Annotated in this window: 182 protein-coding genes, 1 tRNA gene and 3 pseudogenes (1 of these 186 cut by a window edge); 85 read left to right on the top strand and 101 right to left on the bottom strand. The window is 69.6% G+C overall.

Annotated features, from left to right (window positions below):
- From glgX to AC5DRG_RS36390, 10 genes are all read left to right on the top strand, one after another.
- Positions 1-1,866, top strand: the 3' portion of a protein-coding gene (glgX, locus tag AC5DRG_RS36435; RefSeq protein ID WP_491803905.1) for a glycogen debranching protein GlgX. The gene continues 378 nt to the left of window position 1, outside the view; only the last 1,866 of its 2,244 coding nucleotides appear in the window; the start codon falls outside the window, past its left edge; it ends in the stop codon at positions 1,864-1,866.
- Positions 1,867-1,989: 123 nt separating this feature from the next.
- The gene (locus AC5DRG_RS36430) at positions 1,990-3,402 is read left to right on the top strand and encodes a sulfatase family protein (protein WP_491803904.1); all 1,413 of its coding nucleotides are present in this window, start codon (positions 1,990-1,992) and stop codon (positions 3,400-3,402) included.
- Between the two features lie 80 nt (positions 3,403-3,482).
- Positions 3,483-5,294, top strand: coding sequence for an ABC transporter ATP-binding protein (locus AC5DRG_RS36425; RefSeq protein ID WP_491803902.1), 1,812 nt, complete (start codon positions 3,483-3,485; stop codon positions 5,292-5,294).
- On the top strand, positions 5,291-7,150 hold the full coding sequence (locus AC5DRG_RS36420; protein ID WP_491803901.1) for an ABC transporter ATP-binding protein: 1,860 nt from the start codon (positions 5,291-5,293) through the stop codon (positions 7,148-7,150). The genes AC5DRG_RS36425 and AC5DRG_RS36420 overlap by 4 nt, the downstream gene beginning before the upstream one ends.
- 143 nt (positions 7,151-7,293) lie before the next feature.
- Complete coding sequence (locus AC5DRG_RS36415; RefSeq protein ID WP_491803899.1) at positions 7,294-9,090, top strand: ABC transporter transmembrane domain-containing protein; 1,797 nt, start codon at positions 7,294-7,296, stop codon at positions 9,088-9,090.
- Entirely contained in the window at positions 9,087-10,865 is a 1,779-nt protein-coding gene (locus AC5DRG_RS36410) for an ABC transporter ATP-binding protein (protein WP_491803898.1), read from the top strand. The genes AC5DRG_RS36415 and AC5DRG_RS36410 overlap by 4 nt, the downstream gene beginning before the upstream one ends.
- Before the next feature lie 215 nt (positions 10,866-11,080).
- Positions 11,081-13,150, top strand: coding sequence for a M4 family metallopeptidase (locus tag AC5DRG_RS36405; protein ID WP_491803897.1), 2,070 nt, complete (start codon positions 11,081-11,083; stop codon positions 13,148-13,150).
- Positions 13,151-13,423: 273 nt separating this feature from the next.
- Positions 13,424-15,085, top strand: a complete 1,662-nt coding sequence (locus tag AC5DRG_RS36400) for a M4 family metallopeptidase (RefSeq protein ID WP_491803896.1) — start codon at positions 13,424-13,426, stop codon at positions 15,083-15,085.
- 69 nt (positions 15,086-15,154) lie between these two features.
- A complete protein-coding gene (locus AC5DRG_RS36395; protein ID WP_491803894.1) occupies positions 15,155-15,667 on the top strand; it encodes a DUF1990 domain-containing protein in 513 nt (170 codons plus the stop codon).
- 63 nt (positions 15,668-15,730) lie between these two features.
- Entirely contained in the window at positions 15,731-16,315 is a 585-nt protein-coding gene (locus AC5DRG_RS36390) for a Uma2 family endonuclease (protein WP_491803892.1), read from the top strand.
- Here the strand turns inward: AC5DRG_RS36390 and AC5DRG_RS36385 are convergent.
- The 5 genes from AC5DRG_RS36385 to AC5DRG_RS36365 form a co-directional block, all read right to left on the bottom strand.
- Positions 16,204-16,539: a hypothetical protein gene (locus tag AC5DRG_RS36385; protein ID WP_491803891.1), complete on the bottom strand. Its 336-nt coding sequence runs from the start codon at positions 16,537-16,539 to the stop codon at positions 16,204-16,206. The two genes, AC5DRG_RS36390 and AC5DRG_RS36385, sit on opposite strands and share 112 nt — an antisense overlap.
- Positions 16,540-16,576: 37 nt before the next feature.
- Positions 16,577-16,897 carry a hypothetical protein gene (locus tag AC5DRG_RS36380; RefSeq protein WP_491803890.1) on the bottom strand — a complete coding sequence of 107 codons (321 nt, stop codon included), beginning with the start codon at positions 16,895-16,897 and terminating at the stop codon, positions 16,577-16,579.
- Between the two features lie 209 nt (positions 16,898-17,106).
- A complete protein-coding gene (locus AC5DRG_RS36375; protein ID WP_491803889.1) occupies positions 17,107-17,274 on the bottom strand; it encodes a hypothetical protein in 168 nt (55 codons plus the stop codon).
- A gap of 12 nt (positions 17,275-17,286) precedes the next feature.
- On the bottom strand, positions 17,287-17,508 hold the full coding sequence (locus AC5DRG_RS36370; RefSeq protein ID WP_491803887.1) for a DUF397 domain-containing protein: 222 nt from the start codon (positions 17,506-17,508) through the stop codon (positions 17,287-17,289).
- Between the two features lie 5 nt (positions 17,509-17,513).
- Positions 17,514-18,392 carry a helix-turn-helix domain-containing protein gene (locus AC5DRG_RS36365; protein WP_491803886.1) on the bottom strand — a complete coding sequence of 293 codons (879 nt, stop codon included), beginning with the start codon at positions 18,390-18,392 and terminating at the stop codon, positions 17,514-17,516.
- Positions 18,393-18,686: 294 nt separating this feature from the next.
- Between AC5DRG_RS36365 and AC5DRG_RS36360 the strand changes: the two genes are divergently transcribed.
- Positions 18,687-19,136 carry an ATP-binding protein gene (locus AC5DRG_RS36360; RefSeq protein WP_491803885.1) on the top strand — a complete coding sequence of 150 codons (450 nt, stop codon included), beginning with the start codon at positions 18,687-18,689 and terminating at the stop codon, positions 19,134-19,136.
- Positions 19,137-19,324: 188 nt separating this feature from the next.
- The gene (locus tag AC5DRG_RS36355) at positions 19,325-19,534 is read left to right on the top strand and encodes a hypothetical protein (protein WP_491803884.1); all 210 of its coding nucleotides are present in this window, start codon (positions 19,325-19,327) and stop codon (positions 19,532-19,534) included.
- A gap of 126 nt (positions 19,535-19,660) precedes the next feature.
- Here AC5DRG_RS36355 and AC5DRG_RS36350 read toward each other — a convergent pair whose 3' ends face one another.
- From AC5DRG_RS36350 to AC5DRG_RS36330, 5 genes are all read right to left on the bottom strand, one after another.
- Positions 19,661-20,041 carry a hypothetical protein gene (locus tag AC5DRG_RS36350; RefSeq protein ID WP_491803883.1) on the bottom strand — a complete coding sequence of 127 codons (381 nt, stop codon included), beginning with the start codon at positions 20,039-20,041 and terminating at the stop codon, positions 19,661-19,663.
- Positions 20,038-26,550: an RHS repeat-associated core domain-containing protein gene (locus tag AC5DRG_RS36345; RefSeq protein WP_491803882.1), complete on the bottom strand. Its 6,513-nt coding sequence runs from the start codon at positions 26,548-26,550 to the stop codon at positions 20,038-20,040. The genes AC5DRG_RS36350 and AC5DRG_RS36345 overlap by 4 nt, the downstream gene beginning before the upstream one ends.
- Positions 26,551-26,718: 168 nt before the next feature.
- Entirely contained in the window at positions 26,719-30,315 is a 3,597-nt protein-coding gene (locus AC5DRG_RS36340; RefSeq protein WP_491803881.1) for a LamG-like jellyroll fold domain-containing protein, read from the bottom strand.
- Between the two features lie 328 nt (positions 30,316-30,643).
- Entirely contained in the window at positions 30,644-30,967 is a 324-nt protein-coding gene (locus AC5DRG_RS36335) for a hypothetical protein (protein WP_491803880.1), read from the bottom strand.
- Between the two features lie 4 nt (positions 30,968-30,971).
- Positions 30,972-33,590: a glycosyltransferase family 1 protein gene (locus AC5DRG_RS36330; RefSeq protein ID WP_491803879.1), complete on the bottom strand. Its 2,619-nt coding sequence runs from the start codon at positions 33,588-33,590 to the stop codon at positions 30,972-30,974.
- Positions 33,591-33,877: 287 nt separating this feature from the next.
- Here AC5DRG_RS36330 and AC5DRG_RS36325 point away from each other — a divergent pair, with 287 nt between their 5' ends.
- The 5 genes from AC5DRG_RS36325 (at position 33,878) to glgB (ending at position 43,421) form a co-directional block, all read left to right on the top strand.
- Positions 33,878-35,080, top strand: a complete 1,203-nt coding sequence (locus AC5DRG_RS36325; RefSeq protein ID WP_491803878.1) for a S8 family peptidase — start codon at positions 33,878-33,880, stop codon at positions 35,078-35,080.
- 229 nt (positions 35,081-35,309) lie between these two features.
- Entirely contained in the window at positions 35,310-37,529 is a 2,220-nt protein-coding gene (locus AC5DRG_RS36320; protein WP_491803877.1) for an alpha-1,4-glucan--maltose-1-phosphate maltosyltransferase, read from the top strand.
- A complete protein-coding gene (treS, locus tag AC5DRG_RS36315) occupies positions 37,526-39,226 on the top strand; it encodes a maltose alpha-D-glucosyltransferase (protein ID WP_491803875.1) in 1,701 nt (566 codons plus the stop codon). The genes AC5DRG_RS36320 and treS overlap by 4 nt, the downstream gene beginning before the upstream one ends.
- Positions 39,227-39,328: 102 nt before the next feature.
- Complete coding sequence (locus AC5DRG_RS36310) at positions 39,329-40,723, top strand: maltokinase N-terminal cap-like domain-containing protein (protein WP_491803873.1); 1,395 nt, start codon at positions 39,329-39,331, stop codon at positions 40,721-40,723.
- 73 nt (positions 40,724-40,796) lie between these two features.
- Complete coding sequence (gene glgB / locus AC5DRG_RS36305; RefSeq protein ID WP_491803872.1) at positions 40,797-43,421, top strand: 1,4-alpha-glucan branching enzyme; 2,625 nt, start codon at positions 40,797-40,799, stop codon at positions 43,419-43,421.
- A 161-nt stretch (positions 43,422-43,582) separates the two neighbouring features.
- Here glgB and AC5DRG_RS36300 read toward each other — a convergent pair whose 3' ends face one another.
- The 9 genes from AC5DRG_RS36300 to AC5DRG_RS36260 all read right to left on the bottom strand — a co-directional run bounded on the left by AC5DRG_RS36300 (position 43,583) and on the right by AC5DRG_RS36260 (position 52,738).
- On the bottom strand, positions 43,583-44,578 hold the full coding sequence (locus AC5DRG_RS36300) for a CU044_5270 family protein (protein WP_491803871.1): 996 nt from the start codon (positions 44,576-44,578) through the stop codon (positions 43,583-43,585).
- Positions 44,575-45,219: an RNA polymerase sigma factor gene (locus AC5DRG_RS36295; RefSeq protein ID WP_491803870.1), complete on the bottom strand. Its 645-nt coding sequence runs from the start codon at positions 45,217-45,219 to the stop codon at positions 44,575-44,577. The genes AC5DRG_RS36300 and AC5DRG_RS36295 overlap by 4 nt, the downstream gene beginning before the upstream one ends.
- 84 nt (positions 45,220-45,303) lie before the next feature.
- Positions 45,304-47,526: a HelD family protein gene (locus tag AC5DRG_RS36290; protein ID WP_491813255.1), complete on the bottom strand. Its 2,223-nt coding sequence runs from the start codon at positions 47,524-47,526 to the stop codon at positions 45,304-45,306.
- A 156-nt stretch (positions 47,527-47,682) separates the two neighbouring features.
- On the bottom strand, positions 47,683-47,997 hold the full coding sequence (locus AC5DRG_RS36285) for a thioredoxin family protein (protein WP_491803869.1): 315 nt from the start codon (positions 47,995-47,997) through the stop codon (positions 47,683-47,685).
- A gap of 14 nt (positions 47,998-48,011) precedes the next feature.
- Positions 48,012-48,401 carry a MerR family transcriptional regulator gene (locus tag AC5DRG_RS36280; protein ID WP_491803868.1) on the bottom strand — a complete coding sequence of 130 codons (390 nt, stop codon included), beginning with the start codon at positions 48,399-48,401 and terminating at the stop codon, positions 48,012-48,014.
- A gap of 41 nt (positions 48,402-48,442) precedes the next feature.
- Entirely contained in the window at positions 48,443-48,955 is a 513-nt protein-coding gene (locus AC5DRG_RS36275; protein WP_491803867.1) for a hypothetical protein, read from the bottom strand.
- Complete coding sequence (locus AC5DRG_RS36270) at positions 48,945-50,462, bottom strand: AAA family ATPase (RefSeq protein ID WP_491803866.1); 1,518 nt, start codon at positions 50,460-50,462, stop codon at positions 48,945-48,947. Before AC5DRG_RS36270 ends, AC5DRG_RS36275 begins: the two co-directional genes overlap by 11 nt.
- A 134-nt stretch (positions 50,463-50,596) precedes the next feature.
- Positions 50,597-50,896 (bottom strand): hypothetical protein, encoded by a 300-nt coding sequence (locus tag AC5DRG_RS36265; protein WP_491803865.1) that lies wholly within the window; start codon positions 50,894-50,896, stop codon positions 50,597-50,599.
- A gap of 456 nt (positions 50,897-51,352) precedes the next feature.
- Entirely contained in the window at positions 51,353-52,738 is a 1,386-nt protein-coding gene (locus AC5DRG_RS36260; RefSeq protein WP_491803864.1) for a cation:dicarboxylate symporter family transporter, read from the bottom strand.
- Positions 52,739-52,953: 215 nt separating this feature from the next.
- Between AC5DRG_RS36260 and AC5DRG_RS36255 the strand changes: the two genes are divergently transcribed.
- Complete coding sequence (locus AC5DRG_RS36255) at positions 52,954-54,669, top strand: ATP-binding protein (RefSeq protein ID WP_491803862.1); 1,716 nt, start codon at positions 52,954-52,956, stop codon at positions 54,667-54,669.
- Entirely contained in the window at positions 54,666-55,352 is a 687-nt protein-coding gene (locus tag AC5DRG_RS36250; protein ID WP_491803860.1) for a response regulator, read from the top strand. The genes AC5DRG_RS36255 and AC5DRG_RS36250 overlap by 4 nt, the downstream gene beginning before the upstream one ends.
- A 10-nt stretch (positions 55,353-55,362) precedes the next feature.
- On the opposite strand, the gene AC5DRG_RS36245 is transcribed toward AC5DRG_RS36250, so the two are convergent.
- Both AC5DRG_RS36245 and AC5DRG_RS36240 read right to left on the bottom strand, forming a co-directional pair.
- Entirely contained in the window at positions 55,363-55,734 is a 372-nt protein-coding gene (locus tag AC5DRG_RS36245; RefSeq protein ID WP_491803859.1) for a VOC family protein, read from the bottom strand.
- A 39-nt stretch (positions 55,735-55,773) separates the two neighbouring features.
- The gene (locus AC5DRG_RS36240) at positions 55,774-56,307 is read right to left on the bottom strand and encodes a hypothetical protein (protein WP_491803858.1); all 534 of its coding nucleotides are present in this window, start codon (positions 56,305-56,307) and stop codon (positions 55,774-55,776) included.
- A gap of 46 nt (positions 56,308-56,353) precedes the next feature.
- On the opposite strand from AC5DRG_RS36240, the gene AC5DRG_RS36235 reads away from it, so the two are divergent.
- From AC5DRG_RS36235 to AC5DRG_RS36215, 5 genes are all read left to right on the top strand, one after another.
- A complete protein-coding gene (locus AC5DRG_RS36235) occupies positions 56,354-57,235 on the top strand; it encodes a 5'-methylthioadenosine/S-adenosylhomocysteine nucleosidase (protein ID WP_491803857.1) in 882 nt (293 codons plus the stop codon).
- A 58-nt stretch (positions 57,236-57,293) separates the two neighbouring features.
- Entirely contained in the window at positions 57,294-59,261 is a 1,968-nt protein-coding gene (locus tag AC5DRG_RS36230; protein ID WP_491803856.1) for a tetratricopeptide repeat protein, read from the top strand.
- Between the two features lie 68 nt (positions 59,262-59,329).
- Positions 59,330-60,718 (top strand): extracellular solute-binding protein, encoded by a 1,389-nt coding sequence (locus AC5DRG_RS36225; RefSeq protein ID WP_491803854.1) that lies wholly within the window; start codon positions 59,330-59,332, stop codon positions 60,716-60,718.
- Positions 60,719-60,780: 62 nt separating this feature from the next.
- Positions 60,781-61,650: a carbohydrate ABC transporter permease gene (locus AC5DRG_RS36220; RefSeq protein ID WP_491813254.1), complete on the top strand. Its 870-nt coding sequence runs from the start codon at positions 60,781-60,783 to the stop codon at positions 61,648-61,650.
- Between the two features lies 1 nt (position 61,651).
- Positions 61,652-62,503, top strand: coding sequence for a carbohydrate ABC transporter permease (locus AC5DRG_RS36215; protein WP_491803852.1), 852 nt, complete (start codon positions 61,652-61,654; stop codon positions 62,501-62,503).
- Here AC5DRG_RS36215 and AC5DRG_RS36210 read toward each other — a convergent pair.
- On the bottom strand, positions 62,493-64,622 hold the full coding sequence (locus AC5DRG_RS36210; protein ID WP_491803851.1) for a tetratricopeptide repeat protein: 2,130 nt from the start codon (positions 64,620-64,622) through the stop codon (positions 62,493-62,495). The genes AC5DRG_RS36215 and AC5DRG_RS36210 overlap by 11 nt on opposite strands.
- A 115-nt stretch (positions 64,623-64,737) precedes the next feature.
- On the opposite strand from AC5DRG_RS36210, the gene AC5DRG_RS36205 reads away from it, so the two are divergent.
- The 4 genes from AC5DRG_RS36205 to AC5DRG_RS36190 all read left to right on the top strand — a co-directional run bounded on the left by AC5DRG_RS36205 (position 64,738) and on the right by AC5DRG_RS36190 (position 69,572).
- A complete protein-coding gene (locus tag AC5DRG_RS36205) occupies positions 64,738-65,607 on the top strand; it encodes a 5'-methylthioadenosine/S-adenosylhomocysteine nucleosidase family protein (protein WP_491803850.1) in 870 nt (289 codons plus the stop codon).
- Positions 65,608-65,791: 184 nt separating this feature from the next.
- On the top strand, positions 65,792-67,705 hold the full coding sequence (locus AC5DRG_RS36200; protein ID WP_491813253.1) for a tetratricopeptide repeat protein: 1,914 nt from the start codon (positions 65,792-65,794) through the stop codon (positions 67,703-67,705).
- Between the two features lie 806 nt (positions 67,706-68,511).
- Positions 68,512-69,372: a helix-turn-helix domain-containing protein gene (locus AC5DRG_RS36195; protein ID WP_491803849.1), complete on the top strand. Its 861-nt coding sequence runs from the start codon at positions 68,512-68,514 to the stop codon at positions 69,370-69,372.
- A gap of 8 nt (positions 69,373-69,380) precedes the next feature.
- On the top strand, positions 69,381-69,572 hold the full coding sequence (locus AC5DRG_RS36190) for a hypothetical protein (protein ID WP_491803847.1): 192 nt from the start codon (positions 69,381-69,383) through the stop codon (positions 69,570-69,572).
- A gap of 376 nt (positions 69,573-69,948) precedes the next feature.
- Here the strand turns inward: AC5DRG_RS36190 and AC5DRG_RS36185 are convergent, their stop codons facing one another.
- Entirely contained in the window at positions 69,949-70,401 is a 453-nt protein-coding gene (locus AC5DRG_RS36185) for a PPOX class F420-dependent oxidoreductase (protein WP_491803845.1), read from the bottom strand.
- Positions 70,402-70,588: 187 nt separating this feature from the next.
- Here AC5DRG_RS36185 and AC5DRG_RS36180 point away from each other — a divergent pair, with 187 nt between their 5' ends.
- Entirely contained in the window at positions 70,589-71,329 is a 741-nt protein-coding gene (locus tag AC5DRG_RS36180) for a helix-turn-helix domain-containing protein (RefSeq protein WP_491803844.1), read from the top strand.
- A gap of 41 nt (positions 71,330-71,370) precedes the next feature.
- Here AC5DRG_RS36180 and AC5DRG_RS36175 read toward each other — a convergent pair whose 3' ends face one another.
- Complete coding sequence (locus tag AC5DRG_RS36175) at positions 71,371-72,396, bottom strand: ATP-dependent 6-phosphofructokinase (protein ID WP_491803843.1); 1,026 nt, start codon at positions 72,394-72,396, stop codon at positions 71,371-71,373.
- A 257-nt stretch (positions 72,397-72,653) separates the two neighbouring features.
- Between AC5DRG_RS36175 and pta the strand changes: the two genes are divergently transcribed.
- The 3 genes from pta to pyk all read left to right on the top strand — a co-directional run bounded on the left by pta (position 72,654) and on the right by pyk (position 77,507).
- Complete coding sequence (gene pta / locus AC5DRG_RS36170; protein WP_491803842.1) at positions 72,654-74,744, top strand: phosphate acetyltransferase; 2,091 nt, start codon at positions 72,654-72,656, stop codon at positions 74,742-74,744.
- Between the two features lie 38 nt (positions 74,745-74,782).
- The gene (locus AC5DRG_RS36165) at positions 74,783-76,003 is read left to right on the top strand and encodes an acetate kinase (RefSeq protein WP_491813252.1); all 1,221 of its coding nucleotides are present in this window, start codon (positions 74,783-74,785) and stop codon (positions 76,001-76,003) included.
- Between the two features lie 73 nt (positions 76,004-76,076).
- Entirely contained in the window at positions 76,077-77,507 is a 1,431-nt protein-coding gene (pyk, locus tag AC5DRG_RS36160) for a pyruvate kinase (RefSeq protein WP_491803841.1), read from the top strand.
- A 98-nt stretch (positions 77,508-77,605) separates the two neighbouring features.
- Here the strand turns inward: pyk and AC5DRG_RS36155 are convergent, their stop codons facing one another.
- The 4 genes from AC5DRG_RS36155 to AC5DRG_RS36140 all read right to left on the bottom strand — a co-directional run bounded on the left by AC5DRG_RS36155 (position 77,606) and on the right by AC5DRG_RS36140 (position 82,148).
- Complete coding sequence (locus tag AC5DRG_RS36155) at positions 77,606-78,922, bottom strand: hypothetical protein (RefSeq protein WP_491803840.1); 1,317 nt, start codon at positions 78,920-78,922, stop codon at positions 77,606-77,608.
- Positions 78,912-79,535 carry a DUF6114 domain-containing protein gene (locus AC5DRG_RS36150; protein WP_491803839.1) on the bottom strand — a complete coding sequence of 208 codons (624 nt, stop codon included), beginning with the start codon at positions 79,533-79,535 and terminating at the stop codon, positions 78,912-78,914. The genes AC5DRG_RS36155 and AC5DRG_RS36150 overlap by 11 nt, the downstream gene beginning before the upstream one ends.
- 128 nt (positions 79,536-79,663) lie before the next feature.
- Positions 79,664-80,293: a DUF6230 family protein gene (locus AC5DRG_RS36145; protein ID WP_491803838.1), complete on the bottom strand. Its 630-nt coding sequence runs from the start codon at positions 80,291-80,293 to the stop codon at positions 79,664-79,666.
- Between the two features lie 877 nt (positions 80,294-81,170).
- The gene (locus tag AC5DRG_RS36140) at positions 81,171-82,148 is read right to left on the bottom strand and encodes a tetratricopeptide repeat protein (protein WP_491803837.1); all 978 of its coding nucleotides are present in this window, start codon (positions 82,146-82,148) and stop codon (positions 81,171-81,173) included.
- A gap of 214 nt (positions 82,149-82,362) precedes the next feature.
- On the opposite strand from AC5DRG_RS36140, the gene AC5DRG_RS36135 reads away from it, so the two are divergent.
- Entirely contained in the window at positions 82,363-82,983 is a 621-nt protein-coding gene (locus AC5DRG_RS36135; RefSeq protein WP_491803836.1) for a TetR/AcrR family transcriptional regulator, read from the top strand.
- Positions 82,984-82,995: 12 nt separating this feature from the next.
- Here AC5DRG_RS36135 and icmA read toward each other — a convergent pair whose 3' ends face one another.
- The 4 genes from icmA to AC5DRG_RS36115 form a co-directional block, all read right to left on the bottom strand.
- Positions 82,996-84,696, bottom strand: coding sequence for a coenzyme B12-dependent isobutyryl-CoA mutase large subunit (gene icmA / locus AC5DRG_RS36130; RefSeq protein WP_491803834.1), 1,701 nt, complete (start codon positions 84,694-84,696; stop codon positions 82,996-82,998).
- 75 nt (positions 84,697-84,771) lie between these two features.
- Positions 84,772-85,110, bottom strand: coding sequence for a DUF3817 domain-containing protein (locus AC5DRG_RS36125; protein WP_491803832.1), 339 nt, complete (start codon positions 85,108-85,110; stop codon positions 84,772-84,774).
- Positions 85,111-85,153: 43 nt separating this feature from the next.
- Positions 85,154-85,663 carry a MarR family winged helix-turn-helix transcriptional regulator gene (locus tag AC5DRG_RS36120; RefSeq protein WP_491803831.1) on the bottom strand — a complete coding sequence of 170 codons (510 nt, stop codon included), beginning with the start codon at positions 85,661-85,663 and terminating at the stop codon, positions 85,154-85,156.
- A gap of 10 nt (positions 85,664-85,673) precedes the next feature.
- A complete protein-coding gene (locus AC5DRG_RS36115; RefSeq protein ID WP_491813251.1) occupies positions 85,674-86,948 on the bottom strand; it encodes an MFS transporter in 1,275 nt (424 codons plus the stop codon).
- Positions 86,949-87,024: 76 nt separating this feature from the next.
- Between AC5DRG_RS36115 and AC5DRG_RS36110 the strand changes: the two genes are divergently transcribed.
- Positions 87,025-88,008 (top strand): ArsR/SmtB family transcription factor, encoded by a 984-nt coding sequence (locus AC5DRG_RS36110; protein WP_491803830.1) that lies wholly within the window; start codon positions 87,025-87,027, stop codon positions 88,006-88,008.
- A gap of 318 nt (positions 88,009-88,326) precedes the next feature.
- Here AC5DRG_RS36110 and AC5DRG_RS36105 read toward each other — a convergent pair whose 3' ends face one another.
- Entirely contained in the window at positions 88,327-88,629 is a 303-nt protein-coding gene (locus AC5DRG_RS36105) for an MTH1187 family thiamine-binding protein (protein WP_491803828.1), read from the bottom strand.
- Complete coding sequence (locus tag AC5DRG_RS36100; protein ID WP_491803826.1) at positions 88,626-88,973, bottom strand: DUF3817 domain-containing protein; 348 nt, start codon at positions 88,971-88,973, stop codon at positions 88,626-88,628. Before AC5DRG_RS36100 ends, AC5DRG_RS36105 begins: the two co-directional genes overlap by 4 nt.
- Before the next feature lie 195 nt (positions 88,974-89,168).
- Here AC5DRG_RS36100 and AC5DRG_RS36095 point away from each other — a divergent pair, with 195 nt between their 5' ends.
- The 4 genes from AC5DRG_RS36095 (at position 89,169) to AC5DRG_RS36080 (ending at position 91,819) form a co-directional block, all read left to right on the top strand.
- Entirely contained in the window at positions 89,169-89,801 is a 633-nt protein-coding gene (locus AC5DRG_RS36095) for an AIM24 family protein (protein WP_491813250.1), read from the top strand.
- A gap of 1 nt (position 89,802) precedes the next feature.
- Positions 89,803-90,453, top strand: a complete 651-nt coding sequence (locus tag AC5DRG_RS36090; RefSeq protein WP_491803825.1) for an AIM24 family protein — start codon at positions 89,803-89,805, stop codon at positions 90,451-90,453.
- The gene (locus AC5DRG_RS36085) at positions 90,450-91,250 is read left to right on the top strand and encodes an AIM24 family protein (RefSeq protein ID WP_491803824.1); all 801 of its coding nucleotides are present in this window, start codon (positions 90,450-90,452) and stop codon (positions 91,248-91,250) included. Before AC5DRG_RS36090 ends, AC5DRG_RS36085 begins: the two co-directional genes overlap by 4 nt.
- Positions 91,251-91,342: 92 nt before the next feature.
- The gene (locus tag AC5DRG_RS36080; RefSeq protein WP_491803822.1) at positions 91,343-91,819 is read left to right on the top strand and encodes a MarR family winged helix-turn-helix transcriptional regulator; all 477 of its coding nucleotides are present in this window, start codon (positions 91,343-91,345) and stop codon (positions 91,817-91,819) included.
- 167 nt (positions 91,820-91,986) lie between these two features.
- Here the strand turns inward: AC5DRG_RS36080 and meaB are convergent, their stop codons facing one another.
- Positions 91,987-92,943: a methylmalonyl Co-A mutase-associated GTPase MeaB gene (gene meaB, locus AC5DRG_RS36075; RefSeq protein WP_491803820.1), complete on the bottom strand. Its 957-nt coding sequence runs from the start codon at positions 92,941-92,943 to the stop codon at positions 91,987-91,989.
- 43 nt (positions 92,944-92,986) lie between these two features.
- Positions 92,987-94,198 carry an acetyl-CoA C-acetyltransferase gene (locus AC5DRG_RS36070; RefSeq protein ID WP_491803819.1) on the bottom strand — a complete coding sequence of 404 codons (1,212 nt, stop codon included), beginning with the start codon at positions 94,196-94,198 and terminating at the stop codon, positions 92,987-92,989.
- A 151-nt stretch (positions 94,199-94,349) separates the two neighbouring features.
- Here AC5DRG_RS36070 and mce point away from each other — a divergent pair, with 151 nt between their 5' ends.
- The 7 genes from mce (at position 94,350) to AC5DRG_RS36035 (ending at position 104,000) form a co-directional block, all read left to right on the top strand.
- The gene (gene mce / locus AC5DRG_RS36065) at positions 94,350-94,790 is read left to right on the top strand and encodes a methylmalonyl-CoA epimerase (RefSeq protein WP_491803818.1); all 441 of its coding nucleotides are present in this window, start codon (positions 94,350-94,352) and stop codon (positions 94,788-94,790) included.
- A gap of 208 nt (positions 94,791-94,998) precedes the next feature.
- Positions 94,999-98,847: a polarized growth protein Scy gene (gene scy / locus AC5DRG_RS36060; RefSeq protein WP_491803817.1), complete on the top strand. Its 3,849-nt coding sequence runs from the start codon at positions 94,999-95,001 to the stop codon at positions 98,845-98,847.
- A 183-nt stretch (positions 98,848-99,030) separates the two neighbouring features.
- Positions 99,031-99,966: a cellulose-binding protein gene (locus tag AC5DRG_RS36055; protein WP_491803816.1), complete on the top strand. Its 936-nt coding sequence runs from the start codon at positions 99,031-99,033 to the stop codon at positions 99,964-99,966.
- 85 nt (positions 99,967-100,051) lie between these two features.
- Complete coding sequence (locus AC5DRG_RS36050; RefSeq protein ID WP_491803814.1) at positions 100,052-100,987, top strand: ABC transporter ATP-binding protein; 936 nt, start codon at positions 100,052-100,054, stop codon at positions 100,985-100,987.
- Between the two features lie 2 nt (positions 100,988-100,989).
- On the top strand, positions 100,990-101,760 hold the full coding sequence (locus tag AC5DRG_RS36045; protein WP_491803813.1) for an ABC transporter permease: 771 nt from the start codon (positions 100,990-100,992) through the stop codon (positions 101,758-101,760).
- Positions 101,761-101,895: 135 nt separating this feature from the next.
- Entirely contained in the window at positions 101,896-103,125 is a 1,230-nt protein-coding gene (locus AC5DRG_RS36040; RefSeq protein WP_491803812.1) for an ABC transporter ATP-binding protein, read from the top strand.
- Positions 103,122-104,000: an ABC transporter permease gene (locus AC5DRG_RS36035; protein WP_491803811.1), complete on the top strand. Its 879-nt coding sequence runs from the start codon at positions 103,122-103,124 to the stop codon at positions 103,998-104,000. The genes AC5DRG_RS36040 and AC5DRG_RS36035 overlap by 4 nt, the downstream gene beginning before the upstream one ends.
- A 29-nt stretch (positions 104,001-104,029) precedes the next feature.
- Here AC5DRG_RS36035 and AC5DRG_RS36030 read toward each other — a convergent pair whose 3' ends face one another.
- A complete protein-coding gene (locus AC5DRG_RS36030; protein ID WP_491803810.1) occupies positions 104,030-104,362 on the bottom strand; it encodes an Rv1322 family protein in 333 nt (110 codons plus the stop codon).
- A 221-nt stretch (positions 104,363-104,583) separates the two neighbouring features.
- Here AC5DRG_RS36030 and AC5DRG_RS36025 point away from each other — a divergent pair, with 221 nt between their 5' ends.
- Entirely contained in the window at positions 104,584-105,612 is a 1,029-nt protein-coding gene (locus AC5DRG_RS36025) for an LLM class flavin-dependent oxidoreductase (RefSeq protein WP_491803809.1), read from the top strand.
- A gap of 83 nt (positions 105,613-105,695) precedes the next feature.
- Here AC5DRG_RS36025 and AC5DRG_RS36020 read toward each other — a convergent pair whose 3' ends face one another.
- Complete coding sequence (locus AC5DRG_RS36020; protein WP_491803807.1) at positions 105,696-106,088, bottom strand: SCO5389 family protein; 393 nt, start codon at positions 106,086-106,088, stop codon at positions 105,696-105,698.
- Between the two features lie 245 nt (positions 106,089-106,333).
- Here AC5DRG_RS36020 and nucS point away from each other — a divergent pair, with 245 nt between their 5' ends.
- Complete coding sequence (gene nucS, locus AC5DRG_RS36015; RefSeq protein WP_491803806.1) at positions 106,334-107,005, top strand: endonuclease NucS; 672 nt, start codon at positions 106,334-106,336, stop codon at positions 107,003-107,005.
- A gap of 64 nt (positions 107,006-107,069) precedes the next feature.
- Here nucS and AC5DRG_RS36010 read toward each other — a convergent pair whose 3' ends face one another.
- The 3 genes from AC5DRG_RS36010 to AC5DRG_RS36000 all read right to left on the bottom strand — a co-directional run bounded on the left by AC5DRG_RS36010 (position 107,070) and on the right by AC5DRG_RS36000 (position 111,119).
- Entirely contained in the window at positions 107,070-109,571 is a 2,502-nt protein-coding gene (locus tag AC5DRG_RS36010) for an ATP-binding protein (RefSeq protein ID WP_491803805.1), read from the bottom strand.
- Positions 109,572-109,801: 230 nt separating this feature from the next.
- Complete coding sequence (locus tag AC5DRG_RS36005) at positions 109,802-110,125, bottom strand: STAS domain-containing protein (RefSeq protein ID WP_155060612.1); 324 nt, start codon at positions 110,123-110,125, stop codon at positions 109,802-109,804.
- Positions 110,126-110,270: 145 nt separating this feature from the next.
- Complete coding sequence (locus AC5DRG_RS36000) at positions 110,271-111,119, bottom strand: 3-hydroxyacyl-CoA dehydrogenase family protein (RefSeq protein ID WP_491803804.1); 849 nt, start codon at positions 111,117-111,119, stop codon at positions 110,271-110,273.
- 186 nt (positions 111,120-111,305) lie between these two features.
- On the opposite strand from AC5DRG_RS36000, the gene AC5DRG_RS35995 reads away from it, so the two are divergent.
- On the top strand, positions 111,306-111,878 hold the full coding sequence (locus AC5DRG_RS35995) for a cob(I)yrinic acid a,c-diamide adenosyltransferase (RefSeq protein ID WP_491803802.1): 573 nt from the start codon (positions 111,306-111,308) through the stop codon (positions 111,876-111,878).
- A gap of 156 nt (positions 111,879-112,034) precedes the next feature.
- Complete coding sequence (locus AC5DRG_RS35990) at positions 112,035-113,861, top strand: glycosyl hydrolase family 18 protein (protein ID WP_491803801.1); 1,827 nt, start codon at positions 112,035-112,037, stop codon at positions 113,859-113,861.
- Positions 113,862-113,943: 82 nt separating this feature from the next.
- Here the strand turns inward: AC5DRG_RS35990 and AC5DRG_RS35985 are convergent, their stop codons facing one another.
- The 27 genes from AC5DRG_RS35985 to AC5DRG_RS35855 all read right to left on the bottom strand — a co-directional run bounded on the left by AC5DRG_RS35985 (position 113,944) and on the right by AC5DRG_RS35855 (position 143,041).
- Positions 113,944-114,795, bottom strand: coding sequence for an LLM class flavin-dependent oxidoreductase (locus AC5DRG_RS35985; RefSeq protein ID WP_491803799.1), 852 nt, complete (start codon positions 114,793-114,795; stop codon positions 113,944-113,946).
- A 251-nt stretch (positions 114,796-115,046) separates the two neighbouring features.
- A complete protein-coding gene (locus AC5DRG_RS35980; protein WP_491803798.1) occupies positions 115,047-115,493 on the bottom strand; it encodes a DUF2550 domain-containing protein in 447 nt (148 codons plus the stop codon).
- Positions 115,494-115,652: 159 nt separating this feature from the next.
- The gene (locus AC5DRG_RS35975) at positions 115,653-116,027 is read right to left on the bottom strand and encodes a F0F1 ATP synthase subunit epsilon (RefSeq protein WP_491803797.1); all 375 of its coding nucleotides are present in this window, start codon (positions 116,025-116,027) and stop codon (positions 115,653-115,655) included.
- A 110-nt stretch (positions 116,028-116,137) separates the two neighbouring features.
- The gene (gene atpD, locus AC5DRG_RS35970; protein WP_491803796.1) at positions 116,138-117,574 is read right to left on the bottom strand and encodes a F0F1 ATP synthase subunit beta; all 1,437 of its coding nucleotides are present in this window, start codon (positions 117,572-117,574) and stop codon (positions 116,138-116,140) included.
- On the bottom strand, positions 117,574-118,491 hold the full coding sequence (locus tag AC5DRG_RS35965; protein ID WP_491803795.1) for a F0F1 ATP synthase subunit gamma: 918 nt from the start codon (positions 118,489-118,491) through the stop codon (positions 117,574-117,576). The genes atpD and AC5DRG_RS35965 overlap by 1 nt, the downstream gene beginning before the upstream one ends.
- Before the next feature lie 21 nt (positions 118,492-118,512).
- A complete protein-coding gene (atpA, locus tag AC5DRG_RS35960; protein ID WP_491803794.1) occupies positions 118,513-120,102 on the bottom strand; it encodes a F0F1 ATP synthase subunit alpha in 1,590 nt (529 codons plus the stop codon).
- A gap of 129 nt (positions 120,103-120,231) precedes the next feature.
- Complete coding sequence (locus tag AC5DRG_RS35955; protein WP_491803792.1) at positions 120,232-121,047, bottom strand: F0F1 ATP synthase subunit delta; 816 nt, start codon at positions 121,045-121,047, stop codon at positions 120,232-120,234.
- Positions 121,044-121,595, bottom strand: coding sequence for a F0F1 ATP synthase subunit B (locus AC5DRG_RS35950; protein ID WP_491803791.1), 552 nt, complete (start codon positions 121,593-121,595; stop codon positions 121,044-121,046). The genes AC5DRG_RS35955 and AC5DRG_RS35950 overlap by 4 nt, the downstream gene beginning before the upstream one ends.
- Positions 121,596-121,639: 44 nt before the next feature.
- On the bottom strand, positions 121,640-121,879 hold the full coding sequence (locus tag AC5DRG_RS35945; protein ID WP_055538220.1) for an ATP synthase subunit c family protein: 240 nt from the start codon (positions 121,877-121,879) through the stop codon (positions 121,640-121,642).
- 74 nt (positions 121,880-121,953) lie between these two features.
- Positions 121,954-122,775 carry a F0F1 ATP synthase subunit A gene (gene atpB / locus AC5DRG_RS35940; RefSeq protein WP_491803790.1) on the bottom strand — a complete coding sequence of 274 codons (822 nt, stop codon included), beginning with the start codon at positions 122,773-122,775 and terminating at the stop codon, positions 121,954-121,956.
- A 225-nt stretch (positions 122,776-123,000) separates the two neighbouring features.
- Positions 123,001-123,438 (bottom strand): Cg1360 family ATP-synthase-associated protein, encoded by a 438-nt coding sequence (locus AC5DRG_RS35935; RefSeq protein ID WP_491803788.1) that lies wholly within the window; start codon positions 123,436-123,438, stop codon positions 123,001-123,003.
- A gap of 300 nt (positions 123,439-123,738) precedes the next feature.
- Complete coding sequence (locus AC5DRG_RS35930; RefSeq protein ID WP_491803786.1) at positions 123,739-125,085, bottom strand: MraY family glycosyltransferase; 1,347 nt, start codon at positions 125,083-125,085, stop codon at positions 123,739-123,741.
- 129 nt (positions 125,086-125,214) lie between these two features.
- A complete protein-coding gene (glyA, locus tag AC5DRG_RS35925; RefSeq protein ID WP_491803785.1) occupies positions 125,215-126,453 on the bottom strand; it encodes a serine hydroxymethyltransferase in 1,239 nt (412 codons plus the stop codon).
- Between the two features lie 70 nt (positions 126,454-126,523).
- Positions 126,524-127,192, bottom strand: coding sequence for an arsenate reductase/protein-tyrosine-phosphatase family protein (locus AC5DRG_RS35920; RefSeq protein ID WP_491803784.1), 669 nt, complete (start codon positions 127,190-127,192; stop codon positions 126,524-126,526).
- Entirely contained in the window at positions 127,189-127,836 is a 648-nt protein-coding gene (locus AC5DRG_RS35915; protein ID WP_491803783.1) for an L-threonylcarbamoyladenylate synthase, read from the bottom strand. Before AC5DRG_RS35915 ends, AC5DRG_RS35920 begins: the two co-directional genes overlap by 4 nt.
- 52 nt (positions 127,837-127,888) lie before the next feature.
- Positions 127,889-128,734, bottom strand: a complete 846-nt coding sequence (gene prmC, locus AC5DRG_RS35910) for a peptide chain release factor N(5)-glutamine methyltransferase (protein WP_491803782.1) — start codon at positions 128,732-128,734, stop codon at positions 127,889-127,891.
- 40 nt (positions 128,735-128,774) lie between these two features.
- On the bottom strand, positions 128,775-129,851 hold the full coding sequence (gene prfA / locus AC5DRG_RS35905) for a peptide chain release factor 1 (protein WP_491803780.1): 1,077 nt from the start codon (positions 129,849-129,851) through the stop codon (positions 128,775-128,777).
- Between the two features lie 102 nt (positions 129,852-129,953).
- Positions 129,954-130,175 (bottom strand): 50S ribosomal protein L31, encoded by a 222-nt coding sequence (gene rpmE / locus AC5DRG_RS35900; protein ID WP_491803779.1) that lies wholly within the window; start codon positions 130,173-130,175, stop codon positions 129,954-129,956.
- Positions 130,176-130,372: 197 nt separating this feature from the next.
- Positions 130,373-131,509: an LCP family protein gene (locus AC5DRG_RS35895; RefSeq protein WP_491803778.1), complete on the bottom strand. Its 1,137-nt coding sequence runs from the start codon at positions 131,507-131,509 to the stop codon at positions 130,373-130,375.
- A gap of 208 nt (positions 131,510-131,717) precedes the next feature.
- Complete coding sequence (locus AC5DRG_RS35890) at positions 131,718-133,547, bottom strand: trypsin-like serine protease (RefSeq protein WP_491803777.1); 1,830 nt, start codon at positions 133,545-133,547, stop codon at positions 131,718-131,720.
- A 138-nt stretch (positions 133,548-133,685) separates the two neighbouring features.
- The gene (rho, locus tag AC5DRG_RS35885) at positions 133,686-135,692 is read right to left on the bottom strand and encodes a transcription termination factor Rho (RefSeq protein ID WP_491803776.1); all 2,007 of its coding nucleotides are present in this window, start codon (positions 135,690-135,692) and stop codon (positions 133,686-133,688) included.
- Positions 135,693-136,137: 445 nt separating this feature from the next.
- Positions 136,138-137,067, bottom strand: coding sequence for a homoserine kinase (gene thrB / locus AC5DRG_RS35880; protein WP_491803774.1), 930 nt, complete (start codon positions 137,065-137,067; stop codon positions 136,138-136,140).
- A gap of 249 nt (positions 137,068-137,316) precedes the next feature.
- A complete protein-coding gene (thrC, locus tag AC5DRG_RS35875) occupies positions 137,317-138,375 on the bottom strand; it encodes a threonine synthase (protein WP_491803773.1) in 1,059 nt (352 codons plus the stop codon).
- 6 nt (positions 138,376-138,381) lie between these two features.
- Positions 138,382-139,674, bottom strand: a complete 1,293-nt coding sequence (locus AC5DRG_RS35870; RefSeq protein ID WP_491803772.1) for a homoserine dehydrogenase — start codon at positions 139,672-139,674, stop codon at positions 138,382-138,384.
- 184 nt (positions 139,675-139,858) lie between these two features.
- Entirely contained in the window at positions 139,859-141,250 is a 1,392-nt protein-coding gene (gene lysA / locus AC5DRG_RS35865; protein WP_491803770.1) for a diaminopimelate decarboxylase, read from the bottom strand.
- A 97-nt stretch (positions 141,251-141,347) separates the two neighbouring features.
- On the bottom strand, positions 141,348-142,472 hold the full coding sequence (gene nrtL / locus AC5DRG_RS35860) for an ArgS-related anticodon-binding protein NrtL (RefSeq protein ID WP_491803769.1): 1,125 nt from the start codon (positions 142,470-142,472) through the stop codon (positions 141,348-141,350).
- A gap of 113 nt (positions 142,473-142,585) precedes the next feature.
- Positions 142,586-143,041, bottom strand: coding sequence for a response regulator (locus AC5DRG_RS35855; protein ID WP_491813249.1), 456 nt, complete (start codon positions 143,039-143,041; stop codon positions 142,586-142,588).
- A gap of 198 nt (positions 143,042-143,239) precedes the next feature.
- On the opposite strand from AC5DRG_RS35855, the gene AC5DRG_RS35850 reads away from it, so the two are divergent.
- Positions 143,240-143,311 (top strand) — tRNA-Arg (locus tag AC5DRG_RS35850).
- A gap of 172 nt (positions 143,312-143,483) precedes the next feature.
- Here the strand turns inward: AC5DRG_RS35850 and AC5DRG_RS35845 are convergent.
- Positions 143,484-143,684: pseudogene (locus AC5DRG_RS35845) on the bottom strand (IS630 family transposase); the annotation flags it as partial.
- 116 nt (positions 143,685-143,800) lie between these two features.
- Here AC5DRG_RS35845 and AC5DRG_RS35840 point away from each other — a divergent pair.
- The 3 genes from AC5DRG_RS35840 (at position 143,801) to AC5DRG_RS35830 (ending at position 149,031) form a co-directional block, all read left to right on the top strand.
- A complete protein-coding gene (locus AC5DRG_RS35840; protein WP_491803767.1) occupies positions 143,801-146,827 on the top strand; it encodes an AfsR/SARP family transcriptional regulator in 3,027 nt (1,008 codons plus the stop codon).
- 289 nt (positions 146,828-147,116) lie between these two features.
- Positions 147,117-147,563 (top strand): hypothetical protein, encoded by a 447-nt coding sequence (locus AC5DRG_RS35835; protein WP_491803766.1) that lies wholly within the window; start codon positions 147,117-147,119, stop codon positions 147,561-147,563.
- A gap of 463 nt (positions 147,564-148,026) precedes the next feature.
- A complete protein-coding gene (locus AC5DRG_RS35830) occupies positions 148,027-149,031 on the top strand; it encodes a DUF6215 domain-containing protein (RefSeq protein WP_491803765.1) in 1,005 nt (334 codons plus the stop codon).
- A 160-nt stretch (positions 149,032-149,191) separates the two neighbouring features.
- On the opposite strand, the gene AC5DRG_RS35825 is transcribed toward AC5DRG_RS35830, so the two are convergent.
- Positions 149,192-150,112 carry a hypothetical protein gene (locus AC5DRG_RS35825; protein WP_491803764.1) on the bottom strand — a complete coding sequence of 307 codons (921 nt, stop codon included), beginning with the start codon at positions 150,110-150,112 and terminating at the stop codon, positions 149,192-149,194.
- 262 nt (positions 150,113-150,374) lie between these two features.
- On the opposite strand from AC5DRG_RS35825, the gene AC5DRG_RS35820 reads away from it, so the two are divergent.
- Positions 150,375-151,706, top strand: a complete 1,332-nt coding sequence (locus AC5DRG_RS35820) for a matrixin family metalloprotease (protein ID WP_491803762.1) — start codon at positions 150,375-150,377, stop codon at positions 151,704-151,706.
- Between the two features lie 116 nt (positions 151,707-151,822).
- Here AC5DRG_RS35820 and AC5DRG_RS35815 read toward each other — a convergent pair whose 3' ends face one another.
- On the bottom strand, positions 151,823-152,962 hold the full coding sequence (locus AC5DRG_RS35815) for a DUF4037 domain-containing protein (RefSeq protein ID WP_491803761.1): 1,140 nt from the start codon (positions 152,960-152,962) through the stop codon (positions 151,823-151,825).
- A gap of 109 nt (positions 152,963-153,071) precedes the next feature.
- On the opposite strand from AC5DRG_RS35815, the pseudogene AC5DRG_RS35810 reads away from it, so the two are divergent.
- A pseudogene (locus AC5DRG_RS35810) lies at positions 153,072-153,188 on the top strand (DUF5954 family protein); the annotation flags it as partial.
- 32 nt (positions 153,189-153,220) lie between these two features.
- Here AC5DRG_RS35810 and AC5DRG_RS35805 read toward each other — a convergent pair.
- The 8 genes from AC5DRG_RS35805 to AC5DRG_RS35770 are packed head-to-tail and all read right to left on the bottom strand — an operon-like array spanning position 153,221 to position 173,035.
- A complete protein-coding gene (locus tag AC5DRG_RS35805) occupies positions 153,221-154,912 on the bottom strand; it encodes a beta-ketoacyl synthase N-terminal-like domain-containing protein (protein ID WP_491803760.1) in 1,692 nt (563 codons plus the stop codon).
- Entirely contained in the window at positions 154,909-158,232 is a 3,324-nt protein-coding gene (locus tag AC5DRG_RS35800) for a non-ribosomal peptide synthetase (RefSeq protein WP_491803759.1), read from the bottom strand. The genes AC5DRG_RS35805 and AC5DRG_RS35800 overlap by 4 nt, the downstream gene beginning before the upstream one ends.
- Before the next feature lie 13 nt (positions 158,233-158,245).
- Positions 158,246-162,154, bottom strand: a complete 3,909-nt coding sequence (locus AC5DRG_RS35795) for an amino acid adenylation domain-containing protein (RefSeq protein WP_491803758.1) — start codon at positions 162,152-162,154, stop codon at positions 158,246-158,248.
- Positions 162,151-166,824, bottom strand: coding sequence for an amino acid adenylation domain-containing protein (locus AC5DRG_RS35790; RefSeq protein ID WP_491803756.1), 4,674 nt, complete (start codon positions 166,822-166,824; stop codon positions 162,151-162,153). Before AC5DRG_RS35790 ends, AC5DRG_RS35795 begins: the two co-directional genes overlap by 4 nt.
- On the bottom strand, positions 166,821-167,885 hold the full coding sequence (locus tag AC5DRG_RS35785) for a MupA/Atu3671 family FMN-dependent luciferase-like monooxygenase (protein ID WP_491803754.1): 1,065 nt from the start codon (positions 167,883-167,885) through the stop codon (positions 166,821-166,823). Before AC5DRG_RS35785 ends, AC5DRG_RS35790 begins: the two co-directional genes overlap by 4 nt.
- On the bottom strand, positions 167,876-171,430 hold the full coding sequence (locus AC5DRG_RS35780) for an amino acid adenylation domain-containing protein (protein WP_491803753.1): 3,555 nt from the start codon (positions 171,428-171,430) through the stop codon (positions 167,876-167,878). The genes AC5DRG_RS35785 and AC5DRG_RS35780 overlap by 10 nt, the downstream gene beginning before the upstream one ends.
- 1 nt (position 171,431) lies before the next feature.
- The gene (locus AC5DRG_RS35775; protein ID WP_491803752.1) at positions 171,432-171,674 is read right to left on the bottom strand and encodes an MbtH family protein; all 243 of its coding nucleotides are present in this window, start codon (positions 171,672-171,674) and stop codon (positions 171,432-171,434) included.
- An 11-nt stretch (positions 171,675-171,685) separates the two neighbouring features.
- The gene (locus AC5DRG_RS35770) at positions 171,686-173,035 is read right to left on the bottom strand and encodes an MFS transporter (RefSeq protein ID WP_491803750.1); all 1,350 of its coding nucleotides are present in this window, start codon (positions 173,033-173,035) and stop codon (positions 171,686-171,688) included.
- A gap of 399 nt (positions 173,036-173,434) precedes the next feature.
- Here AC5DRG_RS35770 and AC5DRG_RS35765 point away from each other — a divergent pair, with 399 nt between their 5' ends.
- Entirely contained in the window at positions 173,435-175,213 is a 1,779-nt protein-coding gene (locus AC5DRG_RS35765; RefSeq protein ID WP_491803748.1) for a beta-ketoacyl-[acyl-carrier-protein] synthase family protein, read from the top strand.
- Between the two features lie 80 nt (positions 175,214-175,293).
- Here the strand turns inward: AC5DRG_RS35765 and ku are convergent, their stop codons facing one another.
- Positions 175,294-176,289 carry a non-homologous end joining protein Ku gene (gene ku / locus AC5DRG_RS35760; RefSeq protein ID WP_491803747.1) on the bottom strand — a complete coding sequence of 332 codons (996 nt, stop codon included), beginning with the start codon at positions 176,287-176,289 and terminating at the stop codon, positions 175,294-175,296.
- Between the two features lie 72 nt (positions 176,290-176,361).
- On the opposite strand from ku, the gene ligD reads away from it, so the two are divergent.
- Positions 176,362-177,243: a non-homologous end-joining DNA ligase gene (ligD, locus tag AC5DRG_RS35755; protein WP_491803746.1), complete on the top strand. Its 882-nt coding sequence runs from the start codon at positions 176,362-176,364 to the stop codon at positions 177,241-177,243.
- A 325-nt stretch (positions 177,244-177,568) separates the two neighbouring features.
- A complete protein-coding gene (locus tag AC5DRG_RS35750) occupies positions 177,569-178,816 on the top strand; it encodes a vanadium-dependent haloperoxidase (protein WP_491803745.1) in 1,248 nt (415 codons plus the stop codon).
- Between the two features lie 186 nt (positions 178,817-179,002).
- On the opposite strand, the gene AC5DRG_RS35745 is transcribed toward AC5DRG_RS35750, so the two are convergent.
- On the bottom strand, positions 179,003-179,806 hold the full coding sequence (locus AC5DRG_RS35745) for a nuclease-related domain-containing protein (protein WP_491803744.1): 804 nt from the start codon (positions 179,804-179,806) through the stop codon (positions 179,003-179,005).
- A 120-nt stretch (positions 179,807-179,926) separates the two neighbouring features.
- On the opposite strand from AC5DRG_RS35745, the gene AC5DRG_RS35740 reads away from it, so the two are divergent.
- The 11 genes from AC5DRG_RS35740 (at position 179,927) to AC5DRG_RS35690 (ending at position 189,818) form a co-directional block, all read left to right on the top strand.
- On the top strand, positions 179,927-180,433 hold the full coding sequence (locus AC5DRG_RS35740; protein ID WP_491803743.1) for a protein-tyrosine phosphatase family protein: 507 nt from the start codon (positions 179,927-179,929) through the stop codon (positions 180,431-180,433).
- Positions 180,434-180,552: 119 nt separating this feature from the next.
- Positions 180,553-181,266 (top strand): hypothetical protein, encoded by a 714-nt coding sequence (locus AC5DRG_RS35735; protein WP_491803742.1) that lies wholly within the window; start codon positions 180,553-180,555, stop codon positions 181,264-181,266.
- Complete coding sequence (locus tag AC5DRG_RS35730) at positions 181,263-182,582, top strand: ATP-binding protein (RefSeq protein ID WP_491803740.1); 1,320 nt, start codon at positions 181,263-181,265, stop codon at positions 182,580-182,582. The genes AC5DRG_RS35735 and AC5DRG_RS35730 overlap by 4 nt, the downstream gene beginning before the upstream one ends.
- Positions 182,583-182,626: 44 nt before the next feature.
- Positions 182,627-183,094, top strand: a complete 468-nt coding sequence (locus tag AC5DRG_RS35725; RefSeq protein WP_491803739.1) for an SH3 domain-containing protein — start codon at positions 182,627-182,629, stop codon at positions 183,092-183,094.
- Between the two features lie 43 nt (positions 183,095-183,137).
- Entirely contained in the window at positions 183,138-184,499 is a 1,362-nt protein-coding gene (locus tag AC5DRG_RS35720) for an FtsW/RodA/SpoVE family cell cycle protein (RefSeq protein ID WP_491803738.1), read from the top strand.
- Positions 184,496-185,953 carry a peptidoglycan D,D-transpeptidase FtsI family protein gene (locus AC5DRG_RS35715; RefSeq protein WP_491803737.1) on the top strand — a complete coding sequence of 486 codons (1,458 nt, stop codon included), beginning with the start codon at positions 184,496-184,498 and terminating at the stop codon, positions 185,951-185,953. The genes AC5DRG_RS35720 and AC5DRG_RS35715 overlap by 4 nt, the downstream gene beginning before the upstream one ends.
- Before the next feature lie 44 nt (positions 185,954-185,997).
- A complete protein-coding gene (locus tag AC5DRG_RS35710) occupies positions 185,998-186,519 on the top strand; it encodes a DUF3291 domain-containing protein (RefSeq protein ID WP_491803736.1) in 522 nt (173 codons plus the stop codon).
- Between the two features lie 54 nt (positions 186,520-186,573).
- On the top strand, positions 186,574-187,515 hold the full coding sequence (locus tag AC5DRG_RS35705) for an AurF N-oxygenase family protein (RefSeq protein WP_491803734.1): 942 nt from the start codon (positions 186,574-186,576) through the stop codon (positions 187,513-187,515).
- Positions 187,516-187,573: 58 nt separating this feature from the next.
- Positions 187,574-188,224: a TetR/AcrR family transcriptional regulator gene (locus AC5DRG_RS35700; protein WP_491803733.1), complete on the top strand. Its 651-nt coding sequence runs from the start codon at positions 187,574-187,576 to the stop codon at positions 188,222-188,224.
- A 10-nt stretch (positions 188,225-188,234) separates the two neighbouring features.
- Positions 188,235-188,561, top strand: a complete 327-nt coding sequence (locus AC5DRG_RS35695) for a DUF8847 domain-containing protein (protein WP_491803732.1) — start codon at positions 188,235-188,237, stop codon at positions 188,559-188,561.
- A 102-nt stretch (positions 188,562-188,663) separates the two neighbouring features.
- A complete protein-coding gene (locus AC5DRG_RS35690; protein ID WP_491803731.1) occupies positions 188,664-189,818 on the top strand; it encodes a C40 family peptidase in 1,155 nt (384 codons plus the stop codon).
- Here the strand turns inward: AC5DRG_RS35690 and AC5DRG_RS35685 are convergent.
- From AC5DRG_RS35685 to AC5DRG_RS35665, 5 genes are read right to left on the bottom strand one after another with little or no spacing between them, the layout of a single operon-like run.
- The gene (locus AC5DRG_RS35685) at positions 189,791-191,044 is read right to left on the bottom strand and encodes a styrene monooxygenase/indole monooxygenase family protein (RefSeq protein ID WP_491803729.1); all 1,254 of its coding nucleotides are present in this window, start codon (positions 191,042-191,044) and stop codon (positions 189,791-189,793) included. The genes AC5DRG_RS35690 and AC5DRG_RS35685 overlap by 28 nt on opposite strands.
- Positions 191,045-191,068: 24 nt before the next feature.
- Positions 191,069-191,710: a GTP-binding protein gene (locus tag AC5DRG_RS35680; protein WP_491803728.1), complete on the bottom strand. Its 642-nt coding sequence runs from the start codon at positions 191,708-191,710 to the stop codon at positions 191,069-191,071.
- A complete protein-coding gene (locus tag AC5DRG_RS35675; protein WP_491803726.1) occupies positions 191,691-192,116 on the bottom strand; it encodes a DUF742 domain-containing protein in 426 nt (141 codons plus the stop codon). The genes AC5DRG_RS35680 and AC5DRG_RS35675 overlap by 20 nt, the downstream gene beginning before the upstream one ends.
- Positions 192,113-192,616, bottom strand: a complete 504-nt coding sequence (locus tag AC5DRG_RS35670; RefSeq protein ID WP_491803725.1) for a roadblock/LC7 domain-containing protein — start codon at positions 192,614-192,616, stop codon at positions 192,113-192,115. Before AC5DRG_RS35670 ends, AC5DRG_RS35675 begins: the two co-directional genes overlap by 4 nt.
- Positions 192,613-195,375 (bottom strand): sensor histidine kinase, encoded by a 2,763-nt coding sequence (locus tag AC5DRG_RS35665; RefSeq protein WP_491803724.1) that lies wholly within the window; start codon positions 195,373-195,375, stop codon positions 192,613-192,615. The genes AC5DRG_RS35670 and AC5DRG_RS35665 overlap by 4 nt, the downstream gene beginning before the upstream one ends.
- A gap of 418 nt (positions 195,376-195,793) precedes the next feature.
- On the opposite strand from AC5DRG_RS35665, the gene AC5DRG_RS35660 reads away from it, so the two are divergent.
- Positions 195,794-196,582 (top strand): hypothetical protein, encoded by a 789-nt coding sequence (locus AC5DRG_RS35660; protein ID WP_491803723.1) that lies wholly within the window; start codon positions 195,794-195,796, stop codon positions 196,580-196,582.
- Between the two features lie 12 nt (positions 196,583-196,594).
- Here AC5DRG_RS35660 and AC5DRG_RS35655 read toward each other — a convergent pair whose 3' ends face one another.
- The 3 genes from AC5DRG_RS35655 to lon all read right to left on the bottom strand — a co-directional run bounded on the left by AC5DRG_RS35655 (position 196,595) and on the right by lon (position 202,489).
- Positions 196,595-199,306: a hypothetical protein gene (locus AC5DRG_RS35655; protein ID WP_491803722.1), complete on the bottom strand. Its 2,712-nt coding sequence runs from the start codon at positions 199,304-199,306 to the stop codon at positions 196,595-196,597.
- Between the two features lie 69 nt (positions 199,307-199,375).
- A complete protein-coding gene (locus AC5DRG_RS35650) occupies positions 199,376-199,837 on the bottom strand; it encodes a MarR family winged helix-turn-helix transcriptional regulator (protein WP_491803720.1) in 462 nt (153 codons plus the stop codon).
- A 237-nt stretch (positions 199,838-200,074) separates the two neighbouring features.
- Positions 200,075-202,489, bottom strand: coding sequence for an endopeptidase La (gene lon, locus AC5DRG_RS35645; protein ID WP_491803719.1), 2,415 nt, complete (start codon positions 202,487-202,489; stop codon positions 200,075-200,077).
- Positions 202,490-202,690: 201 nt separating this feature from the next.
- Between lon and AC5DRG_RS35640 the strand changes: the two are divergent.
- Positions 202,691-203,335, top strand: a pseudogene (locus AC5DRG_RS35640) (GNAT family N-acetyltransferase); the annotation flags it as partial.
- Between the two features lie 8 nt (positions 203,336-203,343).
- Here the strand turns inward: AC5DRG_RS35640 and AC5DRG_RS35635 are convergent.
- Positions 203,344-204,039, bottom strand: a complete 696-nt coding sequence (locus AC5DRG_RS35635; protein ID WP_491803718.1) for a flavodoxin family protein — start codon at positions 204,037-204,039, stop codon at positions 203,344-203,346.
- A gap of 183 nt (positions 204,040-204,222) precedes the next feature.
- On the opposite strand from AC5DRG_RS35635, the gene AC5DRG_RS35630 reads away from it, so the two are divergent.
- Positions 204,223-205,119 (top strand): LysR family transcriptional regulator, encoded by an 897-nt coding sequence (locus AC5DRG_RS35630; protein ID WP_491813248.1) that lies wholly within the window; start codon positions 204,223-204,225, stop codon positions 205,117-205,119.
- On the opposite strand, the gene AC5DRG_RS35625 is transcribed toward AC5DRG_RS35630, so the two are convergent.
- From AC5DRG_RS35625 to AC5DRG_RS35610, 4 genes are all read right to left on the bottom strand, one after another.
- The gene (locus AC5DRG_RS35625) at positions 205,113-206,054 is read right to left on the bottom strand and encodes a serine hydrolase domain-containing protein (RefSeq protein WP_491803717.1); all 942 of its coding nucleotides are present in this window, start codon (positions 206,052-206,054) and stop codon (positions 205,113-205,115) included. The genes AC5DRG_RS35630 and AC5DRG_RS35625 overlap by 7 nt on opposite strands.
- A gap of 290 nt (positions 206,055-206,344) precedes the next feature.
- Positions 206,345-206,812 carry a hypothetical protein gene (locus AC5DRG_RS35620; RefSeq protein ID WP_491803716.1) on the bottom strand — a complete coding sequence of 156 codons (468 nt, stop codon included), beginning with the start codon at positions 206,810-206,812 and terminating at the stop codon, positions 206,345-206,347.
- A gap of 3 nt (positions 206,813-206,815) precedes the next feature.
- A complete protein-coding gene (locus tag AC5DRG_RS35615) occupies positions 206,816-208,123 on the bottom strand; it encodes an AAA family ATPase (RefSeq protein ID WP_491803715.1) in 1,308 nt (435 codons plus the stop codon).
- Positions 208,124-208,188: 65 nt separating this feature from the next.
- Entirely contained in the window at positions 208,189-208,620 is a 432-nt protein-coding gene (locus AC5DRG_RS35610) for an ATP-binding protein (protein WP_491803714.1), read from the bottom strand.
- Between the two features lie 147 nt (positions 208,621-208,767).
- Here AC5DRG_RS35610 and AC5DRG_RS35605 point away from each other — a divergent pair, with 147 nt between their 5' ends.
- The 4 genes from AC5DRG_RS35605 to AC5DRG_RS35590 all read left to right on the top strand — a co-directional run bounded on the left by AC5DRG_RS35605 (position 208,768) and on the right by AC5DRG_RS35590 (position 212,285).
- Positions 208,768-209,619, top strand: a complete 852-nt coding sequence (locus AC5DRG_RS35605) for a helix-turn-helix domain-containing protein (protein ID WP_491803712.1) — start codon at positions 208,768-208,770, stop codon at positions 209,617-209,619.
- Between the two features lie 10 nt (positions 209,620-209,629).
- A complete protein-coding gene (locus AC5DRG_RS35600; RefSeq protein ID WP_491803711.1) occupies positions 209,630-209,821 on the top strand; it encodes a DUF397 domain-containing protein in 192 nt (63 codons plus the stop codon).
- Positions 209,818-210,612 carry a GNAT family N-acetyltransferase gene (locus tag AC5DRG_RS35595; RefSeq protein WP_491803710.1) on the top strand — a complete coding sequence of 265 codons (795 nt, stop codon included), beginning with the start codon at positions 209,818-209,820 and terminating at the stop codon, positions 210,610-210,612. Before AC5DRG_RS35600 ends, AC5DRG_RS35595 begins: the two co-directional genes overlap by 4 nt.
- Positions 210,613-210,773: 161 nt before the next feature.
- Positions 210,774-212,285 (top strand): sulfatase family protein, encoded by a 1,512-nt coding sequence (locus AC5DRG_RS35590; RefSeq protein WP_491803709.1) that lies wholly within the window; start codon positions 210,774-210,776, stop codon positions 212,283-212,285.
- Here the strand turns inward: AC5DRG_RS35590 and AC5DRG_RS35585 are convergent.
- Positions 212,282-213,067, bottom strand: a complete 786-nt coding sequence (locus tag AC5DRG_RS35585; RefSeq protein WP_491803708.1) for a rhomboid-like protein — start codon at positions 213,065-213,067, stop codon at positions 212,282-212,284. The two genes, AC5DRG_RS35590 and AC5DRG_RS35585, sit on opposite strands and share 4 nt — an antisense overlap.
- A gap of 80 nt (positions 213,068-213,147) precedes the next feature.
- The gene (locus AC5DRG_RS35580; RefSeq protein ID WP_491803707.1) at positions 213,148-213,819 is read right to left on the bottom strand and encodes a TetR/AcrR family transcriptional regulator; all 672 of its coding nucleotides are present in this window, start codon (positions 213,817-213,819) and stop codon (positions 213,148-213,150) included.
- Positions 213,820-214,000: 181 nt separating this feature from the next.
- Between AC5DRG_RS35580 and AC5DRG_RS35575 the strand changes: the two genes are divergently transcribed.
- The 7 genes from AC5DRG_RS35575 (at position 214,001) to AC5DRG_RS35545 (ending at position 224,143) form a co-directional block, all read left to right on the top strand.
- Positions 214,001-215,287 (top strand): MFS transporter, encoded by a 1,287-nt coding sequence (locus AC5DRG_RS35575; RefSeq protein WP_491803706.1) that lies wholly within the window; start codon positions 214,001-214,003, stop codon positions 215,285-215,287.
- A gap of 23 nt (positions 215,288-215,310) precedes the next feature.
- Positions 215,311-217,056, top strand: coding sequence for a glycoside hydrolase family 3 protein (locus AC5DRG_RS35570; RefSeq protein ID WP_491803704.1), 1,746 nt, complete (start codon positions 215,311-215,313; stop codon positions 217,054-217,056).
- A 91-nt stretch (positions 217,057-217,147) separates the two neighbouring features.
- Positions 217,148-217,825 carry a spermidine synthase family protein gene (locus AC5DRG_RS35565; protein ID WP_491803702.1) on the top strand — a complete coding sequence of 226 codons (678 nt, stop codon included), beginning with the start codon at positions 217,148-217,150 and terminating at the stop codon, positions 217,823-217,825.
- A 124-nt stretch (positions 217,826-217,949) separates the two neighbouring features.
- Positions 217,950-218,690, top strand: a complete 741-nt coding sequence (locus AC5DRG_RS35560; RefSeq protein ID WP_491803701.1) for a response regulator transcription factor — start codon at positions 217,950-217,952, stop codon at positions 218,688-218,690.
- A complete protein-coding gene (locus AC5DRG_RS35555; protein WP_491803699.1) occupies positions 218,687-219,793 on the top strand; it encodes a HAMP domain-containing sensor histidine kinase in 1,107 nt (368 codons plus the stop codon). The genes AC5DRG_RS35560 and AC5DRG_RS35555 overlap by 4 nt, the downstream gene beginning before the upstream one ends.
- A gap of 283 nt (positions 219,794-220,076) precedes the next feature.
- Positions 220,077-223,877: a multifunctional oxoglutarate decarboxylase/oxoglutarate dehydrogenase thiamine pyrophosphate-binding subunit/dihydrolipoyllysine-residue succinyltransferase subunit gene (locus tag AC5DRG_RS35550; protein ID WP_491803698.1), complete on the top strand. Its 3,801-nt coding sequence runs from the start codon at positions 220,077-220,079 to the stop codon at positions 223,875-223,877.
- An 86-nt stretch (positions 223,878-223,963) separates the two neighbouring features.
- Positions 223,964-224,143, top strand: a complete 180-nt coding sequence (locus AC5DRG_RS35545) for a DUF6104 family protein (RefSeq protein WP_003992906.1) — start codon at positions 223,964-223,966, stop codon at positions 224,141-224,143.
- A gap of 23 nt (positions 224,144-224,166) precedes the next feature.
- Here the strand turns inward: AC5DRG_RS35545 and AC5DRG_RS35540 are convergent, their stop codons facing one another.
- Positions 224,167-225,015 (bottom strand): hypothetical protein, encoded by an 849-nt coding sequence (locus tag AC5DRG_RS35540; RefSeq protein WP_491803697.1) that lies wholly within the window; start codon positions 225,013-225,015, stop codon positions 224,167-224,169.
- Positions 225,016-225,166: 151 nt separating this feature from the next.
- Here AC5DRG_RS35540 and AC5DRG_RS35535 point away from each other — a divergent pair, with 151 nt between their 5' ends.
- Together AC5DRG_RS35535 and AC5DRG_RS35530 are read left to right on the top strand one after the other, a co-directional pair.
- Positions 225,167-226,144, top strand: coding sequence for a DUF4097 family beta strand repeat-containing protein (locus AC5DRG_RS35535; protein ID WP_491803696.1), 978 nt, complete (start codon positions 225,167-225,169; stop codon positions 226,142-226,144).
- A gap of 1 nt (position 226,145) precedes the next feature.
- Positions 226,146-227,228: a PadR family transcriptional regulator gene (locus tag AC5DRG_RS35530; RefSeq protein ID WP_491803695.1), complete on the top strand. Its 1,083-nt coding sequence runs from the start codon at positions 226,146-226,148 to the stop codon at positions 227,226-227,228.
- A 48-nt stretch (positions 227,229-227,276) separates the two neighbouring features.
- Here the strand turns inward: AC5DRG_RS35530 and AC5DRG_RS35525 are convergent, their stop codons facing one another.
- The 4 genes from AC5DRG_RS35525 to AC5DRG_RS35510 all read right to left on the bottom strand — a co-directional run bounded on the left by AC5DRG_RS35525 (position 227,277) and on the right by AC5DRG_RS35510 (position 230,576).
- Positions 227,277-227,846: a Clp protease N-terminal domain-containing protein gene (locus AC5DRG_RS35525; protein ID WP_491803693.1), complete on the bottom strand. Its 570-nt coding sequence runs from the start codon at positions 227,844-227,846 to the stop codon at positions 227,277-227,279.
- Positions 227,846-228,055 (bottom strand): helix-turn-helix domain-containing protein, encoded by a 210-nt coding sequence (locus AC5DRG_RS35520; RefSeq protein ID WP_033282107.1) that lies wholly within the window; start codon positions 228,053-228,055, stop codon positions 227,846-227,848. The genes AC5DRG_RS35525 and AC5DRG_RS35520 overlap by 1 nt, the downstream gene beginning before the upstream one ends.
- Positions 228,056-228,176: 121 nt before the next feature.
- Positions 228,177-229,142: a zinc-binding dehydrogenase gene (locus AC5DRG_RS35515; protein WP_491803691.1), complete on the bottom strand. Its 966-nt coding sequence runs from the start codon at positions 229,140-229,142 to the stop codon at positions 228,177-228,179.
- A 210-nt stretch (positions 229,143-229,352) separates the two neighbouring features.
- Entirely contained in the window at positions 229,353-230,576 is a 1,224-nt protein-coding gene (locus tag AC5DRG_RS35510; RefSeq protein ID WP_491803690.1) for an NAD(P)-dependent malic enzyme, read from the bottom strand.
- Positions 230,577-230,686 lie beyond the last annotated feature (110 nt).

The following is a 230,686-nucleotide window of genomic DNA, read 5'->3' as shown; positions in this document are numbered from 1 at the left end:
GCGAAGCTGCTGCTCGACCCCTACGCGCGCGCGGTGGACGGCGACTTCGGTCTGCCGCCCGAGGTGTACGGGCATGTCCGCGACTGGCCCCAGCAGCAGGTCGCGGACACCGTGCGCGACGACCGGGACTCGGCGCCGTACGTCCCCAAGGGTGTCGTCGTCCACGATGACGACGACTGGGCCGACGACCGCCGGCCGAAGACGCCGTGGGCCGACTCGGTGATCTACGAGGTCCATGTGCGGGGCTTCACCAAGCTGCACCCGGGGATCCCGGAGGAACTGCGGGGCACGTACGCCGGTCTGGCGCATCCGGCGGCGATCGAGCACCTCGTCGGGCTCGGCGTGACGGCGGTGGAGCTGCTGCCGGTGCACCAGTTCGCGCACGAGGACCATCTGCTGCGCAGGGGGCTGAAGAACTACTGGGGCTACAACTCCATCGGCTACTTCGCCCCGCACGCCGGATACGCGGCGACGGGCACGGCGGGCCAGCAGGTCGGCGAGTTCAAGCGCATGGTGCGCGCACTGCACTCCGCCGGGATCGAGGTCATCCTCGACGTGGTCTACAACCACACGGCGGAGGCGGGCGAGCTGGGCCCGACGCTGTCCCTGAAGGGCATCGACAACCGCGGCTACTACCGGCTGCAGAGCGACGCCCGCCGGTACGCGGACTACACGGGCTGCGGCAACACCCTGCACGTCGTGCAGCCGCACGTACTGCGGCTCATCACCGACTCCCTGCGCTACTGGGTGACGGAGATGGGCGTGGACGGCTTCCGCTTCGACCTCGCGGCGGCGCTGGCCCGCTCGATGCACGACGTCGACATGCTGTCCCCCTTCCTCGCCGTCATCGCCCAGGACCCGGTACTGCGGCGGGTGAAGCTGATCGCCGAGCCGTGGGACGTCGGCTCGGGCGGCTACCAGGTGGGCTCCTTCCCACCCCTGTGGACGGAGTGGAACGACCGGTACCGCAACGCCGTACGCGACTTCTGGCGGGGCGCGCTGCCGGACGTACGGGATCTCGGCTACCGCCTGTCGGGGTCGAGCGACCTGTACGCATGGGGCGGCCGCCGCCCCTACGCCTCGGTCAACTTCATCACCGCGCACGACGGTTTCACCCTGCGCGACCTGGTGTCCTACGAGCGAAAGCACAACGAGGCGAACGGCGAGAACAATCGCGACGGTTCCGACGACAACCGGTCCTGGAACTGCGGTGCGGAGGGAGAGACGGACGACGAGCGCGTACGGGCGCTACGGCGGCGGCAGTTGAGGAACCTGCTGACCACACTGCTGCTGTCGACAGGCGTACCGATGCTGGTCGCGGGCGACGAGCTGGGCCGGACGCAACGGGGCAACAACAACGCGTACTGCCAGGACAACGAGATCAGCTGGGTGGACTGGGGACTGCTGGAGGACCCGGGCTGCCGGGCCCTGTTCGACCTGACCGCCCGCCTCATCGAACTCCGCCACAAGCACCCCGTACTCCGCCGCCGGGCCTTCTTCTCCGGCCGGGCCCACTCGGCCGACGGCATACGGGACCTGGCCTGGTTCACCGCCCGGGGCACGGAGATGACGGAACGCGACTGGTACGCCCCCGCCGCCACCTTGGGCATGTACCTCTCCGGCCGCGACATCCCGGGCCGCGACGAGCGCGGCGCCCCGATCCTCGACGACAGCTTCCTCACCGTCCTGCACGCCGGGGACCGCCCGGTGAGCTTCGTGCTCCCGGGGCCACCATGGGCGGAGCGGTACGAGGTGGTCGTCGACACGTCCAAGGAGGAACAGGGGGAAGCGCCGGTGGTGGTGCACCGCGCGGGCGCTGCGATCACGGTGCCGGCGCGGGCTGTGCTGCTGCTGAGGGTGGACTGAGGAGCGACTCGGGGTTGCCTGGGGCAACGTTTCAACCCCGTGAACTCCGGGCGGGATTCCTGGCCATGAGGGCGACCGGCTGATCACACTGAGGCCATCCCCTCACCTCTGCGAGGACCCCGCATGCCTGAAATATCCCGCCGTGCCTTCGGTGGTCTCGTCGGTGGCGGTGCCGTCACCGCCGTCGCCGGTACGACCAGGGCGGCCGAGGCCGCCTCCCCCGCCGAACGCCCCTTCCGGGCCCGTACGTCCGCCTCCCGGTCCGGTCGTCCCAACCTCCTGGTCATCCTGGGCGACGACCTCGGCTGGGCCGACCTCTCCTCCTACGGCGCCCCGCACATCAAGACGCCGAACCTGGACTGGCTCGCCCGGCAGGGAGTGCGTTTCACGGACGCGTACTCGGGGTCGGCGACCTGCTCGCCGACAAGGTTCAGCCTGTACACCGGGCGCTATCCGGGCCGTACGAAGGGCGGGTTGGCGGAGCCGATCGCGAACAGGACGCAGGGGCTCGACCCGAATCACCCCACCCTGGCCTCCCTGCTGAAGAAGGCCGGTTACGCCACCGCGCTCATCGGCAAGTGGCACTGCGGCTGGCTGCCCGACTACAGCCCCACCAAGTCGGGTTGGGCCGAGTTCTTCGGCAACCACGGGGGTGTGCTGGAGTACTTCTCCAAGCTCGGCCAGCTCGGTGACTACGACCTCTACGAGGGCGACGCGACCTACAAGGACCTGCGCTACTACACGGAGGTCCTGACCGAGCGGGCCGTCGAGTACGTCGGCCGGGAGCACGACAAGCCCTGGCTGCTGAACCTCAACTTCACCACCCCGCACTGGCCGTGGCTCGCGGAGGGCGACGAGGAGACGGGCGCCGAGATCGAGGCGAAGATCCGGGCCGCGAAGACCCAGGCCGAGATCAGCAAGGCGCTCAACCACTACGACGGCGGCTCCGTCGAGAAGTACACGCAGATGGTGGAGAGTCTGGACGCGGCCGTCGGCGAGGTGCTCGCGGCCCTGCGCCGGTCCGGGCAGGAGGAGAACACGCTGGTGCTGTTCGCCAGCGACAACGGCGGTGAGCGCTGGTCGTACCTGTGGCCGCTGAGCGGCGAGAAGTTCGTCCTCCAGGAGGGCGGCATCCGGGTGCCCACCATCGTCCGCTGGCCCGCCCGGATCGACGGAAACCAGGTCAGCCACGAGCCGGCCTTCACCCCCGACTGGACGGCGACCTTGCTGGAGCTGGGCGGCGCCCGACCGGACCCGGCGTACCCACTGGACGGCACGAGCCTGGCCGGCTACCTGCTGAAGGGTGAGGAGGTGCCGGAGCGCGACCTGTTCTGGCGGGTCCGGGCCAACCGGGCGCTGAGGCGCGGCGACTGGAAGTACTACCAGGACGCCGCCGGCGCCGACCACCTGTACAACCTGGCCGCCGACCTGCGCGAACAGGCCGATCTCGCCCCCGACAAGCCCGAGCTGCTGGCCGAGCTGAAGGCGGCCTGGGAGAAGATCGCCGACGGGCTGCTGCCGTATCCCGCGTCCTGACCGGACCGGGATCCCGGCCCGATCCCGGTCCGGCCAAAACTCGGTGGGCGTTGTCAGTGGTGGTCCGTAGGCTCGCCACGATGTCCACTACACGTGCAACCGCCAAGGAACGGACCGAACGGTCGGCCGTCAGAACCCTGCTCCGCGTGTGGCCCTACGTCCGGCCCGTGCGGGTGCGGTTGTTCGCGGCCGCCGGGGTCGCCATCGTCGCGTCGTGCCTGGGGCTGGTCATTCCGCTCGTCCTGAAGTGGATGGTGGACGGGCCGATCGCCGACGGGGACCGGGCGGGGGTGTGGCTCGGGGCGTTGTGTCTGCTGTTGCTCGGGTTCGCGGAGGCGTTGCTGTTCGGGCTGCGGCGGTGGCTGGTGGCGCGGCCGTTGTCGCATGTCGAGGCGGAGATGCGGGCGGATCTGTACCGGCATCTCCAGCGGCTGCCGATCTCCTTCCACGACCGGTGGCCGTCGGGGCAGTTGCTGTCCCGGGGCACGACGGATCTGATGCTGCTGCGCATGTTCCTGGCCTTTCCGTTGACGTTCCTGCTGGTCAACGGCGTGACGATCCTCGTGGGCGTGGTCATCATGCTGCTCCAGGACTGGACGTTGGGGCTGGTGATCCTGGGGCCCGCCGTGCCGGTGATCGTCACTTGCGTGATCTTCGAGAGGCGGTACGCCGATGTGGCGCGGCTCGCGCAGGACCAGGTCGGCGATCTGACGACGGTCGTCGAGGAGAGCGTGCTCGGCATCCGCATCATCAAGGGGTTCGGGCGGCACCGCAGTCAGGCGCGGGCGTTCCGTGAGCTGTCGCGGACGCTGCGCGGGACGGAGCTGCGCAAGGCGCGGCTGCTGTCGATGATCTGGGGCGTCATCGTGACGCTGCCGGAACTGGCCATCGGGGCGGCGCTGGTCCTGGGAACCGTGCAGGTGGCGGACGGGGACTTGTCCGCGGGCACGCTGGTCGCCTTCCTGTCGACGGCGCTCGCCCTGCGCTGGCCGGTGGACTCCATCGGGTTCCTGCTGGCGATGAGCCAGGAGGCGGCGACAGCGACGGAACGTTACTTCGAGGTGATGGACGAGCAGGCGGAGGACGTGGGTGGCGCTGAGCCGGCCTCCATCGCCGCCTCTGTCTCCGCCGACTCCTCCGAGGAGGAGAGCGGACTCCGTTTCCACGACGTCGTGTTCCGTTATCCCGACGCCCCCGACGACTCCCCTCCCGTCCTCGACCACGTCGACCTGCACATCCGCCCCGGCGAGTCCATGGCCCTGGTCGGCACCACCGGGAGCGGCAAGACCACGCTCACCGCGCTCGTCCCCCGCCTCCACGAGGTGACCTCGGGGCGGATCACGCTCGACGGCCGGAGCATCTCCGCGATGCCCAGGGAGTCGCTGCGCGCCCTCGTCGCCGTAGCCTTCGAGGAACCCACCCTCTTCTCGGCGAGCGTCGGGGAGAACGTGCTGATGGGAGCCGGGGACGGGGCCGGCGAGGCCGAGCTGGACCGTGCGCTCTCCGTCGCCCAGGCCGACTTCGCGCACGCCCTCCCCCAGGGCACGGACACGCAGGTCGGCGAGCAGGGGCTCAGCCTCTCCGGGGGTCAGCGGCAGCGGCTGGCGCTGGCGCGGGCCGTCGTAGGGCGGCCGCCGTTCCTCGTCCTGGACGATCCGCTGTCCGCGCTGGACGTGCACACGGAGGCAGCTGTGGAGGCCGCGCTGCGGGAGGTTCTCTCGGACACCACGGCGCTGATCGTGGCGCACCGCCCGTCCACGGTCCTGCTCGCCGACCGGGTCGCCCTGCTGTCCGGCGGCCGGATCACCGCGGTGGGCAGCCACCAGGAACTGCTGCGTACGAACGCCGAGTACGCCTATCTGATGTCCGGGGAAGAGGAGGACAAGCGATGACGGCGCCCACGACGTCCGTCGCCACCGCCGACGACGAGCGGGAACCCGCACGCCTCCGCAAGGCCGACGACCCCTTCGACCACGACGTCCTGCCCACGCCGCCCGGCGCCACGGCCGCACTCCTGCGCTCGCTCCTCGCGCCCATGAAGGCGCGCGTCGCCGTCACGACGCTCCTGCTGCTGCTCCAGCAGGCGGCTGTGCAGACGGGCCCGCTGCTGGTGGCGTACGCCATCGACACCGCCGTACCGGCCTTCCGCCGCGCCGACCACGGGCCGCTGATCGCGGTGGCCGTGGGCTATCTGCTGTGCGCGGTGGCCTCCGGCATGCTGCAGTACGGGTTCATCAGCGCGGCCGCCCGGGTCAACCAGGACGTCCTGCTCGACCTGCGCGGCCGTATCTTCCGCCACGCGCAGGCGCTCAGCATCGACTTCCACGAGCGCTACACCTCGGGCCGGCTGATCTCCCGCTCCACCACGGACGTCGAGTCGCTGCGCGAGCTGCTCGACGAGGGGCTCCAGGAGCTGGTGACCGTCGTCCTCTCTTTCGCCTACATCTCGGCGATGCTGCTCTGGCTTGACCTGGGGCTCGGCGCGGTCGCGGTGGCGTCGTTCGTGCCGCTGTATCTCCTGGTACGGCTGTACCGGCGGCGTGCGGGGCAGGTGTACCGGGTGCGGTCCACGGCGATCGCCCGCGTCATCGTGAAGTTCGTGGAGACGATGAACGGCATCCGCCCGGTGCGCGCGTTCCGCCGCGAGTCCGTGAACGACGCCGACTTCGCCGTCCTCAACGCCCGGCACGAACGCACCAACGGTGACGCCCTGTTGGAGATGGCCCGCTATGTCACCGGCTCCCGGCTGGTCGCCAACACGGCGGTCGCGGTGATCGTGCTGTGGGGCGCGTACCGGGTGGCGGGCGGCTCGCTGGCGCTGGGTGTGCTGGCCGCCGCGGTGCTGTATCTGCGCAGGCTGTACGACCCCATCGACCGGCTCGGCATGTTCCTCAACTCCTACCAGTCGGCGGCGGCGTCACTGGAGAAGATCGCCGGACTCCTGGCCCAGGCACCCTCCGTCCCGGAGCCCCCAACTCCCCTCCACCTCCCGGACCTTGAGAGCGAACACCCCGGCCGCGAGGTCGTCTTCGACGGCGTGCGCTTCACCTACCGCACCGGCGGCGAGGTGCTCCCCCGCTTCGACCTCACCGTCCCGGCCGGCCAGACGGTCGCGGTCGTCGGCTCGACGGGCGCCGGAAAGTCCACCCTGGCCAAGCTCCTCGCCCGCTTCTACGACCCCTCCGAGGGCCGGGTCACGCTGGACGGCGTCGATCTGCGCGACCTCGCCAACCCCGAACTGCGGCGCGGGGTGGTGATGGTGACGCAGGAGGCCTTCTTGTTCTCCGGCACGGTCTCCGAGAACATCGCCATCGGCCGCCCGGACGCGAGCCGCGAGGACATCGAGCGGGCCGCGAAGGCGATCGGCGCGCACGACTTCATCAGCGCCCTGCCCGACGGCTACGACACGGACGTACGCAAGCGGGGCGGCCGTATCTCGGCGGGCCAGCGCCAACTCGTCGCGTTCGCACGGGCGTTGCTCGCCGACCCGGCGGTCCTGATCCTCGACGAGGCGACCAGCTCGCTCGACGTCCCCGGCGAACGGGCCGTGCAGCGGGCGATGCTGACGGTCCTGCGGGGCCGCACAGCCGTCGTCATCGCGCACCGCCTGTCGACGGTGGAGATCGCGGACCGGGTCCTCGTGATGGAACACGGGCACATCGTCGAGGACGGCAGCCCGGCCGAACTCATCGCGGGCACAGGGCGGTTCGCGGATCTGCATCGGGCGTGGCGGGACAGTCTGGCGTGAGTGACCTCGCGAGTGAGCCGAAGGGGCGCGCCTGTGTCGAGAGTGCGAGCGCGCGGAGGCCCGAAGGGTCGAGCACGGTCGCGCTCTCGACACAGGCTTTGGCGCCCCGGAGGTGAACCGAGCGCAAAAAAAGAGGGGCATGGATGATCGACGCGTACGAGGATCCGGGGAAGGCCGACTGTCGCAGCGGCGGGCGGTATCTGTGGTGGCTGGTCATGCGGCAGCCGTGGCGGGCGGTCTCCGGGTCGCTGCTGGCCAGCGTCTGGATGGCGATGCTGGCGCTGACCCCGTATCTGATGTCCCGCGCGATCGACGACGGACTGCAGACAGGTGACGGGGCGGCGCTGGCCGGCTGGACCGCCGCGCTGTTCGGGGCCGGGTCCTTCAACGCCTGGGTGAGCATCATGCGGCACCGCACCATGACCCGGGTCCGGATGGACGCCAACTTCCGCACGGTCAAGGTCGTCGTCGGGCACGCCGTCCGGCTGGGCTCCGCACTGTCGCGGCAGGTCGGGGCCGGTGAGGTGGTCACGATCGGCGTCGGCGACGTGCTGACGATCAGCCAGTCCCTGACGGTCGTCGGCCCGGGCGTCGGCGCGGTCGTCTCCTACACCGTCGTTGCCTTACTGCTGCTGTCGGTGTCGTCGACGCTCGCCGTGGTGGTGCTGGTGGGCGTGCCGGTCGTAGCCCTGCTCGTCGGACCGCTGATGCGGCGCCTACAGGGCGTGGAGACGGAGTACCGCGAACGCCAGGGCGTACTGACCGCCCGCATCGGCGACCTCGCGGGCGGCCTGCGCGTCCTCAACGGCCTGGGCGGCAAAGGCCTTTACGCCGACGCGTTCCAACGGGACTCGCAACGGCTGCGGGCGCAGGGCTACCGGGTCGGAGCGGTCACCAGCTGGCTCCAGGCGCTGGGCATCGGACTGCCCACGGTGTTCCTCGCCGTAGTGACCTGGCTGGCGGCCCGGATGGCCGTCCAAGGGGACATCACGGTAGGCGAGTTGGCGGCGGTGTACGGCTATGTGGCGGTCCTGGTCCCGGTGGTGTCCTTCTTCATCGAGTTCAGCTACCAGCTCAGCCGGGGCCTGGTGGCGGCCCGGAGGGTAGTACGACTCCTACGCCTGGAGCCGATGGCGGACACCGGCACCCGGAACGCCCCCGCGGAACCGTCGGTACTGCACGACCCGGAGTCCGGGGTGCGAGTGCTCCCGGCCCGCCTGACAGCCCTGACCAGCGCCCGCCCCGCAGACACGGCGGCAGTGGTGGACCGCTTGGGCAGATACGCCAAGTCGACGGCGACGTGGGGCGGAGTGCCCCTGGACGAGATCGCCCTGGCACAGGTGAGGAAGCACATCCTGGTAGCGGACCACGAGGCGGACGTATTCGCAGACACCCTGCGCAACGTAATAGACGGCTCGCTGATGTCTTTTGGGGGCGCGGGGAACTGCGCGACCAGCCACAACGCACCCGCAGTCGCCGACGGACAGCCCGAGGCACCCTCTGAGGCGCACCTGAACCAAACCCTCCACGCAGCCGCCGCCGACGACATCGTCCGAGGCCTCCCCGACGGCCTCGACTCAAGAATCGACGCCCAGGCCCGCAACCTCTCCGGCGGCCAACGCCAACGCATACGCCTGGCCCGAGCACTACACGCCAACCCCGAGATACTGCTAGCCGTCGAACCGACCTCCGCACTCGACGCCCACACGGAGTCCCTCGTCGCCGACCGCCTACGGACCGCCCGCAACGGCCGTACGACGGTGGTCACCACGACCTCCCCACTGGTCCTGGACCGCGCGGACACCGTGTACTACCTGGTCGACGGCAAGGTCGCGGCGTCCGGCAGCCACCGCGAACTCCTGGACAGGGAGCCGGGATACCGGTCACTGGTAGCCCGTTCCGTAGATGCCGACGCCGACACCGAAGAGGCCGTACGTTGACCGCCCAGACCTCCGCGCAGACTTCCGGCCAACTACCGATCGCCGAGCCCGCGGACGTACGCCGAGCGGCGGTCCGCCTGATCCGCGACGACCGACGCGCCTTCGCCGCCGTACTGGCACTGAACGCACTGGCCGCCGCTGCCGGGCTGGCCGGACCCTGGCTGCTGGGCCGGATCATCGACGAGGTGGGGACCGGCGGCGGCGTCGGGACAGTGGACCGCCTGGCACTCGGCATGCTGCTGTGCGCGCTGGCGCAGCTGCTGCTGGCGCGCTGGGCGCGATACGTGGGTTACCGGTTCGGGGAGCGAATGCTGGCCCGGGTACGGGAGGAGTTCGTCGGCCGAACCCTGACGCTGCCCGCATCGGTCGTGGAACGGGCCGGCACCGGCGACCTGACCGCGCGCGGCACCGCGGACGTCGCCCTCGTCGGCACCACCGTCCGCGACGCCGGCCCCGATCTGCTGATCAGCAGCGTGCAGGCGCTGTTCATCCTCGGCGCGGTCTTCGTGCTCGACCCCCTGCTCGGTGTCGTCGCGGTGGTCGGCCTGAGCGGCATCCTGTTCGCGCTGCGCTGGTATCTGCGCCGGGCGCGGGACGGTTATCTCGCCGAGGGCGCGGCGACCTCGGAGGTCGCGGAGATCCTCGCGGCGACGGCGGCCGGGGCGCGGACGGTCGAGGCGTTCCGGCTGGAGCGGCGGCGGATCGCGGCGAGCCGGGACGCGCTGGAGACGTCCCTGCGCACGCGGCTGTACACGCTGTTCCTGCGTTCGGTGTTCTTCCCGGTCGTGGAGGTGTCGTACTTCGTGCCCGTCGCGGGTGTCCTGCTGGCCGGCGGGGCGCTGCACGCGCGGGGTGCGGTGAGCCTGGGTGCGGTGGTGGCGGCGGCTCTGTATCTGCGGCAGCTCGGCGAACCGCTCGACCAGATCCTGATCCGGGTCGAGCAACTCCAGAGCAGCGGCGCCTCGTTCGCCCGGGTTGAGGGCCTGGCCCGGGCTCCGAAGGCCGCCGCCGGGGGTTCCGGTGCCCCGTCGGACGACCGGATCGACGTGACCGGGGTGCGCTACGCCTACGACCGCGGGGGCGAGGTGTTGCGCGGGGTCGACCTGACGGTCCGCCCTGGGGAGCGGCTGGCGGTCGTGGGTCCGTCCGGTGCCGGGAAAACCACGCTGAGCAGGCTCCTCTCCGGCATCGACGCGCCGAGCACGGGCACGGTGACGGTGGGCGGGGTGCCGGTCGTCGACCTGACGCCGGAGGCGTTGCGCCGGCAGGTCGTCCTCGTCACCCAGGAGCACCACGTGTTCCTCGGCACGGTCCGCGACAACCTCCTCATCGCCGAACCGGCGGCCACGGACGAGGAGTTGTGGGCGGCACTCGCGGCGGTCGACGCCGACACCTGGGTGCGCGAACTGCCCGCCGGCCTCGACACCGAGCTGGGGCAGGGCAGTTGCCGCACGGACGGCTCCCAGGCCCAGCAACTCGCCCTGGCCCGCGTCGTCCTGGCCGACCCGCACACCCTGATCCTCGACGAGGCGACGGCGTTGCTGGACCCGACGACCGCCCGCCACACCGAGCGCGCCCTGGCCGCCGTACTCGAAGGCCGCACCGTGATCGCCATCGCCCACCGCCTCCACACCGCGCACGACGCGGACCGCGTGGCGGTGATGGAGGACGGTCTCCTCACGGAACTCGGCACCCATGACGAACTGGTCGCGGCCGAGGGGGCGTACGCGGCGCTGTGGCACTCGTGGCACGGCGGCACCTCACGGCACTCCTGAGCGGTTCGTATACCTTCACATGCCGATGAATGGTCCGTTTACCGAACATGACCATCCGACCAACGAACGTTTTCCAGCCAATCTCTTGACGCGCCCCTGACAGTACGCGCTGTCCAATGTCACGCTGCCCACGGCCACTTCACAGCAACCCCACAGATAGACAGCTGTGTCGTCACCTGGCCGCGCGACCCGCGGCCGCATCAAAGGAGTCAGTGTTGAGACGCCAGTCGCACAGACGCACCTCCCACACCAACACCTCCCCTTCCACCCACCGCCGAGCCGCGACCGTCGCCCTGTTCGGCGTCGCCGCGCTCATCGCCGCCGCCGTCCAGTCGGGCGCGGCGACCGCAGCCCCGGAGAAGGCACCGTCGGCCGCGGGCAAGGCGATCCCCGCTTCCCAGTCCGTCAATCTCTCCCCCGCCCAGCGCGCGGCGCTGATACGCGAGGCCAACGCCGAAAAGGCGGACACCGCCAAGGAGTTGGGCCTCGGCGCGAAGGAGAAGCTCGTCGTCCGTGACGTGGTCCAGGACCGCGACGGCACCGTGCACACGCGGTACGAGCGCACCTACGACGGACTCCCGGTCCTCGGCGGCGACCTGGTCGTCGAGACCGCCAAGTCCGGCGCGACCAAGGGCATCGTCAAGGCCAGCCGGTCCGTCATCAAGGTCGCGTCGCTGACGCCGGCGGTCGCCGCCGCGAAGGCCGAGAAGCAGGCCCTGACCGCCGCGAAGGCGGAGAAGGCCAAGAGCCCCGACGTCAACCAGGCGCCCCGCAAGGTGATCTGGGCCGCGAACGGCACGCCGACCCTCGCCTACGAGACGGTCGTCGGCGGCTTCCAGCACGACGGCACCCCGCAGGAGCTGCACGTCGTCACGGACGCCACCACCGGCGAGAAGCTCTACGAGTGGGAGGCCATCGAGACCGGCACCGGCAACACGGTGTACAGCGGCACGGTCACGCTGACCACCACCCAGTCCGGTTCGACGTACAACCTCACCGACGGCGCGCGCGGCGGCCACAAGACGTACAACCTCAATCGCGGTACGTCCGGCACCGGCACGCTGTTCTCCGGCTCCGACGACATCTGGGGCAACGGCAGCGCGTCCAACCTGGAGTCGGCCGGCGCCGACGCTCACTACGGCGCCCAGCTGACCTGGGACTACTACAAGAACACGTTCGGCCGCAGCGGCATCAGGGGCGACGGCGTGGGCGCGTACTCGCGGGTCCACTACGGCAACGCGTACGTCAACGCGTTCTGGTCGGACAGCTGCTTCTGCATGACGTACGGCGACGGTTCGGGCAACACCAACCCGCTGACCTCGATCGACGTGGCCGCGCACGAGATGACCCACGGGCTCACCTCCAACACCGCGGGCCTCAACTACAGCGGCGAGTCCGGCGGTCTCAACGAGGCGACCTCGGACATCTTCGGCTCGACCGTCGAGTTCTACGCCGCCAACTCCTCCGACGTCGGTGACTACCTCATCGGCGAGGAGATCAACATCAACGGCGACGGCACGCCGCTGCGTTACATGGACGAGCCCGACAAGGACGGCTCCTCCTACGACAGTTGGTACTCGGGCATCGGCAACCAGGACGTCCACTACTCCTCGGGCCCGGCGAACCACTTCTTCTACCTCCTCAGCGAGGGCAGCGGCGCCAAGACCATCAACGGCGTCTCCTACAACTCGCCCACCGCGGACGGCCTAGCGGTCACCGGGATCGGCCGCGCCAAGGCGGAGCAGATCTGGTTCCGGGCGCTGACCACGAAGTTCACGTCGACCACCAACTACGCGGCGGCCCGCACCGGTACCCTCGCGGCGGCGGGTGAGCTGTACGGCACGACGAGCGCCGAGTACGCGGCGGTGCAGGACGCGTGGGCGGGCGTGGCGGTCGGCGCGCGCTCGGACGGCGGTGGCGGCGGAGGCGGTGGCGGTACGTCCTTCGAGAGCGCGACGGACGTATCGATTCCGGACAACGGCGCGGCGGTCAATTCGCCGATCACCGTGTCCGGAATCACCGGCAACGCTCCGTCGAACCTCGCGGTCGCCGTCGACATCGTGCACACCTACATCGGTGACCTCCAGGTGCAGTTGGTCGCCCCCGACGGCACGGCGTACACGCTGAAGGCGTACGGCACCGGCGGGAGCACGGACAACCTCAACACCACCTACACGGTGAACGCGTCCTCCGAAGTCGCCAACGGGACTTGGCAGTTGAGGGTCCAGGACAACGCGGCCGTGGACACCGGGTACATCAACAACTGGAAGCTCACGTTCCCGTAGAGCACCCGCGCACGACAGGGCGCCGTCCCGGAGGGTCAACTCCCCCGGGCGGCGCCCTCTTTGTTGGCCCTTTGCCGTCACCGTGCCCCCGTTTTGTTGCCGCTTTACCTAGATCAAATTGCTTTACATGCCCGAAACGTTCACTCGGCAGTCGGTTTTCGGCCAACATCACTTCGGGGTCCTGACATGTACGCGCCTCGGATGTCACTCTTCCAACCGCCGCCGCACAAGCACCGCAACTTCACAGCTGTCATCCCCCACGAAGGAGTTCGCGTGACCCCCATCTACGCGCGTCACAAGGGCGCCACCCTGGCCATCGCGACCGCTGTCGCCGCCGGAGCACTGCTCACCACCGGTCTGACCACCGGCATCGCGTCCGCCGAGACCACGGCGAGTACCAGCGTTTCGAAGCCCCTGGCCGCCCCGACCACGCTCAGCGCGGCCGCGCGTACGGCACTGATCCAGGAGAAGGACGCCGCCACCGCCGAGACGGCCAAGGAGATAGGCCTCGGCACCAAGGAGGCGCTGGTCGTCAAGGACGTCATCAAGGACGCCGACGGCACGGTCCACACGCGCTACGAGCGCACCTACGCCGGCCTCCCGGTCCTCGGCGGCGACCTGGTCGTCCACGAGTCCAAGTCCGGTGTGACCAAGGGCGTCACCAAGGCGACGAAGTCCACCATCAAGGTGGCCTCGCTCAAGCCGACCATCACCGCCGCGAAGGCGGAGAAGCAGGCCGTGACGCTCGCCAAGTCGGCCGGCTCGGAGAAGACCGCGGCCGACGACGCGCCCCGCAAGGTGATCTGGGCCGCGAACGGCACGCCGACTCTCGCCTACGAGACGATCGTCGGCGGCCTCCAGGAGGACGGCACCCCGAACGAGCTGCACGTCATCACCGACGCGGCCACCGGCAAGAAGCTGTACGAGTACCAGGGCATCGAAACCGGCACCGGCAAGAGCCTGTACTCCGGCACGGTGACGCTCGGCACGTACCTCTCGGGTTCGACGTACCAGTTGTACGACACCTCGCGCGGCGGTCACAAGACGTACAACAAGTCGCACGCCACCAGCTCCTCCGCGGGCACCCTGTTCACCGACGCCGACGACACGTGGGGCACCGGCGCGGCCACGAGTTCCACGACCAACCAGACCCCGGCGGTCGACGCGGCGTACGGCGCGCAGACGACCTGGGACTTCTACAAGAACACGTTCGGCCGCAGCGGCATCAAGAACAACGGTGTCGCGGCCTACTCCCGCGTCCACTACGGCAACGCGTACGTCAACGCGTTCTGGGACGACAGCTGCTTCTGCATGACGTACGGCGACGGCGAGAGCAACACGCACCCGCTGACCTCGCTGGACGTGGCCGGCCACGAGATGACGCACGGCGTCACCTCCAACACCGCGGGCCTGAACTACTCGGGTGAGTCCGGCGGCCTGAACGAGGCCACCTCCGACATCATGGGCACCGCCGTCGAGTTCTACGCGGCCAACTCCTCCGACGTCGGCGACTACCTCATCGGCGAGAAGATCGACATCAACGGCGACGGCACCCCGCTGCGCTACATGGACCAGCCCAGCAAGGACGGCGGCTCGGCCAACTACTGGTCGTCGACGGTGAAGAACCTGGACGTCCACTACTCGTCGGGCCCCGCGAACCACTTCTTCTACCTCCTGAGCGAGGGCAGCGGTTCGAAGACGATCAACGGGGTGAGCTACAACTCCCCGACGTACAACAGCTCCACCATCACCGGCATCGGCCGCGCCAAGGCGGTCCAGATCTGGTACAAGGCGCTCACCGAGTACATGACGTCGACCACGACGTACGCGGGCGCCCGCACGGCGACCCTGAGCGCGACGGCGGCCCTCTACGGCTCCAGCAGCACCGAGTACTCGACGGTGGCGGCTGCCTGGACGGCCATCAACGTCAGCTGACGGCCAGTCAGTTGACAGGCGGCACCCGGGACGAAGGCATTCCCGGGTGCCGCTCTACTCTTGGGCCCCATGCACTTCACGTACGAGGCCGTCGGAGCGACCCGCGAGCCCTCCGCCCCCTGCCCGCCGGGCTTCCACCCCATGCACGTGCGCACGCGCATCGGCGAGGGCGAGGCGGTCTTCCGCAAGGCGTCGGAGTCGCTCCTCTCCTGGGAGATGCACCGCGCGATGGGCGTAGGAATCGACGCGACGTCGGACCGAGCCGCCCCCGGCGTCGACGTCACGGTCACCCTGGCAGGCCTCATCAAGGCCCCCTGCCGCGTGGTCTGGACAGTGGAGGAATACCGCCGCGCGGGCTGGGCGTACGGCACCCTTTCCGGCCACCCCGAGTGCGGCGAGGAAGCCTTCCTCGTGGAACGCACGGGGGACGGCACGGTGTGGCTGACGGTGAACGCGTTCAGCCGGGGGGCGAAGTGGTACGCACGGGCCGGAGGCCCGGCCACGCGCGCCTTCCAACATGCCTATGCGCGGCGGTGCGGGGTGGTGCTGCGGAGGCTGTGCGCGCCGTACGAGGTGATCTGAGCGGCGGCCTCACCGTCGACCATGCTCCGCGCTCCCCTGGGCACAGGCCAGTACTCTTGAGGCATGGAGTACGCGAAGATGCGCACGATCGCCCAGGAGCTCGGTGCCTACGCGGAGCACCTTGAGGGGAGCTGGAACGTCGAGATCGGCCCGTCTGGCCCGATACTGGCCATGATGTGCCCGTCGAAGCGTCACGAGGGCACGGTCCGCCGTATCCGGAACCAGCTGAACGCGCAGCTTCCAGCTACTCACCCTGGGTATGTGTGCGAGAACGGCCCCGAGATCGAGCACCCGTCCATCGGCCGCATGCGGCGCCCGGACGCCGTCGTCATCCCCGAGGACGTACTCGACGAGGAGGGTCTCGCCGTCGACGCGACGCAGGTCCTGGCGGTCATCGAGATCGTCTCGCCGTCCAACCCGAACAACGACTACGGCGAGAAACTCACCGAGTACCCCGCCATGGGCATCGCCCACTACCTGATCGTCGATCCCCGCACCGGCACCATCGAGGTCCACTCCGAGCCCTGCAAGGACCGCTACAGCCGCAAGGATCCGTACATCTTCGGCGACTCGGTACCGTTCGGGCCCTGGACGGTGGCGACTTCCGCGTTCCGCCGGTACGGCAAGGCGGGTACCGGGACAAGCTGACGGTCGCCCGGTGCAGGTCCTCCGCGACTCGGTCGACGAAGGCCGAGAACACCGACGCCGGGATCGACGATACCCAGTGGCACGGTTCGGAGGTCGCCGAAGGCCTCTTCGTAGCGTTCGATGTCGTCTTCCTGTCGCGTAACTCCGACTGAAGCCAGGTTCTCCAGGTAGACGATGAGCTTGAGCGGCTCGCGGAACTCCAGGACGGCGAAGGGCCCGTTCATACCCGGGTTTTACCGGTCCGAGCCCCATCGCCTGGCATCACCACGCGCGCACCACTGCCTGAGCAGCCGCAAGTGGATCCCGGTCGTGCAGCTGAGCGGCAACCACACACCACAGCAGGTTCCCTGCGAGCTTGAACGCCATCTCGGAGGACCCTGCCTCATCGAAACCCGCGCGGTTGACGCGCAGCAGCCCGGCCGGCAAAGATCCGGCCCCTGTCTCCCTGGCCAACCCGTCGAGCGCGGCATGGGCGAAGTCGTGTGGCAATCCGGCCACCAGCGGACGGCCAAGCTCGCTAGCGCACCCGGCGATCGCGCCAAGCCCCATTCGCTCACCGAACGGGACTTCGAACACGGTCACCAATCCCCGAGTCTCCGGCGAGAACTCGGCCCCAAGCAAAGCCCGCATCGTCATCCCGCCAAACGCTCGGCTCAGTTCCACAACTGCGCGCACTGCACGACCAGGCTCGGACGAAGCGGAGCGATCGCAGCGTGCCACATGCATTCCGACGTACACAGCGGAGGCCTCGCCTGTCCGAACTGCTGCACGACGGCCTCCTTCTGCGATGATCACCGCGCCTCCATTCCCCAAGCCCGCCGCCAGTTGTTGTTGAACATCTCCGGGAACTGGTCGATCACTTCAGGCGTGTAGTTCTTCATCAGAGGGTGCGTCTGGAGCGCCAGCTCGTGGGCGTCCTCATAAGCCAGCACCGGAACCGGGACAAGCTGACGGCGCATCCTGCCAGGTATTCATGTCGAGTAGCCGTCTGCGAGTCGGGCGACGAAGGCCGAGAACGCCGACGCCGGGATCAACAGCGCTGGGCCGTCCGGGTTCTTGGAATCGCGGACCGCTACGGCAGCTCGGGAAGACCATGTCAGGTCGGCTATCTCTACGCAGTTGCCACCCTGGTCGTTGCTGTAGCTGGAGGTGAACCAGCGCGCTTCGGCCAGCTCGGAGGCGGAGACATGCATGGGGATCAGAACTCCTTGAGAGAGTCGTGAATCAGGTCGAGGGAGGCGCGGTGTCCCAGTGCCACCGCCTGGAGATCGCCGAAGGCCTCTTCGTAGCGTTCGATGTCGTCTTCTCGTCGCGTGACTCCAGCTGACGCCAGGTTCTCCAAGTAGACGATGGGCTTGAGCGGTTCGCGGAACTTCAGGACGGCGAAGGGCCCGTTCATACCCGGATGCGCTCCGGCCGCGAAAGGAACGACCTGTACCCGGACGTTCGGCAGCCCGTCGGCCAGTTCCGCGATGTGCTGCAGCTGCCCACGCATGACCTGCGCGCCTCCCACCTGCCTCCGCAGCACCGACTCATTGACGATCGCGGTCAGCTTCAGCGGGGACTGCTCGCGACGCAACACCTCTTGCCGGGTCATCCGCACTTCGATGAGGCGATCGATCTCCTCCGCCGGCTTGCCCGCATGCGCTCGCTCATGGATGACACGGATGTACGCATCGGTCTGCATCAGCCCCGGAACGAACTCGGACTCATACGTGTGAAGTCGGGTGGCGATCGCCTCCAGGCTCAGAAACGCCTTGAAGCCCGGCGAGATCACCGGCTTGTACTGGGGTGACTGCCACCAGTCCTTTCTGGTCTTGGTGACGACGGCATACCCCTCCAGTACGGCACGCTCCTCGACAGTGGCCGCGTAGAGATCGCAGAGAGCGATGACATCGGAGGGCTCTACGACGCCGTTCTCCCCGGTCTCCAACCTGGTGAGCTTGGACGGCGCCCAGTACAGCCGCCGCGCGACACTGGCGGCCGTCATCTCCTTCGCGATCCGCAACTGCCGTAACGCAACCCCTAGTTGCAGACGACACAGGGCAGGCGTGGCCAACTCGAGTGCCTCGCTCATCCGTCCTCCTCTTCGGTACTGCTGCCCGTTCCACAGCGAACGTTTCACTCGGGACAGACAGTTTCCGTGACGGGATAGAACCTTCGTCCGTTCTGTCAAAGCATCACTCTAGAGCGGAAGTTCGTCAGAGAAAGTCAGTTGCCAGAATTCTGCCAACCGCATTCCATCCCTCTCGTCACGCAGCCATCCTGGTCACAGCCGGTTACACGGAGAGCAATCCTCGCTACGCCCGGCTACTCAGTAGCGCGCACGAAGACCTTCCGCAACCGCGAGCGCCTCGCCGAAGGGAACCTGATGACGAAGCGTGAATCCGCCGACACCTGCGCCCCCACAGCCCCACTGAACTCCTGGGCACTGGGCTACCCCATGCTGCTCGGCAGTGTTCGCCTGGCGCGTCTCCATGTCCGGCGACGCCTGGCCCTGTGGAACTGGCCGGGGGACATCGACGACGCGGTCCTGATCGTGTCCGAGCTCGTATCCAACGCCGTGAATCACGCGAGGAAGCCGGGCCACGAGATGTGGCTACGGCTCGCCCGCACCGAGGACGGCGGACTGGAGATCGAGGTGTCCGATCCCTGCCCGACATTCGCCAACTTCCAAGACGCGAACACATCTGAGACCGACACAGCCGAAGGGGGCCGCGGCCTGCTCGTCGTGCAGGCACTTGCCGCAGAGGTCTCCTGGAGCACGCGACAGCACGTCGGCAAGACCGTGCGCGCCCGCATCCGTCCTCGTCCTCGTTGACGGCAGACAGCCTGGAGGCCCGGCACTATGAGCATGGCAGGGTCCGATGCATGGCCGCACTCGTGAGAAGCGTGTGATTGGCACCGCTCCCGCAGATGCGCCGAGGGTCTGCGAGTCCGCGCAGCAGTGTCGGCAAACGTCGAGCACACCTCACCCCGCCACCCTCGCGGCATAAGATCTGGTAAACCATGACCGCCTACGACACTTATGGCACCAGCGCCTACACCACCATCGAGTTGGTCCGGCTCGTCAGTAACCGCCTCGGTCTGGCCTTCAGCGAGCGCGACAGCTACTACCGAGGGATCTACCACCGCGCCGACAGCCCCGGCGGACGGATCGAGATCCAGCCCAACCCAATTCCCGGCAACGACGGCGAGGACGACCTCTCCTCTCCCTGAACACCCGGCGGCCGAAGTGCTGTTGCTGACCGCCACTCCCGCCCTCGGCCCCGCCTTGCAGGACCGTCCGGGCTCTATCGAAGGGCTCGTCCACCTGAACCACGAGTCGGCGTGAGCAGATACGGATCAATGAGGGTCGCGACCCTCTTCACGGCGGTGTTCGAGATAGTCGATGCCGCGCCCCAAGAATGTGTCCTCATCGTCCACCACGCATGGCCACTTTTCGCACATCGCAACCACGACGACGTCCGCTACTTCTATGGCCCGATAGTCGATGACGAATCCGTTCCAGTTCCCAATGAGCCTTTCAATGAGGACAAGTTCATCCGACTCATACTCTCGGGCGAGCTCGCCTTCCAAATCTGGTTCAATCCATGCAAGGGACCCTTCATGGGAGACAGTGACCCGATCACCCTGATACTCCACTCCGATTCCCGAAAAGAGCAATTGGTCGCGAATTTTCTCGATGGTCACACCGCTTGGCGCACACACGATCAGAGATTTCACGGTGCCACCACGGAGAGGAGATCATCCAGCGAAGTGACGCCAATTGCTCCTCGATTATTAACTTCCTTTATGACACTTGGCCGCAGCTTTGGACCGTAAACAATCACGGGCTTACTCGTCCCCTCCTGAGTCCGCGTCACCTGAGCTCCGGCCCCCTTTCCGGGACCCGCTTTCACCTGAATAACAGCATTCTGGAGCTCAATATCGAAGTCGGTCAGCGTGGACCCATCTGCGCGGCTGACCGGGACATTGACGTCGTCAACGAGGCCAGGATACTTCGCCTCAATGGCATTAGCCACATCACCTACGAGCGGATCGTCTGAGGTAAAGGTTCTCGAGCCACTTGAGGAGCCGGAGGATTCACTGCTGGCTTCTCTGAGTGCTTTACCCAGCCCGTCGCTAATCCGTCCGATGCCGTCGGCCGTGCCGGCTATGCCGACTCCGACCAGGGCGACGCCGCCCGCGGCGGCGGGTACGCCGACGACGCAGCCCAGGCCGGTTGCGATACAGAGCGCTCCGCCACCAACGATGGCATCTCCGCCCATGCCCATGAGGACCATGCTTCCGGCGGTTTCCGCGGCGCCCCACCAGATCTCGGGCTCCGAGAAGATTACGGAGCCGTAGTTCAGCGCGGTGTCCACAGTGTCCGACAGCAAACCCAAGAGGCCGCCGTCGTCTGAGTCGCCACCGCTGGCCGTGCCCTGGTCGGCAGAAGGGCACTGGTAGTAACAGCCGTCGGAGCCAGTTCCGCCGCGGGGGACACCAGGAGTCGGACTCTGGCCACCGCCACCTCCGCCGGGGCGTGGTTCGTTGTGGCCCGTTCCGTCGTCAAGCCACAGCCCCGTGGGGTCACTGGAAGTGACCGGGGTGTTTGCGGCGTAGCTGTAGCCGTTGAGAGTCTGGTGCTGAGCGGGAGCGAGCACCGGGTCGACGCTGATGAACTGGCCGATTGCCGGGTCGTATTCGCGGGCGCCGATGTGTGTCAGGCCCGTTGACTCGTCGGCGGGTTTGCCGAGGAAGCGTTTGTCGTCGGGCCAGGTGGTCGGGGTTGTGCCCCGGGGGGCGCCGAAGGGTGTCGTGTAGCGCTTGGTGATCGCCCACGTCGTCGCGTCGAGGGCCACGCTTGCGGTGCCGTGGGGGTCCGTCGCGAGGAAGGCGAGTTTGGTGGTGCTCGTGCCTGCCGTGGCCGTGCGGACGGCGATGGTCTGGCCGCCGGCCGCGTAGTAACGCGTGCCCGTCAGGGTCTTCGTCGTGCCCTTGACCGTGAGGCGGACCTCCGTGTCGCCGAGGTAGAGGACCGTGTCACCGTCGCCCGTCGCGCGGCGGATCAGGAGCGTGCCGTCGGCGTCGTAGAGGTAGTCGGTCTTCTTGGTGCCCTCGGCCAGGCTGGCCAGCTTGTCTTCGCTGTTCCAGCCGAGGGTTTGGGTGGCGGTGGCGCCGGGACGGTTGATCGTGTTGCCGGTGTCGTCGTAGACGTACGAAGTGGTCTTGGCGCCGGTCGTGTGGTCCAGCGGGTGGGGCTGGCCCGTCGAGGTTCCGTAGGCGTAACTCGTCGTCTGGTTGCCGCTGGCCAGGTTCTGCGTCTCGGAGCTGCGCTGGCCGGACGTGGTGTAGCCGTACGAGGTCCAGTAGGAGGCAGCACCGCCGAGGTTGGCCGTAGTGCGTCCGGTGCTGGAGCAGTCGGCCGTCTTGGGGGTCCACGCTTCGGTCAGGCGGCTGTAACCGTCGTAGGCGAAGCACTGGTTGTCGGCCTGGCTCGTGCCGCCGAGGGTGCTGGCGTCGCTGATGGAGGTGACGTTGCCCGCGTCGTCCTGGGTGAAGGTGAGGTCCTGCGGCATGTAGCCGTGGGTGTCGTCGGTGACGTACGACCGGGTCAGGCGGCGGGTGCCGTTCTCGTAGCGGTAGTTGAGGTACGCCTTCTTCGCTGAGCTGGTGGAGTCCATGCCCACCGTGAGCATCGTCAGGTCGCCGAGTTCGGAATAGGCGGCGCCCAGGAGGTAGCCGGTTGTGCCGTTGACGGTCTTCGGATTGCCCAGGGTGTCGAAGGTGTTGGTGATGCCCTCCGAGGCGAGACCTGCGACAGCCGGGTCACCGATGGCAGAGAGTTGGTTGGCCGCGTTGTAGGTGGCGGTGAAGTTCAGTGTCTGCGGAACGCCGGCCGTGACCAGGGCATCGCTCGCCGGGAGGGTCAGCGAGGTGGCAGTGGCGTTGTAGAAGCCGTCGAACTTCGTGACCTTCTTGACGTACGCCGTCCCGCTCGTTCCGCCGACGTAGCGCGTGGCGGTGTCCTGCTGGCCCTTTGCCACCTGGTCGTAGTCCCAGTGGGCCAGCTTGTTCGCGGCGACGGTCTTGTCGGCCTGCCACATGTCGGTCTTACGGCTGAGCTCGTCGTACTGGTAGATGAGCTTGCGGTCTTCCGCGTCCGTGGTCCACTCGACCTGGTCAAGGCTGGTGTAGTGGGTCGTGCCGGTGCCCTTGTCCGGGTCGGTGGCGCTGGTCTGGCGGCCGAAGAGGTCGTAGACGTAGGACCAGACGCTGTTGTCGTGGGCCGTAATCGTCTTCTGCTGTCCGGCAGGTGTGTAGGTGTAGCGCGTGTGGTTGTAGGAGCCTGTGCCGTCAGGGTCGGCGTATTCGCGGCTCTCGGTCGTCTGGCCCAGCGCGTTGGTCAGGGTTGATGTCGCCTGGCCGCCGACGGGGGCCGTCTGGATGACCCGGTCGCCCTGGTACTTCGTGGTGGTCGTCCAGCGGTGGACCCCCTGCACCTTGGTCTCACTGGTGACCGGGCGGGCCGCACCGTCGTACGTCGTGTCCACCTGCATAGGGGCCTGGCCACCCTCGACGGTCGCCCCGGTGCCTGACGGTGCGTTGTTCGCGTCCCAGATGTCCGACAGCGTGGAGCTGACCAGGCCACGGGTGTCGTACTGGGTCAGGTTGACGAGGCGGCCGCCCGACGGGGACGGGGACTGGGTTTCCCTGGCTCGCAGCAGCGAGTCGTAGATCGTGTAACTCGTGGTGTATCCCGATGCCGTCGGCGTCAGAGTGCTCGTCGAGACCCAGGCGCTGTCCCTCGACACGTGGTAGGCGTACGTGTAGTTCGGTGTGGCGCCCGCGATACGCAGCCGGTTGGGGAGCCATACCTGTGTGAGGCGTCCGAGGCTGTCGTACGTCGTCTCCGTGATCTTCGAGTTGGGGTCGGTCACCTTGGTGGCGGCACCCGTGGCGAAGTCGACGACCGTGACGGTGTTGTAGGTCTTGGCGTTGCCGACCGTCGTGCCTGTGAGGGGGCCGGCGTCCACCGGGTTGTAGACGGTCTTGCTGACCAGCGCGTCGTTCGTGTCCGTGAGGACCAGCGGCCTACCGAGGGTGTCGAACGTCGTGATGCCCAGCTTCTGCCAACTCGGCTGATCACTGCTGTCGTAACCGCTGGCGCGGCCGGTCCACTTGGGCTCGCCCTTGGTGGGCGTCTGGCCGGCGGTCCAGGCTGTGGCCGCGTCGTAGGTGGTGGCGATGTCGGAGATGACGTCGCCCGCGGCGGTGGAATCGGCCGGCAGGTCGAGTGCACTGTCGGCGGTGGCGCAGGGCTTGGCGGTGGTGCGGGTACGCGAGGCGAGGGCGGTCAGGCCCGCGGAGAGGTTGCGGGCGTACCAGGTGCGGGTGCAGGTCTCGTCACCGGACACCGCGTCGTCGCCCTTGTCCTCCACGGTCTGCGGCTTGCCGTAGTCGTCGTACGTCGTCACGGTCGTCCGGGTCCGGTCGACGGCCGTGGCACTGCTGGTGACGTTGGTACGGGCGTGGGTGGCACCGGTGCGGACGTAGTACGCCTCTGTGTCCGCGTAGGACTTGTGCTGCGTCGCGGTCTTGCGAGACCAGGGATCGTTGACGGTGCCGGAGACTTCGGCGGCACCGTTGTAGGTGACGGTCTCCCTGGTGAAGCCGGCGTACTGGTCGGCATCGGCGATCGCGGTTGCCTTGATTCCAGTGGCCTGGGCGCTTCTGCGGGTGTCCGGGTCCAGCGTCGTGCCGTCCGACTTCAGCAGGCGGTCACCGTTCATGCCCCGCATGTAGACGGTCACGGTCTTGCTCTGGGTGCCGTCGCTGGGGCCGGTCAGGTGGGTGACCTTCGAGAAGCCGCGCCATATGGACCATGTGCGCTCCTTCTCCGGGGTCATGGGGTCGTCGTTGTAGTGCCAGGCACCGCCGCCGGCGTACTGGTAGGCGTCGGTGATGGTGCCGGAGGCGCCCGTCTCGTCGGTGGTGTTGACGACGGTGACGGGGTACTTCTGGAACCAATCCAGGGTGGGGTCCACATCGCCCCCGTTCGGGCGCCAGTACACGGGATAGCACGTGCCGGTGTTCTGGTCCGGGCGAGGCCTCGTCCCACCTGCGACGCAGTCCGCGGCTGCATACGTGACGGCGGTCTTCGCACCGGTCTCGGTTGTGATGCCTGTCAGGCGCGGCTTTGCCAGGGGCAGGATGTTGTCGGACTCGCCATCGACCCGGTTGGCGAGGAACTCGTAAGTGAAGGTGATGGGGTCCGTCGACAGCGCTGTGCCGTGTTCGCCGGTGTGCTGGATGGACTGCAGCCACAGCGACTGGTCCCCAGAATCTCCGATCTCACCAGGGTCGACATAGGTCTGCGTCAGCGTCCAGGAGTCGACGGGCTGGAAGTCGGCGCTCGGGGTGAGGGCCGCGTTCCAGGCGTAGGTGTGGACGCCGGTCAGGCGTTTGCGGGTGAAGAAGCTGGGGCCGACGTTCCCGGTGCACTTGTCGCCGTCCTTACAGATGGCGTCGAAAGGCACATCGGGCCAGCGGGGGCTGGTGCTCTCGGTCAGCGACTCGCATTCGGTGGCGGTGCGAGTGCAGCGCTCGTCGTAGGTGAACGTGACCTTGTCGGAGGCAGCGGGGGTCCCGGAGAACAAGGCGCCGGCCCGCTGGCCGTAGAGGATCTTGGAGAGGTAACCGCCACGGGTGTACGACGTGCCCGTGCTGTCGTCGCCGAGTGTGTCGTAATTGTTGGTTTCGGCGGTGTACCAGTAGCTCATGGCGTTGTTGTGGGTGTCCTCGACATAGTCGAGGTTCCAGCGCCATGCCTGGTCCTTGGCACGTCCGCTGAGCGAGGTGCCGCTGCTGTAGCCGGGTTCGCCGTCGTCGTCGCCGAAGACGGGAACGGTCCAGACACTGTTGGTGCGTTCGCTGCCCGCGCCGTCAAGCTTGTTGAGACCGAATGCGTACTTGGTTCCGTCGCCGGTGATGACGGTCCAGTACTCGCCCTTGCCGTCCCCCTTGCCGCCGGAGACGGTGTCGCCGTCATCGCCATTGTCGGCACCGGTGGAGTGAGTGACGAGGGAGGCGTCGTCGTCCTTGAGGCGCCAGGTTCCGCTGGTGTCGTCCTTGACCAGCTCGGTGGCCTTGCCGTTGAGGACGAGCGAGGCGTTGTCGTACTTCCAGCACTGGTCGTACTTGCCGTCTTGGCCGTCGTCATCGCAGGAGCCGTACTTGCGCTCGATGTAGGACGAGGTCAGATCGAAGCCCTCGCCGATCTGGCTGCCCTGGTTGTTGGTGTTGGCTGTACGGCCGTCCACACTGCCGGAGTCATAGGAGATGGCCAGGCTGGGACTGGGGCCGGCGGCGGCCGGAGGGGCCTTGAGCGGGTAGTTCCAGGTGAAGGTGCCCGAGGAGCCACCTGCCTGCCAGGTGGAGGAAGCCGACAGCGGGGTGGCCTTGTAGTCACCGCCGCCCGACTGGGTTCCTGCCGCGAGCGCGAGCACCATGGTCTGGCCGTCGGCCGTCGCCGACTCAGCGGTGCTGAAGGCGAGTTGGGCTTGGAGTTTCTGGCTGCCGCGGTCGTTGCTGTAGGTCAGCGGCGTCGTGCTGCGGCATGAGGCCTTGCCGGGCCGTGCGAGGGCGCAGTCGGGCAGGCGCAGGACCTGGAGGCGTCCGGCCCAGTCTCCGCTGTAGGCGCCAGCGAAGGACGAGTAGTCGACGGCGAGGTCGGCTGTCCCGCCGGTCCGCGGGGCTGTGACGGTCAGAGCAACGCCCTTGATTCCAAGGGCCTTTGTCTGCTTCCGGCTCAGCACGGACACCTTGACCGACTGCGCAGCCTTCTTAGCCCTGGCCGTCTTCACAGCGGGAGCAGAAAGGGAGAGGGGCAAGGATCCGGCGGTGGCCTTGGCCGTTCCGACGGAGGGAGTGGTGAGGGTGATGGTCGCAGGGGCAGGCCAAGCAACCGTTGTGTCCTGGTCGCGCAGCGCCCGGTCAGCAGCCTTCTTGTTGGCGGCTTCCTGACGGGCGATCAGGCGGGAGGTCGCCGTCTGCTTCGGCTTCAACGGAACCGTCTTGACCGAGACCTGCTTGGGATCTTGGGGACGGCCCAACGGCTCGGTCCCCTGGGCCATGGCGGTCAGCGGACTGAGCAAGCCGGGCAGGAGGGCGAAGGCGACGGTGACGGCTATCCGACCGCGTCGGCGGGTTTGGACCGTGGTGGCGGTGCGGCGGCGGAACGGCGGCATGGGTCTCATGTCCTAGCTCCATCAAGAGCCCCCGGCGGGGCAGGAAGTGGGAGGACGTGCTCGTGCACGACCGACGAGATCAGGAGTGCAGCCAGGCTGGGCGCTGCTGAACGTTCGGATGCGCCTGGTGGGCGAGGAACCTGCCGGCCCTCGCCCACCAGGATTTGATCAATCGGCGGAGATGATTCGCGAGCGGACATCGTCGAAGGACATCGCTCCGGTCCAGATCCGCAGGCGGCTCAGCCCTCCCGCGAAGAAACTGGTGTCGGAGGCGCCGCCCATGGTCAGGCTTCCGGTGCCCTGCTGGGGCGTCGTAGCGGCGTTGTTGTCACCGTCGTCCACCGGCGTGGCACCCACGTACAGGTGCATACGGCCGCCCTGGTCCTGTGCGTCGTACACACCGGTCAGCGTCACCGGGGAACTCTTGTCAGCCAGTTCGGACAGGTTCGTCACATCAGCCGTGGCCCCGGTGGTGCCGGAGGACGTGGTGCGTAGAAACTTCCACAAGTAGGCGTCCGTGCCAAGCTTCCTCACGACGAGGGCCCAGGAGGCTCCCCCGCTTCCGTTCTGGCCGGCGATCTGCGCCTGGTAGCCGTCGGGTTTGGTGTTGAGCACGTCCGGATTGATCTGGGCCTGGGCCGAGACGCTGAAGGAGCCCGTCTCGTCGATCGTCGGCCCGGTCACCGACGCGTAGCCGCCACTCCCGTTCAACACCAGCGTGCTGGACTCCTCGTCCAGGCTCGCTCCTGATGACAACGCCATGGCGCCGATCGGGTAGTCCGAAGACTGGCTAACCGACGTTCCCGACGAGGTCTCCGCATTCCAGTCGGCCATCAGCTCAACACTTGGCGCGTTGTTCTCGCTCGCCTGTGCCTCCTTGGCGACCGCGTCCGCGGACAACGCGTCCTGCCATACGGCGACTTCGTCGATGCGGCCACGGAAGTACTGCCCGGCGGCGCCCCGCACGATCGCGCGCCCCACCTGCAAGCCCTGCCCCGCCTCCCAGGGAACGTAACTGGGAGCGGCGGCATACAGGTTCACCGGCTCACCCTGGGCGCGACCGTTCACGAACAACTGGATGGTGTCGTCGTGCGGCGTCCGATTGCCGCTCCCATCCTTGGCAGCGGTGAAAACACCTGCGAGATGCGTCCACACCCGCAGCGGCGGATCGGTGGCGGACGCAGCGGACCTGACGAAGACCGGTGTGGCCGAGTCCGTGGCCGTGTAGTGGAACACGTAGGACTTCGAGGACGAGGAGTAGTACAGCGCGAATGCCTGGGCCTGAGTGCCGGGCGCGGTCAGGATCATGCGGCTCGACGAAGCATCCGTGAGGTAGACCCAGGCCGAGACGGTGAACGAGTCCGCGGTGCCCACCACCGGCATGGCCGAATCGGCGTACGCCTGCTGCGAGGCGGGGTTGCTGCTGTCCATCCAGAGCGAGGTGTCCTCGCCCCCTCGCCGAGCCATGGTGGAGAAGCCCGCGCCGTCGTGCATCGTCAAGTCGTGTGTGTCAGCGGAAGGATTGTGCTGCGGGTCGTCGGCCGCGCTGTCCTTGGCCGTAGTCACCCCGGAACCGGGATCGCCGTCGTCGAAGTGCCAGCGGCCGACCGGCCCCGGCGGCAGACTCACCTTGAAGTCGAACGTTTCGGGCGTACCCGTCCGCGCCCGCACGTCGATGGGCCACACCTTCAGGTGGTGCGTGCCGCCCAGAGTGGGTGTGACGTTGTTGACCTCGGCCGTGTGATCGGAGTTCGCCGTGATGGTGTGCGTGCCTCCGACCTGGCCGTTCGGACCGGTCAGTGTCCACTGGTATTTACTGATGTCCGAGTCCGCGCTGTTGGGCTTGAACACAAAGGTGCCGGCAACACCCGGGCCGCCCTTGTCAATGCAGACCTCCAGGCACTCCACGTACGGCGAACCGTTGACGGGATCCTTCGGCTCGATCGTCGGGGCCTTGGGTGCGGTGGAGTCGATGACGAAGTAGCACCACGGCGAGAACGAGGAGTACAAGTCACCGGTGTCGTTGTTGTACGACCAGTGGGACTGCGTGCGCGCCCGGTAGCGGTAGGCGGTGCCGTCCGTGCGCTTCGTCGTCTGCTTGTCCAGCAGCGTGCCGTCCGGGACGTAGCCGTCTGGGGCGTCGTCCGCCCAGATCTCCTCCCATGTACCGTCCGCAAGCTGGCGCGCAATGCGGTAGTTGACCTTCAGCTGGCCCTTACTGTCGTTGGTTCCCGGCGAGACCTCTGTTTCGACTCGGGCACGGACCGTGGGCTGGTCCACCGTGACGGCCAGCGGGTCGCTCGCCGGCTGGCAGTAACCGTGTGCGTTCACACCTGCCACGCCCGGGATGACACCCACGTTGATCGGCACACCGGGATCCGGCACATAGTCCACGGTGATCACGGCGTTGTCGTCGAAGCGCTTCCAGGCGCGCGGTTCGCTTTCGTCGAGGGCACGCAGCATCAGCGTGAGCCGGGGGAACTTACCGTCGGCGAAATCCTGCACGTTCTTCGTCAGACTGCCGTTGAACTCAACCCAGGAGTCAGGCTGGGAAGGACTACAGGCATCCCCTCGACCGGCTGACACCTTCACGGAATCCATGACGTTCCCGATCGCCGGGCCAGGCCATCGGGTTCCCTCGGTGATGTTTCCGGTGCGCTCCAGTTTGACCGTATAAGGATTGCAGGTGAAAGACCACGTCTCATAGGCGCGGAACGTGGCATTCAGAACATGCTTTCCGGCCAGAGCCGCGGGGCTGAACTCGAAGTACATGCGGTTCACGTAGTTGTTGTCGTAACTGTCACCGCACGGGTAACCGTCCGCGGTCGCACAGCGCCCCACCCCGTAGTCGCCCGAGAACTGGTAGAACTTGTCGCCGTCGGAGGACAGCACCGTCCGTTCCGAGCGCGAAAGCCCCACCGACGGGTCGATGTAGACCGGATACACCGTGCTGTCTCCGCGCAGCAGGCTCAAGTCGGGGGCGACGGCGATACTGTCGTCGCCGACCTGTACGGGAAGGGTGGCCGAGGCGTCGCCGTCGCCCGGCTGCACGGGCACATCACCATCCGCAGCCGCCGCATCAACGCCAGCGGACGCCTCGGAGCCTGACAGCATCTGAGACTGGACCCCGCTCTCGTCGCCGGCGGAATCCCACATCTGCCCCGCCGGCCCCGTGAACACCGCATTGCCGTCCGCGTCGACCGCCCGCAGCCCGCCGCCGGACCCCGCGATCACCGACACACCCTCGCCCGCCACGGCGAACCGCAACTGCTCTAGAGCCTGGTTCTGTGCGGCCTCCGCCGTCTTGACCCGCAGGACCTCGCGGTATCCGTCCGGCATCGCGGTGAGCTGCAGATCCACCCCGGGCAAAACTTCCGCGTACGTGGCTGTCGACCCGTCCAGCGACGGCTCGGGAAGATCGCCGGGCCACCGCACCGACAACGTTCGCTGATCCTGTCCCAGGCGAACCATTTCCTGATCACCACCGGCAGAGAACGACGCGTCCAACGCGGCGTAGCGAGGCCCGATCGTGCCATCGGCCCTGCGCTCAAGCGTCGTGTCGATGTCGTGCCACTCACCCGAGGCGTCCTTGGCCCGCTGCGGTGACGTCGCCTGCTTCAGCGTGTACGTCCCGTCCGGGTTCGCAAAGGTCTGCGTGTATTCGGTGCGCTCAGCCGTCACCTCGACCGGCTCGCCCGACGCCGCAGCTTGCTCGGACGGTGTCTGGGTGGCCGACGTATCGGCATGAACAGCCGGAGCGTTCACCAAAACCACCCCGCCGGCGAGTAGTGCCCACGCCAGAAGTCTTGCGGTCGTACGACGCGCCGAGAGATTCCAGGCAGACGGAATCCCTTTCCCCCGTTGCAATTTCACAGCCCCACCCCATGCATCACACAAGCATCGCAAAGATGGGGCGGATCGTAACCAGGTGGATACACAGAAGCGCAAGAGTGACCTGGGTCACATGGTGGAGTTTTACATCCTCAACTACAGAGAAAGGGCCATTTAAAGGGCTGACAAATCTCGGAGTGAAGCGAACACCCAAATGATGCCGCGCAAATAACAGGTGAACAGCACTCCAGCCGCCTCCGCGCTACACCGACTCCGCCACAACCGCCCCCACAAGCGCCGCCACCCACACCGTCACGACGCCGAAGACCAGCAGAACGAGGTCCCAGTCGACGCTCGGAACCCAGCGGCCGGCGCGTTTGCGAAGGGTGAATCGGCGACTCAGATCCGGCCGGCCGGTGAGGAATCTCGCCGCAGCCGTGCCGAGGACGAGCCCGGCGACGGCAGCGGCCCCGTCAGGTAGCGGCGCGTACAGCACCGCCACAACGGCCACGGCCGCGCCGCCGAGCAGCCACGCCCCGCAGACCATCAGTACCAGCTGCGTGGCGCCCTTCTTGCTGAGGAACAAGCTCTCACCTCATCAACACCCCCGCCGCCTCCACCAGCTCCTCCGACGGCACCGTCACCAGGCCCAACTCCGCGCCGGAGGCCAGTAGTCGGTGGGTCGGGAGGATGCGGACGGTGTAGCCGAAGGGGCCCGTGCGGTCCAGGGAGAGTGGGCCCTCGTATACCCAGCGTCCGTCGCCGTCCGGGCCGCCCGCCGGTTTCAGGGGGACCGTTGTCGCGGACGCGATGCTGTCGTTCGCGTCGACTCGGCCCGAGACCGCCTGGACCTCTACGTCGTCCGGGCCCAAGTCCGCCAGGCCCACGCGGACGCGGAGGTTGAGGGTTGTGCCCAGTTCCGCCGTCGCCGTCGCCGCCGATGTTTCGACGTGGTCCACCGTCACGGCGTGCCAGGATGCGCGGACCCGGGCTTTCCAGGCCGCCAACTCCCTTGCCGTGTCCGGGGTCATGGCTCGGTGAGCGTGGGCCGCGGGGGCGTAGAGGCGTTCCACGTACTCGCGGACCATGCGGCCTGCCAGGAGTTTCGGGCCGAGGAGGGTGATGGTCTGGCGGACCATTTGGATCCAGCGGTCGGGGAGGCCTTCCTGGCCGTGTTCGTAGAAGCGGGGGGTCACCCGCTGTTCCAGGAGGTCGTAGAGAGCGTTTGCCTCTATGTCGTCCCGGTGGTCGGGGTCGGTGCCTGTGCCGTCCGCCGTGGGGATCGCCCAGCCGAAGTCGGGCTGGAACCACTCGTCCCACCAGCCGTCCAGGACGGAGAGGTTGAGGCAGCCGTTCAACGCCGCCTTCATGCCCGACGTACCGCAGGCCTCCAACGGGCGTAGGGGGTTGTTCAGCCAGATATCGCAGCCCGGGTACAGCTTCTGCGCCATCGCCATGCCGTAGTCCGGGAGGAAGACGATGCGGTGGCGGACGCGCGGGTCGTCCGCGAACCGGACCAGCTCCTGGACCAGGCGCTTTCCGCCGTCGTCCGCCGGGTGCGCCTTGCCGGCCACCACGATCTGGATCGGGCGGTCGGGGTGGAGCAGGAGGTCCATCAGACGGTCCCGGTCGCGCAGCATCAGCGTCAGGCGTTTGTACGACGGGACCCTGCGCGCGAATCCGATCGTCAGGACGTCGGGGTCGAGGACACCGTCGATCCAGCCCAACTCCGCCGTACCCGCGCCGCGTTGGCGCCAGGAGGCCCGCAGGCGTTCCCGTACCTCTACGACCAGCTGCTCGCGCAGGTTGCGCCGCAGCTCCCAGATGTCCTGGTCCGGGATCTCCGCCACCGCGTCCCAGCGGTCCGAGGCGCCCACGGTCAGCGCGTCCTCGGTGCGCTGGGCGCCGATCTGGCGGGCGCCGAGGCGGAAGACCTCCGGGGCCACCCAGGTGGGGGCGTGGACACCGTTCGTGACGGAGGTGATGGGGACTTCCTCCGGGTCGAAGCCCGGCCACAGGCCCGAGAACATCTCCCGGCTGACCTGGCCGTGCAACAGGGATACGCCGTTGGCCCGTTGGCCCAGGCGCAGGCCCATCACCGCCATGTTGAAGAGGTTCGGCTCGCCGCCCGGGTAGGTCTCCATGCCCAGGCGGAGGACGCGTTCCACATCTATGCGCGGGAGTTCGGCGTCTGGGCCGAAGTGGCGGGCGACCAACTCGCGGTCGAAGCGGTCGATGCCGGCCGGGACGGGGGTGTGGGTCGTGAAGACCGTCCCCGCGCGGACCGCTTCCAGGCCCGAATCGAAGTCCAGGCCGTCGGCGCAGAGTTCGGCGATGCGCTCCAGGCCGAGGAAGCCCGCATGGCCCTCGTTGGTGTGGAAGACCTCGGGGGCCGGGTGGCCGGTCAGGCGACAGTGCGTCCGGACAGCACGTACTCCTCCTATGCCCAGCAACATCTCCTGGAGCAGGCGGTGTTCGCTGCCGCCGCCGTAGAGGCGGTCGGTCACTCCGCGTTCGCCGAGGTCGTTCTCCTCCACGTCCGAGTCGAGCATCAGGAGCGGGACCCGGCCGACCTGGGCCAGCCAGATCCTCGCGTGCAGCGACTTGCCGCCGGGCAGGGCCAGGGAGACCTGGGCCGGGGTGCCGTCGGGCTCCTTGAGGAAGGTGACCGGGAGTTCGTTGGGGTCGAGGACGGGATAGTGCTCCTGCTGCCAGCCGTCCCGGGAGAGGGACTGGCGGAAGTAGCCGTGGCGGTACAGGAGTCCCACGCCGATGAGCGGGACGCCCAGGTCACTGGCCGCCTTCAGGTGGTCGCCGGCGAGGATGCCGAGGCCGCCGGAGTACTGGGGCAGGGCCGCCGTGACGCCGAACTCCGGGGAGAAGTAGGCAACGGCGGCGGGGAGTTCGGCGGTCTGGGTCTGGTACCAGCGGTCGCCGGTCACGTAGGCGTGCAGGTCTTCGGTGACCGCGGAGAGGCGGCCCAGGAAGGTGTCGTCCGCGGCCAGCTCGGCCAGCCGGTCGGTGGACACGCTGCCCAGGAAGCGTACGGGGTCGCCGTCCGAGGCCGCCCAGTGTTCCGGGTCGACGGACTGGAAGAGGTCACGGGTCTCCGCGTGCCAGGACCAGCGCAAGTTACGTGCGAGATCGCTGAGCGGCCGGAGGGGTTCGGGGAGAACGGGACGGACGGTGAATCGACGGATCGCCTTCACATTCCACCTCGACGGGGTCGCTGCGCTGACGCACGCCGGTGTACGTCTTGTCGTCGCCTACGAAGGTACCGGTGTTTTTGTGGGCCTCGCTGGGGGCTGCCGCCCCCAGGCCCCCGCCTCGACCCTCAACGGGCCTTGTCCTCAAACGCCGGACGGGCTGAGTTAAATCCACGCAAATTTCACACGCACCCCATGACCGATATGGCCGATTCCCACCCCGTAGGCCTCCTTGTGGTGCTTCAGCCCGCACGAGAGGCTGCTTGTGGAGTTGAGGAGGGGAACTCGACATGGCACGGACGCGAACACGGCGTCTGCGCTGGGCGGGGGGTCTGACCGCGGTGAGCTGTGCCGCCGCGCTTTCGGCCATCGCCCTGCCCGCGCACGCCGCACCGGAAGGACGGATATTCGGCGCCGGAGAACCCGGCGCCGTCAGCGGCAGTTATCTGGTGACGCTCAAGGGGGATACGACGGCTCCGTCGGCGGCCGGTAAAGGGCTGGCCGAGAAGTACGGAGCGAAAATAAGCCACACGTACGGCACGGTCCTGAACGGCTATGCCGTGAAGGCCAACGAGAGACAAGCTCGGCTGCTCGCGGCTGACTCCCGCGTCGCCTCGGTCGTCCAGGACATGCGCGTGACCGTGGACCACAGCCAGAAGAACCCGCCGAGCTGGGGGCTCGACCGGATCGACCAGCCGAAGCTTCCGCTGGACAAGTCGTACACCTGGCCGGAGTCCGCGGGCGCCGGGGCGACGGTGTACGTGATCGACACCGGCATCCGGATCACGCACAAGGACTTCGGCGGGCGGGCCAGTTACGGCTGGGACTTCGTCGGCAACGACAAGACCGCGACTGACGGGAACGGCCACGGCACGCATGTCGCCGGCACCATCGCCGGCAAGACCTACGGCGTCGCGAAACAGGCCAAGGTCGTCGCCGTGCGGGTGCTCGACAACGCCGGGGCGGGCACAACGGCCCAGGTCATCGCCGGCATCGACTGGGTCACCAGGCACGCCAGGAAACCCGCGGTCGCCAATCTCAGCCTCGGCGGCATCCACAACGCCCAGCTCGACGCCGCCGTACGCAACTCGATCAAGTCCGGCGTGACCTACACGGTCGCGGCGGGCAACGACGGGCTGCCGGCCTCGCTCTACTCCCCCGCGGACGTGAAGGAGGCCATCACGGTCGGCGCGACCGGCACGAACGACGCGAAGGCGAGCTTCTCGAACTACGGCTCGGCCCTCGACCTGTTCGCCCCGGGCGTGTCCATCACCTCGGCGTCGTACGCGAGCGACACCGCAAAAGCGACCTACTCCGGTACGTCGATGGCGTCGCCGCACGCGGCAGGCGCGGCCGCGCTCTATCTGGCCGACCATCCGAAGGCCACACCGGCGCAGGTCTCGAAGGCGCTGGTCGCGGAGACGGTGTCCGGGAGAGTCACCGGGAAGGGACTCGGCTCTCCGAACAAACTTCTCCAGGTACCTGGCGCGTAGGGCAGGTCCTAGTGGCAGAGTGGCTGCACCGGCCCCGTTCATCACGGACGGGGCCGGTCGTGTGTAGACATACGCGTGAGTAGTTAACAACGTGCCGGATTGCCTACCCGAATAGGGTGGGAAGGCTCCTCCGGTACACCTCACAGTCACGCCACAGCAGCATCCTCGCAGGACCCACCTCCCCACCACCCATCCGCCCACACCCTCGTTGACGCGGACAGGAGCGGTCATGCCCGCCACGCACCACTCGTCAGCACCCCCGACACCCCGCACCGACGCGCCCCCCGTACCCCCGGTGGGCGTCGCGCCACGGACCCCGGCCCCGGACCCGGCCCAAGCTCCGGCTCCGGCTCCGGCTCCGGCTCCGGCTCCGGCTCCGGCTCCGGTCCAGGAGAAACCCTCCGCGCCCGCGGACGAAGCGACCGGCACCACAGCCGATACCGCGACGGACGCCGAGATCAAGACCGTCGTCGGGCGCATACCCGTCCTCGACGTCGGCCCGATGGTCCAGCACGGGCGCAGGCCGGCCAAGGCGGTGGTCGGCGAGACGTTCCAGGTCACGGCGACCGTGTTCCGCGAGGGACATGACGCCGTCGCCGCCAATGCCGTACTGAAAGATCCGGAGGGCCGCCCCGGCCCGTGGACCCCGATGCGCGAACTGGCCCCCGGCACCGACCGCTGGGGTGCCGAGGTCAGCGCCGGGCGGCCCGGGCTCTGGTCGTACACCGTGGAGGCCTGGAGCGATCCCGTCTCCACCTGGCGGCACCACGCGCACATCAAGATCCCGGCCGGTATCGACACGGACTTGGTGCTGGAGGAGGGCGCGCGGCTGTACGAACGCGCCGCCGCCGCGGTGCCCAAGGGCGGGGGCCGGCGCAAGACGCTGCTCGCCGCCGTCGCGGCCCTGCGGGACGAGACCCGCCCGCCCGCCTCCCGGCTCGCTGCCGCCCTCACTCCGGATGTGGATGCGGTGCTGGCGCGGCATCCGTTGCGGGAGCTGGTGACCGCCTCCGAGCCGTTGCCGCTGCTGGTGGAGCGGGAGCGGGCGTTGTTCGGGTCCTGGTACGAGTTCTTCCCCCGCTCGGAGGGGACTGCGGAGGTGCCGCACGGCACGTTCCGCACCGCCGCCCGCAGGTTGCCGGCGATCGCCGCGATGGGCTTCGACGTCGTCTACCTGCCGCCCATCCATCCCATCGGGACCACCTTCCGCAAGGGCCCCAACAACACCCTGTCCGCCACCGCGCAGGACGTCGGGGTGCCGTGGGCGATCGGCTCCCCCGAGGGCGGGCACGACGCCATCCACCCGCGGCTGGGCACCATCGAGGACTTCGACCACTTCGTACGCCAGGCCGCCGGCCTGGGCCTGGAGGTGGCGCTGGACTTCGCGCTGCAGTGCTCACCCGATCATCCGTGGGTCGACAAGCACCCGGAGTGGTTCCATCACCGCAGCGACGGGACGATCGCCTACGCGGAGAACCCGCCCAAGAAGTACCAGGACATCTACCCGATCGCCTTCGACCGGGACCTTGACGGACTGATCGCCGAGACCCTGCGCGTGCTGCGCCACTGGATGGCACACGGCGTGCGGATCTTCCGCGTCGACAACCCGCACACCAAGCCGGTCGCGTTCTGGGAGCGGGTCATCGCGGACATCAACCGCACCGACCCCGACGTCATCTTCCTCGCCGAGGCCTTCACCCGCCCGGCGATGATGCGCACCCTGGCGCAGGTCGGCTTCCAGCAGTCGTACACCTACTACACCTGGCGCAACACCAAGCAGGAGCTCACCGAATACCTCACCGAGCTGTCGGGCGAGACGGCCGCCTACATGCGCCCGAACTTCTTCGTCAACACCCCCGACATCCTGCACGCCTTCCTCCAGGACGGCGGCCGCCCGGCCTTCGAGCTGCGCGCGGTGCTGGCCGCGACGCTCTCCCCGACCTGGGGCGTGTACTCGGGCTACGAGCTGTGCGAGAACACGCCACTGCGGGCGGGCAGCGAGGAGTACCTCGACTCGGAGAAGTACCAACTCCGCCCCCGCGACTGGGAGTCCGCCGAACGAGATGGACGTAGCATCGCGCCATTGATAGGCACGCTGAACGCGATCCGGCGCCGCAGCCCGGCCCTGCGGCAGTTGCGTGATCTCCACTTCCACCACGCGGACCAGGAAGCGGTGATCGCGTATTCGAAGCGGAGGGGATCGAACACGGTTCTGGTGGTCGCCAACCTCGACCCTCACCACACCCAGGAGGCGACGGTCTCGTTGGACATGCCGCAACTCGGCCTGGATTGGCACGAGTCGGTGCCGGTGCGCGACGAGCTCACCGGCGAGACCTATCACTGGGGCAGGGCCAACTATGTGCGCCTCGAACCGGGCACCAGGCCCGCGCACATCCTCACCGTCCTGCGACCGTCCACCCCGCAGATCGGAGGGTCACCCACAATATGATCGTCAACGAGCCCGTCCCGGACACCTTCGAGGACACGCCTGCCAAGGACCGGAATCCGGATTGGTTCAAACGAGCCGTCTTCTACGAAGTCCTCGTGCGCTCCTTCCAGGACAGCAACGGCGACGGCGTCGGCGACCTGAAGGGCCTCACCGCCAAACTCGACTACCTGCAATGGCTCGGTGTCGACTGCCTCTGGCTGCCGCCCTTCTTCAAGTCACCGCTCCGGGACGGCGGTTACGACGTCTCGGACTACACCGCCGTCCTGCCGGAGTTCGGTGACCTCGCCGACTTCGTCGAGTTCGTCGACGCCGCCCACCAGCGCGGCATGCGCGTGATCATCGACTTCGTGATGAACCACACCAGCGACCAGCACCCGTGGTTCCAGGAGTCCCGCGCCAACCCCGAAGGCCCGTACGGCGATTACTACGTCTGGGCCGACAAGGACGACCAGTTCCAGGACGCGCGGATCATCTTCGTCGACACCGAGGCCTCCAACTGGACCTTCGACCCGGTGCGCAAGCAGTACTACTGGCACCGGTTCTTCTCCCACCAGCCGGATCTGAACTACGAGAACCCGGCCGTGCAGGAGGAGATCGTCTCCGCGCTGCGGTTTTGGCTGGACCTGGGTATCGACGGCTTCCGGCTGGACGCGGTGCCGTACCTCTACCAGGAGGAGGGCACGAACTGCGAGAACCTGCCCGCCACGCACGAGTTCCTGAAGCGGGTGCGCAAGGAGATCGACGCCCACTACCCGGACACGGTGCTGCTGGCGGAGGCGAACCAGTGGCCCGAGGACGTCGTCGACTACTTCGGCGACTACGCCTCCGGCGGCGACGAATGCCACATGGCCTTCCACTTCCCGGTCATGCCGCGGATCTTCATGGCGGTGCGGAGGGAGTCGCGCTACCCGGTCTCGGAGATCCTCGCCAAGACCCCGGCCATCCCCTCGCACTGCCAGTGGGGCATCTTCCTGCGCAACCACGACGAGCTGACCCTCGAAATGGTCACCGACGAGGAACGCGACTACATGTGGGCCGAGTACGCCAAGGACCCGCGGATGCGCGCCAACATCGGGATCAGGCGGCGGCTGGCACCCCTGCTGGACAACGACCGCAACCAGATCGAGCTGTTCACGGCCCTGCTGCTGTCACTGCCCGGCTCGCCGATCCTCTACTACGGCGACGAGATCGGCATGGGCGACAACATCTGGCTCGGCGACCGCGACGCCGTACGCACGCCGATGCAGTGGACACCGGATCGAAACGCAGGTTTTTCGTCGTGTGACCCCGGCCGCCTGTACCTGCCGACCATCATGGACCCCGTCTACGGCTACCAGGTCGCCAACGTCGAGGCCTCGATGTCGTCGCCGGCCTCGCTTCTGCACTGGACCCGGCGGATGATCGAGATCCGGAAGCAGAATCCGGCCTTCGGACTCGGCTCTTACACCGAACTGCCCTCCTCCAACCCCGCGGTCATCGCCTTCCTCCGCGAATACCAGGACGACCTGGTCCTGTGCGTCCACAACTTCTCCCGTTTCGCCCAGCCCACCGAACTCGATCTACGCGCCTACGCCGGGCGCCATCCCGTAGAGCTCATCGGCGGAGTCCGCTTCCCGGCCATCGGCGAGCTCCCCTACCTCCTCACCCTCGCGGGCCACGGCTTCTACTGGTTCCGGCTCCGCAAGGACGCCCAGTAGGCCGTCGTCCCGCTCAACCCGGGCGGGCCGGTTTCCCCCGCCCCGCCCGGGGCACGCAACAGTGACACCCCCGACCATCGCCCGGGGAAAGGACGCGACGCCATGTCGGAAGCCGTCAGCCGTACCGCCACGACAAGCCCCGGCAGTCCCGGCCTCCTCGCGTCCCTGGATCCGTTGCTGCGGGAGTGGCTGCCCCGGCAGCGCTGGTTCGCGGGCAAGGGGCGTCCGGTCACCGGGTTCACGCTGGTCGCGGCCACGGAACTGCTCCCGGCCGACGGAAAGGTGGGCCTGCACCATCTCCTCGTGCGCGCTCATCAGCCGCTCGCACTGGGCGGCTCGTCCGCCCACCCGGGCGACTGCTACCAGCTGCTCATAGGCGTGCGCGAGGCGCTGCCACCCCGGCTGGCGCCCGCGCTGATCGGACATGTGCAGGAAGGGCCACTCGCCGGACGGACGGTGTACGACGCCCTGTACGACACCCGGCCCGCCGAGGTGCTCCTGGAGGCGCTGCGCACCCGGGCCCGCATCGGCGGGCTGCGCTTCGAACGGGACCCGCACCAGGAGATACGTTCCGGACTCGTCCCGCGGCTGGTGACGACCGAGCAGTCGAACTCGTCGGTCGTCTACGGAGATACGTTCATCCTGAAGCTGCTGCGCAGGATCGTGCCCGGCACCAATCCCGACCTGGAGCTACCGCTGGCGCTGGCCCGGGAGGGCTGCCCGCGGGTGCCCGCGCCGGCGGCGTGGATGCGGGCCGAGCTGGACGGTGAGCCGTACGTCCTGGGCGTGCTCCAGCCGTTCGTGCAGGGCGCGGCGGACGGCTGGGAGCTGGCGCTGCGGGAACTGGCCAAGGGCGAGGACTTCGGCGCCGAGGCACGGGCGCTGGGGCGGGCCACGGCCGAGGTCCACCTGGCGCTGGCCCGGGCCCTGCCCACGGTGACCCTGGGCCACGCCCAGCTGGAGCTGCTCGTCGACGGCATGGTCGAGCGGCTCGACGCGGCCGCCCAGGCGGTACCGGCGCTGCGCCCCTACGCGCCGGGGCTGCGCTCCGCCTTCGAGGCGCTGGCCGACCTGGCGGCGGAGGGCCGTACGTGGATCGCGCAACGCATCCACGGGGATCTGCATCTCGGGCAGTGCCTGCGTTCCGCGTCCGGGGAATGGTCGCTGATCGACTTCGAGGGCGAGCCGGCCAAGCCGCTGGCCGAGCGCCGGCTGCCGCAGCCGACGGTGCGGGACATCGCGGGGATGCTCCGCTCCTTCGACTACGCGGCGCTCTCGGCCGACCCCCCGGTGCCTGGCTGGGCGCACACCTGCCGGGCCGCGTACTGCACCGGGTACACCGAGGTCAGCGGCCGTGATCCGCGCGCCGACCCCGTTCTGCTGCGGGCCTACGAGACGGACAAGGCGATCTACGAAGTCGTCTACGAGGCCCGGCACCGCCCCGACTGGCTCCCGGTCCCGATGTCGGCGGTACGTCGCCTCGCCACGTCCGACTGACCGCCCCGGTCTCACCTTCTTCCGGTTCTTCAAGTTCTCCAGCTTCTTCCAGTTCTTCCAGGAGGCCTCGCCCGTGATCCCCCGCCCCCCGTCCGACGGTTCGAAGAATCCAGCCGAGAAGAAGGCTGCTGAGCTGGCTGGGAAGAGTGTGAAGGAGGCTGCCGCGAAGAAGACCGTGGCGAAGAAGGCAGCTGGGAAGAAGACCGCCGTGAAGAAGTCCAGTGCCAAGAAGGTCAGTGCCAAGAAGGCCGGCGCGAAGAAGGTCGGCACCAAGAAGGTCGGTGCCAAGGCAGTCGGTGCCAAGAAGATCGCGGCGAAGAAGGCTCCGGTCAGGAAGCCGGCCTCTGCCGCCGAGAAGGGGTCGGGCAAGAAGGTGGCGGTGGGCAAGGTGGCGCTGGAGAGGGTGCCCGAGCCCTCGGCCGTCTCCGCTGCGCCCGTCGACTCCGCTGAGGCCGTCGACTCCGCAGCCGACTCTCCTACGGCCATCTCTCCCTCCCCCACGGTCATCTCCCCCGCCGTCGACGCCGGCGACCGCGAGCGGCTGCTCCGCGGGGACCACCACGCCCCGCACTCCGTGCTCGGCGCGCATCCGGTGCCCGGCGGGATCGCCTTCCGGGCCTTCCGGCCGTACGCCCTGTCCGTGACCGTCGTGGCCGGGAGTCTGCGGGCCGAGCTGCACAACGACGGCGACGGGTTCTTCACCGCGCTGCTGCCGCTGCGGGACGTCCCGGAGTACCGGCTGCTCGTGGCGTACGAGGGGGCCGAGCTGGAGGTCGAGGACGCGTACCGTTTCCTGCCCGCGCTGGGTGACCTGGACCTGCACCTGATCGGCGAGGGCCGGCACGAGCAGCTGTGGCGGGCGCTCGGCGCCGAACCGATGACCCACGCGGGTGTGACCGGCACGCGCTTCACGGTGTGGGCGCCGAACGCGCGGGGCGTACGGGTGGCCGGCACTTTCAACTTCTGGGACGGGACGGGCTACCCGATGCGCTCCCTCGGTGCCTCCGGGGTGTGGGAGCTGTTCGTGCCCGGTATCGGCGTGGGCGAGCTGTACAAGTTCGAGATCACCCGGCCCGACGGTTCGAGGACGCTGCGCGCGGACCCGATGGCCCGCCGTACCGAGGTCCCGCCGAACACGTCGTCGATCGTGGACGTCTCGGTCCACGAGTGGAGCGACGGGGACGCGGAGTGGCTGGCGCGGCGCGGGGACACGCCGGTGCACGAGGCGCCCCTGTCGGTGTACGAGATCCATCTGGCGTCCTGGCGACCCGGACTGACGTACCGTCAACTCGCCGAACAGCTACCGGCGTACGTAAAGGACCTGGGCTTCACCCACGTGGAGTTGATGCCGGTCGCCGAGCACCCCTTCGGCGGCTCGTGGGGCTACCAGGTGACGGGCTTCTACGCGCCGACCGCACGGATGGGCACCCCGGACGACTTCAAGTACCTGGTGGACGCCTTGCATCAGGCCGGCATCGGCGTGCTGATGGACTGGGTGCCCGCCCATTTCCCGCGCGACGACTGGGCGTTGGCCGAGTTCGACGGACGTCCCCTCTACGAACACGAGGACCCGCTCCGGGCCGCCCACCCCGACTGGGGCACCCTGGAGTTCGACTTCGGCCGCCGAGAGGTCCGCAACTTCCTTGTCGCCAACGCCGTTTACTGGTGCGAGGAGTTCCATATCGACGGGCTGCGGGTCGATGCCGTCGCCTCCATGCTCTACCTCGACTACTCACGCGAACCGGGGCAGTGGCTCCCCAACGAGCACGGTGGCCGCGAGAACCTGGACGCGGTCGCGTTCCTCCAGGAGATGAACGCGACGGTGTACCGGCGGGCGCCGGGCGTGGTCACGATCGCGGAGGAGTCCACGGCCTGGGACGGGGTGACCCGCGCGACGCACCACATTGGCCCGGGGGGCTTCGGCGGCCTCGGCTTCGGCCTGAAGTGGAACATGGGCTGGATGCACGACTCGCTCGACTACGTCGCCCACGAACCCGTTCACCGCAAATTCCATCACCACGAGATGACGTTCTCCATGGTGTACGCCTACAGCGAGAACTACGTGCTGCCGATCTCGCACGACGAAGTGGTCCACGGCAAGCGGTCATTGGTGTCGAAGATGCCGGGTGACTGGTGGCAGCAGCGGGCCACCCACCGCGCGTATCTGGCCTTCATGTGGGCCCATCCCGGCAAACAACTCCTCTTCATGGGCCAGGAATTCGCCCAGGGCGCGGAGTGGTCGGAGACCCACGGCCCGGACTGGTGGCTCCTGGACCCCGCGTATGGCGCCGAAGCCGACCACCGGGGCGTGCGTGACCTGGTCCGCGACCTCAACACCGTCTACCGCGCGACCCCGGCGCTGTGGCAACGCGACACGGATCCGGCGGGCTTCCAGTGGATCGTGGGCGACGCGGCGGAGGACAACGTCTTCGCGTTCTTGAGGTTCGACGCGGACGGCACCCCACTCCTGTCGGTGTCGAACTTCTCCCCGGTCGTGCGCCACGACTACCGCCTAGGCGCCCCGGACGACATCCCGGCCTGGCACGAAACCTTGAACACCGACATAGCTGCGTACGGCGGCAGCGACGTCACCAACCCCGACCCCGTCAAACCGGAGCCCCACCCCTGGCACGGCCGCCCGGCCAGCATCCAACTGACGCTGCCACCGTTGGCCACGGTGTGGCTGCGACCGGCTTAGTTTCTCGCCCCCGCCGCCCGCTGGATTGTGCCGGCCTGGGCTTGATCTTTTTAGCCCGTCCGGCGTTTGAGGACGAGGCCCGTTCAGGGCCGAAAGGGGGGTCTGGGGGCGCAGCCCCCAGGGATGGGACGGGTAGGGGCGGCGGGGGCGACCTCAAACGATCAGCCGACGGAGGGCGCCTCACCCTTCCTGTCCGCGACCCCGATCTCCAAAAGGGCGCTCTCCGTTGTCCCGAGGTAGACGAGACTCGACGAGTCGAAGACCCAGGCATACCCCTTTGACGCGCCCTTGAACGTGAGACCGACGCCCTTCCGGCCCGCGGCGTCCTTCACCTCGTCCACGACGCTTACACCAGGGAGCTTGGCCATCGCACGATAAATCGCGGTGCTGAGGTCGGGCAGCAAGGTGGCGTTGTCGATGACGGCTCCGAGGTTCTCGACGACGATCTCCGTGCGACGGCTCGATTCCACGCCCTTGGCATCGCCGTAGAACTTCTTCAGCAGCGCGTCGGGGTCGGTGGGCAGAGCCTCAAGCTGCCGGAAGGTCAGGTATCCGACGCCGTACATGGTCATGACCGCCTTCTTGGAAGGGTCGGCGACCGCGACGCTCTTCCTCAGACCGGACCGCTTGCCGTCCACCGAATCCCATTGTTCTCGCCGGACGGCCCCCTTGTACTCCTCCGGCGTGAAGAACCCCTTGCGCTTCGCAAGCTCTTCGGGATCGTTGAACGCGACGCCCAACTCGCCCGCCGCTCCTTGGGACTTGGTGTAGATGAACTGGTCGTCGCGTACGGTGACCGCCGGGCGGTCGGCTGCCGCCAGGGCGATCCGGTCCAGCAACTGCGCGGCATTTTGGTGGGCGTCCGCGGTAGCGGTGACACCTGCGGCAGCTGGGTCGCGCCGGCTGTCCTGCGCGCTGTCGACCGCCACCACGCCCAGGCTCACGACGGCGGCCAGCGCGAGCGGCGCCGCGACGAGAACGAGGCGCCGGCGTACGTGGGGCACAGGTGGGGTGGGGTGGGTGATGTGCTCCATCAGGTGTTCCCTCAGGACTCGGTGGCGGTCCTGCGCGAGCACCGGGCGGCCCGGCGCGGGCAGCAACTCGGCCAGATCCTGGTGGTCGACCGGCTGATCGCGTCGTCGCGGGTTGGTGTTCATCGCTTCTTCTCCTGCAGGGACCGAGCCGCCTGATGGCGGCTACCCGGTGACTGTCCGACCACGGCGGGGCGTTGCACTCCGCCCGGCCCGATGCCGCCGTCGAGTTCGCGCTCGGTGAGCTTGCGCAGGCGTTTTCTCGCGCGCGAGAGCCGGGACCTTACGGTGCTGACGGCCACGCCCAGCGCCTCGGCCGCTGTGGCCGCGTCCAGCCCCTCCCACACGCAGAGCGTGAACACCTCGCGCTCCCCGCGCCGCATCAGGCTCAACGCCTTCTGGGCGGCGGCAAGTTCCGCGGAGTCGGCGAGCCGCTGTGTCACCTCGTCGGCGAAGTCCGGAACGGGATCGGGGGGTGGGACTCTACTGAGGGCGGCCTGATGTCTTCGCGCCGCGCGCGCGGTGTTGCGCGCGACGTTCGTCGCGATCCCCAGCAGCCACGGCCGCAGACTGTCGTCCCCCGGCAACACCCGCTCACGCAGCCGCCACGCCTCCAGGAAGGTCAGCGACACGATGTCGTCGGCGATGCCCCAGTCCCCGGTCATCCGAACGGCATGCCGATGCACCACCGAGGCATGCTCGTCGAACAGCTCCCTGAACGCATCCGGATCCCCGGCCCGCACGCGACCGCGCAGTGAATTCTCCACACCCCTCCCTGTCCTCCACGCGCCGCGCGCTGCGGTGATCCACGTCACACCAGATCCAGCCCGCCCGGCCTTTGAGGACGACCGTCACCCCGCCAAGCCCAGCGGCAGCGCCCCCGTGTGCAGCACCCCCAGCCTCTGCGTGGCCCGCGTCAGCGCGACGTACAGATCGCTCGTGCCGTATCGCCCCGGCTCGACCACCAGCACGGAGTCGAACTCCAGCCCCTTGGACTGACGCGGATCCAGGAGTACGACCGTCCGCGTCAGGTCCGGCTCCGCGCCCGCCGTCACCCCGTCCAGCTGGGCGGCCAGCCTCCGGTGCAGGTCACGCGGTGCGATCACGGCGAGCCGGCCCTCGTCCGGGGTCAGTTCCTCGACCGCCTTGGCCACGGCTCCGGGCAGGTCGTCGGTGGCGCGGACCCAGGGCCGTACACCTGTGGAACGTACCGAACTCGGCGGCTCGAAGCCGGGATTCTCGGCGCGCACGACGGCCGCCGCCAGGTCCATGATCTCGGACGGCGTGCGGTAGTTGACGCCGAGGCGGGTGTGCTCCCAGCGGTCCTCGACGTACGGCTGCAGGATTCCCGACCACGAGCCGACGCCCGCCGCCTCCCCCGTCTGTGCCGGGTCGCCGACCAGCGTCATCGAGCGCGTCGGGCTCCGCCGCATCAGCAGCCGCCACGCCATCGGCGACAACTCCTGCGCCTCGTCGACGATGATGTGCCCGAACGCCCAGGTACGGTCCGCCGCCGCGCGCTCGGCGGCGCTGCGGTGGTCGTCCTCCTCGTGGCGTTCGGCGAAGCGTTCGGCGTCGATGATGTGGTGCGCGGAGAGGACCTCGGAGGCGTCGGGATCGTCCTCTTCCTTGTCCTCGAACTCGTACGTCCGGGAGGCGTAGGAGACGTCCAACACGCCCTGCGCGTACGACACTTGGGTCTCCCGCTCCCGGTCCGCCCGCGCCCGCGCCACCCGGTCGTCCTCCCCCAGCAGTTCCGCCGCCTCGTCAAGGAGCGGTACGTCCGCCACCGTCCACGCCCGTGTCACCGGGCGGCGGATGGCGGCCGCGTCCTCGTCGGGGACGTATCCCTCGGGGTCGGCCAGGAAGTCCGCGAGCAGGCGTTTCGGGGTGATCCGGGGCCACAACTGGTCGATGGCGGACCAGACTTCGGGGTTCTCGGCGAGTTCGTCGCGGATCTGGGTGATGTCGCTGGCGTCGAGGACGTTGGTGCCGTCGTAGGGGTCCGTGCCGATGCGTTCGGCGACCATGTCGGTGAGGGTGTTGAGGATGTGGCCCTCGAAGTGCTCGCGGGCCGCATTGTGCGGCAGCCCGGCGGCGCGGGCGCGTTCGCGGGCGACGTTCACCAGGCCGTCGTCGAGCATCAGGATGTCGCGGTCGTGCTCGATCGCGATCACCGGATCGGGCAGCGCCTGCCGGTCCCGTACGACTTCGGCGAGTACGTCGGCCATGGCGGCGCGGCCCTTCACGGCGGCGGCCTCGGGGGTGTCCGTGGCCGTCGCCTTCACGCCGGGGAACAGTTCGCCGACCGTGGCGAGCAGGACGCCGGTTTCGCCGAGGGAGGGCAGGACCTCGCCGATGTAGCCGAGGAAGGCGGGGTTGGGGCCGACGATGAGGACGGCCCGCTTGGCGAGCAACTCCCGGTGTTCGTACAGCAGATACGCGGCCCGGTGCAGGGCGACGGCCGTCTTGCCCGTGCCCGGGCCGCCTTCCACCACCAGCACCCCGCGATAGGGCGCCCGGATGATCTCGTCCTGCTCGGCCTGGATGGTCTGCACGATGTCGTGCATACGGCCGGTGCGCGCGGAGTTGAGCGCGGCGAGCAGCACGGCGTCGCCGGCCGGGTCCTCGTGGCCGGTGCGCGTGGCGTCGCCGACGTCGAGGAACTCGTCGTGCAGGTCGGTGACTTGGCGGCCGTCGGTGGTGATGTGCCGGCGCCTGCGTAGGCCCATCGGGGTGTGGCCGGTGGCCAGGTAGAAGGGCCGGGCGACCTCGGCCCGCCAGTCGATGAGGATCGGCGTGAGCTCGGCGTCGTCGGCGCGGATGCCGATGCGGCCGATGTGGTGGCGGACGTTGGAGGTCAGGTCGATCCGGCCGAAGCAGAGCGAGCCCTCCACGGCGTTCAGCGCGGCGAGCAGCCCCGAGCGCTCGGCGACCAGGATGTCCCGCTCCAGCCGGGCCTGTCTGGGCGTGTTGCTCTGGCCGAGCGCGTCGGTCACGGAGGCCTCGGTGTCGCCGCGCAGATCGTCCACCCGCGCATACAGTCCATCGATGAATTCCTGCTCACCGTGAATTTCATCGCTGTTTGACAATTCCACTCCCGGACATATATACTCTGCTCATCAAGCTTGTTGGCGACTCAATTCTCTTGAAGTCGCGAACCATCGAATATACGCAAAGAAATCCCCCAAGCGCAATTGCTCGGGGGATTTCTTCGTGAATGGGCGGAGTTACAGCACGTCGGACAGTTCCTCCAGCAGCCGCCGCTTGGGCCGCGCCCCCACCATCGCCTTCACGGGCTCCCCACCCCGGAACACCATGAAGGTCGGCATCGACAGCACCTTGTAGGCGAGCGTGGTCTCCGGGTTGGTGTCCACGTCCAGCTGGACCACCTTGAGCCGCTCGCCTTCCTCCGCGGCGAGCGCGCTGAGCACCGGCCCCATCTGCCGGCACGGCGGACACCAGTCGGCGGTGAACTCCACCAGCACCGGCAGCTCCGCCCCGATCACCTCCGCCGCGAAGTCCACGTCTGTCACTTCGGCCACACCCGCCACCTTGATCACAATTCCTGCCCTCCCAGTTCGCACAACGGTGAAGCATCCTCGGCCAAGGCCGCCAACCGCACGCTGATCTGCGCCCGCACCGCCTGCAACTCGCCGATCAGCGCGTCGAGTTCGCCGAGCTTGCGCCGGTAGACCTCAAGCGAGGCCGGACACGAGTCCCCCTCGGGATGCCCGGCCCGCAGACACTCCACGAACGGCCGCGTCTCCTCCAGGTCGAACCCGAAGTCCTGCAGCGTCCTGATCTGCCGCAGCAGCTCCAGGTCCCGCTCGTCGTACGTCCGATACCCGTTGCCGCCCCGCCGCGCGGGCAACAGCCCACGCGACTCGTAGTACCGCAACGTCCGCGTCGTGGTCCCGGCCCGCGCGGCCAGCTCGCCGATTCGCATGCCTACGAACGTAATCCTTGACCCCGACGTCAAGGCAACGCCTATTCGGACCGGCGCCGGATCGTGGTCAGCAGGCGCCGTACGAGAACCGCGTGGCCGCCCGTGCCGATGACGAGCCGCCGGTAGAGGGCGCCGGCCGGGCCGGGGAAGACGGCCCGGGTCTCGGCGGTCAGGAGGGTGCGGCGGGGGCCCATGGAGTCCAGGCGGAAGATCAGGCGGTACGTCGAGAACCGGTGCCGTCCTTCGAGGACCAGCTCCGCGCCCGGCTCGGCGACGGCCACCCGGAAGCCGGGGAACGTCGATCCCGTGGCGAGGGGGCGTGGACCGGACGCCTCGCGGTCGGCGACGCCGACGAGGCGGGCGTAGCGGGCCGAGCGGGGGCGGGAGAAGGAGGCGTCGAGTGCGGCGCCCAGGGCGTTCCAGACGTCGTCGACGCCCGCCGCGACCACCGTGGCGTGCTCGTCGACGTAGGGCAGCGGAAGGGTGCGCTCCAGCCTGCGTCCCGGGGTGTCTCGCCCGGAGGTGTCTCGCCCCGAGTTCTCTCTAGAGGTCATCGTCCGCCTCCGGCAGCCATTCCTCCACGTCGGCCGCGCCCCGCACGCCGAGCAGGCGGCGCGTCAACCGGTCGCGGTCGGAGAGGAGTTCATCGAGGGCGGCGCGGACGTCGGCCGGTTCCGTGCGGGCCGACTCGTGCTCGGCCGCGATCAGCACGGACCGTCGTACCAGCTCCTTGGCGAAGGAGGCCGTCGTGCCGTCGGTCCTGGCGACCACCTCGTCGGCGACCTCCTGGTCCAGGTCGAGGCCGGCGCCGTAGAGGGCGAGCAGGCGGGCCCGGCCCTCCGCGTCGGGGAGGGGGATCTCGACGGCGAGGTCGACGCGGCCGGGGCGCTGGACGAGGGCGGGTTCCAGGAGGTCGGCGCGGTTGGTGGTGAGGAGGAAGGCGACGTCGGCGTCGTCGCCGAGGCCGTCCATCTCGTTCAGCACCTGGAAGAGCAGGGGCTGTTCGCCGCCGCCGTAGTCGCGGGCCTCGGCGATCAGGTCGCAGTCCTCCAGGATGACGAGCGCGGGCTGGAGCATCCGGGCCAGTGCGCAGGCGGGGCCGATGGCGTCGATGCTGGTGCCGGACAGGATGACGACCGTGAACTGCGGGAGGTGGGAGAGGAGATAGCGGATCGTGTGGGTCTTGCCGGTGCCGGGAGGGCCGTAGAGGAGGAGTCCGCGGCGCAGGTGCTGGCCGGCGGCGCGCAGTTGTTCGCGTCGGCGGGCCACGCCCACGACCTGCCGTTCGACCCGTTCGAGCAGGCCGCCCGGGAGGACGATGTCCTCGCGGGTGAGACCGGGGCGGCGGTGGAAGCTGAACGGGCCGAGGCCGTGCCGGAATTCGGAGCCCTCGAAGGAGAGCACCTGGCCGCGGAAGATGTTGTGCTCGCGCACGAGGACTTCGAGCTCGGCGAGGAGCCGGTCGCCGAACTCCTTTTCCTGGGCGAGGACTTCGATCTCGACCTTGTGGCGGCCGTACTCGTCCTGCGGGCCGCGCAGCAGCACCGCGAACCGCTCCTCGCCCTCCACGCCGAGGTACAACCCGCAGGAGACGCAGGCGAGTTCCTCGTCGGGGGAGATCGGCAGGTGGGCGTAGTCGACGGCGCCGATGACGAACCGGTCGTAGCGTTCGGCCGAGTCGAGGATGTCGCCGAGGGTGAGGTCGCTCTGGTGGCGTGCGCCGCGCATGCCGATCAGCTCGTGCGAACGGCCTTCCGCGGCGAACCAGCGCTCCAGGGCGAGATGGACGTTGGGCAGGTCGTAGGTCGCGTAGGCGGCCTTGACGACCGGGCGGTCGCTGGGGGCCGATCCGAGGTGGGCGCGGAGCCGTTTGGTGAGGTCACGGCTGCCGTCCGGGTCCTTGCTCCGGGGGTGGGCGACCGCCCTGAGGAACTCCTGGAAGAGCTCGCCCACCTGGTCGATCGAGAGGGGTGAGGGCTCTCTGTCCGCCCCGTACCTGGCCCGGTACTCGTCCGAGCTGATGATCTCGACTCCGCCCGACTCCCCCATACTCGCCTCCACGTGTCCGAACGTCCGGCTGTCCGGCTGGTCCGGCCGGACATCTCAGCGTGGGGCCAAGGGGCGGGCGGGTCAAAGGATTTCGGGCGAGTATCCCCAAATGGCGTGTAAGGGGATCGTGATCGGACGACTTCCGCTCACGGTTGCGCGCCGGTGAGCCGCGGCGTCGCCGCCTCCGTACGGCCGGTCAGCAGGAGCAGCAGCGCCGAGATCGGGCCGCTGATCTCCTCCCCCGCACCGCGCGTCCACTCGACGTCGGTGGCGACGAGCCGGGCGTGCGGGAGCGGCCCGGGCCGGGGCGGGAAGCGCATCGTCCACACCCGGTCGGCGGCGTCGCGGGCGGCCTCGGGGCGGCGGGAGCCGATGATCGAGCGGAGGTCGCCGAGGATCTCGGCGACGGGCTTCTCGGCCTCGCGGACCGCCGAGTCGTGGATCATCCGGTCCATGTTCCCCCGGGCCCGGACGAGCTCACGCAGCGCCCACCCGTACGTACTGCGTGCCGCGACGGTCAGATGCGCGGGGGCGCTGCGCCGGCAAGGCGGGGCACAAGGGGCGGCACGCCCCGTAACCCGCAATGGGCGGCACGCCCCGCAAGGGGCGCGGGGAACTGCGCGACCAGCCACGACGGACCCGCAGCTTGAGAGGAGACCGCAAGCCGCAGTTCCCCAGCCGCCCAACCCAGCGAGCGGACCGGCGGGCCCGGCTGGTGTGCGGGGCCGAGAAGGCGTGGGCGGCGAAGGTCGTAGAGACGACAGAGCCGAGCGGCCAGGCCCACGGGGGAGGGGGTCTGGCCGCTCGGGGTTTCACGGACCGGGCGGCCGGCGAACGGGGGAGTCCCGGCCGCCCGGTGTCCATGGGGTGCCAGGGCCTGTGCGGCCCTGGGAACCCTGGGGTCACGCCTTGGCGAACTCCTTCTCGCCGCCCTGCTCCGGCAACTCGGCCTCGGCCGGCACCACGGAGTCGTCCTCGTCGAGGAGCGTCTTCTCGTCGAAGGGCAGGTCACCGGCGAGCACCTGCTTGACGCGGTCCTTGTCGATCTCGTTGGTCCAGGTGCCGACCAGCACCGTGGCGACCGAGTTGCCCGCGAAGTTCGTCAGGGCGCGGGCCTCGCTCATGAAGCGGTCGATGCCGACGATCAGACCGACGCCGTCGACCAGCGCGGGCTTGTGCGACTGGAGGCCGCCGGCCAGGGTCGCGAGACCGGCGCCGCTGACGCCCGCCGCGCCCTTGGAGGCGACGAGCAGGAAGAGCAGCAGCGGGATCTGCTCACCGATCGACATCGGCGTACCGAGCGCATCGGCGATGTAGAGGGACGCCATGGTCATGTAGATCATGGTGCCGTCGAGGTTGAAGGAGTAGCCCGTCGGGACGGTGATGCCGACGACGGACTTGCTGACACCCAGGTGCTCCATCTTCGCGATGAGCCGCGGCAGCGCGGACTCGGAGGAGGAGGTGGAGAGGATCAGCAGGAACTCACGGGCCAGGTACTTGAAGAGCACGAGGATGTTCAGCCCCGCGACGATCCGCAGCAGCGCCGCCAGCACGATGAAGACGAACAGGAAGCACGTGACGTAGAAGCCGAGCATCAGCACGGCGAGACTCTTGAGCGCGTCCATGCCTGCCGAACCCACCACCGCGGCGATGGCACCGAAGGCGCCGATCGGGGCGGCCCACATCACCATGCCGAGGATGCGGAAGACGAGCCGCTGGATGTGCTCGACGCCGCGCAGGACCGGCTGGCCGACCGAGCCCATGGCCTGGAGCGCGAACCCGGAGAGCAGCGCCACGAGGAGGGTCTGCAGGACCTGGCCCTCGGTGAACGCGGACACGAAGGTGGTCGGGATGATCGACAGCGCGAACTCGACGGGCGGCAGCGCCTCGTCCGACACCTGGTCGTGGCCCGACGCCTTGATCGCGTCGGTCAGCTCAAGGCCGGTACCCGGGTGCAGGATGTTGCCGACGACCAGGCCGATGGTGAGCGCGACGAGCGACATGGCCAGGAAGTAGCCGAGCGCGATACCGCCGACGGCACCGACCTTGGCGGCCTTCCGTACCGAGCCGATGCCCAGCACGATCGTGCAGAAGATGATCGGCGAGATCATCATCTTGATCAGGTTCACGAAGCCGGTGCCCAGGGGCTTGAGCTCGACTCCGACCTCGGGCCAGATCAGACCTACGGCGATGCCGAGCGCCACCGCACCGATCACGGCGATGTACAGGTAGTGGGTGCGGTCCCGCTTTGCGGCGGGCGCGGCAGGTGCCGTTGGCGTGCTGGTCACGGCTGCCTCCTTGACGTCTTTGTCGGGCAAGACCGGCGTGCGGCTCACGTCCGGGGGTTTTCGGGGGAGAGCGACACTCCCCGGGGATCGGGAGCGGCGCGGCCTGGAATCGGGGAGAAACACTCCCGCAATGAGGGGACTATCTCCCGGCCTGTGAGGGCGGTCACCCTTCCGTTCATTTAGTTCACGCTTATCGAGCGAGGCAGACTGGCCACATGCGCTACCCCCGCGTCCCCGGACCCCGCAGCCTGGCCGGTCAGCTGTTCGCCATGCAGGCCGTGCTGATAGCGGTCGTCGTGGCCGGGTACGCGCTGTTCACCTACGTCAGCGACCGCAGCCAGGCGGAGGAGGCGGCGGGCCGCCAGGCCATGGCGGTGGCGAGCGCGGTGGCCGACGCCCCCTCGGTACGGGCGGCGATCCACACCCCCGACCCGACGGCCGAGCTCCAGCCGTACGCGCTGAAGGTCCAGCAGGACGCCGACGTCGACTTCGTCACGATCATGGACACCCAGGGCATCCGCTGGACCCACCCCGACAAGAAGCAGATCGGCCGTCACTACCTCGGCCACATCGACCGCGCGCTGGAGGGCACGGCCTTCACCGAGAAGTACACGGGCACCCTCGGCGAGTCCGTCCGCGCGATCACCCCGATCTACGACGGCAAGGAGATCGTCGGCCTGGTCAGCGCCGGCATCAGGGTCGAGGAGATCAGCGCACGGGTGCAGGACCAGCTGACGGCCCTGATCGCGGTCGCGGCCGGCGCCCTGGTGCTGGGCGCGGTGGGCACCTACGTCGTCAATGCCCGCCTACGCCGTCACACTCACGGCATGAACGCGGCCGAGCTCAGCCACATGCACGACTACCACCAGGCCGCGCTGCACGCCGTACGCGAAGGTCTGCTGATGCTCGACGGCCAGTTCCGGGTGGCACTGATCAACGACGGCGGCCGGGAACTGCTGGGCCTGCCCTCCGAGGCGGAGGTGGCGGGCGGTGCGGAGGACGTGGTGGGCCGGTCGGTCGCGGAGCTGGGTCTGCCCGCCCCGCTGACGGGTGCGCTGCTGGCGTCGGAGCCGAGGGTGGACGAGGTGCATCTGACGGCGTCGCGCGTGCTGGTGGTGAACACGTCGCCGGTGTCGGGCGGCGAGCGCAGGGGCACGGTCGTAACCCTCCGCGATGTGACGGAACTCCAGTCCCTGATGGGCGAGTTGGACTCGGAGCGAGGCTTCACGCAGGCGCTCCGCTCGCAGGCGCACGAGGCGGCGAACCGCCTCCACACGGTCGTGTCGCTGATCGAACTGGGGCGGGCCGAGGAGGCGGTGGACTTCGCGACGGCGGAGTTGGAGCTGGCCCAGGCCCTCACCGATCAGGTGGTGGCGGCGGTGAGCGAGCCGGTGCTCGCGGCCCTGCTGCTGGGCAAGACGGCCCAGGCCAACGAGCGGGGTGTGGAGCTGGTGGTGTCGGAGGACAGCCGCCTGGACGACGGACTCCTGCCGGAGACGTTGACGGCCCGGGACCTGGTGACCATCCTCGGCAACCTGATCGACAACGCCGTGGACGCGGCGCAGGGCTCGGCCGGGGCGAGGGTGACGGTGACGGCGTACACGGAGGATTCCGAGCTGGTCCTGCGGGTGGCGGACACGGGTGCGGGGGTCGACCCCGAGCACGCGGAGGCGGTTTTCCAGCGCGGCTTCTCGACGAAACCGACGGCCCAGCCGGGCGGGCGGGGCCTGGGGCTGGCGCTGGTGAAGCAGGCGGTGACGCGGCACGAGGGGACGCTGGCGGTGGCCGGGGCGGCCGGGGGCGGGGCGGAGTTCGAGGTGCGGTTGCCGTTGGGTGAGGGGCCAGAGGTGCCAGAGGGTGAAGCGCCTGTTGGTGAGGGAGCGAGGTCCTTGCAGGAAGCCAAGGGCACGGTTTCTGGAGGCGGCGCATGACGAACGAGCAGCCCATCCGCGTACTGGTCGTCGAGGACGACCCCGTCGCGGCGGACGCGCACGTCATGTACGTAGGCCGGGTCCCCGGTTTCGTGGCTGTCGGCAAGGCGCACACCGGCGCGGAGGCCCGACGCGCGCTGGACCGCACCCCGGTGGATCTGCTGCTACTGGACCTGCATCTACCGGATGTGCATGGGTTGCAGCTGGCCCGCTCCCTCCGCGCCGCCGGCTACCACGCGGACGTCATCGCGGTGACGTCGGCGCGAGACCTGGCGGTCGTACGGGAGGGCGTCTCGCTGGGCGTCGTCCAGTACGTACTGAAGCCCTTCACCTTCGCGACCCTCCGAGACCGCCTGGTGAGATACGCCGACTACCACGCGGCGGCAGGCGAGGCGAGCGGCCAGGACGAGGTCGACCGCGCGTTGGCGAGCCTGCGGGCACCGAGCCCGGCCGCACTGCCGAAAGGGCTGAGCTCACCAACCCTGGAACGGGTGACTGTCACGCTGCGGGACTGCGCGGAGGGGCTGACGGCGGCGGGGGTGGCGGAGGCGGTGGGGATCTCGCGGATTACGGCTCGCCGGTATCTGGAGCACCTGGTGGACGCGGGGCGGGCGGCGCGGGCTCCGCAGTACGGGACTGTGGGGCGACCGGAGTTGCAGTACCGGTGGGTGAAGGGGCAGTAGCCCTACTCCCCTACTCGATGAGGGTGCGCTTCGGGCGGACCACGCAGAACTCGTTCCCCTCCGGATCGGCCAGCACGGTCCAAGACTCGTCGCCACTCTGCCCTACGTCCGCCCGGCGGGCGCCGAGGGCGAGGATGCGGTCGATCTCGGCGTCCCGGTCGTCCGCGGTGGTCGTCAGATCGAGGTGCAGCCGGTTCTTGACGACCTTGCGGTCGGTCACCGGCATGAAGCAGATACCGACGGGCGCGGTGGCCTCCGGCCCGATGACGACCTCCCGCTCCCGCTCGGAGAGGATCCGCCAGCCCAACACCTCGGCCCAGAACCGGGCGAGGCCGGGGAGGTCGTGGGCGTCGATGACGATGTGGTGCAGGGAGAGGGGCATGTGGCCCAGTGTGCCCGGGACTTACGGAACTTACGGGACTTACGTGAAGGGGCGTGCGTAGAGGACGACTTGGGCCGCAAGGCCGATGACGCTGAGCGCCTCGACGACGGAGAGGGCGAGGAGGCCGGGACTGGTCTGGCCTGCGGCCCAGTAGACGAGGAGACCGGCGAGGGGGACGACGCAGAAGGCCAGCAGGTCGATCGCCAATTGGATGACTTTGCGCGATCGTCGGCGGGGGTCGGAGCGGTGGGCGGTCTCCCAGGTGAACGCACGCTCCGCTTGGGCGAGTTGGGCGAGGCGGGGCCCGAGGTCATCGCGTATGTGCCTGCCGATCGCGGAGATCTTCTCGTCGTTGACGAGGTAGGTCCAGCCGAGGACGACACAGACGGGCGGCAGGGCGAGCAGCATCGCGGACTGCTGGGCCTGCGCGGTGGCGGCGATGACGGCGGCGACGACGGTGAGGGTGACGTACAGGAGGTTGTCGCGGAATCCGATACGGGTCTTCTGCTCGTCCTTGACCGACTGGTATTCGGCGAGCAGCAACTGGCCTACGGTGACGTCCTGTTCCGGCATTCCATTCGCCCCCCTTGTGCGGCTGACTTGGAAGTACCTTAGGTGAGTGTCTGAGTCGCAACCCATAGTCGCGGTACTGACCGCGTTGCCGTTGGAGTACAGGGCCGTACGGGATCAACTCACCGATCTCCGGCCGCGCGAGCATCGCCGTGGCACCAGGGCCGAGGTGGGTCGGTTGCCGGGTACGGACTGGTCCGTCGCGCTGGTGGAGATGGGCGAGGGGAATCTGACGGCTGCTGCGCTCACCATGCGGGTGATGGAGTGGCTGGAGCCCGAGGCGGTGTTCTTCGTCGGGGTCGCCGGGGGGTTGAAGCGCGACATCGCCCTGGGAGACGTCGTGGTGGCGACCAAGGTGTACGCGGTCCACGGCGGCAAGGAGACACCGCAGGGCTTTCTCGTACGACCGGAGGCCTGGCGTGCCTCGCACCGGCTGGAGCAGGCGGCCCGGGCGGCGTTGCGGGATGACCCACACGCCCATCTGAAGCCGATCGCGGCGGGTGACGTGGTGCTGGCGGCGGCGAAATCCGCCCTCGCGGAGCACCTGCGGGAGCATTACAACGACGCGGCCGCCATTGAGATGGAGGGGTCGGGGGTCGTCAGCGCGGTCGAACTCGCGGGCGGGGACGCGTTGGTGATCCGGGGGATTAGCGACCGGGCTGATGGGCGCAAGTCCCGTGCGGATGGGGAAGGTTGGCAGCCGAGGGCTGCGGCGAGTGCGGCGGCTGCGGTGGTGGCGGTGTTGCGGGAGTTGCGGCCGTTCGGGGGGCGTGGGTCTTCGGGGGCTCGGGGTGGCGAGGACTCTGAGGAGGGGCCCCATTCCGGGTCCACGTATGGAGGGGACCACCTGGACTTTCGAGGGAGCACCTTCAGCGGGCCGTTCGTTGCAAAGCAGGTGGGACGGCGGGACCGGGAACCGGGGGAACGGTAGCTCAGGACGCGATTCGGTCCACGGTCCGGTACCGGTCGCGACAGCCGCGTTGCCGGCGGTGCCGGCCGGGTTCACCGGACGGGACGACGATCTGGCCGAGCTCCTGCCGATCCTGGATCCGGCGGCGGAGTCCGACCCGCCCGTGCTGATCTGCGCGGTGTCCGGGCTGGGCGGGATCGGCAAGACGTCGCTGGTGTTGTACGCAACGCGCCGGGTATTGCGGGCGGGGTGGTTTCCGGGCGGGACCTTGTTCGTCGACTTTCGCGGGTACGACGAGGATCCGGTTACGGCGGACCAGGCGCTGCTTGCTCTGCTGGACGGCCTGGGCGTACGAGGGACGGAGGTTCCGCAGACGCCAACCGGCCAGTACGCCCTCTACCAGCGGCTGCTCGCCGAGGAACGCCGCTCGATGCTGCTGCTCTTCGACAACGCCTCGGACCCAGCCCAGCTCATCCGTCTCATCCCCGCAACCGATCACCACCGCGTCCTGATCACGTCCAGGGACCGACTCACCGCCCTGGATGCCCGACTCCTCGACCTCGGCGCCCTCAAGCCGGAGGCCGCGGCCGATCTCGTCGCCGGATTACTGCGGCTCACCGACCGGCGTGACGACCGTTGCCTGCGCGAGCCGGAGGCTGTCGCCGAGCTCGGAACGCTTTGCGGCCACCATCCGCTCGCGCTGCGGATGGTGGTCGGGATGCTGCGCGAGCGGCGGTATCGGAGCATTGCCTCGCTGGTGGAGGAGCTGCGGGGAAACGGGGACCGGACGCGGGTGCTGGGGGTACGGCCTGTGTTCGAGGCTGCCTACGGTCAACTGCGGGCGGAGCAGGCCAGGTTGCTGCGGTTGTTGTCCCTAGCGCCTACGGCTGAGGTCAGCGGGGAGGCGGCGATGGCGATGGCGGGACTCTCCGATGACGAGACGTTCGGTCTGCTGGAAGGGCTGGCTGCTGCGCACCTGGTCACGCCGGTGCCGGTGGTGGGTGGGGATGTGCGGTGGCGGTTGCATGACTTGGTGCGGGAGTTCGGGGTGGGTGTGGTGGCGGGGGATGCAGGGTTGCGGGAGGAGGGGGAGGCGGCGCGGGATCGACTGTTGGGGTTCTACTGCCGGTGGGCGTATGCGGCCGACGCCTGGCTGGTGTGGCTGCCGGGGCGGCCGGTGCCGGAGCGGTTTACGGACCGGGGGCAGGCGTTGACGTGGCTGGACGGGGAGCGGGCGGGGCTGGTGGCGGCGGTGCAGTGGGCGCGGGAGGAGCGGTACGCGCAGACGGCGGTGCGGCTGGCCGCACGCCTGGCGGAGTACCTGGACTGGCGGCGGTACTTCGAAGACGCAATCACCGTCGCGCGTACCGCGCGGGAAACCGCCCACCGCACCGGGGACCGCGAGGCCGAGGCCGACGCGTGGAACAACCTCGGCCTTGCCATGTGGGAGGCGGGCCGGGTGGAAGAGGCGATCGACGCCCACACCCGCGCCCGCGACATGCACCAGGCCGCCGAGAACCACCACGGCCAGGCCAGGGCGTGGACCAGCCTCGGTATCGGTCTGAACGCTACGGGCCGGACGGAAGAGGCGATCGATGCCCTCACCCACGCCCGTGAGCTCTTCCAGGCTGCCAGGGACCGCCGCGGCGAGGCCAGCGCGAGGGATGGCCTTGGCCTCGTCCTGCTAGAGGCAGGCCGGACGGAGGAGGCGATCGACGCCCACACCCGCGCCCGCGACATGCACCAGTCCATCGGGGACCGGCACCGCGAGGGCAGAGCCTGGCACAACCTCGGCCGCGCCTTGGTGAACGCAGGCCAAGTAGAAGAAGCAATCGAGGCATTCGGCAAGGACCTCGAAATCTGCCGAGAGTTCGAGGACTGGCACGGGGCTGGCTGGACCCTCGAAAGCTTGGCCTACGCCCACCACAAAGCCCAGCACCCAGCCGAGGCCCGCGCCCACTACCTCCAAGCCGCCGACGCCTACACCCAAGCCAACGCCCCCACCGATGCCGCCCGCGCCCAATCCTCCGCAGACGCATTGACCTGACTAGACCACTCCCCCTACGTTCACCTGGCAGCCATCCCGGCCACAAAGAAGTGAGCCCGTAGGAGGTCATGCCCGTGCGCCCCACCGCATCCCGACTCCGCCACCCAACCGCCTTGCTCACCACCCTCGTTGCCCTCTCCACCGCCCTAACCGCCTGCGGCACCGGCTCCGGAAGCGACCCAGACACACTGAAGGTCTCCTTCAAACAGTCGACGGACAACAACGTCAAGGTGATGGACAACTTCCTCGCCGGCATCAAGAAGCAGTTCGAGAAGGAGAACCCCGGCAAGAAGGTCGAGCTCGTCCCCATCAAGGCCCCGGATTCGGAGTACTACGTCAAGGTCCAACAGATGCTCCGCTCCCCCAAGACGGCCCCGGACCTGGTCTACGAGGACACGTTCCTCATCAACTCGGACATCACCAGCGGGTACTTGAAGCCCCTCGACTCCTACCTCGCCAAGTGGCCGGACTGGAACCAGTTCATCGACACCGCGAAGACGGCGGCGAAGGCCCAGGACGGGAAGACGTACGGCGTCCCGGACGGCACGGACACCCGGGGCCTCTGGTTCGACAAGGCGATCTTCAAGAAGGCGGGCCTGCCGGAGGACTGGCAGCCGAAGACCTGGGACGAGGTCCTCGAAGCCGCCCGCACGATCAAGAAGAAGGTCCCCGACGTCACGCCCCTGAACATCTACACGGGCAAGCCGGCCGGTGAGGCGGCGACCATGCAGACCTTCGAAATGCTCCTGTACGGCACCAACGACGGTACGACAGACCCCCTTTACGACACCGCGTCGAAGAAGTGGATCGCCGGCAGCCAGGGCTTCAAGGACGCGCTGACCTTCGTGGAGACGGTGTACAAGGAGAAGTTGGGCCCCGACGTCTCGGACGCCCTCGACCCCAACTTCGGTACGACGGTCCGCGGCGAGCTCTTCCCGAACGGCAAGCTCGGCATCGACCTGGACGGCAGCTGGCTCCCGCAGGACTGGCAGGAGGGGGCAGGCCACGCCTGGCCCGAGTGGTCGGAAAAGCTCGGCCTAGCCGCAATGCCGACCCAACAGGGCCAGGCTCCCGGCAAGGTGAGCATGTCCGGCGGCTGGACGTGGGCAATCCCGTCCAAGGCGGCAAACCCGGACCTGGCCTTCAAGTTCATCGAGACGATGCAGACGAAGGCGAACGCCCAGAAGTGGTACATCACCAACTCGGGTATCGCGGTGCGGAAGGACGTAGCGGAGGACCCTTCCTACGTGTCGGCCCAGCCCGGAATCAAGTTCTTCACGGACCTGGTCGCGAGCACGCACTACCGCCCGGCGTATCAGGCGTACCCGAAGGTCTCCACGGCCATCCAGGAGGCGATGGAGGGCGTGACGACGGGTGACCAGTCGGTGGAGGAGGCGGCGAAGGGCTACGACGAGGAGTTGAAGACGGCCACCGACAACCAAGTGATCACGAAGTGAGCGTGGCCACGAAGGAGGCGGCCCCGCCCGGGCCGCCGACGGTCCCGCAGACACCCAGGGGCATTCCGGCGACGGCGGCCCGCTCCCTCACCCGAGCCCTCCCCGTCGCCCCGTCCCTGATCCTCCTGCTCCTCTTCCTCGCGGGCCCGATCGCCTACTGCGCGTACATCGCCTTCACCGACCTCCAACTCACCGGCCAGGCACACTCCTCCTTTGTCGGCTTCGAGAACTTCCGCACGGCGTTCAAGGACGAGGCGTTCCTCAACGCGGTCTGGCTGACGCTGGTCTTCACGGTGCTGTCGTCACTGGTCGGCCAGAACACACTGGGCCTGGCGCTGGCAGCACTGATGCAGAGGGCGTCAAAGCCGGTCCGTACGGTGGTCGGAGGCGTCGTGATCACGGCGTGGGTGCTGCCGGAGGTGGTGGCGGGCTTCCTCCTCTACGCCTTCTTCAGACGCGAGGGCACCTTGAACGCCATCCTGGACTGGCTCCATCTCCCGTCCCAGAACTGGCTGTTCACGCTCCCGATCCTGGCGGTGTCATTCGCGAACGTATGGCGGGGAACAGCCTTCTCCATGCTGGTGTACTCGGCCGCGCTGAACGAAATCCCGAAGGAGATAACAGAGGCGGCAGAGGTCGACGGCGCGAGCGGCTGGCGCCGCATGTGGCACATCACCCTCCCGATGATCCGCCGCTCGATCGGCACCAACCTGATGCTCAACACCCTCCAGACCCTCTCGGTCTTCGGCCTGATCTGGGTAATGACAAGAGGCGGCCCGGGAAACCGCAGCCAGACCCTCCCCCTCTTCATGTACGAACAGGCCTTCCAGAAAAGCATGATCGGCTACGGCACGGCGGTGGCCTTGCTGCTCCTGGTCGTCGGCTCTCTGTTCTCGCTGGTGTACATGCGGCTGCTACGAACGGAGGTCTGACATGGCATCAACATGGAGTACGACCATCAAGTCCCGCCGTACGAGGCACCGGTTGGCGGCGGACACGGGCCTCCTGGTAGTGGCCGCGGCCTTCTCCTTGCCGTTGGCGTGGGTGGTGCTCTCCGCCTTGGACGCACAGGCCAACCTGAAGGTGAAACTGCCGGACGGCGTCACGCTGGACAACTTCGACGCCGTACTCCAACCGGACATCACCTACACCCCGTTGCTGAACAGCCTGATCCTGTGCGGCGGCGGAACCCTACTGACGGTGGTGTGCGCGGCGTTGGCGGCATACCCGCTGTCGAGATTCCGGTCCCGCCTGAACCGGCCCTTCCTTCTCACCATCCTTTTCGCGACGAGCCTGCCGATCACGGCAATCATGGTGCCGGTGTACGCCCTCTTCGTACGGGTGAACCTGATCGACACGATGCAGGGCACGATCTTCTTCTTCGCCGCCTCCCAATTGCCCTTCGCCATCTGGCTGATGAAGAACTTCATGGACGGAGTACCAAAGGAACTGGAGGAAGCGGCTTGGACCGACGGGGCGTCGTCGTTCCAGTCCCTGGTCAGGATCGTGCTGCCGCTGATGGGGCCGGGGGTGGCGGTGGTGACGGTGTTTTCGTTCGTGATGATGTGGGGGAACTTCTTTGTGCCGTTCATGCTGCTGCTTTCACCGGATCAGATGCCGGCGAGCGTGAGCATCAATGACTTCTTCGGGAATCGGGGGAGTGTTGTTTATGGGCAGTTGGCGGCGTTTTCGATTATTTACTCGACGCCGGTGATTTTGTTGTATGTGCTGGTGGCGAGGCGGTTGGGTGGGGGGTTTGCTTTGGGTGGGGCGGTTAAGGGGTGAGGGGCTGGTCCAGAGATCCGGCGCGGGTGCGGACTTGGGCGGCTTCGGCGGGGGCGTCAGCTCGGGTGAAGGCGTCGGCGGACTGGAGGTAATGGGCGCGGGCCTCGGCGGGGCGATCGGCGTCCTCGTGAGCGCGGGCCAGGTTTCCGAGGGTCTGGCCTGCCCCGTACCAGTCTTCGAACTCCCGCTTGATCTCCAGGGCCTTTCCGTATACCTCGATGGCCTCCTCCACCCGGCCCGCCTCCCGCAGGGCGTTGCCGAGGTTGTTCCACGCCCTACCCTCGCGGTGGCGGTCTCCGGCGGCTTGGTACAGGTCGCGGGCGCGAGTGTGGGCATCGATCGCCTCCTCCACCCGACCTGCCCCCCGCAGGGCGCTGCCGAGGTTGTTCCACGCCCTAGCCTCGAACTGGCGATCCCCGGCGGCCTGGTACAGGTCGCGGGCGCGGGTGAGGGCGTCGATCGCCTCCGCCGCCCGACCTGCCCCCCGCAGGGCGTTGCCGAGGTTGTTCCACGCGTCGGCCTCGCCGGGGCGGTTGTCGGCGGCCTGGTACAGATCGCGGGCGCGACTGAGGGCATCGATCGCCTCCTCCACCCGACCCGCCTCCCCCAGGGCGGTGCCAAGGAAGGTCCACGCGTCGGCCTCGCCGGGGCGGTCCCCGGTGCGGTGGGCGGCCTCCCGGGCGGCACTAGCGACGGTAATCCAGTCGTCGAAGTACCGCCGCCACCCCAGGTACTCCGCCAGGCAGGCGGCCAGCCGCACCGCCGGCTCGGCATGCCGCTCCTCCCGCGCCCACTGCACCGCCGCCACCAGTCCCGCCCGCTCCCCGTCCAGCCACGCCAACGCCTGCCCCCGGTCCGTAAAGCGCTCCGGTTCCTCCAACCCCGGCAGCCACCGCAGCCGGTCATCGGCCGCATCCGCCCACCGGTAGTAGAACGCCAGCAACCGTTCCCGCGCCGCCTCCCCCTCCTCCCGCAACCTCACATCCCCCGCCACCACACCCACCCCAAACGCTCGCACCAAGTCGTGCAACCGCCACCGCACACGCCCGCTCCCCGGCTCTACAAGATGGGCACGGGCCAGCGCGCCCAGGGTGCGGATGGGCGGACCATCGACCCCGGTCAAGGCAGCGACCACCTCCGCGCTTACCTCGGGTCCAGGGGCGAGGGCCAGCAGACGCAACAGCCGCGCCTGGTCGGGAGACAAACGGCGGTAGGAGAGGTCGAACGCTGCGCGGACACTGCGCTCGCCGTCGTCGAGGTACACCAGACGGTCACGGGACTCGGACAGTTCCGTAGCGAGTTCGGCGACGGACTTGCCGCGGTCCAGCACTAGCAGCGCCGCCGCGATCTGGAGGGCCAGCGGCAAATGTCCGCAGTGTGAGGCGAGTTCCGCAGCCGCCTCGGGCTCCTCGGCGACACGACTGTCGGACGGATCGGCGATCCGCAGTGCGCCATCAAGAAGGCGGTACGCCTCCTTCGGCATCATCTCGTCCAACGACAGGAGTCTCGCTCCGAGTTGGGGCAGCTTGATGCGCGAGGTCACGAGAAGCCGGTGCCTCACGTCACCGGGAAGCAACGGCCGTACCTGGTCCGGCGCGGAAGCGTTGTCCGCCAGGACCAGCACCGCACCCCGTTCCCGCCCCCGCTCCGCGAGTACCGAGCGATACAACGCGGCCCGATCGTCCGCCCTGACGGGAATGTGCTCCGGCGCCGTTCCCAAGGCCCGCAGCAACGCCTCCAGCGCTTGCTCCCCGGTGACAGGATCGTCGTCGTACCCGTGCAGATCCAGGAAGAGCACCCCGCCCGGGAACCAACTCTTCCTGCAAGCCTTGTGAGCCGCCTCCACCGCAAGCGCCGTCTTACCAATCCCGCCGAGCCCGGACACCGCAGCGGCGAGGACTGCCCCCGAACCACCATCGGAGGCGGCGGCCGGATCAAGCGCGTCGAGCAGTGAACGGAGCTCGCTCTCCCGCCCGGTGAAGCCAACCGCCTGAGCCGGCAGGGCGTCCAGCGCCGTGGGCGCGGGCCCGTGCTCCTGATAAACGGCCTTCGCCGTGAAGGGACCTCTGAACTCCGCGCCCTGAAAGTCGAGATGATCCCCACCGTATTCACTCGCCATCGTGCCGTCCGTCCCCCGTACTGCCTGCCTTCACACACCGCGCAACATCAAGGTACGCCCGACATACCCGCCCAACACCCGTTCTGCGCAGCCACCTTGGCAGTACCGTAGAACCGTGCCGGAGACAACACCCACCGTGGCCGTCCTCACCGCGCTGCCCCTCGAATACGAGGCCGTGCTGGCCCACCTCACGCAGGTCGAGAAGCTCACCGAGCCGCGCTACGGCACCAAGGCCAAACGAGGCCGACTCCCAGGCACGCCCTGGCAGGTCGCGCTGATCGACATGGGCGAGGGAACACTCACGGCCGCCGCGATCACCACGCACGTACTGTCGTGGCTCGACCCCGAGGCCGTACTGCTCGTCGGTGTCGCAGGCGGCCTGAAGGACGACATCGAGATCGGCGACGTCGTGGTCGCAACCAAGGTGTACGCCATCCACGGCGGCAAGCAGACCTCCGACGGCTTCCTGGACCGTCCAGAGGCCTGGCGCGCCTCGTACCGCCTGATGCAGGCGGCCAGAGAGGCGTTGCGCGGCAAGGCCCACTTCAAGCCGATCGCCGTCGGAGACGTCGTCCTAGCAGACAGCGACTCCGACCTGGCCCGGCGCATCCGGACGAGCTACAACGACGCCGTCGCCATCGAGATGGAAAGCTCCGGCGTAGCCCACGCGGTGCATCTCGCGGGCGAGGCGGGCGCGTTGATCATCCGAGGCATCAGCGACAAGGCGGACGCAGGCAAGTCCCGTGCGGACGCCGGGGGTTCACAGCCAAGAGCCGCCGCGAACGCAGCCGAGGCCGCCATCGCCGTACTCCACGAACTGGACCCGAAGCCGGCGGCACCCGGCCAGGCGGCCCCCGACCCCCGGGAGGGCCCTTTTCGCAGCTCCACGTACGGCGGAGACCACCTCGACTTCCGGGGAAGCACCTTCCAAGGACCCTTCACCGCAAAGTCGGTCGGAGAGCGCCCCGCCGACGACGGACGGTAGCCCGAGCACGGAGCCCGGCACCGCCCACACCCGTGGCCCGGTCCCCGTGGCAACCGCTACCCTCCCGCCCCGCCCCCTCGGCTTCACGGGCCGATCGGCAGAACTGGCCCGCCTGCTCCCCCACCTCGAACCCACCCCGAACGGAACCACCACCCTCCCCCTCCTCATCTTCGCCGTCACCGGCATGGGCGGCATCGGCAAGACGGCACTGGCGGTCGAGACGGCACACCAGGCGTGCTCGCAGAACTGGTTCCCCGGCGGAACACTCTTCGTCGACCTGCGCGGCTACGACGACAACCCGGTCACCGCCAACCAGGCGGTCCTGGCGCTACTCGACGCACTAGGCGTACAGGGCCCGGATCTGCCACCGTCCGCCGCACGCCAGTACGACGCCTACCGCCGACTCCTGGCCAAGCAGCAAGACCGCATGCTGCTGATCCTGGACAACGCCTCGGACCCGGCCCAGTACCTCCCCCTGCTGCCCGGCACGGACCGCCACCGGGTACTGATCACCTCCCGCGACCGCCCAGACGCCCTCACCGGCGTCCGCCTCATCGACCTGGCAACGCTCCCTCCCGACGACTCGGCCGCGCTCATCACCCGCGCCCTCCACGACGCCGACGACCGCGACGACCGCCCGGCCCGAGAACCGGACGCCCTCCGCGAACTGACCTCCCTCTGCGGCCACTTGCCCCTCGCCCTCCAGATCGCCGCCGCGATGCTGCGCCGACGCCGTACACGCGGGATCGCCTCACTGGTGACCGAGATCAAGCAGGCCGGGGACGCGATGGCCGCACTGGACAACGGCACGCGCGGCACAGATCAGTACGGCCGCTCCCTCGTCCTCCACCCGGTCTTGGAGACCTCTTACCGCCGCCTGCCTCCCGATCAGGCCCGCCTGCTCCGCCTACTCGCCCTGGCACCGGGCGCGGAGACCGGCACGGACGCGGCGGCCGCCCTGGCCGACCTGGGCGCGGAGGCCGCGGTGAGCCGCTTGGAGGACCTGGCCGCGAGAGGCCTCGTCACACCGGTTTGGGCTGAGGAGAGTCCGGACGGCGGTGTGCGGTGGCGGTTGCATGACCTGGTGCGGGCGTTTGGGGTGGGTGTGGTGGCGCGGGATGCGGGGCTGGTGGAGGAAGGGGAGGCGGCGCGGGAGCGGGTGCTGGACTTCTACTGCGCGTGGGCGGATGCGGCGGATGACTGGTTGCGGTGGTTGCCAGGGATGGCGGTGCCGGCGCGGTTCGGAGGGAGAGGGGAGGCGTTGGGGTGGCTGGACGGGGAGCGGGCTGGGCTGGTGGCAGCGGTGGGATGGGCGGATGGAGAGCGGTTCGCGGGCACGGCAGTGCGGCTGGCTCTATGCCTGGGGGAATATCTGGGCTGGCGGCGGTATTTCGACGATTGGGTCGCGGTGGGCCGGGCAGCGCTGGAGGCCGCCGGCCGTTTGGGGGACCGCACGGCCGAGGCCTGCGCGGGGAACGACCTCGGCCGCGCCCTGCGGCGGTCGGGGCGAGGGGCGGAGGCGGTCGAGGTGCATACCCGCTCGCGCGACCTGTGCCAGGCCGTCGGGGACCGCAACGGCGAGGTCATCGCGTGGGACAATCTCGGCCTCGCCCTACAGGAGGCGAGTCGAGGCGCGGAGGCGATCGAGGCACACGCCCGCTCCCGCGATCTGAGCCAGGCCGTCGGGGACCGCCAAGCCGAGGCCAGGGCATGGACCAGCCTCGGCTTCGCCCTGCTGGATGAGGGTCAGGTGGCGGAGGCGATCGAGACCCTCACCCGCGCCCGCGACCTGTACCAAGCCGTCGGGGACCGCCACGGCGAGGCCCTCGCGTGGCACAGCCTCGGCAACGCCCTGCGGGCGGCGGGCCGGGTGCCGGAGGCGGTCGAGGAGTACGGCAGGGCGCTGGAGGTCTACCGGGAGTTCGAGGACTGGTACCGGACAGGCCAGGCCCTGCACTGTCTCGCCCTCGTCCACGGGTCCGCCGGCCGCCCTGCCGAGGCCCGTACCTTCTGGCTCCAGGCCGCCGCCGCCTACGCCCAGGCTGGCGAGACCGCCAAAGCCGACCAGGCTCGCACCTGGGCCAAGGGACAGAAATAGCCACCACGCCACCCCCACGTCACTCCTTCCCAGCCCCCACCTCCGCATACCCCCGAGCCCCCGGCCAAGGCACCACAGCCCACATCCGCGTCCCACCCCCAGGCTCCCGAGCCTCCCCAAACCCCCACTCCCCCTCACAAGCCCGCACCACGCACCCCAACACGCGCAACGCCGCCCGCCTCCGCGCATCGCAGGCCGCAGCGAGCCGGGGATAGCTATGCCGCGGATGCCCGTCGAACAGAATCACCCGCAACGCATCCTCCCGATACCGCAGCGACACATACACCTCACTGTCAGGCGTGAACCGGCAAGCACAAGCGGCCAGTTCACCCACCACCTGCACGGCAGCGTCCGTCATCCCCTCCAGCCCATGCGTCTGAAGAACAACCCGAGTCGCCGCACGCGCGATACGCGGACTGGCCGGTCCGGCAGGCAACGTGAAGCTGTAGGCGAGCGTGTCGGGAGACGGCGCCGGCGTCTCCCACGCATCAGCCGAGACGGGGCAGGCCGAGACGGCCACGGATGCGGACATGACTAACTCCCTTATTAGACGGCGGACTTGATGAGTGACGCCCGACCCGACCAGTGGCCTGTCTCCCTGACGCGAGCCCACCCCTCCCAGGGAAGGAGCACATGGGCAGGCTCGCGCGATGCACTTCCGACAACGTCGGGTCGTAAGCGATTCGTCACCGACTGTAGAGCATCGCCGGAGTACACGTACTACTCTTCCCTGAACTCCCGGTGGACCAACCGCACGCCGCAGCGGCAGACTGACCCCCGTCACATGGCCGACCAGGAGGGGACGCATGCCGCCGAGGAGTACACCGACGGAGCGGCAGCGGCGACTCGGTGCGGAGTTGCGCAAGTTGCGGGTCGCGGCCGGTATGACGACGGAGTACGCCGCCGGGCTCCTGAGCGTCCCCCGTACGAACGTGCCCAACATGGAGTCGGGCCGCTCGGGCATCAGCGCCGAACGCGTACGCACGCTCGCGGACAACTACGGCTGCATGGATCACGGCCTCATCGCAGCGCTGGCCGCCATGGCCGCCGAACGCGACAAAGGCTGGTGGGAGGCGTACCGGGGCCAACTCCGCGACGATTTCCTGGACATCGCCGAACTGGAATGGCACGCCAAGCGCCTGCGCATCGCCGTCACCGTGCACCTGCCGGGGCTGCTTCAGAACGAGGAGCACGCCCGAGCCGTCTTCGACGCCGTGATCCCGCGCCTGCCCGCAGCCGACGTCGACGTCCGCGTGGCCCACCGGATCGACCGTCAGCAGGTGCTCGACCGGCCGGATCCCCCCGTACTCGACGCGATCGTCCACGAGGCCGCCCTGCGCATGGAATTCGGCGGACCGGCAGTCGCGCGACGGCAGTTGGAGCACCTGCTGCACATGACCGAGCGCGACACGGTGACCGTACGGGTCATCCCGTTCAAGGCGGGCGGCTTCCCCGGAGCCGGGCAGTCCGTCGTCTACGCCGAGGCCGCCGTCCCCCAACTCGACACCGTGGAACTCGACAGCACGCACGGCCCGGAGTTCATCGACGCGGAAGCACAACTCGCCAAGTACCGCGCCCAGCTCGACGCGGCCGAGTCCGCAGCGCTCGCCCCCGACGCCTCGCGCGACTTCATCCGCACCCTCGCCGACGAACTCGCCAACCTCTAGGAGCCCCCGTGCCGGACATCACCTGGGAAGCCCCCTTCTGCGGCGAAGGCGCCAACTGCTTCCGCATAGGCACCGACCCAAACGGCAACGCCTACATCGCCGTAGCCGGCCAGGAGGACCACCCCCTCACCGACACCCGAGAAGCCCTCCGCACCCTCATCCAAGACATCAAGTCCGGCAAAGCCGACCACCTCCTCTAACTCTGCCCCAGTGATTGGCCCCTTAGGCCCAGGCAGCGAGAAGAAAACCGCAGGTCAGCTCTCTGATTCGTGGGCCAAAGGCTCCAATCACCCACCACCCCAACCCGCCGCCCCACACCCCGGACCCACCGTCAGCCGCCAAGCCGACCCGGGACCCCCGCTTTCCGGGCCGCTTGCTCGCTTCTCACCCGTGCTGGAGCGACCCGGGTCCAGGGTGGCCCAACGGGCCATCGGCGCAGCGGACGCGACCGCAGGGAGCGCCCTTGACGCGGGCCGCGGAAGCACGACACTCCCAAAGAAGCGAGCGGCCCCCACGCTCACGCCCCCAACAAGCCGACGCGCAAACCCACCCCTGAACAACCCAGCCCCCTCCCCCTCAGTCACCCTGCCCCTCCCCCGGCAACACCCCCGCCCGAAACGGCTCCACCCCCACAACCCTCCGCACCCGCACCGGCTCGATCAGCAGCATCACCCGCCGCTCCCCCTCCATCAGCCACGGATACCGCTCCTCCCCGATGTACTTCTGCGCCAGCCGATCCATGGCCCGTTCCGCCTCCTCCCCCTCCACGAACCGCACGACCCGTCCCCGGATCTCGGCCCGGTCGTAGGGGTTCTCGGGGTCGTGGTGGGACAGCGACACGTACGGATTGCGCCGCACGTTGTCCACCTTCACGCGCCCGATCGACGTGTTGACCATGACGTACTCACCTTCGATGTCCGCCCACATGGGCGACACCTGAGGCATTCCGTCGGCGTCCACCGTCGCGAGGTGCCAGAAGTTCGGCGCCAGCAGCCGCTCGCGAATATGCCCCTCTACCTTGCCATTCATCAAACGCACCTTCCGGTCGAGCGCCGCCGCGGACTTGGCGTCATCCTGACGGGCGCCACCACCCCTCCACCACCCCTCGACCAGACGTCACCTCAGACACACGGCCGAAACCGTATGTTCCTACAATCTGTAATCCTGGCCGAACAGACCGTAGTCATCGCACCCCATCGCCCCTAGCTTGTGCCCCGTGCGCCGACCGCCAGCCCAACCGCATCCGAATCAGCCCACCCCGCCGCCGCCTCCCCCGTTCAACGCCCGCGCCGCCCGTCAGCTCCGTACCGCTCTCGGCATGGGCCCCGAGCATGTTGCCTATGGCATGCGCGCCTCGTTCGGACTGCCCTACGTCACCCCGGACCTCGTCGTTGCCTGGGAACGCGGAATCACCACCCCCACCAGCCCCGAACTCACCGCACTCGCAGGCGTGTTGTGGTGTTCCGTCGGTGAACTCATCGGCAGACCCCGCACGTTGCGCGAACACCGACTCGCCCGCAATCTCACCGCCGAGGACATCTCCCGTACCGTCGGGCTCGAACTCCTCGCCTATCTCCACATGGAGGAGAACGACGAGTGGCGCGGCACCGACCGCCAGTCCGCCGCGCTCGCCGACCTGCTCGAACTGTCCCTCCCCGATTTCGTCACCATCATGGGCCGGGACGGGAGACTCACCGAACTCCTGCGCAGCGCCGTCACCACGCGCTGGCAGGCATACGTCAAGCCGGTGGGCAAAGTGGTGCCCCTGGACCGGCGCCTCCTGGAGGCCGTCCTCCAGGAGCTGTACCAGACCTACCAGGGGCAAATGGTCTCCACCCTGAGCTGGGGCACCCGCGTCGGTACCGGCGGCACCGCCAACGACTCCACCGACGCCGGCCGCGACTTCCTGGACCAGATCGTCGAGCGCTTCTGGTCAGCTGTGGAAAGGAACGCCTAGAACAGTCCCCCCTAGAAACTCTAGAAACTAGCGAACAGCCCCTAGAAAACCGACTCCGCCTCGTCCATCCGATCCTTCGGCACCGTCTTCAGCTCGGTGACCGCCTCCGCGAGCGGCACCATCACGATGTCCGTCCCCCGCAGCGCGGTCATGTTCCCGAACTCGCCCCGGTGCGCCGCCTCCACCGCGTGCCAGCCGAAGCGCGTCGCCAGCACACGGTCGTACGCGGTCGGAACGCCGCCACGCTGCACATGGCCGAGGATGACCGGCTTGGCCTCCTTGCCGAGGCGGCGCTCCAACTCGTACGCCAGTGCCGTACCGATGCCCTGGAAGCGCTCGTGGCCGAACTGGTCGATCTCGCCCTTGCCGTAGTCCATCGAGCCCTCGGCGGGGTGCGCGCCCTCGGCCACGCAGACGACCGCGAACTTCTTGCCGCGCGCGAAGCGCTCCTCGACCATCTTCACCAGGTCGGCGGGGTCGAAGGGACGCTCAGGCAGACAAATCCCATGTGCGCCCGCCGCCATGCCCGACTCCAGCGCGATCCAGCCCGCGTGGCGGCCCATGACCTCGACCACCATCACGCGCTGGTGGGACTCGGCCGTCGTCTTCAGGCGGTCCATCGCCTCCGTGGCGACGCCGACCGCCGTGTCGAAGCCGAACGTGCGGTCCGTCGCCGAGATGTCGTTGTCGATCGTCTTGGGGACACCGACCACCGGCAGGCCGGCGTCGCTCAGCATCCGGGCCGCCGTCAGCGTGCCCTCGCCGCCGATCGGGATCAGCACGTCGATGCCGAAGTCGCGGGCTATGTCGGGCGCGCTCTCGCAGGCCTCGCGGAGCCGGTCGCGCTCCAGACGGGAGGAGCCCAGGATCGTGCCGCCGCGGGCCAGGATGCCGCTGACGGCGTCCAGGTCGAGGCTGCGGTAGTGGCCGTCGAGCAGGCCGGCGAAACCGTCTTCGAAGCCGATGATCTCGTCGCCGTAGTTGTCGACCGCTCGGTGCACGACCGACCGGATCACTGCGTTCAGGCCAGGGCAGTCGCCGCCTGCGGTGAGAACTCCGATACGCATCGTGCTGTGTCTCCTGGTCGCTGTTGATACCGGTGAGCCAGTCCGATTGTTTCACGTCCCCCAGGGCGACGCCGCTCCCCCGAAGCCGGCGGGCGCCTTATCCACCGGCAAGGGTATTGTCAAGAGCGTTCCGCTCACCCCGGTGGGCGATTTTCCGAGCCCCCTCGATCAGCCCGTCGATCGGCCCCTCGATCCGCCCCTCGATCCCCCCTCACCCACCCCGAAAATCCCCCCACCAGGCGAAACGGAGAGCACGCGTGACCCGCAGCGTGTACGTGACCGGTATCGATCGCGGCGACGGCCGTCAGGTCGTCGAGCTGGGAGTCATGGAGCTCCTGACCCGCCAGGTCGACCGGGTGGGCGTCTTCCGCCCCCTCGTCCACGACGGGCCCGACCGTCTCTTCGAGCTGCTGCGCTCCCGCTACCGGCTGGCGCAGGACCCGGCGACGGTGTACGGCATGGACTACCAGGGGGCGTCCGCCCTCCAGGCCGAGCAGGGCGCCGACGAGCTGGTCTCGACGCTCGTCGACCGGTTCCATCTGGTCGCCCGTGACTACGACGTCGTCCTCGTCCTCGGCACCGACTTCGCCGACACCCAGTTCCCGGACGAGCTCGCCCTCAACGCCCGCCTCGCGAACGAGTTCGGGGCGTCGGTGATCCCGGTGGTCGGCGGCCGCAACCAGCCCGCCGAGTCGGTCCTCGCCGAGACCCGCAACGCCTACCGCGCCTACGACGGTCTCGGCTGCGACGTTCTCGCGATGGTCGCCAACCGGGTCGACCGGGAGGACCGGGACGCGATCGCCGAGCGGCTCGACTCCCGTCTGCCCGTGCCCTGTTACGTCCTTCCCGACGAGCCCGCGCTCTCCGCGCCCACGGTCGCCCAGATCACCCACGCCCTCGGCGGCAAGGTCCTCCTCGGCGACGACTCGGGGCTCGCCCGGGACGCGATGGACTTCGTCTTCGGCGGTGCGATGCTGCCGAACTTCCTCCACGCCCTGACCCCGGGCTGTCTGGTCGTCACCCCCGGCGACCGCGCGGACCTGGTGGTCGGCGCACTGGCCGCGCACAGCGCCGGCACCCCGCCGATAGCCGGCGTGCTGCTCACCCTGAACGAGCGGCCCAGCGACGAGGTCCTCACCCTGGCCGCCCGCCTCGCCCCGGGCACCCCGGTGGTCTCGGTGGCCGGCAACAGCTTCCCCACCGCCGCCGAACTCTTCTCCCTGGAAGGCAAGTTGAACGCGGCCACGCCCCGCAAGGCGGAGACCGCGCTCGGCCTCTTCGAGCGGCACGTCGACACCGCCGACCTGCTGAAGCGGGTCTCCGCCCCCAGCAGCGACCGCGTGACCCCGATGATGTTCGAGCACAAGCTCCTCGAACAGGCCCGCTCCGACAAGCGCCGCGTCGTCCTCCCCGAGGGCACCGAGGCGCGCGTCCTGCACGCCGCCGAGGTGCTGCTGCGGCGCGGGGTCTGCGAGCTCACCCTGCTCGGCCCGGTCGACCAGATCCGCAAGAAGGCCGCCGACCTGGGCATCGACCTCGCCGCCGCCCAGCTGATCGACCCGACCACCTCCGAGCTGCGCGACTTGTTCGCCGAGAAGTACGCCGCACTCCGCGCCCACAAGGGCGTCACCGTCGAGCTGGCGTACGACGTCGTCTCCGACGTGAACTACTTCGGCACCCTGATGGTCCAGGAGGGCCTCGCCGACGGCATGGTCTCCGGTTCCGTGCACTCGACGGCCGCGACCATCCGGCCCGCCTTCGAGATCATCAAGACGAAGCCGGACGCGAAGATCGTCTCCTCGGTCTTCTTCATGTGCCTCGCCGACAAGGTCCTCGTCTACGGCGACTGCGCGGTCAACCCCGACCCGAACGCCGAGCAGCTCGCCGACATCGCGACCCAATCGGCCGCCACCGCCCAGCAGTTCGGGGTGGAGCCGCGGATCGCGATGCTGTCGTACTCGACCGGTACGTCCGGCTCGGGCGCCGATGTCGACAAGGTGCGCGAGGCGACCGAGCTGGTGCGGCTGCGGCGGCCCGACCTGCGGATCGAGGGGCCGATCCAGTACGACGCGGCCGTGGAACCGACGGTCGCCGCCACCAAGCTGCCGGAGTCCGAAGTCGCCGGACAGGCCAGCGTGTTGATCTTCCCGGACCTCAACACGGGCAACAACACCTACAAGGCCGTGCAGCGTTCGGCCGGCGCGATCGCCGTGGGGCCGGTGCTCCAGGGGCTGCGCAAGCCGGTCAACGACCTGTCCCGCGGCGCCCTCGTCCAGGACATCGTCAACACCGTCGCCATCACGGCGATCCAGGCCCAGACCTCCGACCAGAAGGCGTCCCAGCAGTGAGCTCCCACCCGTCGCCCACCACCGCCCTACCCGACGAGCTGCGCTCGGCCCCCCTTGCTTCCCGCGTACTAGTCCTCAACTCCGGTTCCTCGTCGGTGAAGTACCAGCTGCTCGACATGAGCGACAGCAGCCGGCTCGCCGTGGGCCTCGTCGAGCGCATCGGCGAGGAGACCTCCCGGCTCAAGCACACGCCGCTCACCACAGGCGCCTCCCGTGAGTGGACCGGGCCGATTCCCGACCACGAGGCCGCCCTGAAGGCCGTAGCGGATGAGCTGGCGAAGGACGGGCTCGGGCTCGACTCGCCCGAGCTGGCCGCCATCGGGCACCGCGTCGTCCACGGCGGCAAGCGCTTCAGCGAGCCGACCGTCGTCGACGACGCCGTCCTCGCCGAGATCGAGCGGCTGATCCCGGTGGCGCCGCTGCACAACCCCGCCAACCTGACCGGCATCCGCACCGCCCAGGCCCTGCGCCCCGACCTCCCCCAGGTCGCCGTCTTCGACACCGCCTTCCACACGACGATGCCGGAGTCGGCAGCCCGGTACGCGATCGACGTCGAGACCGCCGACGAGTACCGGATCAGGCGGTACGGGTTCCACGGGACCTCGCACGCGTACGTGTCCCGGGCGACGGCGAAACTGCTGGGCAAGGCGCCCGAGGACGTCAACGTCATCGTGCTGCACCTCGGCAACGGGGCCTCGGCATCGGCCGTGCGGGGCGGGCGGTGCGTGGACACCTCCATGGGGCTTACGCCTTTGGAGGGACTCGTGATGGGTACGCGTTCCGGGGACCTGGATCCGGCCGTCATCTTCCATTTGGCACGAGTTGGCGAAATGTCCATCGACGAAATCGACACTCTCCTCAACAAGAAGAGCGGACTGATCGGCCTGTGCGGCGACAACGACATGCGGGAGATCGAGCGGCGGATCGACGAGGGTGACGAACAGGCGAAGCTCGCCTTCGACATCTACATTCACCGATTGAAGAAGTACATCGGCGCCTATTACGCCGTACTCGGCACCGTGGACGCGATCGCGTTCACCGCCGGGGTCGGCGAGAACGGGGCGTCGGTGCGCGAGGCGGCCGTCGCGGGCCTGGAGACCCTGGGCCTGGCGGTGGACGGCGAGCTGAACGCCGTACGCGGCGTGGAGCCGCGGCTGATCTCGCCCGAGGACGCACGGGTGAAGGTCGCCGTGGTGCCGACCGACGAAGAACTGGAAATCGCGACGCAAACTTTCGCACTGGTCCAGACGAGCAACTGAGCACCTCTCTGCCCATTTGTATCTTCCACCAGACGGAATATTCCGTAGCGAAACAAACCGATAGGATCGCCCCATGCGCCGTTCGAAAATCGTCTGTACTCTCGGCCCCGCGGTCGACTCCCACGAGATGCTCGTCTCCCTGATCGAAGCCGGCATGAACGTGGCCCGCTTCAACTTCAGCCACGGCACGCACGCCGAACACCAGGGGCGGTACGACCGCGTCCGGGCCGCCGCCAAAGAGACCGGCCGCGCCATCGGCGTCCTCGCCGACCTGCAGGGCCCGAAGATCCGTCTGGAGACCTTCGCCGAGGGGCCGGTCGAGCTCGAGCGGGGTGACGAGTTCGTCATCACCGTCGAGGACGTCCCCGGTGACAAGACCATCTGCGGTACGACGTACAAGGGCCTGCCCGGTGACGTCGACCGCGGCGACCAGATCCTCATCAACGACGGCAACGTCGAGCTGAAGGTCCTGGAGGTCGACGGCCCGAAGGTCAAGACGATCGTCATCGAGGGCGGTGTCGTCTCCGACCACAAGGGCATCAACCTGCCCGGCGCGGCCGTGAACGTGCCGGCGCTGTCCGAGAAGGACATCGAGGACCTGCGCTTCGCGCTGCGCATGGGCTGCGACATGGTCGCCCTGTCCTTCGTGCGCGACGCGGCCGACGTGGACGACGTCCACAAGGTCATGGACGAGGAGGGCCGCCGGGTCCCGGTCATCGCCAAGGTGGAGAAGCCGCAGGCGGTGGAGAACATGGAGGGTGTCGTGATGGCGTTCGACGCCGTCATGGTGGCCCGCGGTGACCTGGCTGTCGAGTACCCGCTCGAAAAGGTCCCGATGGTGCAGAAGCGCCTCATCGAGCTGTGCCGGCGCAACGCCAAGCCGGTGATCGTGGCGACCCAGATGATGGAGTCGATGATCACCAATTCCCGTCCGACGCGCGCCGAGGCGTCCGACGTGGCGAACGCGATCCTGGACGGCGCCGACGCGGTCATGCTGTCGGCCGAGTCGAGCGTGGGCGCGTACCCGATCGAGACGGTCAAGACGATGTCGAAGATCGTCGTCGCGGCCGAGCAGGAACTCCTCTCCAAGGGCCTGCAGCCGCTCGTCCCCGGCAAGAAGCCGCGGACGCAGGGTGGTTCGGTCGCCCGTGCCGCGTGCGAGATCGCGGACTTCCTTGGCGGCAAGGGCCTGATCGCCTTCACCCAGTCCGGCGACACGGCCCGCCGGCTCTCCCGCTACCGCGCGGAGCAGCCCATCCTGGCCTTCACCACGGACGAGTCCACCCGCAACCAGCTCGCGCTCAGCTGGGGCGTCGAGTCGCACGTCGTGCCGTTCGTGAACAGCACCGACGAGATGGTCGACCTGGTCGACGGCGAACTGGTCAAGCTCAAGCGCTTCAACGACGGCGACATCGTCATCATCACCGCCGGCTCACCCCCCGGCGTCCCCGGCACGACCAACATGGTCCGCGTCCACCACGTCAGCGGCGGCACCGGCAACTGACAGCCGCGTAAAGGGTCTTGTACGGCGCTGAGGGCGCCCCCTGTGACAGGGGGCGCCCTCAGTGTGTGCGCGGCTCCCGAACGGGCTTACAACGGCGCTCAGTCGGTGATGTAGCTGTGCAGCCCGGGGATGTGCAGGGTCCCACCGAACTGGCCGGCCTGGACGACCTTCACGTTGGTGAAGTAGATCAGCGGGATGTTCAGCGGCGGCGGGCTGTCCGGGGTGAACGTGATCGGGATCAGACCGAACAGGTTCCCGGAGATGGACTCCGTGTACATGACCACGTCACCGTCGCGGAAGGTGGACGTCGTGCCCTCGCCGGCCTGCACGTGGTACGTCTTGCCCGACTGCTTGTCCTTCACCGTCTGGTGCAGGTCGCCGATGTCGACGCCGTCGGAGACCACGTACTTGAGGACCTCCTTGACGGTCCCGTTGGCGGTCTTCACCTTGACGACGCCCTTGTAGTCGGCGCCCTTCAGCAGCAGCGAACTGGCGTCCAGGTACCAGGGGTCGTCGGGCAGGTCGACCGCGTTGTCGACGTCGCCCACCGCGTCCGTGGCGACGGGGCAGTCCTCGGCGCTCGTGGTGGAGCTCGCGGACGGGCTGGGCGTGGCGGTGGCCGCGTCCGTAGCCGCGTCGGTGGCGTCCTCGGCCGCCTCGGTCGCCGCGTCGGTCGTGTCCTTCGCGGCCTCCTCGGCCGCGTCGGCGACGTTCTCGGCGGTGTCCTTCGCTGTGTCGGACGTGTCGTCACTGCCCGAGGACGTGTCCTCGGTGGCGCTCGCGCTCGCCGACGCGGACGGCGTCGGGCTGGCGGTCGCCGTGGAGTCGTCGCTGCTGCCGCCCGTGAGGATGTCGGTGATCGCGTCGCCGATCGTCTCCAGCAGACCGGCGCTGCTCTCGGACGCCGACGGAGTCGCCGTCGCGGTGTCGTCGGAGCTCGAATCCGAACTCGACGTCTCCTTGCTCGCGGACGCGGACGGCGTGGGCGTGGCCTCGTCGTCGGAACCTGAATCCGACGAAGAGGAGTCACCCGAACCGGAGTCCGAGCCGGCCGTGGCCGTCGCGGTGGGCTCCGCCGTGTCGTCCGCGTCCTCGCTCGCGCTCTCCGAGACGGAGGCCGACGGGGTGGCCGTCGCGTCCGCGCTCTCGGTGCTCTCCGCGAGGGCCGCGATGCAGTCCTTGTACTCGTCGGCCGTCAGGCTCTTCGAGGTCGGCTGGTCCTCGGCGTTGGCGAGCGTCGGCGTGAACCCCATCCCCATGAGGACGGCCGTCGGCATCGCCGCGATGGCTATCGCCTTGCCCGCCGGCATGTGGAACCGGGTGAACAGCGGCTTCTTGGGTGCCGCATGGCGCGGCCCGGTTCTCACACGGGCAGCGTCCACATCGCTCCCGGTGGAAACCTCGTCAGCCGGCACTGTGCCTCCCGTTCGCCCCGGTCGGGCTCGATCCCGACAGATTCTTCGGCTCGTCCACCCCGTACGTGCCCTCTCCCGCATGCCACTCGGGCGCGGGGGCGTCGTCCTTGTCCAGGGCCACCGGGGCACCGGTCTCCGGGACGACGGCCTCGGGGGCACCGCCCGCACTCGCGGTCCGCTCCGGCAGCGCCTCAGGGCCAGGCTCCTCGCCCGGTACCCACGCCACGGCCATGGCCCCGCCGATCAGCGCGAACAGGAAGCCGACGAGGAAGCCGCCGAGATTGGACACGGGGATGGACACCAGCGCCAGCAGGATCGCCGCGACACCCGCGAACGTACGGACGTGCTTCTGGAACCAGAGACTGACGCCCAGCACGACGAGCAGCACGCCGATGATCAGCGACCCGGCGCCCGCCGTCGTGGACATCGCCAGCGTCAGGTGACCGATCTGGAGGTGCGCGTACGGGAAGTAGGCGATGGGGAGTCCGCCGAGAATGACGAACAGACCTGCCCAGAACGGCCGACCTCCGCGCCAGACGCGGAAGTTCCGCCGAAAGACCTTGAGGTAGTGCTCGTCGTTCTGGCCGTGCGCGGCAGGAGTCTCGGCGCTCATGGAAAAACAGCTCCCTGGAACGGCGTTGCTGTGGTGGTGAGTTGTACTGGATGTGTGGACGTGTGAAGACACGCCCGGAGTGTGGACGGGCGGGGGCGCCATCGGCTCCCCCGCCCGTCAGCGAGTGCTTAGTAGCACTCCTTGACACCCGTGGACAGCGACATCTTCAGGCCGCTGAGCTTGAAGGTTCCGGCGGTGGTGGCCCACGCCGTCTGCTTCACGTCGGTCAGCGTGGCCTTGTCGGCGTCCTGACCGAACCCGAACGGGTTCGCGGTGTCGCCGCTCTTGATGCCGGGACCCTTGAGGTCCTTGCCGGCCACACCGATCCGGATGCCCTCGAAGACAGCGTCGCCTTCGAGTTCCTCGACGTCGATGTAGAGGTTGTCCGCCTCGACCGGCGTACCCTCGCCACCCGCCTTCAGCGTCAGACTCACCGAGCCGAGCAGCGGGATGTTCGGGGTGACAACGGACTGGCACATGTTCGTGATCTCGGCGTTGGTGAACGCCGACACCGCGACCGGGTGCGCAGTCTTCTTGCCGTCGAGGGTGTACCCCGAGTCAATGGCCCCGTACTGCGCGAAGCCCGTACCGACGAGCTTGTCGGCCGTGACCTTGAACGACTGCCCGGACACACTGAACGACGCGGCGAGAGCGCCCTGCGCGAGGGCGACACCTATCGCAGCCGTGGCGGCAACGCTGGGCACCATGACCACAGCGAACCGCTTCCATCTCGTCCCGCCACGCACCTGGGACTCCATATTTCCTCCTTCTCGGACGTACATCTCCGGCCCTGACTGCCCCAATTGACGGCTCAGCCGGGCAGGGATGGGAGAAGTGCTACGTCCTCGGAAAGGAGAGCGCCCGTCCTCGGAGGCGCGAACCCGCGCACCGATCACCGGCGATCACCCCCGAGCGACAACCACTGGTCGCGCCTGACGCACATCACGCACAACCTTGCTGGACAGGCTTCGCCGTGCGGCGAAGACCCCCCTGCCCAAGGGCCGACTCCACTGCCGTCGGACCCTGCTCGGTGGGGACCCAGGAAAACCCGTTGACCCAACCGGCTGTCGGGGTACGGGAATGGACCGAGCGTCGCCGATCGTGGTGCATTCTCGCCGCCCGCACAAGGGGGTTCGTTACTGGCTAGTAACGGCCGGATAACCGAACAACGACCCACCGGTCTCGGTCGACGACGCTGGGTGGTGTCAAGGGGAGGGAAAAATCTATTGATCTTCGGACGAAATCCGACAGATCAATGCCCCTGACTTACTCCAAGTAACAGCGGCCGCGATTACCAAGATTTGGTAAAGCGCGGCCGCACTGACACCCGATCGGCAAACTTTTCACTCCGGCATCACACGCCCGAGTGTTTAGCGACTGGTCAGAACGGGGCCGGAACAGGGCTCCCACCCCGCTAGGTCCTGTCGTCAAATTCCCGTCGTCCGCCCGGAGGGCGGGCCGGGCGGCGTCAGGTGCGTGCTCTCGGCGTGCCGGGCGCGGACCCTCGTACTGGTTGTACGTGGGTCTGTGCCCGGTGCGGCGAGTGGGGGCACCTCCCACGCCGTTTAGGCAGTGGGGGAGCGTGCATGGCGTCGCACGGCAGACGGGAATTTGGCGACAGGACCTGGGCTCGGCTCAGAAGAGCGCGCGCGCCAGCGCCCGCCGTGCCGCCGCGACCCTCGGATCATCGCCGCCGACTACCTCGAAGAGCTCCAGCAGCCGCAGCCGTACGGCGTCCCGGTCCTCCCCCGCGGTGCGCTGCACGGTCTCGATGAGCCGTCCGAACGCGTCCTCGACATGCCCGCCCACCAGGTCCAGGTCGGCGGCGGCGATCTGCGCGGCCACATCGCCCGGCCGGTCGGCGGCGTCCTTGCGCACCTGCTGCGGGTCAAGCCCCTGCACGCGGTGCAGCAACTCGGCCTGGGCGAGACCGAGTTTGGCCTCCGAGTTGCCCGGGTCGTCGCTCAGTACGTTCTTGTACGCCTGCACGGCCCCGCCGAAGTCACCGGCGTCCAGCGCCTGTACGGCGGCTTCGAGCAGCGCGTCGTGCGGCCCCGCCGGCGTCGCGGGCACCTCCTCGCGCTCGCCCGGCTCGGCGTCCGGGTCGACGGCGATGCCGGTGAGCCCGAAGCGCTCCTCGGCGACCTGCACCAGCTGGTCGAGGGTCTGCCGGATCTGCACCTCGCCGGCGGCCCCCTGGAAGAGGGGAAGCGCCTGCCCGGCGACGACGGCGAAGACAGCCGGAATCCCCTGGATCCCGAACTGCTGCATCAGCATCTGGTTGGCGTCGACGTCGATCTTGGCGAGGACGAAGCGCCCGTTGTATTCGAGGGCCAGCCGCTCCAGTACAGGGCTCAGCTGCTTGCACGGCTCGCACCACTCGGCCCAGAAGTCGATGACGACGGGCACCTCGGTGGACCGCTGAAGGACATCCTGCTCAAACCCGGCCTCGTCGACATCGATGACGAGGTCGGCCGGCGAGACGGCTCCTCCCCCGCCACCCTGCCGGGCCGCTTCGGCGCGCGCCTGCTCCGCCTTCGCCTTGGCCTCCTGGGCCGCCTTCACCGCGGCGAGGTCGACGACTCCGCTCATGGACATGTTCCGTGGCTGCATGCGCCTATCCTCCCCCGTACTCGCGCGTGTGTGAAAAGCGTTGTGAAAGCCGGTCGTACCGAGTTCCGTCCGAGTTCCGTTCTGCGCCGGGTCCCCACCCTGCACCAGTGGTTTCGCTACGAGTCGTAGCGTAATGGCACTGAGTGCCTACGGACCACCACTCCCCGGTGATCTGCCTCACGGCCTCACAGGAACCGCCGGTTATGGTCGGGGGATGCAGAGCCGCACCCCCGCCAGCCGTAGCGGACGCCCGCGCAGCGCCGCAGCGGACACCGCGATCCTGGCCGCGACGCGGGCGGCACTGGTCGAACTGGGCTGGTCGAAGCTCACGTTGGGAGACGTGGCGACACGGGCCGGGGTTGCGAAAACGACGCTCTATCGCCGCTGGGCGGGCAAGAACGAGCTCGTGGTCGACGCGGTCGCCGAACTCTTCGACGAACTCCGCCTCCCGGACCGGGGAAGCCTGGCCGCCGACATCGAGGGCGTGGTGCTGCAATTCGCGGCGATCCTGGCCCGCCCGGAGGCCAGGAGCGGCCTCATGGCGGTCCTCGCCGAGTCGACCTGCGACGACGCACTCCGCGAACGCATCCGCACCTCGATCGTCGACCGCCAAAAACGCCTGGTCCTGGAGGGCCGCTCCCGCGCCCAGACCCGCGGCGAACTGCCTCCGGAGACGGACCCCGAGGAGGCGGCCCGCACGGTCGACCTCATCTTCGACATGGTCGCGGGCGCGGTGGTCCACCGCACCCTGGTGAGCGCGGAACCGGCGGACGAGGAGTGGGTACGGAGCTTCACGCGCGTACTGCTCCTGGGACTGGCCTCGGCCGTGTCCTAGAAACCCCGGGGCCTAGAAGCCGGCGGGCTCCGTGTACACCCCCCACTCGTCCCGCAGCACCCCGCAGATCTCGCCCAGCGTCGCCTCCGCGCGGACCGCGTCCAGCATCGGGGCGATCATGTTGACGCCGGAGCGCGCCGCGTCGAGCATGGCGTCCAGTGCGCCGCGTACGGCGGCCTCGTCCCGTGCGGCCTTACGGCCACCCAGCTCCCGCACCTGATCGCGCTCCACCTCGTGGCTGACCCGCAGGATCTCCAGGTCCCCGGTGACGGAGCCGTGGTGCACATTGACGCCCACGACCCGCTTGTCGCCCTTCTCCAGGGCCTGCTGGTACTGGAAGGCCGATTCGGCGATCTCCCCGGTGAACCAGCCGTCCTCGATGCCCCGCAGGATCCCGGACGTGACCGGCCCGATCGGGTGCCGCCCGTCGGGGTGGGCCCGCAGTCCGCGCTCCTTGATCTGGTCGAAGATCTTCTCGGCGTCGGCCTCGATCCGGTCGGTCAGCTGCTCGACGTACCAGGAACCGCCCAGCGGATCGGCCACGTTGGCGACGCCGGTCTCCTCCATGAGCACCTGCTGGGTGCGCAGGGCGATCTCCGCGGCCTGCTCGGAGGGCAGCGCGAGGGTCTCGTCCAGGGCGTTGGTGTGCAGCGAGTTGGTGCCGCCCAGCACCGCCGCGAGCGCCTCCACGGCCGTACGGACGACGTTGTTGTACGGCTGCTGGGCCGTCAGCGAGACACCGGCGGTCTGGGTGTGGAAGCGCAGCCACTGCGCCTTCTCGGAGCGGGCCCCGTACACGTCCCGCATCCAGCGGGCCCAGATCCTGCGCGCGGCGCGGAACTTGGCGATCTCCTCGAAGAAGTCGAGGTGCGCGTCGAAGAAGAAACTCAGGCCCGGGGCGAAGACGTCCACGTCAAGACCGCGCGACAGCCCCAGCTCGACGTATCCGAACCCGTCCGCCAGCGTGTACGCCAGCTCCTGCGCGGCCGTCGAGCCGGCCTCGCGGATGTGGTAGCCGGAGACGGACAGCGGCTTGTAGGCGGGGATGCCGACGGCGCAGTACTCCATGAGGTCGCCGATGAGGCGCAGATGCGGCTCGGGCTGGAAGAGCCACTCCTTCTGCGCGATGTACTCCTTGAAGATGTCGGTCTGGAGCGTGCCGTTGAGAACCGACGGGTCCACGCCCTGCCGCTCGGCGGCGACCAGGTACATACAGAAGACGGGGACCGCCGGCCCGCTGATCGTCATCGAGGTCGTCACGTCCCCGAGGGGGATGTCCTTGAAGAGGACCTCCATGTCGGCGGCGGAGTCGATGGCGACACCGCAGTGCCCGACTTCGCCGAGCGAGCGCGGGTCGTCGGAGTCGCGGCCCATGAGGGTCGGCATGTCGAAGGCCACGGACAGCCCGCCGCCACCGTTGGCGAGGATCATCTTGTAGCGCTCGTTGGTCTGCTCGGCGTTCCCGAACCCGGCGAACTGCCGGATGGTCCACGTCCGCCCGCGGTAGCCGGTCGCGTACAGCCCGCGCGTGTAGGGGTACTCCCCCGGCCACCCGATCCGCTCGAAGCCCTCATAGGCGTCCCCCGGCCGGGGCCCGTACACCGGCTCCACGGGATCACCCGAGAGCGTGGTGAAGTCGGCCTCACGCGTGCGTGAAGCGTCATAGCGGGCCTGCCAGCGACGGCGGCCCTCCTCGATGGCGTCAGCGTCCATGCTCTTCAATTTACTAGGACGTCCTAGTAAATGTCGATGCCCAACCGCCGCACGCAATCCGTACGGCGGTGGAAGTTACGCCTTGACGGGCGCCGGAGCCCCGTCCGCGATCTTGCCTTCCAGCTCGTGGCTGATCTTCCGCTCCACGAAGAAGGCGGCGGTCGGGATCGTCCCGGCCAGCAGCACCCACAGCTGCTTGCCCACCGGCCACTTCGCCTTGGAGCCCAGGTCGAAGGCGAAGAGCAGGTAGACGACGTACAGCCAGCCGTGCGCGATGGCGACAACCCGGGTGAAGCCGGCGGCGCCGTCGACGTCCAGGCCGTACTTGGCGATCATGCTCAGGCACAGCAGAACCAGCAGCACACCGGTGACGTAGGCCAGGACGCGGTAGCGGGTCAGCACGCTCTTTTTCATGTCGTCGAGCGTAACGACCCGTTCCGGGAGATCTTGCCCCGGGTCAGTCCTCGTCGAAGTCCCGCGCGGCGACCCGCAGCGGCCGCAGCATCGCGAAGATCTCCCCGCACTCCTCCGCGTCGTACACCCCGAGCCCGAAGTCCATCCCCATCAGGTCGCGGGTGGCGGCCTCGACGACCTCGCGGCCCTTGTCGGTGATGGTGGCGAGCGTGCCGCGCCCGTCGTTGGGGTTGGGGCGCTTGTCGACCAGGCCCGACTTCACCAGGCGGTCCACGGTGTTCGTCACGGACGTGGGATGCACCATCAGCCGCTCACCGATCTTGGACATCGGCAGCTCACCGGCCTTGGAGAAGGTGAGCAGCACCAGCGCCTCGTAGCGCGCGAACGTCAGCCCGTACGGCTTGACCACCGCGTCGACCTCGGCGAGCAGGATCTGCTGCGCGCGCATGATCGAGGTGATGGCGACCATGGACGGCACGTTTCCCCAGCGCTGCTTCCAGAGTTCGTCGGCGCGGGCGATGGGGTCGAAGGGGAGACTGAGCGGCTTCGGCACGGAATCGACCTTACCGGCCGGTCACATCACGGTCAGCCCCGTCTCGTCTTTCGGTCGGGCCCGGATTCCTCGTCGTTGAACGGGTCCGTGCGACCTCCCGCACGAGCAGTCCGCAGCACACCGTGCCGAGCACCCCGACGCCGCCCACGACCGTGCTCACCGCCCAGAACTCGGCGGCGACTCCCGCGAGCGCCATGCCCACGCCCTGGATCGTCATCAGCCCGGCGGTGTGCACGGTCATCGCGCGCCCGCGCAGTTCCTCGGGCACCGCGTCCACGAACCAACGGTCCAGACCCAGGGTGTACGCCCCCGTCGCCCCGGCGAGCAGCAGCGCGAGCAGGATCCAGCCGAGTCCCGGGGCGAGGGGGAAGGCCAGGAACGGGAGCAGGGTGACGGCCGCGAGCGGCATTACGATCCGCGCCCGGGCCTCGGGTGAGAGCGCGGAGCCGGCGTACACCTCCCCGGCGATCATCCCGATCGGGCTCGCGCACATCAGCAGCCCCACGCTCGCCGCACCCACCCCGATCTCGTCGGCGTAGGCCGCCGCCAGCGCCTCGGGCGCGACCGCGAACATCGGCGGGACCCAGAGGAGAAGGAGCAGCGCGCGGATGCGGCGGTCACCGAGGACCTGACGGGCCCCCGAGAGGGAGTACTTCATCAGGGAGCCGCCCCCGCCGCGCGCGGGCCGGCGTCGGGTGCCGAAGCGCAGCAGCAGCGCCGAGCTCGCGAACGTGCACACCGTGATGACCAGCGCGCCCCGCGGGGACACGAAGGTGAGCAGGACGCCGCCGAGCCCGAACCCCACCAGCACGGCACTCTGCGAGACGATCCGCAGCAGCGACCGCCCCAGTACGAAGAGGTCGCCCTCGCCGAGGATCTCGGTGAGCGTGGCCATCCTGGTCCCGGCGAACACCGGGGACACGGCGGCGATCACGCATCGCAGGGCGAGCAGTCCGACGACGGGAGTAGCGGGCAGCGCCATCGCCGCCGCGCACGAGGCACACACCAGGTCGCACACGACGAGCACCCGCCGTGCCGGGTACCGGTCGGCGACCCCGGACAGCAGCGTCCCGCCGGCCAGGTAGGGCAGAAACCCCAGCGCGAAGGCCAGCGCGCTCAGCAGCGGTGAGCCCGTCAGCCCGTAGATGAGCACGGTCAGCGCGATCTCACCGACGACGACGCCTAGCAGGGAGAGGGCGTGGGCGGCGAAGACGGCACGGAACTCTGCGATGGCCAGGACAGGGAGGTAGCCGGTGGGCTGGGCCTTGAGGGTCTCGTTCGGCATGGGCAGCAGCGTGGTCGGCCGGGAGCCGTCGCCGTAGAGTTTCGGCGTCAGCCGAATCTTGAGCGCGGGGGGCGCCATGCCGATCCATATGCACTTCGGCGACGACGACCTGCTGCGGTGCCGGTTCGCGGTGTCCCCGCTGTGGGAGACGCAGGAGGCCGTGCGCACGCTGGCCCGGCCGGACCGGCTCACCTATCACCCGCATTGGCTGCGCCGGATCCGGGAAGCCGCCCGTGCGCTGGACCTCACGCCGATCTGGCTGCTGATGCCCCGGCGCGGCCACAGCCCGGACTTCCTGGGCGCCCCGCCGATCGGCCCGGCGGCCACCTTCGAGGAGGAGATCGCGGTGGTGCGGGCGGCCGACCCGGACGAGGCCCGCGACGACATGGCCCGGGCCCTCGCCGACACCCCGGGTGCCCTGGATTCCGCGCGCGGCCGGGCCCTGCTCGCCGACCCCGCGCGTACGGTCCGGGAGCTGGCCGACCTGATGGAGGCCGCCTGGCACACCCTGGTCGAACCGGACTGGCCCCGGCTGCGCGCCCTCCTGGAGGCCGACGTCGCCTTCCACTCCCGCCGCCTCGCGGACGTGGGCCTGGGCGCGCTGCTGCCGGAACTGGACCCGCGCTTCTCCTGGAACGGCCGCACCCTGACACTCGACGGGAAGGTCGAGCACGCCCGCGACCTCGGCGGCCAGGGCCTGGTCCTGGTGCCGAGCGTCTTCTCCTGGCCGGACGTCGTCGGCGGCTTCGACCCGCCCTGGCAACCCACCGTCTGCTACCCGGCCCGCGGCATCGGCGGCCTGTGGGCCGAGCCCTCCGGCCACACCCCCGAGGCGCTGGTACGACTCCTGGGGCGCGGCCGGGCCACCGTGCTCACCTCACTCGACGAACCCGCCACGACCACCACCCTCGCCCACCGTCTACGGCTCGCCCCGTCGTCGGTGTCCACGCACCTCACCGCCCTGCGCAACGCCGGCCTGCTCACCTCGCGGCGCTACGGCCATCAGGTGCTGTACGAGCGGACGCCCCTGGGGATCGCGCTGATGTCGGAGAACGGCTGAGCCATACCTTCGCGGCACTCGCGGTGCTCGGACTCGCGGCGGGCTGCGCGTCCGCGCCCGACGTCGACGAGGCCTCCGTCGCCGGCGCCGCCAAGAAGGCGGGCCCCGCGCCCGCCTCCCCCCTTCTGGGAGGACGGCGACCGCGTCGGTGTCGACGGAGGCGAGGTCGGCTGTGGGTGTCGTAGTCGTAGCCCTCCGGCCGCACAGCGCCCTCCAGCTTTTGAGAAGTGATCGGCGATCAAGGCCGATACCCGTACAAAAGTGGGGGTTTCCGGGCGTTTCGAGTCGGGGACGTCCGAAGGGGCGTTGCCGCGAAGGCTATTGAGGGCGTTGCGCGAGATGCCGTTCGACGGTCGCGACCTTCGAGGTGAGGCCGTCGGCGACGCCGGGACGGATGTCCGCCTTCAGCACGAGGGAAACCCGGGGCGATCGCGCCTCTACGGCGGCCACGGCACGCTTGACGACATCCATCACCTCGTCCCACTCCCCCTCGACCGAGGTGAACATCGCGTCGGTGCGGTTGGGCAGCCCGGATTCCCTGACGACCCGTACGGCGTCGGCGACGTACTCCCCGACATCCTCGCCGACACCCAGGGGCGTCACGGAGAAGGCGACGATCACGAGGTCTTCACCACGCCCTCGCGCCGGGCACGGGAGGCGATAACCGCGTCCTCGGCCTCGCGGCGCAGCTTGCGCTCGGCGAAGAAGCCGCCGGTGGGCAGCACGGAGAGGACGAAGTAGAGGGCGGCCTTGCCGAAGCCCCACTTGGTGCGGTTCCAGGCGTCCGCCCAGAAGATCACGTACAGGATGAACAGGACGCCGTGGACCGCGCCCATCACGGGCACCGCGTTGAAGTCCGTGGTCCGCTTCAGCACCGAGCAGACGAGCAGGAGGAGGAAGGAGATCGCCTCGGGGGCCGAGACCAGGCGGAGACGGCGGATGGCGGAGGCTGTCTTGATGTCCACGGGTCACCTTCGGTGGGAGGTACGGAGGTACGTCGAGGGTCTGCCGGTTTGTGAACGCAGGCACAAACGTTCACTCATTCTGGCAAACGGCCGGAGCATCGCTGTGGGCGGGCCCCTAGGGGAACGGTCAGGGTCTTTCTCCACCCGAGGGCCCTTTTGGCGGGACATTCCGGCGGCTACCTTCGCTGCGTGGCAATGTTCCGACTTCAAGGCAGCAAGGTGCTGGCCGTCGACATGACCGGGGACGCCGTGAAGGCGAAGAACGGCTCGATGGTCGCCTACGACGGACAGATGGCGTTCAAGAAGCTCAGCGGCGGCGGTGAGGGCATACGGGGGATGGTGACCCGGCGCATCACCGGTGAGCAGATGACCGTGATGGAGGTGAGGGGGCAGGGGACCTGCTGGTTCGCCGACCGGGCGTCCGAGATCAACCTCGTCGGCCTCCAGGGGGACAAGCTGTACGTGGAGTCCAGCAACCTGCTCGCGACGGACGCGGGGCTGCGGACCGGGACCAGCTTCACGGGACTGCGCGGGGCCTCGCAGGGCAACGGCCTGTTCACGACGACCGTCGAGGGACACGGACAGGCGGCGATCATGTCGGACGGTCCGGCGGTGGTGCTCCGGGTGAGCCAGCAGTACCCGCTGACCGTCGACCCCGGCGCCTACATCGCGCACCAGGGGAACCTGCGGCAGTCCTTCCAGTCCGGTGTGACCTTCCGCACGTTCATGGGCGAGGGCGGCGGCGAGGCCTTCCAGATCCGCTTCGAGGGCGACGGACTCGTCTACGTCCAGCCCAGCGAGCGGAACACGATCGCGGGGGATGTGTGACATGGCCTTCCGTGAGATCAACTCCAAGATGGTCGAGGCGACGGTCATGCCCGGCCAGCGGCTGTTCAGCCAGCGCGGCGCAATGCTCGCCTACAAGGGCGAGGTGTCCTTCACGCCCAACATGCAGGGCGGCCAGGGCGGGATCATGTCGATGATCGGCCGCCGGGTCGCCAACGAGGACACCCCGCTGATGTCCGTGGAGGGCAGCGGCACGGTCCTCTTCGGGCACGGCGGCCACCACGTCCAGGTGATCAACCTGACCGGCGACACCCTGTTCGTGGAGGCGGACCGACTGCTCGCCTTCGAGGGCACGCTCCAACAGGGGACGATGTTCCTGGGCTCCCAGGGCGGGGTCATGGGCATGGTCCGCGGCAAGGTCAGCGGCCAGGGCCTGTTCACCACCACACTCAAGGGCCACGGCTCGGTGGCCGTGATGGCACACGGCGGCGTCTTCGAGATCCCGATCACCCCGCAGCGCCCCGTCCACGTCGACCCGCAGGCCTACGTCGCCCACCACGGGGACGTTCGCAACAAGCTGTCCACGGCACTGGGCTGGCGGGACATGGTGGGCCGCGGCTCCGGCGAGGCCTTCCAACTGGAGCTGAGCGGGAACGGCGCGGTGTACGTCCAGGCCTCGGAGGAGAAGCTGTGAGCGGGTATGGAACTCCGGGCGGACCGACGGTCCACGACCCGATGACGCTGCCGTCCGACGACAACGTCAACAACTACACCTTCTGCGTGGAGCTCAAGGGGAGCCAGTGGTTCCTGCAGAAGGGCAAGATGATCGCCTACTACGGCCAGATGAACTTCAACGGCATCGGACACGGCCGGCTCGACCGTCTTGTCCGGACGTCCTTTCATTCGCCTCTGCACGCGAGCGACTGGGTCGTGGCGGAGGGCTCCGGCAAGATGCTGCTGGCCGACCGGGCTTTCGACGTGAACTCGTACGACCTGGACAACGGCAACCTGACCATTCGCTCGGGCAACCTCCTCGCTTTTCAGCCAACTCTCGCCCTCAAGCAGTCGATCGTGCCGGGCTTCCTGACCCTCATCGGAACGGGCAAGTTCGTGGCGGCGTCCAACGGTCCGGTGGTGTTCATGGAGCCCCCGATCCGGGTGGACCCGCAAGCGCTTGTGGGCTGGGCCGACTGTCCCTCCCCGTGCCACCACTACGACCACGGTTACATGACGGGCCTGATGGGCGGTCTACGTGCGATGACGGGGCTCGGTGGGGCCTCCGGAGAGGAGCACCAGTTCGAGTTCGTAGGGGCCGGAACCGTACTGCTGCAGTCGACCGAGACACTGATGGCCGAGCAGGCCACGGGAGCGGTCCCGCACCAGGCCGGGGTACCCGGCGGCGGAAGCGGCCCCACAGGCCCCTCACAGCCGGCGGGCGCACCGCGCCTTCCCGGACAGCTGGGGGACCTCCAGCGTCGCTTCGGGCTGTGAGCGGTAGTCTGCGGAGTGTGACGTCGAACGTGTGCACGCCGTCACGCAACCCTCACTAGTTCGCCTTTCAACATTTTAGGTAGACTTCATTCATGGAGACCGAGACGGCCACACGCTGGCTGACCGATGCGGAGCAGTGCGCCTGGCGCACCCACCTGGACGTCAACAGGCTGTTGAGCTACCAACTCGAAAAAGACCTCCAGCCTTTCGGCCTGACGATGAACGACTACGAAATCCTTGTGAACCTCTCCGAGTCGGAGGGCGTACGGATGCGGATGAGCGACCTCGCGTCCGCCACCCTCCAGTCCAAGAGCCGCCTCTCGCACCAGATCACGCGCATGGAGAACGCGGACCTGGTCCGACGCGAGAACTGCGAGTCCGACCGCCGAGGCCTGTTCGCGGTGCTGACCGAGCACGGCATGGAGACGATGAAGAAGGTCTCGCCGCATCATGTGGCGTCTGTGCGGAGGCACTTCATCGACTTGTTGTCCCCCGAGGCCCTGATGGAACTCGACAAGTCCCTGAGGCCGATCGCGGACCATCTGCGGGGGCAGCGCGGGCGTCCATGACCGGCGGGGCCGGTGCGGACCGTTGCTGGGGGCTGCCGCCCCCAGACCCCCGCTCCGGCCCTGAACGGGCCTTGTCCTCAAACGCCGGACGGGCTGAAGTAAGTCAGCCCGTCCGGCGTTTGAGGAGCGGGGGTCCAGGGGACAGCGCCCCCTGGCGGCGGGGGCGATTAACCCTCGGTCAAGCCCGCCACCAGCTCGTCCGCCGCCCGATACGGATCCAGCTCCCCCGCCACGATCCGATCCGCCAACGCGCTCAGTCGCCGGTCTCCGTGCAGGTCGCCGATCCGTTCCCGTAGGGCCGTGACCGCGATCGTCTCGACCTCCCTGGAGGCTCGGGTGCGCCGGCGCTCGGCCAGGACACCCCGTTCCTCCATCCACGCCCGGTGCTTCTCCAGGGCCTCGACGACCTCGTCGATGCCCTCAGCGCGGGAGGCGACCGTCTTCACGATCGGGGGGCGCCAGTCGCCCGGGCCTCGCGACTCCCCCAGGCCCAGCATGTGGTTCAGCTCGCGGGCCGTGGAGTCCGCCCCGTCCCGGTCCGCCTTGTTGACGACGTACACGTCGCCGATCTCCAGGATGCCCGCCTTGGCTGCCTGGATGCCGTCGCCCATCCCGGGGGCCAGGAGGACCACCGACGTGTCGGCCTGGGACGCGATCTCGACCTCCGACTGGCCGACGCCCACCGTCTCCACGAGGACGATGTCGCAGCCGGCCGCGTCCAGCACGCGGATGGCCTGCGGCGCCGACCAGGCGAGGCCGCCCAGGTGGCCGCGGGTCGCCATGGAGCGGATGTAGACGCCGGGGTCGGAGGCGTGGTCGGACATCCGGACGCGGTCGCCGAGCAGGGCGCCGCCGGAGAAGGGGGAGGACGGGTCGACGGCCAGGACGCCGACCCGCTTGCCCTGCTTGCGGTACGCCGTGACCAGCGCGGACGTGGACGTCGACTTGCCGACACCCGGTGACCCCGTGAGGCCCACCACGTACGCGTTGCCGGTCAGCGGAGCCAGCGCCGCCATGACCTCCCTCAGCTGCGGGGACGCCCCCTCCACCAGGGAGATCAGCCGGGCCACGGCACGCGGGCGGCCTTCCCTGGCCTGGGCCACCAGTGTGGAGACGTCCTGCATCACAGCTCCGTTCAGCTCACCGACGTAGGGACGAAAAGCCTGTTCAGGCCTTGGGTACCCGCACGATCAGCGCGTCACCCTGGCCGCCGCCGCCGCACAGCGCTGCCGCGCCGACGCCGCCGCCCCGCCGCTTCAGCTCCAGGGCCAGGTGCAGCACGAGCCGGGCGCCCGACATACCGATCGGGTGGCCCAGGGCAATGGCGCCGCCGTTGACGTTCACCTTTTCCGTGGACACTCCGAGGTCCTTCATTGACTGGACCGCGACGGCGGCGAAGGCCTCGTTGATCTCGATGAGGTCGAGGTCCGAGACCTCCAGGCCCTCCTTCTTGAGGGCGTGCAGGATCGCGTTCGACGGCTGCGACTGCAAAGAGTTGTCCGGCCCGGCGACGTTTCCGTGGGCGCCGATCTCGGCGATCCACTCCAGGCCGAGCTCCTGCGCCTTGGTCTTGCTCATGACGACCACGGCGGCGGCGCCGTCGGAGATCTGCGAGGACGTGCCGGCGGTGATCGTGCCGTCCCGCGTGAACGCGGGGCGCAGCTTGCCCAGCGACTCCGCGGTCGTCTCGGCGCGGATGCCCTCGTCCTTGCTGAAGACGACCGGCTCGCCCTTGCGCTGCGGGATCTCGACCGGGGTGATCTCGGCCTCGTAGACGCCGTTCTTCTGGGCGGCGGCGGCGCGCTGGTGGGAGAGGGCGGCGATCTCGTCCTGCTCGGGGCGCAGGATGCCCAGGCGGGTGTTGTGCTTCTCGGTCGACTCGCCCATGGCGATGTTCTCGAAGGCGTCGGTGAGGCCGTCGTGGGCCATCGCGTCGAGCATCTCGATCGCGCCGTACTTGAAGCCCTCGCGGGACTTCGGGAGCAGGTGGGGGGCGTTGGTCATGGACTCCTGGCCGCCCGCGACGATCACGTCGAACTCGCCGGCCCGGATCAGCTGGTCGGCCAGCGCGATCGCGTCGAGGCCGGAGAGGCACACCTTGTTGATGGTGAGCGCCGGGACGTTCATGGGGATGCCGGCCTTGACCGCGGCCTGGCGTGCCGGGATCTGCCCTGCCCCGGCCTGGAGCACCTGGCCCATGATCACGTACTGCACCTGGTCGCCACCGATGCCCGCACGGTCGATGGCGGCCTTGATCGCGAAGCCGCCGAGGTCGGCTCCGGAGAAGGTCTTCAGCGAGCCCAGCAGCCGTCCCATGGGCGTGCGGGCGCCCGCGACGATCACCGAGGTCGTGCTGTTGGATCCAGTCGATTCAGTCATGAGCTGCGATCCCCTTACCGGCCTTGCACGGGCCGAGGAGTGAACGAGGGTTTACTTCGAATGTACTGAGCGGTAGTACACCCCGTCATCGGGCTGTCGGTGTGATCGCGCGCACGTTGCGTAACCACCTCCGGAGCGCTGCACTGACTTCATGCTGACGCGAATCGACCACATCGGGATCGCCTGTTTCGACCTCGACAAGACTGTCGAGTTCTACCGTGCGACGTACGGCTTCGAGGTCTTCCACTCCGAGGTCAACGAGGAGCAGGGCGTGCGCGAGGCCATGCTCAAGATCAACGATACGTCCGACGGCGGGGCTTCCTATCTGCAACTGCTGGAACCGACCCGCGAGGATTCGGCCGTCGGGAAATGGCTCGCCAAGAACGGCGAGGGCGTTCACCACATCGCTTTCGGTACGGCGGATGTGGACGGCGACGCCGCCGACATCCGCGACAAGGGCGTACGCGTTCTGTACGAGGAGCCCCGACGCGGCTCCATGGGGTCACGGATCACCTTCCTGCACCCAAAGGATTGCCATGGCGTACTGACAGAACTGGTCACTTCGGCGCCTGTTGAGTCACCTGAGCACTGACCCGCGTACATATGGGCCGGTAGGGTTGGGGGCGGTCGTCGCTCCGAAGGGGGCGGCCGCCGGCCGGGGTCCGGGTTTCGGGGGGCGAGCGTCGGGCAGCTGCCCATGCTCCGCCGTTGATCTGACACCATTCCCCGGGGGCCCCGTTCGGCGGAGGACGGTGCTCGTTCGGTAAGACTTGCGACCAGGGGACGGATGGGACCGCGCAGTGCGGGGCTACGAACGCCAGGAGCGAGAGCCGGCGGCTGACGTCGACCACCTCTCTCGGTTCGAGGCCGAGATGGAGCGGCTGAAGACCGAGCGGGAAAAGGCGATCCAGCACGCCGAGGACCTCGGCTACCAGGTCGAGGTGCTGCGCGCCAAGTTGCACGAGGCGCGCCGCACCCTCATGTCCCGACCGGCCTATGAGGGCGGCGACATCGGCTATCAGGCCGAGCAGTTGCTGCGTAATGCCCAGATCCAGGCCGACCAGCTCCGGCAGGACGCCGAGCGGGAGATGAGCCAGGCCCGGGCGCAGACCCAGCGCATCCTCCAGGAGCACGCGGAGAACGCGGCCCGGCTCCAGGCGGAGCTGCACCAGGAGGCGGTCACCCGCCGCCAGCAGCTGGACCAGGAGCTGGCCGAGCGCCGGCAGACCGTCGAGTCGCACGTCAACGAGAACGTGGCGTGGGCGGAGCAGCTGCGGGCCCGGACGGAGGCCCAGGCCCGGCGGCTCCTCGACGAGTCGCGTGCCGAGGCCGAGCAGTCCCTGGCGGCCGCCCGCGCCGAGGCCGAGCGGGTCGCCGCCGAGGCCCGGCAGCGGCTGCAGACCGACGCCGAGGCCGCCCGGGCGGAGACCGAGCAGCTGCTGCGCCGCGCCCGTACGGACGCCGAGCGCCTGCTGAACGCCGCCTCCACGCAGGCCCAGGAGGCCACCGACCACGCCGAGCAGCTGCGCAGCTCCACGGTGAACGAGTCGGACACGGCCCGCCGCGAGGCCACCGAGATGAGCCGGGCCGCCGAGCAGCGCATGGCGGAGGCCGAGGAGGCGCTGCGCAAGGCGCAGGCCGAGGCCGAGAAGCTCACCGCCGAGGCCGAGGCGTCCGCGAGCAAGACCCTCGCGAGCGTCGAGTCGGCCAGCGAGCAGCGCACGCGTACGGCGAAGGAGCAGGTCGCCCGGCTGGTCAGCGAGGCCACGAAGGAGGCCGAGGCCACCAAGGCGGACGCCGAGCAGGTCGTCGCGGAGGCCCGCGCCAAGGCCGACAAGATCGTCGCGGAGGCCGAGGAGAACGCCCGCAGCCTCACCGCCGAGGAGACCGCCTCCCAGCTCGCCAAGGCGGCCAGGACCGCCGAGGACGTCCTCAACAAGGCGTCCGAGGAGGCCAAGAACACGACGAAGGCCGCCACCGAGGAGGCCGAGCGGATCCGCTCCGAGGCGGAGGCCGAGGCGGACCGGCTGCGCGCCCAGGCGCACGACATCGCCGAGGAGCTCAAGGGCGCGGCGAAGGACGACACCAAGGAGTACCGCGCCAAGACCGTCGAACTCCAGGAGGAGGCGCGGCGGCTGCGCGGCGAGGCCGAGCAGCTGCGCTCGGACGCGGTCGCGGAGGGCGAGCGGATCCGCGCGGAGGCGCGCCGCGAGGCCGTCCAGCAGATCGAGGAGGCGGCCAAGACCGCCGAGGAGCTGCTGTCGAAGGCCCGGGTCGACGCGGACGAGCTGCGCCAGACCGCCACGACGGACAGCGAGAAGGTCCGCACCGAGGCCATCGAGCGCGCGACGACCCTGCGCCGGCAGGCCGAGGAGACCCTCGACCGCACCCGCAAGGAAGCCGAGCGGCACCGCTCGGAGGTCATCGAGCAGTCCGAGGGCATCAAGGCGGACGCCGAGCGGGCCGCGCGTGAGCTGCACGAGGAGACCGAGCGCGCCATAGAGGCCCGCCGGGTGGAGGCCGCCGACGAGCTGACGCGGCTGCACACCGAGGCCGAGGAGCGGTTCGCCGCCGCCGAGCAGGCGCTGACCGACGCCCGCGCGGAGGCCGAGCGGATCCGCCGGGAGGCCGGCGAGGAGACGGAGCGGCTGCGTTCCGAGGCCGCCGAGCGGATGCGCACCCTGCAGCAGCAGGCCGAGGCGGAGGCCGCCCGGCTGCGGGACGAGGCCGCCTCCGACGCGTCCGCGTCCCGGGCCGAGGGCGAGGCCATCGCCGTACGGCTGCGTTCGGAGGCCGCGGCCGAGGCCGAGCGGCTGAAGTCGGAGGCCCAGGACACCGCGGACCGGCTGCGGGCGGAGGCGCAGGCCGCCGCCGAGCGGCTCGCGACCGAGGCGTCGCAGGCGCTGGACGCCGCCCAGGAGGAGGCCGCCCGGCGCCGCCGCGAGGCCGAGGAACTCCTCGGCTCGGCCCGCCAGGAGGCCGACCAGGAGCGTGAGCGGGCCCGCGAGCAGAGCGATGAGCTGCTGGCCGCGGCGCGGGGCCGGGTGGAGGAGGCGCAGGCCGAGGCCGTACGACTGGTCGAGGAGGCCGACCGGCGCGCCAACGAGATGGTGTCGGCGGCCGAGCAGCACGCCCAGCAGGTAAGGGACTCGGTCGTCGGGCTGCACGAGCAGGCCCAGGAGGAGATCACCGGGCTGCGCTCGGCCGCCGAGCACGCGGCGGACCGTACGCGGCGCGAGGCGCAGGAGGAGGCCGACCGCGTCCGCGCGGACGCCTACTCGGAGCGGGAGCGGGCCAGCGAGGACGCGGGCCGGATCCGGCGCGAGGCGGCCACGGAGACGGACGCCGCCAAGTCCCTTGCCGAGCACACCGTTTCGGAGGCGATCGCCGAGGCGGAGCGGCTGCGCGCGGACGCGTCCGAGCACGCCCAGCGGGTGCGCACGGAGGCCTCCGACGCGATCGCCAGCGCCGAGCAGGACGCGTCGCGCGCCCGGGCCGAGGCCCGTGAGGACGCGAACCGGATCCGGTCGGACGCGGCGGCGCAGGCGGACACGCTCATCACCGAGGTGACGGCCGAGGCGGAGCGGCTCCAGTCGGAGACCGCCGCGGAGGCAGAGCGGGTGCGGGCCGAGTCGGTCGCCAAGGCGGAGAAGCTGATCTCGGACGCGACCAGCGACGCGGAGCGGCTGCGCGCCGAGGCCGCCGACACGGTCGGTTCCGCGCAGCAGCACGCCGAGCGGATCCGCGTGGAGTCCGTACGTATGAAGGCCGACGCGGAGGCGGAGGCGGAGCGGGTCACCTCGGCCGCGCGCGCGGAGTCCGAGCGGACGCTGGACGAGGCCCGCAAGGAGTCCAACAAGCGGCGCTCCGAGGCGGCCGAGCAGGTCGACAAGCTCATCACGGAGACGACGAGCGAGGCCGACAAGCTGCTCACCGAGGCGCAGCAGCAGGCGCAGAAGACGACCGCGGACGCGGAGTCGCAGGCCGACACCATGGTGGGCGCGGCCCGCAGCGAGGCCGACCGGCTGGTGTCCGAGTCGACGGTCGAGGGCAACTCGCTGGTGGAGAAGGCCCGCATGGACGCGGACGAGCTGCTCGTCGGTGCCCGGCGGGACGCGACTGCCATAAGGGAGCGGGCCGAGGAGCTGCGCGACCGCATCACCGGCGAGATCGAGGGGCTGCACGAGCGGGCCCGCCGCGAGTCCGCCGAGACGATGAGATCGACCGGCGACCGCTGCGACGCGCTCATCAAGGCCGCCGAGGAGCAGCTCGCCAAGGCGCAGGCGAGGGCCAAGGAACTGGTCTCGGAGGCCAACTCCGAGGCGGGCAAGGTCCGTATCGCCGCCGTCAAGAAGGCCGAGGGTCTCCTCAAGGAGGCCGAGCAGAAGAAGTCCACGCTGATCCGGGAGGCCGAGGAACTCCGTGCCGAGGCGATCCGCGAGGCGAAGCGCACGGTCGAGGAAGGCAAGCGCGAGCTTGAGGTCCTGGTCCGCCGGCGCGAGGACATCAATGCCGAGATCTCCCGTGTCCAGGACGTCCTGGAGGCGTTGGAATCCTTCGAGGCCCCAACTGCCGCCAAGGACGGCGGAGTCAAGGCAGGTGTCACCGCGGGCGCAACTCGTTCGGGTGGCAAGCCGTCGGACAGCTGACGGACAGGGTCGATTCAGGTGTGTTCCGGGGCCTTTGACCAAGTCTTTGGCAAGCGGTCCGCCGGTTAGCCACCCAAAAGGGGGCTCATTCTCCAGATCAAACACGCATCCGCTCGATGACGCGCCGCTTTGACCCCTAGGATTCCACCTATCACCTCACCGGTCTCATTCGACAGGAACCCCATGAGCGACACTTCCCCCTACGGCTTCGAGCTTGTGCGGCGTGGGTACGACCGCGCGCAGGTGGACGAACGGATCTCCAAGCTCGTCTCCGACCGTGACAGCGCTCTCTCCCGCATCACCGCTCTGGAAAAGCGCATCGAGGAGCTCCACCTCGAAACGCAGAACGCCCAGGCGCAGGTAAGCGACGCCGAGCCGTCGTACGCCGGTCTCGGCGCGCGTGTCGAGAAGATCCTCCGCCTCGCGGAAGAAGAGGCAAAGGATCTGCGCGAGGAGGCCCGACGCGCCGCCGAGCAGCACCGCGAGCTCGCCGAGTCGGCCGCGCAGCAGGTCCGTAACGACGCAGAATCGTTCGCTGCGGAGCGCAAGGCCAAGGCGGAGGACGAGGGCGTCCGGATCCTCGAGAAGTCCAAGAGCGACGCCGCCCAGCTGCGCCAGGAGGCGCAGAAGGACGCGCAGTCCAAGCGGGAGGAGGCCGACGCCCTCTTCGAGGAGACGCGGGCCAAGGCCGCCCAGGCCGCCGCGGACTTCGAGACGAACCTCGCCAAGCGCCGCGAGCAGTCGGAGCGCGATCTCGCGTCGCGTCAGGCCAAGGCCGAGAAGCGCCTCGCGGAGATCGAGCACCGCGCGGAGCAGCTCCGCCTCGAGGCCGAGAAGCTGCGTACGGACGCGGAGCGTCGCGCCCGTCAGACGGTGGAGACGGCTCAGCGCCAGGCCGAGGACATCGTGGCCGACGCGAACGCCAAGGCCGACCGGATCCGTTCGGAATCCGAGCGCGAGCTCGCGGCTCTCACCAACCGCCGCGACTCGATCAACGCCCAGCTCACGAACGTCCGCGAGATGCTCGCGACGCTCACGGGCGCCGCGGTGGCCGCCGCCACCACGCCGGCCGAGGACGAGCCGATCTCCCGCGGCGTCCCGGCTCAGCAGTCCCGGTAACTCCGGTCTGTACGGCAGCTGAATATCGGCCAAGCCCTCTGTCACTCCGGTGGCAGGGGGCTTCGTCGCGTCTTAGCGTGGCCGCATGATCGAGCTCGAGGGGCTGACCAAGCGGTACGGCGAGAAAGTGGCGGTCAACAATCTCACCTTCACCGTCAGACCTGGCATCGTCACGGGCTTTCTCGGTCCGAACGGGGCCGGGAAGTCCACGACGATGCGGATGATCCTCGGCCTCGACCACCCCACCATCGGCGACGTCCGTATCGACGGCAAGCACTACGACCATCTCAAGGACCCGTTGACGTACATCGGCGCCCTTCTCGACGCCAAGGCCATGCACGGCGGCCGCAGCGCCTTCAACCATCTGCTGTGTCTCGCGCAGAGCAACGGGATCCCCAAGAGCCGGGTGCACGAGGTGCTCGACACCGTCGGTCTCACGCCGGTGGCCAAGAAGAAGGCCAAGGGCTTCTCCCTCGGCATGGGCCAGCGGCTCGGCATCGCGGGCGCGCTGCTCGGCGACCCCCGGATCCTGATGTTCGACGAGCCGGTCAACGGCCTCGACCCCGAGGGCATCCACTGGATCCGCAACCTGATGAAGTCGCTCGCGGCCCAGGGCCGTACGGTCTTCGTCTCGTCGCACCTCATGAGCGAGATGGCCCTGACCGCCGACCACCTCGTCGTCATCGGCCAGGGCCGGCTGCTCGCCGACACGTCCATGGCCGACTTCATCCAGCGGAACTCGCGGTCCTACGTCCGCATCCGCTCCCCCCAGCGCGAGCGGCTGCTCGATGTGCTGCACGAGGCGGGGATCACCGTCGTGGAGAGCGGCAGCGGGACGCTGGAGGTCGACGGGGGCAAGTCCGAGCAGATCGGGGAGCTGGCGGCGCAGTACCAGGTCGTGCTGCACGAGCTGAGCCCTCAGCAGGCCTCTCTGGAGGAGGCGTTCATGCAGCTCACCGCCGAGTCGGTGGAGTACCACGCGCACGCCGATACGCCGGCCGACGGCTGGAGGAGGAGCTGAGCATGACGGCGATCCAGGTCGTCCGGTCCGAGTGGACCAAGATCCGTTCCGTCGCGTCCACGGTGTGGACGCTCTCCCTCGCCGTGGTCGTCACCATCGCCCTTGGCATGCTGATCTCGGCGCTGTCGAAGAACGAGTTCGACAAGATGAGCCGCGACGACCAGCTCTCCTTCGACCCGACCTTCATCAGCTTCGCCGGGATGAGCCTCGGACAGCTCGCGATGATCGTGTTCGGGGTGCTCGTCGTGTCGAACGAGTACAGCACGGGCATGATCCGCACCTCGCTGGCCGCGGTACCGCAGCGCGGCTCCTTCCTGTTCAGCAAGCTCGCGGTGGCGGCGGGTCTCGCCCTCGTCGTCGGCCTCGCCACGAGCTTCGTCACCTTCTTCCTGGGGCAGGCGATGCTCGGCTCCCACCGGGCGTCGATCGGCGACACGGGCGTCCTGCGGGCGGTCATCGGCGGCGGGCTCTACATGACCCTGATCGCGGTGTTCTCGATGGGCGTCGCCTCGATGCTGCGCTCGCCGATGCTGTCGCTGGGCATCCTGATGCCGTTCTTCTTCCTGGTCTCCAACATCCTCGGCAATGTCTCGGCCACCAAGAAGATCGGCCGGTACCTGCCCGACCAGGCCGGCAGCAAGATCATGCAGGTGGTCACCCCGGTCGACGACGACACTCCCTACGGCCCCTGGGGCGGCCTCGCGATCATGGCGCTGTGGACGGCGGCGGCCGTACTCGGGGGCTACGCGCTGCTCAAGAAGCGGGACGCGTGAAGTGGGACGCGTGTGAGACCCACGGCACCCGGGTTTTTGCCGCTCCTTGAAGGGAACCGTCAGCTCCCCGATAAGCTCCTAACCCTTACGGGGGCGTGTGCCCCGCTGTCCTGAACCTTTCGATGGGTGCGGAGCATGATCGAGGCTGTCGGCCTGACCAAGCGATACGGCGACAAGACCGCCGTGTACAACCTTTCGTTCCAGGTGCGGCCGGGTGCCGTCACCGGCTTCCTCGGGCCCAACGGCTCGGGCAAGTCGACGACCATGCGGATGATCCTCGGCCTGGACAACCCCACGTCCGGGCAGGTGACGATCGGCGGCTTCCCGTACCGCAAGCTGCCCAACGCCCCCCGCCAGGTCGGCGCCCTGCTCGACGCCAAGGCGGTGCACGGCGGCCGGCACGCCCGCAACCACCTGCTGAGCCTCGCCCAGCTGTCGGGCATCCCGGCCCGCCGGGTGGACGAGGTGCTGGGTGTCGTCGGACTCCAGGACGTGGCCAGGAGGCGCTCCAAGGGCTTCTCCCTGGGCATGGGCCAGCGGCTCGGCATCGCCGCCGCGCTTCTCGGCGACCCCCAGGTGCTGCTGTTCGACGAGCCGGTCAACGGCCTCGACCCCGAGGGCATCCTCTGGGTGCGCAACCTGATGAAGGCGCTCGCGGCCGAGGGGCGGACCGTCTTCGTCTCCTCCCACCTGATGAGCGAGATGGCGCTGACCGCCGACCACCTCATCGTCATCGGGCGCGGACAGCTGCTCTCCGATATGAGCATCAAGGACTTCATCTCGGCGAACTCCGCCGACTTCGCCCGCGTACGCACCCCGGACACCGAGCCCCAGCTGCGCGAGAAGCTGACCTCGGCGCTCACCGAGGCGGGCGGACATGTGCTGCCCGAGCAGGACGGCGCGCTGCGGGTCACGGGACTGGCGCTGCCGCGCATCAGCGACATCGCGCACGACACGGACGTACGGCTGTGGGAGCTGTCGCCGCACCAGGCCTCGCTGGAGGAGGCGTACATGCGGATGACGCAGGGCGCCGTCGACTACCGGTCGACCACCGACCAGAAGGCCGGTCTGCAGCAGCCGCTGCCGCCCGGCGCGCAGCCGCCGATGCCGGTGCCGGGGCAGGGCCAGCCGGGCTGGTACGCCCCGCCGCCGCCCCAGCAGGGCGGGCAGCCCTTCGCCGCCGCCCCGCAGGGACAGCCGGGACAGCCGCCCGCGGGCCCCTACGGCGCCCCTGGCGCGCCCGGGGTGGGTCAGCCCAACCCGTACGCGCAACCGGCGCCGCAGGCCCCTCAGGCGCCCCAGACGCCCGGCTCCGGTTTCCCCGCCGCCTCCGCCTCCCCGACCAAGCCCGAGGACGCCCGATGAGCACGCCCCAGCCCCCGATGCCACAGGCCGCCGCCCCCAACTGGCAGGCGGCGCCCGGTCCTTCGTACGGCGGTTACACCTCGCCCATCCCGGTCGTGCGCACGCATCTCGGGCACGCGATCGCCTCCGAGTGGACGAAGATCAAGTCGGTGCGCTCCACGATGTGGACGCTCGGCGTGTTCGTGCTGCTCGTGGTCGGCATCGGGCTGCTGGCCGCCGCGGTGGTCGCCGGCCAGGCCGGGCCCGAGGACATGGCGGGCGAGAACCCGCTGTCCTTCGGCTTCTTCGGGCTGCTGCTCGGCACCATGTGCGTCATCACGCTCGGCGTGCTGACCACGGCCTCCGAGTACGGCACCGGCATGATCCGCACCACGATGACCGCGTGCCCCAGCCGTGGGCGGGTGCTGACGGCGAAGGCGATCGTGTTCTTCACGGTCGCGTTCGTGGTGACGCTGGTGTCCTCGTCCTTCGTCGCCTTCGTGCAGGTCCCGATGCTGGACGGCACCGGCACCGCCGACCCCTCCGGCGAGGAGTGGCTGAAGGCCACGGTCGGTGTCTCGCTCTACATCGCGCTGCTCGGGCTGCTCTCGCTCATCGTCGGCTCGATCATCCGGCACTCGGCGGGTGCCATCACCATCATGATCGGGCTGCTGCTCGCTCCCCTGGTGGTCGCGCTGTTCATGTTCTCGTCGTCGCTGGAGGATGTACGCCAGTTCCTGTTCGAGTACTCGATCCCGAACCAGCTCAGCGTCTTCTACTCCAACTCGCTGACCGAGTCCGGCCCTTCCGGCTGGGACCCGCTGTTCATCGCCCTGGGCGTGACGGCCGCGGCGTTCGCCGGCGCCTTCGCGCTGCTGGAGAAGCGGGACGTGTGAGCCGTACCAAAAGGCCGTGAGAAAACGGCTCAGAACTTCGGCGCGTTACGGGACCGCTGCACCCTCGTGGTGCGGCGGTCCTTCGCGTTCCAGCACGCCTTGTGCCAGTGCCGGCGCTCGTCGACGCCCGAGTGCTCGGGCCAGGCCACCACGTGCGGGACGCCGGAGCCGATCAGCTGGTCGCAGCCCGGGCAGCGGTATGTCTTGCCCTGGGCACTCGCCCCGGCCACGTGGCGTACGCTCCACTCCTCGCCCTGCCAGTTCTCCGTGGACTGCCAGCCGCCGTAACGGCCGGGTCGCTCATCGTCTGCGCTGGGGCCTGACGAGTCGCCGCCCTTGGGTCGGTTGCGACGCGGGGACACAGAACACCTCACGGGGCTATACAGGAAGCACGGGCTGTGTCCAGCCTACGCGGCACCGACGGGGGTATGCGAAGAGCACCAACCCCCACAAGTCCCCCTCCCAGACGCCGATTCTGCAGACAATCCGGAAATCTCTTCGCCAGGCCGTGTCCTCGGCACGTGTCAGGCGGTTATGCCCGGTGGGGGAGCTCCGGTCGGAGCCGAGAAAGCAGGAAAGCGCAATGCACGTTGGAAGCTTTGTGTTGGCGGCCCAGTTCCCGGGCCAGGGCCAGGGGGAGGCCCTGCACCGTGCGGTCCGCTCCGCGGAGGTGGCCGAGGAGGCCGGACTCGACGCGGTCTGGCTGGGCGAACACCACTTCGTGCCGTACGGCACCTGTCCGTCGGCGATCACCCTGGCCGCGTTACTCCTCGGCCGGACGCGACGCATCAGGATCGGCACGGCGGTCAGCGTGCTGCCCACGGTCCACCCGGTGACGCTCGGCGAGCAGGCCGCGCTGCTGCATGTGACGAGCGGCGGCCGCTTCTCGCTGGGGGTGGGGCGCGGCGGGCCCTGGGTGGACCTGGAGGTGTTCGGCTCGGGCCTCGAAGCGTACGAGCAGGGGTTCCCGGAATCACTCGATCTGCTGGTGCGCTGGCTGCGCGAGCCGTCGGTCGCGGGAGCCGGGGGCCGCTTCACTTTCCGTGAAGTCCCCGTCGTACCAAGGCCGTCGGAGTCCCTCGCGGACACAGCGGGCCCCGAGGTCGTCGTCGCGTGCACGTCTCCGTCGAGCGTACGGATGGCCGCCGAGCGCGGGCTGCCGATGCTGCTCGGCATGCATGTCGGGGACGAGGAGAAGGCCGAGATGGTCGCCCTGTGGCGGCAACTCGCGCGTGCGGCGGGCCGGTTGCCGGAGGAGATCGCGAGCGCGGCCCATGTCTCGGCGGGCGTCTGCCAGATCGCGGACCGCCGCACCGACGCGGTGGAGACCCTGGTGAAGGCGATGCCGGGCTGGCTGCGACAGGGGCTCGACGCCCATGTCACGGTGGACGGCCGCGCCCGTCAGATGCGCGACCCGCTGGCATACACCGAACTGCTCTGCGGACTGCACCCGGTGGGCACCCCCCGGCTGTGCGCCGACCGCCTCGCGGCGACCAGCGAACGGACCGGGATCACCCGCTTCGCGCTCCTCGTCGAGGGCTCGGGCGACCTGGCCGCGACCGAGGAGAACGTACGACGGCTGGGCGCCGAGGTGCTCCCTCACCTTGGCTGAACCACCGTGCCCCACGGGAAGCTTGCCGCGCCGGACGATTGCACCTCCCGCGTCCGGAGCGGCAAGCCATGCGCATCACCGCGTCAGCAGTCCCTGAGCTCCGGGGACTGGTTCAGCAGCTGTCCGCGGACCGACGTGAAGCGGGCAAGCCGTTCGTCCACCGACGGGTCCAGCGGAAACACCGCAACCCGGTGGCAGTTCTGGAAGGCCAGCCGCACTCCGAAGTGCCGCTGCAGCGCGCCGCGTATCGCGTCACTCGCCAGCGCACGCAGGAGCTGGCCACGCGCCTGCTCGTCCGGCGGCGGCGTCTGGTTGTCGGCGAACTCTCCGCCGTCCACCTTCAGCTGGGCCACCAGGGAGCTGATCATCTCCCATGCGTAGGGCAGGGAGGTCCGGACGCAGTCGACGAAGTCAGCTTCGTCGACCTCGCCTCGCTCGGCCTGATCGAGTAGGGCCGGTGAGACGTCGAGCGACATGGGTTCTCCTCTCGCACCCCCGGGTCAGAGGGGTTGCCGGACAGGGAAAGGGAGTCCGCGCTGCCGAACACTCTGTGTACACGCATCGCGACCTCCCGTTTAATACGGTAGGTCGCGGGCGGTGACGGCACCAGGAGATTGAGCACATGGAGGGGTCTCAATGTGCTCACTATCGGCCATTAACGAACATGCGTTATCCGGGGCGAATCGCGTGCACCCATGCCTGTCGAGTAGCGTTGCCGACCATGCGTCTCGTCATTGCCCGCTGCTCCGTGGATTACGCCGGGCGGCTCACCGCCCATCTCCCCTCAGCGCCCCGCCTGATCCTGGTGAAGGCCGACGGCAGCGTCTCGATCCACGCGGACGACCGGGCCTACAAGCCCCTGAACTGGATGTCGCCGCCCTGCACGTTGAAGGAGGGAAGCGGGGACGATGAGGGCGTCTGGACCGTCATCAACAAGGCGGGCGAGAAGCTCATCATCACGATGGAGGAGATCCTCCACGACTCCTCGCACGAACTCGGCGTGGACCCCGGCCTGATCAAGGACGGCGTGGAAGCACACCTCCAGGAACTCCTCGCCGACCGCATCGAGGTCCTCGGCGACGGCTACAGCCTCATCCGCCGCGAGTACATGACGGCCATCGGCCCGGTCGACATCCTGTGCCGGGACGCCGAGGGCGCGACGGTCGCGGTCGAGATCAAGCGGCGCGGCGAGATCGACGGCGTGGAGCAACTCACCCGCTACCTGGAGCTGTTGAACCGCGACCCCCACCTCGCCCCGGTCCGCGGCATCTTCGCCGCCCAGGAGATCAAGCCCCAGGCCCGAGTCCTGGCCACCGACCGCGGCATCGGCTGCACGGTCCTGGACTACGACGCGATGCGCGGCATCGAGGACGACAAACTGAAGCTGTTCTGAGTTCTACGACGGTGAGGGCCGGGTCCGTGACAACGGACCCGGCCCTCTTTCCTCGTACGGGACTTCACATGACCGAAGTCGTACTGCTCGCCGCGCTGCTCTCCGGGGCACTGGCCGAACTGCTGGACTCCGCCGGGGCGCTGGAGGAGGCGGGGCCGCTGGCCGAGTCGGACGTGGACGGGGTGCTGTCCGTCGGCTCCGCGGTCGGCTCCTCCGAGGTCGGCGTCGCCGACGGCGTCTCGGACGGATCCTCGGACTCGGACTGCGACTGCGACGGCGTGGGCGAATTCGACCTCGTCGGCGTGGGCGAGGTTGACCTCGTCGGCGAACTCGACGTACCGCCACCGCCGTTGGTGCCGCTCGGGTCGTCCGAAGGCTCCGCGGCGTCCGTCGGTGTGGGGTCGTCGGAGGTGCCGTAGGTGCCATCGGGGCCCGGGTCGGTGGCGCGGCTGGTGGCCGTGCCGGTGTCGCCGTCGCTGTCGTTCTTCGGCTTGTCGGCGCCCAGGCCGCCGTCGTCGAAGCCCTGGCTGGCGGACGGGTTGACGCCGACCTGGCCGGACGGGTCGTCGGGGTCGTTGTTGGACGTGGCGCCGAGGGTCACCACCGTGCCGAGCACGGCGACGAGCAGCGCGCCCGCGCCGGCCGCCACGAGGTTGCGCTTGGCGAGGCCCCTGAGGCCGCCCCGGCCCTTGTGTGCGCCGCCGGGCGTGGTCGCGCGGTGGGTGACGAGGGTCGAGGTGTCTCCGGGCCGCGGGAGGCTCAGCAGCGCGGCGGGTACGCCTCCGGGCGGCGACGCCGACTCCTCGTAGCGGGCGTCGGACACCTCCTCGCCCGTGGTGGCGATGCCGGGCGCGGTGCCGGAGCGGTCGGCGACCAGGGCGAGGGCGCGACGCCCTGCGACGGTGCCGCGCTTGTCGGCGAGTGCGCCGCGCAGGCCGATGGCGGCCTCCAGCTCGGCGCGGGCCCGGTCGTACTCTCCGCCGCAGAGTGCGAGGACGCCCAACTCATGGTGGAAGTAGGCCTGTTCACCCACCTCGCCGGAGAGCTGAGCGGCCTCGGCGCCGGCCCGCAGCGCCCGCTCCCAGGCGCTCCAGTGCAGCCCCGCGGCGAACGCGGGCGCCGCCGTGCGGGCCAGCTGCACGGGGGTGCTGTCCTCGTCCTCGGCCGGCGGGGTCGTCACCGGCACGAGCACGCCCAGGGCGGCCAGCACGGCGTCCGCCTCGGCGCACACACGCTCCGGGGTGACCGAGGGATGCCCGGCCCACCAGGCGTAGTGCTGGGCGGCGGCCAGGGCCCTGGCCTCGATCTCGGTGCCGTATCCGGCGGCCTCCAGCTGGGCCCGCACTCCGGCGGCGAGCCGGTAGCGGGAGCCGACCGGGGAGACCAGGGCGCAGCCGAGGAGTTCGCCGAGCGCGGCGTCCGCGTGGGTGTCGCCGACCAGGGCCGGCAGGTGCGCCTGGTGCGGCACCTCGCCGCCGAGAGCGACGGCGAAGCGCAGGGTGGCACGCGCCGACTCGCTCAGCCGGGAGGCGAGCAGCGGGGCGGCCGAGGCGGCCTCGCCGACCGACGGCAGGGGTATCTCGGGGCTGTCCTCGGCGTCGAAGGGCGCGTCGACCGGTATGTCCTGGAAGACGCCGAACTCGTCGACGGCGTCCGCGCTGGCCCGCATCCGGTCGCGCTGGCGCAGCAGGGCACCGGCGTGGACGAAGCGCAGCGGCAGGCCCTCGGACTCGAACCAGAGGTCGCCGGCCCAGTTCGCCTCGTCCTCGGTCAGGACGCGGCCGACGGCACGCTCCAGGACCTCCACGCCGCCGGCCCGGTCGAGGCCGCCGAGGAAGACCTCTTCGAGGGCGGAGTCGGCGGACGGGGCGGGTATGTCGGGGGTGGCGCCGAGCAGGAAGGCACACTCGGGTGTCGCGTCCAGCAGCTCGTCGAGTGCGGCGCCGCCGAGCTCGATGTCGTCGAGGACGACGACCGCGCCGATCTCGTGGACGAGTTCGAGCAGTTCGGCCCGGTCGGGGCGGTGCAGGGGCGCGTTGTAGACGGCGTAGAAGAGGTCGTAGAGCAGGTCGGTGGCCGTGCGGCGGAAGCCGGTGAGGCGGACGACGCCGTCGGGGGCGAGGTCCGCGCAGTCCTCGGCGACCAGGTCGAGCAGGCTGCTGCGGCCGGATCCCGCGGGGCCGGTGAGGCGCACGGAGCGGCCGCGGGCGAGCAGCCGCACCAGTCGCTCGCGCTCGTCCTGGCGTCCCAGGAGATACAGCGCGGGCTGGGCCGGTCCCGGCGGGACGGGCGGTTTGGCCGCGCGGTCGGTCTCGGCGCGCTCGGCCGGGGTGAGTTTGGCGGGCCTGCCGGGCCGCTCTCCCGGTGGGCAGGCCTCGATCTCGCTGCCGTCGACGGGGTTGACCGTGAGCAGGAAGTCGCCGGAGACGAGCTGCACCGTACGGGCCAGGGCGGGTGTGCTCTGGCCGAAGTCGGATGTGAGGGATTCCCTAGGCGGGCGCGGGCGCGGCGAGGTGCCTTCGCCGTCCTGGCCGTACTCCTCGGGTCCCGTGTTGTTCGGGTCCATAGGTTTCAAGCCCCCCAAAAGCGTCGTGTGCCGAAGGATCCCCTCCCGGCCTTGCTGCACACCGCGCTGTCGCTTCTGGTCCGGGCCCGCTCGAAGGGTTGTAGGCAGCGGGCGACCGAACCCTAAACCTTGGCACAGTATCTACGACAGCCCGGGGTACCGCGCCGTCCGAGACGTCACAGTCTCGTGAGGATTGTGCGCGTGGTGCGTTTCGCGGCCGTGTGGCCTGGTCACACGCGGGGCAGTGACTCCACCCCGATGCCGCCTTCGATCGCCAGGATCCGGTGCAGCCGGGTGGCCACCAGCAGGCGCTGCATCTGCGGCGGTACGTCGCGCAGCACCAGGCGCCGGCCGCAGCGGCCGGCCCGTCGGTGGGCCCCCATGATCACCCCGAGTCCGGTGGCGTCCCAGGAGTCGAGCTCGGACAGGTCAAGGACCAGATCGCCGACTCCGTCGTCGACGGCCGAGTGCAGGACCGTACGGGCGTCCGCCGCGCTGCGTACGTCGAGGCGGCCCCCGACGACCAGCTCGGCGTGGTCGCCCCTGATGAACATATGCGCTCCCCGCGAGTGCGTTGTCGTACTCCGTGACGGTGGTTGTGCAAGGTCTGACTGCCTCGGCGGCGCCGAAGTTGCCGTCTGTAAGCGAACCGATACCCAATTCACTCCCCAGGGTGAAGCTCCTGGGGTCTGTGCGGTTTCAGTGCTTGTAGAAGCCCTGCCCGCTCTTGCGTCCGATGTCACCGGCGTCAACCATCCGGCGCATCAGCTCCGGCGGCGCGAACTTCTCGTCCTGCGACTCGGTGTAGATGTTGCTGGTGGCGTGCAGCAGGATGTCGACGCCCGTGAGGTCGGCCGTCGCCAGCGGGCCCATGGCATGCCCGAAGCCCAGCTTGCAGGCGAGGTCGATGTCCTCGGCGGTGGCGACGCCCGACTCGTAGAGCTTGGCGGCCTCGACGACGAGCGCGGAGATGAGCCGGGTGGTCACGAACCCCGCCACGTCCCGGTTGACGACGATGCAGGTCTTGCCGACGGACTCGGCGAACTCCCGTGTGGTGGCGAGGGTTTCGTCGCTCGTCTTGTAGCCCCGCACGAGCTCGCACAGCTGCATCATCGGGACCGGCGAGAAGAAGTGCGCGCCGACGACCCGCTCCGGCCGCTCGGTGACCGCCGCGATCTTGGTGATCGGGATGGCGGAGGTGTTGGAGGCGAGCACGGCGTCGTCCCGCACGATCTTGTCGAGCGCGCGGAAGATCTCGTGCTTGACCTCCAGCTTCTCGAAGACGGCCTCGACGACGATGTCCGCATCCGCGACCGCGTCCAGATCGGTGGTCGCGGTGATCCGGGCGAGGGCCGCGTCGGCGTCGTGCGCCTCCAGCTTGCCCTTGCTCACGAACTTGTCGTACGAGGCCTTGATGCCGTCGGTGCCACGCTTGAGCGCCTCGTCGGTGACGTCCCGCAGGACGACGTCCCAGCCCGCCTGCGCGGAGACCTGGGCGATGCCCGATCCCATGAGACCGGCCCCGATGACGGCAAGCTTCCGTGCCACTGTGCGACTCCCCTTTGAAGCGCCCTACATGCTGTTTACATTGCCTCTCCGGCGGACCCTAGCGGCAGTGAGGGCACTGTGTGACCGGTTAGTAACGCGAGTCACGTCCCATCTGGTGGACATCACACCGGCAGGGGCCATTCCGGGCTCGTACGGCGTAGTTGGGCACCTCACTAAGCTGGTGACATGGTCAATCTGACGCGCATCTACACCAGGACCGGCGACCAGGGCACCACCGCCCTCGGCGACATGAGCCGGGTCGCCAAGACAGATCTGCGGATCTCCGCGTACGCCGACGCCAACGAGGCGAACGCGGTGATCGGTACGGCGATCGCGCTGGGCGGGCTCGACGAGGAGGTCGTCAAGGTCCTCACCCGGGTGCAGAACGACCTGTTCGACGTGGGGGCCGATCTGTCGACGCCGGTGGTGGAGAAGCCGGAATTCCCGCCGCTGCGGGTCGAGCAGTTCTACGTCGACAAGCTGGAGGCGGACTGCGACCGCTTCAACGAGCGGCTGGAGAAGCTGCGCTCGTTCATCCTGCCGGGCGGCACGCCGGGCGCGGCCCTGCTGCACCAGGCCTGCACGGTCGTACGACGGGCGGAGCGGTCGACGTGGGCGGCGCTTGAGGTGCACGGCGAGGTGATGAACCCGCTGACCGCGACCTACCTGAACCGGCTGTCCGACCTGCTCTTCATTCTGGCCCGGACGGCGAACAAGGACGTCGGGGACGTGCTCTGGGTGCCCGGCGGGGAGCGCTGACGGCCAAGCGGCCGTGTTGGCACAGGAGTTGGGAGTGTAGAACTCCGCCGCGAAGTGGTCCAGACCCATTGACCTGTGGTCCAGACCTTTCTATTCTCGCGGCACTGTGGGCGTGAAGGCTCAGTCACGCCCCCTACACCCCCGAGGAGGCGCTCCATGCGCTTCAGACACAGATTCGCGGCATCCGTCGCGACCCTGTTGCTCCCCGTCGCCGGACTGGTGGGCATCGCGAGCCCCGCCGAGGCCGCGACATCCGCCACCGCCACCTACACCAAGACCCAGGACTGGGGCACCGGCTTCGAAGGCAAGTGGGTCGTCACCAACACCGGTACCACGGCGCTCAGTTCATGGACGGTCGAGTGGGACTACCCCTCCGGTACGGCCGTCACCTCGGCCTGGGACGCGGACGTCACGTCTTCCGGCACTCACTGGACCGCCAAGAACAAGTCCTGGAACGGCACCCTCGCCGCAGGCGCCTCCGTCTCCTTCGGCTTCAACGGCACCGGCTCCGGCGCCCCCTCCAACTGCAAGCTGAACGGCGGCAGTTGTGACGGCGGCCCCACCGTCCCCGGTGACAGCGTCCCGAGCGCCCCCGGCACGCCGACCGCGTCCGGCGTCACCAACACCTCGACCACGCTGTCCTGGACGGCGGCCACCGACGACAACGGCATCAAGAACTACGACGTGCTCCGCAACGGCACTGTCGTCGCCACGGTGACCGGCACGACGTACACGGACACCGGTCTGACCGCCGGCACCAGCTACTCGTACACCGTCCAGGCCCGCGACACCGCTGACCAGACCGGCCCGGTCAGCGGCGCGGTCTCGGTGACCACCACGGGCGGCGGCACCGACCCCGGCACCGGCAGCGCGGTCAAGCTGGGCTACTTCACCGAGTGGGGCGTCTACGGCCGCAACTACCACGTGAAGAACCTGGTGACCTCCGGCTCCGCGTCGAAGATCACCCACGTCAACTACGCGTTCGGCAACGTCAAGGACGGCAAGTGCGTCGTCGACGACACCTACGCCGCCTACGACAAGGCGTACACCGCCGACCAGTCCGTCTCCGGCACCGCCGACACCTGGGACACGGGCGCGCTGCGCGGCAACTTCAACCAGCTGCGCCAGCTGAAGGCCAAGTACCCCAACATCAAGGTGCTTTACTCCTTCGGCGGCTGGACCTACTCCTCCGGCTTCGCGCAGGCCGCCGCCAACCCGGCCGCCTTCGCCGCCTCCTGCAAGGCCGTGGTCGAGGACTCCCGCTGGGCCGATGTCTTCGACGGCATCGACATCGACTGGGAGTACCCGAACGCCTGCGGTCTGACCTGTGACACCTCGGGCTCGGCGGCCTTCAAGAACCTGATGTCGGCCCTGCGCACCGAGTTCGGCAGCGACTACCTCATCACCGCCGCCATCACCGCCGACGGCTCCTCCGGCGGCAAGATCGACGCGGCCGACTACGGCGGCGCCTCGCAGTACGTCAACTGGTACAACGTGATGACGTACGACTACTTCGGGGCCTGGGCCACCACCGGCCCGACCGCCCCGCACTCCCCGCTCACCTCCTACACCGGCATCCCGACCGCGGGCTTCAACTCCGCTGATGCGATAGCCAAGTTGAAGGCGAAGGGCGTGGCCTCGTCCAAGCTGCTCCTCGGCATCGGCTTCTACGGCCGCGGCTGGACCGGAGTCACCCAGGCGGCACCCGGCGGCACGGCGACCGGCGCGGCCGCGGGCACGTACGAGGCGGGTATCGAGGACTACAAGGTCCTCAAGACGTCCTGCCCGGCCACCGGCACCATCGCCGGCACGGCCTACGCGTACTGCGGCAACAACTGGTGGTCCTACGACACTCCCGCCACCATCGGCACCAAGATGACCTGGGCCAAGAGCCAGGGCCTCGGCGGCGCCTTCTTCTGGGAGTTCAGCGGCGACACCACCAACGGCGAACTGGTGAGCGCCATCAACAGCGGGCTGTCGTAAGCCTGTTGAGCCTGTTACGCACTGCGGGCCGGGGAGACGGGGGAACACCCCTGTCTCCCCGGCTCGCGCGTCGACGGGAGCGTCAGGACATGACGTCCGCCAGGCGGTCGACCTGATCGGGGTCCGAGGCCCAGCAGTAGAGCATCACCTCGTCGGCGCCGATGCCGGTATACCCGTTGACGGCGTCCCGGATGCGCTCCGGTGTGGTGAGCAGGCCGTCGACCATGTAGTCGGCGCGTCCGGTGAACTCGTAGTAGCGGTGCATGTTCGCCCGCGCCGCGTCGACCACCGGGTTCGCGCCGAGAGCGACGTTGAGCTGCGCGAGCAGGCGGGGGCGGCCGGGGCGCCCGTACGTCGTCCAGGCCCCCTCCACGTCCCGGAACATCCGGTCCATGTACTCAGGCGGCAGTGCGGCGCCGAGGAAGCCGTCGCCCCAGCGGGCGACCCGTTCGAGTGCCGCCGGGGCGAAGCCGCCGAAGAGCACCTCGGGCCCGCCCGGAGTCAGCGGCGCGGGTCCGATCGGGCCGACGCCCTCGCCGTACGCCTCCCCCGCCCAGGTCCGGCGCAGCAACGCCATCTGCTCGTCGAGGCGGCGTCCGCGGCGGCGCAGGTCGATGCCGGCGGCCAGGCAGTCGTCCGCACGGCCGCCGACGCCGATGCCGAGGGTGAAGCGGCCACCGGAGAGGCGGTCGAGCGTGGCGGTCTGCTTGGCGAGGAGGGCGGTGTTGTGGTGGGGCGCGATCAGCACCTCGGTCTGCACCCGGATCCGGGTGGTGGCCCCGGCGAGGGCGGCGAGGGTGATCAGCGGTTCGGGGTTGTCGTAGACCAGGCGGTCGAGCAGGCCGAGGGTGGTGAAGGGGCCGGCGTCGGCGCGCTGGGCCCAGGTCCACAGCGCGGCGGGGTCGTCGACGGGAAGGCCGAGGCCGATCTTCATGAGGAGTCACTCCTTGGAGAGGGCAGGCGAAATTCGCTGCCGCCCCTCCTGGCCGCGCATCGGATGTGCGCGAGCGTGCTCCCGTACTGCGGCGTACTTCGAGAGAGCGTGTGTTGTTCGGAGTGCTGCGACTCTATCCCGGCGGGTCCACCCCTGCCGAGGGATTTTCTTCAGGCCCGAACGGCCATCAGGCCACGTTGACCCTCCCCCAGACTTCGTCCGGGGGCACCCCCATTCAACGGGCAAGGAATTTAGGCGACATTTACCCGTTGCCCGGGAGGCGCTGCCTCCAGCCAAGCCAGGAATCCGGTCAACGCGTCCTCGCTCATGGCGAGTTCGAGACGCGTGCCCCTGTGCACACAGGTGAGGATGATCGCGTCGGACAGGAGTGCCAGCTCCTCCTCGCCCTCGGGGAGGCGGCGGCCGGCGACCTCGATGGCGGCGCGCTCCAGGACGCGGCGCGGGCGGTAGGCGTAGGAGAAGACGCGGTACCACTCGATGCGGTCACCGTTGTAGCGGGCGACGCCGTAGCTCCAGCCCTTGCCGCTGGTGTCGGTTTTCTCCGGTACGTCCCAGCGGAGGCTGCAGTCGAAGGTGCCACCGGAGCGCTGGATGAGTCTGCGGCGCAGTCCGAAGACGAACAGGGCGATCACCACGAGCGCCACGACAATTCCGCACACAGTCAGAGCGAGGACCATCGACACCGACCTCCTCGTCTCCTAGGTAACGAAACGTAAAAAACACCCACATTCGCCTCAGCCGCGGCTAGGGCCGGATTCCTCCGGTCCCAGCCGCGGCTGAGTGACGTCATCGCCCGCCCTCCCCCAGTGCCAAAAGGCCTGGGGGGACCCCCATGGTCAGCGCGCGGCCACCGCGCGCAGTCGGACGTCCGCGCGGCGCTCGGCGGAGGCATCGCCCTCCGCCTTCGCGCGCTCGAGCTCCCGCTCCGCGCGCTGGACATCGATCTCGTCCGACAGCTCGGCGATCTCGGCCAGCAGCGACAGCTTGTTGTCCGCGAACGAGATGAAACCGCCGTGCACCGCGGCGACGACCGTTCCACCATCACTCGTACGGATGGTCACCGGGCCCGACTCCAGCACACCGAGCAGCGGCTGGTGACCGGGCATGACGCCGATGTCGCCGGAGGTGGTACGCGCGACGACCAGGGTGGCCTCGCCGGACCAGACCTGGCGGTCGGCGGCGACCAGCTCGACGTGCAGCTCAGCAGCCAAGGTTGGCTCCTCGGGTCACCACCCGGCTGTTCTGCCGGGTGTTGGTTACAAGTCTAGTGGGCGTACGAAGAGGGGCGGGACGCGCCCGCCCCTCTTCAAGAGCGCGAGGCTCAGGAGACGCCGAGCTCCTTGGCGTTGGCCTTGAGGTCCTCAATGCCACCGCAGAGGAAGAACGCCTGCTCCGGGAAGTGGTCGTAGTCGCCGTCGATGATCGCGTTGAACGCGGTGATCGACTCGTCCAGCGGTACGTCCGACCCGTCGACGCCGGTGAACTGCTTGGCGACGTGGGTGTTCTGGGACAGGAAGCGCTCCACACGACGGGCACGGTGGACGACGAGCTTGTCCTCCTCGCCGAGCTCGTCGATACCGAGGATCGCGATGATGTCCTGGAGGTCCTTGTACTTCTGCAGGACCGTCTTGACGCGCATCGCGGTGTTGTAGTGGTCCGCCGCGATGTAGCGGGGGTCCAGGATGCGGGACGTGGAGTCCAGCGGGTCCACGGCCGGGTAGATGCCCTTCTCGGAGATCGGACGGGAGAGAACCGTCGTCGCGTCGAGGTGGGCGAAGGTGGTGGCCGGGGCCGGGTCGGTCAGGTCGTCCGCGGGGACGTAGATCGCCTGCATCGAGGTGATCGAGTGACCACGGGTCGAGGTGATGCGCTCCTGGAGGAGACCCATCTCGTCGGCCAGGTTCGGCTGGTAGCCCACCGCGGAGGGCATACGGCCGAGCAGGGTCGAGACCTCGGAACCGGCCTGCGTGAAGCGGAAGATGTTGTCGATGAAGAACAGCACGTCCTGCTTCTGCACATCGCGGAAGTACTCCGCCATGGTCAGACCGGCCAGGGCCACGCGCAGACGGGTGCCCGGGGGCTCGTCCATCTGACCGAAGACCAGGGCGGTCTTGTCGATGACGCCCGAGTCGGCCATCTCCTCGATGAGGTCGTTGCCCTCACGGGTGCGCTCGCCGACACCGGCGAACACGGAGACACCGTCGTGGTTGTTGGCGACGCGGTAGATCATCTCCTGGATGAGCACCGTCTTGCCGACGCCGGCACCGCCGAACAGACCGATCTTTCCACCCTTGACGTACGGGGTGAGAAGGTCGATGACCTTGACGCCGGTCTCGAACATCTCGGTCTTCGACTCGAGCTCGTCGAAGCGGGGGGCCTTGCGGTGGATGGACCAGCGCTCGCCCTCGTAGGTCTCGTCGACGTTCAGCACCTCACCGAGGGTGTTGAACACCTTGCCCTTGGTGAAGTCGCCGACCGGGACGGTGATGCCCGTGCCGGTGTCGGTGACCGGGGCCTGGCGGACCAGACCGTCGGTGGGCTGCATCGAGATGGTGCGGACCAGGCCGTCACCCAGGTGCTGAGCGACCTCCAGGGTCAGCGTCTTCTTCTCGCCGGCGAGGGCCGGGTCGGCCACCTCGACGTGAAGGGCGTTGTAGATCTCGGGCATGGCGTCGACGGGGAATTCCACGTCGACGACCGGGCCGATGACCCGGGCGACGCGGCCCGTGGCAACGGCCGTCTCAACTGTCGTCGTCATTACCTGTCACTCCCCGCGGTCGCGTCGGCCAGGGCTGCGGAGCCACCGACGATCTCGCTGATTTCCTGGGTGATTTCGGCCTGGCGGGCCGCGTTGGCAAGACGGGAGAGCGTGGTGATGAGCTCTCCCGCGTTGTCGGTGGCCGACTTCATCGCGCGGCGCGTGGCGGCGTGCTTGGAGGCAGCCGACTGGAGCAGCGCGTTGTAGATACGGCTTTCGACGTACCGCGGCAGAAGAGCGTCGAGGACGTCCTCCGCCGACGGCTCGAAGTCGTACAGCGGAAGGATCTCGCCCTTGGGGGCAGCGTCCTTCGCGACCTCTTCGAGGCTGAGCGGCAGCAGGCGGCTGTCGACCGCCGTCTGCGTCATCATCGAGACGAACTCGGTGTAGACGATGTGGAGTTCGTCCACGCCGCCGTCCGCCGTCGCCGTCTCGATGGCCTCGATCAGCGGACCCGCGACCTTCTTGGCGTCCGCGTACGTGGGCTCGTCGGTGAAGCCCGACCACGACTCCACGACCTTGCGCTCGCGGAAGTTGTAGTGGGCCAGACCGCGGCGGCCGACGATGTACGTGTCGACCTCCTTGCCCTCGGCCTCAAGACGCTCGGTCAGCTGCTCCGCAGCCTTGATGGCGTTGGAGTTGAAGGCGCCGGCCAGACCGCGGTCGCTCGTGAGGAGCAGTACCGCGGAACGGGTCGGCGTCTCGGCCTCGGTGGTCAGCGGGTGCTTGGTGTTCGAGCCGGTGCCGACCGCCGTGACCGCGCGGGTGAGCTCGGTCGCGTACGGCGTGGAGGCCCTCACCTTGCGCTGCGCCTTGACGACGCGCGAGGCGGCGATCATCTCCATCGCCTTGGTGATCTTCTTGGTCGCGGTGACGGATCGGATGCGACGCTTGTAGACCCGGAGCTGGGCTCCCATGAGTCAGGTCCCTTCCTTACGTCACTTGGCCGCGGCCGGGGCGTCCTCGCCGAGGAGCTTGCCGTCCGAGGTCTCGAACTGCTTCTTGAACTCGGCGATCGCGTCGGCGATGGCGGTGAGGGTGTCGTCCGACATCTTGCCGCCCTCCTTGATGGAGGTCATGAGGCCCTGCTCCTTGCGGTGCAGGTACTCCAGGAGCTCCTTCTCGAAGCGGCGGACGTCGGAGATCGGAACGTCGTCCATCCGGCCGGTGGTGCCGGCCCACACGGAGACGACCTGGTCCTCGGTCGGCATCGGCTGGTACTGCGGCTGCTTGAGCAGCTCGACCAGACGCTGACCGCGCTCCAGCTGCGACTTCGACGCGGCGTCCAGGTCGGAACCGAAGGCGGCGAACGCCTCCAGCTCGCGGTACTGGGCGAGGTCGAGGCGGAGGCGACCGGAGACCTGCTTCATCGCCTTGTGCTGCGCGGAACCACCGACTCGGGAGACGGAGATACCGACGTTCAGCGCGGGGCGCTGACCGGCGTTGAACAGGTCCGACTCCAGGAAGCACTGGCCGTCGGTGATGGAGATGACGTTGGTCGGGATGAACGCCGAGACGTCGTTGGCCTTCGTCTCGACGATCGGCAGACCGGTCATCGAGCCCTTGCCCAGCTCGTCGGAGAGCTTCGCGCAGCGCTCCAGCAGGCGGGAGTGCAGGTAGAAGACGTCACCCGGGTAGGCCTCACGGCCCGGCGGGCGGCGCAGCAGCAGGGACACGGCGCGGTAGGCGTCGGCCTGCTTCGAGAGGTCGTCGAAGATGATGAGGACGTGCTTGCCCTCGTACATCCACTGCTGGCCGATGGCCGAACCGGTGTACGGCGCAAGGTACTTGAAGCCGGCCGGGTCGGACGCCGGGGCGGCGACGATGGTCGTGTACTCCAGCGCGCCGGCCTCTTCGAGGGCGCCACGCACGGAGGCGATGGTCGAGCCCTTCTGACCGATGGCGACGTACACGCAGCGGACCTGCTTGTTGACGTCGCCGGAGCGCCAGTTGTCACGCTGGTTGATGATCGTGTCGACGGCCAGAGCGGTCTTGCCGGTCTGACGGTCGCCGATGATCAGCTGACGCTGGCCACGGCCGATCGGGGTCATCGCGTCGACGGCCTTGTAGCCGGTCTCCATCGGCTCGTGCACCGACTTACGGGCCATGACGCCCGGAGCCTGCAGCTCAAGGGCGCGACGACCGCTGGTCTCGATCTCGCCGAGGCCGTCGATCGGGTTGCCGAGCGGGTCGACGACGCGGCCGAGGTAGCCCTCACCGACGGCCACCGACAGGACCTCGCCGGTACGGGTGACCGGCTGGCCCTCTTCGACACCGCTGAACTCGCCGAGGATGACGGTACCGATCTCACGCTCTTCGAGGTTGAGCGCAAGACCGAGGGTGCCGTCCTCGAACTTCAGCAGTTCGTTGGCCATGGCCGAGGGAAGACCCTCGACCTTCGCGATGCCGTCGCCGGCAAGGGTGACCGTACCGACCTCCTCGCGCGAGGCCGCGTCCGGCTTGTACGACTGGACGAAGTTCTCCAGCGCGTCCCGGATCTCCTCCGGCCGGATCGTGAGCTCCGCCATCTGGGTTCCCTGCTCTCCTTGTTGGGCCCGAAGTTTCACTTTGGGGGGATGGGGACTCCCCCCTGAATGAGGTGAATCCTCTGCACGGCCCAACGTGGGCCGTATTTCTACGTCGATTTTGAGTTACTGCTAGCTCGCCAGGCGGCGGCCGGCGTCCTCGATGCGGTCCGCGATGGAGCCGTTGATGACCTCGTCGCCGACCTGCACCCGGATCCCGCCGACGACCTCGGGGTCGATGTCGAGGTTGAGGTGCATCGTGCGGCCGTAGAGCTTCGCGAGGGCGGCGCCCAGGCGCTGCTTCTGCGGGTCGCTCAGCGGAACCGCCGTGGTGACGACGGCGACCATGCGGCTGCGACGCTCGGCGGCGAGCTTGGACAGGGACTCGAGTCCCGACTCCAGGCTACGTCCCCGCGGCGCGGTCACAAGGCGCGTCACCAGACGCTCGGTCGTCGCCTTCGCACGGCCGCCGAGCAGCCGGTGCAGCAGCTCGGTGCTGGCCGCGGTGGACGCGGCACGGTTGGTCAGCGCGGCGCGCAGCCCGGTGTTGGAAGAGACGATCCGGCCGAACCGGAAGAGCTCGTCCTCCACGTCGTCGAGCGTGTTCGCCCGCTGGGCGGCGGTGAGGTCGGCGATGTTCGCCAGCTCCTCCAGCGCGTCCACCAGGTCGCGGGTCTGCGACCAGCGGGAGCGCACCATGCCGGACACCAGGTCGGCGGTCGGGCCGCTGACCTGGCCGCCGATGAGGCGCTGGACCAGCTCGGCCTTGGCCTCGCCGGCCTGCGCCGGGTCGGTGAGGACCCGACGCAGCGACACCTCGCGGTCGAGCAGCGCGGTGACGGCGGCCAGCTCGTCGGCGAGCGAGCCGGCGTCCACGGACGTGGAGTCCGTCAGCGCGTCGAGACGCTCACGTGCGGCTGCCAGGGCCTCGCGGCTCGCGCCGTTCATCGAGCCGCCTCGGCCTTCTCCTCAAGTTCATCGAGGAAACGGTCGATCACACGGCTCTGCCGGGCGTGATCCTCAAGGGACTCGCCTACGAGCTTGCCGGCCAGGTCAGTCGCGATCTTGCCGACGTCCTGTCGCAGCGCGGACGAGGCGGCCTTGCGGTCGGCCTCGATCTGCGAGTGACCGGCGGCGATGATCTCCTCGCGCTGCCGCTGGCCTTCCGCGCGCATCTCGGCGATGAGCGTGGCGCCCTGCTCCTGCGCCTCCTGGCGCAGACGCGCGGCCTCGTGCCGGGCCTCGGCGAGCTGGGCCTTGTACTGCTCAAGGACGCTCTGGGCCTCGGTCTGTGCGGCCTCGGCCTTCTCGATACCGCCCTCGATGGCCTCGCGACGCTCTTCCAGAACCTTGTTGATGGTCGGGAGGAGCTTCTTGGCGAGGAGACCGAAGACGATGACGAAGGCGATCAGGCCGATGACAAGCTCGGGGATCGGCGGGATGAGGGGGTTTTCCGTCTCCCCCTCAGCGGCCGCCAGAATGAGCAGGTGGCTCATGTCGTTGCCTTTCGTCTGGATTGCTGGTCGTCAGCCTGAAGAGATCAGGAGCCGTAGACGAACGGCATGACCAGACCGATCAGGGCGAGCGCCTCACAGAAGGCGAAGCCGAGGATCTGGTTGGCGCGGATCAGGCCGGCAGCCTCGGGCTGACGGGCGAGAGCCTGGGTGCCGTTACCGAAGATGATGCCGACGCCGACGCCGGGGCCGATGGCGGCGAGACCGTAGCCGATGGAGCCGAGAGCCTTGAGGTCACCGGTGACAGCGGCAAGAGTCGAGGACATGCCAGTTCTTCCTTCTCTTTCAAGGACCGGTGGGGGTTGGCCACCGGACGTCTGCGGGGTTTAGTGGCGGGTGCTCAGTGGTGCTCGGCGAGCGCGCCCTGGATGAAGGTGCAGGTCAGGAGCACGAAGACGTACGCCTGAAGTGCCTGGACGAAGAGCTCGAAGGCCGTCATCACGATGACCATGATGAAAGAGACCCCGGCGTAGGCGATCCCGATGCCGTTGAGCAGGTACCAGCTGGCGATCGTGAAGAGCAGCAGCAGGGTGTGGCCCGCGAACATGTTCGCGAAGAGTCGCACGGCGTGTGTGAAGGGCCGGACGATCAGGTTCGAGAGGAACTCGATGAACATGGCCAGCGGGAGAACCGGGCCCAGCGTCTTGTCGTAGCCGGTGATGTTCTTGAATCCACCGACGAAACCGTGCCGCTTGAAGGTCAGCGAGACCCACAGGACGTAGACGATCGCCGCGAGAACAGCGGGGTACGCGATGATCGATGTCACGGGGAACTGCGCGACCGGGATGATCGACCAGAGGTTCATCATCCAGATGAAGAAGAAGAGAGAGACGACCAGAGGTACGTACTTCTCGCCTTCCTTCTTGCCGATCGTCTCGTAGACAACGCCCCGGCGGATGAAGTCGTAGCCCGCCTCGGCGACCATCTGAAGCTTGCCGGGAACGACCTTCGGCTTGCGGAAGGCCGCCCAGAAGAAGCCGATGACGATGACCGAGCCGAGCAGCGCCAGGAGCATCGTCTTGTTGAAATAGACGCTGCTGTCCGCATCGCCCACGAGGGGCTCGAACAGGAACGAGTGCAGGCCGGGAGCCGGGAAGCCACAGCCGTCGAAGATGTGGCAGTCGGTCTCGAAGGCGAGCACCTGCGTCGGGTCAGCACTCACCGCGGGCTCCTTCAGCGTGGCGCATAGGTACGGCAACCTCGTTGTGTCGGCGCGGCGCACAGCCGCGGTTCGGCACTGGACTGGTGTTACGGATGTGGGGGCGGCTGTGGGGCATCAAGCCTCGCGATTGAGCAGGCGTCAGCTCAGATGCCCGCGCCCGCGATGCCGCAGTTGGCACCGGACGATAGCAGGAACTCTTACGCGCACTTATCCCACCCCTACCCTTCACGACGATGGCCCGGTTTTGGTGGGGTTGTCGCCCTTCACCGAGTCGGGTTCGACGTAGAGGATCTTGGCTTTCATGTGCGCTCGCGCCTGGGCGGCGATCCACGCGAGCGTGGTCACCAGCAGCGTCAGCGCGAAGGCCTTGGGGTTGAACAGGGTGGTGTTCTTGAACGCGGCCATGAAGATGAACAGCAGAAGAATCTGCGCCGCATAAAGCATGAGGCCCATCGCCTGGAACAAGTGCGGAAGCGATTTGGCAGTGCGCTGAAGAACGTAGAACCCGATTCCCATGAAGAGGATCACGATCAGCGTCCCGACGGCCGCCCCGATCGCTCCCTTGCCACCGGCGACCACACCACTGACGACGACGGCGATCGCGCCGACGGCAGCTGTGGGCACAGCGGCTTGGAGCAGGGTCCGGACATCGTTGGACGGCATGGCGGCAACTCCGCTTTCGCAGGGGGGCAGGGGTGTCGTCATGGACGAGCGTAGCCCCGGGTTGAGAGAGGTCCTCACCGCCAATGGACCGTCGCACTACGGTCCTTCGACTCTGTCCGGGGTTCTCGTGAACCGTATCACAAACTATTTGATGAGGTCTTTACCTGGTAGGTGTGCTCGGTGTCACACATGAGAGTGACAGTGCGCGTCTGTGCAGTTCAGGGGCCAACTTGTCTGGTATTGGGGCACTTTGGTTCCCCACGAGTTGGCAATGTTCTAGTCAGATTCTTACCTTGACCGTCAGCGTGATGATCCCGCTTTGCGCCGATCCAGGAAGCGCGAACGGGGGCCGATGGCGGTCGCCCCGTTGACTCCGGAGACTCCCGCGGACACCGGGGTGCGTTGTTCCTCCACCACCGGGCACGGGTCCTCCACGGCGAGCACGGCGGCATGGTCCCTGAGGGCGGCCTGGGCGCGGCGTCGGCGGCGGTAGCGCGGCGGGACGAAGTGCTCGGCCCAGCGCGGGGCGCGGGGCGTGAAGCGGGGCAGCAGAAGCAGGACCAGGCCGATCGCGCTGAGGAAGACGACGCCCAACACGATCCACATGGAAGCCGAGTTGACCGAGTAGGCGAGCGCCCCGAAGGCGATCAGCGCCGACCAGAAGTACATGATCAGCACCGCCCGGCTGTGCGAGTGGCCGATCTCAAGGAGCCGGTGGTGCAGGTGGCCCCGGTCCGCCGCGAAGGGCGACTGGCCGTTCCAGGTGCGGCGCACGATCGCCAGCACCAGGTCGGCGGCCGGCACCGCGATGATCGTCAGCGGCAGCAGCAGCGGGATGTAGACCGGCACCGTCTGGTGCACGGCCGCCTTCTCGGAGCCGGTGAACAGCTTGAGCGCGTCCGGGTCGACCTGTCCCGTGATGGAGATCGCACCCGCGGCCAGCACCAGGCCGATCAGCATCGAGCCGGAGTCGCCCATGAAGATGCGGGCCGGGTGCATGTTGTGCGGCAGGAAGCCCAGGCACATGCCCATCAGGATCGCCGCGAAGAGCGTGGCCGGGGCGGCGGCCTCGATGCCGTACGAGTACCAGATCCGGTAGGCGTACAGGAAGAACGCGGTCGACGCGATGCACACCATGCCGGCGGCGAGGCCGTCGAGGCCGTCGACGAAGTTCACGGCGTTGATGGTGATGACGACGAGCGCGACCGTCAGCAGGGTGCCCTGCCACTGGGTCAGCGCCACGTTGCCGACGCCCGGCAGGGGCAGCCACAGGATCGTCAGACCCTGCATGACCATCACGCCGGCGGCGATCATCTGGCCGCCCAGCTTGATCAGGGCGTCGATCTCGAACTTGTCGTCCAGCACACCGATGAGCCAGATCAGCGCGGCCCCGGAGAGCAGCGCGCGCGGCTCGTTGGAGTTGGCGAAGACCTCGCTGAGGTTGGTGAGGTGGTCGGCGACCAGCAGGCCCGCGCACAGGCCGAAGAACATGGCGATACCGCCGAGCCGCGGAGTGGGTTCTCGGTGCACGTCACGTGCCCGGATCTGCGGCATCGCTCCGGCCACGATCGCGAACTTCCGCACCGGCCCTGTCAGCAGGTACGTCACCGCGGCCGTGATGCAGAGCGTCAGCAGGTATTCACGCACGGGCTTCCCCACAGGTCTCGCTGGCCATCTCAGCCCCACACCCTAGCGATGCACGGTTACGGTTGGGGACTTCCGGGTAGCGACGATGGTTGCACGTGTGGCTGTGTACGCGGTTCCGGATACCCCCGCTCAGCGGGTATACGGCGGAAATCTTTCGGCCAGCTCCCGCACTTCTTCACGGGCCCGCTGGCTGTCGATCTCGCCCCGCAGCACCCCCACGAGCAGCGCGGCGACCCGCGCCATCTCCTGTTCCCCCATGCCCTGCGTGGTCAGCGCCGCCGTGCCCAGGCGCAGGCCGCGGGCGTCTCCGTGCGGCAGCGCGCAGCAGTCCAGCACCATCCCGGCGGCGGCCAGGCGGCCTTTCGCGGTGCGTCCGTCGACGCCGAGGGGCGCCGGGTCGGCGGTGATGAGATGCGTGTCCGTGCCGCCGGTGGTGACGACCAGTCCCCCGGCCTCCAGGTCGGCCGCGAGCACGCGCGCGTTGGCGACCACCTGATGGGCGTACGCCGTGAAGGCCGGTGTTGCCGCCTCGCCGAACGCGACGGCCTTGGCGGCGATGGTGTGCATCTGGGCGCCGCCCTGGGTGAAGGGGAAGACGGCCCGGTCGACGCGCTCGGCGAGCTCGCTGCCGCACAGGATCATGCCGCCGCGCGGTCCCCGCAGCACCTTGTGCGTGGTGGCGCAGACGACGTCGGCGTACGGCACCGGGTTCGGCGCCGCTCCCCCGGCGACCAGCCCGATGGGGTGGGCGGCGTCCGCGATGAGGTAGGCGCCGGCCTCGTCGGCGACCTCGCGGAAGAGGGCGTAGTCGATGTGCCGGGGGTAGGCGATGGAGCCGCACACGATCGCCTTGGGGCGGTGTGCGCGGGCCAGCGTCCGCACCTGGTCGTAGTCCATGAGCCCGGTCTCCGCGTCCACCCCGTACGCGACGAAGTCGAACCAGCGGCCGGAGAAGTTGGCGGGCGAGCCGTGGGTGAGGTGGCCGCCGAACGGGAGGCCGAGGGCCAGGACGGTGTCGCCGGGGCGCAGGAGGGCCGCGTAGGCCGCGAGCACGGCCGAGGAGCCCGAGTGGGACTGCACGTTGGCGTGCGCGGCGCCGAACAGCGCCTTCGCCCGGTCGACCGCGAGGCGCTCGGCGACGTCGACGATCTCGCAGCCGCCGTGGTGACGGGCGCCCGGATATCCCTCGGCGTACTTGTTGGCGAGCGGCGAGCCGAGGGCCGCGAGCACGGCGGGCGACGTGAAGTTCTCGGCGGCGATCAGCTGAAGCGTCGTCGACTGCCGGTCCAGCTCCCCGAGCAGGATCTCGGCGAGCTCGGGGTCCTGACGACGCAGGACATCGGCCTCAAGGGTAGGGGTGACCGACATGATGGGCTCCGGGGGCGTCGACGATGACGTACGTCCAATGTAGGCCCGGTACCGCCCGCACGCTCAGCTGTTACGTCTTGGCGGGTACGCCCGTCAGCGCCGTCACGACCGGATCCAGCGCCTGGTTTATTTCGTCCCCGATCGAGCGGAAGAACGTCAGGGGGGCGCCGTAGGGGTCGAAGACCTCGTCCGCCTCCGCCGTGGGGGCCAGGAGCCACCCGCGTAGAGCCGCCGCCGCGCGGACCAGGGCTCGGGCGCGGGCGACCATGCCGTCGTCCAGGGGCGGCAGGGTCGCGGGGTCGATCGCCTTCACCAGGCGGGTGAACTCCTTCAGGGTGAAGGTGCGCAGGCCCGCCGAGTGGCCCATGGAGATGACCTGCTGACGGTGGTCGCGGGTGGCCGTCAGGACCAGGTCCGCGCGGATCACGTGTTCGTCGAGAAGCTCACGCCCGGTGAAGCCGGAGGCGTCCGCGCCGAAGTCCGCCAGGACCGCCTCCGCGTTGGCCTCCATGGGCGCGCCCTCGTGGCCCCAGGTGCCGGCGCTCTCCACGATCAGCCCGCCCCACAGCGGATCGCCGAGCCGGTCCGCCAGGGCATGCCTGGTCAGCCGCTCGGTGATCGGCGAGCGGCACACGTTGCCGGTGCTGACGTGGAGGATGCGGAAGCTGTCCAGGGGCAACCCGAAGGTCCCCGTCTCTTCCCCGTTGCCTATGCCACGCCCCGCGTCAGGGGCTGTCAATTCGCCACCTCGAGGTCGGGTACGACCTTCCGCAGCTCCTCGGCGGAGATCGCGCCCGCGCGCAGCAGCAGCGGGGTCTTGCCGGTGACGTCGACGATGGAGGAGGGCACGTTGCCGGGGGTCGGGCCGCCGTCGAGGTAGACCGACACCGAGTCGCCGAGCATCTCCTGTGCGGCGTCACAGTCCTCGGGCGCGGGGTGGCCGGTCAGGTTCGCCGACGATACGGCCATGGGGCCGACCTCGGTCAGCAGCTCGATGGCGACCGGGTGCAGGGGCATCCGGATGGCGACCGTGCCACGCGTGTCCCCCAGGTCCCACTGCAGGGACGGCTGGTGCTTGGCGACGAGCGTGAGCGCGCCCGGCCAGAAGGCGTCGACGAGCTCCCAGGCCGTCTCGGAGAAGTCCGTGACGAGGCCGTGCAGGGTGTTCGGGGAGCCGATGAGGACAGGGGTGGGCATGTTGCGGCCCCGGCCCTTGGCCTCCAGGAGGTCGACGACGGCTTCCGAGGAGAACGCGTCGGCACCGATGCCGTACACCGTGTCGGTCGGGAGGACCACGAGCTCGCCACGGCGGACGGCGGACGCGGCCTCACGCAGACCGGTCGTGCGGTCGGTCGCGTCATTGGTGTCGTATCGCCGTGCCATTAGCGGGCCTCCTGCTCAGGTACGTAAGAAGTCACTGACCCGTGATCGGTCATCACGGCATCGCCTTCCGCGCGGTCGCGAACCGCGGTCGGTTGTTGAGGTCGGGGTGGTCGGCCGCGTCGGCCCAGCCACGCTCCTCGGTGAAGATCCACGGCACCTGGCCGCCCTGGGTGTCGGCGTGCTCGATGACGACGACGCCGCCGGGGCGCAGCAGACGGTGGGCGGTGCGCTCGATGCCCCGGATCAGTTCGAGGCCGTCCTCCCCCGAGAACAGGGCGAGTTCGGGGTCGTAGTCCCGGGCCTCGGGAGCGACGTACTCCCATTCGGTGAGTGGGATGTACGGAGGGTTGGAGATGACCAGGTCGACATGGCCGTCGAGGTCCTGGAAGGCGTCCAGGGCGTCTCCCTGGCGCAGGTCGACCCGGGACCCCTCCATGTTCTTGCGGGTCCAGCGCAGGGCGTCCTCGGACAGCTCCACGGCGTGCACCCGGGAGCGCGGGACCTCCTGGGCGAGGGCGAGGGCGATGGCGCCGGAGCCGGTGCACAGGTCGACGATCAGCGGTTCCACGACGTCCATCGCGCGGACGGCGTCTATGGCCCAGCCGACCACCGACTCGGTCTCGGGGCGCGGCACGAACACCCCGGGACCGACCTGGAGTTCCAGGTAGCGGAAGAAGGCGCGGCCGGTGATGTGCTGGAGCGGCTCGCGCTGCTCACGGCGCGCGATGACCTCCCAGTAGCGGGCGTCGAAGTCCGAGTCCTTCACGGAGTGCAGCTCGCCCCGCTTCACGCCGTGCACGAACGCGGCGAGCTCCTCCGCGTCGTTGCGCGGCGAGGGCACGCCGGCGTCGGCCAGCCGCTGGGTGGCCTGAGCCACCTCTGCGAGCAGCAGGTTCACGCAAGTCCTCCGGTATTCGGTACTTCGTGTACGACGTGCCTTACGCAGCTGCCAGCTTGGCGGCCGAGTCCGCGTCGACGCAGGCCTGGATCACCGCGTCGAGGTCGCCGTCCAGGACCTGGTCCAGGTTGTACGACTTGAAGCCGACGCGGTGGTCCGAGATGCGATTCTCCGGGAAGTTGTACGTGCGGATCTTCTCGGAGCGGTCGACGGTGCGGACCTGGCTGCGGCGGGCGTCGGCGGCTTCCTTCTCCGCTTCCTCCACGGCTGCCGCGAGGAGCCTGGAGCGCAGGATACGCATCGCCTGCTCCTTGTTCTGCAGCTGGCTCTTCTCGTTCTGGCAGGAGGCGACGACTCCGGTGGGAATGTGCGTGATGCGCACCGCGGAGTCGGTCGTGTTGACGGACTGGCCGCCGGGGCCCGAGGAGCGGTAGACGTCGATACGGAGGTCGTTGGCGTGGATCTCGACGTCGACCTCCTCCGCCTCGGGGGTCACGAGGACACCGGCCGCCGAGGTGTGGATACGGCCCTGCGACTCGGTCGACGGCACGCGCTGGACGCGGTGCACCCCGCCCTCGTACTTCAGCCGGGCCCAGACGCCCTGCCCGGGCTCGGTGGCACCCTGGCCGCCCTTGGTCTTCACCGCGACCTGGACGTCCTTGTAGCCGCCCAGCTCGGACTCCGTGGCGTCGATGATCTCGGTCTTCCAGCCGACGCGCTCGGCGTAGCGCAGGTACATGCGCAGCAGGTCGCCGGCGAAGAGGGCCGACTCGTCGCCGCCCGCGCCCGCCTTGACCTCAAGGATCACGTCCTTGTCGTCGTTGGGGTCCCGCGGGACGAGCAGCAGGCGCAGCTTCTCCGTCAGCTCGTCGCGCTGCTTCTCCAGCTCCTTGACCTCGGCCGCGAACTCCGGGTCGTCGGCGCCGAGTTCACGCGCGGTCTCGATGTCGTCGCCGGTCTGCTTCCAGGAGCGGTACGTGGCGACGATCGGGGTGAGCTCGGCGTAGCGCTTGTTGAGCTTGCGCGCGTTGGCCTGGTCGGCGTGGACCGAGGGGTCCGCGAGCTTCGTCTCCAGGTCGGCGTGCTCACCGACGAGTTCCTCGACGGCCTCGAACATTTTGGGCTCCTGAACTGGGTGCGGGAAGAAAGGCGGGCGACCAAAAACGCCGGTCCCGGTGCGCCCCGTAGGGCGCAGCCGCGGACCGGCGCTGGTGGCTCGCTACTTCTTGCCGGCGGGAGCCTTGCCGAAGCGGGCCTCGAAGCGGGCCACGCGGCCACCGGTGTCGAGGATCTTCTGCTTGCCCGTGTAGAACGGGTGGCACTCGGAGCAGACCTCGGCACGGATCGCTCCGCTGGTGATCGTGCTGCGGGTGGTGAACGACGCGCCACAGGTGCAGCTGACCTGGGTCTCGACGTACTCGGGGTGGATCTCGCGCTTCAAGGTGTCTCCTAGTTTCGGGAGGGCGCCGGGTCGCCTTCCGCGGGGTGCGGGGGCGTGAACCGGGGCCGACGTACCAGTCTGCCAGGACTAGCCGCATCCCCCAAAACCGAGGGTTGCGGTGATCTATTCCCTGCGGGCCGGTGGGGGCTGGTCGCGCCCACGCGGCGGAGCCGCATGTCGATACAGCCCCGCGCCCCTTAACCGGCGCTTACGACGCCCTTTGCCTGGCCCGTGGCCGTTCCTTCAGTGGCCGACTTGGGAATGGCCTGGTCGTTCTTCAGGGCGTCCCAGACCAGTTTGTCCTTGGCCTCGTCGAGGATGACTCGGTTGGCGTTGGCCGGGTCGTACTGGACCGGCATCGTGACCATGGTCATGTTCTTCGCGCTGATGCCCTTGAGGCCGTTGGCGAAGGACATCAGGGAGTTCACCGAGCCGATGGAGGAGTCGGTGGTGACGGCCTCGGTGGCGGTGTCGGCCAGGTTGTACAGCTTCTTCGGGCTGGTGAAGAGGCCGATGTCCTTGACCTGGTTGACCAGGGCCTTGATGAACGCCTGTTGGAGCTGGATGCGGCCGAGGTCGGAGCCGTCGCCGACGCCGTGCCGGGTGCGGACCAGGCCGAGGGCCTGTTCGCCGGTGAGCTTGTGCGTGCCGGCCGTCAGGTCGAGGTGGCTCTCGGAGTCCTTGATGGCCTGGGTGGTGGTGACGGAGACGCCGCCGAGCTCGTCGATCAGCTTCTGGAAGCCGCTGAAGTCGACCTCCAGATAGTGGTCCATGCGCAGGTCGGTGAGGGACTCGACGGTCTTGACCGCGCAGGCGGCGCCGCCGGTCGTGTACGCCGAGTTGAACATGACGCCGTCCGCGGCGTCGTGCGTCGTGCCGTCGGTGTCGGTGCACTCGGGGCGGTCGATGAGGGTGTCGCGCGGGATGGACACCACGCTGGCCTTCTTGCGGCCCTCGTAGACGTGCACGATCATCGCCGTGTCGGAGCGGGCGCTGCCGTCGTCGGTGCCGCCGCCGAGCTTCTTGTTGGTGCCGGAGCGGGTGTCGGAGCCCAGGACGAGGATGTTCTCGGAGCCGTTGTCGACCTTCGTCGGCCGGTCGGTGCCCAGCGCCTGGTCGATGTCGACGCTCTTGATGTTGCCGTTGAGCTTGAAGTACACGTAACCCACGCCCGCCCCGCCCAGGACCACGATGCCGGCGGCCACCCAGGCCGTCACGAGCAGTCCCTTGCTGCGCTTGCCGCGGGTCTTGCGGCGGCCCTTGGCGCGGTGGCGCGGGCCGCTGGTGCCGTGGCCTTGCGGTATGCCGGGCTCCGGCGTGCTCTCGGCGGACATGTGCTCCTCGGTTCTTCGTTCCGGTCAGGTACCCCCTGCTTTCAGGGTCAGGCGTGGTCGATTTCGGTCGATACCGCACCATGGTCGCTCTGTCTGGTCAGACGGGGAAACCGGGGAAAGGGTTGCACAACACACCGTGCCCACCGCGTGGGGCGGTGGGCACGGTGTGTAGTCGTCGAATCGGGGCGTACCCCGTTCACCTGCGTTTTCAGCCGAAGATGTCGTACTGCTTGAAATCGGTACCGACAGACTTCCTTGTGTCGAAGATCTCGCTCGTGGCCTTCCCGGTGCCCGGGTACAGATAGAGCGTGCCGCCCGGCGTGCGGGCCAGGAAGTCGGCCTTGCCGTCGCCGGTGACGTCACCGACCGCGTCGAAGGCGTTGTACGTCGTGCTGCTCCACGTGCGGACCTTGATCCGGCTGGCGAAGACGCCCGTGCCGGCCTTGCCGGTGCCCTTGTAGAGGTACACGTAGTTGTTGCTCTTGGAGCGCGCGATCATGTCGGCCTTGCCGTCGCCGGTGAGGTCGCCGTGGGCGCGCAGGGAGTTGTACTGGTTCCAGCCCGAGCCGGCCTTCACACGGGCGGAGAAGGCGCCGGTGCCCTTGCCCGGGTAGATCCACAGGACGCCACCGGAGTCCACGGACAGCAGGTCGGGCAGGTAGTCGCCGGTGACGTCACCCGGGGTGAGGATGCGGGTGCGGGTCTTCCAGTTGTCGTAGATCTGCTTGGTGGCCCAGGAGCCGCTGGACTGGACGTAGTGGGTCCAGTAGACGTCTCCGGTGGTGGTGACCCGGTAGACGAGGTCCTGGTAGCCGTCCCGGTTCAGGTCGATCTGCAGGACGACGTTGACGCCGTTCCAGTTGCCCCAGGACTCGCGGGCGCCGAAGGAGGTGCCCTTGGAGTCCTTCTCGTAGCCGGTCTTGGTGGAGGCGTTGCGCACCCACAGGTCGGCCTTGTGGTCGCCGCTGAGGTTGGTGTCCTCGATGCGCGGGTAGGTCGCGCCGACGTAGGTGCTGACCTTCGTGAAGACGCTGTACGCGCCCTCGGCGACGCAGTTCGTCACGCCCCAGGAGACGACGCCCACGATCCGGTTGCCCACGACGAGCGGTCCGCCGGAGTCGCCGTTGCAGGCGGAGGTGGTGCCGTCGTCGCTGCCGGTCGCCGGGGTGCCCGCGCAGACCATGTGGCCCTTGATGAAGTCGCTGCCGTAGGCGCCGGTGCAGGTGGCGTCCGACTGGATGGGCAGCGTGGCCGTCTTCAGCGTGTCGGAGATGTCCTGCGTGGTGGAGCTGGTGCGGCCCCAGCCGTAGACCTTGGCGGTCTTGGCGGCGTCGCCCGTGTACGAGGCGGTGTCGGTGGACGTCGTCATCCTGATCGGGGTCGCCGTGATGGCGGCCGGCAGGGTCAGGACGGCGATGTCGTTGTTGATGGTCGTCGCGCTGTACGACGGGTGGTTCCACTGCCGCCACACCCCGGAGACGGTGCCGCCGTGCAGATCGGTGTTGCCGGCGTCGTCCGTCGTGGGCAGCTGGGAGGTGCCGGTCAGGATGGCGCCGTTGTTGTACCAGTCGTAGCCCTGGACGCAGTGCGCGGCGGTGAGGATCTTCGTCGGCGCGACGACGGCGCCGCCGCAGAAGAAGCCGAGGTCGTCGCTCTCGTCGGTGGTGCCCTGGTCGTCGTAGTACCAGAGCTGGGCCATCCACGGCGCGGTGGTGATGGTGGTCGTGGTGCCACCGATGACCTTCGCGTCGATCGAGGAGCTGCTGTTCGTGGTCGTACCGGCGCTCAGGGACGACTTGCTGGTCGTCTCCCCCGCGGTGTCGTCACCGGCGAGGGCGCCCGCGACGCGCTGCTCCAGCTCGGTGAGCGTGGGCGCGCTGGTGGCGGGCTTCACCGTCGGCGTCGGCAGGGCGGTGGCGGCGTCCGCGGACGTCGTCAGCAGCGCGGCCGCGACAGCGGCGGCCACACCGGCCGCGGCGACGGGAAGGGCGAAACGTATCCGGCGTCTGTGACGGCCGCCGGACAGGGGCGTGGTCAAGGAAGTCCCCCCAGATGTGCATGAGTCGGAAGGGGCGCATGGTGCACCCCTTCCTCTCAGCGCCGAAGGGCCGCGCCCCGTCACAGTGGTGACGGGGCGCGGCCCTTCAGAAGTGCCAGAAGTGCGTACCGGGGTACGTCAGTCGTTGCCGTTGCCCGGCGTCGTCTTCTGGATCTGGAGCAGGAACTCGGCGTTCGACTTCGTCTGCTTCATCTTGTCGAGAAGCAGCTCGATCGCCTGCTGCTGGTCGAGCGCGTGCAGCACACGACGCAGCTTCCAGGTGACGGCGAGCTCGTCGCTGCCGAGCAGGATCTCTTCCTTACGGGTACCGGACGCGTCGACGTCCACCGCCGGGAAGATGCGCTTGTCGGCGAGCTTGCGGTCGAGCTTGAGCTCCGCGTTGCCGGTGCCCTTGAACTCCTCGAAGATGACCTCGTCCATGCGGGACCCGGTGTCCACCAGCGCGGTGGCGAGGATGGTCAGCGAGCCGCCGTCTTCGATGTTGCGGGCCGCACCGAAGAAGCGCTTCGGGGGGTAGAGGGCCGTCGAGTCGACACCACCGGACAGGATGCGGCCGGAGGCCGGGGCGGCGAGGTTGTACGCACGGCCCAGACGCGTGATCGAGTCGAGCAGTACGACGACGTCGTGACCCAGCTCCACCAGACGCTTGGCACGCTCGATGGCGAGCTCGGCGACCGTGGTGTGGTCCTCGGCCGGACGGTCGAAGGTCGAGGAGATGACCTCGCCCTTGACCGACCGCTGCATGTCGGTGACCTCTTCCGGACGCTCGTCGACCAGGACGACCATCAGGTGGCACTCGGGGTTGTTGTGCGTGATCGCGTTGGCGATCGCCTGCATGATCATGGTCTTGCCGGTCTTCGGCGGGGCCACGATCAGACCGCGCTGGCCCTTACCGATCGGCGCGACGAGGTCGATGATGCGGGTGGTGAGGATGCCCGGGTCCGTCTCCAGACGGAGGCGGTCCTGCGGGTACAGCGGGGTCAGCTTGTTGAACTCCGGGCGGCCACGGCCCTGTTCGGGCGCCATGCCGTTGACGGAGTCCAGGCGCACGAGCGCGTTGAACTTCTCGCGGCGCTCGCCCTCCTTGGGCTGACGGACCGCGCCGGTGACGTGGTCGCCCTTGCGCAGACCGCTCTTGCGGACCTGGGCGAGGGAGACGTACACGTCGTTGGGACCCGGCAGGTAGCCCGACGTACGGATGAAGGCGTAGTTGTCGAGGATGTCCAGGATGCCCGCGACGGGGATCAGGACGTCGTCGTCGGCGACCTGCGGCTCGCCCGCGGCGAACTCGTCGCGGCCACGACGGCCACGACGGTCCCGGTAACGTCCGCGGCGGCCGCGGCGGCCACCCTCGAAGTCGTCGTCGTCCTGCGGGCCGTTGTCGCGGGGTCCGCTGTCACGCTGCTGGCGGTCCTGCCGCTCCTGGCGGTCCTGACGGCCGCCGCTCTGCTGCTGACCACCCTGCTGCTGACGACCCTGACCGCCCTGGCCGGCGCCGCCCTGCTGGTCGTCGCCCTTGCTGCGGCGGTCGCGGTCACGGCCACGGTCGCGGCGGTCGCGGCGGCCCTGACGACCCTCGCCGTCGACGTCGCCCTGCGGCTGCGCGGGCGTCTCGGCCTGCGGCTCGCTCTTCGCCTCGGCGGTGACCGTCTCGGGGCTGCCCGCCTCGGCGGTCGCCCGGCGACGACGGCGCTCAGCGGGAGCGTCTTCGCTGGCGGGCTGGCCGGGAATCTCGATCTGCTGCTGGGCGACGGCCTTCTCGGCGGGCGCCTCGGCCTTCTTCTCGGCCTTCTCGGCGGGGGCAGCGGCCTCCTCGCCGACGCGGGCCTTCGAGGTGGCCCGGCGCTTGGGCTTGGTCTCGGTGGCGGTCTCGGCCTTGGGGGCTCCGCCTCCGGCCTGCGCCTCCTTGATGACCTCGATCAGCTGGCTCTTGCGCATACGCGCGGTGCCCCTGATGCCGAGGCCGGATGCGACCTGCTGCAGCTCGGCCAGCACCATGCCGTCGAGGCCGGTACCGCGGCGCCGCCGGGAGCCGGCACCGGTGGCAGGCGCGGAGGCGTCCGTGGCGGGCGCGGCAGCGGTCTCCTCGACACGTGCGCCCATCAGATCGGTGGTGTCGCTCACGAAGGGTCCTTCCCTGGAGCGGACGTCGGCCTGTCTGGCTCGGCGACCGGTTGTGCTGTCCGGCTTTCGGTCCGTCATATGTGGACCGTGCCGGGGCGGTGGTCCGCCAAAGCGGCGGAAGAGGTTTGCTGGTGATGGCGCTTTCCGAAACCGTGACTCCGGATGTCCATGACACCGGAGGTCCGTGACACCGACTTGCTGTGTCACGTGGCTTGGTCACACCGATTCCGGAGCGTGCCCGGCGAACCGCTCAGTGTCGGCGTACGGCGTACTGCCCGCGTACGACGTACGAAACACAGTGCGGCTTGGGAGGCTCCCGGAAGAATGTCTGTCCCGGACGGGGACACGAAGCACCTCGCCATGGTGGGGTCGGGTGCAGACTTGAGATTAACACTACCGGATCCAACAAACATTCCCCCTCTCGAAATCCGGCAACCACGCGCTTTTAATCGGCACTGGAAGGCGCCAGGGGCAGCACACTCGCCCCCTGGGCGTCGAGGCTCAGCCGGTTGGCGGCCCAGCCCGCGCCCGCCAGGTCGGCGACCTTGTCGGCGTTTTCGGCGTCGACCAGTGCCAGCACAGTGGGACCTGCGCCGGAGATCACTGCCGGGACTCCATCGGCCCGCAGCCGCTCCACCAGCGCCGCGCTCTCCGGCATGGCCGGGGCGCGGTACTCCTGGTGCAGCCGGTCCTCGGTGGCGGGCAGCAGCAGCTCGGGGCGCCTGGTGAGGGCCTCGACGAGCAGCGCGGCACGGCCCGCGTTGGTGGCGGCGTCGACGTGCGGCACGGTGCGCGGGAGCAGGCCGCGCGCGGTCTCGGTGAGGACCGGCTTGCCGGGCACGAAAACCACCGGAACGATGGAATCGGCAGGTTCCATCCTGATCGCCCGGGCGGCACCGGCGTCCATCCAGGAGAGCGTGAAACCGCCGAGCAGACAGGCCGCCACGTTGTCGGGGTGGCCCTCGATCTCGGTGGCGAGCTCCAGGAGAGCGGTGTCGTCGAGCTTGGAGTCCCCGCCTATGGTCACGGCACGCGCGGCGACGATGCCGGCGCAGATGGCGGCCGAGGAGGAGCCGAGGCCCCGGCCGTGCGGAATGCGGTTGGCGCAGACGATCTCAAGGCCGCGCGGCTGTCCGCCGAGCAGATCGAAGGCGGTGCGCAGGGACCGTACGAGCAGGTGGTTCTCGTCACGCGGCAGCGTCTCGCTGCCCTCGCCCGCGATGTCGATGTGCAGCCCCGAGTCGGCCACCCGGACGACCACGTCGTCGTAGAGCCCCAGCGACAGGCCGAAGGCGTCGAAGCCCGGGCCGAGATTGGCGCTGGTGGCGGGAACGCGCACCCTTACTGCGGCTGCGCGGAAGGCGGGACCGGCCATCTCTCGATGACTCTCCTTGAGCTGCGTGATGGTCGAAGACATTCGATACGACACCGATGACGTACGTGGAGACCCTCAGGCCGCTGATACGAAGCGGCGCCGTGCCAGATGCGGAGGCATATGCGGCGGGCGGGTTCGGTACAGCCTATCGAAGGAAGGTTCTGTGGCGACATAGGGCGCACAGGAGGCGCACGATGCGTGTCGTAAGCCCCCTGTGCACCCCCTGTGGCGAATACCCGCCAGGCGGCTTTACGCCAGCCCGAGGCGCTCGGCCGCCGTCACCGCGTCGACCGGGACGGTGACCGGCTGCGGGGCGCCCGCGACGGCCCAGTCCGGGTCCTTGAGGCCGTTTCCGGTGACCGTGCACACGATCGTCTGGCCCGGGTCGACCTTGCCCTGCTCGGCGGCCTTCAGCAGACCGGCCACGGACGCGGCGGAGGCGGGCTCCACGAAAACACCCTCCTGCGCGGCCAACAGCCGGTAGGCGCGCAGGATCTCACGGTCCGTCACCTCGTCGATGAAGCCACCGGACTCGTCCCGCGCGGCCAGCGCGTACTGCCAGGACGCGGGGTTGCCGATCCGGATCGCGGTGGCGATCGTCGACGGGTCCTTGACGACCTCGCCGCGCACGATGGGCGCGGAGCCGGACGCCTGGAAGCCCCACATACGGGGCGTCTTGGCGGCGATGCCGTCGGCGGCGTACTCCTTGTAGCCCTTCCAGTACGCGGTGATGTTGCCCGCGTTGCCCACCGGCAGGACGTGGATGTCGGGCGCGTCACCGAGCATGTCCACGATCTCGAACGCGGCCGTCTTCTGGCCCTCGATGCGCACCGGGTTGACCGAATTGACCAGCGCCACCGGGTAGTTGTCGGACAGATCGCGCGCGAGGGTGAGGCAGTCGTCGAAGTTGCCGTCGACCTGGAGGATCTTCGCGCCGTGGATGAGGGCCTGGCCCATCTTGCCGAGCGCGATCTTTCCTTGCGGAACGAGTACGGCGCAGACCATGCCGGCGCGCACGGCGTACGCGGCGGCGGAGGCGGACGTATTGCCGGTGGAGGCGCAGATGACGGCCTTCGCGCCCTCCTCCTTGGCCCGCGAGATGGCCATGGTCATACCGCGGTCCTTGAAGGACCCGGTGGGGTTCGCGCCCTCCACCTTGAGGTGGACCTCGCAGCCGGTGCGCTCGGAGAGCACCTGCGCGGGCACGAGAGGCGTGCCGCCCTCGCGGAGCGACACAACCGGCGTGTTGTCGGAGACGGGCAGCCGGTCCCGGTACTCCTCGATGATTCCGCGCCACTGGTGGGTCATTGCTGGTTACTCTCCTTCAACCCGCATGATGCTGGCGACACCCCGCACGGTGTCGAGGCTGCGCAGCGCCTCGACGGTCCCGTTGAGGGAGGCGTCGGAGGCGCGGTGAGTGACGACGACGAGAGAGGCCTCGCCGTCCTTGCCCTGCTGCCGAACCGTATCGATGGAAACCCCGTGCTCGGCGAACACGGTGGCCACCTGGGCGAGAACACCCGGTTTGTCGGCGACGTCAAGGCTGATGTGGTAGCGCGTGACGACCGCGCCCATGCCCGAGACGGGCAGCGCGGCGTACGCCGACTCGCCGGGCCCTGTCGCGCCGTTGAGCCGGTTGCGGCAGACGGCGACGAGGTCGCCGAGAACGGCGGAGGCGGTCGGGGCGCCGCCGGCACCGGGGCCGTAGAACATGAGCTGGCCACTGGCGTCGGACTCGACGAACACGGCGTTGTAGGCGCCGCGCACGGAGGCCAGCGGGTGGGTGAGCGGGATCATCGCGGGGTGCACGCGCGCGGTGACGGAACCGCCGTCCTCGGCCCGCTCGCAGATGGCGAGCAGCTTGATGGTGCAGCCCATGTTCTTCGCGGAGGCGAAGTCGGCGGCGGTGACCTCGGTCATGCCCTCGCGGTAGACGTCGTCGAGACGCACGCGCGTGTGGAAGGCGATTCCGGCGAGGATGGCGGCCTTGGCGGCGGCGTCGAAACCCTCGACGTCGGCGGTCGGGTCGGCTTCGGCATAGCCCAGGGCGGTGGCCTCGTCGAGGGCCTCCTGGTAGCCGGCCCCGCTGGTGTCCATCTTGTCGAGAATGAAGTTGGTGGTGCCGTTGACGATCCCCAGCACCCGGTTGACCTTGTCGCCGGCGAGGGACTCGCGCAGGGGGCGGATCAGCGGGATGGCACCGGCGACGGCGGCCTCGTAGTAGAGGTCCGTGTCGTGGTCCTCGGCGGCGGCATGCAGCGCGGCGCCGTCCTGGGCGAGGAGGGCCTTGTTCGCGGACACGACCGAGGCGCCGGACTCGAAGGCGCTGGTGATGAGGGTGCGGGCGGGCTCGATACCGCCGATGACCTCGATCACCACGTCGATGTCACCGCGCTTGACCAGGGCGGTGGCGTCGGTGGTGACCAGCGCCGGGTCGATGCCCTCGCGCACCTTGGAGGGCCTGCGGACCGCGACGCCGGCGAGCTCGACGGGGGCGCCGATCCGGGCGGCGAGGTCGTCGGCGTGCGTCGTCATGATGCGCGCCACCTCTGAGCCGACTACCCCACAGCCCAGCAGCGCCACCTTCAGCGGACGCGTACGCATCATCCGACCTCGTTTCCTCATACCGTCACGGTTGGACCAGTCTCACTCACCGGACGGGCGTTTCTATCTCTCGTCCGGATCGTGAGACATTTATTTCATTTACGCGGGGGTGGAAGACGGAGATCTTCCGCCCCCACTGTTGATGGCCGTTAATGGCTATTGATGGCCATTGATGGCTGCCGTGGGCTCAACCGACGTCGAGACGCAGGAGGTCCTCCTCCGTCTCGCGGCGGACGATCACCCGGGCCTCGCCGTCGCTCACGGCGACGACGGGCGGGCGCAGCGCGTGGTTGTAGTTGCTCGCCATGGAACGGCAGTACGCGCCGGTGGCAGGGACCGCGATGAGGTCACCCGGCGCCAGGTCGGCGGGCAGGAACGCGTCCTTCACCACGATGTCACCGCTCTCGCAGTGCTTGCCGACGACGCGGACGAGCATGGGCGCGGCGTCCGAGGTCCGGGAGACGAGAGCGACGCTGTACTCGGCGTCGTACAGCGCGGTCCGGATGTTGTCGGACATACCGCCGTCGACGGAGACGTACGTACGCAGCCCGTCGAGGGGCTTGATGGTGCCGACCTCGTAGAGCGTGAAGGCAGTGGGGCCGACGATGGCGCGTCCCGGCTCGACTGAGATGCGGGGGGTACGGAGCTTTGCGCCCTCGCACTCGCGGGTGACGATCTCGGTGAGCGCCTTGGCGATCTCGTGGGGCTCGCGGGGGTCGTCGTCGCTGGTGTATGCGATACCGAGCCCGCCGCCGAGGTCGATCTCGGGCAGCTCGACACCGTGCTCGTCGCGGATTTCCTTGAGGAGTCCGACGACGCGGTGGGCGGCGACCTCGAAGCCGGACATGTCGAAGATCTGCGACCCGATGTGGGAGTGAATACCGATGAGTTCGAGCCCGTCGAGCTGAAGCGCTCGGCGAACGGCTTCGGCGGCCTGTCCGCCGGCCAGTGGAATCCCGAACTTCTGGTCCTCATGGGCGGTGGCGATGAACTCGTGCGTGTGGGCCTCGACACCGACGGTGATACGGATCTGCACGCGCTGCCGCTTGCCCAGGGACTCGGCGATGTGCGCGACCCGGACGATCTCCTGGAAGGAGTCGAGAACGATCCGCCCGACGCCGGCCTCGATGGCGCGGTGGATCTCCTCGGTCGACTTGTTGTTGCCGTGGAAGGCGATGCGGTCGGCGGGCATCCCGGCGGAGAGGGCGGTGACGAGCTCGCCCCCCGAGCACACGTCGAGGTTGAGCCCTTCCTCGTGCAGCCAGCGCACGACGGCCCGGGAGAGGAAGGCCTTGCCGGCGTAGAAGACGTCGGCGTCATGTCCGAAGGCGGTACGCCAGGCCCGGGCCCGGGCGCGGAAGTCGGCTTCGTCGATGACGTAGGCGGGGGTGCCGAACTCCTCGGCGAGCGTGGTGACGTCGATGCCGCCGACGGTGACGATGCCGTCCGTGTTACGGCCGACGGTCTGGGCCCACACCTTGGCGTCGAGGGCGTTGAGGTCGGTGGGCGGGGCGGAGTAGTGCCCCTCGGGAAGCACATCGGCGTGACGGGGCCCGGCGGGGTGTGCGGAACGGCTCATGGCTGGGGCTCTCTGTGGCTCTCGGTGGCTGTCTGTGGCTTTTGTCTGCGGGCTCGTACGGGCTCTATCGGGGGCTCATAGAGCTCTGCAGGCGTGCTCAGAGGTGGTCGGGTGCGTCGATGCCGAGCTGGGACAGACCGCCGGCCAGCACCGTCCCGGCGGCTTCGGCAAGAGCGAGCCGGGCGCGGTGGGCGGCCGAGGGTTTCTCGTCGCCGCGCGGGAGCACGGTCGGCAGGAAAGCGAGGGTGGCATCGGCGACGGTGACGAGATGCCGGGCGAGACGGTCCGGGGCGCGGTGGGTGGCGGCCGCGGTGAGGATGCGGGGGTGGTCGGCTAGGGGGGTGAGGAGTGCGTGCGGTTCATGTGCCGCAGTCGCTGCTTCGTCCGTTACGTCGCCGGGTTCGGCGGTGAATCCGAGGTCGGCGGCGTTGTGGCTGACGGCCCGGGTGCGGGCGTGGGCGTAACGGACGCGGAAGAGGGGGTTGCTCTCGCGCTGGACGAGGTGGTCGTCGGTGATGCGGGGGCGGTCGTGGGCGGCGGGGTGGAGGAGGGCCCAGCGGGCGGCGTCGGGGCCGAGGGAGAGGAGGGGGGTGGTGGGGGATGCAGAGGGTGCGGGGGTGGGGCGGATGGTGAGGGGGACGGGGGTGGTGGGCACGCCTGGGGTGGCGGGGGCGCCAGCGGAGGCGGGGACGCCGGGTCGGCCGTACGTGTCGACTCGGACGCCGAGGACGTCCTCCCAGTCCGGCTCGGGGCGAGCGTCGCAGCTGGTGCGGAGGAGGGCGCCCTGGGAGCGGAGGAGGCGGGCGGTGGCGTCCAGGACGACGAGGGCGCGGGGCTCGTGGGGGGCGTGGAGGTGCAGGAGCTGTCCGGTGAGCGCGTCGCCGTACCCGTACCGTAGGCCGCGCCGCAGGATCTCCTCGACCAGGGCCACGGGGGCCGTGCCCCGCAGGCTGATGTTGAGGAATCCCGGTCCGGTGACGGCGACGTCGGCGATGCCGTCCGTGCCGAGGAGATACGGCCGCAGGATGTCGGCGACCTGCTGGGACGGCCGCCCCGCCGGGCGGGCCAGCAGGAGCGCGATGTTCGTCGCGTAGTCCCCACAGCCACCGGGCCCGGGCACGGTGACCACGGCCCGCGCGGGAACGGTCACGCTCAGCTCACCGTCGTCGACAGCGCGACGTACCGCGCGCAGCACGGTGCGGGAGAGCTCGACGGGGTTCACGGGGCAAGCGTATGGGAGGAAGGGGGTGGGTATGCGAGCCGGTTTGGAGAGGGTCCGGGATATGGACGGAATCGGTTCGCGGTCACGGAGGGAGAAGAGGGGGAACGCGACGATCAGCCGCCGGCGCGACCGGCCCGCTCGGCTTCCCCGGCACCGAGGACGCTGCCGAACGCGTCACGGTGTCCCCCGTCGAACCCCGCACGGCCCTCGCTCCGCCCCCGCTCGATCAACTTCCTTACGAGGCTGACGAGTTCGGTGGGCTCGAAGGGCTTGGCCAGAAACGCGTCGACGCCGGCATCCAGGCCGCTCTCGACCTCGTACTGAGTACAGGCGCTGACGATGGCGAGGGGCAGATCCCGGGTCCGCGGATCGGCACGCAACCGAGCGGCGGTGCGCAGCCCGTCCAACCTCGGCATGACGACATCCAGGGTCACTACATCGGGCCGCACCTGATGAACAACATCCAGACACTCGGCACCATCGGCCGCGGTCACGACCTCGAGACCCTCCAGCTCGAGATTGACCCTGATCAGCTGACGGATGACCTTGTTGTCGTCCACAACAAGCACCCGCCCCGACGCGCCTGGCACAACTCGAGAGTAGGTCCGGACCGGCCACCGCGTCCGGGTTTTCCCCACTTCCACCCCGTGCGGGGGACGTCGCGACCGACTGGGGCGGCAGTGACGCTGAGGGTAGAAACCCGTTCATGAACACCCTGACCAAGCTGGTAGTGTTCTACCCGTCGCCGCGAGCAACGCGACGGACACGCCCCCGTAGCTCAGGGGATAGAGCAACGGCCTCCGGAGCCGTGTGCGCAGGTTCGAATCCTGCCGGGGGCACAGAAGCGAGAAAAGCGTGATTACGCCGCTGACCTGCTGAAGTGCCAGACATCAAGAGCCGGACCCAGTCTCACTGGGTCCGGCTCTTTGTCGTTGCTGCGCACTGATCGCGATAGACCTGCGCTGGAGCCGCCGCGCCTAGTGCTCTGACCGCGTAGGTTCGCCGGGTTGGTCAGGCCGCGGTGGCGAGGGGGCGTCCGCCCCAGCGGATGCCTTTCTCGCTGCGGATGCGGGCGCGTTCCTTGCGTTCGACGGCCAGGACGTCGCTATGGCGGGCGTTGGCGTTGCGCCAGCGCAGGTAGGCGTGCAGAGCCCGGGTCTGAACCGTGTGGTTGGGGTAGTTCGAGTTGGCGATGGTGAACTGCCGGGCCGGAGGAGTGGGCTCAGCCTCCCGGAGAACGCTCAATCACGGCTGAAATCGCACTGATGCGGGCACTAAACTGCCGCTTCAGCGGTGATGATCCATGGTTCAGGGGACGGGGACAGTACGTGGACGGGATCGAATTCCGGCTTTTGGGCCCGGTTGGGATCTGGCACGGGGGGCGTCGACTCGGTCCGGCCACCGCTCAGCAGCGATCCGTTCTGGCCATGCTCGCGCTGGAGCCCGGCCGCGTCGTATCCGTCGATCGGCTTGTCATGGCCCTGTGGGGCCAGGAGCCGCCAGGCTCGGCCCGCAATGCCATTCAGGGCTTCGTCTCCAAGCTCCGCCGGATCCTGGCCGCCGTCCCCGGGACCCCCGCCGAGTTGACGACATCGGCGCAGGGGCAGGGGTACTGCCTGATGGTCGACCGCGCACTGGTGGACGTACACCGGTTCCGGGACCTGGTACGTGAACTGCGGGAGGACGACGCGCAGGCGGCGTCGGGCGCCAGGGCGGGGGCGGGGGTGGCGGTGGGCGTTTCGCTGCGCGCGACGCTCCGGCTCTGGCACGGGCCCGCTCTCGCCGATGTCGCCGGGGACTGGCTGCCCGGCACGGTGGCCGCAGGACTGGAGGACGAGCGGCTGGCGGTCCTGGAGGAGTGCGCCGCGATCGATCTGCGGGCCGGGCGGGCGCACGACGCGGCCGCCGAACTCTCCGTCCTGGTCGCGGAGCATCCGCTGCGGGAGCGCTCGGTCTCCCTCCTGATGACCGCCCTGGACAGGTGCGGTCGGCGGGCCGACGCCCTGGCGCTCTACCGGGAGACCCGGCGGCGGTTCGTCGACGAACTGGGCATCGAGCCGGGGCAGCAACTGCACCGAGTCCACCAGCAGATTCTCGACAGACAGCCCGCCGTGGCCGCCGGCCTGCCGGGACCGGGCATTGGGCCGGGGGAGGAACCGCCGGACCCTCGCCCGGAGGACGGCGGTCCTTCCGCGACGGGCGCGTCCCCCGACTCGTACTCCCCCACCCAGTCCGGTTCGCAGCCGCCCTCGGTCGTCATCCCCAGGCAACTGCCCGGCGACTTCCCGTACTTCACCGGCAGGGAACGGGCCCTCGACGCCCTGGACGCCCTCCTGACCGGCCTCGTGACTGGCTCCGGAAACATCGATTCGCCTGCCGCGATGGCGATCACCGTCATCGGCGGCACCGCCGGACTGGGCAAGACCACCCTCGCCGTCCACTGGGCCCACCGCGTCCGCGACCACTTCCCCGACGGTCAGCTGTACGTCAATCTGCGCGGCTTCGGCCCCGGCGGATCCGGCTCCGCCATGCCGCCCACCGAGGCGATACGCGCCTTCCTCGACGCCCTTCAGCTTCCCGCCCAGCGCATCCCGCAGACCCTCGAAGCGCGGACCGGCCTGTACCGGAGCCTCCTCGCGGGCCGCCGGATGCTGATTCTGCTCGACAATGCCCGGGACGCCGAACAGGTCCGCCCGCTCCTCCCCAACTCCCCCGGCTGCCTCGTTCTGGTGACCAGCCGCAACCGGCTCACCAGCCTCGTCACCGCCGAAGGCGCCCGCCCGCTGCCTCTCGATCTGCTCCCCGTCGACGAGGCGCGCGCCCTGCTGGTCCGCCGTCTCGACCCCGAGCGGGTGGCGGACGAGCCGCAGGCGGTCGAAGACATCGCCACCATGTGCGCGGGCCTGCCCCTCGCGCTGGCCGTCGTCGGCGCCCGCGCCGCCGACCGCCCCGGATTCCCCCTTTCTGCCCTTGTGAAGGAACTGCGCGAGGCCCTGACGAGCGTCTCCGGCACTGGCACTATCGGCGGCCCCGCGACGCGCAGCCGCAACCTCGACCTTAGCCTCGACGTCTTCGACGGCGGCGACGACACCAGCGACGTCCGGGCCGTGTTCTCCTGGTCGTACCACGCCCTCGCCCCGGACGCCGCACGGCTCTTCCGGCTGCTGGGCCTGCACCCCGGCCCCGACTTCACCGCCCCCGCCATGGCCGGGCTCGTCGGACTGCCCAAGGCCCGGATCCGCCGCCCCCTCGCCGAACTGACCCGCGGCCATCTGATCACCGAGCACGCCCCCGGCCGCTTCACCCTCCACGACCTCCTCTGGGCGTACGCCGCCGAACTCGCCCTCCTGCACGACCCGGAGGCCGACCGCCGTACCGCACTGCGCCGCCTGCTCGACCACTATCTGCACTCCGCCCAGGCCGCCGACCTGAAGCTCAACGAACCCCACGGCATGCCGATCCCCCTCGAAGCCGCCGCCCCCGGCGCCGAGTCCCGGGAGTTCGACACCCTCGCGTCGGCGCTGGACTGGTTCACCGCCGAGCAACCGGTGCTCCTCGCCGCCGTTCAGCACGCTGCCCGCGAGGGTTTCGGAGCCCATGCCTGGCAACTGGCCGCCGGACTGGCGGAGTTCCTGGACCGCGCCGGCAACCCGCACGACCAGGAGGTCGCCCAGCGCGCGGCACTGGAAGCCGCGGAGTCCCTCGGCGACCTCGCCGGCCAGGCCCGCGCCCGCCTCGGCCTCGCCAAGTCGTCCGTGCAGACGGGCCGGAACGTGGACGCCCAGATTCTGGTGCTGCGCTCCCTGGAGCTGTACCGGGAACTCGGTGACCCGGTCGGCCAGGCGTACTCCTACGCCGGTCTGATGCTGGTCAGTCACCGGGAAGGCCGCTACGAGGAGGCACTTCGGTACGGCGAACAGGCGCTGGAGCTCTACCGGGCCGTGGATGACCGCAGCAGAATCGGCATCCTTCTCAACAACATCGGCTTCTGCCTCAGCAGTCTCGGGGACTACCAGGCCGCCCTCGCCCACTGTGAGCAGGCCCTGACTCTGCTCCAGGAGACCGGGGACCTCCGTGGCGAATCCGGGACCTGGGACAGCCTCGGTCTCGCCCACCACCACCTCGGCCATCAAGAGCAGGCCATCGCCTGCTACCAGCAGGCCGTCCGGCTGCGTATCGAGTGCGGCGAGGGCCTCCGCGCCGCCGAGAGCCAGGCCCGGCTCGGCGACACCTACGAGGCGGCGGGCGACCCCGAGAATGCCTGCCGCTCCTGGCAGGACGCGGCGGACACGTTCGACCGGCTCGGCCATCCGGGCGCGGCGCGGCTCCGCGCCCGGATGGCGGCGGCCGGCTGAAACCCGTACGGCCGGCCGACCCATACGGTCGGCCGGGGATCATTCGGTGGTTGTTCTTGCCGCGCCCATGAGTTGATACGGAAAAACGCGCCCCCGCTGTCGGCGAATATCCGGTGCTGCTTCAGCAGGGCCGGTCATGCCGATCAGCGGTGATTCAGCGCTGGTTCAGCGGCGCACATCATTCTGATTCCGGCTGCGGGGCAGGAACTGACGGGGCAGACAGCTTCCTGAAGAAACTGACCGGCAGTCCACGTCCACACCATCGGTGACGAAGGGGAGCCGAACAAATATGAAAATGTCGGCCAGGAGACTCGGTGCCGCGCTCGCCACGACAGTGGCTGTCGTCGGCATCACCACAGTCCTGTCTCCGCCCGCGCAAGCGAGCGGAGACACGGTCTATTGGGCACGGGCCTACGATCCCACCTACGGGGATGAAACGGGGAGGGCGTATTTCTACAGCGATGTGGACGAATTCCACCTCTGGGACCAAATGCAAGATTTGCATGGTGTCGTGCTGCACATCAACCTGAGTGACGACGAGGGTGAGACCTACCACCGGTGGAAGAATCTCTACAACGGTGGGGATTACGACGGCGCGGGGGCTTACAAGGCCAAAGTTTGGGGATTCGACGCCGAGTTCACCGAAGGGCGCTTTTTCGCTTTCCAGGTCTGCCGCCAGGACGGTATCAACCAGGCGTCCTTCCACTGCGGGGGCTGGACGAAAGGAACCGCGTGACCTGATCGATCCGAAGCGTCGCGACCGCCCGTCGGCTCTGCCGACGGGCAGTTCGCGTGGTACGTACCGATCTGCCAACGGATCGGACTCAACTCCGTCCAACTGCGGCAGGACAGCATCCTGGGCGAGGCCCGCGAAACCCTTGGCCCGGCCGTCGCATCGAGTACGTGTATCGATTGGGCTGCGGGCGTTGACCACCTGTTCCACGGTGGCGTTCCGCCGCTCAACCGACGAGTAGGTGCGGCGCGTGCACGACGGAGGGCCAGGCCGCGGACCGGGGGTCGATGAGGTCGAAGCGGCCGGTGACCGGCGGTTCGGTCGGTTGGGCTCCGAGTGCGGTCGGGTCAAGGGCGGCTTACCGCTCGGGTACGTCATCGGGGCCGCCGCCGAGCAGGCGCTGCACGTGTCCGGAACTGTGGCTTCCATCATGGCGAATGTGATCTTGTTCTGGTGAGATCGCCGGATGCTCGGTTTCCTCCTGCGTCTCCTGCCGTTCTGGGTCCGCGAGCCCCTGCTCATCGCGGTCGGGTCTGTTCTCGGCGTACGCATCATGTATCTCGCCGTCCGCGATCACGATCGGGTCGCGGCCGGTCTCGGCGTGGTCTTCCTCGTGTTCACCGCAATACGCGTCTACGCGGTGATCCGGGCCCTGCGCGCACGCCGGAGCCCGAGTCCGGCAGCCTCCGCAGACGGGGCGGCAGTCGGTGCTGCCGCCCAGCCCCAGGCCCAGGCCGGAACCGGGCCGCGTCCCGGCCCGGACACTCCGGAGAAGGAGCACAACGCATGGAGCCAGGCCGTCGCCGCCGTGGCCGTGTTCGGGGCACTCGCGGCCGCGCTGTGGGTGGCCCCACGCTTCATGCCGTCCGACGACAACGCCCCGCAGCCCGCCTCGTGTTCGGGCGGGGCACACGAGGAGCTTCCCAAGGCCTACAAGGACACGCCCGAGCCTGTGACCGGTGAAGAGCTGTGCAAGGCGCTCAACCGGCCAGACCTGGCCAAGCTCCTTGGAACGCCTGGGGAGACGGCGACCACTGTTTCCAGCACCAACAACACCGCTCCTCTGACTGATGGGAAGGTCGCCCAACCGGAGGCCGAGGTCACGTTCGACACGTACACCGTGAATGTCTCGGCCACTTACAACGAGCTGTCGACCGACCAGTACGTGAAGCTGATGAAGTTCGGGGATGAGAAGGACATCAAGACGCTTACGGTTCTCGGTCGGCCCGCGGTCCTCTCCTCGGATCACACCATGAAGATCGAGATCAATCTCGGGAGTGGCGGATCCGGCGGCCCCGTCGAACAAGGCCCCCTGGCCAGGACGCTGACCGTGGCCCTGGACCGTAATGACCGAGGCGGCTACTGCGACATCACCGTGTGGAGCACGTCCGGAGCCCTCCCGAACGACAGCGTTCTCCTCGACATCGCCGAGAAGGTTCTTCCGAGGATCCCCGAACGACCTGTCCGATGAGACGCCGAAAAATCTCGGCGAGGGCTTCTCCGAAGCCGCGTTCATCGGTCTGCTTGGCAAGTTCACCGCCGCCGCAGGGTCGCCAACTGCTCCCCACGGTTGAGCGGAAACAGTTCGTGCTGTGCGATGGCGGCGAGCCACGGGTTTTTGCGGTAGTGGATCACCTTTCAGCCGCGGTCACAGCGTCACGCACATGACGGGATCGCAGATAGCCGCAGGACGCGTGGTTGTTCGGCGAGGGGTTGTCCACCACGATGTCGGCGATCACCTTCGCCGCGGTGCTGAAGTCGTCGGCCAGGGTGGTGTCCAGCGTGACAACATCGAGCGGGTCGGCGAAGTTCGTCCACAACCGCACCGGTGCGGGAATCCGCAGGGGCCGGGTGACGACGTCCTGGATCTCGGTGTAGCCCAGGGGGGAGCCCAGCGTGATGAACAGCGGGACCTCCTTCTGGGCGAGGTCGGCCTCGCTGAGCACGTCGTAGGCAACGACAGTGCCGAGGCTGTGGCTGACCACCACGACGGGGCCGTTCACGGCGTCGAGGACGGTGCGCAGCCTGGCCCTGATCCTGTCCCGGGCGGGGGTGAAGAAGTACCCGTTGGCGTCGGGGATGAGGTGCCGCAGCAGCTGCCGTAGCAGGAAGCGACGCAGTGGTCCGGGCAGCGGCAGCAGCTCGGCGACCCCGGCGGCGGGGCGGACGCCCGCGGTCGCCGCGATCAGGGAGGGGCTCGTCGGGCTCGCGGCACGGGCCGCCATGCTGATGGCCAGGGAGAGGGCGAACTCCTGCCCGTCCGGGGCCATCCTGCCGAACGTTTCGCGCGCCTCGGCGTCTTCGAGGAGCGTGGTATCGGCGAACGCGTCGGTGACGAGCGCCGTCAGGGCACCGGACGCACCGCACGCGTCGGCCGCGATCGCGGCCGGGCGGTCGTGCAACAGGTCGGCGTAGTAGACCATGCGGGAGCGCGCTCCCATGTCCCGTCCGAACAAATCCTCGTCCCAGGCGCGCTTGAGATCGTTCTCCGAGGGTTTGTTGCCGGCGCCGTGCACATAAACGAACGTGGCGGAGTTCGCATGGAATTCCAAAGCGGAAATCCCCCTTCCGATTTTCGACTCGCGAAACACGATCACAGAACACGATCGCAGAGCGCAGTCGCGTGGAGCATCCCGCTCCGACACCTTCCAGTCAACCCGTCAAAAATGTGTAGCCAAGGAACGAAAAGTGGGAGGCGGGATTCCCGCCCTCGGGCTGGCCAACACCCCGTCCCCGCGGGATGCTGCGACCCTCATGGGCGCGAACCCCCATAGGCGCGAACCCGCTTAGGCATGGAACAGGGAAGTGAGCGGTATGCCCGACGACAAACGTGCGCTCGATTATCTGCGGCAGTTCGGCTACCTTCCGCACGAGGTCGCACTCGACTCCCCCCAGGGCCCGGCAGCCATCCGGGCATGTCAGGCCATGGCCCTGCTTCCGGCCACCGGGACGCTGGACGCCGAAACAGAGAAAGTATTCGAACGGCCGCGCTGCGGATTCCCGGACCGGAAGGGCACCCTTGAGGCCGGCATCGGGACCTTTGTGGCCTTCGGCACGGTGTGGGATCACGCGATCATCACCTACCGCATCAACAATCTCTCCCCCGACCTGGATCCCGGACGGCAACGCAGCCTGATAGCGACGGCCTGGGATCGCTGGGCATCCGTGGTTCCGCTGGTGTTCCGTGAGACCAACGAGCAACCCGACATCGAAATCCGCTTCGGTGCGCTTGAGCACGGCGACGCTTTCCCGTTCGACGGGGCCGGAGGCGTTCTCGCACACGCGTTCTTCCCGCCACCAAATGCCGGGGAACTGGCCGGAGATGCGCATTTCGACGAGGACGAGACATGGCAGGAGGGATTCACCGACCAAGGCTTCGACCTGCTGACGGTCATGGTGCACGAATTCGGTCACTCGCTGGGCCTGGATCACACCTCGGTGCCCAGTTCGACGATGAACCCCTTCTATCCGACGCCGTCAGTCCCCGCGGCGGACGACCGCGCGGGGATCCGCTCGATCTACCGGCGCCACATCTGGGTCGCGTCGCTCTACCGGGACGTACTCGGGCGCCGCTTCGACGACGGCGGACTCGACGGCTGGATGCGGGGCCTGTTCTCGGGGGCCGGCCCGCAGGATGTGGCGCGCGGGTTCTGCTACTCCGAAGAGCACTCCGGGCAGATCGCCACAGACCTGTACTTCACCCTGCTGGACCGGGCACCGGACGACGCGGGCCTGGCCGGCTGGCGCAGCCAGTTGCAGCAGGGCATGGGGCGCCAGTCGGCGATCGTCGCGTTCCTCGACAGCGACGAGTACCTGGCCAAGCACCCGACGGCCGACGCGTTCATCGATTCGCTCTACCGCCGCCTGCTCAACCGTCCGCCGGACGCCGGGGGCTTGGAGTTCTGGCGCCAGAGCATGCGGGACGGCATGCCGCGCTTCGAGGTCGCCCGCGGCTTCGTACTGTCCGAGGAGTACTGCCGCAACCACAGCCGCGATCTCTACCAGCGTCTCCTGCGCCGTCAGCCGGACGCCGCAGGGTGGCAGGACTGGACCGACCAGCTGATGCGTGGCCTCAACCAGCAGGACGCTCTGATCGGCTTCGTCGCTTCGCCCGAATACCAGACCGCCGTCGAAGGCTGGTGGTAGGCGGCCCGCTACGGGATGTCGGTCCCAGAGGTTTCCCGTCGGGGCGACGCCGGCGCTCCGGCGGCACCACTGCGGAAAGAGTCGACTCCCCCGGGATCGAAGACTCGATCCCCTTCTCACAGCCGTTCCGGGCGAGGCCTTCGCATGACGTCGCTCGCAGCGCGGGTCAGTTCGGGGCGGGCCAGGACGTCCGTACTGTCCACGAACTGGTCCACCGAGCCGACCGTCGGCAGGTCGCGGAGGGCTGGGTCGGTGATGCGGGCGGTCAGGGCCTCGGTGAAGCGTTCGGCGTGCAGGACCTGGAACGGCCTGGAGTTGTAAGGGCGCGTGGTCGGGTCGACGCGGTCCGTCAGGTGGAGCTGGTTGTGGATGCCGGCGACGATCTCGTAGGCCTGCGCCAGGTGCCGTTCGCGGGTGTGCCAGTCCGTGGCCGCGAGGGCGGCGGTGAGGACAGGGGTGAGGCGGGGGGCCGCGTGCGCGCCGGCGAAGGCGCTGCCCAGCCATTTGCCGTACGGCGGGTAGCGGCGGTCCATCAGGAGGCAGAGGCGCATCAGGTCGCGGACCAGGCGGGCCGCGACGACCGCGGAGCCGAGTTCGTCGCCCACCTCGCCGCAGCGGCCGACGAAGGCCTCTTCCTGGGAGATGCGCTTCCACTGGCAGGCCAGGACGTGGAGCCAGACGTCGTGCGGATACCAGCGGAGGGTGTCGCGTATGGGGCTCAGTTCATGCAAGCCGTCGTGGAAGACGGCGCCTGCGGTGACCTCGGCGAGGAGTTGGGTGGGGGTGGCCAGCCAGTCCGCCTGGGTGATGCCCTGCGACGGGTCGAAGCCGAGGAGTGCCGTGAACCAGGCGGCTCGGTGGGTGACCTCGATGCGGTGGTGGACCGGGCCGTCGGTGGCCCGCATGACGCGGATGTCCCCGTCGTCGGTGGGGGCGGTGGGGGTCCCCCCGCTCGAGCGAAGCCGAGAGTGGGGGAGGGCGGCGTAGCCCTCGAAGGTCTCCGGGAGGTGTTCGGCGAGCAGATGTCTGATGCGCCCGCCGTGCCGGGGGACGTCCCGGCTGCGGAGGAAGACCTGCACGCGAGGGCCCCATTCGTGGTCCGTCGAGCGGGGGGTGTCGAAGCCGAGGACTTCGGAACCGCTCCCCAAGCGAGCGGCGGAGTGCGGGATTCCGGGGGCGGCTTCCTCAAGGAGGGGGCGTACGGCATCTGTGTAGAAACGGCGGGAGAGTTCAAGGCCCGGTATGAAAGTTGGCATATTCGTGAAGCTCATGCCCAGGACCCTGCCCAATCTGCACATGATCGTGCGAGGGACTTTCGCAGCCTCCCCAGTGAATCCGACAAGTCGAGCAGTTGGGTCGTTCGGGATGCGGCGCGACGATCCCGCCGCGTGGGTCACCGAGGCGGACGCCCTGGACGCGTCACGGCGGTATCCCCATCTCGCCGTGCACGGGCCGGTGTTCGGCGTCGCCACCTCGGATCCTCCACCACGACAACTGACCCCCTGGGGAGCGTGTCAGCCCTCCGACTCCAGCTCGTCCAGCAGCAGGTCCAGGGGGTTCGCCTCGGCGCCCGCCACGATGCGGGTGATCAGCTCCCGCAGCGGCATCTCCTCCAGGAACAGGCCGATGGGTATGTCGATGCCGTGCTCGTCGCGGATACGGCCGACCAGGTCGACGGCGGCCAGGGACTCGCCGCCCACCTCTGCGTACGTACGGCGGTCGATGTCCGTCGCGTCCTCCAGGCCGAGGACCTCGATCAGGATCGCGGCGAGGGACTCCTCGATGCCGCCGCCGGGCGCGGGCTGCGCCGACTCCTGTGCCGGGCGGTGCAGGCTCAGTGCGCCCAGGTGCTCGCCGGTGAAGGCGTGGGCGGGCAGGGGTGTGCGGCGGATGGTGCCGGGGCGCGGGCGCGGGGCCTCCTCCAGGACCACGTGCACGTTCGTGCCGCCGATGCCGACGGACGTGACGCCCGCGCGGCGGGGTGCCCCGTCCGGGGCGGGCCACTCCTCGGCCGCCGTCGGGAGCCTGAACGGGCTTTCGTCCAGGTGCAGTTCGGGGTGCGGGCGGGTCACCCCGGCGCTGGGCACGAGCGTCCGGTGGCGCAGCATCAGCACCGTCTTGGCCAAGGCCGCCACGCCCGCTGCCGCGTCCAGGTGTCCGATGTTGGCCTTGACCGAGCCGAGGGCGATGCGGCCGGCGCCCGCTCCGCTGAACGCGGCTGTGGCGGCGGCGAGTTCGACCCGGTCGCCCAGCTCCGTGCCCGTGCCGTGTGCCTCCAGGTACTGGGCGGCGTCGGGTTCGAGGCCGGCCGCCGCCCAGGCCTCGGTGATGGCGGCGGTCTGGCCCTCGACGCCGGGTGCGGTGAACCCGACCTTGCCCGCCCCGTCGTTCGTCACCGCCGTACCGCGGATCACGGCGTGGATCGGGTCGCCGTCGGCGAGGGCGTCCTCCAGGCGGCGCAGGACGACCAGGCCGACCCCGTTGCCGGGGACCGTGCCCACGGCGTCGGCGGCGAAGGGCCTGCAGCGGCCGTCGGGCGAGAAGATGCCGCCCTGCTGGTAGAGATAGCCGCCGGGGTGCACCGAGTCGACACAGACCCCGCCGGCCAGCGCCCAGTCGCACTCGCCGACCAGCAGCGCCTGCGCCGCGAGATGGACGGCGGCCAGTGAGGTCGAGCAGGCGGTCTGGACGCCGATGCTGGGACCGTCCAGACCCAGGCGGTACGAGATCCAGGGGGCCAGGAATTCCCGGTCCGTGAGGATGCGCGTCTGGATCGTGCCCGCGTCGCGGCCTGTCTGCGCGGCCAGCATGTGCTCGGTCAGGCCGCCGCCGGCGTAGACGCCGGTGCGCGCGGGCGGCTTGCGCGGATCGCAGCCCGCGTCGAGCAGCGCCGACCAGGCCGTCTCCAGGAGCAGCCGGTGCTGGGGGTCGAGGAGTGCGGCCTCGGTACGGTTGAAGCCGAAGTGGGCGTGGTCGAAACGGTCGGCGTCGGCCAACTGCCCCTTGGTGGGCACGTATTCGGGCCGGCGCAGCTCCTCCTCGGGCACGCCGGCGGCGAGCAGCTCCGCCTCGCCGAAGTCGGTGAGGGAGCAGACTCCGTTGCGGAGGTTGTCCCAGTACCGGTCGAGGTCGGGGGCGCCGGGGAAGCGGCCGGCGATGCCGGTGATCGCGACGGCGCCTGCGTCGGGGTCAAGGTCGTCGGTCAACGCGTGCTGCCTTTCTCGGTTCGGGTGCCACGGACGGCGGCCAGGCGTTCGCGCCGGGACTGTCCGCGTCGCCGTGCCTCGTCGTTGCCGTCGGTGGTGGCGGGCGAGGCCTGCTGCGGGGTGCCGGGCCGGTCGAGTTGGGCGGCCAGCGCGGCGACGGTCGGGAAGCGGAAGAGGTCGACGAGGGCGAGCCCGCCGTCCCGTACGGCCTGCTGCTCGCGCAGTGCCGTGAGGACGGCGAGCATGCGCACCGAATTGCCGCCCAGGTCGAAGAAGTTGTCGTGGGCGCCGATCCGGTCGTGGCCCAGCGCACGGGCCCAGACGGCGGCGATGCCCCGCTCGGTCGCGGTGACCGGCTCGGTGTACGCCGCGTCGGGTTCGGGGCGTTCGGCCGGCGGGTCGGGCAGCCGGGAGCGGTCGATCTTCCCGGAGCGGTTGAGCGGCAGCGAATCGAGGTGTACGAACCGGTCCGGCACCATGTAGCCGGGCAGCTGTTCGGAGAGGTGGGCGCGCAGGGCGCCGGTGCCGGGCCAACTGCCGTCCTCCCCCACGACGTAGGCGACGAGGTGCCGGTCGTCGGTCGCGCCGCGCACGGTGACCGCCGCGATCGCGACGTCCGGGTGCGTCGCCAACACGTTCTCGATCTCGCCGAGTTCGACGCGGAAGCCGCGCACCTTGACCTGCGTGTCGACCCGGCCCAAGTAGTGCAACTGGCCTGCCGCGTCCCGTTTCCCGAGGTCGCCGACGCGGTACATGCGCGAGCCGGGAGGGCCGTAGGGGTCGGGGACGAACCGCTCCGCCGTCATGGCCGGACGGCCCGCGTAATCGCGGCCGAGGGAGGCTCCGGACACGTAGATCTCGCCGGTCACTCCCACCGGTACGGGGCGCAGGGCGGCGTCCAGGACCAGGACCCGGGCGCCGGGCACGGGGCGGCCGATCACCACCGGTTCGCCGGGTTCGAGGTCGGCGGTGGTGGCGTAGACGGTGGCCTCGCTGGGGCCGTACGCGTCGACGATACGACGTCCGGGCGCCGCCCAGCGTGTCACCAGCTCGGCCGGGCAGGCCTCGCCGCCGACCGCGAGGGTACGCAGCAGGGGCAGCCGGTCACCGGGACCGGGGACCGACATCGCGGCGGACGGGGGCAGGAAGGCGTAGGTGATCCGGGAGTCCCTCAGCCGGGTCAGCAGGTCCTCGCCGAGGCGTTCGTCTGGGCCCGCGATGTGCAGTTCGGCGCCCGCCGTCCAGGTGAAGAACAGGTCCGAAACGGCCACGTCGAAGCCGAAGTTGACGTATTGGAGCACGCGGTCGTCGGGGCCTACGGGGAAGACCGGGCGGACCGTCTTGCAGAGGTTGGACAGCGCGCGGTGCTCGACGGCTACGCCCTTGGGGGTGCCGGTGGAGCCGGAGGTGTAGAGGATGTAGGCCAGGTTCGTGGGGTCGGGGGCGTCTCCGGAGACGGCCGCCCGCTCCCCTTCGTCGCCGTCGAAGTCGCTTCCGAATTCACCCTCGAACCGGACCACCGGTACGCCCAGCCCATCCGCCAGTTCCCCCGTCTCCGCCGCCGCGACCAGCAGCCGCATCCGCGAGTCCCCCACCATGTAAGCGAGCCTGGCCTGCGGGTGCCCGGGATCGAGCGGTACATAGGCGCCCCCCGCCCGCAGCACCGCGAGTGCCGCCACCGCCATGTCCGCCGAGCGGGGCAGCAGCAGCCCGACGGGCACCTCGGGGCGTACGCCGGCCGCGCGCAGCCGGGACGCGAGGGCGTCGGCGCGGGCGAGGAGTTGGCGGTAGGTGAGCACGGTGTCCTGGTACACCACGGCCACGGCGTCCGGCCGTTCGGCGGCGACGGCGGCCACCAGGTCGGGCACCAGCGGCTCGGGCGGCACGGCCTCGTCGGTGCGGTCGGCGTCCCGCAGGACGTCGGACAGCTCGTCCGCCGACAGCAACGCGACGGTGGAGAGGGGCACTTGGGGCGCTTCCAGCACGCCGTCGAGCAGGGTGAGGAAGCTGTCCTTCCAGTGGCGGACCGTGGCCCGGGTCAGGAGATCGGCGGAGTAGGCGAACTGGCCGACCAGTTCCTCGCCCCACCGCTCCACGTACAGCATGAAGTCGAACTTGGCGGTGTCCCAAGGGAGTTGGACCCGTTCACACTCCGCGCCCGGCAGGGTCAGCGTCAGCTCGGTGTCGTCGTCGTAGGCGAACACCAGCTGGACCAGCGGCTCGAAGCCCGCCACCCGGTCCGGCGCCACCGCCTCCACGACCTCCTCGAACGGGGCGTCCTGGTAGGGCTGGCCGGCCATCGCCCGCGCACGTACCCGGTCGATGAGTTCGCCGTACGACGGGTCGCCGGACAGGTCGACCCGCACCGCGAGGGTGTTGGTGAGCATGCCCACCATGTTCTGGAGTTCGGGGCGGTCCCGGCCGGAGACGGGGACGCCCAGCACCAGGTCACTGCGGCCGCACAGCCGCCCGATGAAGGCGGCGTAGGCGGCGAAGAGGGCCATGAAGGGGGTGCTGCCGTGTGCGCGGGCCACCTTCTCCAGCCCGTCACGCACCTCGACCGGCAGCACGAAACGCTCGGCGCCGCCCTCGGTCGTACGGCTCGGGGGCCGCGGCCGGTCGGCGGGCAGGGCGAGCGTGGTCGGGACGGCACCCAACCCGTCGCGATCCCCGCCCGACCCATCGCTGTCTCCGCCCAACCCGTCACCGTCTCCCCGCAGTTCGTCGGCCCAGTGGGCCACGGCCGCCGCGTACGCCCCGGAGGCGAGCCGCTCCCGCTGCCAGGCGGCGAAATCGGGGTACTGAAGCTCCGGTTCGGGCGGACTCCAGGACCCGCCGGCGGTGAACTCGGCGTAGGCGGCGGACAGTTCGCGCAACATCAGCTGCACCGACCAGCCGTCGCAGACGATGTGGTGGGCGACGAGCAACACCCGGTGGCTGCCGTCGGCGACCGCGTACACGGTGCAGCGCAGCAGCGGGCCCCGGGCGAGGTCGAAGGGCCGCGCCGACTCGGCGGTCATCCGGGCGTGCACGTCGTCGGCCGGCACGTCCCGCTCGACGCTCGCCGTGAAGTGCCCGTCACCGGCCACCACTTGTACGGGTACGCCGTCGTCCCCCGCACGGAAGACCGTCCGCAGGGACTCGTGCCGGGCGACGAGCGCGTCCAGCGCACGGCCGAACGCCTCGATGTCGAAGGGCCCGTGCACGGCGAAGGCCACGGGCACGTTGTACTGCGCGGTGCCGGGGTGCATCCGGTCCAGGACCAGCAGCCGCGCCTGGGCGGGCGACACAGGGAACTCGTAGATCACGTCCGCACTCACGTCCATGTTCACCTCACGTCCGTCCTTCCGCAGCGGTGTACGCCCGCAGCGCGGCGTCGACCGCGGCCGCGGTCTCTCGCGCGAACTCCGGGGTCAGCATCTGTTCGTGCGAGCACGGCACTTCGCGGACATCGACGCCCGCCGCCGTGCGCCGCCAGGCGGCTGCCTTCTCCTCGGTACGCGGCCCCATCCGCTCGTCGGCGGCGGACAGCAGCAGGATCGGCCCGTGGTGGACCGGGGGCCGCCAAGTGTGCGCCAGGCGCAGGTGGTTGGCCCGCATCCGCAGCAGTGCGGCCATCTGCTCCTCGGTGTGTCCGGCGAACACGCCGTTGTGGCTGCGGATGGCCGCGAACACCTCGGCGGCGTCCAGCCGTCCCGGCATGGGCGGCGGTGCGTCCGGGGCTGCGTGCCGCAGCAGAATCTCCAGGCTCTCCTGGTCGACCACGTCGGGGGCCGGTCGGTAGAGCTCGGCGTCCTCGGGCGATACGGGGGTGAAGTCGAGGACGGCGGTCAGCGCGATCTCGTGTCCGTCGGCTCGCAGTCGTGCGGCGAGTTCGACGGCGAGCAGCCCGCCGAAGGAGTGGCCGAGCAGGGCGTACGGGCCCTCGGGCCGCACGGAGCGGATGCGCTCGGCGTACTCGTCGGCCAGTTGCGCCACGGTGTCGGGCAGCGGGGCGTCGGGCGAGCCGAGCACGGACGGCTGGAGTGCGTACACGGCCCGGTCGGGGTCGAGGTGCGGCAGCAGTGTCGTGTACGCCCAGGCCAGGCCCAGCCCCGAGTGGAGGCAGAACAGCGCCGGGCCACGCTCGCCCGGTCGCAGGGTGAGCACGGGGTCGAGGCTGCCGCCGATCCCCCGGCCCGGGACACCGCCGTAGCGCAGATATGCGGCCAGGGCTGCGGGCGTGCGGGCGTCGAAGAGGGCGGCCACCGGGACGCGCGTGCCGAGTTCCGCCTCGATACGGGCGGTCAGCCGCAGGGCGAGCAGGGAGTGTCCGCCCGCCGCGAAGAAGTCGGCGTCGCGCGGGACCCGGGGGAGGTCGAGGACCTCGGCGAAGAACTTGCAGAGGCTGCGCTCCTGTTCGTCGAGGGGCTCGGCGAACGCCGCACCACCGGATGCCACTTGAGCGGGCGCCGGGTCGGGCAGGGCCGCGCGGTCGGTCTTGCCATGCGGGGTGAGCGGCAGCCGGTCGAGCACGGTCCAGGTGTCCGGGAGCAGATGTGCGGGCAGCGACTGTCCGGCGTGGCGGCGGACCTCGTCCAGCGAACCGCCGTCCGCCAGCACGACGTATGCGGCGAGAAGCTTGCCCCCGGCCGCACCGCCCGCCCGCGCCGCGACCACGGCCCGGGACACCCCCGGGAAACTGTGCAGGGCCGCCTCGACCGCGCCCGGCTCGACGCGGTGTCCGCGCACCTTGACCTGTGCGTCGGCCCGCCCGGCGAATTCGAGCAGCCCTTCCGGCGTCCGCCGGGCGAGGTCGCCGGTGCGGTACATGCGGGCGCCGGGCGGCCCGTAGGGGTCGGCGACGAACCGTTCGGCGGTGGCCGCCGCCCGCCCGAGGTAGCCGCGGGCAAGGCCGGTCCCGGCGAGGTACAGCTCGCCCGTCGTTCCGGCGGGTACGGGTCGCAGTCGGGCGTCGAGGACGTGGGCCCGGGTGTTGTCGAGGGGGCGGCCGATAGGGACGGGGCGCCCCGGTGTCGAGTCGGTGACGGGGTGGGTCGCGGCGAACACCGTTGTCTCGGTGGGCCCGTAGCCGTTGACGACGACCGTGTCCGGGCAGCGGTCGCGAACCCGGCGGACCGCCTCCGGCGCGACCACGTCTCCCCCGGCCCACACCTCCCGGAGCGAGGCGAGCGACTCCGGGGCCAACTCGGCCACCGTGCGGAACAGTTCGGCGGTGAGCCAGAGGGCGGTCACGCGGTGGTCGGTCAACGACCGCTGGAGCGTGGCTGGTTCGACGGCCGGCCCGAGGATGACGGTGCCGCCGTTCAGCAACGGCACCCACACCTCGTAGGTGGCGGCGTCGAAGGTGTGCGGGCTGTGATGCAGCACGCGGCTGTGCGCGCCGCCCGCGAAACGGCCGTCGGCGACGAGTTCGGCCACCGCCCGGTGCGGGGTGAGCACGCCTTTGGGCTCGCCGGTGGAGCCGGAGGTGTACATGAGGTAGGCGGCCGAGTCGGGATGAACCTCGGCGTCCTCGACTGGCTCTACGGCAGCATCCTCACCCACCTTCAACACCCGTACGTCCGGCGGCAGCCAGCCAGGAGACTCCCCGTCCGTTACGACGATCCGCGCCCCGCAGTCCCTCAGCAGACGGGCCAGGTGCGCGGGCGGGTGGGCCTGGTCGAGGGGGACGTAGTACCCGCCCGCCCGGACCACCGCGAGCTGGGCGGTCACCAGGGCCGGGGAGCGGGGCAGCAGCAGGGCGATCGGGGTCTCCGAGGACTCACGTGCCCCGGCAGCCCGCAATCGTGCCGCCAACTCCCCTGCCGCCCTGGCGAGTACGGCATAGGTCAAGGTCCCGCCGGGGAACTCCACCGCCGGGAAGTCCGGGGTGCGGGCGGCCTGGGCCGCGAACCGGCCGGCGATCGTCCCGGGCCCGGCTTCCGGCCGTACGGGACCACTGGCCGCGGCGAGCAGCAGTGCGCGCTCCCGCTCCGGCATTACGTCGATCTCGTCGGCCGGCGCGTCCAGGGCGCCCTCCGCGACCAGTCCCTCGAAGGCTCGCACGAGGCGGGCGACGAGGGCGAGGGCGTCGATGCCTGGGCGGTGGCTCAGCCTCAGCAGCCACCGTTCCCCGGCGACCACGGCGAGGGTGACGGGATAGTGCGTGGCGTCCTTGGCGGCCACGAGCCGCAGCCGCCCGCCTGCCGTCAGGCCGTCCCGGGGATAGTTCTCGAACGCCAGGACCGTGTCGAAGAGTTCACCGACGCCCGCGTCCCGCTGTACGTCCGCGAGCCGCACGTGGTGGTGCGGGGCGAGGGCCAGCTGCTCGTGCTGCACCCGCCGCAGCAGTTCCCGCAGCGACTCCCCGCGCCGTGAACGCACCCGCACGGGAAGGGTGTTGAGGAACAGGCCGACCATCGTCTCGACGCCGGGCAGCCCGGCCGGGCGCCCCGACACCACACCGCCGAACAAGACATCGCCACGGCCGGTGATACGGGCCAGGACCAGCGCCCAGGCCACCTGCGCCAGCGTGCCCGGGGTGCAGCCGACCGTGCGAGCCGTGCGGGCGAGGGCCTCGCTGAGCCCTGCGGACAGCTCGGCCTCCAGATCCTCGGCGGGCTGAGCCGCGATCGCCTGGGCCTGCGCGGGGAGGGGCTGGAATCCACTCAGCGCCTTCCGCCACGCACCGCGCGCCACGTCACCGTCCCGCCCTCGCAGCCAGGCCAGATAGTCGCGATACGGGGTGACGGGAGGCAGCTCTCCCCCCTCGTACAGCGCCGCCAGCTCCCGCGCGACCAGCGGCATCGACCAGCCGTCGACCAGGATGTGATGCAGCGTCAGCACCAGCTCGACCCCGCCGTCGCGCCTGATCAGCGCGGCCCGCAGCAGCGGCGGGCGCGTGACGTCGAAGCGGCGCAGACGATCGGCGGCCAGGATCCGTTCCAGCTCCGCCTCGGCCTCCCCCGGCGCACGCCCCGCGAGGTCCGTCTCCGTCCACGGCACCTCGGCCCGCTTCGGGATCAACTGCACAGGCTGGTCAAGCCCCTTGTGCCGGAAACAGGCGCGCAGGTTGGGATGGCGCCGCAGCAGCCCGTCCAACGCGGCCCGCAGCGCCGGGGCATCCACGGGAGCCGCCACCTGGAAGCGGGCCTGCACCAGATAGGGGTCGGGCCCGTCCCCGGCGAGCAGCGCGTGGAAGTACAGCCCTTCCTGGGCGGGCGCCAGGGGCAGTACGTCCGCGATGCCGCCGCCGCTCACAGGTCCTCCCCGAGCAGGTCGAGCTGGGCCTGGGTCAGGTCGACCAGCGGAAAGTCGGAGGCGGTGTGCCCGCCGACGCCCTGCCGGTCGGCGAGCCGGGCCAGCACGGTGAGGGCATCGCCCCACAGGCCGGCCAATTCCCTCACCTCCACCTCACCCAGCGAAGCGTCCGCGTACGACCAACTCGCGCTCAGCCAGGGCCCGTCGGCGCGCTCCTCCGCGACCACGTCGAGCTCCACGTTGTGTGCGAGGGGCAGTGCGTCGGTGTCGGCGCCGAGCAGTTCGAGGCCGTCGGTGTTCGTACCTGCGCTCAGCCGCCCCAGGTAGTTGAACCGCAGGTCGGGCGAGGAGAGTTGGGCGAGGCGGGCCGAGGCGGACGGGTCGAGATGCCGCAGCAGTCCCCACCCGAGACCGCCGCCCGGCACCGAACGCAGCTGCTCCTTCACCTGCTTGAGCGCCTGCCCGGCGACCCCTCCGTCCATCCAGAAGGGCGCGGACCCGGCGGACTCACCGGGATCGAGCAGCACGGGGTGCTGGGTGGTGAACCAGCCGACGGTGCCGCTGACATCGGCGCCGGCGAACTCCGTACGGCCGTGTCCCTCCACGTCGACGAGCAGCCTCCCCTGGCCTGCGGTACCGCCGCGCCATCGGCCGACGGCCACGGCGAGTGCCGTGAGCAGGACGGCGTCGGGGCCGCAGTGGAAGGCGGAGGTGAGGTCGTCGAGCAGGGGGCGGGTGCGGTCGGGCGGTATTTCGACCGTGAGGGTGGCACGCCGACCGGTGGGCGGAACGGGGCGAAGCCGCGCCGCCGGGCCAACGCTCAACGTCTCCTCCCACCAGGGCAGTTCGTCCTCCCGGTCGGCGGCCTCCTCGTGCAGCAGCTCGGCCCACCGGCGGAACGACGTACGGGGGACGCCGACGAGTTCGCGCCCCACCAGCAGCTCGCCGAGCTCGGTGGCGAGGATGCGCAGCGACACCCCGTCCACGGCGAGGTGGTGCGGGCAGAGCAGCAGACGGCCGTCCCGGTCGGGCCCGGCGTCGTACCACACGGCCCGCAGCAGCTGTCCGGCCCGCGGGTCGAGGCGCAGTTCCTGGGCGCGTCGCCGAGCGGTGGATCGTAGGGCGTCGTCGTCCAGCGCGGAGGCGTCTTCGCGGGCGAGCAGGTCGGCGGTCGGAGTCTCGCCGGGTGGCGGGACCTCCAGGGCGTCGAGTCGGCCGTCCTCGGAGGTCGACACGCGCATGCGCAGGGTTCCGTGACGCTTCGTCAACTGTCGGAGGGCGTCGGCGACGCGCTCCTCGGCCACTCCCCCCGGGACACGCACCAGCACAGGCATCGTGAAGCCGTCGACGTTGCCGCTCCGCTCCCGCCACCAGTGCATGATCGGCGTGAGCGACACCGGGCCCACGCCGTCGTCCGGCGCCGTGTCGTCCGCCCCCGCCACCCTTGCAACTGACGCCAGTTGAGCGGGCGTACGGGCGTCGAAGACCTCGCCGGGGCTGAATTCGAGCCCCGCCGCACGGGCTCGGGCGACCAGTTGGATGGCCATGATGCTGTCGCCGCCGAGCTCGAAGAAGTCGCCGTCGGCCATGACCGTGTCCCGGCCCAGCACTCCGGCGAACAGGTCACACAGGGCCTCCTCGCGGGCGGACGCGGGAGCGGTTTCACCTGCGCGGTCTCCCGTCGGCGCGGGCAGTGCGGCTCGGTCCGTCTTGCCGGAGGGGGTCAGCGGGATCGCGTCCAGGGCGACGAAGGTGCCGGGGACGAGGGCGGCGGGCAGCAACTTGGCCGCGTGCGCGCGGAGTTCGGCCGGGTCGGCCGTGTGGCCCGGCCGGGACACGGTGTACGCGACGAGCCGCCGCTCCCCCGGGCTGTCCTCGCGCAGGGCCACCACCACCCGCTCCAGGGAGGTGTGTTCGGCGAGAACCGCCTCGATCTCGCCGGGCTCGACGCGCAGGCCGTTGAGCTTCAGCTGGTCGTCCGCCCGTCCCAGGTAGTCGAGTTGGCCGTCGGGGCGGTGGCGGGCGAGGTCGCCGGTGCGGTACATGCGGGCGCCGCGCGGGCCGTACGGGTCGGGGACGAAACGCTCGGCGGTCAGCGCCGGGCGGCCGAGATAGCCGCGGGCGAGTCCGTCGCCGGCGAGGTAGATCTCGCCGCGTACGCCGACCGGTACCGGGCGCAGGGCCGCGTCGAGGACGTGGACGCGGGCGCCCGCGATGGGGCGTCCGATGGGCGGTGGTGTGCCGTCGCCGGGGAGGGGGTCGGAGAGGGTGACGGCGACGGTGGCCTCGGTGGGGCCGTAGGCGTTGAGGACCCGGCGTCCGTCCACCGCCCACTCGACGGGCAGGCCTGGCGGGCAGGCCTCGGCGCCGGTGCACAGGGTGCGCAGGTCGGGGCAGCCGGCGGCCCTCACGCCCGCGAGCAGGGCCGGGGGCAACAGCGTCGCCGTGATCCGCAGCCGGCGCAGCGCCTCGCCCAGGGTCTCTCCGGCCAGCGGGCCGGGGGGCGGGACGACGAGGGTCGCGCCGCTCTGGAAGGCCATGGCCGTCTCGGAGACGAAGACGTCGAACGACGGGGAGCCTGCCTGCAGTACGCGGCTCGAGGCATCGAGCCCGAACCGCTCGGCGAGGCTGCGTGCGAGCGCCGCGATGCCGGCGTGGGGGACGACGACGCCCTTGGGCCTGCCGGTGGAGCCGGAGGTGTAGATGACGTACGCGGCTTCGGCGGGCGCGGGGGTGTGCGGGGGCAGCGGATCGGCGTCGTACGCCGAGTCGTTCAGCTCCAGGACGGGCGTGCCCTCGGGGGCGTACGGCGGTACGGCACCGCCCCCGCCCGGCTCGGTGACCAGCAGTGCGGGCGCGGCGTCCGTGAGCATGTGGGCCAGCCGGTCGGCCGGATAGGCCGGGTCGACGGGCAGATGGGCGGCTCCGGTGTGCTGCACGGCGAGCGCGGCGACGACGGCGTCCGCCGAGCGGGGCAGGGCGAGCGCGACGATACGGCCGGGGCGAGCGCCGAGGGCCGAGAGCCGTGCGGCCAACCGGGCGATGCGGTCGGCGAGTTCGCCATAGGTGAGGCGCAGGTCCCCGTATTCCAGGGCGGATGCGCCGGGGTCGATGGCGGCCCGCCGCGCCACGAGCCCGGGGAGGGTCACCGCTTCCGACTCATCACCCTGGACGCTGTTGTCCCCCAGCAGCCGTCGCCGTTCCTCGGCCGTCATCGGGTCGTGGTCCGCGACCGGGGTGTCCGGGTCCCGGATCAGGCGGGCGAGCATCGCGGCGAAGCCGTCCGCCCAACTCCGCACCACCGCCGGGTCGTAGCGGTCGGTGCGGACCTCCAGGGTTCCGGCGAAACCGTCGTCGGCGTCCTGCACGATGCCGACGAAGTCGTGTTCGCCGCCGGTGTGGATCCGCTCCGGCTCGGTGAACTCCCGCAGCCTGCGCACGCTCTGCTGCCGGGGCAGGTACATGAACACCCACTGGAACAGGGGCGATTGACCGGCGTTGCGGCCGGGTGCCGTACGGGCGACGATGCGGCCGACCGGTACGTCGGCGTGGGCCAGCACCTGGGGGAAGTCGGCGGCGAAGCGGCTGATCAGGTCGGTGAGGGAGTCGTGGGGGCCGACCCGCCAGCGGGTGGGGACCGCGTTCATCACATAGCCGATGACCCGGTCGAGGCCCTTGGCCCCTCGGTTGGCGGTCGGCGTGCCGAGCACCAGGTCGGCGGAGCCGGTGAGTCGGGCGGCGAAGGCGGCGAACGCCGAGATCAGCACGCCGTACACCGTGGTGCCGTGGGTCCGGGCGAGGGCGCGTACGGCGCGTTCGGTCTCGGCGTCGATGTGGAAGGGGAGTTGGGCGATGCCGAAGTCCTCCCCGGCACCCGTGGCGCCGGGCACGGTCAGCGGGGCGGGCGGGCGGCCGAGGTAGCGCTGCCAGAAGTCGAGCCGGGTGTCGAGGACGCCAGCCGTCTCCAACTCCCGTTGGTAGGAGGCGAAGTCGGCGTACTGGACGCGCGGCCGGGGCGGCGCCGCTCCGCCTTCCCGTACGGCCCGGTAGGCGTCGGCGAACTCGGTGTGCAGGACGTCGAAGGACCACCAGTCGGTGATGATGTGGTGCAGGCACAGCAGCAGCGTCGAACGGCTGCCGTCGCCGTCAGGACTTCCGCCGCCGGTGACGAAGCAGCCGCGGATCAGCCGCTCGCCACCGGAGAGATCGAAGGGGCGGCGCCTGTACTCCTCGAAGAAGTCGTGCGCGGAGCGACCGGTGCCGGTCAGGTCGATGCGCTCAAGCTCGAAGGGGCCGGCCGGGGGGAAGTCCACGCGCAGGTCGGCCGGTTCGGCCCCTGCGCTGATACGGGTCCGCAGGATGTCGTGATTGCTCTGGAGCGTGGTCAGCGCCGCCGCCAACTGCTCGGGATCGATGGCGTCGTCGAAGTGGTAGGCGCAGCACAGGTTCAGCGCGGCCGTCGCCGGATACAGCGAGTCGTAGACCCACAGGTCCTCCTGCGCCGGGCTGAGCCGCAACGGCCCGTCCCCGTCCCGCACCGGAATCACGGCGGGCACCGCGTCCGTCCGCCCCGACTCCACCAACCGGCGGAGCAGACGCACCCGTTGCTCCCCACTGAGCGCGCCGAACCGGTCCCCAGTTGAGGACGTCGAGGACGTCGAGGAGCTCATGCCAGGTCCTTTCGCAGTGCCGCGAGCCGGTGCAGGCCGGCCAGGACCTCGTCCCGGCCGAGTCCGAAGTCGATGAAGCAGGCCACCTCGTCGCAACCGAGGTCCCGCAGGTCGGCGAGCATCTTGGCGCAGGTGTCGGGCGAGCCGAGCAGGCTCCCCCAGGCGAGATAGCGCAGGAACGCGAACTCCGTGAGCAGGGCGACCTTCTGGTCGTCCAGGGCGGCGGAGGGGTCGTCGGCGCCCCGGTTGGCGGCGGTCTGCCGTACGTAGGAGGCGAGGTAGGCCTTGAGGGGCGCCTCGACCAGTCGCCGCGCCTGCGCGTCGTCGGCGCCGACGTAGGTGTGCGCCATGAGGGTGACGGTGCCGCGATCGCCGTGCGCACCCGGCTGTTCGGGCGCGGCGGCATAGGCGGCGCGGTAGCGGCCGATCAGCTCGGCGAGGTCGGCGCGGCTCTGTCCGACGGTCGCGCCGAGCACCCCGGCGCGCAGACCGCCGGCGGCCTCCCAGGTCGCGGGCGAGCCGGAGGTGGTGAGCCACAGGGGCAGTTGGGGCCGTACGGGCGTCGGCTGCGGTCGTACGTCGATGGCGCGGCCGGTGCCGTCGACGAACTCGGCGGCCTCGCCCGCCCACAAGCGGCGCAGCAACGGGATGTCACGCAGGGCCCGTTCGCGCCGGTCGGCGTAGTGGTCGGGCGCGAGCACGAAGTCCGCCGAGTGCCAGCCGGTCGCGACCGAGAACCCGGCCCGCCCGCGCGAGAGGTTGTCGACGACCGCCCACTCCTCGGCGACGCGCAGCGGATGGTGCAGCGGCAGTACGACGCTGCCGCCGCGCAGCTCGATGCGCTCCGTGGCCACGGCGAGCGCGGCGCTGAGCACGGCCGGGCTCGGGAAGACCTGCCCCACCTGCTGGAAGTGCCGCTCGGGCGTCCACACGGCGGCGAAGCCCAGCTCGTCGGCGGCTCGGGCGATGGCCAGGATGTCCTCGTACTTCGCCGCGTGATCCGGGGCCCGGCCCTCCGGGTCGGCCGGATCCGCGCCGAAGAACATCACGCTCAGTTCCACAGTGCCGGGACCTCGTCGCGGGGTATGCGCCGTCGGCGCGGGATGGGGGTGTCGTCCGGTGCGGGTGGTGCGGCGGGCCGGCCGGCCAGCCATGCCGCCAGCCCTGCCGGGGTGGGGTGCTCGAAGAGGTGCGCGGTGGTCACGGCGACGGACTCGGCGGTCGCCAGCCGGGCGGCGGCGCGCACGGCACGCAGCGAGTTGCCGCCCAGGGCGAAGAAGTCGTCGTGCGGGCCGACCCGTTCGACCCCGAGAACCTGCGCCCACACGGTGGCGATCCGGTGGGTGAGCGCGTCGGCGGACTCGGCGGCCGTCTCGGGCACACGCTGGAGCGGAACGGACTGTTGCCGAACCTCCAACTGCCGTGTTTTATAAGGCGGTTCCGGCAGCGATACGGCCGACAGTCGGGCGTCGCCGTCCCGCTCGGGCAGCTCGGTCAACAGCCCGACCAGCGCATCCGCCAGCCACGCCATCACCTCGGGCTCGAACACGTCCTCCTGGTATTCGAGCGTCAGCGCGATCCCGTCCGGGGCGCCCTGAGCGTCGTAGGCGTCGGTGACGTCGACGAGCAGCTGGAAGCGGGCGGCGCCGGTACGCGCCACCTCGACGCGGCAGTCGGCGCCGGGCAGGCGCAGCTGCGCACGGGCCTGGTTCTGCAGGGCCAACACCACGTCGGTGAAGGGGTGATGGCCGGGCAGCCGGGGCGGATTGAGGTCGTCGACGACGTACTCGAACGGCAGCTCCTGGTGAGCGAAAGCCGCCAGATCACACTCCCGGATCCGCGCCAGCAGCCCGGCGACGGTGGCGTCACCCAGCGGCCCCGGGCGCAGCACCAGCAGGTTCACGAAGAATCCGACGAGGTCGTCGGCGGTGCCGTCGGTGCCGCGCCCGGCCACCGGCGCGCCGATCGCGATGTCGGCGTCGGGCGCGGCCCGGTCCAGGACGGTGGCGAGGGCGGCGTGCAGCACCATGAAGAGGGTGACGCCGTGCGCACGGCCGAGCCCGGCCAGCCGGGCATGGGCCTCGGCGTCGAGCTGCCGCACGAGAGTGGCGGCACGCGCGCCGACCCCGGCCGTCGGGGTGCGCTCGGGGCGGCGGGGCAGGGCGGGGGCGGGCGGTAGGGCATTCAACGCCCTTTTCCAGTAGCCAAGTTGAGAGGTGACCAGACCGTCGAGCCGCTCGGCCTGCCGTAAGGCGTGGTCGGCGTACTGCACAGGAAGGGGCGGGAGAGGCTCGCCCGCGTAAGCACGGGAGAGGTCGGCGCACAGCGGGGAGAGCGACCAGCCGTCGGTGGCGATGTGATGCAGGAGCAGGAGAAGAACCTGCTCGCCGGGCCGACCTCCGACATCGCCTTCGACATCACCCTGGACATCGCCTTCGACCTCGAACAGCACGGCATGCCAAGGGAGTTCGGCGGCAAGGTCGAAGGTGTGCCCGACGGCCCGCCCGATGCTCTGCTCCAGCTCGGAGGCGGCTACGCGCGTCCGGGTGAGCCGTGGCCGGGCCGCTGCACCCTCCAACACCCGCTGCACGGGCTCCTCGTCCTCGCCCTCGACGAACACCGTCCGCAGCGTCTCGTGCCGCTCGGCCACGGCGGCCAGCGCCTGCTCCAGCCGACCGACGTCGACAGGCCCGGAGATTCGCGCCACCAACGGCACGTTGTACGCGGCCCCCGCCTCGACCCGGTCGAGGAACCAGAGCCGACGTTGGGCGAAGGAGAGCGGGAGGACGTCGGGCCGGGGTGCGGGGAGCGTGTCCTTAGGGGCGGCGCCGTTCTCCCCACTCACCAGCGGCGCGAGCCCCGCCACGGTGGGCGCGTCAAACAACGCCCGTACGTCCACGGCCACGCCGAACTCGGCATGGATCCGCCCGATCAGCCGGGCCGCCCGCAGCGAGTGCCCACCGAGCTGGAAGAAGTCGTCGTGGACACCGACGGAGGACACCCCGAGCACATCGGCGAACAGCGCGCACAGCGCCTTCTCCTCGGCGGTCCGAGGCTCAACTCCCTTACTCGGCTGCCGATTCGCACGCGACGCGGGCTCGGGCAGCGCGGCCCGGTCGAGCTTCCCGCTGGGCAGCAGTGGCAGCTCGGCCAGGGTGACGACATCGGCGGGCACCATGAAGTCGGGCAGCAGATCACGGACGTACGGGCGCAACTCGTCCTCGCTCGGCGCCTGTTGACGGTCGCCCGGCGGTACGACGTAAGCGACGAGCCGCAATTCCGCATCCGCTCCCGCGCGCGCGGTGACGACGACGCGCTCCACCCCGGGATGGCGGGCGAGGACCGCCTCGACCTCCCCGGGCTCCACCCGGAAACCGCGGATCTTCACCTGGCTGTCGGCGCGTCCGGCAAACTCCAGTACACCGTCAGGGCGTTGGCGTACCAGGTCGCCGGTGCGGTACATGTGCGTGCCCGGTGGACCGTACGGGTCGGGGACGAAGCGCTCGGCGGTGAGGGCGGGCCTGCCGGTGTAGCCGTGGGCGAGTCCGGCGCCGGCGGCGTAGAGCTCGCCGACGGTGCCGCACGGGACGGGGCGCAGGTCGGCGTCGAGGACGTGGACCCGTTTCCCGGCGAGTGGCCGCCCGATGGGGACGGCGGGGCCGCGGGTGTCGTCCGGGGTCACGGGATGGGTGGTGAGGAAGACCATGCCCTCGACCGGCCCGTAGCCGTTGCGGAGCCGCAGGTCGGGGTGGCGGCGCAGGGCCTCGGCGACATGGCGTGCGGAGAGCGCCTCGCCGCCGACGGTCAGCCGCCGCACTCCGGCGAGGGCCCGGGGGTACTCGTCCACGACGACGTTGAAGAGGCTCGCCGAGAGATACATGTCGGTGACGCCGTGTTCGGCGGCCAACTCCCTTATGACCAGCGGGTCCGGGCGCATACCGGGGTGCAGGACGCAGGTGCCGCCATGCAGGAGCGGCCCCCACAGTTCGAGGGCGAAGGCGTCCCAGGACACGGGGGCGCACTGCAGCCACACCGCGCCGGGACCGAAGGAAGCGAAGTCCTGACCGGTGAGGGTCGCGGTGATGGCGTGATGCGGGGCTGCGATCCCCTTGGGCCGCCCGGTGGAACCGGAGGTGAACATGACGCAGGCGACGTCGCCGGCGCGGGCGGGCTCGCCGGAGAGTGCGACAGCCACCCGGTCCGCGTCCCCAACCACGGACACGAGCCGCGCCCCGTCCGCCAGCCGCCCGGCTCCATCCGCCTGCCCCTCCCCGTGCACGACGGTCGTGACCCCCGCGTCGGCCACCATCCCCCGCAACCGCTCCTCGGGCAGACCGGGATCGAGCATCGCGTACCCGCCCCCGGCCTTGAGCACGGCCAGCAGCGCTACGACCATGTCGGCGCCGCGCTCCAGACACACCCCGGCGATGTCACCGCGCCGCAGCCCGGCGGCCCGCAGCCGCGCCGCGAACTGCCCGGCACGCGCGTCGAGTTCGCCGTACGAGATCCGCTCGCCGTCCGCCACGAGGGCGAGGGCGTACGGGTTCCGTGCGGCCTGGTGTGCGAAGAGTTCGTGGACACAGCCCGCTTTCGGCCCCCCGGCCATGTCAGGCAGTGCCCCTGATGCTCACCGGACGCATGTCGGTCCAGTGGGTTTCGACGTAGGCGAGGCACTCCTGCCTCGACGCGGTCTCCAGAGCGGTCCGCCAGCCGGCCGGTACGGCCAGGTGGGCGGGCCACAGTGCGTGCTGTTCTTCGTCGTTGACGACCACCAGGTACTGGCCCTCTTCGTCCTCGAAGGGGTTGGTGACCGTCTCGTGAGCCCCGTTTGTCTCAACTGTGTTCGCCATGGACTGCTGTCTCAGCCTTTCGAAGCCGTGCTCGTGCTCGTATCCGGGTCAGGGAGTGGGGAGTCGAGGTCGGGGAGCAAGATTTCGATGTCGCGTACGGTGCGCCGGGAGAGCCCCCAGAGTGCGGCGGCGATGCCGCAGATCCCGGCGATGAAGAGCAGCGCGGCCATGCCGCTGCCCCGGCCCTCGCCCACGACGGGCGCGAGCAGATGCACGATTCCGCTGTCGTTGGCGGCCTGCGGTTCGAAGACGTGGTCGGCGAGCGGGCCCGAGGCCGCCATGGCGACGGGGATGGAGATCTGGGACACGAACATCACGGCGCCGAAGACGCGTCCCTGGAGTTCGGCCGGCACCTTGGTCTGGATCATCGACTGCAACGCGCCGTTGATCATGGGCATCAGCAGGGCGCCGATGAGCATGGCCACGCACCAGCCGACCACGCCGTCGACCGCCGACATCGTTATCTGGGCGCTCAGACACATGCCGACGATGCCGAGGAGCATCCCCCGGATCCGGTTCTTGGGCCCGCCCCAGACGGCGAGCAGCAGCCCGCCGCTCACCCCGCCGACCCCGATGCAGGTGTTGACGGCGGCGAGGACGGCGGAGTCGTTGCCGCTGCGGGCCAGGACCATGGGCTGGACGGCGGAGAAGCCCAGCATCATGACCAGGTTGACGGCGAAGAAGACGATGACGAGATCGCGCAGACTGGGCCGCCGCCACAGCTCCTTGAGCCCTTCGGCGGAGTCGGCGAGCAGCCGCTTGCGGGGCGCACCGCCGAGCCCCGCGTCCCGCTCCCGGACGGGCTCGTCGAAGTGCACGACCCGGACGGCGATCAGCGCGAGCACGAAGCTGGCCAGGTCGATCCAGAGGATGGCCCCCAGCCCCGACACGGCGACGAGCACCCCGCCGAGTGCCGGTCCGAACACGTCGGCGCTGCTCTTGGCAGAGGACAGGAGCCCGTTGGCGCGCTGCAGTGAGTCCTTGTGGACGAGTACGGGCACGGAGGCGGACAGCGCGGGGTACTGGAAGGCGGCGGCGGCTCCGACCAGCGCGACAGTGACATATACATGCCACATTTGTGTGCCGTCACCGGCGGAGTACGAGACGGTCAGCGCCCCCACGGCCAACAGCCCGCCGGCATCGGTCAGTTGCAGAGCGGTACGCCGGCTGACCCGGTCGATGAGAGCCCCGGCGGTGGGGCTGAGCACGATCTGCGGCACGAGCGCGCAGAGCGACAACAGCACGACGTCGGTGGCCTGTTGCCCTTGCCGCCACGCCTCGATGATCAGCGCGAAGCGGAGTACGGAGTTCCCGACCAGCGAGACGACATGCCCGGCCCAGATGACGAGGAACGACCGCATATCCACCAACGCGGCGAGACCCCGTGGAGAGTCCCCGCCACCCCCGCTGCTCGACACAAAGCCCCCGCTCGATCGCCGCTGGCAACGCCAAGCACTGTCGCACAGGCTCTCGAAGGGGGCAAGAGGTTTCGATCTTCGTCCGGAGCCCTCAACTCCCCCTGAGTCGACTCAATTTGGCCCCATCACCAGGCCCGCCGACAGCCCTCGGGGCGCCCACGAAAAAACCCATAAATCTTCAGCGCGGTATGCCGACACATCGATATCCGCCCCACGTTCCTCACTGTGATACTCGCCCCGTTTACCCGCCAACCGTGGCCTTTCCGGCTTTCGTCCCCTTCACTCGAAACGGTCTGCCGTACGGCATACGGCAGTTCGTCCCCCCAGAAAGCGGAAGCCGATATGCTCGATTCACCCAAAACATCCGCCAATTCGGATGTCCCGATAACCCCCCACACAGTCACCGCCGCCGAAGTCATCCCCGGCGACCTCGTCGCGATGTCACCGGAGGACGCCGACCGCCGCCACTGGTACGTCGTGATGCACACGCTCCCCGAGTCGCCGGAGACGATCCGTCTGACCCTGCGACCGCCGCTCGGTGGCACCGACCACGACGACGTCCTCGCCCGCGACCGCCGGGTGACGGTCGCCTGCCTGCGGCTGGACGTCGATACGGTCCCAGGCCTCACGTCCCCCGACCTCACCGCCGTAGAACTGCGCGACGGCGACCGAGTGACCTCCCTCCGCACCGTAGATCCCCACGCCGCCGAGGTGACGTACGTCCGCAGGTGGGGCGCCTGGCACCAGAACCTCGACGAGCCCACGGCGGCCCCTGTCTCCGACGACGAGGTGCGCCGCTGGGCCGACGCGGACGACCACGTCGTACGACATCACCCGCGCCCGGCGGCAGCCGCGGCCCCCACCCCTGCCCTCGCCCCGCGCCGCGTCGTCGTCACCGGTCTGGGTGCCGTCACGCCGCTCGGTGTGGGCGTGGGCGAGTTGTGGCAGGGGCTGCTCGACGGGCGGCACGGGATACGGGAGTTGGACGGGGAGTTCGCGGAGCTGCCCGTGCGGGTGGCGGGGACCGTGCCCGTGGACCCGGCCGAGCTGCTGCCGCGTCAGGCGGCGCGGCGGATGAACCGGGCCGCCCAGTTCGCCGTACTGGCCGCGCGGGAGGCCTGGGCCGACGCCGGTTTCACGGGCGGCGGCACGCGGGAGAGCGGGCTCGATCCGGAACGGATCGGGGTCAGCCTCGGCGCCATCCTCGGCGACGCGTCCGTGCTGGTCGGCGGCGACCGCAAACTCCGCGACAAGGGGCCGCGCGGGGTCTCCCCCCTCACCACCCCGATGACCGTGCCCTCGCAGGCCGCGTCCCAGGTCTCCCTCGACCTGCACATCACCGGCGAGGCCCGCACGGTGACCGCCGCGTGCGCCTCCGGCACCGAGGCCATCGGTGCGGCCATCGACCGGATCCGGTACGGCCGTGTCGACATCGCCCTCGCGGGAGGCGCCGAAGCCGTCGTCACGCCGGCGATCATGGCGTCGTTCGCGGCGATGCGGGCGCTGTCCGGCCGGGGTCTCGGCGAAGGCTCCCCCTCGCGGCCGTTCGCCAAGGACCGGGACGGGTTCGTCAACGGGGAAGGGGCGGGGCTGCTCGTTCTGGAGGCCGAGGAGCACGCGCGTGCCCGTGGTGCCCGGATCTACTGCGAGGCCGCCGGGTGGGGGCTGTCCGCCGACGCCCATCACATGGCCGCGCCCGATCCGTCCGGCCGCGGTGTCGCCCTTGCGCTGCGGCGCGCTCTGCGGGACGCGGGCGGTCACGCCGTCGACGTCGTCCACGTCAACGCGCATGCGACGGCGACTGTGGAGGGGGATCTGGCGGAGGCCGGTGCGGTGAGCGCGGTGCTGGGGCGGCGGTCCGTGCCGGTCACCGCGCTCAAGGGGCACCTTGGGCATCTGCAAGGTGCCGCCGGCGGTGTCGAGGCGGTGGCTACCGTGCTCACGCTGCATCACGGGGTTGTGCCGCCGACTGTGGGGTGCGAGGAGTTGGACGACCTGATCGAGCTGGATGTGGTGACAGGCGCTCCGCGGGTGCTGCCGGGGGACGGGGATCTTGCGCTCAGCAACTCGTTTGGGTTCGGGGGGCATAACGCGGTGCTGGCATTGCGGCGTATGCGGTAGTGCAGGGTTGGTAGGTAGTTCGTTGGCCGCGGGGCCGTGGGGGCTGGTCGCGCAGTTCCCCGCGCCCCTTACCTGCGCTGTTACGCCGTGCGCTTGCGAGTTGCCGTTTTCTTCGCGGGCGTCTTCTTCGCGGTGGCCGTCTTCTTCGTCCCCTGCGCCGACTTGGCCGTCGTCTTCTTTGTCGCCGCCGTCGTCTTCTTCGCCGTTGACGTCGACTTCTTGCCGGTTGTCTTCTTGGGCGTGGCACGCGCCGCCTTGGCCTGCGGTAGGCGCCGGACCTCAGCCGTCTTCTCTCCCTCTCCCCGGGACTCCTTCGCCTCCTTCACGCTCTTCTCCAGGGCCGCCATCAGGTCGAGGACCTTGCCGCTGGTGGCCGGGGCGGGAGCGGCTTGGGGCTCCTCGCCGGAGGCCTTCGTGGCGATGAGTTCCTCTACGGCCTCGCGGTAGTCGTCGTGGAGGTCGGCCAGGTCGACCTCGCCGAGCGTGTCCATCAGGGCGTCGGCGAGGTCCAGTTCCTTGTCGCGGACCGTCACGCTCGCGTCCGGTGCCACGCTCTCCGTGGAGCGGATCTCGTCCGGCCACAGGAGCCCGTGCATGGCGATGACGTCGTCCACGACACGCAGCATCCCGAGCCGCTCCCGGCCTCGTAGTGCGAACTTCGCGACGGCAACCTTCTGGCTGCGTTTCAGGGCCTCCCGCAGCAGGGTGTACGGCTTGGCGGCCGGGACGCCGTTCGCCGCGAGGTAGTACGCCGTGTCCATCTGGAGCGGGTCGATCCGGTCGGCCGGCACGAACGCCACGATCTCGATCGTCCTGGCCGTCGGAATCGGCAGCTGGGCCAGGTCGTCGTCGGTGATCGGAATGATCGCGCCGTCCGCGCCCTCGTACGCCTTGCCGATCTCCGCCTGGCTCACCTCGCGGTCCTCCAGCTCGCAGACCTTGCGATAGCGAATGCGACCGCCGTCCTCCGTATGGATCTGGCGGAAGGAGATCGAGTGGCTCTCGGTGGCGTTCACGACCTTGATCGGGATGCTGACGAGGCCGAAGGAGATGGCGCCGTTCCATATGGATCGCACAAGCAGCACCCTTCTGGTGGTTACCTGACGGTTACGACCGTTTTATTCAGAATTCCGTGCGAGTGTCATCGTATGACGCCGATAACAGAGGTGGAGGGCCGAAGGCTCGCGCTCAGCAATCTGGAGAAGGTCCTCCACCCCGCGACCGGCTTCACCAAGGGCGAGCTGCTGCACTACTACGCGACGACCGCCGGTGCCCTGCTCCCCCACCTCCACGACCGCCCGCTGTCCTTCCTGCGCTACCCGGACGGCCCCGACGGTCAGGTCTTCTTCGCCAAGAACGTGCCGCCGGGTACACCCGAGTGGGTCACCACGGCGGAGGTCCCCCGTTCGGAGGGCCCTGCCCGCATGGTCGTGATCCAGGACCTGCCGAGCCTCATCTGGGCGGCGAACCTGGTCACCGAGTTCCACACACCCCAGTGGATCGTCGGGGCGCCGGGCGAGGCCGACCGGCTGGTCTTCGACCTCGACCCCGGGTCGCCGGCGACGGTCGTCGAGTGCTGCGAGGTCGCTCTGTGGCTGCGGGAGCGGCTGGCGGCGGACGGTATCGAGGCGTACGCGAAGACGTCCGGCTCGAAGGGCCTCCACCTCCTGGCCCCGCTACGGGCGGCCACGTCCGGGCAGGCGACGGAGTACGCCAAGGAACTGGCCCTGGAGGCGGAGAAGGCGATGCCCCGTCTGGCCCTCCACCGGATGACACGCAACCTCCGCCCAGGAAAGGTCTTCGTCGACTGGAGCCAGAACGCGGCCCGCAAGACGACGGCGACCCCCTACACCCTGCGCGCCCGCCCGACACCGACGGTGTCCGCCCCCGTCACCTGGCAGGAGATCGAGGACTGCCGCTCCCCCGCCCAACTGACCTTCCAGGCAACGGACATCGCACCCCGCCTACAGGACCACGGCGACCTGCTGTCCCCCCTGCTCGACCCGAACCACGCGGGCCGACTCCCCTGAACCCCCTCCGGAAACACCCTCTGAACACCGTCAACCAGAAGGTGCAGCGGTCGTCAACCGCGTCGGCCGCCACATCGGCCACTGGGCCCTCGCGCATTACTTCCGTCCGCTGCACTGACCCCACCCCGCCAGGCCAGCCCGCCGACCGGAGTTCAGCGGGCTGGCCACATCGTCGGAATCCCCCGGTCCGCCCCGCGGCGGGTCCAACCTGGCGGCAACAGAACCCGCCCTAGGGGGGCACCCGATGACAAGGGATCAGAAAGTTCAGAGGAACGATCAGCAGGCGTTAACGGCATCACCCTCCCGCACCGCACGGCGCGCGATCGTGACCGGCTTCGCGGTCCTCGCGCTCGGCGCGGTGCCGTGGGCCCCGGCGGGCGCCACGCAGGCTCCCGCGCACGCCCCGGGCTCCGAGGTGATCGCCGACTGGAGCGAGACGGCCGTGGCGACCATCCACACGGACGCCAAACGACCGGCAGCCGAGCAGTTCCTGTGGCACGGCTTCGTGTCGGCCGCCGTGTACAACGCGGTGGTGGGCATCGAGGGCCGTTACACCGAGTACAAGTGGCACGAGCACGGCCCTCGCCACGCCTCCTCCGAGGCCGCCGCCGCGACCGCCGCCCACCGCGTCCTGCTCACGTACTTCCCGGCCTCACAGGCCCGGCTCGACGCCGCCTACACCGCGTCGCTCGCGAAGATCCCGGACGGAAAGGCCGAGGAGCAGGGCGTCGCGTTCGGCGAACGTGCCGCCGCGCGTCTCGTCCAGCTGCGCGAGAACGACGGCCGAGGGGCCCCGGTGACGTACGACAAACCGCCCGCCCCGGGTGTCTGGCGCCCCACCCTGCCCGCGAACGCACCCTTCGCCGTGCCCTGGCTGGCGAAAGTCCGGCCGATGCTGGTGGACTCGCCCGACAGTTTCCTGCCGGGTTCGCCGCCCACGCTGACCTCGAAGACGTACACGAGGGACTTCGCCGAGGTGAAGGCGGTGGGCGCGAAGAACAGCGCCCAGCGCACCCCGGGGCAGACCGAGACGGCACTGTTCTTCAACGACATCCTGCCGGTGCAGTTCCAGGCCGCCTACCGCGGCTACACCGCCCGCCACGGCCTGGACATCGTCGATGCCGCACGCCTGTTCGCCGCCGCCAACACAGCGAGCGCCGACGCCACGATCACCGCGTGGAACGCCAAGTTCACCTACGGCCAGTGGCGCCCCATCACGGCGATCCAACTGGCCGACACGGACGGTAACCCCGCCACGGCCCCCGACTCGACCTGGCTCCCGCTGCTCGACACCCCTCCCTACCCGGACTGGATCAGCGGCCACTGCTCGAACGACGGAGCGGTGTCGAGCGTCCTGAACGGCCTGACCGGCGGCGACATCGACCTGGTCATGTCCTCCGCGCTCACGGGCACAACCCGTACGTACGACAACGTGTCGACGTACACGCGTGACGTGGCCAACGCCCGGGTCTGGGGCGGCATCCACTTCCGCAGCAGCGACGACGCCGCGATCGACATGGGCACGCGGGTGGGGAAGTGGGCGCTGAAGCACTACTTCAGGCCGCTGCACTGACCCTTCAGCCGACCGGCGTTGGCCTTTCAGCGCCGGTCCAGGCATCTCAGCCCGTCTGGCGTTGGCTTTTGGCGCCGGCCCAGGCAATCTCAGCCCGTCCGGCGATTGAGGACGAGGCCGTTCAGGCCGAAGGGGGGTCTGGGGGCGCAGCCCCCAGAAGGCGCGGCACCCGCAGCACCGGGCACCTCACACCCGAGCCCACGTATGCCGGTCCCGAGCCATCGCATGCAACGCCTCCACATCCGCCGGCTTCAACACCCCACCCAGCCGCGCCAGCCCACTGAGGTCCGTGTCCTGAAGGACGCGGACCTCACGCAACGGCACGATGATCTGCACGTCCGCCGGCCCGGCCAGGGCCAGCACGGGATGCACCTCGGCAGTCAGCGCATACGAGGCCCGATCGGCGTCGGCCCGAACCCGCCGAAGCAACGGCCGCCCCTCCCGACGCCCCAGCGTGACCATGGGATCGGCGACCAGAACCCGCGTCTTACGGGCGTACACCGTATGAATCGCGAAGAGCCCCCCGGGCCCGATGGCCAGATGGTGAACCCGGTCCCCACCGGGCAGCGGAATCGAGTGCAACGCATGCCACCCCGCCCCGTCCAGCCGATCAAGGGCCTCCCCCACCGCCTGCTCGGCAGCAAGAGCCCGCCGTCGCGGGTCGGGGCGGAGCCGATGCGCAGGCCCCGGGTCACGGTCGAGGGCGATCTGAAGCGCCTCCCCGGGCCGATTGGGCGCAAGATCGTCGTCCGGATGCAGGGTGAGCCGCGCAAGCTCCGCAGGAGTCGGCACGGGCGGCGGCCCCACCGCGACAGGCCCGGTGAGGAAGGGACCGAGGATGTCGAGAACGTCCTGTCTGGCGTCCTCGCTCAGCAGGTTGACCCGGGCCGCCTCACGGTCGTACCAGGCGACGTTCCTTCCGTCGGAGAGGCAGACGTACAGCCGCTCCTGCCCGTGCCTCCAGGTCGGTATGACGCGCAGTCCGCTCATGGCACCATCACCCCTTGGACCATGGGAACAGGCGGGGTGCTCCATCGGCAAGAAGCCGGTTACCTTTGGGACGAGTGACAGGGTGTTCACGGTGTGTTGCAGGGGCTTGGGGAGGCTCGTTTGCGGACCCGCAGGAAGCAACCCGACGTACCCGCTCCGGACAGCCCGTGGAGTGAGATCGTGCCCGGTCTTTGGATGGGCGGGCACGAGTTCAGGGGCAGGTCCGGTGAGCGGGAGTTCGCCGTGGTGCGGGACGAGTTCGACGTCGTACAGACACTTCTGCGCATGCCCGGGCACGGCCCCGATCCGGGGACCGAGCATCATGTGTGGCCGATTCCGGACGGTCCGCTGGACGGGACGCAGCTGGCGGGCGTGATCCGGCTGGCGCATGCCGCGTGCGACGCGCTGGACGAGGGCCGCAGTGTCCTCGTCCGCTGCTACAGCGGCTACAACCGCTCGGGCCTGGTCGTCGCGCACGCCCTGATCCGCCGCGGCCGCTCCGCCGACGAGGCGATCCACCTCATCCGCACCCGCCGCTCGCCGTGGGCCCTGCACAACGAGCTCTTCGTCGACTATCTGCGGGCGGGGCTGCCGACGGCACGGCTGTTGGAGGAGCTCGCCGAGTAGTCGCATAATCGTTTCCTCACCTGCCCCCTCCAGTCCCCTCCTGTCCTCAATCCTTCGCTCACGCCCGCTCACCCCGGACGTCGACGCAAAAAGGACTTCCCTACGAATAAGGTGTACGGGTGATCCGCGCCGCCCTGACCACCGCCGCCGTCGGCCTTGTGCTGACCACCCTGGCGGGCTGTGGTGACGCCGGTGAACTGCGCGGGGCGGGTCCGACCCCGACCGCGATCGGCCCGGACCGGCTCTGGCCGAACCTGGCCCCCGCGTCGAGCCCGGCCTTCGAGATCGGCGAGGTGGACACCGAGGTCGTGAGGGGCGTCACCGTCCCCGGCGACGACATCCGGAAGGTGGACCCGGTCGCGATCGTGGCCGCCGAGATCGCCGGGAGCCCGGGCGACTACGACGCCGACCAGGGGCCCTACCGCGGGACGACGAACCGGATGGACGACTGCGGCGAGGGCGCGGGCCACGGCACATGCCCCGTCCTCAAGCCGTACTACCGGGACCTGACCGGCGACGGCCACGACGACCTCACCCTGGGCTTCAAGCTGCTGCCCGGGAAACTGACCGCCGTCCGCGTCTACACCGTCCAGAAGCACCGACTCGTCCAGGTCATGTCCTACGACGACGCCGTGACCGGGGTCGAACTCGCCGCCCACTCCGTGATCATCCGCTCGCCGTCCGAGGTCAGTGGCTACGAGTACCGCCTCCAGTGGACCTGGGACCGGGACCAGCACGCGATGCTCCTCACGAACGACGAGATGCTCCGCAGCGGCCGGGGCAAGACCACCCACAGCCCCACCCCCTCCGCCAGTGCGAGCGCCACCCGATGAGGCTCGCGCTCCCCCGGTGGGCCGGGACGCTCGGCACGAAGGCCGCCGTCTTCATCACCGGGATGTGCTGCGCCCTCGCCACCCTGCTCGGCATCCTCGTGCACACCTCGGTGACCAACCAGACCGTCGACCAGGCCCGCGACCTCGCGCTCTCGCGACTGGCGGACGCGACGGACTCGTACAAGGCCGGTGATCCGCTCCTGAAGGACGCGGGGATCGATCCCGAGGGCCTGCCGCAGGCGCTGCGGGCGCTGGCCCTGGACGGGGAGCGCGGCACGATGGTCGGCGACCACGACGGCCGCCCCGTGATGTGGGCGGCAGGGCCCGCCGACGGGGATCGCGCTCTGGCCGTGGAGGTCGACTACTCGCAGGGCGCCAGCACGATCGACGGGCTCGACCGGGCGATCGTGTGGTCGTCGGCGCTGGCGATCGGGGCGACGCTGCTGGTGGGCGCGTTCGCGGTGACCCGGGTGACGCGGCGGCTGCACGGGACCGCGCAGGTGGCCCGGCGGATCAGCGCGGGCGATCTGGACGCGCGCGTGGACGATGCCCGCACGAAGGATCCGACGCGACCGCAGGACGAGGTGGCCGCGGTCGCCGCCGCGCTGGACTCGATGGCGGCGTCGTTGCAGGGCAAGCTGCTGAGCGAGCAGCGGTTCACGGCGGACGTGGCGCACGAGTTGCGCACCCCGCTGACCGGTCTGCACGCGGCGGCCGAGTTGCTGCCGCCGGGCCGGCCCACCGAGCTGGTGCGGGACCGGGTGGCCGCGCTGCGCACGCTCACCGAGGACCTGCTGGAGATCTCCCGCCTGGACACCGGCCGGGAGCGGCTGGAGCTGGACACCGAGCCGTTGGGGGCGCTGGCCGAGCGGGTGGTGCGGGTGTCCGGGACCGACACCCGGGTGGGGGTCGTACGGGACGCTCTGGTGGAGACGGACCGGCGGCGGCTTGAGCGGGTGCTGAGCAATCTGGTCGCGAACGCGCACCGGCATGGGCGAGGCCCTGTGGTGCTGACGGTGGACGGGCCGGTGGTCACCGTGCGGGACCACGGGGACGGCTATCCGGACTACCTCGTGGAGCACGGGCCGCAGCGCTTCCGTACGGAGGGCGGGGCGACGGGCCACGGTCTCGGACTGACGATCGCGCTGGGCCAGGCGGAGGTGCTGGGCGCGCGCCTGGAGTTCGCGAACGCGCCGGAGGGCGGGGCGCTGGCGACCCTGACGCTGCCTCAGGGGGAGCACGTCCCGGAGCCCACCGCGGAGCCCGCCCTCCCCGATGGCGCAGTGCGACGGGCGACGACCCGACACCGCTCCTAATGTGGCGATTAGTCAGCTTCGCCCCCTTCATGGAGGTTCTCCCCATGGCACTGCGCTCCCCCCTCGCCCGTCTCGCCATAGCCGCCGCAACCGCCGCCCTGGTCACCGCCGCCGCCGTCACGCCCGCCGTCGCGGACGACGACTGGGAAGGCGGCGCCGACTCGGGCTTCAGCCGCCAGGACGACTGGAGCGAGGGTGGCGACGGCGGCGGTGTCGGCTCGAACCAGCGCGACGACCTCGAAGGCCGCGACCAGCACGGCAGCAACCACCACGACCCCCGCCTCTACCGGGGCGTCGTCACGGCCAACACCCTCCTCCTGCGCAGCGCCCCGAACCGCGGCAGCCAGGTGATCCGGGTGGCCCATCGAGGCGACCGCGTCTCGATCTTCTGCAAGACCTCGGGCCAGTCGATCCAGGGCAACCCCCTCTGGTACCTCCTCACGGACGGCACCTGGGCCTGGGGCGCGGCGCGCTACATCGACAACATCGGGCCCTCGCCACGCTGGTGCTGACCGGCGAGGCACACAACACGCCCTATTTGGGTAGGTTCCGGACATGACGAAGGCCGGAACCACCGTGGCAGCCGTGGACCCGCCCGCGCCCGCTGTCCGCCTCCCCCGGCGCCGTGGCATCGAACTCGCCCTCATCGTGGTGGCCGTCCTCCTCTCCGTGTACGGCTACTGCGGCGTCGGCCTCGCGAAAAACGGCACCGTCCCGCCCGGCGCCGCCGGTTACGGCGCCGGGCTCGGCGTGCTCGCGCTCGTCGCCCACATCGCCGTACGCCTGCGGGCACCTTGCGCGGACCCTCTCCTCCTGCCGATCGGCGTCCTGCTGAACGGCCTGGGCCTGGTCCTGATCTACCGACTCGACCTCGAAACACCCGGCGACCGGGCGGCCCCCACCCAACTCGTGTGGTCCACGCTGGGCGTGACGCTGTTCATCGCGATCGTCCTGCTGCTGCGCGACCACCGCGTACTGCAGCGCTACGCGTACGTCTGCGTCGTGGCCGCACTCGTCCTGCTCCTGCTCCCGATCTTCTTTCCGTCGGTGAACGGCGCCCGCATCTGGATCCGGATCGCCGGATTCTCCATCCAGCCGAGCGAGTTCGCGAAGGTGCTGCTCGCGGTGTTCTTCGCCGCGTACCTGGCCGCCAACCGCAACGCCCTCGCCTACACGGGCCGCCGCGTCTGGCGCCTCCAACTCCCCACCGGCCGCGTCCTCGGCCCGATCGTCGCGATCTGGCTGCTGAGCGTCGGCGTACTGATCCTGGAACGCGACCTGGGCACCTCCCTCCTCTTCTTCGGCCTGTTCGTCGTATTGCTCTACGTCGCCACCGGCCGCACCGGCTGGATCGCGCTTGGCCTGCTCCTTGCCTCGCTCGGCGCGGTGGCCGTCGGCTGGCTGGAACCGCACGTCCACAGCCGCGTCGAGGACTGGCTGCACCCCTTCGCGTCGATCGAGGCGGGCCAGGGCCCCAACCAGCTCGCCCAGTCACTGTTCGCCTTCGCGGCGGGCGGCATGCTCGGCACCGGCCTCGGCCTCGGCCACTCGATCCTCATCGGCTTCGCCGCCAAGTCGGACTTCATCCTGGCGACGGCGGGAGAGGAGCTGGGCCTGGCCGGCCTGTCGGCGATCTTCATCCTCTACGGCCTGCTGGTGGAGCGCGGCTACCGGGCCGGCCTCTCCCTCCGCGAACCCTTCGGCAGACTCCTGGCCATCGGTCTCGCCTCGATCGTCGCCCTCCAGGTCTTCGTGATCGCCGGCGGGGTGACGGGCCTGATCCCGCTCACCGGCATGGCGATGCCGTTCCTGGCCCAGGGCGGCTCGTCGGTCGTCACCAACTGGGCGATCCTGGCGCTGCTGATGCGCGTCAGCGACTCGGCCAGACGGCAGTACGACGTCGAGGCCGCCGCATGACGAGATACATCCGGCACGCAGCCGCCTTCTGCGCCCTGCTCCTGGTGGCCCTCCTCGTCAACGCCACCCGCATCCAGGTCATCCAGGCCCGCTCCTACGACGACAGCCCGGCCAACCGCCGCCAGCCCATCGCCCGTTACACGCAGCCGCGCGGCGACATCCTGGTCGACGGCAGAGCGGTCACCGGCTCCGAGGACACGGGCGAGCAACTCCGCTACGAACGGACGTACAAGAACGGCCCGTTGTACGCGCCGGTCACCGGCTTCGTCTCGCAGGTGTACGGGACGACGTTCCTGGAGCACGCGGAGGACGGCGTCCTGTCCGGCACCGACCCGATGCTCTCGGCGTTCCCGCTGTGGAACGACGTCACGCGCACCCAGAACCCGGGCGGCGACGTCGTCACCACCCTCGACACTGCCGCACAGCAGGCGGCGTACCTGGGACTCGGCGGCCGCAAGGGCGCGGTGGCCGCGATCGAACCGTCGACCGGCAAGATCCTGGCCCTGGTGTCCACCCCCTCCTACGACCCCGCGCAACTGTCCGGCAACGGCTCGGAGGTGACGGACACCTGGGCACGCCTGAACGGCGACCGGGACAAGCCGATGCTCAACCGGGCGGTACGGCAGACCTATCCGCCGGGTTCGACGTTCAAGGTGGTCACCGCGGCAGCCGCGCTGGACGCGGGCGTGATCACGGACGTGGACGCGCCGACCGACTCGCCGGCCCCGTACACGCTGCCCGGCACGTCGACCTCGCTGACGAACGAGGGCGACGGCTGCGAGGACGCCTCGCTGCGCACGGCCTTCGTGTGGTCGTGCAACACGGTCTTCGCAAAGCTGGGTGTGGACGTGGGCGTCGACGCGATGAGGTCCACGGCGGCGGGCTTCGGCTTCAACGACCGGAGTCTGCGGATCCCGTTCTCGGTCTCGCCGAGCACCTTCGACACCTCGGTGGACAAGGCGCAGTTGGCGCTGTCGTCGATCGGCCAGTACAACACGCGGGCCACGCCGCTGCAGATGGCGATGGTCGCGGCGGCCGTGGCGAACGGCGGGCAGGTCCCCTCCCCCTACCTGGTGCAGCGCACGACCCGTTCGGGCGGCGAGACGGTCGCGACGGCCGGCTCCCGCCCCCTGTACCGGGCGATGCACCCGGCGACCGCGATCCGCCTGAAGGAACTGATGACCGCCGTGGTCGAGGAGGGCACCGGCACGAACGCCGCGATCCCCGGCGCGACCGTCGGCGGCAAGACCGGCACCGCCCAGCACGGCATCGACAACTCCGGTGCGCCGTATGCCTGGTTCGTGTCCTGGGCGCAGGGCGAGCGGGACATGGAACCGAAGGTCGCGGTCGCGGTGGTGGTGGAGGACGGTTCGGCGGACCGGGGGGACATCAGCGGCGGCGGGGTCGCGGCGCCGATCGCGAAGGCGGTGATGGAGGCGGTGCTCGCCTCATGAGACGGGGGTACCGCGCCTCCGGCGACCCGACCTACCGTTCGGTCATGACCGACACCGAAGCAGCGTTTGAACTTGCCCAGGTCAACATCGGCCGTATGAAATTCCCCCTGGACTCACCGGAGTTCAAGGACTTCGTGGACGCCCTCGACCCCGTGAACGCCACCGCCGACGCCGCCGAGGGCTTCGTCTGGCGCCTGGAGAGCGACTCCGGAAACGCCACCGACATCCCCGTCCTCGGCGACGACTGGCTGATCGTCAACATGTCGGTGTGGCGCGACACGAACACCCTGACCGCGTTCATGTACCAGGGTCAGCACCGGGAGTTGCTGGCCCGCCGCCGGGAGTGGTTCGAGCGGATGCGGGAGGCGATGGCGGTGCTGTGGTGGGTCCCGGCAGGCCACCGCCCCACCGTGCCGGAGGCGGAGGAACGCCTACTGCACCTACGGGCACACGGCCCGACCCCGTACGCCTTCACACTCCGGACGTCGTTCCCTCCGCAGGGGGCGGTGCCGGTGGAGGGGCCGGGCGGGGCGACGACCGGGGAGCGGGAGGAGTGCCCGGTCTGACAAGTCGCGCGCAAGGCATTGACGAGCTTGCTGACAAGCAGTCTCATAAGAGCCATGACGACGACCCAGACGGATGTCGACGCCCTCGAAGGGCTGCGGGACGCGCTCGGGCTGCTCAAGGACCGGGAGCAAGTAGCCGAGCGCCTCCTGGCCTCCTCCGCCAAGCACTCCTTCGACCCGGACAAGGAGCTGGACTGGGACGCGCCCTTCGAGGAGGGCAAGTGGTTCTGGCCGCCGGAGCTGGTGTCGCTGTACGGCACCCCGATGTGGAAGGGGATGAGCGAGGAACAGCGGATCCTGCTCTCCCAGCACGAGGCCGCCTCGCTCGCCTCGCTCGGCATCTGGTTCGAACTCATCCTCATGCAGCTGCTCGTACGGCACGTCTACGACAAGGCCGCCACCAGCGCCCACGTCCGGTACGCGCTCACCGAGATCGAGGACGAGTGCCGCCACTCCAAGATGTTCGCCCGCCTCATCTCGCACGGCGAGACTCCGTGGTACCCGGTCAGCCGCACCCACCAGAACCTGGGCCGCCTGTTCAAGACGATCTCCACCACCCCCGGTTCCTTCACGGCCACGCTCCTCGGCGAGGAGGTCCTCGACTGGATGCAGCGGCTCACCTTCCCGGACGAGCGCGTCCAGCCCCTTATCCGGGGAGTCACCCGCATCCACGTCGTGGAGGAGGCCCGCCACGTCCGGTACGCCCGTGAGGAACTCCGGCGCCAGATGGTGACCGCGCCGAGGTGGTCGCAGGAGTTCACGCGGGTGACGTCGGGGGAGTTCGCGCGGGTGTTCTCGGTGGCGTTCGTGAATCCGGAGGTGTACACGAACGTCGGCCTGGACCAGCGCGAGGCCATGGCCCAGGTGAAGGCCAGTGGCCACCGACGGGAGGTCATGCAGACGGGGGCGAAGAAGCTGACGGACTTCCTGGACGACATCGGGGTGCTGAGGGGGGCGGGCCGACGGCTGTGGAGGTCTTCGGGGCTGTTGGCTTGATGCAGGGTGCGGGCGAGTGGCCACATCAGACCCGCAGCCCGACGACTACCCTGCCCCCATGCCCCCTGCCGCCCCCGCCTACCGCCGCCTGAGCGTCGAGGAACGCCGCAACCAACTCCTCGACGCCGCTCTAAAACTCTTCGCACACCGCGCCCCCGAGGAGATCTCCCTCGACGACGTGGCGGAGGCGGCCGGAGTCTCCCGCCCCCTGGTCTACCGGTACTTCCCGGGCGGCAAGCAGCAGTTGTACGAGGCCGCACTCAGGTCCGCCGCCGAGGAACTCCAGCAGTGCTTCGACGAGCCACGGGAGGGCCCCCTCCTCCCTCGCCTGGGCCGGGCCCTGGACCGCTATCTCGCCTTCGTCGACGAGCACGACGCCGGCTTCAGCGCCCTACTCCAGGGCGGCAGCGTCGTCGAGACCTCCCGTACGACGGCCATCGTGGACGGCGTACGCCGGGCCGCAGCCGTGCACATCCTCCGCCACCTCGACGTGCCGGACCCGGGACCCCGGCTGCGGATGACGGTCCGCATGTGGATCACCGCCGTGGAGGCCGCGTCGCTCATCTGGCTGGACGAGGACAAGCAGCCGCCCCTGGACGAGCTGCGGGACTGGCTCGTGGAGCAGTTCGTGGCCGTACTGACCGTGACCGCCCGCCGGGACCCGCAGACCGCCGCGGTCGTGCACGGTGCCCTGACGGCGGATGGCTGAGACTGGTGCCGTGAAGAGCGAAGACACCCCGTTCGAGGGCGGCCCGATGGACGGCCGTGTGCTGCCCGTACTGCTCGGCCCCACCGGGCATCCCCCCAAGACGTATCGCATCCCGGTCCCGGACGCGGCGGGCGGCCCGCCGACCGTGCTGGTCTACCGCCGCGTACCCCGGGGCTACGGCAAACGACTGGGCCTTCCGCAGGGCTGGAAGTACGAGTTCGACCCGGAGGGCAGGAAGTCGGGCAAGCTCAAGTGGCCATGGTCCAAACCGGACGCAAAACCGGACGCCGATCCAGACGCCACGCCGGGCGGCAAGCCGGACGACGCCAACGGATGACGCCGTTGCGCCGAACCGCGCACACCCGGCGCGCGAAGTCCGCGCCCACGTCTGATGCTCACGGTGCGGAGCGGAGGGACCGCCCGCACCGGAGGTGATGATGTGTCAGGAAGGCTTCTGCGTCTGGTGTGTACGGCGGCGCTGGCGGCCGGGACCGTTCTCGTGTCCGTCCCAGCGGTGGCCGTACCGGAACCACAGGTCCCCGAAGAACGCTCCGTCGCCGAACTCCTGACGGACCTTCAGCGGCTGTACCGGGAGGCCGAGGAGGCCACCGAGACGTACAACGCCACCGAGGAGAAGCTGGGGCAGCGGCGCGCCGAGGTCGTCCGCCTGGACCGCGAACTGGCCCGCGCCCGTCTCTCCCTGCACGACAGCCGAGGGGCGGCCGGCCGCCTGGCCCGCCAGCAGTACCAGAGCAGCACCGACATCTCCCCGTACGTACGCCTCCTCCTGGCCCGCGACCCACAGCACGCGCTCGACCAGGGCCATGTGATCGGCCAGTTGGCGCGGGAGCGCGCGGAGACGGTGGGCCGCCTGGAAGGCAGCGAACGCAAGACCGACGACCTCGCCCGCGAGGCACGCAAGGCCCTCGACGCCCAACTCACCCTGGCAGAGCGCCAGAAGAAGGAACGCGACGACGTACGCCGCCGCCACGACGACGTCGAGAAACTCCTCGTCTCCCTCACCACCGACCAGCTCACCGCACTGGCCGAGTTCGAGAAGAGCGAAGTCACCGACGCCCAGAAGGAGTTGCTGACCTCCGGCGCCCTGAGCGACGAGCGAAAGCCCTCAGCGGAGGGCGACCAGGCGGTCCGCTACGCCGTGAGCCAGCTCGGCAAGCCGTACGAATGGGGAGCGGAGGGCCCGAAGACGTACGACTGCTCGGGCCTGACCTCGGAGGCGTGGCGGCACGCCGGCACCCCGATCCCCCGCACCAGTGAGGGGCAGTGGGCACAACTGGAGAGAATCCCGCTGACCAAGCTACGCCCCGGCGACCTGGTGATCTACTTCCCCAAGGCAACGCACGTGGCGATGTACTTGGGGAAGGGAAAGGTGGTCGAGGCCCCCCGCACGGGCGAGAAGATCAGGATCTCCCCGATCGCGTCCCACCCGGTACTTGGAGCCGTACGCCCAGATGACAGGCTTAAAGGGGCGCGGGGCTGTGACATTTGCGGCTCCGCCGCGTGGGCGCGACCAGCCACAACGGACCCGCAGCTCCCCCGCGACGCTCAGCCACCGGCCACCGAAGCGAGGTAAGCCCCCGTCTTCTCAGGCTCATAGAAGAAGTTCTCGAAGTCGGCCGGATCATTGAACGCGTTGGCGAACCGATCAGCAACCGGCGGAAGCTGACCCGCCGCCCCGATCAGATTGAGGACATGCTCCGGCGGCGGCCCCAACATCGCGTTCGTCCACTTGGTGACGTGCTGAGCGGTGTCCCAGTACCGCTCGAACGTCCCCCGCATCCAAGCCTCGTCGAACTCCTTCTCACCATGCTCAAGGATCGACGCGAGATACGAAGCAGCGCACTTGGAGGCGGAGTTGGAACCCTGCCCGGTGATCGGGTCATTGGCGACGACGACATCCGCGACACCGAGGACCAGGCCCCCGCCGGGGAGACGGCCGATCGGATTCCGGACAGTGGGCGCATAACGACCCGCCAACGTGCCACCGGCATCCGTGAGTTCGACCTTCGTGGCCCGCGCATGCTCCCACGGCGTGAACTTCTCCATGAGTTCCAGGGTCAGGGAGAGATGTTCGGCCGGGTCCTTGACGCCGTTGAAGACGTCGAGCGGGCCGCCGGGTATGCCCTCCCAGAACAGGATGTCCGCGCGCCCGGAGGTCGTGAACGTCGGCATGATGAAGAGCTCGCCGACGCCGGGAACGAGGTTGCAGCGGACGGCGTCGTAGTCCGGGTGCTCGGCGCGCGGGCCCAGGCCGTGGACGTAGGCGACGGCGAGGGCGCGCTGCGGCTCGGTGTACGGGGAGCGGGACGCGTCCCTGCCGAACATCTGGACGAGTTCGCCCTTGCCTGCGGAGACGACGACGAGGTCGTACGTACGGGAGAAGTAGTCGAGGTCGCCAACCGCCGCACCGTGGATGACCAGTTGGCCGCCGCGCTGGGCGAACGTCTCCATCCAGCCGGCCATCTTCACCCGCTGGTCGACGGACTGCGCGTACCCGTCGAGCTTGCCCACCCAGTCGATCGCGCGCGCCGCGGGACCCTCGCTCCAGGAGCCGGGGGCGGCGACCGAGACGCCGAGTCCTTCGATCTTCGGGGCCTGGGACTCCCAGAAGTTCAGCTGGAGATCGCGCTCGTGCTGCAGTGCCGTGTGGAACATGCACTGCGTCGACATGACCCGGCCGGAGCGGATCTCGTCCGCCGTCCGGTTCGACATCAGGGTGACCTCGTACCCGTTCGACTGGAGTCCGAGGGCGAGTTGGAGTCCGGACTGGCCGGCTCCGACGACGAGTATCTTCCGCATGCGGGTGCTGACTCCTAAAGGCGACTACTCGGGGGTGACGTCCAGCGCGTGGCCGACGAGGGACAGGAGCGTCTCGATCACCGAGATCCTCCGCCGCGCATCCATGATCATTACAGGTATGTGCGCGGGGATCGTCAATGCCTCCCGCACGTCCTCCGGTTCGAACCGCTCGCTGCCGTCGAAGTGGTTGACCGCGACGACGTACGGCAGTCCGCAGCTCTCGAAGTAGTCCAGCGCGGGAAAGCAGTCCTTCAGCCGCCGGGTGTCCGCGAGGACGACCGCGCCGATCGCGCCGCGCACCAGGTCGTCCCACATGAACCAGAACCGCTGCTGGCCCGGCGTGCCGAACAGGTAGAGCACCAGGTCGTCGTCGAGCGTGAGGCGGCCGAAGTCCATGGCCACGGTGGTGGTCAGCTTGCCGGGCGTGCCCGTGAGGTCGTCGGTCTCCTCGCTGGCCTCGGTCATCAGCGCCTCCGTCTGGAGGGGCTCGATCTCCGAGACGGCGGTCACCAGCGTGGTCTTGCCGACTCCGAAGCCGCCCGCCACCACGATCTTCGTGGCGATGGGGGCCCGGGTGCGGTCCTGCTGCCAGGGCCGCATCACCTCGTCGGGTTCGGCGAGGCGGGAGACGCCGTAGGCGGCGGCGTCAGAGACGACGGAGTCCACTCAGCACCCTTTCCAGCAGAGCGCGGTCCGGACGGCCCGAGCCGTGACCGGTGCCGGTTCCGTACACACGGATCTTTCCCTGGTCCGCGAGGTCGCTGAGGAGCACCCGGACCACGCCGAGCGGCATCTTCAGCAGCGCGGCGATCTCGGCCACCGTGCGCATACGGCGGCACAGTTCGACGATGGCCAGCATCTCCGGCATGATCCGGGTGCTGAGGGAACCATTCGTCAGTTCCTTGCGCTCCTCGCCCGCTTCGAGCGCCGCCGTGCTGGCCACGAACGTCTCCACGAGGAGGACGTGACCGAAGCGCGTACGGCCGCCGGTGAGCGAGTAGGGACGCACGCGGGCGGGCTTGCGGTCGCCGCCGCGGACGGGGAGCTGGTGCTTGTTCTCGGGCCTGCTCATCGAGTGCTCCCCGTCGTCTCGCCCTCTAGGGATTTCCGTAGCTCGCTGCGGAGTTCGGGCGTCAGGACGTGGCCGGCCCGGCCGACGAAGAGCGCCATGTGGTACGCCACGACACTCATGTCGCAGTCCGCGGAGCCGTGCACACCGAGCAGCGAGCCGTCGCTGATCGACATCACGAAGAGGCTCCCCTCGTCCATCGCGATCATCGTGTGTTTCACCGTGCCGAACTGCATCACCTTGGCGGCGCCGATGGTGAGGCTGCCGATGCCGGAGACGATGGTGGCGAGGTCGGCTGAGGAGCCGCGCGGGCTCTTGGGCTTCTCGGTCCGGGCCTCGCGTGCCTCGGCGTTTCTCCCCGGGTCGGAGGAGAGCAGCAGCAGACCGTCCGAGGAGACCACCGCGACGGACTGGATGCCCGGCACCTCCTCGACGAGGTTCGTCAACAGCCAGTGCAGATTGCGGGCTTCACTGCTCAGTCCGAAGGTACTGGGCGCGGTCAACTGCTTGCCTCCTCGACAGTGCCCCCCGTGGCTTCGTCGGCATGTGCGTGTGCGTGTGGGCGTGCGGGTGCCGTCTCTTGTTCGGGCGCCGCGGGCGCCGGGTTCTGTCCCGTCTGCTCGGCGATCTCCGCCTCCACGTCGCGGTACCCGGCCTCCGCCCCCCGGCGGAAACCTCCCAGCCTGCGGCGGAGCGCGTCGGCGTCCACGGACCCGGTACGCGGCCGGGGCGCCGTCGCGGGCGTGGTGACCTTGGGGGTGCGCTTGGGCAGCCCCTTGTCGGTGACCAGCTCCTCGGGCTCGGGATCGGGCTCGCGTCGGGCCTGGTCGGGGACGCGTTCGTGGGTGTCGGGGCTGATGGCGAACGGGTCGGTGGCGGCCTCTTCCTCCGTGTGCCCGGGGTCCTCTTCGGCTTCGGCCTGGGGCTCCGGGATGAGGAGCTCCATGGTGACCTCGGCAGGAGCGGGAGCGGGAGCCTCAACAGGCTCGGGCTCCGGCGCCTCGGTCGCGTCCGAGTGTCGTACGGCCTTCTCGGCCAGCGCGATCAAGCGGTCCCCGCCCTCCGAACGGCCGTACAGGACGTTGGAGTTGACCTCCGCGTCCGCGCCCGGCAGGGAGTAGGCGTGCGGGGTGCCGGTGGCCGGTGAGGTGGTCGGGACGGCGGCGGGCGGGGCGGCGGCGAGGAGGCCCTTGGGCAGGACGACGACCGCTGCGGTGCCGCCCTGCTTCTGCTCGCGCAACTGGACGCGCACGCCGTGCCGTTGGGCGAGCCGGGCCACCACGAACAGGCCGAGCCCGAGCCCGTCCTCGCCCACCTCGGTGAAGCTGGTGTCCGAACCGAAGTCGGCGAGGCGGGAGTTGACCCGGCTCATCCGCTCCTCGGTCATGCCGATGCCCTCGTCCTGGACGGAGAGCATGACCTCGCCGCTCTCCAGGAGCCAGGCGGAGACCTCGACCGGCATGTCGGGCGGGGAGGACGCGGAGGCGTTCTCCAGGAGTTCGGCGAGCAGATGACTCAGGTCGTCCGCGGCGAACCCGGCGAGGTGCGCGTGCGGCGGCAGCGCGGCGATACGGACCCGCTCGTACCGCTCGATCTCGCTGACCGCGGCCCGTACGACGTCGACGAGCGGGACGGGACCGGCGTGCTGCTGGACGTGCTCGGCACCGGCGAGGACGAGGAGGTTCTCGCTGTGCCGGCGCATGACGGTGGCGAAGTGGTCGAGCTTGAAGAGGGTGGCGAGCCGGTCGGGGTCCTGCTCGCGCTCCTCCAGGCCCTCGATGACGGCGAGTTGGCGTTCGACGAGGCCGAGGGTGCGCAGGGCGAGGCTGACGAAGGTGCCGCTGACGGCGCTCTGCATCCCCTCCAACTGGGCCGCTGATTCGGCGAGTTGGACGCGGAGTTCCTCGCGGGCGTCGGCCATCTTCTGGCGCTGGCCGACGAGGTGCTTGCGGTCGCCTTCGAGGGTGGCGATGCGCTCGTGGAGGGCGACCGCGTGGGCGTGGAGGGTGTTGACGGAGCGGACGACCTTGGCGAACTCGTCGTTGCGGCCGGTGAAGGTGATGGGCTCTTCGGCGGCCGGGTCCTCCGCCTCGGCAAGGCGGGCCGAGCCGCGCTTGAGGACGGAGAGGGGGCGGGTGAGGGTGCGGGCCATGGCCGTGGAGACGCCGATGGTCAGCAGCATCAGGGCGCCGAGGACGGCGATGCGGATCTCCAGCGCGGTGACGTCGTCGTCGCGCAGCTGGGCGAGATCCTTGGTGCGGCGGTCGTAGAGGGAGGACTCGACGCCGCGCATCGCGTCGACGCGGGCGGAGAGCGCGGCGTCCAGCTTCTTGGTGCCGGTGCCGAGTTCGCCGTCGGAGAGGGTCGGCTGGTCGGTGAGAAAGGTGAGGTACTTCTCGGCGTTGTTGACCTCGGGCCCGGTGACGGTCGAGTCGTAGCTCGTCCGGGCGGCCTGGGTCGCGGAGTCGTCGAAGTCGGCGAGGGCGGCGTCCGAGCGGAGGCGGGCCTGCTGGGCGGCGGCGGTGAGCGCGTCGCGCTGCTTGGTGCCTTCGGCGGAGGACGACGTGACGGTGCTCGACAGTCCGGTGACCGGGTCGTAGACGCTCTGGGTGGTGCGCGGGATGGCGAGGGCCGCGAGGAGTAGTCCGCGGGCGGCGGCGGCCTGCTGGACGGCGGAGTCGAGCTCGGCGAGGGCGTACGCGCCGGAGCCGGCCCGAGTCGGCATCCGCTCGGCGAGATCCTCGGCGAGCTGATGCAACTCGGCAATGGCTGCGGAGTACGCCTCATGCACGTCGAGAGCACTGCTCTTGCCGGTGAGCGCCGCTCTCCGTACGGCCGCGATGCCGTCGAGGTCGGTGCGCAGCGAGGCGGGCAGGCCGGTGTCGGCGCTCAACTCCTCGACCTGCCGGTCGACCCGTGCGCTCTGCTGCTCGGAGGGCGCCTTGGCCTTGGCCCGCCCGGCAGCGATGTAGGAGGTGACCTCGTCGCGCTCGTCCGCGAGGGAGTGCGCGAGGGTGAGGGCGTCCTGGGTGTGTTGCGCGAGCGTCACCATGTCCTGGGAGTCGCTCAGTTGCCCGGAGGCGGCGAGGACGGAGGGCGCCCCGGCTCCGGCGATGGCGGCGGCCACGACAGCCACGGCCACGATCAGCCGATTGCGTACGTGGGTCGGGCGCCCCTTGCCGACGGTGGTACCCGGCGTCTGCTCGACGCCTCCACCGGAGGCCGTCTGCTTGCCTGTGCGCCGAGGCCGCGTCTTCTGCACCGGTGCTCGCATTCCTGTAACTCGTGTACCCATGGGCCCGGGTGACGTTACGTCAAAACGCCAGAAAAACATCGCCAGTCAACCAGTCAGCCAAATGGTGCCAACTGGTACGTACACCCGATACGGTCCCCGACCCTCCCAGTGCCGGTGGTCAGCGGTCGCGCATCATCTGACCCGCCACCCAAAGGAGTGAACCCCCAAGGAGAGTGGGCGGGCAAGTCCCGCGGACGCGCGCGACGGCCGTACGCGGCGGGCCGGTTGGACGCGAACGACGCCCGGTGGCAGGATTCGCCACCACGCTCGCCCGGAGCCAACCATTCCAGCCCAAATCTGGCGTCTGACCTGCACGGCTGCACCGATCCGGCAACCAATGCCAGCCTTGTGCGAACGTTGTGAACGGCTCGTGCAGACTGGCCGGATGCGAACCGAACTCGTTTCCGTCCCCGGAGACCCGGCCCGCCCCAACGAAGACTTCGCGAGCATCGCCCTACCGGCCTCCGGACAGGGCGGCACGGTGATCGCCCTGGACGGAGTGACCCCTCCGAAGGGCGAGACGGGTTGTCTGCATTCCGTCCCTTGGTACACGGCGAGACTCGGCGGGGCCCTGCTCGAACTGTCCGTTTCTGCCCAAGATCTGACGCTGCGGGAAATCCTCTCCAGAGCGATCCTTCGAACAGCCGAAGCCCACAACCCCACTTGTGACCTTTCTCACCCACGCACCCCTCAGGCAACGGTGGTTCTCTCCCGCTGGTCCGAGCACCGGATCGAGTACCTGGTCCTGTCGGACTCGGCCCTACTCCTGGAATCCCCGGATGGCACGGTGACTCCGATCCTGGACGACCGCCTGGACCGACTCCCCCGCACGTCTCTGTCCTCCGACGCGATCGCCGACTCGACGGTCCGCAACAAGGAGGGGGGCTTCTTCACAGCGGCGGCGGATCCGACGGTCGCGGGGCGGGCGGTGACGGGGAGCGTGCCGCGGGGCGAGGTCCGGTCGCTGGCTGCGCTGACGGACGGGGCTACCCGGTGGGTGGAGAAGTTCCGGGAGGGCGACTGGGGGGACTGCTTCAGGCTCGTACGGAAGGAGGGGGCGGGGTCGTTGGTGGAGCGGGTGCGGGAGCTGGAGCGGGCGGACGAGGGGGCGCGGGCGTATCTGCGGCGGAGCAAGACGCATGACGATGCGACGGTGGTGTTCGTGGAGCTGTGAGGGCTGTGGTGGTCAGGGGGCGCCGGGGGTGGGAGTGCTGCTCACCGAGGCCTCGCCGCCGGGTGTTGTGGGGGCGGGGCCGTTGTCCGGCGTGATCCACACACCCACCATGGCGGTGGCCAACGCGGTGGCCGCCGCCACCAGCACCGTGGTGGCCGGCACGGCTGTCGCGGACAGGGAGCGGAAGTTGCGGATCTGACCCCACCGGAGACCGGCGGCCCGAACCAGGCGGGCTTCCCAGTAGAGGCCTAGGACGAGGAAGACGGCGAGGCAGTCACCTGCGGTGAGTAGCAGGGAGATACCGAAGTCCCGTGGTTCCAGGCCCTGGTAAAGGAGTTGGGCGAGTTCGGCGGGGAGGACTACGGCAAGGAGACACAGCGCTTTACCGACCGGACTCCCGCCGCGCAGCCAAGAGTAGGCGTAACCATAGATCCAGCCGTATAGAGACCATCGCAGGCCGTACGACCACGCCTCGATGTAGCTCAGGTCCTGAGTCTCGCCAAGCAGGGGGAGCACCGTGTACGCGGCCCACGGCAGACTGAGCAGCGTCAGCATCACCGCCCCTGCGGCACCATTGCGCGTGGCTCCGCGTCCGCCCGAGGTTCCCAGAGCCGTCAAGCGGAGGGCGACCGACCGCTGCGGTGCTGTGCCACGGGCGCCGAGTGCGCCCAGCCCGTGCCATCTGGCATTCCACTCAGGTCTGGTGAGATCTCCCACCGCGAGAGCGGCCCTCGACGCAGTGAAGAACTCGCGCCGCCCCGCGGCCAGAGCCTGGTCCTTCAGGAGCGCGTGCACCAGTCGGTTGTGCACCCTGGGACGGACATCATGCAGCCGTACGGCGCGGTCTTCGGCAGCCGAGGGGAGCAGCCAGGAGAAGCCGCCTACCGCTATCGCCAAGGCGAGGTAGTAGCCGCTGCGCGAGGTCGTTCCGATGACCACGAACCCGTACAAGGCAAGCCCCGTGCCCACGGCCCCGATACCCAATCCCAAGACGGTCGTACGCGCGTGCGGGGGCCAGTGTCCGTCCCCACTGGACGACCTGAGGTACATGACTGCAACAACCAGGATGGCTATGAACGCAAGAGGCTGATTCGCGGCAAAACCGGAGTACAGGCCGACAGACGCCCACGAGCGCCCGCTCTCGTCCGCCGGGCTCCACGAGTACTCCCATTGCTCGCTGACGGCCTTCTGAATCGCTATGCCCCACAGAACCACTCCTGCGGCCAGCGTCCGCCACCTGCGGTGCTCATGCGCAGCCATCACGGTCCACGGGACAGCAAGCCATCCCCCACCCAGGGCCGCCAGGCCCAGCGAATTCACCAAGGGCCAGGAACCAAAGGGAAGATGAACGCCGGTGACAGGAAGACCAGTGCCCGGGCCTGCGGCCATAACGGTGACCCAGGCTCCGACCGCGGCGGTGGCAGCCCATCGCCGCCCCGCGAGCCTCCACACACCACGGTCCACGGTCCACCACGCTCCGGTGGCGGCCACCGCCGCAAGGACAACCGCGGCGAAGGGCAACGCGGTGCGCCCCGTCACCGCGAGCACGACGACGGGAAGGAGTAGCCCAACGCTCGGTACGACCAACGGAAACAGCTCCCCCACCCGAGGAGCACGGCCCTCACCGGCCCGCACAGTGAAGGCGGCCAGCAGAAAGGGAAGCAACGCCCACCACCAGACCGCCAACAACGAACCGCGGCCCGGATACTGCCACTCCGACCACGGCGGATAACCGCGTCCGGCCAGGGCGTAGAGCAGCAAGAGCCCCGTCACGGCACAGCCCGCCGTGGCCACCGCAATCCAGCGGCGACGCGTGGCCGGCGGCGCCCAGCTCCGTGCGAACGGCACCACCCACCAGCCGGTCACCGCTGTCACGGCCAACGCCAGCCAGAACGCCTCCCACCCGGGTGAAGGAGGCCTCTGCAGGAGCTGGGCGAGGACGACGGCGTCATTCGGGTCGCCGCCATTCGGGGTGTCCGGGTCGCCCAGCTCGATCGTGACCTGGGCGTCGTCAGTCGGCAGGAGCAGTTTCACGCGATGGGTGGTCTGGCTCAGCGTGGTGGCGCCCCGGAGAGCCAGGATGGCGCGGTCCCGTGTATCGATCGTGACGGTCCAACTGTCGTAAATCCCGTGCTCACCCAGCCAGTCACCCGGGCAGACGAGGGTGATCACGGTGTGGCCGTTGACGCAGTCGTAGGCGGTCCCCCGCCAGCTCAGCTCGCTGAGGACCGTGGTGGCGTACACAGGCGACTTCGGCTGCTGCTCAAGCCGGTCGTCATCCGGGTTGAAGCCGAATCCCCTGTACGAACAGTCGTCGGCATCCCGCCCCAGGGCAAGGTCGAACGGCACCCACGTGTACAAGTCCTGGGTGTCACTCCGCAGATCCTTGACCATGGGGTCATCAGGGCTGAGCGCCGCCGTGTGCCGCGCCGTGGCCATCCACTGTCCCGCCGTAGATCCGGTCCCGGGCGCGATGCGCACCAGTGTGCTGCCGGTTCGCTCCGGACGATCCTTCGCGAGGTACCTCGCTTCGGTCTCGTCCCAACTCTCCTCGGACGACTCGTCGTCCCGGCCATCGTCCTTCCCCGGGGAAACCGACCGCGAGTAAACCCGCTCGGCCACTTCGACCCACCCCAGATGCGCAGCCACCGGCGCGAGGACCACAACCGCGAGCAGCAGCCCCCCGCCGACCTTCCGCCCGTACCGCCCGACAACCCCAGCCATCGGCCACCGCCCCCGTCCCCCGGGGCGCCAGAGTAGCCGTCACCTGACTGTCAGTTGAGGCTGTCGGGCCTACTTCTCCATCCCCACGTTCAGCTGATGCAGCAGCCGCGCCAGTTCCGCCACCTCCAGCCGATCCCAATGGGACAGCTGGCTCACATACCGGGCCCGCCGGGCCTCCCGTACCTTCCCCACCCGGGTGCGGCCCTCCTCCGTCAGGTGGACCAGCCACGCTCGGCCGTCCGCAGGGTCGGGCTCGCGGGCGATCAGGCCCAGGTCTTCCAGGGCCCGGAGCTGGCGGGACATCGTCGCCTTGCCGACGCCGATGTAGCCGGCCAGCTCCGTCGCGCGCTGGCGGCCGTACTCGTCGAGGCGGACCAGGAGGCCGTACGCCGCGGACTCCAGGTCGGGGTGGACCTCACGGGCCATCTCACCCTGGTTGGCCCGGGCGCGCCGCAGGAAGACCGTCAACTCGCGCTCCAGGGACAGGAACTCCTGCTCCGCACGACCGTCGCCGTTTCCGTCCTCGTGCACGTCAGCACCCCTGTATCCGGTTTCGCGTTCTTGAAGGTTCTTGAATGTTCGTGAAGGTTCTCGAAGGTCTCCGCCTGACGGCGCCAGCGCCGCAGCTCCGTAAGTATTTCGCAGGCGCGGGCCTTCGGCAGCCTCTGCCCACCGGCTGACGTGCGGCGGTACAGCGGTATGGCGTACGGCGAAGGCCCGAGGTTCCCTCTCGGGTTCCCCGGGCCTTCCTCTATCCGGTCGCGTCCGTCACGCCGCCACCGGAACCTCCGGCGTCGCGCCGTTCGTGGCCGGCGACAGGGCCAGTTCCAGGACCTGGCGGACGTCCGTGACGGCGTGGACGTCGAGCTTGTCCAGGACCTCGGTCGGGACGTCGTCCAGGTCGGGCTCGTTGCGCTTCGGGATGATGACCGTGGTCACGCCCGCCCTGTGCGCCGCCAGCAGCTTCTGCTTCACGCCGCCGATCGGGAGGACCCGACCGGTCAGCGAGACCTCACCGGTCATCGCCACGTCCGTACGGACCAGACGCCCGCTCAGCAGCGACGCCAGCGCCGTCGTCATCGTGACGCCCGCGCTCGGGCCGTCCTTGGGGACCGCGCCCGCCGGGAAGTGGATGTGCACGCCCCGGTCCTTCAGGTCGCCCACGGGAAGCTCCAGCTCGGCTCCGTGCGAGCGGAGGAAGGACAGGGCGATCTGCGCGCTCTCCTTCATCACGTCACCCAGCTGACCGGTCAGGGTCAGGCCCGCCGCGCCCGTCTCCGGGTCGGCCAGCGACGCCTCGACGAACAGGACGTCGCCACCCGCGCCCGTGACGGCAAGACCGGTGGCCACGCCGGGGACGGCGGTGCGCCGCTCGGCCGGGTCCTGGGCGGACTCGGGGACGTGGTGCGGCCGCCCGATCAGCCCGCGCAGCTCGCCCTCCCCCACGTTGAACGGCAGCTTCCGCTCGCCCAGTTCGTGCTGAGCCGCGACCTTGCGCAGCAGCCGCGCGATGGACCGCTCCAGGGTGCGGACGCCGGCCTCACGCGTGTACTCGCCGGCCAGCTTGCGCAGCGCGCCCTCGTCGATCACGACCTCGTCGGCCTGCAGCCCCGCCCGCTCCAGCTGGCGCGGAAGCAGGTGGTCGCGGGCGATGACGACCTTCTCGTCCTCGGTGTAGCCGTCGAGCCGGACCAGTTCCATACGGTCGAGCAGCGCCTCCGGGATGGCCTCCAGGACGTTGGCGGTGGCCAGGAACACCACATCGCTCAGGTCCAGCTCCACCTCCAGGTAGTGGTCGCGGAAGGTGTGGTTCTGCGCCGGGTCCAGGACCTCAAGGAGCGCCGCCGCCGGGTCGCCCCGGAAGTCCGAGCCCACCTTGTCGATCTCGTCGAGCAGGACCACCGGGTTCATGGACCCTGCCTCCTTGATGGCCCGCACGATCCGGCCGGGCAGCGCGCCGACGTACGTACGCCGGTGGCCGCGGATCTCGGCCTCGTCGCGGACACCGCCGAGCGCGACCCGGACGAACTTCCGCCCCATCGCGTGCGCGACCGACTCGGCGACCGAGGTCTTGCCGACGCCGGGCGGGCCGACGAGGGCCAGTACGGCACCGCCGCGCCGCCCGCCGATGACACCGAGCCCACGCTCGCTACGGCGCTTGCGCACCGCCAGGTACTCGGTGATCCGCTCCTTCACGTCCTCCAGGCCCGCGTGCTCGGCGTCGAGGATCGACTTGGCACCCTGGATGTCGTACTCGTCCTCGGTCCGCTCGTTCCACGGCAGTTCGAGGACGGTGTCCAGCCAGGTCCGGATCCACGAGCCCTCGGGCGACTGGTCGCTGGACCGCTCCAGCTTGTCGACCTCCTTGAGGGCGGCCTCGCGGACCTTCTCGGGCAGGTCGGCGGCCTCGACACGCGCGCGGTAGTCGTCGGACTCCTCGCCCTCCTGCTCACCGTTGAGTTCGCGCAGCTCCTTGCGTACGGCCTCCAGCTGCCGGCGCAGCAGGAACTCGCGCTGCTGCTTGTCGACGCCTTCCTGCACGTCCTTGGCGATGGTCTCGGCGACGTCCTGCTCGGCGAGGTGGTCGCGCAGGTACTGAGTGGCGAGCTTCAGCCGGGCCACCGGGTCCGCGGTCTCCAGGAGCTCGACCTTCTGCTCGGTGGTCAGGAAGGGTGAGTAACCGGAGTTGTCGGCCAGGGCGGACACGTCGTCAATGGCCTGCACCCGGTCTACGACCTGCCAGGCGCCGCGCTTCTTCAGCCAGTTCGTGGCGAGCGCCTTGTACTCCTTCACCAGCTCGGCGACATGCCCGGGCAGCGGCTCGGGAACGTTCTCGTCAACCCTGGCCCCCTCGACCCACAGCGCCGCACCCGGGCCGGTGGTCCCGGCGCCGATCTTCACGCGGCGGCGAGCGCGGATCAGCGCTCCCGGGTCACCGTCGGCCAGCCGACCGACCTGCTCGACGGTGCCGAGCACTCCGGTGCTCGCGTACGTCCCGTCGATGCGTGGCACCAGGAGTACCTGCGGCTTGCCGGGCGTTGAACGGGCAGCGGCCTGTGCGGCCTCCACCGCGGCTCGTACGTCGGTGTCGTTGAGGTCCAGCGGAACCACCATCCCGGGCAGCACGACCTCGTCGTCGAGCGGCAGCACAGGCAGGGTGAGCGGTGTGGATACGGAAGCCATTGATCTCCCCTTTGGCAGTCAAGTTGAGCTATGCCGACTCAATGCACGTGAGCCTCCGATTGTTCCCCGACCCCCGTTCGCTCTGAGCGATCGGGGAAGGGGGAGGGGAAACGGGAGAGGAAGAGGGCGGGCGCGGACTGGCCACCGGTCACCATCTAGGTAATACTCCTATACAACTAGTGACTATTACCTGGGGGTGTCGTGGACGGGCTAGTGCAGGCATGGGTGGACGGGTGGGTCGTATCGCGCGGGGCGGCTCCGCCGCAGGTGGAACCCTGGGGCTGCACCATCGATGTCGGACAGGCCCACCACGTCTCGCGGCACGTCCTCGGCGCCACGAACGACTCCGTCGAGGAGGCCACCGTCCGCAAGGTCGCGGACGCGGTGACCGGGCCCGGCGTGTGGCTCAAGGTCTTCACCGACCCGGCGGTGGTCGGGCCCTGGCTCGGAGCGGACTGGTGGGTCGACCCCGAGGCGGGCTACCTGATGTCGGTCCCGCTGACGCCGGCCGCCGGAGACACCGCAGCGCCCCCGGCCGGTTACCGCGTCCGCGTCTGGACCCGGGGCGGAGTCACCCGCATGCTCGTCGCCGCCCCAGACGGCTCCCTCGCCGCACGCGGCCAGGTCGCCCCGGCCGGCGCCACCGCGGTCTTCGACCAGATCGAGACGACCCCCGCCCACCGCCGCCGGGGCCTGGGCAGCCTCGTCATGCGCACGCTCCAGCACGCGGCGGCCGCCCAGGGCGCGGAGACCGGCGTCCTGGGCGGCACCCCGGCGGGACGGGCCCTGTACGAGTCCTTGGACTGGCGGGTGCACGCCCTGCTCACCAGCGCGAAGTTCACGGGGCCGGAGGGTCAGGCGCCGGTCAGCGCTGCCGGTGCGTCGTCCGTCTCCCTGAGGGAGGCCGACAGGGCGCGGGCCTCGTGTTCGGTCATCCGGGAGGTGTCGTACGGCACGGCATTGACCCAACGCTGAGCCAGCCGGGAGATCCGCTCGCCGTACCGCATCGCGGTGATCCGGTCGCCACGCGATCCGGCGTGCTCCGGCCCCTGGTCGGCGTGGCTCTGGCTCATCAGACCCAGCCAGGAGCCCAGCCGGTTCACATCGTCGCGGGCTCCACCGCTCCAGTTGTTGCCCGGCATGTCGCCCACGCCGATCCACTGCATGCCCAGCTGCGCGGCGAAGACCGCCAACTGCTCCAGGACCACCAGCTTGTCGCCGCTCTGCGAGGCGGACATGGTGAACCCTCCGGCCAGCTTGTCCTTCCATGCCTGCGTCGTGAACGGCGTGAACGCCGCCTCCATAAACGCCTTGAACACCGCCGACACGCTGCCCATCAGTGTCGGGCAGCCGAGGACGATCGCATCGGAGCGCTCGAGCAGCGCCAGCACCTCCGCATCGTGCCAACGGCCCGCGGTGACGTCCTCGGGCCGGATCTCGACGAGATACACCCGGGCGCCCGGCACCAGCCGCGCCCCGTCGGCGAGGTGCTCGGCCAAGACCCGGGTGTGCCCGTGCACCGAGTGGTAGACCACCGTCACCGTGACCATCGGCGCATCGTGCTCACGGTCAACGTCATTGACTGGCATGTGCTCTTCACTACTTCCGGTCGTGGGGAAATCCCTGCTTGCCCAGCCATCACAACCTGCGTACGGCACAGCATCAACGCCGAACTTCGGCACGCAGCGATCGGTCACACCGATCGATCGCGTTAGCCTGGCCCCGTGGACAGGATGGAACTGGAAGCATTCGTCGCGGTCGCGGAAGAGCTCCACTTCGGCCGCGCCGCCGCGCGCCTGCACCGGGGGCAGCCCACCGTCAGCGACGCCGTCAGGCGGCTGGAGAGCACCCTGGGCGGGCGGCTGTTCCACCGCACCAGCCGCCGGGTGTCACTGACCGACCTCGGCGAAGCGCTGCTGCCCGACGCCCACGCCACCCTGGCCCAGCTGCGCCGCTTCCAGCAGCGCGGACGCTCCCTGGCCGCCGGCGACCGGACCCGCACCACCCTCGTCGTCGCCCACGCCGAATACACCGACCACCAGCTGCTGTTGCGCTGCCTGCCCCAACTGCGCGTCCGTTTCCCCGATGTGACGATCGTGCCGGAGGCCATGCCGACCACAGCCCAGCTCACCGCCCTGCGGGCGGAGACGATCGGGCTGGGCATCGGCTGGGCGACCGGCGACCTCACCGGCGTACGCGCGAGGGTGCTGTCCACCGAGAGGTTCATGGCGCTCGTACCCGCGACCCACCCCCTCGCCGGGCACGCCGAGCTGAACGCGTCCGAACTGTCCACCACCGGCCTGCTCACCTGGCCGCACCAGATCAACAGCGGTCTCTGCGACCGCCTCCTGTCCGCCTTCCACATCGGCGGAGCCGACCTGCGCATCATCAGAACCGCCGACAGCGTGCACGCCATCGCCGCTCATGTCGCCGCGGGAACGGGCATCGGCATCACCATCGAATCCGCACTCGAACACCAGCCACCCGGTCTGCGCATCATCCCCCTCACCGGCCCTTCGACCACCGCCGACCAGGTCGTCCTCACCCCCACCGAGCCGTCGGACACCGCCACGGCACTGCGGGACCTACTGCTGCACGCCTCGGCAAAGTCGCCCTCCACCGATCATTGACCGGTGATGGAGGGCAGCAGGTAATCGCGAATGAACGCCCTCGGGTCGATCTCCTCGTTGACGCTGTTGTCACTGGTGTTCTCGCTGGTCACGAGCACGATGTCGGCGCTGGGGATGACGTAGACGAACTGGCCGCCATATCCCCAGGCGAAGTACGTGGAGCGCCCCGAGATGGTGTCCGTCCACCAGCCCTCGGAGTAGGCGAAGGTGTCGTCGACCTGTGTGGTCCGGGCTTGCGCCGCCCGCACCGCGGCATGTGGCACGAGTCGCCGGCCGTCCCACTTGCCGTCGTGCAGGTAGAGGAGGCCGAACCTGGCCATCTCCCGTGGCGTCAGATAGACGTTGTATCCGCCGGAGGAGATGCCTCGCGGGTCACGTCCCCAGTGCTCGGCCGTGACGCCCATCGGTCCGAACAGGTACCGGTGGGCGAACCGGCACGTGCTCATTCGCGTGGCTTTCTGCAGCACGGCTGACACGACGTGCGTATTGCCACTGCTGTAGTTGTACGTCACACCAGGGGCGGATACGAGCGAGCGGCCCAGAATCTTCTGAACCCAGTCCGTCGACGCCTTCTCGACCTGGCTCTCGGTCGAATCCTCCGTCCAGTCGAGACCCGACTTCATGGTCAGCAGGTGCCGTATGGTGATCTTTTTCTTGTACGGCGATGTCTTGCCGGACGTATCGCCGAAGTACTCCGGCAGATAGTCGGCCACCGGGTCGTCCAGGCCGCCGATGTAGCCCTTCGCGACGGCGATGTGGACCAGCGCCTGCAGAATGCTCTTCGACACCGAGTGGACGTTGTTGCTCTGGTCCGCGCCACTGCCGTGGTAGTACCGCTCGGCAACGAGACGGTCGTGCCGGATGACAAGCGCGCTGAAGAGCGACGCGTTACCCCCGAGCTTGGTCAGCCCCGTTCGCAACAGGGTGGAATCCATCCCCTGCTTCTCCGGCGCGGTCTATGTCGGATTGCTCTCATAGAACGTACGACCGTTGCCCGCGATCCGGTCACAATCGACGGTCGCCGTCCTGGTCGTCGACGTCGCGGACTCGACGCACCCGGCCAAGGCCAGGAGCGGGAGTATCGGCACCACCCAGGCCAGCCGCCACGATCTCCGCTTTCGCGATCTCATGACCGACTTCATCCCGATCCCACCACCCTTGCGGGCACCGTATCCAGGACGGTGGAGTCGGGTGGCGGCTTTCCGTGATTCGGCTGAGTGCCAGGTCAGGAGTAGCTGGCCAACTGTTCGTCGAGCGTCCAGATTTCGGCCGTCGTGCCTGACGTCCGCTCCACGTACCGATTCCGCTCCGCGAGGATGCTCAGGTCGCCACAGCCGAGACGTTGCGACGCCAACTCGACGAGAGTGACCCCTGTACCGGCGCCGCCAATGAGGTCGAGCAGATGCGTCTCGTCCCATTCCACTCGGTGGAGGGTCCAGGGCGCCTTCCGCTCGACGACCATGCGCAGTACCTCCGAGAACCTCTCGGCGCAGCTCCGGCGTAATCGTCCGTCGGCGATCTGGGCGATGTGATTGCCGGTCTCGATGACCGCGGTCACCGGCAGGATCAGCTCATGACTCTTGCGCAGCTCGGCCAGTTCCGCGAGGACGGACTTCCGGTCCTGGTCCATGTGCGGCACGGCGAGCAGGTTGCAGAGCACGGAGGTGTCCACGAAGGAGACGGGACGCGCCATGTGTCAGCCGATCCCCATCAGCCGGTCGAAGTCCGAGTAGTCCCGTTCCTCGGGCCGTAGCGGGAGGCGGCCCCGGGCGACCACGTCACCGAGCCTTCCCTCGGCCATCGCCGCCGCGTATCCGTCGATCTCCGGCAGCCTCTGCAGACGGCTGCGGCCCGCCCCCGATTCCCGGTCGCACACGATCACTCCGCGGTGGTCGTCGCCCGAGAGCGCGGAGAGCAGTGCCGGGCTGTGGGTGGTGACCAGCACCTGCGTCCCTTCGCGGGCCACGGCCTGGTGCAGCAGGTCCAGAAGGAGGTTGGCCTGCGAGGGGTGCAGGCCGTTCTCCAGTTCCTCAACGACGAGGGTGAGGCTGCGCTGCGCCCGCGGTCCCGCGTCAATGTCAACGCCGTGTCGCCCAGAGATCAGCGCGGTGGCGATGGCGAGGAACCGCAGCATGCCGTCGCTCATCTCCCGCGCCGGGGTGATGCCGCCCTGGCCCTCGTCGATGACGAGCATGACGTCATCGAGGTCGGACCGCGTCGTCCGCAAGTGTTCGATGGGGTGCTCGGCGACACGTCGCAGCGCGGCTTCGAGCAGGGCGAATTCCTCGGGCGCGCTCTCGGCGATGCGACCGACCGCCGCCGAGAGGTTCTCCGCGCTGCGCCGCAGCTCGGCGTCGCTTGCGGGGACGTACTGGCGCATCAGGTGAGGTACTGGGTCCAGGTGAAAGGCCCCACGCAGCGCACCGACCACTACCTCGGCCGCCTCGATCATGTCGTCTTCCCTCGCCACAACAGAGAGGAATCCGGTGACCGCATCGGAGCAGAACAGCCGATCGCCGTTCGACTTCACACGGGACTTCCGTTCGGGGCGATCCGCGTACCGCTGGATCACAATGCTCCCGCTGCCCGACTCCGGGAGCAGGGAGCGGAACAGCATCGGCTGCCCATCACGCGTCTGGCCGGACAGCCTCTCGGCGATGATCCGCACGTCAGGGCGCACCCGTACGACCACATCGAGCGTCGCGGGTGCCCCCCAGGGAGTGTCCACCGTGCAGCCGAGCTTGAAGATGTCCGACCCGTGCGGCGGGCACCCTCCGAGCCCTCCGCGTACGGCGCCGATGTCCCGGCGGCGGCCGTCCAGGGCGTCGCGAATGTCCTCTCCGGTGGCCAGCCGGGACAACACGTCGAGACCGTCCAGCGCATTGGACTTCCCGCTGCTGTTCCGCCCTATCAGCACGGTCAGCGGCTCCAGCGGAAGCACCGCGTCTTGGAAGGTCTTGAAGTGGGTGAGCCGCACTTCGGAGACCGTTGCCAGGTGGGACAAAGAGGACCTCCTCCTCAGCTGCCAGCAGCCTACTTGTCCTGCGCCGGCCCCGGCCAACACCACCGTCACGCCGCCACGCGCCCCGGCACGTCCGACAGCAGCTCGAACCAAACAACCTTGCCCTGGGCAGGCCCCACCGGAAAGCTCCCCCACGCGTCGGCACACAGGTCCACGAGCGCGAGGCCGCGACCGCCTTCCGCGTACGTCTCGGGGTCGGCCAGGGGGCACGGCAGCGGCTGGCCGGTGTCCCAGATGCTGCCCCTCAGCCGCTTGTCCGCCCACTTCAGACTCACGGAGGCGGGACCGGGCGCGTGACACCAGGAGTTCGCGAGCAGCTCGGAGGTCAACAGAACGGCGGTGTCTACGAGTTCGGGGAGCCCGTGGCGGTCGAGCACGGAACGGACGGTGGCCCGGGCGATGGCGGGGGCGAGGGGGTCGTAGGGGACGCGGAGGGTGTACTGCCATTCGGTGGGGGACTGGGGCGGGCGTTCGCCCATGGCAACTCCTGGCCAGCGTAGGGGTGTTGAGGGGCTGGTAATCGGCCCGACACTCACGGTAGGGCAAGGTGGAAACATCTACTACCGATTCACGCTATTTATCGTGCGAGTAGACCCGATCGTGTAGTGCAGGCAAGACTGTCGCCCATGCCACCAAGGACATCACCGACGTTGCGACAGCTGCGCCTGGGAACCGAACTGCGGCGCATGCGAGAGCAGTCGGGACTCGCCATCAACGACGCAGCCACCGCGCTCGGCGTGAGCCGCACCCACATCACGAACGTGGAGCTGGCCCGCTTCGGAGTGAGCGAGCAGCGAGTGCGCGCCCTCGCCTCGATCTACGACACACCGGACCAGGCGTACGTCGATGCGCTGGTGGGCATGACCCAGGACCGCAAGCCCGGTTGGTGGGAGGAGTACCGGGGGTTCATCGGAGTTGGAGCACTCGACCTCGCCGAGCTGGAGTTCCATGCGACGAGCCTGCACGTGTTCGCCGCCATGCATGTGCCCGGTCTGCTCCAGACCGAGGAGTACGCCCGTGCCGTACTCGCGGAGAAGGTGCCCTCCTGGCCGAGCCCCGAGCTGCGCCGTCGGCTTTCGCTCCGCATGAAGCGCCGCGACATCCTGGACCGGGAAATCCCGGCCTCATGCACGTTCGTCGTCCATGAGGCCGCACTGCGGCTGTGCTTCGGCGGCCCGGACGTCATGCGTGCGCAACTGAAGGAGCTGATCGACGCATCACGCCGCCGGAACATCACCGTACGGATCATCCCCTTCAGCTCCGGCGGCTTCCCGGTACCGGGGCTCACCGTGTCGTACGCGTCCGGCCCGGTGCCCCAGCTCGACACAGTGCAGCTCGACACCTCGATTGCCACGGAATTCCTCGATGCGCCCACTCAGTTGTCGAACTACCGTGTGCTTATGGAGCGCATCACCAAGGCCGCGCTCCCCAAGAAGGAGTCACGTGAGTTCATCAGCTCCGTCGTACAGAGCGTCTGAAGGGGGAAACGTGTCCCAGTCCACCTGGCAGAAGTCGTCCTACTCCGGGTCGGGGGACAACAACTGCGTCGAACTCGCCGCAACCGACGACTCCCTCGCCCTCCGCGAAAGCGACACCCCCACCACCGTCCTCCACACCCACCGCCCCCAACTCGCCGCCCTCCTACGGCACATCAGGACTACGGAGACCCCCACCCCTTGACGGACACCGCCTCCCTCCTCGCCGCCTACGACAACGAGATGCGCGGCGCCCCTCCCACCCTGGCCGCCGGAGTGACGTACGAGCAGTACGGGCCGCTGGTGCGGATCACCGGATGGTCCCGCGGGTTCGTCGGGGCGACCGGTGACCTCGACGTCCAGGGCGATGAGCTGGACCGGCTCATCGCTCGCCAGCGCGAGTTCTTCGCCGCGCGCGGCGAAGCCGTGGAGTGGAAGACCTACGCACACGACGCCCCCGCCGACCTGCCGGACCGGCTCCGTGCCGCCGGATTCGTGCCCGAGGAGCGGGAGACGGTGGTGATCGGGCGCGCGGCCGAAATCGCCGTAGGAGAGCCCGTGCTGCCGGCGGGTGTGGCGCTGCGCCAAGTCACCGCCGAGGTCGACATGCGGCGGATCGCCGCCATGGAGTCGGCGGTCTGGGGCGACGACCGGAGCTGGCTCGTCGGTGAGCTCGTAGGTCAGGTCGCCGCCGCGCCCGACGAGATCGCTGTCTACGTCGCCGAGGTGGACGGGGAGGTGGTCTCCGCGGCCTGGCTGGTCTTCCGGGCGGGTTCGCCGTTCGCGAGTCTGTGGGGCGGCTCGACCCTCACCGAGTGGCGCGGCAAGGGCATCTACCGCGCCCTCGTCGCCACCCGCGCCGCACTCGCCGTAGCCCGCGGTGTCACGTATCTCCAGGTGGACGCCTCGGACGACAGCGCACCCATCCTCCAGCGGCTGGGCTTCCAGGCCGTGACCACGACGACCCCGTACGTCTGGTCGCCGCCCGGCGACTGACATCCGCGACCGATACCCGACCGGCCGCCGATTGCCACAGCACCGCAAGGACACTGCCACGATCCCGCAACGTCGTTCACAGGTAACCCCTGCACACTGCAAGCTGTTTCACAGGCTTTGAGGCCTGCAAACGGGGATTTAACGGGACTTGGGGAACGTGGATGAGTGAGAAGCAGCCGGGGCGGGGGCCCGCGCGGCGTGCGGTGATCGCGGGGGCGGCTGTGGTCGCTGCCGGGGCGGCGTATCCGTTGGTGGCCGGCGTGGTACGGGACGAGGGCGGCACGGCGACCGCGGAGGCGCCGCACACCGCCGCCCCCGCCGTCAGCCGGGCGCCGGTCACCACCCGCAGGTCGTCCCCGTCCCCCGCTCCGAGCCGTCGCGCCCGGGGCGACAACCGGCCCAACATCCTCTTCGTCCTCACCGACGACCAGCCCAAAGACACCGACTGGGCGCTCCCGCAGACCCTGGACTGGCTGCGCGGCGAAGGCGTCTCCTTCGAGCGGGCGCACGCCAACACCCCGCTCTGCGCGCCCTCCCGCGCCTCGATCATGTCGGGCCGCTACGCCCACAACCACGGCGTCCTCGACACCCGCCACCCCTACCACCTGGACCAACGCACCACTGTCCAGCGCCAGTTGCACGAGGCCGGCTACCGCACGGGCCTGTTCGGCAAGTACCTCAACTACTGGCACCCCGGCGACAACCCGCCCCACTTCGACGAGTGGCTGCTCCAGGAGCCCGTGGCCTATTACAACGGCCACTACAACGACAACGGGACCGTCCGGAACATCCCCGGCTACAACACCTCCGTCATCAAGGACCGCACCCTCGCGTTCATGGAGGACTCCCGGACGGACGACCGGCCGTGGTTCGCCTACGTCGCCACGCGCAGCGCGCATGAGGTGAACATCCCGGAGCGGAAGTACGCAGGCATCCGCGTCCCCGACTGGGAGGGCCGCCCGTCGGTCTTCGAGAGCGGGAAAGCCGACAAACCGCCTTTCCTGCGCTCGTCGCACCACTCCTTCGCCCAGGGAAAGGCCCTGCGCGCCCGGCAGTTGCGCACTCTGCTCTCCGTCGACGACGCGATGCGCGACTTCCGCGACAAGCTCCGCTCGCTCGGCCAACTCGACAACACCCTCGTGCTGTTCACCAGCGACCACGGCCTGTGCTGGGGCGACCACGGCTGGCTGCGCAAGTCGGTGCCGTACCGCCCGAGTCTGGAGGTCCCCTTCCACGTCTCCTGGCCGGCCGGCGGCCTCGGCAAGGGCACGACGGACGACCGCCTCACCGGCCATGTCGACATAGCGCCCACGTTCCTCGACGCGGCGGGCATCACCCCCGACACCCCGCACGACGGCCACTCCCTGCTCGGCAGCGGCGACCGCGACCACCTGCTCGCCGAGTGGTGGTGGAACCGCCAGGACAAGCAGCCGATCCACACCTGGGCGTCGTACATCGGCAAGAACGAGCAGTACACCGAGTACTACCGCGGCCGCCTCGACCGCAACGGCCGCCCCACGGGCACCGGCGAGATCCTCTTCCGCGAGTACTACGACCTCCGCAAGGACCCCTACCAACTGGTGAACCGCCTCCATGGGGCGACTCCCGCGCAGGAGAACCGACTCGGCATCCCGGAGCTGGCGAAACAACTGACGGCGGCCAGGAGTTCTTAGGGCCTGCCTGCCGGGAAGCCGGCCCGGTGCCACCGCCGCACAACCGGCCACGTCCCCACCCCGATCGCCAGGGCGAACACATGCCCCCAGTTCGTCATCGGGTCCGTGAACGCGATCAGGTCCTGCAGCACCATCCCGCCGAAGACCGCCAGCACCGGCCAGCGCAGCCACGGCCTGAGCAGGCCCGCCAATGCGCCGATGCTCGCGGCCACGCCGAAGCTGATGCCGTAGTCGAGGCGGTGGAGGGAGGTTTCGGGGAGGTGGCCCACCAACACCGCCAGCCCGATGGGGACTTCGGTGGCGAGGGTCGCCAGGACGTGGCCCAGGAGGAAGACGACGGCCGTGCGCGCACCCCCGATCCGCCGCTCAAGGGCGGTGAGGACGAGGAGGAAGGCGAGCGCGTACGGCGTCAGGATCCCGCCCGCGATCCACAGCGCGCTGGCCAGCAGCACCAGCACGGGTGTCCGCACGAGGTGAGCTACGTCCGTGCTGGAGCCCTGGAGGAGGGTGTGGACGAGGGTGGGGTCGGCGTACGTGGTGATGCGTGACGTGACGGCGAGTACGGCCGCGTAGCACAAGGTGAACGGCGTCGGGAGCAGGCGCCAGGGGTGGAGGCGTCGAGGGTGGGCGGGCGTCGCGGGGGACGTCTTAGCGCTGACCGGGCCGCGCTGCGTCGGTACGCCGTCCAGCAGGCCCGAGACCTCCGGGAGAGGCGCCGTCGAGGGCGACCGGGCGTCGGGCGTCGCAGTGCGTTCCACGGTGAGGCGCTCCTTCCCTTTCATCCCACCTTTCGGGGATCACGGGGGCGCTGTCTATGACCGGCGCCACGCGCGCGTGGATTCACAGCGACTTCCAAGCCGCCTCACACGTCCGACATGCCCCCGGGCAGCCCCGTCCCGTCCGTCGTGATCGAGCGCAGCAGCCGGTCCGCATACAGCCGAAAGCGGTCGACCATGTCGAAGCCCTTGGGGTCGAGCACCCACTGGATCTGGAAGCCGTCCATGACCGCGGCCGTCTCCTCCGCGAGCGCGACGACGTCCGTGCCCGGCTTCAACTCACCGCTGTCGACGGCTCGTTGGAGCGTCGCGGACATGAGCTCCACCAGCTCCGTGTAGCGCCGGACGAAGTAGGCGTGGGCCGGGTGTCCGGGGTCGCCGGCCTCGGCGGCGAGGACGTTGAACATGCGGGTGCGGCCGAGCCGGGCGGCGTTGTGCGCGGTGAGGTCGACCAGGTTCGCGTAGCAGTCGGCGGCCGTGCCGAAGTCCCCGGCGAAGAACTTCTCCTTGTCCTGCTCCTCGGTCCGCTCCAGGACCTGCACCAGCAGGTCCTCCTTGCTGCGGAAGTGGTGCAGCAGCCCACCCTGGGTGATCCCGACGTCCTTGGCGATGCGGGCCAGGGAGGAGGCGTGGAAGCCCCACTGGGCGAAGTGCTCGACGGCCGCGTCGAGGATGCGCAGGCGGCGCTCGTCGCCGACCGGGTAGGTGCCCCGGCCCGTGCCGTTTCCCAGCCTGCGGCGACCCTCTTTGCGCTCCATGTCGGCCACCATAACCGACCCGCGACCGGTGGTTACACGAGTCAATCACCCGCTTATTTCAAGCCTCGTGCAGCGTGATTCTGGCCACCCGCAAGAAACCTACTACCTACTCGGTTTTGCTGCTTTTCTGGGCGGGCCGGTGCGGCAAGGAAGCCGCCCCCGTCCCCAACTGGAGTGCCGCATGGCCGTGAGCCACGACGCCCCGCTCGACAAGACGACCTCCCCATCGTCGCCCGAGCTCCCCCAGCAGGCCGCCCCGGCCAAGCTGATCGTCACCCTCGCCTTCGCCCAGTTCGGCGCCTATCTCGCCGTCCTCACCCCGGTGATGGTCACCCTCGCCCTCCGGGTCAGCCAGATCGTCCCGGAGAACGGCCGCGGGTCCGCCCTCGGCCAGGTGCTCTCCGTCGGAGCGCTGCTCGCGATGCTGGGCAACCCCGTCTTCGGCGCCCTCTCCGACCGCACGACCAGCCGCTTCGGCCGCCGCCGCCCGTGGCTGATCGGCGGCATGACCGCCGGCGTCGCGGGCCTGCTGGTCGTCGCCCTCGGCGGCAACGTGCCGACGCTGATGCTCGGCTGGGCCCTCGCCCAGCTCGGCATCAACGCCACCCTGGCCGCGCTGACCTCCTGCATCCCGGACCTGATCCCGCCCCAACAGCAGGCCCGCGTCTCCGGGATCATCGGCATCACGACCTCCCTGTCGATGATCGGGGGCTCGGTGCTGGCCCAGGTCTTCAGCGGCTCGATGGCGCTCGCCTTCCTGGTGCCCGGCGTCATCGGCCTCGGCGCGGTCGCCCTGCTCGCCGTGACGATGCCGGACCGCCAGGCCCGGGCCGGTGCCTTCGAGCCGTACAGCGTCAAGGAGTTCGCCCGCAGCTTCTGGGTCAACCCGCGCAGGCACCCCGACTTCGCGTGGAACTTCGCCGGCCGCTTCCTGGTCTTCACCGGCGCCGCCTGCGTCACCAGCTACCAGGTGTACTTCCTGATGGACCGCCTCGGCTACGACGGCGACCAGGTCACCCGGAAGGTCCTCGTCGGCACCCTCGTCATGGTCGCCACCATCGCCGCGGGCTCCCTCCTCGGCGGCCAGCTCTCCGACCGCTCCGGCCGCCGCAAGCCGTACGTGCTGGGCTCCTCGCTCATCATGGCGCTCAGCCTGGCGATGATCGCCTCCGCGCAGGGCTTCGGAATGTACGTCGCCGCGCTGGCCGTCTTCGGCGCCGGCCAGGGCCTCTACCTGTCCGTCGACATGGCACTCGCCGCCGCGGTCCTCCCCAACCCCGACGAGTCCGCCAAGGACATGGGCGTCCTGAACATCGGCAACGCCCTCCCCCAGTCCCTCGTCCCCATCGTCGCCCCGTCCCTCCTCGCGATCGGCGGCGGCGGCAACTACGGCGCGCTGTTCCTCTTCGGCGCGGTCTCCGCCGTACTGGGCGCACTGGCCGTCCAGTTCGTCCGTTCCGTCAAGTAACCACACGTACAAGGGAATCCGGGATGACGACCCCCACGTACCGCGATCCGAACCGCCCCGTCGACGAGCGCGTCGAGGACCTGCTCGCCCGTATGACGCTGGAGGAGAAGGCCGGTCAGCTCTTCCACACCATGCTGACGATGAACCCTGATGGCTCGCTCGCCGAGGAGGGCGCGTTCCTCCAGTGCGGCACCACCGAGCTGGTCGTGGACCGCCATCTGACCCACTTCAACCTGCTGGGCCAGGGCGGGGTCCGCGAGATGGCCCAGTGGGTCAACCGCGTCCAGGAACTCGCGGCGAACACCCGGCTCGGCATCCCGGTCACCCTCTCCACCGACCCGCGCCACGCGTTCACCGACAACCCGGGCGCCTCCTTCAACTCCGGTGCGTTCTCGGCCTGGCCGGAGCCGCTGGGTTTGGCGGCGATCGGGGACGCGGAGCTGGTGGAGCGGTTCGCGGACACGGTCCGGCGCGAGTATCTGTCGGTCGGTTTCCGCGTCGCGCTGCACCCTCAGATCGACCTGGCGACCGAGCCGCGCTGGTCACGCCAGTCCGGCACGTTCGGCGCCGATGCCGACTTGAGTGGCGAGCTGGCGGCGGCGTACGTACGCGGTCTGCAGGGCCCCAGGCTCGGCCCCGAGTCGGTCGCCGCCATGGTCAAGCACTTCCCCGGCGGCGGTCCGCAGAAGGACGGCGAGGACCCGCACTTCGCGCACGGCAAGGAGCAGGTCTACCCGGGCGGTCTGCGCGAGCACCACCTGGCGCCGTTCGTCGCGGCCGTCGAGGCGGGCTGCTCGCAGATGATGCCGTACTACGGCCAGCCCGTCGGCACCGACTGGGAGGAGGTCGGCTTCGGCTTCAACAAGGACGTCCTGACCGGCCTGTTGCGCGAACGCCTCGGTTTCGACGGCATCATCTGCACCGACTGGGGCCTGCTCACCGACGCGGTCATCCTGGGCGAGCCCGCCGAGGCCCGCGCCTGGGGCGTCGAGCACCTCACCGTCGCCGAGCGCGCGGCGAAGGCCCTGGACGCGGGCACGGACCAGTTCGGCGGCGAGCAGTGCCCCGAGGTGATCGTGGAGCTGGTCCGCTCCGGCCGCGTCTCCGAGGAACGTATCGACATGTCCGTACGACGACTCCTGCGCGAGAAGTTCGTCCTCGGCCTCTTCGAGAACCCGTACGCCGATCCCGACAAGGCCGAGGAGACGGTCGGCGCAGCCGAGTTCACGGCCCTGGGTGAGGCCGCCCAGCGCAGTTCGCTCACCGTGCTGACCAACGACGCGCTGCTGCCGCTCCAGGGGCGGCCGAATCTCTACGTCCAGGGCGTGAGCGAGCAGACGGCCTCGGCGTACGGCAATCTCGTCGCCGACCCGGTGGACGCGGACGTGGCCGTCCTGCGGCTGCACACGCCGTACGAGCAGCGGCCCGGCGCCTTCGAGTCGTTCTTCCACGCGGGCTCGCTCGCCTTCCCGGAGGAGGAGTTGAAGGAGATCCTCGCGCTGCTGGACGCGGTGCCGACGCTGGTGTGCGTCAACCTCGAACGGCCCGCCGTACTCCCCGAGATCGCCGAGAAGGCGGCCGCCCTGGTCGCCGACTTCGGCGCCTCGGACGCCGCCCTGCTCGACGTAGCGTTCGGGCGGGCACGCGCGCGTGGCCGCCTGCCGTTCGAACTGCCCAGCTCCATGGCGGCCGTTGAGGCGTCCCGCCCGGACGTCCCGAACGACACCGAGAACCCGGTCTTCCGGTACGGGCACGGTCTGGACTTCTGAGGGCGTTTCTCCCGGGGTCCGGTCCGTGGGGGTCCGGGCCCCGGGTCACAATTCCGTCAACAAATCCTCGGCGAAGTGCCAGGATGGGCCGATGCCCACCACTTACGACATTCCCGAAGTCCTGGACCGTCGTGAGGGCCCGTACGGCGAGGTCGTCCTGCGCCGCCACGGCGAGTTGTTGCAGATCATCGCCAACGGCTGCTTCCTGATGGACACCTCCGACGGCCGCTCCGAGCGGCTGCTCGTCGACGCCGCCTACGACGCCCTGGACGGCCGCTCTGAGCCGAACCTGCTGATCGGAGGCCTGGGCGTCGGCTTCTCGCTCGCACATGCCGCGGCGGACCCGCGCTGGGGCGGCATCACGGTCGTGGAGCGCGAACGCGCCGTCATCGACTGGCATCTCGACGGACCGTTTTCCGCGTACTCCGGTGAGGCCCTCGCCGACCCGCGGACGAAAATCGTGGAAACGGACCTGATCAGCTACGTCAATGAGATTTCCGCCACTTACGACGCGCTGTGTCTCGACATCGACAACGGGCCCGGCTGGACCGTCACCGAGGACAACCGCGGGCTGTACTCACCGGCCGGACTGGCAAGCTGCGCAAGGGCGTTGAGACCCGGAGGGGTACTCGCCGTATGGGCGGCCAAGCCCTCTCCGGAATTTGAAGGAACCCTATGGAATGCCGGTTTCCAACAGGTGCGTACCGAAGAGATCCCCGTTGCCCGGGGCGTTCCGGACGTCGTGCACCTCGCCGTACGACCTGGATAGCCGAAGAACGGTCACTCCCCGTACTCTGCTTCCCTGACGCCGATCATTCAAGCGTCAATCGCAGTCATGCGCAGACGAGGAATCACCCCACATGGTTCCGGAAAGCACACTTCAGGGGCGGGCGATGGAGCAGACACACACCTCCCACAACGGCACGGCGGCGGCCACGCCAGGCGCGCAGAGGCGGGTCCTGGTGGTCGAGGACGACCCGACGATCGTCGACGCCATCGCGGCCCGCCTGCGCGCCGAGGGATTTCTCGTGCAAACCGCGGGCGACGGGCCGGCCGCCGTCGACACCGCCGAGGCCTGGCAGCCAGACCTGCTGATCCTCGACATCATGCTGCCCGGCTTCGACGGTCTGGAGGTCTGCCGTCGTGTGCAGGCCGCCCGTCCGGTGCCGGTGCTGATGCTCACGGCGCGGGACGACGAGACCGACATGCTGGTCGGGCTCGGCGTCGGCGCCGACGACTACATGACCAAGCCGTTCTCGATGCGCGAGCTGGCCGCGCGCGTCCACGTACTGCTGCGCAGGGTCGAGCGGGCCGTCGTGGCCGCCTCGACACCGCGCAGCGGCATCCTGCGGCTCGGCGAGCTGGAGATCGACCACGCACAGCGCAGGGTGCGGGTGCGCTCGGAGGACGTCCATCTGACGCCCACCGAGTTCGACCTGCTCGTGTGCCTGGCGAACACCCCGCGCGCGGTGCTCTCCCGTGAGCAGCTGCTCGCCGAGGTGTGGGACTGGGCGGACGCCTCCGGCACCCGCACGGTCGACAGCCACATCAAGGCGCTGCGCCGGAAGATCGGCGCCGAGCGGATCCGCACGGTGCACGGGGTCGGGTACGCACTGGAGACACCGACGCCATGAGCGGCGGGCCGCCCGTACGGAGAAGCCCCGGGGAGCCCTGGGGCGGCCTGCGCCCGTTCTCGATCAAGACCAAGCTGGGTGCGCTGGTCGTCATCTCGGTGCTGATCACCACCGGGCTGTCGATGATCGCGGTGCACACCAAGACGGAGCTGCGCTTCATCACGGTCTTCTCGATGATCGCCACACTGCTGATCACGCAGTTCGTGGCACTTTCACTCACCGCGCCGCTGGACGAGATGAACGCGGTCGCCCGGTCGATCTCGCACGGCGACTACACGCGCCGGGTCCGCGAGAACCGCCGGGACGAGCTGGGCGACCTGGCCCAGACCATCAACCGCATGGCCGACGACCTGGAGGCCCAGGACCGCCAGCGCAAGGAACTGGTGGCCAACGTCTCCCACGAGCTGCGCACGCCCATCGCGGGCCTGCGCGCGGTGCTGGAGAACGTGGTCGACGGTGTCTCGGCCGCCGACCCGGAGACCATGCGTACGGCCCTGAAGCAGACGGAGCGTCTTGGCCGCCTGGTCGAGACGCTCCTCGACCTGTCCCGCCTCGACAACGGCGTCGTACCGCTGCGCAGGCGCCGCTTCGAGGTGTGGCCGTACCTCTCGGGCGTGCTGAAGGAGGCCAACATGGTCTCCACCGCGCGCGCGGGCATCGCCTCGGGGTCCGGCAGCCACACGCGCACGGACGTCCATCTGCACCTCGACGTGTCCCCGCCGGAGCTGACCGCGCACGCGGACCCGGAGCGGATCCACCAGGTCGTGGCGAATCTCATCGACAACGCGGTAAAGCACAGCCCGCCGCACGGCCGCGTGACGGTGAAGGCGCGGCGCGGGACGCATCCCGAGTCGCTGGAGCTGGAGGTCCTGGACGAGGGTCCCGGTATCCCGCGCTCCGAGTGGCACCGGGTCTTCGAGCGGTTCAACCGGGGTGCCGTGAGCGCGCCGCACGGGCCGGGCAGCGACGGCGGCACGGGGCTCGGCCTCGCGATCGCCCGCTGGGCGGTGGATCTGCACGGTGGCGGGATCGGGGTGGCCGAATCCGAGCGGGGCTGCCGGATCCTCGTCACCCTTCCGGGACTTCCTTCCCTGCCAAGTTGACGTAAAGTTCGAACCGGAGCCACAAGATCCACGTGCGTCCGCGCTGACGGGCACGTGTGATCAGGCAGCGGCCTGCGCTTTTCGTGCGCCAGGTCCGGGTCGAGCCATCTCTCGCGCAGCGGAACCACGCTTGTTTCCCGCCATATCCACCCGCGAAACGCACTTTCCGATGTGACTTACACGACGATGGACCGGCCCGGCCTGACCTTCCCGGCCATGGGGGCGTAGCCTTTATTCCCGCTGTCCATCACCTTGTGAGAAGCGGAAGAGGGCGGTTGCCGCCGTGTCGCCACAGTCCCCCAGTAACTCGAGCATCTCGACCGACGACCAAGCCGGGAAGAACCCTGCTGCGGCGTTCGGACCCAACGAGTGGCTCGTCGACGAGATCTATCAGCAGTACCTCCAGGACCCGAATTCGGTAGACCGAGCCTGGTGGGACTTCTTCGCCGACTACAAGCCGGGTGTGGGTGCCGCCCCGGCTACGGCGGGTACTGCGGCCGCGGGGGCCGCAGAGACCACCACCATCGCCCAGGCGGCTCCCGCCGCTCCGGCTCCCGCCGCTCCCGTGGCCCCGGCGGCTCCCGCGCCCGCCCCGGCGGCTCCCCAGCCCGTGGCTGCTGCCCCGGCTCCGGCGCCCGCGCCCGCCAAGCCCGCCGCTGCCGCTCCGGCCGCCGCGAAGCCCAAGGCCGCGCCCGCCCCTGTGACGGCCGCCGGCCCGGAGTTCGTGACGCTGCGCGGCCCCGCCGCCGCGGTCGCGAAGAACATGAACGCCTCGATCGAGGTGCCCACGGCCACGTCCGTGCGCGCGGTCCCGGTGAAGCTGCTCTTCGACAACCGCATCGTCATCAACAACCACCTGAAGCGCGCCCGGGGCGGGAAGATCTCCTTCACCCACCTCATCGGCTATGCGATGGTGCAGGCCATCAAGGCCATGCCGTCGATGAACTACTCCTTCACGGAGAAGGACGGCAAGCCGACCCTGGTCAAGCCGGACCACGTCAACTTCGGTCTCGCCATCGACCTGGTGAAGCCCAACGGCGACCGCCAGCTCGTCGTCGCCGGCATCAAGAAGGCCGAGACGCTGAACTTCTTCGAGTTCTGGCAGGCCTACGAGGACATCGTCCGCCGCGCCCGCGACGGCAAGCTGACGATGGACGACTTCACCGGCGTCACGGTCTCCCTGACCAACCCGGGCGGCCTCGGCACCGTCCACTCCGTGCCCCGCCTGATGCCCGGACAGTCGGTCATCATGGGCGTCGGCTCGATGGACTACCCGGCGGAGTTCCAGGGCACCTCCCAGGACACCCTCAACAAGCTCGGCATCTCGAAGGTCATGACGCTCACGTCGACCTACGACCACCGGGTCATCCAGGGCGCAGCCTCCGGCGAGTTCCTGCGCGTCGTCGCGAACTACCTTCTCGGCGAGAACGGCTTCTACGACGACATCTTCGAGGCCCTGCGCATCCCCTACGAGCCGGTCCGCTGGCTCAAGGACATCGACGCCAGCCACGACGACGACGTCACGAAGGCCGCCCGCGTCTTCGAGCTGATCCACTCCTACCGGGTCCGCGGTCACGTCATGGCCGACACCGACCCGCTGGAGTACCGCCAGCGCAAGCACCCCGACCTCGACATCACCGAGCACGGGCTCACCCTGTGGGACCTGGAGCGCGAGTTCGCGGTCGGCGGCTTCGCGGGCAAGTCCCTGATGAAGCTGCGCGACATCCTCGGCGTGCTGCGCGACTCGTACTGCCGCACCACCGGCGTCGAGTTCATGCACATCCAGGACCCGAAGCAGCGCAAGTGGATCCAGGACCGCATCGAGCGCTCGCACTCCAAGCCGGAGCGCGAGGAGCAGCTGCGCATCCTGCGCCGCCTGAACGCGGCGGAGGCCTTCGAGACCTTCCTGCAGACGAAGTACGTAGGCCAGAAGCGCTTCTCGCTCGAAGGCGGCGAGTCGGTCATCCCGCTGCTCGACGCGGTCATCGACAGCGCGGCCGAGTCGCGCCTGGACGAGGTCGTCATCGGCATGGCCCACCGTGGCCGCCTGAACGTTCTCGCGAACATCGTCGGCAAGTCGTACGCCCAGATCTTCCGCGAGTTCGAGGGCAACCTCGACCCGAAGTCGATGCACGGCTCCGGCGACGTGAAGTACCACCTGGGCGCCCAGGGCACCTTCACCGGCCTGGACGGCGAGCAGATCAAGGTGTCGCTGGCCGCGAACCCGTCCCACCTGGAGACGGTCGACCCGATCATCGAGGGCATCGTCCGCGCCAAGCAGGACATCATCAACAAGGGCGGCACGGACTTCACGGTCCTGCCGGTCGCCCTGCACGGTGACGCGGCCTTCGCGGGCCAGGGCGTGGTGGCCGAGACCCTGAACATGTCGCAGCTGCGCGGCTACCGTACGGGCGGCACGGTCCACATCGTCATCAACAACCAGGTCGGCTTCACGGCCGCCCCGGAGTCGTCCCGCTCGTCGATGTACGCGACGGACGTGGCGCGCATGATCGAGGCCCCGATCTTCCACGTGAACGGCGACGACCCGGAGGCCGTGGTCCGTGTGGCCCGCCTGGCCTTCGAGTTCCGTCAGGCGTTCAACAAGGACGTCGTGATCGACCTCATCTGCTACCGCCGCCGCGGTCACAACGAGTCGGACAACCCGGCCTTCACCCAGCCGCTGATGTACGACCTGATCGACAAGAAGCGCTCGGTGCGCAAGCTGTACACCGAGTCCCTGATCGGTCGGGGCGACATCACCCTGGAAGAGGCCGAGCAGGCGCTCCAGGACTACCAGGGCCAGCTGGAGAAGGTGTTCACGGAGGTCCGCGAGGCGACGACGGCCCAGCCGGTCGCCGCCGACGGCACCGACCCGCAGGCCGGTTTCCCGGTCGCGGTGAACACCTCGATCTCCTCGGAGGTCGTCAAGCGGATCGCCGAGTCCCAGGTCAACATCCCCGACACCTTCCACGTGCACCCGCGTCTGCTGCCGCAGCTGCAGCGCCGCGCGGCGATGGTCGAGGACGGCACGATCGACTGGGGCATGGGCGAGACCCTGGCCATCGGTTCCCTCCTCCTGGAGGGCACCCACGTCCGCCTTTCCGGCCAGGACTCGCGCCGTGGCACCTTCGGCCAGCGTCACGCGGTCCTGATCGACCGGGAGACCGGCGCGGACCACACCCCGCTCCAGTACCTCGCCGAGGACCAGGGCCGCTACAACGTCTACGACTCCCTGCTCTCCGAGTACGCGGTCATGGGCTTCGAGTACGGCTACTCGCTGGCCCGCCCCGAGGCGCTCGTGATGTGGGAGGCGCAGTTCGGCGACTTCGTCAACGGCGCGCAGACGGTGGTCGACGAGTACATCTCGGCGGCCGAGCAGAAGTGGGGCCAGACGTCCGGCGTCACACTGCTCCTCCCCCACGGCTACGAGGGCCAGGGCCCGGACCACTCCTCGGCCCGAGTCGAGCGCTTCCTCCAGCTCTGCGCGCAGAACAACATGACGGTCGCGATGCCGACCCTCCCGTCGAACTACTTCCACCTCCTGCGGTGGCAGGTGCACAACCCGCACCACAAGCCGCTGGTGGTCTTCACCCCGAAGTCGATGCTGCGCCTCAAGGCCGCCGCGTCGAAGACGGAGGAGTTCACGACGGGCCAGTTCCGCCCGGTCATCGGCGACTCGACGGTGCCGGACCCGGCCGCGGTGCGCAAGGTCGTCTTCGTGACGGGCAAGCTGTACTACGACCTGGACGCCGAGCGCACCAAGCGCGGCAACACGGACACGGCGATCATCCGCATCGAGCGCCTCTACCCGCTGCCGGGTGCCGAGGTCCAGGCGGAGATCGCCAAGTACCCGAACGCCGAGAAGTACCTGTGGGCCCAGGAGGAGCCGGCGAACCAGGGCGCATGGCCCTTCATCGCCCTCAACCTGATCGACCACCTGGACCTGGCAGTCGGCGCGGACGTCCCGCACGGCGAGCGCCTGCGCCGGATCTCCCGCCCGCACGGCTCTTCGCCGGCGGTGGGTTCGGCCAAGCGCCACCAGGCGGAGCAGGAGCAGTTGGTGCGTGAGGTGTTCGAGGCGTAACCCCTCTCGCAGGCCGTACCTGACCGGGCCGCACCCCTCTCCAGGGGGTGCGGCCCGGCCGTTTCGGCGCACTTAAACTTGACGGCATGTACTTCACCGACCGAGGCATCGAAGAGCTGGAGAAGCGGCGCGGCGAGGAGGAAGTCACCTTCGAGTGGCTGGCCGAGCAGCTGCGTACGTTCGTCGACCTCAACCCCGACTTCGAGGTACCGGTGGAGCGGCTGGCGACCTGGCTGGCTCGGCTGGACGACGAGGACGACGAGTAGTTCCTACGACGGCGTCGGGGGCGTCAGTCGCGTGGGCGTGCCAGGTCGTACGTCAGGCCCAGGGCGCCGTGGGCCAGCAGTAGTGCCCCCGCCGTGAGCCAGCCCCCGCTGCGGCGTCGTAGGCCCCAGGCCGTGAGCGGGATACCGGCCGCCACCTGGGCCAGGGACAGAGCGCGGGCCTTCGGGCCGCCCGACCAGGGCATCCAGGGGCCGAGGCGGCTGTAGTCGACCGCGTCGAGTTCCGCGCGGACCGCTTCCCGCCAGCCGTGCCACTCGATCTGGCGGGCGTTCTGCTGGATGCGGGCGGCCTCGCGGAGGCGGTCGGCGGGTTCGCCGGGGGTGAGGCCGGTGGGGAGGGAGACTCCCGCGTGCGTGAGGACCGCGAGGAGGCCGCGCAGGCGGGCGCGGGCGTCGGCCGCGGAGTCCGGTTTCGTGAGCTGGTCGAGGGACTGCATGTCCAGGACCGGGTCGAGGCCCAGGCGGGCGGCGAAGGTGTGCATGGCCTCGTCCTCGCCGGCCGGGGTGCCGTTGGTCAGCCAGACATAGCCGACGGGGCGGCGGAATCCGGACGCGAGGGTGTAGCCGGCGCGGTCGGTGTCCCACCACAGGGCGAGAACGGGCCAGGAGGCGCCTACGGCTAGGGCGGTGGCCCATCCGGTGAGGACGCGGTCGACGGGCTCGCCACCCTCCAGCCGCCAGGGCTTGCCTTCCGGGACCAGGACGCTCCAGTCGTCGCCTGCCCGGGTGAGCAGCATGCGTTCGCGCAGCAGGTGGGCGGCGGGGGCGACGGAGTCGGGTGCCGCCCGGCAGAGCAGCAGGGCTCCGGGGGCGGGACCGGTGGTGGATCCGGCCCGGGACTGTTCCGTCGACATGGTCACACGCTAGGTCATTTTGTCCGTTTCTGGTGATGGGAGGTCACCGGAACGAGTGTCTTGACTTTCGGCGTCCGCGATATATCGTGTTTTACGGAAGACGCGATATGGCGCGTCCCCTTCAGTCCGTTCTGTCTAGGAGGTCTGCACCATGTCCGAGTGGTCCGTCGCAGAGCCCAGGAAGCTCACCTTCGACGAGCCCGTGAGCGAGCTCCACGTACGCATCGTCAACGGAACGGTGAACGTCGTGGGCACGGACGAAGGTTCCGCCCGCCTGGAAGTCTCCGAGATCGAAGGGCCGCCTCTGCTGGTGACCCAGGAGGGCGGCACGCTCACCGTCGCGTACGACGACCTGCCCTGGAAGGGCTTCCTCAAGTGGCTCGACCGCAAGGGCTGGCGCCGGAGTGCCGTGGTCTCCCTGGCCGTTCCGGCGGACACCCGCGTCGAGGTGGGGGTGGTCGGCGCGGCCGCCGTCGTCTCCGGGCTGAACGGCCCCTCGGTGGTGAAGGGCGTGACCGGCGACACGACACTCGTCGCGCTCTCCGGGCCCGTGCGCGCCGACACCGTGTCCGGGAATCTGGAGGCCCAGGCCGTCACCGGTGACCTGCGCTTCAACTCCGTCTCCGGCGACCTCACCGTCGTCGAGGGCTCCGGCTCCTCCGTGCGGGCCGACTCGGTCAGCGGCTCCATGATCGTCGACCTCGACCCCGACGGCCCCACCGACATCAAGCTGACCAGCGTCTCGGGCGAGATCGCCATCCGCCTGCCCCACCCGGCGGACGCGGAGGTCGAGGCGAACACCGCGAGCGGGACCATCTCCAACGCCTTCGACGGTCTGCGGGTCCACGGCCAGTGGGGCGCCCACAAGATCACCGGCCGCCTCGGCGCGGGCAACGGCAAGCTGCGCGCGACGACGGTCTCCGGCTCCATCGCCCTCCTGCGCCGGCCGCCGGCCGAGGACGAGCCGTGGGACGCGGACGAGAAAACGCCGACGGCCCCGGAAGACGCGACCGGGACGACCGGCACGACCGACTCACCAAGCACCTCGGGGGACAATTCCGTATCCGGCCCGGCTGATGAAGCCAACACCACCGCGGCCGACGGCACGACCGACAAGAAGGTGCTCTGACATGCCCCCCGTCTTCGCCCACGGCCGCCTCCGTCTCTACCTGCTGAAGCTCCTGGACGAGGCCCCGCGCCACGGCTACGAGGTGATCCGCCTCCTCGAAGAGCGCTTCCAGGGCCTTTACGCCCCCTCGGCGGGCACGGTGTACCCGCGCCTGGCCAAGCTGGAGGCAGAGGGCCTGGTCACCCACACCACCGAGGGCGGCCGCAAGGTGTACGCCATCACGGACGCCGGCCGCGCCGAACTGGCCGACCGCAGCGGTGAACTGGCCGACCTGGAGCTGGAGATCCGTGAGTCGGTCGCCGAGCTCGCCGCCGAGATCCGCGCGGATGTCCGGGGCGCGGCGGGCGACCTGCGACGCGAGATGCGGGCGGCGGCCTCCGAGGCCCGCACGGGACGCGGGGCCGGCGGTGGCGGACGGGCCGAACAGGACGTGCCCTTCGGTGACTTCATCGACCACGCCGACAAGGAGTCGTGGCGCGCCGCCAAGGAGGAGATGCGCCGCGTCAAGCAGGAGTGGAAGGAGCAGGCCCGGCGCGCCAAGGACGAGAGCCGCCGGGCCCGCGAGGAGGCCCAGCGGGCCCGCCGCCAGGCCAAGGAGGCCCAGGACCACGCCCGTGCCCAGGCCCAGGAGGAGGTGCAGCGCATCGCCAAGCGGGTCCAGGAGCAGGTCCAGGACCACTTCGCGCGGGGCGACTGGCCGACCGGGGTGCGGGAGGGTCTGACCGAACTGGCCAAGGAGTTCGGCGACTTCGGGAAGGACTTCGGGAAGGAGTTCGGCAAGGACCTCGGCTTCGGGCGGACGGGCACAGGCGCCGGCAGCACCAGCAAGGGCGCGCCCTCCACCCCGGATTACTCCCGGACCCCCGAGGACTTCCCCGCCGAGTACGAGCCCGCCTGGGCCCACGAGGACCCCACCGGCGACCCGGTCCGCGACCTGGACCGCCTCCTCGACCGCTTCCGGGACGACATCCGGGACGCGGCCCGCGACCACGGCGTCACGGCGGACCAACTCCGCGACGCCCGCCGCCACTTGTCGACGGCAGCGGCACACATCGGGGCGGCCCTGCGCACGCCTAGGACCTGAACCGCCTTACCCTCACCCACGGCAGTGCGGGCCGGGGCTCAGCCCCGGTCAGCCCGCCGCCTTCGCGTCTCCGCCGCCGTAGAGCACCCGGGTGACCGACGCGTGGGTCACGCCGTGGTCGGCGAGGACCTCGGCGGCGACGCCGGGGCGGACGGTCAGGGCCAGCAGGATGTGTTCGTCGCCGATATGGCGATCGTGGCGAGCGACGGCGATACGCAGGGACTTCTCCAGGGTTTCCTTCGCGCCCCGGCCGAAGGTACGCCGCCCGGCCCACCAGCCCTTGTCCGTCCGGTCGCCGGACATCACGCCCACCCCGTGCACCTCTTCGACCCGGGACACGATCTCCGCGACGTCGATGCCCAGTTCGGCGAGAGCCTCGGTGTCGGCCTGGGAGAGTCCCGCGCGGCGTCGTGCGTCGGCCAGCGCCTCCCGCACCGAGTCCCCGCGCTCGGCGGCGAGCCCGAGCGAGGCCAGCGCGAAGGACGCCCGGCTCGCCTCTCGGTCGAGAAGGGCGAGCAGCATGTGCTCGGCGTCGACGGTCCTGGCCCCCGACCGTTCGCAGTGCTCCACCGCACCCTGCACCACGGCGCGGGCGTCCTTCGTGAACCGTTCGAACATCACTGCCTCCCGTACTTCTTGTGGACGGCCTGCCTGCTCACACCGAGTTCCGCGGCGATCTCCTGCCACGACCAGCCCTGATTGCGCGCGCTGCGCACCTGCACCGCTTCCAGCTGCTCCACCAGCCTCCGCAGCGCGGAGACTGCCCGCAGCCCGATCCGCGGATCGCGGTCGCCAGCGCGCTCGGCGAGATCCGTTGCTTCGGTCATGATGTCAACTTACGTTGACAGACCCTCCCTGTCAACCATGGTTGACACACACCAACGGCCGGCCCGGAAACCCGGACCGGCCGCGATGCGGAGCTACATGGCTACACAGCCACGGAAACCGTCAGCTGTTCGTCAGCACGATCTTGCCGAACTGGTCCCCCGACTCCAGCCGTTCGAAGCCCTCGCGGGCCCGGTCGAGGGGAAGGGCCTCGTCGATGACAGGACGTACGCCCGTGGCGGCGCAGAAGGACAGCAGGTCCTCCAGCTCGTCCTTCGTGCCCATCGTGGAGCCGACGACCTTGAGTTCGAGGAAGAAGATGCGGGTCAGCTCGGCGTGGGACGGCCGGTCACCGCTCGTGGCACCGGAGATAACGACCGTGCCGCCCGGCTTCAGGGACTTGATCGAGTGCGACCAGGTGGCGGCGCCGACGGTCTCGATGACGGCGTCGACCCGCTGCGGCAGCCGCGCCCCGGACTCCACCGCCTCCACGGCACCCAGCTCCACCGCCCGCTTCCGCTTGGCCTCGTCCCGGCTGGTCGCGAAGACCCGCAGCCCCGCCGCCTTGCCGAGCACGATCGCGGCCGTCGCGACACCGCCGCCGGCGCCCTGCACGAGGATCGAGTCGCCGGGCCGTACGCCCGCGTTGGTGAAGATCATGCGGTACGCCGTGAGCCACGCCGTTGGCAGACAGGCGGCCTCCTCGAAGGAGAGCTCCTTGGGCTTCGGCAGGACGTTCCACGTCGGTACGGCGACCTGCTCGGCGAAGGTGCCCTGGTAGTGCTCGGTGAGGATCGAGCGGGGCTCCTTGGGGCCGACGCCGTGACCGGTCTGGCCGATGACAGAGTGCAGGACGACCTCGTTGCCGTCCTCGTCGACGCCGGCGGCGTCGCAGCCGAGGATCATCGGCAGCTTGCCCTCCGGGAGGCCGACGCCCCGCAGTGACCAGAGGTCGTGGTGGTTGAGGGAGGCGGCCTTGACGTTGATGGTGGTCCAGCCGGGGCGGGCCTCGGGAGCCGGTCGCTCTCCCAACTCAAGGCCGGCGAGCGGCTGGTCGCGGTCGATTCTGGCGGCATAGACAGCGAACATGACCTTGACGATAGGCTCCGCCGGTTGTGCGGGGAACAACCGGGCGGTGTGACACATGCCCTCTTGCCAAGGCGTTCGGGGTGTTTGGGTGGCCGACTCCTGGGGGCTGCGCCCCCACGAGCGACGTCCACCCCCAAATTCACCCAAACGGGCGGGCGGGTGGGTAAAGAAATGGCCCCGCCCAAATCGGCGGGGCCACTCACACCCATCTCAGCGACGAGCAACCCCTTCGGCGCGTGCCGCCGCCGCCACTGCCGACGTGACCGCCGGGGCGACCCGCTCGTCGAAGGGGGACGGGATCACGTAATCCGCCGCGAGGTCGTCGCCGACCACCGCCGCCAGCGCCTCCGCCGCCGCGATCTTCATGCCCTCCGTGATCCGGGAGGCCCGCACCTGGAGCGCGCCCGCGAAGATGCCCGGAAACGCCAGCACGTTGTTGATCTGGTTCGGGAAGTCCGACCGCCCCGTCGCGACGACCGCCGCGTACTTGTGCGCCACATCGGGGTGCACCTCGGGGTCCGGGTTGGCCATGGCGAACACGAAGGCGTCCTTCGCCATCGAGGCGACGGCGGCCTCCGGGACCGTACCGCCGGAGACGCCGATGAAGACGTCGGCGCCTGCGAGCGCGTCCTCAAGGGATCCGCTGAGCCCTGCCTTGTTGGTGAGCTCGGCGAGCTCGCGCTTGACCGGGGTGAGGTCGTCCCGGTCGCGCGAGACGACGCCCTTGCGGTCGGTGACCGCGACGTCGCCGAGGCCCGCCTCCAGCAGGAACTTCGCGATGGCGACCCCGGCCGCGCCCGCGCCCGAGATCACGCCCCGCAGCTCACCCAGCTCGCGCCCGGTCAGCCGCGCGGCATTCCGCAGGGCCGCCAGCGTCACGACGGCCGTACCGTGCTGGTCGTCGTGGAAGACGGGGATGTCCAGGCGCTCCTGGAGCTTCCGCTCGATCTCGAAGCACCGCGGCGCCGAGATGTCCTCCAGGTTCACGCCGCCGAAGGACGGCGCGAGCCGGGCCACGGTCTCGACGATCTCGTCGACGCCCGTGCAGGCCAGCGCGATCGGGACCGCGTCGACGCCGCCGAACTGCTTGAAGAGGATCGCCTTGCCCTCCATCACCGGGAGGGAGGCTTCGGGACCGATGTCCCCGAGTCCGAGCACCGCAGTACCGTCCGTCACGACGGCGACGACCGACGACTTCCATGTGTAGTCGTTGACGAGGTCCGGCTGCTCCGCGATCGCGGTGCACACGCGCGCGACGCCGGGTGTGTACGCCAGGGACAGGTCGTCCTTGTCGCGGACGGGCACGGTGGCCTGCACGGCCATCTTGCCGCCGCGGTGCAGCGCGAACGCCGGATCGAAGGAATCGAGGGGCTCCGCCCCGCCGTCCTGGTCCGTAGTGCTGTCGCTGCGAGGATTGACGATCTCCGCTGCCACTTTGTCTTACCCCTTAGGTCTTCATGGTTTGAGGGTGGCCACTCCTGGTTGAGAAGTGGGCGGGCACCGCGTATGGCCCTGATTGGTGCTGCGCACGGGATACGTACGGG

The organism is Streptomyces sp. JLBG701 (genome assembly GCF_058544905.1).
This window is presented reverse-complemented; position numbering and strand designations above follow the sequence as displayed.

Coding starts and splice junctions, on each gene's coding strand:
- AC5DRG_RS36430 (WP_491803904.1), top strand. CDS start 1,990: ATGCCTGAAATATCCCGCCGTGCCTTCGGTGGTCTCGTCGGTGGCGGT.
- AC5DRG_RS36425 (WP_491803902.1), top strand. CDS start 3,483: ATGTCCACTACACGTGCAACCGCCAAGGAACGGACCGAACGGTCGGCC.
- AC5DRG_RS36420 (WP_491803901.1), top strand. CDS start 5,291: ATGACGGCGCCCACGACGTCCGTCGCCACCGCCGACGACGAGCGGGAA.
- AC5DRG_RS36415 (WP_491803899.1), top strand. CDS start 7,294: ATGATCGACGCGTACGAGGATCCGGGGAAGGCCGACTGTCGCAGCGGC.
- AC5DRG_RS36395 (WP_491803894.1), top strand. CDS start 15,155: ATGCACTTCACGTACGAGGCCGTCGGAGCGACCCGCGAGCCCTCCGCC.
- AC5DRG_RS36390 (WP_491803892.1), top strand. CDS start 15,731: ATGGAGTACGCGAAGATGCGCACGATCGCCCAGGAGCTCGGTGCCTAC.
- AC5DRG_RS36385 (WP_491803891.1), bottom strand. CDS start 16,539: ATGAACGGGCCCTTCGCCGTCCTGGAGTTCCGCGAGCCGCTCAAGCTC.
- AC5DRG_RS36375 (WP_491803889.1), bottom strand. CDS start 17,274: ATGCGCCGTCAGCTTGTCCCGGTTCCGGTGCTGGCTTATGAGGACGCC.
- AC5DRG_RS36370 (WP_491803887.1), bottom strand. CDS start 17,508: ATGCATGTCTCCGCCTCCGAGCTGGCCGAAGCGCGCTGGTTCACCTCC.
- AC5DRG_RS36365 (WP_491803886.1), bottom strand. CDS start 18,392: ATGAGCGAGGCACTCGAGTTGGCCACGCCTGCCCTGTGTCGTCTGCAA.
- AC5DRG_RS36360 (WP_491803885.1), top strand. CDS start 18,687: ATGACGAAGCGTGAATCCGCCGACACCTGCGCCCCCACAGCCCCACTG.
- AC5DRG_RS36355 (WP_491803884.1), top strand. CDS start 19,325: ATGACCGCCTACGACACTTATGGCACCAGCGCCTACACCACCATCGAG.
- AC5DRG_RS36345 (WP_491803882.1), bottom strand. CDS start 26,550: ATGCCGCCGTTCCGCCGCCGCACCGCCACCACGGTCCAAACCCGCCGA.
- AC5DRG_RS36325 (WP_491803878.1), top strand. CDS start 33,878: ATGGCACGGACGCGAACACGGCGTCTGCGCTGGGCGGGGGGTCTGACC.
- AC5DRG_RS36320 (WP_491803877.1), top strand. CDS start 35,310: ATGCCCGCCACGCACCACTCGTCAGCACCCCCGACACCCCGCACCGAC.
- treS (WP_491803875.1), top strand. CDS start 37,526: ATGATCGTCAACGAGCCCGTCCCGGACACCTTCGAGGACACGCCTGCC.
- AC5DRG_RS36310 (WP_491803873.1), top strand. CDS start 39,329: ATGTCGGAAGCCGTCAGCCGTACCGCCACGACAAGCCCCGGCAGTCCC.
- AC5DRG_RS36300 (WP_491803871.1), bottom strand. CDS start 44,578: ATGAACACCAACCCGCGACGACGCGATCAGCCGGTCGACCACCAGGAT.
- AC5DRG_RS36280 (WP_491803868.1), bottom strand. CDS start 48,401: ATGCGAATCGGCGAGCTGGCCGCGCGGGCCGGGACCACGACGCGGACG.
- AC5DRG_RS36275 (WP_491803867.1), bottom strand. CDS start 48,955: ATGACCTCTAGAGAGAACTCGGGGCGAGACACCTCCGGGCGAGACACC.
- AC5DRG_RS36265 (WP_491803865.1), bottom strand. CDS start 50,896: ATGATCCACGACTCGGCGGTCCGCGAGGCCGAGAAGCCCGTCGCCGAG.
- AC5DRG_RS36255 (WP_491803862.1), top strand. CDS start 52,954: ATGCGCTACCCCCGCGTCCCCGGACCCCGCAGCCTGGCCGGTCAGCTG.
- AC5DRG_RS36250 (WP_491803860.1), top strand. CDS start 54,666: ATGACGAACGAGCAGCCCATCCGCGTACTGGTCGTCGAGGACGACCCC.
- AC5DRG_RS36245 (WP_491803859.1), bottom strand. CDS start 55,734: ATGCCCCTCTCCCTGCACCACATCGTCATCGACGCCCACGACCTCCCC.
- AC5DRG_RS36240 (WP_491803858.1), bottom strand. CDS start 56,307: ATGCCGGAACAGGACGTCACCGTAGGCCAGTTGCTGCTCGCCGAATAC.
- AC5DRG_RS36225 (WP_491803854.1), top strand. CDS start 59,330: ATGCCCGTGCGCCCCACCGCATCCCGACTCCGCCACCCAACCGCCTTG.
- AC5DRG_RS36215 (WP_491803852.1), top strand. CDS start 61,652: ATGGCATCAACATGGAGTACGACCATCAAGTCCCGCCGTACGAGGCAC.
- AC5DRG_RS36210 (WP_491803851.1), bottom strand. CDS start 64,622: ATGGCGAGTGAATACGGTGGGGATCATCTCGACTTTCAGGGCGCGGAG.
- AC5DRG_RS36200 (WP_491813253.1), top strand. CDS start 65,792: ATGGGCGGCATCGGCAAGACGGCACTGGCGGTCGAGACGGCACACCAG.
- AC5DRG_RS36195 (WP_491803849.1), top strand. CDS start 68,512: ATGCCGCCGAGGAGTACACCGACGGAGCGGCAGCGGCGACTCGGTGCG.
- AC5DRG_RS36185 (WP_491803845.1), bottom strand. CDS start 70,401: ATGAATGGCAAGGTAGAGGGGCATATTCGCGAGCGGCTGCTGGCGCCG.
- AC5DRG_RS36175 (WP_491803843.1), bottom strand. CDS start 72,396: ATGCGTATCGGAGTTCTCACCGCAGGCGGCGACTGCCCTGGCCTGAAC.
- pyk (WP_491803841.1), top strand. CDS start 76,077: ATGCGCCGTTCGAAAATCGTCTGTACTCTCGGCCCCGCGGTCGACTCC.
- AC5DRG_RS36150 (WP_491803839.1), bottom strand. CDS start 79,535: ATGAGCGCCGAGACTCCTGCCGCGCACGGCCAGAACGACGAGCACTAC.
- AC5DRG_RS36145 (WP_491803838.1), bottom strand. CDS start 80,293: ATGGAGTCCCAGGTGCGTGGCGGGACGAGATGGAAGCGGTTCGCTGTG.
- AC5DRG_RS36140 (WP_491803837.1), bottom strand. CDS start 82,148: ATGCAGCCACGGAACATGTCCATGAGCGGAGTCGTCGACCTCGCCGCG.
- AC5DRG_RS36135 (WP_491803836.1), top strand. CDS start 82,363: ATGCAGAGCCGCACCCCCGCCAGCCGTAGCGGACGCCCGCGCAGCGCC.
- icmA (WP_491803834.1), bottom strand. CDS start 84,696: ATGGACGCTGACGCCATCGAGGAGGGCCGCCGTCGCTGGCAGGCCCGC.
- AC5DRG_RS36125 (WP_491803832.1), bottom strand. CDS start 85,110: ATGAAAAAGAGCGTGCTGACCCGCTACCGCGTCCTGGCCTACGTCACC.
- AC5DRG_RS36115 (WP_491813251.1), bottom strand. CDS start 86,948: ATGCCGAACGAGACCCTCAAGGCCCAGCCCACCGGCTACCTCCCTGTC.
- AC5DRG_RS36110 (WP_491803830.1), top strand. CDS start 87,025: ATGCCGATCCATATGCACTTCGGCGACGACGACCTGCTGCGGTGCCGG.
- AC5DRG_RS36095 (WP_491813250.1), top strand. CDS start 89,169: ATGTTCCGACTTCAAGGCAGCAAGGTGCTGGCCGTCGACATGACCGGG.
- AC5DRG_RS36090 (WP_491803825.1), top strand. CDS start 89,803: ATGGCCTTCCGTGAGATCAACTCCAAGATGGTCGAGGCGACGGTCATG.
- AC5DRG_RS36080 (WP_491803822.1), top strand. CDS start 91,343: ATGGAGACCGAGACGGCCACACGCTGGCTGACCGATGCGGAGCAGTGC.
- meaB (WP_491803820.1), bottom strand. CDS start 92,943: ATGCAGGACGTCTCCACACTGGTGGCCCAGGCCAGGGAAGGCCGCCCG.
- AC5DRG_RS36070 (WP_491803819.1), bottom strand. CDS start 94,198: ATGACTGAATCGACTGGATCCAACAGCACGACCTCGGTGATCGTCGCG.
- mce (WP_491803818.1), top strand. CDS start 94,350: ATGCTGACGCGAATCGACCACATCGGGATCGCCTGTTTCGACCTCGAC.
- AC5DRG_RS36055 (WP_491803816.1), top strand. CDS start 99,031: ATGAGCGACACTTCCCCCTACGGCTTCGAGCTTGTGCGGCGTGGGTAC.
- AC5DRG_RS36050 (WP_491803814.1), top strand. CDS start 100,052: ATGATCGAGCTCGAGGGGCTGACCAAGCGGTACGGCGAGAAAGTGGCG.
- AC5DRG_RS36045 (WP_491803813.1), top strand. CDS start 100,990: ATGACGGCGATCCAGGTCGTCCGGTCCGAGTGGACCAAGATCCGTTCC.
- AC5DRG_RS36040 (WP_491803812.1), top strand. CDS start 101,896: ATGATCGAGGCTGTCGGCCTGACCAAGCGATACGGCGACAAGACCGCC.
- AC5DRG_RS36035 (WP_491803811.1), top strand. CDS start 103,122: ATGAGCACGCCCCAGCCCCCGATGCCACAGGCCGCCGCCCCCAACTGG.
- AC5DRG_RS36025 (WP_491803809.1), top strand. CDS start 104,584: ATGCACGTTGGAAGCTTTGTGTTGGCGGCCCAGTTCCCGGGCCAGGGC.
- AC5DRG_RS36020 (WP_491803807.1), bottom strand. CDS start 106,088: ATGTCGCTCGACGTCTCACCGGCCCTACTCGATCAGGCCGAGCGAGGC.
- nucS (WP_491803806.1), top strand. CDS start 106,334: ATGCGTCTCGTCATTGCCCGCTGCTCCGTGGATTACGCCGGGCGGCTC.
- AC5DRG_RS36010 (WP_491803805.1), bottom strand. CDS start 109,571: ATGGACCCGAACAACACGGGACCCGAGGAGTACGGCCAGGACGGCGAA.
- AC5DRG_RS36005 (WP_155060612.1), bottom strand. CDS start 110,125: ATGTTCATCAGGGGCGACCACGCCGAGCTGGTCGTCGGGGGCCGCCTC.
- AC5DRG_RS35995 (WP_491803802.1), top strand. CDS start 111,306: ATGGTCAATCTGACGCGCATCTACACCAGGACCGGCGACCAGGGCACC.
- AC5DRG_RS35990 (WP_491803801.1), top strand. CDS start 112,035: ATGCGCTTCAGACACAGATTCGCGGCATCCGTCGCGACCCTGTTGCTC.
- AC5DRG_RS35985 (WP_491803799.1), bottom strand. CDS start 114,795: ATGAAGATCGGCCTCGGCCTTCCCGTCGACGACCCCGCCGCGCTGTGG.
- AC5DRG_RS35980 (WP_491803798.1), bottom strand. CDS start 115,493: ATGGTCCTCGCTCTGACTGTGTGCGGAATTGTCGTGGCGCTCGTGGTG.
- atpD (WP_491803796.1), bottom strand. CDS start 117,574: ATGACGACGACAGTTGAGACGGCCGTTGCCACGGGCCGCGTCGCCCGG.
- AC5DRG_RS35965 (WP_491803795.1), bottom strand. CDS start 118,491: ATGGGAGCCCAGCTCCGGGTCTACAAGCGTCGCATCCGATCCGTCACC.
- atpA (WP_491803794.1), bottom strand. CDS start 120,102: ATGGCGGAGCTCACGATCCGGCCGGAGGAGATCCGGGACGCGCTGGAG.
- AC5DRG_RS35955 (WP_491803792.1), bottom strand. CDS start 121,047: ATGAACGGCGCGAGCCGCGAGGCCCTGGCAGCCGCACGTGAGCGTCTC.
- AC5DRG_RS35950 (WP_491803791.1), bottom strand. CDS start 121,595: ATGAGCCACCTGCTCATTCTGGCGGCCGCTGAGGGGGAGACGGAAAAC.
- AC5DRG_RS35945 (WP_055538220.1), bottom strand. CDS start 121,879: ATGTCCTCGACTCTTGCCGCTGTCACCGGTGACCTCAAGGCTCTCGGC.
- AC5DRG_RS35935 (WP_491803788.1), bottom strand. CDS start 123,438: ATGCCGTCCAACGATGTCCGGACCCTGCTCCAAGCCGCTGTGCCCACA.
- glyA (WP_491803785.1), bottom strand. CDS start 126,453: ATGTCGGTCACCCCTACCCTTGAGGCCGATGTCCTGCGTCGTCAGGAC.
- AC5DRG_RS35915 (WP_491803783.1), bottom strand. CDS start 127,836: ATGGCACGGCGATACGACACCAATGACGCGACCGACCGCACGACCGGT.
- prfA (WP_491803780.1), bottom strand. CDS start 129,851: ATGTTCGAGGCCGTCGAGGAACTCGTCGGTGAGCACGCCGACCTGGAG.
- AC5DRG_RS35895 (WP_491803778.1), bottom strand. CDS start 131,509: ATGTCCGCCGAGAGCACGCCGGAGCCCGGCATACCGCAAGGCCACGGC.
- thrB (WP_491803774.1), bottom strand. CDS start 137,067: ATGGCCGGTCCCGCCTTCCGCGCAGCCGCAGTAAGGGTGCGCGTTCCC.
- thrC (WP_491803773.1), bottom strand. CDS start 138,375: ATGACCCACCAGTGGCGCGGAATCATCGAGGAGTACCGGGACCGGCTG.
- AC5DRG_RS35870 (WP_491803772.1), bottom strand. CDS start 139,674: ATGATGCGTACGCGTCCGCTGAAGGTGGCGCTGCTGGGCTGTGGGGTA.
- lysA (WP_491803770.1), bottom strand. CDS start 141,250: ATGAGCCGTTCCGCACACCCCGCCGGGCCCCGTCACGCCGATGTGCTT.
- AC5DRG_RS35835 (WP_491803766.1), top strand. CDS start 147,117: ATGAAAATGTCGGCCAGGAGACTCGGTGCCGCGCTCGCCACGACAGTG.
- AC5DRG_RS35830 (WP_491803765.1), top strand. CDS start 148,027: ATGCTCGGTTTCCTCCTGCGTCTCCTGCCGTTCTGGGTCCGCGAGCCC.
- AC5DRG_RS35820 (WP_491803762.1), top strand. CDS start 150,375: ATGCCCGACGACAAACGTGCGCTCGATTATCTGCGGCAGTTCGGCTAC.
- AC5DRG_RS35815 (WP_491803761.1), bottom strand. CDS start 152,962: ATGCCAACTTTCATACCGGGCCTTGAACTCTCCCGCCGTTTCTACACA.
- AC5DRG_RS35790 (WP_491803756.1), bottom strand. CDS start 166,824: ATGAGCTCCTCGACGTCCTCGACGTCCTCAACTGGGGACCGGTTCGGC.
- AC5DRG_RS35780 (WP_491803753.1), bottom strand. CDS start 171,430: ATGGCCGGGGGGCCGAAAGCGGGCTGTGTCCACGAACTCTTCGCACAC.
- AC5DRG_RS35775 (WP_491803752.1), bottom strand. CDS start 171,674: ATGGCGAACACAGTTGAGACAAACGGGGCTCACGAGACGGTCACCAAC.
- AC5DRG_RS35770 (WP_491803750.1), bottom strand. CDS start 173,035: ATGCGGTCGTTCCTCGTCATCTGGGCCGGGCATGTCGTCTCGCTGGTC.
- AC5DRG_RS35765 (WP_491803748.1), top strand. CDS start 173,435: ATGCTCGATTCACCCAAAACATCCGCCAATTCGGATGTCCCGATAACC.
- ligD (WP_491803746.1), top strand. CDS start 176,362: ATGACGCCGATAACAGAGGTGGAGGGCCGAAGGCTCGCGCTCAGCAAT.
- AC5DRG_RS35745 (WP_491803744.1), bottom strand. CDS start 179,806: ATGAGCGGACTGCGCGTCATACCGACCTGGAGGCACGGGCAGGAGCGG.
- AC5DRG_RS35730 (WP_491803740.1), top strand. CDS start 181,263: ATGAGGCTCGCGCTCCCCCGGTGGGCCGGGACGCTCGGCACGAAGGCC.
- AC5DRG_RS35725 (WP_491803739.1), top strand. CDS start 182,627: ATGGCACTGCGCTCCCCCCTCGCCCGTCTCGCCATAGCCGCCGCAACC.
- AC5DRG_RS35720 (WP_491803738.1), top strand. CDS start 183,138: ATGACGAAGGCCGGAACCACCGTGGCAGCCGTGGACCCGCCCGCGCCC.
- AC5DRG_RS35715 (WP_491803737.1), top strand. CDS start 184,496: ATGACGAGATACATCCGGCACGCAGCCGCCTTCTGCGCCCTGCTCCTG.
- AC5DRG_RS35710 (WP_491803736.1), top strand. CDS start 185,998: ATGACCGACACCGAAGCAGCGTTTGAACTTGCCCAGGTCAACATCGGC.
- AC5DRG_RS35705 (WP_491803734.1), top strand. CDS start 186,574: ATGACGACGACCCAGACGGATGTCGACGCCCTCGAAGGGCTGCGGGAC.
- AC5DRG_RS35700 (WP_491803733.1), top strand. CDS start 187,574: ATGCCCCCTGCCGCCCCCGCCTACCGCCGCCTGAGCGTCGAGGAACGC.
- AC5DRG_RS35685 (WP_491803729.1), bottom strand. CDS start 191,044: ATGCGGAAGATACTCGTCGTCGGAGCCGGCCAGTCCGGACTCCAACTC.
- AC5DRG_RS35675 (WP_491803726.1), bottom strand. CDS start 192,116: ATGAGCAGGCCCGAGAACAAGCACCAGCTCCCCGTCCGCGGCGGCGAC.
- AC5DRG_RS35660 (WP_491803723.1), top strand. CDS start 195,794: ATGCGAACCGAACTCGTTTCCGTCCCCGGAGACCCGGCCCGCCCCAAC.
- AC5DRG_RS35655 (WP_491803722.1), bottom strand. CDS start 199,306: ATGGCTGGGGTTGTCGGGCGGTACGGGCGGAAGGTCGGCGGGGGGCTG.
- lon (WP_491803719.1), bottom strand. CDS start 202,489: ATGGCTTCCGTATCCACACCGCTCACCCTGCCTGTGCTGCCGCTCGAC.
- AC5DRG_RS35635 (WP_491803718.1), bottom strand. CDS start 204,039: ATGGTCACGGTGACGGTGGTCTACCACTCGGTGCACGGGCACACCCGG.
- AC5DRG_RS35630 (WP_491813248.1), top strand. CDS start 204,223: ATGGAACTGGAAGCATTCGTCGCGGTCGCGGAAGAGCTCCACTTCGGC.
- AC5DRG_RS35625 (WP_491803717.1), bottom strand. CDS start 206,054: ATGGATTCCACCCTGTTGCGAACGGGGCTGACCAAGCTCGGGGGTAAC.
- AC5DRG_RS35620 (WP_491803716.1), bottom strand. CDS start 206,812: ATGGCGCGTCCCGTCTCCTTCGTGGACACCTCCGTGCTCTGCAACCTG.
- AC5DRG_RS35610 (WP_491803714.1), bottom strand. CDS start 208,620: ATGGGCGAACGCCCGCCCCAGTCCCCCACCGAATGGCAGTACACCCTC.
- AC5DRG_RS35605 (WP_491803712.1), top strand. CDS start 208,768: ATGCCACCAAGGACATCACCGACGTTGCGACAGCTGCGCCTGGGAACC.
- AC5DRG_RS35590 (WP_491803709.1), top strand. CDS start 210,774: ATGAGTGAGAAGCAGCCGGGGCGGGGGCCCGCGCGGCGTGCGGTGATC.
- AC5DRG_RS35585 (WP_491803708.1), bottom strand. CDS start 213,067: ATGAAAGGGAAGGAGCGCCTCACCGTGGAACGCACTGCGACGCCCGAC.
- AC5DRG_RS35580 (WP_491803707.1), bottom strand. CDS start 213,819: ATGGAGCGCAAAGAGGGTCGCCGCAGGCTGGGAAACGGCACGGGCCGG.
- AC5DRG_RS35575 (WP_491803706.1), top strand. CDS start 214,001: ATGGCCGTGAGCCACGACGCCCCGCTCGACAAGACGACCTCCCCATCG.
- AC5DRG_RS35570 (WP_491803704.1), top strand. CDS start 215,311: ATGACGACCCCCACGTACCGCGATCCGAACCGCCCCGTCGACGAGCGC.
- AC5DRG_RS35565 (WP_491803702.1), top strand. CDS start 217,148: ATGCCCACCACTTACGACATTCCCGAAGTCCTGGACCGTCGTGAGGGC.
- AC5DRG_RS35560 (WP_491803701.1), top strand. CDS start 217,950: ATGGAGCAGACACACACCTCCCACAACGGCACGGCGGCGGCCACGCCA.
- AC5DRG_RS35555 (WP_491803699.1), top strand. CDS start 218,687: ATGAGCGGCGGGCCGCCCGTACGGAGAAGCCCCGGGGAGCCCTGGGGC.
- AC5DRG_RS35545 (WP_003992906.1), top strand. CDS start 223,964: ATGTACTTCACCGACCGAGGCATCGAAGAGCTGGAGAAGCGGCGCGGC.
- AC5DRG_RS35540 (WP_491803697.1), bottom strand. CDS start 225,015: ATGTCGACGGAACAGTCCCGGGCCGGATCCACCACCGGTCCCGCCCCC.
- AC5DRG_RS35535 (WP_491803696.1), top strand. CDS start 225,167: ATGTCCGAGTGGTCCGTCGCAGAGCCCAGGAAGCTCACCTTCGACGAG.
- AC5DRG_RS35530 (WP_491803695.1), top strand. CDS start 226,146: ATGCCCCCCGTCTTCGCCCACGGCCGCCTCCGTCTCTACCTGCTGAAG.
- AC5DRG_RS35525 (WP_491803693.1), bottom strand. CDS start 227,846: ATGTTCGAACGGTTCACGAAGGACGCCCGCGCCGTGGTGCAGGGTGCG.
- AC5DRG_RS35520 (WP_033282107.1), bottom strand. CDS start 228,055: ATGACCGAAGCAACGGATCTCGCCGAGCGCGCTGGCGACCGCGATCCG.
- AC5DRG_RS35515 (WP_491803691.1), bottom strand. CDS start 229,142: ATGTTCGCTGTCTATGCCGCCAGAATCGACCGCGACCAGCCGCTCGCC.